Raw genomic sequence first — 230,686 nt, 5'->3', positions numbered from 1 at the left:
CAGCCACTGTGGGCTTACCTAGACGAGTTTCATAAAGTCGCCTGGCGTGGTGGAGAGCAGTTCCCAGGAGGAACCGCAGAAAGCGTTCAGTTACTCGACGATGGTCAAATCGATCTTGCCATTACATTCAATCCGAATGCGGTATACTCAGCTCAATCAAGCGGCAAATTAGCTGAAACGACCAAAGCCTATGCGATGGATAACGGTGCGCTATCGAACATCCACTTTTTAGCCATCCCATGGAATGCCAACGCTAAAGCAGGGGCACAAGTTGCGATAAACTTTCTGCTAAGCCCTGAAGCGCAATCTCGCAAAGGTGACCTCAACATCTGGGGAGATCCCTCTGTACTCAACAATCAGTACTTAACAGGATCAGCCAAAAACACTCAACAATTCAAATCTATCGCAGAACCACACCCAAGTTGGCAAACAGCGCTAGAGAAAGAATGGTTGAAACGTTACGGGAACTAATAGTCAGCCATGTTAAGAGCGCTGTATCTGGTTATTATTGCAGTTTGCATATTGCCGACCATCCCAGGGTTACTTGGGGTGGCCGTGTCTGCGCTCGGCTATATTCCACCGATCGGCCAGCATCAATTTTCACTCGATGGCTTCAACGCGGTGTTCGAATGGCAAGGCGTCTGGACATCGATCGGACTGACTTTCTATTCTGCTATTTTCAGTAGCTACCTCGCGTGCTTGATCTGTTTTGCAATTTTGCAAGCTAGTTGGGGCAAACCATTCTGGCACAAGATTGAAATGAGTCTGTCACCTCTGCTCGCCATGCCACATGTCGCTTTTGCGATTGGTTTTGCATTCTTGTTTGCGCCGACAGGAATGGGGATCCGAGTTCTGCATCAAATGTTTGGCTACGACCCGAATGCTCAGACAGTCAATGATCTAGCACTATTGATTAAAGACCCATATGCGTTGGGTTTAATTGTTATGCTGGCCATTAAAGAAGTGCCATTCTTATTACTGATGAGTATTCCGATACTGTCACAGTTAAAGGTCGATAAGATTGAAAAAGTTAGCCACTCTATGGGTTACAGCTCTGCTCAGGCATGGTGGAAGTGTATTTTCCCGCAATGGCTGGCAAAACTGCGTTTTCCTATGTTAGCGGTTTTGGCTTACAGTTTGTCAGTGGTGGATGTTGCTTTAATTATTGGCCCGACGAATCCACCGATATTTGCTGTGCTGGTATGGCAATGGTTTAACGATCCAGACCTTTCTCTTTTACCCAGAGCTGCAGCAGGTGCTGTCATCCTATTCGTAATGGCGAGTGTATTGATTGGCATTGCGCGCATCATCGAATGGTCGATCACCAAAGGTTTCAAACATTGGCAATACTCGGGGCGCCACGGTGCTCGTTTACCCGGTAAAAGCTTGTTCTCGATGATCGCTCTACTTTCGTTAATAATGATCCCGTTAATGATTGTTTGGAGCTTCGCTCAGCGCTGGCGCTTTCCTGACCTATCCCCTAGCCAGTATAGCCTGCGATTTTGGCAGTACGAATGGCACACGATTCTCGGCACGTTGGAGCAAAGTATGCTCATTGCTATCATCTGCGCCTCCGTTGCCCTTGCACTCGCCTTGATTGCGCACGAATATCGCTTACGCTACCGACGGCAAATACCAGGTTACATTATCGCTATCCCAATGCTGATCCCTCAGTTGTCCGTATTATTTGGTATGCAAGTCGCCACGCTCTATTTTGATAATAATGCTTACTTATTATGGGTATGCTGGGCACATATTTTCTTTGCCTTCCCATTTGTTTATTTGTCCCTAGATGGTCCGTGGCGAAGCTATGACAACGGCTTGACTCGGGTTGCGTTAAGCCTAGGTAAGACGCCACTACAAGCGTGGCTGAAAATCAAGCTACCGATATTGTTGCCCGCAGTAGCCTTCGCTTGGGCTGTGGGTATCAGCGTAAGTTTGGCGCAATATTTACCTACGCTAGTTCTTGGTGCTGGCCGCATCACTACCATCACCACAGAAGCCGTTGCTCTTTCGAGTGGCTTTGATCGCAGAGTCACCGCTATTTACGCTATTTGGCAAGCGCTGCTACCCTTAATGTTCTTCTCTTTCGCGATACTCCTTAGCCGTCTACACGTTAAGTATCGTCGACTGACAATGAAAGGTTTACTCCCGAATGAGTCTTTGTCTCGAAAACCTCGCCATCCGTAAAAACAATGGCGACACGCTTTTCTCTGCGTTAACTATGACCGTTGAGAAAGGAGAAATGGTGACCTTAATGGGCCCAAGCGGTTGTGGTAAATCGACACTGCTGGATGCGATTGCTGGTCATCTATCCCCAGAGTTTAACTATTCAGGCGTAATCACGCTCGATGGCATGAAGTTAGATTCGCTACCCGCCCATAAACGCCAAGTCGGGATCTTGTTTCAAGACGACTTGCTCTTCCCTCATCTAACGGTTTGGGAAAATCTCGCGTTCGCGTTACCTGATTCAATCAGAGGTGCCGAACGCAAAGATCGCTCATTGTTGGCACTGAAACACATCTCGTTAACCAAGCTTGCCAACTCATTCCCAGATCAAATATCAGGGGGGCAACGGGCACGCATTGCGCTCACTCGTATGTTACTAGCAGAGCCCAAAGTAGCGTTATTTGATGAACCTTACAGCAAATTGGATAAAGACCTTAGAGCACAGTTTCGCCGTTGGGTCGCTGAGCAACTCAAGCAAGCCAATATTCCATCGTTAATGGTGACTCATGATAAAGAAGACATCCCTGAGGGTAGTCGCTGCTTAAACTGGCCATGGGAGAGCAAAAATGCTGGATAGTTTGAGTATCAAAATCATTAAATGGCCACTTACGCAATGCGCAAAACTCATCGACAAGTGTGGCGTGACAGCCAATCAAATGACCTTGTTTGGCTTTGTACTCGGCTGTTTGGCGTTTCCAGCCTTGGCTTTGGAAGAATACACACTGGCGTTGATGCTGATTTTACTCAATCGACTCTGCGATGGTTTAGATGGTGCCCTTGCTCGACTACAAGGCATTACTGACGCAGGCGGTTTCCTCGACATCAGTTTGGACTTTTTGTTTTATTCCCTTATTCCATTTGGCTTTGTGGTGGCAAATCCAGACCAAAACGCTGTCGCGGGCGCCTTTTTGATCTTCTCGTTTATCGGGACAGGCAGCAGCTTCCTCGCCTTTGCCATCATGGCGAACAAACGTGGTATCGACAACCCTGTTTATCAACACAAATCACTCTACTACATGAGCGGTTTGACTGAAGGAACCGAGACGATTGCCTGTTTTGTTCTGCTGTGTTTGCTGCCACAACACTTTGCGATCATTGCCTATATCTTTGGCGCAGCTTGCTGGTTTACCACCTTCACTCGCATCTATTCAGGCTTCCATACACTGATAGAACATGATTAAGATCACTCGATATTCATCACCCTTAATCGCAAAAAAGTGCCAAATATGGCACTTTTTTCGTATTCACTACTTAAACCTCAAGACCTTGAGAGACGCTTCGGGATCGATATCTTCAAATTCTGGTGGATTTGCAAGTCGCTCGATGAAATTCAGTTGAGGTGCTTCTTCCTTCATTCCATCAATTAAAAACTGGCTCGTTACTTGAGGGGAGTTAACACAGGCAATAACCTCGCCGCCTTCGGCCAACAATTCAGGTAGCTTACGCAGAATACGCTTGTAGTCTTTGGTTAATGCAAAACTTCCCTTTTGGAAAGACGGCGGATCAATCACGATTAAATCATAACGGCCCATCTTTTTGATTTTTCCCCACGAGCGGAAAATATCGTAACCGAGAAATTTCACTTGATTAATATTGTGACCATTCAACTTGTGGTTCTCGCGCCCTTTTGACAGTGATGAGCGAGACATATCGACGTTAACCACTTGATCCGCACCTCCCTCGATTGCCGCCACCGAGAAACCACATGTGTAAGCAAACAAATTAAGTACATTTTTATGTTTAGCCTGCTCTTTTACCCAATCACGTCCACAACGCATATCAAGGAACAGACCAAAGTTTTGATTACGACCGATATCCAATTGATACTTCAGACCTGACTCTTCAACCACTGGACGAGAATCTAGCTCGCCAAATAATACCTCTGACGGTGCACCTTCTGCGTAACGATGTTGCACGACGATGCTCGTGCCTTGCTTATTGGCCCATAGATCACTGGTTGAGAGTGACAGCAAACCTTGTTTGAGTGACGCAATGAAAGCGTTATCGACACTCTTAAAAATACTCACAATAAGCTGGCCTTGAATCCAATCACAGGTTAACTGCTCTAGGCCATCGAAACCTCGCCCTCGGCCGTGAAACAGCCTGCGTACTTCATTCGGTGCTGCTTCGAGCTGCAGATGAAGCTGCTCAAAAAAGAGAGGCAACTGTTCGGTTTGCATAGCTGCCGGAATTACTTGTTGATCTTCGGCCATGATAGCTCCCAAGGTTTTAGCCAAGCCTCAATGCCTTGACTGGTAATATCTTCATTCCACTTATCGCCGAGTATGGCGTTATCTCGTGGGTCACATACAAATTGGTATGCTTGGTGACAGAACTCGAAGCGAAGAGCAAAGGCATGCAAGTACCCACGATCCGCTTGACTGCCATTATTGTAGATAGCGTCACCGGCAATCGCTGAGCCTAGAGATTTCAGCGCAACGCGAATTTGATGAGTTTTCCCTGTATGAGGTTTACACAAAAACAAGCGCTCACCTGGCATCGCGGCGAGAGAGAAAAATTGTGTAACAGCTGGGTTAGCTTGCGTATTGAGCAGTTTCCATGAAGAACGACGTGAACGTTCCATATCGCCGCTGACAAGGCCTTGCTTCTTCTTGGGTTTCTTACTTCCAATGGCAAGGTAAAACTTTTCGACACTTCGATTAGCAAACTGTCTCGAAAGCTCACTCGCGGCACCTGCATTTCTTCCTAGCAAGAGCAAACCAGAAGTCATCTTGTCTAAACGATGGATCAGGTAGAGCTGTGCATCTCCTGTTTGTTTAGCCACTTCTTGCAGTAACATGGTATCGCCATCATCTTTATGCACTGAAACATTCGGATGTTTGTTGATAACGATAAAATCAGGGTGAGTATGTAAAATATCAAACATGTAACTGGCTCCACTTCGGAGGCATGAGTATACCCATTCTCATTTTGAAAACCAGTATGGTTTAAACGAAAAAACCTCCCAAGTGGGAGGTTTTTAAACCTGGTTATTCAATCACGACTAGAGCTTCTTCGAGAAGATGCCTGTTAGTGCGATGATAGCTAAGCCAAGCATCATGATTTCGCCTTTACCGCTATCGAAACCTGATTTGACGCCCATGAAAGCAACGATTGCAATTGCGACAGGGATTACGTATTTAACCAAGTTGTACCATAGACCGAATAGAGGGAAAGAAACCTCACCGTCATTGGTAATTTCTTTCTCAAGCTCAGAGCGAGATAGACGCCAGCCAGCAAAGATACATACCAACATACCGCCAACCGCAAGGAAGATTTTGTCAGTCAGAAGGTCGAAGATATCAAATGCGCCTGTACCAAACAGCGTTGGACCAACACCACCTAGTGATAGTGATGCAATGACACACAGTGCAACCATCACTGAACTTGCGCTGATAACGGCTGTTGAACGTTTTAGCCCTTTCTCATCAATTAGGTAAGAAACAACAACTTCAAGTAGTGATACAGAAGACGTTAGCGCAGCAACCGTTAATGCAATAAAGAACATTAGAGCAAACAGTAAACCAATCACACCGCCCATTTCAGCAAATAGTTGCGGTACAACCACGAACACCAAGCCAGGGCCCGCCGCAGGTTCCATACCGAATGCAAACATTGCTGGGAACATTGCCACACCCGCAAGGATCGCAACACCTGTATCCATTGCGGTAACCATACCCGTTGTCTGAACTAGGTTCTCTTTCTTCTTCAAGTAAGAACCGTAAGTCATCATACAACCCATACCTAGCGATAGAGAGAAGAATGCTTGACCTAACGCAGCAAGTACGACGTTACTGTCTACTTTCGAGAAATCTGGCATGAATAGGAATTCTAGACCGGCCATTGCACCTGGTAGCATCAAGCCTTTGACGGAAACGACAATCAAAATCAGGAACAGTAGCGGCATTAGGATCTTACCAGCTTTCTCGATACCGCCAGAAATACCTTTCATTACGATAACGACGTTAAGCAACAGATAGATACCCATCCACATTAGTGGCTGTACAGGATCAGAGATAAAGCTACCGAAACTATCGCCAATCGCTTCAGGAGTACTTAGCAGACCACCGCCGACTTTAAAGATGTAGGCCAGTGCCCAGCCACCAACAACTGGGTAGAAACCCATAATCAGTAGGCCACTTAATACACCCATAACGCCTGTAAACGTCCAACGACGGTCTGTCGATTTAAACGCACCAACAGCCGATAGACCAGTCTTACGACCAATCGCGAACTCGGTTAGCATAACGCTGAAACCGATAAAAATTACGAACACTAGGTAGATAGCAACGAATGCGCCGCCGCCACTCTCACCTGCTGTGTAAGGAAACTTCCAGATGTTACCCAAACCAACAGCAGAACCTGCTGCTGCCATAACGAAGCCTAATTTAGACCCCCACGTATCACGGGGCTGTGCACTTGAACTAGTAGCCACGATTTACTCCATTAAAATCATTTTATGTGTTGTGTTTGCTTCTGTTAGGCGTCTTTAAAAGTGGTGTATATTTAGTTTTACACTTAATAAAATTATCAGTGACGCTAACGTTGTGGCAAGTAAAGCAGTTTAAGATTAAAATTGGAACCCCCCATTAGTACGTTTTTCCATCAAAATTGTAATTAATATGTTTAAATGCTGATTTTTTAGCCTTTAACATCAACTATACACTAATTTTTACAATCTAATAACACAATCATTCTTTTTACTTCCATACTACTTCATCACGATCTGAACTCATTTCTTGCTTGTCGCCACTCCCTCAGAGATCTACTATTGAGAAGCATTGCATTACCTCTAGGTTACTGAATGGAAAAGTTTTATCACTTTCTTACACTGGCAGGGATCGGTTTGTACTGGATCTTAGTCGCTGGTGTCACGATTCGCGTGGTACTGAAACGTCGCGCAGTGAGTGTTTCGCTGGCTTGGTTGATGATTATTTATATCATCCCAATTTTAGGCGTTGCCTGCTATTTTCTATTTGGTGAACTTAATCTAGGACGCAAAAGAGCTGAGCGCGCAAAAGAGATGCTTGCGCCTTTTGCCGATTGGTTTTCACTGCTTAATGACTGTCATGCCCATGCGCCGGAAAACTTTGGCCGCCATATCTATCGTATTGACGAGTTGTGTAATAATCGCTTTGGGCTGCCAGCACTTTCCGGCAACTCACTATCATTGCAAAGCTCGCCCGACGAAATTTTACATTCAATAATTGAAGACATTGAGAACGCCCAAACGAGCATCCGGATGGTGTTTTATATTTGGCATCCAGGCGGGTTAGCTGACTCCGTTGCCTCAGCATTGATACAAGCGGCGAAAAGAGGCGTAGATGTAAAACTCCTACTTGATTCGGCTGGCAGTCACCGCTTTTTGCGCAGTGAATGGGAGAAGATGATGCGCACGGCAGGAATAGAAGTCGTACAGGCTCTGGAAGTGAGCCCATGGCGGATATTCTTACGTCGCCTAGACTTACGCCAGCACCGTAAAATCATCGTCATCGACGAGAAAATTGCCTATACAGGTTCAATGAACTTGGTCGACCCTGCCTACTTTAAACAAGATTCAGGTGTGGGCCAGTGGATTGATATTATGATTCGCGTCACTGGCCCAACCGTCAATGTACTATCAGCCATTCATTGTTGGGATTGGGAGGTCGAGACAGGCGAGCGCACATTCCCTTCGCTGCCAGAGTGTCGTATCGATCCTGATGAGCCTCAGCATCCAGTTCAAGTCGTACCATCTGGCCCAGGAATGCCAGAACACTTAATTTCCCAAGTGCTCACGCTTGCCATCAATCAGGCTAACCGCTCGGTTCGTATTACCACACCTTATTTCGTACCCAGTGCCGATCTAGTTGCGACGCTAAAAATGACTGCACAGCGTGGCATCAACGTCGAACTTATCATTCCGCACAAAAATGATTCTGTCATGGTCCAGTGGGCTTCACGCGCTTTCTACAGTGAACTGCTTAGCGCGGGAGTAAAAATCTATGAATTTTATGGTGGGTTGCTGCACACAAAATCTGTGGTTATCGATGAGGAGTTCTGCCTTGTCGGAACGGTTAATATGGATATGCGAAGCTTGTGGCTAAACTTCGAACTGACATTAGCCATCGATGATCTTGAGTTCACCAAAGAAATGTACTGGCTGCAACAAAGCTACATGGATGATTCGCACTTGGTCGATATCGACCAATGGAAAAATCGCTCAATGTATTCTCGCTTTTTAGAGCGCGTTTTCTATCTGTTCAATCCCCTGCTTTAAACCCTTGCTATTCAAGCGGTGCCATGTTTTAAATAAAGTAAGCTATTCGATAAGGACTTCAGATGTCAGAAAGTAAACAGACCAAGTTTATCACTGCTGGTCGGGACAAAAAATGGACCAACGGCGTCGTTAACCCTGCCGTGCAAAGGGCTTCTACCGTTGTGTTTGATACGGTAGCTGAAAAGCATCACGCCACTGTCAATCGCGCGAATAAAACACTCTTCTATGGTCGCCGTGGCACAACGACCCATTTCGCATTTCAAGATGCGATGACAGAAATCGAAGGTGGTGCAGGTTGCGCCCTCTACCCATGTGGCACAGCCGCAATCTCCAACGCCATTTTGTCGTTCGTTGAAACAGGTGATCATGTGTTGATGGTCGACACTTGCTACGAACCAACGAGAGACTTTTGCGATAAGATTCTGAAAAAGCTAGGGGTAGAAACCACCTACTATCCACCAACCATTGGTGAAGGAATACGTGAACTGGTTAAACCAAACACCAAAGTGTTGTTTCTTGAGTCTCCCGGTTCGATCACCATGGAAGTGCAAGACGTGCCAACGCTTGCTCGTATCGCTCATGAGCAAGATATCATTGTCATGCTCGACAATACATGGGCCGCAGGGGTGAACTTTTCTCCGTTTGATCACGGGGTCGACATTTCCATTCAAGCCGCAACTAAGTACATTGTTGGCCACTCTGATGTAATGCTGGGCACAGCTGTCGCAAATGAAAAATGCTGGGATCAGTTACGTGAGCAAAGCTATCTGATGGGCCAATGTGTATCTCCAGATGACGCCTATCTTGGCTTACGCGGTATTCGTACCTTAGATGTCCGCTTACGCCAGCACGCTGAAAACAGCCTTAGAGTTGCCCAGTGGTTACAAAGTCGTCCAGAAGTCGACCATGTCCGCCATCCGGCGCTAAACACATGTCCTGGCAATGAATTCTTTGAACGCGATTTCACTGGCGGTAACGGTTTGTTTTCATTTGTATTGAAAACTAGCTACCCACGAGCAACAACAGCACTGCTTGATGGTATGAAGCACTTCAGCATGGGTTATTCATGGGGCGGTTTTGAAAGTTTAATTCTCGCTAATGAACCAAAGAGCTTTAATAGTCTTCGAACCGTAGCAAACCCAAACTTTGAGGGTACGTTAATCAGGGTTCACATCGGCCTAGAGAATGTTGATGATCTAATTGCGGATCTAGAAGCGGGGCTGGCACGTTATAACGTCTTGTTGGCTGAGAAAAAAGTAACATTATAAGTTTGCTATACCAAGAGCGCTTACGCGCTCTTTTTCTTTGCAGGGCAATGTTGAAGATGATCATCGACTAAGCCTGCCGCCTGCATAAAAGCGTACACAGTAGTTGGCCCGACAAACTTAAAACCACGCTTTTTTAGGTCCTTGCTAATCTGCTTTGATAAATCTGTACTCGACGGTAACTCAGACATTTTCTGCCAATGATTTACTATTTGGCGGTTGTCGACATAACGCCAAAAAAAGGCATCAACCGAACCAAACTCAGTTTGAATTATTCTTAACTGTTGAGCATTGTTTATCACAGACTCAATCTTACCGCGGTGACGTACGATCTCTGGATTGATAACCAAGCGTTCAATATCATGTTCTGTCATCTGACACACCCTATCGATATCAAAACCATAAAACGCCTGACGGTAACCCTCACGTTTTTTAAGAATGGTTGTCCAACTTAGACCCGCTTGGGCGCCTTCAAGGCTGAGTATTTCAAACAAACGATTATCATCGTGAATAGCCACCCCCCACTCATTGTCATGGTACTCTTTATCTAGCTCTGACACGTTGGCCCATGCACAGCGTTGTTGTTCCATTGTCCTGATCCCTTGTTTGTCGATGAAAAGCGACCATCAAATGGAGTGAATTGAGGCGCTATAGAGTGACAAAGATAGATGAAAGATATCTCTCATGCTATCACTCAAATAGAAATTTATCGGTTAGTTCATACAGATAAAATTTCTCAGCCTTGAGCCTTCAACTCACCTAAACAGGCTGAAGACTCATAGTCAATTGTGGCTACAGAGATTTGAATTCTTTATTAACTTTAAAGGAGTCAGAGGTGACGTACGCTTCCATATCGCGAATTTGATTCTCTAATTGATGAAAATCTTTCTCGATCGTGTTGAGCAACACGTCAGGGGTTTGACCTTGCTGCCAAGGCTTATTTTTCAACTTGTGTTCCTGTTCAGTTTTGATTGACTCAACGTAATTTTTGGGCTGTTTCTCGATCATGAGCGTCATCGCAATATAGGCTAATAACACTAAAAAACTGCCACCGAGTAAAGCGGCGGAAATAACCAATATCCGCACTAACCATACTTCCAAAGCAAAGTAGTTAGCGATACCAGCGCAAACACCACTAATTTTGCCATTCACAGTATCACGGTATAGTTCGCGTTTATTCATAACGACGCCTCCAACTCGGTGATTCCGCATCTAGGATACGCTCAAGAGTGTCGACGCGGCTTTGCATATTGGCGGCCTTCTCTGATAACGCCTCAAGTCGCTGCATATCTTCTTGTGATAACCCAGTACTGGCTTTTTTTTGACTGCGGTAGTGCAAAAAAAGCCACAGCGGGGCAACAAAAATTAAAAAGACAATCAGCGGACCAGCAATGAAAAATGACGACATAAATAACTCCTTGGTGACAAGTAGATAACTCCAACTACAGCGTGTGAATTATCTACTCTACTAACTTAACAAATTCAAATTAGAATTACTTTTTCTCTTCCATTTGCTGCTTGAGTTTTTCTAACTCCTTTTCGATCTCATCTTGAGCTTGTAGCTCGGCAAATTCTTGGTCCAACGATTTTGCATTGCCCGTTTTCGCGTACAGATCAGCTTCGGCTTCCATTTCATCAATTTTGCGTGAGTACTGCTCAAATTTAGCCATCGCCTCACTAGTGCGGGCCGTATGCAGATGTTTCTGCACATCTCGACGGTTGGATGCGCTTTGACTGCGAATCGCTAACGCCTGCTGTTTTGCGCGGGTTTCGGTAATTTTCGTTTCGAGCTTGCCGATCTCGCCAGTCAGTTTATCGATCGTCTCTTCGACAAGAGTTTGCTCAGTGTGGAGTCCCTTGAGCATATCTTGCAGTTTCTGCTTTTCAATCAGTGCCGCACGAGCAAGATCTTCGCGTTGTTTTGTTAGAGCGAGAGTCGCTTTTTGCTGCCACTCTTCAATCGAGTCTTCAATCAACTCCACTTTACGTGACAACTCCTTTTTATCGGCAATCGCTTTCGCTGAGTTGGTGCGTACCTCAACTAAGGTGTCTTCCATCTCCTGAATGATTAAACGAATCATTTTTTCAGGGTCTTCTGCTTTGTCGAGTAGAGCACTGATGTTTGAATTAACGATGTCGGCGAATCGAGAAAAAATACCCATAGCTAGGCTCCTTGTTTATTACAATCAGGCTATGCCATACATAACCTTCGAAAAATGGTTTCACTTACTATGGTTTAATACTCCAAGTAACGTGCCAACATTTCAATCTATAAAAATCAGAAACTTATAAATATTTCCTTTGCAATCGCTTTCTAACTGTGTTGAATTTAACCTACAGTTGGTAAATTTCACCACGGAGTCACTATGCAGCAAAACCTTATCGGCGAGTCCCCTGCCTTTCTCTCGGTCCTAGACAAAGTGTCAAAACTGGCGGCGATCAACCGACCAGTTCTGATCATAGGAGAGCGAGGAACAGGCAAGGAACTGATTGCTCAGCGTCTCCATTATCTTTCAAAACGCTGGGATCAGCCTTTAATATCGCTCAATTGCTCGACCCTGAGCGAAGGTCTGATTGACTCGGAGCTGTTTGGTCATGAACAAGGTTCATTTACTGGTTCAAAAGGGCGTCATCAAGGCAGATTTGAACGAGCAGAAAATGGCACACTGTTTTTGGATGAACTCGCAACAGCACCACTGCTGGTGCAAGAGAAACTGTTACGAGTGATTGAGTATGGTCAATATGAGCGAGTCGGCGGTCACCAGCTTCTTAATGCCAATGTACGTTTAATCTGCGCCACCAACGCTGATTTACCGAAAATGGCCAGCGATGGAACATTTCGCGCCGATTTACTCGACAGACTAGCGTTCGATGTTATTCACTTGCCACCACTTCGCGAGCGAAAGGAAGACATTCTCTTATTGGCAGAGTATTACGCGATAAAAATGTGTCGTGAGTTGGAGCTGGAATATTTCATCGGTTTTTCACAGCAAGCACAACAAAGCTTGCTCGATTACCCTTGGCCCGGCAATGTACGTGAATTAAAGAATGTTATTGAACGCGCCGTCTATCAGCACGGTTCGCAAAATGAACAAATCGATCAACTGGTGTTTGACCCTTTCCAATCCCACTGGGCTTCGGCCAAGACAGAAGAAACAGACCAAACGACGCAATCATTGAACTTCCAATTACCAATTGACTACAAGCAGTGGCAAGAACAACAAGACCAACTCATACTTAGTGAGGCTCTAAAACAAAGTCAGTTTAATCAGCGTAAAGCCGCCGAACTGCTTGGCTTAAGCTATCACCAACTTAGAGGCATGGTGCGAAAGTATGACTTAAACAATCTTAGCTAGCTGACACATTTGTGTTTTTGCTTTGGTTACTGCAGGCAAATAGTGGTAAATTATTAGGATCTTAAGGCATAATGGTGAGTTCTATTGTGCTTCGTCCCAGACACTTGTTCTTTCTATGAAAGCATTCATTCAGTTTACATTAGGTTTATTTAGCCTCGGCTTGTTAGCAGGTTGTGGTGAAGAGATTGATCACGAGAAAATTCGCCAAAAGGGATTTGTCTATTGTGGTCAAGGGGGGCCTGAGTCATTCAACCCTCAGCTCGTCGACAGTGGTATCACAACTGAAACACTGAGTCCTCAGTTGTTTAATACTTTGCTAACACTTGATAGCACTACCTATCAGCCTGTTCCGAGTCTCGCAACCATGTGGACTGTAAATAGCGAAGGCACTGAATACCTGTTTACCTTACGCAATGATGTCCAGTTTCAAACCACAGCTTGGTTTACCCCATCGCGCCCAATGAATGCAGAAGATGTCGTATTCAGTTTCAAACGCATCATAGATAGTAGCCATCCATTTCACTATGTGGGCAGTGGGCTTTATCCGTGGTTTAGTGGTATTGACTTTCAAAACCTGGTAGTGGATATCGAAGCCATATCAAGCCACCAAGTCAAGTTCACTTTAAGTCGGCCTGACAATAGTTTTCTTTCCAACATTGCGACCAGTCACGCCGTGATCCATTCCAAAGAATACGCGGGGCAGTTGGAACTCAAAGACGAAAAAAGCATGCTCGACAGCCATCCTGTCGGTACTGGCCCTTTCTACCTTGCAGAATATCAAGTCAACGATCTCGTCCGTCTTAAGAAAAACAGACGCTACTGGGAAGCTGCCCCAAAAATGGAACAGGTGGTATTTGATATATCTCAACGTGGGACAGGGACGTTGGCTAAATTACTAAGAAACGAGTGTGATGTCCTTAATTCTCCTCTTTCCAGCCAGTTACCTATCATTAAAGCGTCTTCTCATGTTGAGCTAACCGCTAAACCAGCGATGAATCTCTCTTTTATCGCTGTAAATACTTCACATCCTGCATTAAACGACGCTCGAGTACGCAAGGCGCTCAACTATGCCATTAACCGCCAGAACATCTTGGACTCGGTTTACTATGGTACAGGTAGCCAAGCTTATTCTGTTTTGCCTCCATCGTCTTGGGCTTACCAAAAAGACGCCATTCAAATACGTTATGATCGCAATTACGCCATCGCACTATTGCGAGAAGCTGGCTACAGCAGTGGGCTCGAATTGACGATGTCAGTTCCCTTGGAGCCGCGCTCGTTTAACCCAAGTCCAAGAAAAACCGCGGAGTTGATTCAAGCAAACCTCGCTGATGTGAATATCAAACTTAATTTACTGACCGAGGATAGATTTGACCGTAGCAGCTTGAGCAGCAATGCCCATATTGATCTCTATCTAACTGGTTGGATTGCAAATACGGGTGACCCAGATAACTTTTTAAGACCGCTTCTGTCTTGCGATTCAAAGCGAGTCGGACTCAATGTATCGAGTTGGTGTAACTCAGATTTTGACTTTCTACTCGACTTAGCGCTCGAAGTAGATAAGCCTAGATACCGACAGAATCTCTATAAGCAGGCTCAGAATATTCTTAATGAAGAATTTCCTGTGATACCGCTTAACCATGGCATGCAATTGCAAGCCCATCATAAGTCGTTGAGAGGCTTTAAAAACAGCCCTTTCAATGCACAACCATTTAATACAGTGGAGCGAGTTAAGTAATGCTGTTGTATTCGGTAAGACGCTTCAACCTCTTCATCATCACCCTACTCATTCTAACCATGGTAGGCTTTAGCATTTTGCGGCTAGAACCCAACTCACCGTGGGCAATTCATGAATTTTGGAGCGGATGGTTGGTATATATTGGCGAATTAATGCAATTCAACCTTGGGGTGACAAAGCTAGGCACTCCCATCATCGATGAGTTAAGCATCGTCTTCCCTGCTACGTTAGAGTTGGTTTTTCTGGCCTTTATGATCTCACTGATGATTGGCATTCCCATTGGTACACTAGCGGGGATGAAACAAGGCAAGTGGATCGACACAGCCATTTCATTTACTTCGATGTCTGGCTATTCAGCCCCCCTATTTTGGGTTGCTCTGCTGATGATCATGGTGTTCTCGCTTCACTTTCAGGTTTTTCCGGTCGCAGGGCGCTATGATCTGCTCTATCAAATCGATCATGTCACGGGTTTTGCCCTAATTGATGCATTTTTTGCCAGTGGCGAATATCGCGCTCACGCTTTACAGAGTGTTCTTGAGCACTTGATTTTGCCGTGTTTGGTACTTGCACTGGCACCAACCACACAAGTCATTGGTTTAATGCGCGCGTCTGTCGCTGAAGTAATGGGACAAAACTATATCCGCGCGGCACGAATTAAGGGCTTATCAACCCATGAGATTGTGACTCAACACGTATTGCGAAATGCGATCCCCCCAATCATTCCTAAGATTGGTGTTCAATTATCGAGTATGTTAACTCTAGCGATTATTACCGAGTCCATTTTCAACTGGCCGGGGATCGGGCGTTGGTTGTTAGATGCGCTTTCAAATCAAGATTACGTTGCAATTCAAGCCGGCGTTATTGTCGTGGCAACATTTGTACTGACGGCCAATATTCTGTCTGATTTGATTGGCGCCATGATCAACCCACTGGTAAGGAAGGAGTGGTATGCTAAGCGATAATATTTATCAGGAAGAGCGTATCCCGACTCAGTTCGAGCGATTCTGGCGTAGTTATCGTGCCAACAATCTTGCCATGTTCGGGCTATGGTGTTTGCTGATTCTGTGTGTCATTACCTTGTTCTCACCTTGGCTAACCCCGCACGATCCTCAAGCGCAAAGTGGCGAATTGCTTATTCCACCGTCTTGGAATCCAAGTGGGACAGTAGAATACTTCCTCGGTACCGATGACTTAGGCCGTGACATTTTATCGCGTTTGATCGAAGGCTCTCAATTAACCTTTGGCGCGGCGTTATTGATTACCTTTATCGCTACCATAGTCGGTTGCGTGATGGGCGTGATTGCTGGGATGACCAAAGGACTAATGTCCAGTGTATTGAACCACTTACTCGATACCGTGATGTCGATACCATCGCTGCTGCTGGCGATCATTTTTGTTGCTTTCCTTGGCTTTGGCGAATTCAATATCCTTCTCGCGATCTGCTTGGCACTGATTCCGCGCTTTGTTCGCTCGGTATACATTGCGGTTCATACTGAAGTTGAAAAAGACTACATCATGGCCGCACGTCTTGATGGGGCAAATCAGTTCTACCTGCTTTGGAACTCAATATTACCTAACGTGCTGGTTGTTATTGCGTCAGAAGTCACGTTAGCTTGGTCTATCGCGATCTTAGACATCACTGCACTTGGTTTTCTTGGCCTCGGCGCACAAGCACCGAGTACCGAATGGGGCGCCATTCTGGGTGATTCAGTAGAGCTTATCTACCTCGCCCCTTGGACTGTGACTCTACCCGGGCTTGCGATTATGTTTACCGTAATCATAATTAACTTAGTGGGTGAAGGTACGCGCCAAGCACTCAATGCAGGGATCGAATAATGCCACTGTTAGATATTCGACATCTCACCATCGAGATTGAGACACCCCAAGGTTTAATGAAAGCGGTTGACCGCATGAGTTTGACTTTAAATGAAGGGGAAATTCGCGGCCTAGTTGGAGAGTCAGGCTCAGGAAAAAGTCTGGTTGCCAAAGCCATCGTGGGCGTTTGTAAAGACAACTGGAAAGTCAGTGCCGACCGGATGCGGCTCGGTAATGTCGACCTACTGCAACTAACCCCCAAAGAACGTCGCCGTGTGATTGCGCGCGATGTCGCGATGATTTTTCAAGAGCCGTCGACCTGTTTAGACCCCTCTGAAGAAGTGGGTAAGCAATTAATTGAGTCCATCCCCTCTCGATCATTCGAAGGCAAGTGGTGGGAACGATTTAAATGGCGTAAGAAACAAGCCGTTGCTTTGCTCCACAAGGTAGGTATCAAAGATCATCAACGCATAATGGAGAGCTTTCCGTACGAATTGACGGATGGAGAGTGCCAAAAAATCATGATTGCTATGGCGATCGCCGCGAAACCAAAGCTGTTGATTGCTGATGAACCCACCAATGATTTGGACCCCATAACTCAATCGCAAATTTTGCGCTTGTTAAGTCGTATGAATCAATTACACAACACGTCGATTTTGTTGATTGGTCATGACCTCACGACGATAACTCAGTGGGCGAATCGCATTACAGTGATGTATTGTGGACAGTCGGTCGAATCGGCTGACACCGCTAAAATCCTAGCGAAGCCTAAGCATCCGTATACAGTAGCACTGCTAAAAGCGATGCCTGATTTCAACGAATGGATTCCGCATAAGGAGAAGCTACAATCGCTTCCTGGCACTATTCCTCCACTGCAGCACTTACCGATAGGCTGCCGACTAGGCCCACGCTGCCCTTATGCGCAGCGTCAATGTGTTGAAATACCGATGACACGTCGCATTAAAAATCACAAGTTTGCCTGCCACTTCCCACTTAACATGGAGAAGAAAAAAGCATGAGTGCCTTATTAGAAGTCAATGAACTTTGTAAAACGTTTGTGACTCGTTCAACCTTGTTCCGCAAAAAAGTTCAACAGGCGGTCAAACCTGTAAGCTTTAGTCTTGAAGCAGGCCAAACCATCGGATTTATTGGTCAAAATGGTTCAGGCAAGTCTACTCTTGCAAGAATGTTGGCTGGGGTAGTAGAGCCAACATCGGGTGAAATTCGCGTCAACGGTGAGCGCCTAGAGCACGAAGATTATTCCACGCGCTGCAAGCTGATCCGAATGATTTTCCAAGACCCGAACACCTCATTAAATCCGCGCATTCAAATTGGCCGCATTCTAGAAGGTCCATTGAAGCGAAACACCAGCATGCCCCCTGAGGCACGTATAAAGCGCGTCAAAGAAACTCTGCTCAGAGTCGGCTTATTGCCAGAACATGCGTATTTTTATCCGCAGATGCTTGCAACAGGCCAGAAACAACGTGTGTGCCTAGCACGCGCGCTTATCTTGCAACCTTCGGTCATTATCGCAGATGAGGCTTTGAACGGCTTGGATATGGCCATGCGTTCGCAAATCATCAACCTATTTCTTGAGTTGCAAGAAGAGATGGGGGTTTCCTTTGTCTATGTTTCACAACACATTGGGATAATGAAACATATCACGGATAAAATCATGGTGATGCATGAAGGAGAAGTCGTTGAAAGTGGCGACACACAAGAAGTTTTGAACTCCCCTCACCACCCAATCACCCAAAGGTTAGTCGAAAGTCACTTTAACAAAGCCACTTGCTTTAAATAGGCACTCAGATGCTAAATAGGGCCATCGTTATTCTGTTGATGCATTGGGCTAGTTTCCCTGCACTGGCGTACATCAACCAGCAAACATGGCTTGACCCGCAGTTTGTCGAGAATGCATTTATCAACGTGGCCCTGCGCAACGAATATTCTGCGGGCAGTAAGCCGCTGGTGAAATGGAATCAACCTGTAAAGGTGTGGGTTGAGCACAAAGTGGCCGACCAAGCTTTACACGATCAACTCACTGATGCGCATTTACGCGACTTGCAGCAGATAACTGGTCACTCAATCAAGCGCGTCAACTCACGTGACCAAGCCAATATCGTTTGGGTTTTCACCCAAGAGTCTGAATGGCGTAGAGATATTGAAAAAGAACTTGGCAAATCGGCTCTTGCCAATGTACATGGGGCCATTTGTAAAGCAGGTTATCAGGTAGGAAGAGATAGAGCCCTATCTCATGCGGCGATTATTATTCCTGTCGATCAAGCCCGTGGTCACGGCAAATTGCTCGCTTGTATTGTAGAAGAAGTAACTCAAATTTTGGGCTTACCCAATGACTCTGAAAGTGCCTTCCCTTCCATTTTTAATGATGAAACTCCTGAAGACTTGTTGTCGCCGCTCGATGTGATACTACTTAAGCTATTGTATGAGCCGCAGCTCAAAGCTGGTATGAGCGAAAAGCAAGTTCGACCTATAATTCGTAGGCTGTTAGCCCAATACAAAAAAGACGGCACGTTAAAACGCGCCGTCTCTACTGCCAAACAGGGGGAGCTTTTTCAGCTTATTGGTTATTAAGCATTACGCTTTTTAAGCTCAACTTCAAACTCATCGGGGTAAAGTACCACCCCTTCCTCATTATCGCCAGGAAAGACAACAACAGATAGTTCATCATCTTCTAATCCACACGTCCAACGGCTGAACCATTTCGCGGTCGAAATAGGCTCTGCTTTACAATGTTCCCAATCCCCAGTCGCCCATTGCTCGGCAAACTCTTGGTGCGGCCATACTGGTACACAATCTTCGTCTTCAGTATTTAGCATCACGCAACCGTGCTCATCGGTCAAAATCCAGACTTTACGGTTGTTGGCAATCTCTTTAAGGCAGTAGTTAAATCGCTCATCCGAGCGCATTTTGTTGACGGTTTCTAGCAGTTCATTAGATAGTGGCATCGCACTCTCTCCTAAATAAAACGCCCATGGCATAACCATGGGCGTTAGAATTACGTTCTAAAGATAGAATTAAGCAAGCTCAGTTTGCAACCAAGGCCAACCTTGTTTTTTACGGCTTAGCGTATTTTCCATCATCAGCATGCCATCTTTCTCATGCTTAACTAGCTTCTCTGCCCACTCACCTTTGTAAAGTAGACGAGTTTGAGCTGTAGTGATGTCTGTTAACATAACCGCAGCAAACGCTAGACCTTGCTCAGCACAACGGTTCTCTAGATCCGACTCAAGTGCTTCAATCATGCCGTCAACTTGCTCAAGTGTTGCTAGTTCAACTTGGCCAACAACCACATCACGTCCGTTGAATGGGTATCCTTTAAGATCTTTTTCAACCAGTTGAGCAGCACTTAGACCTTCGATATCAGTCTTAGCAATCAGTAGATCTTTGATGAAGGCATCGACATCGTTCACGTCAGCGATTTTCGCTAACTCAGCAACAGCATCTTTGTCTTTTTGCGTACAAGTTGGAGATGCAAAACCAACAGTGTCAGATAGGATAGCTGACATCATTAACTTAGCGATCTGAGGCTTAATTTCATGGCCTTCAATCTTGAACATGTTAAAGAGTACAGTATTAGTACAACCTACCGGCCAGATCCAAGCTTCCATAGGGTTGATGGTCATCACGTCACCCAGACGGTGGTGATCGACAATACCTAGAATCTCAGCGTCAGCCACATCATCTGGAGCTTGTGCTAGATCGGAATAGTCAACTAACCAAACTTTCTCACCAGCAACTGAAGTACGTAGCTCAGGAACGCCTGCGCCAGCGACTTCTAGAATGTGTTGAGTTTCACGGTTAATTTCACCTTGGCGAATAGGCATTGCTTCTTCACCGCGAGCTTTCAGTAACTCAGTGGCTACCAATGCACTACAGATACTATCGCTATCAGGGTTCTTGTGACCTACAACTAGAATCATCTTTTTTCCTATCTGACTAAATTTTTTCCCGACACCGGGTAATTACTCACAAACCCGATATATTACCGGATTTTGATGATTTGTCATCGGTTGGATAGAGAATATTTCGTCATAAGCCATGACCAACATTCTTCATCAAACCTCGCCCTTCCTTAAGTTTAGCACTAATCCCCACACACTCAGTATCAACCACACAATCATCCAGTAATAGGTTACGCATTTCCATAAAGTTATTGCAAATAATTCTCATTAGCATATATTTGATAATAATTCGTATTTGCATGTTTGATAGCCTATGGATACTTTACGATTTCACTTCACTTCACCACCCTGGCTGGCGACTTCTCAATTTCGTCTCGCCTACAAGCGGCTGTTACTTCCGATTGTGATGATCAGTTTAATAATCAGCGACACCACTCGCGCAGTCACGGTAAATACTTTATCCGACGCGTTCTGGGCCGTATCAAGCTACGTCGCATTAACTCTTGCCATCTATCACTATCTTGCGCTGCTGTTCAGTAAACAAAATCGCCTCGTTGACCTGTACCGAGGTTCACGTGGTCATCAGGTGTTGTTTGCTGCTTTACTCGGCGCTCTACCTGGTTGTGGCGGCGCAATTATTGTCACCACGCAATTTGTCACTGGCAGAGTGGGATTTGGTGCAATGGTCGCTGTTTTAACTTCGACCATGGGCGATGCGGCATTTCTCCTATTAGCCAGCCAACCTAGCGTTGGTGTTGCTGTTGTCGGTGTTGGCGTGTTAGTAGGTTGTCTTTCAGGCTGGTTGGTCAATTGCATTCATGATGATAGCTTCCTGCGCCCGTTGGTTATATCTGATAGTAATCACTTAGGCTGCAACAGAGAAAGCTCAACTGGTATCGAACAAAAAATGATTAATCTGCAAGGCGCGTTTTGGAAGTGGTTACTCGCACCTGCAGCTATTATCGCGTTATTGGGTTCTTTTCAAGTCGACATCAATCCACTGCTTTCGTTGCCAAATATGACCATTGAGTGGATTGGTTCCATACTTATCATCGTTAGCATGTTGTTGTGGTCCTTAACTAAAGAGATCAATGATTACGAATCAACCGTTACTGAAGACACGAAACAAATCTCATCTCACCCAATACAGAAAGCAGCGCAAGATACCAACTTTGTTACCGCTTGGGTTATTGTCGCTTTCTTACTGTTTGAACTAGTCACCTTCTTTGGACAAATTGATTTGGCTGCCACTTTCTCTGACTGGGGAGTCTGGATGCCATTGGTAGGTTTAGCCATTGGCATGTTGCCTGGTTGTGGGCCTCAAATACTGGTTACCAGTCTATATATTTCTGGTGCAGCACCACTGTCAGCGCAATTAGCGAACGCTATCTCAAATGATGGTGACGCCTTATTTCCCGCGATTGCATTAGCTCCTAAGGCCGCGTTAGTCGCGACCCTCTATTCTGCTCTGCCTGCTTTAATTGTTGGCTACAGCTTCTACTTTTTATGTGAGGTGTAGAGTTAAAACGATCGCTACAAAAAACAAAAGCCGCAATATAATGATTGCGGCTTGTCATTTCCTAACGATTTAGATCGCAGTCAAACTATTTGTGGCGTTCTTTTAACTTGTTAACGACATCGTTCATGGATAAGCCCTGATCCTGCAGCAGCACCATAAGATGGTAAATCAAATCTGCAGACTCACACACTAGCTCCGCCTTATCACCCGACGTCGCCGCAAGCGCGACTTCAACGCCTTCTTCACCCACTTTCTGCGAAATACGCTTGGTGCCACGGGCGTATAAGCTGGCAGTATAAGAGGAATCAGGGTCGGCACTCTTGCGGGCAGCCAGTAGCTGCTCAAGTTGATGAAGCCACACCATTTGCGACTCTTCTTGCTTATCGGCATCCCAACAGGTCGTTGTCCCGGTATGGCATGTTGGGCCAATAGGATTCACTTTGACCAGCAACGTATCGCTATCGCAATCTAAGGCAATATTCTCTAGCTGGAGAACATTACCCGACGTTTCACCTTTGGTCCAAAGACGCTCTTTGGTACGTGAGAAAAACGTCACTTGACCGGTTTCTCCAGTTTTCGCCAATGCATCGCGATTCATGTAGCCCATCATCAGCACTTGGCTCGATTGGAAATCCTGAACAATAGCGGGTACTAGACCATCCACCTTGTCCCAGTTGATTCGCTCCGCAAGCGAACTTACTTCGGTGGTATTAAAACTCATAGTCGTACCTCAATGCCTTGTTGTTTCAAATACTGCTTTAGTTCACCAATATTGATGACTTGTTTGTGGAATACCGATGCGGCAAGCGCACCATCGACATTCGCTTTTTGGTAAGCCTGCGCAAAGTGCTCCATCGCACCAGCACCACCGGATGCAATCAGCGGTACATGACACACTTCGCGCACCATGTTGAGCTGTTCTAAATCGTAACCATTACGCACGCCATCTTGGTTCATCATGTTGAGCACAATTTCACCGGCACCACGTTTTTGCACCTCTTGTACCCAATCACGTGTTTGCCACTGGGTTGCCTTAGTGCGTTCTTCGTCGCCAGTAAACTGATAGACCTGATATTTGCCCGTCTCTTTGTCGTAGTAGGAATCGATACCGACAACAATACACTGAACACCGAACTTATCAGCAAGATCAGTGATCAACTGAGGATTGGCGAGAGCGGGCGAGTTAATCGATACTTTGTCTGCACCAAACTCTAGAATGCGCGCCGCATCTTCGGCTGACTTGATGCCACCAGCAACACAGAAAGGAATATCAATCACTTCAGCAACGCTAGCCACCCAGCTCTTATCAACCACGCGTCCATCACTAGAGGCGGTGATATCATAGAACACCAACTCATCTGCGCCTTCTTCAGCGTAGCGCTTAGCTAGAGGGACGATGTCACCTATGATTTCGTGGTTGCGGAACTGAACGCCCTTTACCACTTGTCCGTCACGAACATCAAGACAGGGAATTATTCGCTTTGCCAACATGAAAATGCCTCCTCTGCGGTGAACTTGCCATCAAGCAATGCACGGCCGACGATCACGCCTGCAACACCGCTGCCTTTCAGCGCTTCAATATCAGACAGTGAGCCAATACCGCCTGACGACTGGAACTGCACTTGTGGGTACTGCTTACAAAGATCAACATAAAGTTCTATGTTTGAGCCTTCCAATGTGCCATCACGGGAGATGTCGGTGCACAGCACGTGCTTAAGGCCCACGGTGAGATAATCATCAATCAGAGCTTCAATCGTTACGCCCGAGTCTTCCTGCCAGCCAGAGATCGCCACTTTACGCGTGCCGTGTTGGTCAATGTTGATATCCAGCGCAAGGACGATTTTCTCTGCGCCGTATTTCTCCATCCAACCTTTAACAAGTTCAGGCTGTTTCACTGCGGTAGAACCCACAACCACGCGCTGCGCTCCTGCTTCTAATAGATCCACCACGTCTTGCTCGACACGTACACCCCCGCCGATTTGGATATTCGCTGGCGTGCTCGCAAGTAGCTTGGCAATCAAATCTAGTTGACGTGCCGATGTGTCTTTCGCACCCGTCAAATCCACCAAGTGCAGCCAGTTGGCACCCGCTTGGTGATACAGATTGAACTGCTCGGCTGGGTCAACTTTGTATTCCGTGACTTGGCCGTAATCACCTTGATAAAGGCGAACGACTTGTCCTTCAATTAAATCAAGAGCTGGAATAATCACACTAAATCCCTTTTATAATTCTAAGAAGTTTTGAATAAGCTTCGCGCCTGCTTTTGACGAACGCTCAGGGTGGAATTGCACACCGTAGTAATTGCCACTTTGCACCGCAGCAGTAAACGGATTACCATAGTCGCATTCCGCGATGGTGTAATCGCCGACTGGCATTGCAAAGCTGTGCACAAAGTAGAAATACTCGCCCTGTTCAATGTCTTTAAACAACGGATTACCCTCTTTTGCAGACACCGTATTCCAGCCCATATGAGGCAGCGGTAAGTCCCCCGTTTGTAGCAACTTCACTTCGCCCTCACAAAGACCAAGGCATTCAACCAGCTCATCGGCTTTCTGACCTTTTTCTTGCGAGACCTTACCGAGCAATTGCATTCCTAAACAAATACCTAGCAGCGGCTTTTCCACTTTTTTTACTAGGCTGATTAGATCACGCTCTTGGAGGTTTTTCATCGCTTCACTCGCCGTTCCTACGCCCGGTAGAAATAGCTTGTCGGCCGATAGAACCACTTGAGGATCTTTTGAAATCGTTACTGCGTAACCTAGGCGTTCAATGGCAAACTTCACCGATGAGACGTTGGCACAGCCCGTATCAATGATGACAACTTTTTGCTCTGTCATTGTTTCTCTCCTTTACAGAACGCCTTTGCTACTTGGTAGTTCGTTGCCTTCGACTTTAATCGCTTGGCGTAATGTACGACCAAATGCCTTAAATAGACTTTCGATGATGTGGTGATCATTATCACCAGCAGACGACAAATGCAGTGTACAAGCGAGCGTGTCCGTCAAAGAGCGGAAAAAGTGAACCACCATCTCGGTTGAGAGATCACCAACTTGTTCACGACTGAATTGCGCATCAAACTTAAGATATGGACGACCGGACAAGTCCAGCGCACATTGTGCCAAACACTCATCCATCGGTAGGCTGAAACCAAAACGGCCTATACCACGCTTATCGCCAAGCGCTTCTTTCAGGGCTTGACCCAGAGCTAGCGCCGTATCTTCTATCGTGTGGTGATCGTCAATATGCAGGTCACCTTCTACTTTGCATACCATCTGAAAACCGCCATGCGTCGCTATTTGATCCAGCATGTGGTCGAAGAAACCAAGACCGGTGGAGATATCGTTACCACCTTGCTCATCAAGGTTAACCTCAACTTTGATATCGGTTTCCTTGGTGGTGCGAACCACTTCAGCAATACGCGCTTTCACAGTCAGATCTTTCAGAATCTGTTTCCAACCCATACTATCAGGGTTGTATTGGATACCACGAATCGCCATATTTTCAGCCAACTGTAGATCCGTTTGGCGATCGCCAATGACCACTGAGTTTTGGAAGTCTACCTTGCCGCCTTGAAGATATTCTTTCACCATACCCAGTTTAGGTTTGCGGCAAGAACAGTTGTCTTCATCAAAGTGTGGGCAAATCAACACATCATCAAACTTGACACCTTGAGATTCAAAAATCTCCATCATCATATTATGTGGCGCGTCGAAGTCTTCTTGTGGGTAGCTGTCTGTACCCAAACCATCTTGGTTGGTCACCATCACTAGGCGATATCCAGCATCTTGCAAGGACAACAGACTAGGGATAACAAAGGGTTCCAATTTTAGTTTGTCTAAACGATCGACTTGAAAATCAATTGGCGGCTCAACAATCAGCGTACCATCGCGGTCTATAAAAAGAATTTTTTGTTGCTTGCTCACTCGAACTTCCTTATTTCAAATTTTGTCGCTCTCGCAAATTGGCCAGAGCTTAGCTATTTAGCGGTAGTAATTTCTAATAAATCCGAGTGTTTTTTCGCACTCGTCACGATTGCCGACACTGATTCGCACGCAGTTTTCAATCGGTGAATTGCGCAAAATAATGCCAGTATCCCAAGCCGCTTTAAATAAAGCATCGCCGTCTGGGAATTTCACCAACAGGTAATTCCCCCACCCTTCGAACACTTCCAATCCTGGAATCATAGACAGACCAACCTGCAGGTAGGCACGATTTGCATTTAAGTCCAAAACTTGGAATTTAGCACGTGCCAAACCCGCTTCAGACAATGCCTGGGTCGCAATTTCCGCGACTGGGATCGGCACTGGGTATGGTGCGATCACTTTAAGAAGTACATTAATCAGCTCTTCGTTGGCAAGAGTAAATCCACAGCGCAGACCAGCAAGCGCAAAGGCTTTCGATAGCGTGCGTAAAATTGCTAGATTGGGATACTGAGCCAACAAGTCTACCGTAGAGGCTTCTGGGCAAAAATCGATGTAGGCTTCATCCATCACTACAATAGCGCGATCTTTTGTCATCTCAAGCAGCGAAACAATGTCTTCGCGCTTAACAAGGTTACCTGTCGGATTGTTGGGCGAACAGACGAAAACCAGCTTAACCTTATCTAAATTGGCTTCTATCCCTGCAAGGTCTAATTGCCAATCTGGCGTAAGCGACACGATTTTACGTTCCACGCCAATGGTTTCAGCGCTGATCGCGTACATACCATAAGTTGGCGGGCAATATAAAATCGCATCCTCACCCGGCTCACAGAACGCACGGATAAGCAGTTCAATCCCTTCGTCAGCGCCTCGAGAAGTCAGAGTTTGCTCTGGTTTTACCCCCGCATACGCTGCGTAGGCTTCAATTAACGCTTTGGGCTGACATTCACTGTAACGATTCAAACGCGCAAAGTCCGTTTTGTATTCGTTGTCGAATGGAGATTCATTGGCGTTTAACCACACATCACCACTCCCACCAATGCGGCGAGCCGATAGATAAGGGGTTAGTTGTTGGACTTGTTTACGCGCTAGCTTTTCCATCTCATGACCCTCTTATTTAGCTGCTAATTTTTCTATACGGATTGTCACGGCACGTTTGTGCGCATCTAATCCTTCTGCTTCAGCCATAGTAACTACAGTAGGCGCTAGATTTTTCAAACCATCCGCTGACAGCTCTTGCACTGTCATACGCTTAGAAAAATCCGCCAAACCTAAACTAGAATAGGTACGCGTATAGCCATAAGTCGGAAGAACGTGGTTCGTACCAGAGGCGTAATCTCCTGCCGATTCAGGAGACCAATCGCCTAAGAAGATCGATCCTGCGTTATCTAACAAAGGCAGAAGTTCACGTGGATTCTTGGTCTGAACAATCAAATGCTCGGGGCCATAGTAGTTTGAAATAGAGACGGCTTGAGTAATCGACTCAGCAATAATGATCAAGCTCGATGCCAAAGCTTTTTCTGCGATATCAGCACGTGACAGCGCTTTTAGTTGGCGTTGAACGGCATCGGTCACTTGGTCGGCAATAATTGGCGATGGGGTCACGAGTACCACTTGAGAATCAGGCCCGTGTTCTGCTTGGCTTAGTAGGTCTGCCGCAATGAAATCTGGATCGGCAGTGTCATCTGCAATGACGAGCACTTCCGATGGACCTGCAGGCATATCAATCGCCGCACCACGGAAATCGTTGCTCACCTGACGTTTAGCCTCAGTGACATACGCATTACCCGGACCGAAGATTTTATCAACCTTAGTAACGGTTTCTGTGCCGTAAGCCATCGCGGCTACCGCTTGACCACCACCGACATTGTATACTTCATCAATATCGCACAATTTGGCTACGTACAGTATCTCGTCAGCGATCGGAGGCGGAGAACAAAGAACGACCTTGCGACAACCTGCTATTTTTGCCGGAACGCCCAGCATCAAAACAGTTGATGGCAACGGAGCACTACCGCCAGGAATGTATAGCCCCACTTTTTGAATTGGACGAGTTACTTGTTCACACACCACACCCGGCTGAGTTTCAACTTTCAGTGGCTGCGGTTTTTGCGCTTTATGAAACTTAGCGATGTTTGAGTAAGCTTGCTCAAGGGCACTTTTCATTTTTTCAGAAAGACGCAGTGACGCTTGATCGATTTCTTTGGCCGAGACACGAATTGACTCCGGCTTCACGCGGTCAAACTTTTCGGTTAACTCTAGTAGTGCAGCATCACCTTCATTGCGAACTTTCGCGATCACTTCTGACACAGCTGCAGTAATATTCGCACCTTCAGCAATAGCTGGACGTTCAAGAATCGAGTCTTGTTGCGTTTCACTTAGTGACTGCCAAACAACTGTTCTCATGGCGATTACTCCATCATTTTTTCAATTGGTAGTACGAGAATTGAACTAGCACCTAGCTCTTTTAGCTGTTCCATCGTTTCCCAGAACAAGTTTTCAGTACTCACTAAGTGAACCGCGACTTTCTGCTTATCGGCAGAGAGCGGTAGAACCGTTGGGTCTTCTGCACCAGGAAGCAGTGCTTTGATTTGTTCAAGCTTATCGGCTGGCGCGTGTAACATAATGTACTTAGACTCTTTCGCTTGCTGGACGCCCTGCATACGAGTGAGAAGTTTCTCAATCAGGGCGACTTTGTCTGCGTCGAATTCGCCTGTGCGCTGGATAAGTGTCGCCTTGGATTTGAAGATAATTTCCGCTTCTTTCAATCCGTTAGCTTCTAATGTTGCCCCTGTCGAAACCAAATCGGCAATCGCATCAGCAAGACCTGCGCGCGGGGCGACTTCGACTGAGCCAGTTAACATACATGTTGAGAATGGCACGCCCGCTTCGTCCATATACGCTTTAAGCAGGTGTGGATAGGTGGTTGCAATACGTTTACCCGCTAGGTCTTGCGGTCCGTTGTATTGCTCATCTTTGTCAATCGCGATTGATAGGCGGCAACCACCAAAATCTAATCTATTTAGGATAACAAACTCGCAAGGCTCGCCCAGTGCTTTACGATCAAGACGTACTTCTTCCAGTTCATTTTCACCGATAAAACCAAGGTCAACAACGCCATCCATAATTAGACCAGGGATGTCGTCATCACGCACCAAAAGTAGGTCAATTGGCATGTTTTCAGAGTGAACTACTAAACGTTCACCCATTACGTTAAATTTCACACCACACTTCTTCAATAGAGCTTGGCTCTCTTTGCTGAGGCGGCCTTTTTTCTGAATGGCGATTCTTAGGCGTTGTGTTTGCATGACTTGTTTCCCTGTGCAATTTGATTTTTAAATCGTTAAAACTAAAAAACCCTCGGAAGTGCTATCTCCCGAGGGTTATAAATCTTTTGTTTTGCGATTTTAGCCTCCGGGAGTTTCCTGTCTCCCGGGTATGCGCGCATCTCCCGAAAGACTAAACTGGGTGATGATGGTGATGAATGTTCATAACTGATTGGCGCATACTTTAAGAGCTCATTGGTTTCGCTTTGTTGACATTCACACTAACTAAGGCGTAAACATTTTTCAACTGTTTATTTAAACTTTTTCGGTTTTGTCTATAACAAATAACAGGGAGCCTAGGCTCCCTGTTATTTAATTCTTTATCTCAATCAGTTAAGCGTTCTGGCAACGCGCCAACTTCGACTTGGACATGACAGAGAGCAACACACATATTGCGACAAATGCAACGGTTGCAACAGCAAATGACAAGCCAATTGATGCTGTCATACCTAAGGTTATAAAACCGATACACGAGACAACTGCGACTGAAAGTGCGTATGGCAACTGAGTCGCAACGTGGTCGATGTGGTTACAACGAGCACCTGTTGAAGACAAAATAGTCGTGTCTGAAATTGGCGAGCAGTGGTCACCAAATACTGACCCCGCTAGAACTGCACTTAACATTGGCAGCATAAGCGCCAGATCCGTCGCTCCCGCCATATCGCCAGCAATAGGCAACATTATACCGAACGTACCCCAAGAGGTTCCGGTAGAAAACGCCATCAAGCCAGACAGCAAGAACAGGATGACAGGTAGCCAATGTGGGTCAATATTGCCCTGAGCGAGGGTAGATAGGTATTTACCAGTGTTCATATCGCCAATCACCGAGCCTATGGTCCATGCAAAAACCAAGATCAAGATGGCACCAAACATTGAGCGAGCACCGATCCACAAGGTGCGTGCAATTTCAACTCCTGCAATTCCTTGCTTAACCACAGTGAACAACGCGGTAGCTAGACCAACAAGACCGCCGTAAATCAAAGAAGTACCAACATCAGTATTCTCAAAAGCACCAAGTAGGCTAAAGCCAGCGCCATCAGTGGCCAGTGCTTGTCCGCCGGTGTAAATCATCGAAGCGACCGTCGCTACAATAAGGAATACTATAGGAAAGATAAGGTCTGAAACTTTGCCGCCTTCGCTTTCACGAATATCGAGTTCTTCATTTAACTCGTGCGCTTCAGGTGCATCGTTTTCTTTATCGTTGTCAAATCCGCGACCTTGTGATGCAGCAATTTCATGGTCACGCATTTTACCAATGTCTAAACCAAACCATGCAACGGCGAACACCATCAACAATGCGAAAATTGCGTAAAAGTTCATTGGTATTAAACGAACATAAGCGCCCAGCGCTGAATATTCCGTAATACCGTGCGAGACCAAAATACCACCAATGATGGTCATGATGTAGGCACCCCAGCTTGATGCTGGCATGATCACACACATAGGTGCAGCTGTAGAATCAAGAATGTACGCTAGCTTCGCACGAGATACGTAAAAACGATCCGTCACAGGGCGAGAGATAGCACCGACAGCTAAGCTGTTAAAGTAGTCATCAACAAAGATAAATACCCCAAGGAATGCGGCAAGCAACTTAGAGCCACGCTTACTCTTAACACGTGTCTGAGCCCACTCAGCAAAAGCACGTGTTCCCCCTGAGAGAGTTAACAGCGCGGTCATCATACCGAGCAAAACCAAGAAACCGACAATACTCATATTCCAAGTATTAAGGCTTCCATCTTCAATAACGACACCCGCAACCGTTGAACCAACGTAGCTTAGCGCACTACCAAGTGAGTAGTCATTTAATAAAATTGCGCCTAAGACAATACCGACACCTAATGACACCAGTACTCGGCGAGTAATAATAGCAAGACTCAGTGCCACCAGCGGCGGCAAAAGAGATAAAGGAGATGATGCAAAATCAATTAAATTCATGATCTTCAAAAACCAGTTAAAAATGGTTAGAGATCTACTGCAGACTAGATGAAGGAAGTCATTTCCAATCAATAAAGTTGAAATAAGCGATAGGTCGGCGAATGCTAAACCCTGCCCTACAGTAGCGCTCCATAGTTTTACAAATTATAGACTATGGCAGTGTTACCCCTTTCGAGTGTAACCCCAGCAAACTTCATTGATGAGAAAGTTCACTTCGGCGAAATAACCTTTTATGCTTGTTCATTGGCATCACCCCAACAAGCACGACTTATTTATTCCGCGCCTCTACCGCGATCGTTGATATTTTAAACTATTGAAAAGTCATTTTTACAATAATTTAACCAAAGATCGCATTAGGTTGCGTCCATTGTACTTATCTAAACACTCGTTTCAACATAATATTCCATTTTTATTATCAAAAATATTATCAAATGGCGTTAGCCTTGACTAAGGTTGCGAATCTGCTGAATAGTAATCCGATTGGATAAACTGAGGGGAAACAATAGGCCATCACTCGAACAAGATTATCTAAACTCGACTTATCGATAACTCAAATCGGTAACAAAACCTTTTCAATTAGGCGGCACAGTTAGAATCTATTTTATTCTTCATCTCAGTTAATACCCACATATAGATATTTGCTCCATCTATATATGACATCACGTTTCATATGAAACTGAACCTAAAATAATATTTGATTATATCAGCACTTCCTCGCAAAAATGAAATATACATTTCATACAAATTAGAAATCCCACCAGGAATAAAAACATCAAATAACAAATTTATGTAAAATTTTGTCAGTTGGATTGTATTATTAAAATTTGAGGTTTATGATTCCTCTATCGACAAATTTTATATGAAGAGATGAATAAATGTCGGAAATAACAAAAACACTATTAAACATTCGTAGTCTACGAGCATTTTCACGCGAATTAACGCTAGAGCAGTTAGAAGAAGCATTAGATAAACTTACTACTGTCGTCGAAGAACGTAAAGAAGCCGAAGAAGCTGAGCGTGAGGCCGCTGCTGAACAAGAAGCTAAATTAGCAGCTATTGCGGAGCAAATTACTAAAGATGGTATTGATGTAGAAGCACTAATATCTGCATTAGCTGGTGAATCTAAAGGAAGCAAGCCTAAAGCCAAACGTGCTCCTCGCCCAGCAAAATACAAATATACAGATACATCTGGTGAAGAAAAAACTTGGACAGGACAAGGTCGCACACCTTCAGCTATCCAAGAGCAATTAGATGCGGGTAAATCATTAGATGACTTCCTAATCTAATCTACCACATTGCAAAAAGCGCCTTTACGGCGCTTTTTTGTATTACTGTTACAAAAAACCTCATATTATGTTTTTTTAAGTCAACTTAACGTTCCCAATATGCTTCTTCCAAGCTATCTTCACGTTCAGGTAAGCCTCGAGATAAACGTGGAGAATGTTGAACTAGTACCTCGTAACTTGCACGGTTTGAGTATTTACATACTTGAGAAAAAGATGAGTAAGTTAAATATGGGTAGGCGTGTTTGCTTGAATTTGGCACGTTTTCTTTGTGGTATTTGTTCGCCGCCATATCATGCAACAGTGCCGACAACGCCGCGTCGCCCGCTCCATTTGTATTCTTAATTTTTTCCGGTCCGCCCATGTAAGGTGATATATGCGAATAAACCTTTGTTGGTGTGTCACAAAGTTCTTTTGAAGCTGGTCGACTAAATTCGTAGCGATTAAACTCAGCAATACTACCTGGCAATAGCGGTAGCGATGTTTCACGCTTTGCTGAATCTTCTGTATAGCCCGCCATAAAAAGCCCCACAGGCCCAGCAGTACACAATACCAAGTCAACCCAATCAAGTGCTTTGTCAGATGCCGCAAGAGGATCGGATTCACCTGTCAGCGCCTCTGCTTCATCTTCGTTCATTGCCACAACGGTAACATGATCGCGAAGGAAATCTTGCCAATACTCAGGATCATCTTGAATAACGAATTTCGTTCCCAAGGTGAGTACCACTGGCACATCGTATTGCTTTGCATACTCAATGGCTCTCATCGTCGCTTCCGGCATTGGATCGCCCGCTTTACAACGCACCAAATAAGAGGTCAGCACAAGCGCAGAAGCATTTTTAAATATTTTTTCTGGGATGCTGTCTGGATTAAGTTGGTTCATTTGCCCTTCACTAATGGCAAAAGTACGCTCTCCATCTTCCGTAATCAGAGCAAAACAGCGGCCAATGGCACCTTGCACGCCCTGCAAATAATTCAGATCCATACGACTAGAGGTATTACATAAATAGCGGTAGCCATAGCTGCCAATTTTTATTTCTTCACTCATTACACCGAGCAATGTTGAGCGATCATCAGCCAAAACAGAATAGTTATGGAGGGTATTTCCTATGGTTCCACCCGCATATTCGTTAGTAATCAACCCTTCACTTTTTAACTCGTTGTATAGCGCTTCCGCAGAGGTATCATCAATGACTAGCGAATGTCCTTTACTCAAGTTGTATTTGTCGATGAGCTTGGTACACACCTTAGCTTCAATATCAACCAACGTCTGATCAATACCAATAATATGGGTACGAGACATTTTCTTACTTTCTTGAGATTGACTGACTAAAGGATCGCGAGCGTGAACAGGAAAGTAATGCTTCGATTTACGTTGACCAGGAAATTTCATAACTATGCTTCTGTAGTAAAGAATTCTGAATAAGGGATAAAAAGATGCCGGATTCTACCTTGCGCGGATTCGGTCAGCAATATCCACGATTATAGCAAACGTTTGCATCATCAATTTAAATCAGGGCATTCCGTGAGGTAATAAACTAAGAGGGGGAATAAACGAGTAAGCACCTGCATGATGCAAGTGCTATTAGTCATTAAACAGAAACGCCCTATTCGCCTTCCATAAAACTCAAGTCAGGTAGTCGATCAAGGTTTTCAGCGTAACGCTTTAAATTAAACTCGCCTTCATTTTTCATCACATCGAAAATCTCAATCGCCACGGCACAAGCCATCATAGCGACGGCTTCTTCACGTGGTGTTCCCGTCATCATCAGACGCATCAAGGTCTCTTTCGCCTTGATAGGGTTACCATCCTCCACTTGGTTTTCAATCACCTCGATTAACTGGGCTTCTTCGATGATTTGGTTTTCTTCACTCATGCTAATTACTCTGACTATCTTGAATTTTCGCCACTATGCCACATATAGAACTTCTATACTCAATTATCCGCTGATTTCAGTTGGCGAGCGGGTAAATTATGGTCGATTTCGAAGTGTGAGTTCGATCTCGGATCTGTCCCCTAGGAATGCTTTCTGATAAAATCTGCGTCCAGTTAATTTAAGTGGTGTTTAGTAATGTCTGACAACTGTACTGATAACAGTCAAAAGAAAGTCATCGTTGGTATGTCCGGTGGCGTTGATTCATCTGTATCTGCGTATCTTCTAAAACAACAGGGTTACCAAGTTGAAGGCCTGTTTATGAAGAACTGGGAAGAAGATGACAACGAAGAATACTGTACAGCAGCCGAAGATCTTGCCGATGCACAAGCGGTTTGTGACAAGCTAGGCATTCACTTACACACGATAAACTTTGCTGCCGAATATTGGGACAACGTATTTGAGTACTTCCTTGCAGAATATAAAGCCGGTCGAACACCTAACCCTGATATTCTGTGTAACAAAGAAATCAAATTCAAAGCATTCTTAGAATTTGCTGATGAAGTGCTCGATGCAGATTATATTGCCATGGGTCATTATGTTCGCCGCACCTTCCCAAGCGCTGAAGAAGTCGCCAACGGCGATAAGCCAAAGATGCTACGTGGCCTAGACAGCAACAAAGATCAAAGCTACTTCTTATATACACTGAGCAGTGCTCAAGTTGCACGCAGCCTGTTCCCTGTAGGTGACTTGGAAAAACCAGAAGTACGCCGCATTGCTGAAGAACAAGACCTAATTACAGCGAAGAAAAAGGACTCAACTGGCATCTGCTTTATTGGTGAGCGTAAATTTACAGATTTCTTAGGCCGTTACCTTCCAGCACAACCGGGAAATATCGAAACTCCTGAAGGCAAAGTGATCGGTCAACACAATGGTTTGATGTACCACACTCTAGGCCAACGTAAAGGACTCCACATTGGTGGTCAGAAAGGCGGCGGTGGTAACGAAGACCCATGGTTTGTTGGTGATAAAGATCTGAAACGTAACGTTCTTATCGCGGTACAAGGTAAAGATCACCCAATGCTTAAGTCACAAGGTTTGATTGCATCACAACTGCACTGGGTTGATCGTGAGGCGATTAAAGAACCGTTACAATGCACTGTAAAAACACGCTACCGTCAAACAGATATCCCATGTACTATCATCCCTATCGATGATGAAAACATCAAAGTGATTTTTGACCAACCACAAATCGCTGTCACGCCAGGTCAATCTGCTGTGTTCTATCAAGGAGAAATTTGCTTGGGTGGCGGTATCATCGAAGAACGCATTTAAATTCAGCTGTATATTAGGAGTAGAACTACGTGGCCAACACACTATATGACCGTACCATCGCCTTTGCCGGAATTTGCCAAGCTGTTGCTTTGGTACAACAAGTCGCAAAAAACGGTCACTGTGACTCCGACGCGTTTGAAACTTCACTCAAAGCGATCATGAACACCAACCCAAGTAATACTGTGGGTGTTTTTGGTCGCGAATCTGACCTAAAGTTCGGTTTAGAATGCTTGGTAAAAGGTATCGACAGTACACCCAATGGCAGTGAGATAACACGTTATATCATCAGCCTAATGGCGCTTGAACGTAAACTGCAATCACGCAATGATGCGATGTCACAACTCGGTGACCGCATTCAAATGTTAGAACGTCAACTCGATCACTTTGAGCTACTTGACGAGCAAATGATCAGCAATCTAGCCAGTGTCTATCTTGATGTCATCAGCCCTGTTGGGCCACGTATTCAAGTGACAGGCACGCCTTCGGTACTGCAACAAACCGCAAACCAGCATAAAGTTCGCGCATTGCTCCTATCGGGTATTCGGAGTGCGGTACTCTGGCGTCAAGTGGGTGGTAAACGTCGTCACCTAATCTTCGGACGTAAGAAAATGGTTGAACAGGCACAGATTCTTTTAGCCCGAATGTAGAACGAATTTATTAGCTCGCGCCACTCGCGAGCTTCTTTTTTATGCCAGCATACTTTGTTTAAAAACAGGCTAACGCAAACGTTTGCGCAATGTTCGTGACAAATGCGCTTGTTATTGGTATAAAGCACACAAAATTTAGCAACTCAATTTTCAGGAGAACATCATGGAACTGTCAGCATTGACTGCTGTTTCACCAGTAGACGGTCGTTACGGAAGCAAAACCATCGCACTTCGCAGCATCTTTAGTGAGTTTGGACTACTAAAGTACCGCTCTATCGTTGAAATTCGTTGGTTACAAAAGCTTGCAGCAACCGATGAGATCGCCGAAGTACCTGCATTCAGCGCAGAAGCTAACCAGTTCTTAGATGCTCTAGCCGCGAACTTCTCTGAACAAGACGCAGCGCGCATCAAAGAAATCGAGCGTACAACTAACCACGACGTTAAAGCGGTTGAATACTTCCTTAAAGAAAAAGTGGCGGCTGTGCCTGAGCTTCATGCAGTTAACGAGTTCATCCACTTCGCTTGTACGTCAGAAGACATCAACAACACTTCTCACGCGCTAATGCTTAAAGAAGCTCGTGATGAAGTCATTCTCCCTGAAATCAAAAACATCATTGATGCCATTAAGGCGCTTGCTGTTGAGTACCGAGACATTCCATTGCTGTCTCGTACTCACGGCCAACCAGCTTCTCCATCAACGATGGGTAAAGAGATGGCTAACGTTGCGTACCGCATGGAACGTCAATACAAGCAAATTGCAAACGTTGAAATCCTAGCGAAAATCAACGGTGCTGTAGGTAACTACAACGCACACCTGTCGGCTTACCCAGAGCTAGATTGGCACCAATTCTCTGAAGAGTTTATCACTGAGTCTTTAGGCGTTACCTGGAACCCATACACAACTCAGATCGAGCCACACGATTACATCGCTGAGTTATTCGATGCAGTAGCGCGTTTCAACACTATCCTAATCGACTTCGATCGTGACGTATGGGGTTACATCGCATTAGGCCACTTCAAGCAAAAGACCATTGCTGGTGAAATCGGCTCATCGACAATGCCACACAAAGTTAACCCAATCGACTTTGAAAACTCTGAAGGTAACCTAGGTCTTGCGAACGCAGTGTTCGGCCATCTAGCACAAAAACTGCCTATCTCTCGCTGGCAGCGTGACCTGACAGACTCAACAGTTCTACGTAACCTAGGTGTTGGTGTTGGTTATGCGATCATCGCGTATACTTCGACGCTAAAAGGCATCAGCAAGCTAGAAGTAAACCGCGAAGCCCTTCTTGCTGAGCTAGACAAAAACTGGGAAGTGCTGGCTGAGCCTGTACAAACGGTTATGCGTCGCTACGGTATCGAGAAGCCATACGAGAAGTTAAAAGAGCTAACTCGTGGTAAGCGTGTAGACGGCGAAGCAATGCGTAATTTCATCGACGGTCTTGAGCTTCCTGAGCACGAAAAAGCCCGCCTCAAAGAGATGACGCCGGCGAACTACATTGGTCAAGCAATCGAGCTAACCGATAAGCTATAAGATTCAAGAATCGAAGAATATCGAGGGTTGATGCAAATACATCAACCCTTTTTATTTCTGTCACAAAAGACCGAGAGGAACTGTTATTGCTTTTGAAAAAACAACGTAATACGTCCCACCTCAAAGCCGAACTTGCGAATTTTGGTCACATTGAACACGTGCTGAGCATCTTGTCGGTAAAGCCAATCATCAAAAGTAACAACTAGCGTGGAGTCTTCCATTTTCAGCTCAAAATCATATTGCCACTGCAGTGCATTACCCACTTCTTTACCTTTAGCGATCCCGATGATGTCATCAGCACGACCTTGATAATAACCACTACCCAAGCGTTCAATCGTCCAAATACGCTGAGACTTCTCACCGTCATCGAAGACAAAATCCTCGACTAGGGTTAATGTATTACCTTCAACACGTCCCACGATAGCAACTTCAAAGCGTCGAGTTTGCATCGTTGTAAAGTCTTGTACCATTCCCCAAGCAGTTGACTGACCATGAAAGTATTCAAACAAATTAAACTGTGGTTGCGCCTCAGCATAATCTTCTAGGTCACTTGAACACCCGAAAACTAGAGTTAAAGAGAGTAAGGCCAAGGCAAAGTATCTGATTTGCTTTATCATTGATTCCTCCCGATTAAACCATCCCTTAACTGCGGATACGCCGTCTCGGGTGACAACCATATGGCCAGAAAGGCATCATTAAACGTCTCTTCGTCAATTGAGCCAATTAATTGCTGAGAAGCTTCCGAATGAGAATAATAAAATCGACCTGTTGAGCCATCCGTAACATAAGTAAGATTGTTACCTTGTTCGATGTCAGGGAAGATGGTTTCAAGTTTTGTGGCCCACTCACTGGTCTTGCTTTTCTGATAGCCAAGTTTGGCCCATTGCTTCAATGTCGCATCGAGCAACTGCTGCTGCGAAATGTCACGCTGATAAGTGATCGAAAGCGCAAGTGGATGGGGCGAAATATCTTGTTCTAGCGCATAGTGACCACTGGGTGTAAATAGCTGCGACCGGTAAATATCAAACAAAAATACCGTCAACTGCGCTTGCCCTACTTGCGTCCATTTTCTCCAACTCTCGCTCTCACTATTTGTCGGCGATGAGGCGAAAGCGTCACTTGCTAAAACGAGACAAGCCACGGCTAACGTTACTGTTTTCATATCCATACACCTTAATAACCAAAGCAATGATGAGACTCCATTCGACCAGTAAAATGGCCGTCATGGTAAATATCGACGCCCCAAAAACAACTGCGCCAAGGCTTTCACCCGCGCAGTAACTTAGTGTACCGCCAATACCGCCTACTATTGATACGACAGCCAACGGGTATTGGCTCAACATTGGGTATAGAAAATGGGCATACCAAGCAAAAATCATCCATAACGCCACTAACCACAATGGAAACTGCTGTGCCTCAAACTGGAATAACCCAAATGATGAGTTAGTAAAATCAACCGCCACACCTAAGGTGACTATCAGCGAATATTTGTACCAATTAATCGTTGTTTTCAATGCAGAAATGACCAAGGTGGCAGTGACTAATAACAGAGTTAGAGGTTGCCAATTGTCATTGCCAATAACGGCGCAAAACCATACGATTTGAAACCAAGTTGAGACAAGAAGTATTCGCGTCATAGATATATCCTCTACGCCTATTTAGGGGCGCTGAAATGTCATATGGACAGTACTGATTGATTTGGCGCGGAAACCGCCTTCGCAGTAACAAAAGTAGTAGTTCCACATGCAAACAAACCTGTCATCGAAGCCCAGTTGGGTGACCTCTTTATGAGCCTGATTAAAGCGCAAGTACCAATCTCGTAGTGTTTTCGCGTAGTCTGGGCCAATGTCAAACAGGTCTCTTAGTACAAAGTCACTGTGCTTGGTTGTTGCCTGAGTTAGCGCGGTTATTGACGGCAAAAAGCCGCCAGGGAAAATATACTTTTGGATAAAGTCGACATTATTGCTGTAGTACTCGTATCGCTGATCGGCAATAGTGATCGCTTGAATCGCCATTAACCCACCAGACTTTAACAGCGATTGACATTTTTGGATGTAAGACGTCAAAAACTGCTTACCTACCGCCTCGATCATTTCAATCGAAACCAACTTATCGTACGTACCTTCTAACAAACGGTAATCTTGCTTTAGCAAAGTGATTTTGTGCTCAAGTCCCTTCTCTGCAATTTTTTGCTGCGTATATTGGTATTGTTGCTCAGATATGGTTGTCGTCGTTACATGACAGCCATAGTTCTCTGCCATATAAATAGCCATCGCCCCCCACCCCGTACCGATTTCGATCACCGAATCATGAGAGCTGAGCTCAAGTTGCTGACACAAACGTTCCATCTTGTTGAGTTGCGCCTGTTCCAAACTATCAGACTCCGACGCATAAATGCCTGAGGAATAAAGCATGCGGCTATCGAGAAACGTCTGATAGAGTTCATTGCTCAGATCATAATGGGCTTCGATGTTTTTCGCCGAGTTTTCAATCGTATTTCGATTTAACCAATGACTCACCTGAAGCATTAGCTTTGAAACAAAGCTTGAACGGTTCTCAATGGAATCGAGCGTCGCTAGATTGAGCGCCATTAACTCCATTAATGCCGTAAGGTCAGGACTGTCCCACCAACCGTCCATATAGGACTCGCCAGCGGCAATGCTGCCACCTTTAAGCAAACGGGCATAGAAAGCAGGGTTTTTAACCTCAATGATTGCACTGGGCTGGCCTTGCTCTGGTCGGCCAAATGACTCTCTGACTTGCTGGCAACTGTGTTCCGAAAATGACTCAATAACGGTTAGGGAACCAAACTGAAGCTTGCGCAAACAGTTAAATGCGATGTTTTTTGCCGTCTTTTGAATCGATGTTAATTGCTTAGGCAAAGGCAAAGTTTGAGAATTAATCATGTCCTCGGCTCCTTGTTATTGTTCTATTTTCGTGCGTTGAGAAGGCTTAACATCCTCACTCTTGCGAGAACGAGGGTGGGAGTAAAAAGGCGCACCTTTTATCCATAGTTTGAGTGCATGCCAGTAAATACCTATTGTTACTTTTACTGCCATGACCGGGGTGACGATCAGTTGTTTAAGTAACGCTCGCGAATTTAGCGGCTGCTTCGCCATTTTTAACGTGGCATCAAATTCTTTTCCATCACGATGACACTCAAGATGAATGGATAAGCGCTCATTGATCGGTTTAATCTTCCACTGATACTGTTGCTCGATGGGGTTAAACGGTGAGACGTGAAAGGCTTTCTCATGTTGCCAAGTCGATTGATCTTGCGCATCGAGAAGATAGTAGTAGCGTTCATTCCACGGTGTGTTACTCACCTCAGCCAACAGATATCGCCACTGCTGTTTCTGGTCATAAATGTAATAGAAATTAACCGGACTGAAATAGATACCAAAGTATCTCAGGTGTAACACGGCTTTTACGCTGCCATTCACGTTAGTCCCCCCAAGCTCACACACCTTACTAAGTACCGCCTGTTTTAAGTCCCCTTTCCCAAGATAGTCTTGGCGTTTAAACCTCGCCCAGTGCCACCATTGAGTGCCAAATCCCCACACTTTACTCTGCAAGAGTTCTAGCTCGTCAAGGTCCAGACAAGGCATAAAAAGGCGATAATTCAATGCATGCTCTATCGGTGCAAAACGCCGATGACGCACATCGCCGATAAACAAGCAGCTATTTTGTATGCTAGACATGTTACGCCGCTCCCTGCTTGCTCAGAGTGGATTCTACTAGTTGAATACCTCGCACAACATCAAGTGCACTGCGCACGCCATCCTCGTGGAAGCCGTTGTACCAATAAGCACCGCAAAACCAAGTGCGAGACATGCCGTTGATTTCTTCTCGTCTGGATTGCGCTTCAATGGATTGCTGGTTGAACACCGGATGATGGTACTCGAAGCGCTTCAATATTTTGCTTTCATCTATCTGCTCACTGCTGTTGAGTGACACACAAAAAGTTTGTGGTGCCTGAATGTGCTGCAAAATGTTCATGTTATATGTCAGGGTCGGTGCTCGCGAATGCTCTGCTTGACTACCATCTAACCAATAGTTCCACGACGCCCATGCGGCTTTGCGTTTGGGCAATAGACTCTCGTCAGTATGAAGCACCACTTCATTCGCTTGATAAGCCAGATTGGATAACACAGCGTCTTCTTGGGCACTAGCGTCACCAAGTAAGCGCAAGGCTTGGTCGCTATGACAGGCAAATATGACTTGGTCAAAACGTTCACTATGCCCTTTCAGCTGCACAATGACCCCTGCCTGATCACGAACAACCGACTCAACGGGCGTGTTTAAACGGATGTTATCGATAAACCCTTGAGTTAAGGGTTTAATGTAAGCACGTGAGCCGCCGTTAATCACATACCACTGAGGTCGGTTGGTAACATCAAGCAAACCATGATTGAGAAAGAAGCGAGCAAAAAATGCTAATGGAAACGCCCTCATGTCAGCCAAGGTCGAAGACCATATTGCAGCGCCCATAGGCAAGATATAATTATCACAAAAATAATCACTGAAGCGATTTGAGGTGAGAAAGTCACCTAAGGTCGTCTTTGACGCACTTGGCTGTGTGGCAAACTGTTTCACCTGCTTGTTAAAACGTAGAATCTCAAATATGAATGAATAGAATTGAGGGTTAATCCAGTTACGTTTTTGGGCGAACAAGGTGGAGAGAGTGTGGCCGTTGTATTCCAGGCCATTGCTGTCGTTTCTGACACTAAAGCTCATTTGACTTGGCGTGCCTTGCACACCAATCTCGTCCATCAAGGCAATAAAGTTTGGGTAAGTACGATCGTTATAAACGATAAATCCGGTGTCGACAGCATAAGACTGGCCTTCGACTTCAACATCCACGGTCGCGGTGTGACCACCAATATAGTCATTTGCTTCGAATAAAGTGACATCATGTTCTTTATGCAAGTAGTAACCACATGTTAACCCTGAAATACCAGTACCGATAATTGCTATTTTCATGATGAAACTCCTATCCTTGTGCAAGTAATTTGGCTGTCAGAGCGTTTTGCCACCGGTATGGCAATACACCAATCAGGCGTAGAATTGAGGTAAATCTTTTCGGGAAATAGATATGACTTTTTCCAGCGGCCAATCCGTCACGGATCTCTTTCGAGGCGCGCTCAGGTGAGATCAGCATCGGCATTTGGAAGGTGTTTTTGTCGGTTAACGGCGTTTTGACAAATCCTGGGTATATAATGGAAACCTCAACTCCACTCGGCTTGAGATCCAGTTGCAGTGCCCGAGCTAAATAGCTAACCGCAGCTTTAGAGGCACCATAAGCTTCGGCACGTGGCAGAGCAACTTCACTAGCGATAGAGCCAACGATGGCTAAACGCTGACCTGAAGAAAAATAGCGCTGACATGCGGCTATCGCATTACTCAAGCCAATAACATTAATGTCAAATACACGCTTGATTAACTCAGCATCTAGCTTGCCGTCGTCTACATATTCACAGTCACCAGCATTTAAGATCCACAAATCCGGTGTGACTGCTAGCTCACTCAAAGCATCATGTGTCGCGGCTAAGTCTGTAAGGTCAAACGCCAGTGGCGTAACGTTGTTATGCTCAGCGACAAGTTTTTCTAAACGCTGTCTGTTTCTTCCACACGCATAAACATGAACATTTGATTGTGCGTAGTCTCTTGCCAACTGTAGCCCTATTCCAGAAGTCGCCCCTGTTATCAATACCGTGTTCATTTACCGAGCCTCTGTTTAATGGTTTTGATGACAGAGCCCAGCAATGGCAAGTTTTCGTAGAGCATCTCTCCTAAATCAAAATAATCTCTGTGGTAGATGACCTTTCCTTGAGAAAACTTCAAATGGCTGACTCCGTTTACGGAAATCATCTCTCCTTTCGACAATCGCGGATGCTCAAGTACCATTTGCCAAGTGAGAAAACCTCCATCTGCCACTTGCTGATGCTCAATGATATTAAATTCACAACGCGTTACGTTGGTGTAAAGCGTCTCGAAATAGCGCTCTAACTCGCTCCAGCCCTCAAGCCTATGCGCGGCATCTTCAAACACCACATCTTGGTGGTACACGCCAGACAGCAGGTGAAGGTTCGACTTGTTTAATTGCTGGTAAACTGCGCCAACACTTTGCACATCCATTTCCACACCTCACATAAGTTGTACTATTATTATTTTTGTACAATATTTATACCTTAGATGATTTTCAAAAGTTATACAAATATTTTATTGTATAAGTTTTTGTATAGCTTGTACGTGAAAGTAGGGATAACAGATCAAAAAAAGGCTTGGTTATAAACCAAGCCTTTTCAAATAATTAGAATTGTTTATTACGAATTACGTAATGCAGAAATACGTTTATCAAGTGGTGGGTGGCTCATCAGCAGCTCTGTCATAGAACGCTTACCATTGATACCAAACGCCATCATAGAGCCTTCTAGTTGAGACTCGTGACTCACTTTGAGGCGCTCCAGAGCCGCAATCATCTTATGCTTACCAACCAGTTGCGCGGCACCAGCGTCAGCATGGAATTCACGATGGCGGCTGTACCACATGGTGATAAAACTTGCTAAGAAGCCAAACACCAGTTCAAGTACCATACTGACACCGAAGTAAACCATCATATTGCTGCCACCTTCCTCTTCGTTGTCGTTTGATGCCACAATATTGGCAATAAAGCGAGAAAGGAAGATAACGAATGTGTTTACAACACCTTGCATCAAGGTCATGGTCACCATGTCGCCGTTAGCAATATGACTCACTTCGTGAGCAAGTACTGCCTCAGCTTCATCGCGAGTCATATTGTGTAGCAAACCCGTAGACACAGCGACTAAAGAGTCATCTCGCTTTGCACCTGTGGCAAATGCGTTGATGTCTGCTGAATCGTAGATAGCGACCGTTGGCATACCAATCCCAACTTGCTCAGATTGACGACGAACCGTTTCTAATAGCCAATGCTCCGTCTCGTTGCGCGGACTCTCGATTACCTTACCGCCAACAGAGCGCAGTGCCATACCTTTTGACATCATCAACGAGATAAATGAACCGCCGAAACCAAACACCGCCGCCATAACAAGCAAACCGGACAAACTACCTGGTTGCATGCCCGTTGCAGCATAGACAATATTGAGTACAACACTTAACACCAGAACAACAGCTAAGTTGGTTGCAAGAAATAACATGACTCGCTTCATTACTTTTCTCCAAAAAACGGAAGCATTTTATTATATTCTCTAAGATTGGCTCTTAAAGCTTTTCTTTACTTATTAGATATAGTCTATCCCCTTTAATTACAAGGTTAAGAAGTAAATTGAAACATTTGATTTCGAGAATGTTAGCAGCAAGAGAAGGTTTAAGATCAATTCGTTACAATAAGGGTAAACAAGACAAAGCTCATCACCTAGATTGTCTTAGACTTTGGTCGTATTGTTACTCACTTCAAACCTGTTAGATTGTCTGCAGACTAAATACCCATGTAACAAGGGACCGCAATCATGGTTGAAACTAGCAACTATCAAATGGCTATTGATCTGTTGTGTTGCCACCTTGGCATCTCTGAGGAAGAGGCTAAACAGCAGCTCGGAATCTCGGTTGAAGATCAAACTCAAAAACGCATTATTGAAACTCAAAGCGCGCTGATGGGTTTAAACCAAGAAAGATAATATAGAGATAGATTGAAATAAGGCTGCCGTTTGGCAGCCTTTTGCATTTTAGTATTCTAGTAACGGAGAGACATCAATATATTTGGCTAAATCTTTACGCTTAACCTTAGGTACATAAGGAATTTCACCTAACTTTGGCGCATCAATTTTGCTTTCTAACATTGCAATGATATCAGCATAATGCTCAGTACCAGGGTTGACGCGATTTGCAACCCAACCAATCACTTCTAGACCATCCGCTTTGATAGCGTCAAGCGTGAGCATCGCATGACTCAAACAACCAAGTTTAATACCGACCACAAGTACCACTGGCAGCTTCTCTTGTTGAACCCAGCTCGATAGGCACTCGTGTTCTGACACAGGAACTCGCCAGCCGCCCGCGCCCTCAACCAGAACGATATCCGAATGCTGCTTGTGTTGCGCTAGCTTGTCGCTCAACACTTGATACTCAATCGTGATGTTTTCACGACGCGCCGCAATATGAGGAGACGCTGGTAGCGCCAATGCATATGGATTGACGTTGTCATAAGCGACATCAACTGTCGCCGCTTCTTGTAGATATAAAGCGTCTGAATTACGAAAACCATGTTCCGTTTTTTCACTGCCCGCGGCTACAGGTTTGTAACCAATCGTTTTTAAATCCTTTTCTGCTAGCGCATTTAAGATCGCTTTTGAAGCGACCGTTTTTCCAACATCGGTATCCGTACCCGCAATAAAAAATGCATCAATCATAGATTAATAACCCCTAAACAGACCTGATATGTTGCAGGTAGAAGACCCTGATGATTTCGAAAGGTAAGGTACTCATGTTCAACTTTAAGAAGTGAACGACGACTTGTCAGCCCCGTAGAACGGCCGTTAACATGGGTCGCTCCGATGCCTTTTAAATCACGCATAAGGGCAAAAGCTGTCTGGTACCAAACCTTGATAGGCGCTAAGTCTAGTTGATGGGACTGGCAATCAGATTGCGCTAACGCAATGTTTATCTGATTGATTGAGACAAACTCGTTGACGTGTTGATGTGAGTCAATTTTTCGCCACGCTTGCTTTAACTCGTAGAGCGACCCGTCGATTAATGTCGAAAAATACGCGCTCCCTTTCGCTTTCACTACGCGCTTTATCTCTTTTAACGGAACGCTCAGGTCATCACACCACTGCAGCGCGAGACTAGAAAATACATAGTCGAATTGATGGTTGTCAAACGGCAAACACTCTGCGTCCCCTTGTTGGTATAGCACTCGTTGATTGCCACAACGAGATTTAGCGGCTGCAAGCATTTGAGCGGAAAGATCACAGCAAACTACCAAGGCCCCACGTTTCAGTAACTCCGCTGAGAAATAACCGGTACCACAACCAAGATCTAGCACAGTTTTACCACTAAGGTCTGCAGGCATCATGTCGAGTAGTCTATGACCGACATCGCGCTGAAATGCAGCATGCTGATCGTAGGTTGCGGCCGCGCGGCTAAAAGCGTTCGCCACTGCAGATTTATCCACACCTTCTCGTGTCTCTAGCTGTACAGCTTGATTCATCGCTTATATTCCTTTCACTGCTTGCTTAAGAGCATTGGCGAGTTTGATGATATTGTGCTTATCGTGATTGGCCGTCAGCGTGATCCTAAGCCGTGCACCACCTTGAGGTACCGTTGGCGGACGAATAGCCGTAGTCCAAAACCCTTGTTGCCGTAACATATTAGACACATCAAGTGCACGCTGAGACGTAGCCAACATAAAGGGTTTGATTGGGGTTTGCGTCTTGGTGAAACCGTCAACCTCGCTAAGCTGTTCATAATAACACTGGGAGAGTTCCACTAAGTGCTCTCGTCGCCAATGCTGAGTCTGAATCATCTGCGCTGCTTTGGTGAGTGCTACCGCTTGAGAAGGAGGTAGCGCTGTTGAATAGACATGATGCTTCGCGAACTGGGTAAGATAATCTCCCATGGACTCACTGCACAAAATGGCAGCGCCAGATAATCCGAATGCTTTGCCAAAGGTGACAATCAGCATTTCTGGTTTAATACCAGCGAATGCGCAGCTACCTTTTCCATCCTCTCCTAATACCCCAATGCCATGAGCGTCATCAACTGCTAACCAACCCTTGTTATGCGTAACCGCTTTGATCTGCTTAAGAGGCGAAAGATCGCCATCCATACTGAACACCCCTTCAGTAACCACAAGCGCGTTCTCAATCAACAAAGTTTCTAAATGACCGACATCATTATGCTTAAATCGTTTCATCCGAGCCGGAGACAAGTTTCCGGCTTCGATTAAAGAAGCATGATTTAATCGGTCTTGTAGCAGTAAGTCGTGTTTATTTAATAACGAAAATAGCAGCGCTTGATTGGCCGAAAAGCCAGAGCCAAACAAAACTGCACGCCCAAAGCCCAACCAGTTACATAGCGTCTCTTCCAGCTTTTGGTGAGCAGAGCTAAACCCCGTCACCAAAGGCGACGCCCCACTGCCATTGCCATACTGGTCTAACCCTTTCTGCCATGCTTGGGTTAACTCTCTATCTGTCGCAAGCCCTAGATAGTCATTGCTCGAAAAGTTGAGGTATGTTTCACCATTGTAAATAATGTCAGTTGCACCACTGGGCTGCATACAGTGAAGAGTACGAGTCAAACCCTGTATTTTACGCTCATAAAGCGCTGCTTGGATGCGCTCATTAAACACTGGCATCGTAGAATAGGTCGTCTTGAGTTGGTCTTGCGGCTACACGCTCTACAACGCGATCGAGCAGATCGTTCTCTTCAATCTCATCAGGCTTTTGCGAGACTTGCTGACTATTAATTCCCAGCTTAGCAAACAACTGCATGTCTTTGTCTTCCGCGGGATTAGGCGTAGTTAACAGCTTACAACCATAAAATATTGAGTTGGCCCCAGCCATAAAACATAGCGCTTGCATTTGCTCGTTCATATTCTCTCGCCCGGCAGATAGGCGCACAGCGGACTTCGGCATCATGATGCGAGCAATTGCGATTAGGCGGATAAAATCAAAAGGTTCAACATCCTCCACATTTTCAAGTGGCGTTCCTTTCACTTTAACCAACATATTAATCGGTACGCTTTCAGGGTGAGTGGGAAGGTTAGCAAGCTCTATCAATAAGCCCGCTCGGTCGTTGGCACTTTCTCCCATGCCGATAATACCGCCTGAGCAGATTTTCATTCCTGCATCACGCACGTGTGACAAGGTATCGAGACGATCTTGATAGGTACGTGTAGTGATGATATTGCCGTAAAATTCCGGCGACGTGTCCAAATTATGGTTGTAATAGTCTAATCCAGCATCCGCGAGTGACTTGGCTTGCTCAGACGTTAACATTCCCAACGTCATACACGTTTCTAATCCCATGCCTTTTACGCCCTTGATCATTTCTGTCAAGTGCGGCATATCTCGCTGTTTTGGATTTTTCCACGCAGCGCCCATACAGAAACGGGTTGAACCTGCATTTTTGGCCTTTTGCGCCGCATCGAGCACGCGCTCTACTTCCATCAAGCGCTCTTTCTCAATGTCTGTTGTATAACGGGCGCTTTGCGGGCAGTACTTACAATCTTCAGGGCAAGCGCCGGTTTTAATCGAAAGCAGGGTACTGACCTGGACATGGTTGTGCTGCTGATGTTGACGATGAACCAGTTGCGCTTCGAACACTAGGTCCATGAATGGCTTATCCATAAGGTCGCGAACTTGCTGTGCAGTCCAGTTATGACGTACTTCCACGTGCTTTCCTTTGATTATTATTGGTTTGATGACTTGGCTAGTCTACCGACTAAAGGTAGACTGTCAACAATACAAAAATAACAAGGTTTACATTTGATTATTAAGCAATCAAATCATTTCTAGGACTCGATATGGATCTCGCTTTCGATCGCCGTCATATATGGCATCCTTATACTTCTACGATAACACCTCTGACCTGCTACCCAGTTACATCTGCATCTGGGGTGATGTTACACCTGGAGGATGGGAAGCAGCTTGTCGATGGTATGTCATCTTGGTGGTCTGCTATTCACGGTTATAATCACCCTACTCTCAATACGGCCGCACATGATCAAATCGATCAAGTGGCACATGTCATGTTTGGTGGAATCACTCATGCACCCGCTATCAATCTATGTAAAAAACTGCTCTCTTTAGTACCGAGTAATTTACAGCATGTTTTCCTCGCGGATTCCGGTTCTGTTGCCGTTGAAGTGAGTTTAAAGATGGCACTGCAGTACTGGCACGCAAAAGGGGAATTTAGACCAAAATTTCTTACCCTGCGCGATGGCTATCACGGTGACACCTTTGCTGCCATGTCAGTCACCGACCCTGATAACTCAATGCACTACCTGTATAAAGGCTTTCTTCCACAGCATATCTTTGCGAAATCCCCCACAACAGGTTACTGGCAAGAGTGGGATGAAAGCGATCTTGACGATTTCCGCGATAAAATAACTCTGCATCATCAAGAAATAGCAGCGGTTATTTTGGAGCCGATTGTTCAAGGAGCTGGTGGAATGCGTATTTACCACCCTAACTTTCTCAAAGGGGTGAGAAAGCTGTGCGATCAATTTGGGATCTTGCTTATTCTCGATGAAATTGCGACCGGATTTGGCCGAACAGGCAAGATGTTCGCTTGTGAACATGCAGAGATTCAACCTGATGTTCTGTGTGTGGGGAAAGCGCTAACCAGCGGTTACATGACCTTGTCTGCGACGCTTGCGTCAAGTGAAGTGGCCAATACTGTTTGTGGTGGTGAAGCCGGTTGTTTTATGCACGGCCCTACTTTTATGGGCAATCCACTCGCATGCGCTGTCGCAGCAGCGAGTATGGCGTTATTAGAAACCAACCAATGGCAAACGCAAGTTAAGCAAATAGAACAGCTATTTTCCCAACTGCTTCCAAAGTTAAAACAATACCCTATCGTGCAAGACGTTCGATGGCTAGGTGCGATAGGTGTAGTGGAGACAACTACGGCTGTGAATATGGAAACCATCCAAGCCCACTTCGTTGAACAAGGGGTGTGGATACGTCCGTTTGGCAAACTTATCTATATGATGCCGCCTTATATTAGCGAGCCAGAACATATTGAAAAGCTAGTAGGTGCAATAGAAAGCGCTTTGGAGTGCGAAGATTATTTTAATTATTAAAGTCAGTTCCTAGTCCCTTACTATTCTAGGAACTAGGAACTAGGAACTAGGAACTAGGAACTAGCAAATTATTCTTGATCAATCATCCAACGGCGGAATTCTTTGCGCTCTTCTTTCGATGATTTTAGATACCAAGCTTTTAGCTGTTCAACATTGCTTGAAGCAACAGGCTTAGCTGGAGACGTTTTTTCAACTTTACTTGCTGTTGATGTAACAGCAGTGCTTGTAGTCGCTGCTGCGATAGCTTGAGCTTCTACTGGCTTGCTAATTAGCTTGCCACCTTCAAAGAAAATTCCTTTTGACTGGTTGTATTCTGCAACTAGCTTATCCATGGCAAGGTAAGGAAACAACTTGCCGTCTGATGGCAACATTTCTTGATGATACTCAAGCGGCTCACCATCTTGGACAAGTTTCCATTCAGGTCTCTGTGATTTGAAAGCATTGGTAGCTTCTTGAGCACTTCTCGCTACAGGGGTATCAATTGTAATTTCTTCACCAGTAACAACAAAAGAAAGGACAAAAGGATTAGAAGTAAACACTTTAGCTGAGTTACCACGGCCTAATTTTTTATCCATCTTAACAACTAACTGCACATCACCTTGAGGTAGTTGCTGGCGTCCAATCTTTGATTCTGCTTTTTGCTCATTAACATAAAGGATAGACAAGCCTTTTTCCGGAATGATTACTGCAGCACCCACTGAAAAAGAAAACAGTGCGAAAAGCGTAAGAATCCATTTCATAATTAACATCTCTTAAATTCTGCGATCACGAGTTTAATTCTAACAGCAGCTTAACTAGGTTAAAAGCCAATAAGCTATTGTTATAAAAATAAAAAGCCACCCAAATGGGTGGCTTATTTTAGTATTCAAAAGTCTTCAATTAGAATGAAGCTTTAATACCAACACCGTAACCTAGGTCAGTGTTAGCTTTGTCGTTGTCACCAATTTCTACGTAAACTGTAGTGTTAGGTGCGATACCGTAACCCGCGTTTAGGAACCATTGGTCAAAATCAGTACCAGCTGCTGCAGTGCTGTAGTCAGTTGTGCTGAAGCCACCAGCGAATGTAACTTTGTTCCAAGTGTAATCTGCAGCTACAGCTAGAGTATTAACATCAGTAGAAGAACCACCGAATGGCTTAGAATCTACGTTGTAGTAACCTAATTCTAGGTTTAGGTTTTCGATACCAGCGTAACGTACTTCACCAGCGATTAGAGTATCTTCTTTGTTAAGAGCATTAGAATCGCTGTCAACACCTTTAAGCTCAGTATCACCGTACAGTACTGTGAAGTCGAAACCTGCCACACGGTAACCTACTTTAGCGTCAACGTAATGACCGTCTACACCGATTGCGCCGTCATCGTGCTTGTCTTGGATTAGACCTAGGCCAGCGTAGAAAGAACCGTTGTCGTAGTCGTAACGTACTGCTTCGTCACCACCGAAGCCAGCATCGGTAAAGAACGAGTTAACACCGAAAATGTAGTCAGCACCGATACCAGCATCATCAAGAATAGTATCTAGTTTACCAACTTTAAGTGTACCGTATGCATTGTGGTAGAAACCAAAGTAAACGTTACCTACAGAAGTATTGCCTACAGCACGGTCACCGTCATCACCAGAGAACTCAAAATAAGCACCAACTTGGAAATCGTCGTTTACAGCGTAACGAGTGTCGAAGCCGAAGTCAGCGTCGTCGATTTCTTGTTTAGTGATTTGGTCAACACCGATATCTTTCAGGTAACGTATTTCCACATCACCAGATAAGTTAACAGTCACACCGTCTTGGTTGTATAGTTCGATAGCTTGAGCAGACGTTGCTGCCATAAGTACTGAAAGAGCTACTAGAGTCTTTTTCATAATAATCCACTGCCTTTTCTATAGAATGGGAATTCCTTGTCCGGTTCCCTTTATGTTTTTTGATGATGATTCCAATCTCTTTATGGTCGGATATCATCGCCACTAAATGCGAGGTCTAGATTGCAAAAGATTATGCGGCGTGTCAAATGTTCTAAAAAGCAATACTAAAAATACATAAAATATATAATTATCAGCATGTTACATTTTTACAAGCTTAAATTTCGAGCAACTTCATACATTGCGCGTCTATTGGGGCGTGTTTTTTATCACAACCAAAAACAAAATTTTCCTCTAATTTATAATAAAAAAACCAACCAATACAGGATATTGAACCATCAATAAAGAAGCTTTGGCGTGATATATTTTTTACAATTGGAATTAAATCTAAGTCACTGAAGGTTCAGTTTTTTTTTGTGAACAAGATCCACATTTAATTAATAAGGATTCTATTTCGTGAACTAAGTAGTATTTAGAGAACTGTGCTATGATGCGATACCCGCAATATAGGTCACAGTATGCTAACCAGTAAAATCCAACTATCCATCCGCACTAGTTATCAAAACTTACAATCTCAGCTAGAAAACTTTGTGCCTCGTCGAGCGCAAAACTATCTTGTTGCGGAAATAGCAAAAACGCTATGTGGTGAATATCACAGATCTACCCGGATGATTGTTGCGGAAGCAGGGACTGGAATTGGTAAATCGCTTTCCTATTTAATGGCAACCATTCCAGTTGCGGTACTCAATAATCGCAAAGTCGTCATTTCTACCGCAACCGTCGCACTTCAAGAACAACTGGTGAGTAAAGATCTACCTCTATATAGAAGGCTCACTGACCGGGAATTTTCCTTTATTTTGGCTAAAGGTCGCCAACGTTATTGCTGCGCAGAGAAGCTCGCCTCAGCCAGTGGTGTTGATGGTGGCCAGCTCGCGATGTTTGAGAGTAAACCGAAGAAGAAAGATGTCGAGTTATTAGAAACCATGTACAAATCACTCGCACAGGGGAAGTGGGATGGCGATCGTGATAGTTGGCCAAAACCAATAAAGGATGAGCTGTGGCAACTGATTGTTAGTGACAAGCATAGCTGTAATCTTAGTATGCCAGCCCATCGTAACTGCCCTTTTCAGAAAGCGCGCTCAGAGCTAGATAAAGCTGATGTCATCATCGCCAATCACAGTTTAGTCATGGCCGATGCTGATTTAGGCGGAGGCATTATTCTCCCTGAGCCTGAAAACACTATTTATGTGTTCGATGAAGCGCACCATTTACCCCACGTGGCACGCGATCACTCATCAGCGGCAGCGAGCCTTAAAGGTGCATCCAGTTGGTTAGAGAAACTCAATCAAGCGGTAACAAAGTTTGCCAGTATGACCGATGAAAAAAGAGTCGCTCGATTCCGCAATGAACTGCAGGATTCGGTACAGCAACTTGTTCCATCACTAAATCAGTTAGCCACTCGTTTTGACCCCGCTCATTTTGAAGAAAATATTTATCGTTTCGAGAATGGCGAACTGCCGAGTTGGCTGGATGAAGAAGCAAAGGAACTAAAAAAGCTCTCCTCTAAAGGCGCTCAAGCGGTTGCGAAAATCGCCGACCTCATTGCAGAAAGAGTAAAGGATGGCGAGCTATCCAATCGCCTCGCCGAGCCTGCCTTGGCTGAGTTTGGTTTTTATATCCAACGTATGGATAACCTCGCCCAAGTCTGGAAGCTAATGGCTGAACCGCTAAGAGATAAAGGAGCACCACTGGCACGTTGGTTGGAAGTTAGCCCAGATCGGGAAGGAGATTTTGTCGTCAACGTATCGCCCCTTGAAGTGGGCTGGCAGCTGGATCAACAGCTATGGAGTCGTTGCGTCGGCGCCGTATTGACGTCAGCAACGCTGCGCGCACTCAACTCATTTAGCTTTTTCTGTCGTCAAGCGGGTATCAGTGAAAAGCCAGGTGACGGTGTTAAATTTCTTGCGCTGGCCTCGCCATTTGACTACCAGAATCAAGCAGAGCTCCATGTACCCAAAATGAGCTGCGAGCCGTCAGCGCCGCAATTTACGGAGCTACTGATCGAGAAACTACCCGAGATAGTAGAAGCCAACAAAGCAAACCTAGTGCTGTTTTCTTCTTATTGGCAGATGAATCAAGTCGCAGACGCGCTCTCAACAGATTTTGTAAAAAGAGGCTGGGCGCTGCAAATTCAGGGGCAGGAGTCGCGCTCAGAAATCCTAAAAAAACATAAAGCATTAGTTCAATGCCAGAAAACAAGTATTCTGTTTGGTACTGGCAGCTTTTCGGAGGGTTTAGACTTACCTGGCGACTTATTAGAGAACTTAGTTATCACTAAGATTCCATTCTCTGTCCCAACCTCACCCGTTGAGCAAGCACATGCAGAGTATATTGAAAGCCGGGGCGGCAATCCGTTTATGCAAATTACTGTACCGGAAGCGAGTAAAAAGTTGATTCAGTCTGTCGGGCGTCTGCTGCGTAAAGAACGAGATTCTGGTAAAGTCTACATTCTTGACCGACGCATCGTAACCAAGCGCTATGGCAGTGCATTGCTTGACTCATTGCCACCATTTAAACGCATTATCGAATAATTAAGGTCTATAGACCTGGACCTTTATAATAAAAGTAGAATAACTATATGGAATTTTTTGAGCCAACCATGCTGTTGGTGTTGGCACTTGTCGCCTTCTTAGCTGGATTTATTGATGCGGTCGCAGGCGGTGGCGGAATGTTAACGGTTCCAGCTTTGCTTTCTTTGGGGTTGCCGCCACATATAGCTCTTGGCACCAACAAATTAGCCGCGACATTTGCATCGTCTACGGCGGCTTTTACCTACTATCGAAAAAAGTTGTTTAAACCTCAATGCTGGGGACGCGCGTTTGCTGCCACGTTAACTGGTGCAATTATCGGTACTCTGGTCGTCGACTTGATCAGTACCCAATGGCTTGAAAAGATTTTACCGCTTATTATTCTCGCTGCTGCTATTTATACTGTCTGGCATAAAACACCCGCCAATGTCCACAATGAATCACCACAGCCCTGCCCTACGCTACACAAAAAACAGTATGCGCAAGGGCTGACGCTTGGGTTCTACGATGGTGTTGCTGGGCCGGGGACCGGAGCTTTTTGGACCGTTAGCTCTATGGCGTTGTACCGGCTTAACATTTTGCTTGCCTCTGGGCTTGCCAAGGCGATGAACTTCACCAGCAACTTTACCTCGTTAATTACTTTTGCAATTCTTGGTCATATTGACTGGTTGCTAGGCTTAACCATGGGGGTCTGCTTAATGGCAGGCGCTTTCGTTGGTGCCCACTCTGCAATTCGATTTGGCGCAAAATTTATTCGCCCGGTATTTGTCACCGTCGTCAGTATTCTCGCGGTCAAGCTCGCTTACCAAGCTTGGTTCGTTAATCTTTAGGCTTCACATGAGTATAGTTAAACAGCTACAACCGACCTTGGAACAACTGGCCGTCAATGCTGCAGCTCTGGATCGCCAACGTGGTGAACACCACCTGCCACTGTTTGATGAGCGACTGTTCCAATGTAGAGCTAAGCTATTAGTGCCCTGTGTCAAAGAGATTCAAGCAACCTTAGATAGTATTATCAGAGAAGAGAACGCCGGTAAGCTGACGCCAATGCGCGCAGAATATTTAACCGAGCGGCTGTTAGCCCAGATCAGTGCTATTAAACGCGAATTAGCAACGACGACTATCCGCAAACATGAGCCAAAGCACAGCAGTTATTACAGAAAACCCATCAATGAACTATATCAGCACCTCGCGCAACATCAGGAATGGGAACGACGTTTAATGGAAATGGTACGAGACAAAGAGCTTGCTCTTCAGTACGCCCCTCCCTTCCAACAGCAGTCTGCCCAACAATCGCTCATTGCCACCGAGCAAAGATTGAAACGCTGCCAAGAAGCCAAACTTAAGATTGAAAAACAGATAACTTATAGAGAGAGAAATCAGTGATGTCTTGTTCTAACTCTGGATTAGATAACGCCCCAGACGAAATTAAACTCGCCGTTGATTTGATCTACCTATTAGAAAGCAACGAGGTTGATCCTCAAGTGGCATTGGAAGCGATTAAGATTGTTCAAGCCGATCTAGAGCGGAAGCTGGGGAACCCATGTACCAATTAACTTTCGATTTACCTCAGTTTCTCGCTCAATATTGGCATAAACAACCAACCATCATCAAAAACGGTATTCATGATTTCATCGACCCAATATCCCCTGATGAACTGGCGGGATTGGCAATGGAGGAAGAGATTGATTCACGCCTGATCTCCAATCAAGACAATCGATGGCGCGCAAAGCATGGACCATTCACCGAATCTCAGTTCGAGTCATTGGGGGAATCGCACTGGCAACTGGTAGTACAAGCCTGTAACCACTGGCACTTAGGTGCTGCGGAACTTCTTGAGCCTTTCAAGCGTTTACCTAACTGGTTACTAGACGATCTCATGGTTTGCTTCTCAGCCCCCGAAGGTGGTGTTGGGCCACATATCGATCAATACGATGTCTTTATCATTCAAGGTAGTGGCAAACGTCATTGGCGAGTAGGTAACAAAGATGTCGGTCAGTATACTGAAACCATTCAAGGAGGCGCACTGAGGCAGATTGAAGGTTTCGACTCGATTATTGATGAAATCCTTGAACCCGGAGATATTCTCTACATACCACCGGGGTTTCCTCATGAGGGTCATACCCTTGAACCTAGTATGAGCTACTCCATCGGTTTTCGTTCGCCAAAAGAGCAAGAGTTGCTGAGCAATTTCGCTGACTATGTATTGGCACATGAGATAGGTGACGTTCATCTACACAACCCTGATATGAGAACGCAAAATGCTCACGGAGAAATCCTTTCGAGCGATACGACTCTACTCACGCAGATGCTAAAAAAAGCGCTAAATTCAGATCGGGACATTGAAAAACTTCTTGGTGCCATGCTGAGTCAATCTCGCCACCAGCTCGATATCATTGAGCCTGAAGAGCCAATCCAACCGATAGAGATTTACCAACATTTAGACGCTAATGGCACAATACGTAAAGTCTCAGGGCTCAAAGCGCTCTATCACCAAAACGTAACGAACGTTGCCTATATAAATGGCGATAGATTTCGTATCGCTCAGCCTTGGCTACTCAATGCCGTCTGCAATAGAGAAACCATCGATATCCAAACGTTACCACAGTTCGACGACCAATCAGCGCTCAACTTGCTGACAGAACTCGTCAATAAGGGGTATTGGTACCTAGACTAGCGATCATCGGCAATTAAAAAGGCTTCGCATACAACGAAGCCTTTTTTAGTTTTTGTTTAACGTCCGTTGGTTTAAACCTTAAATTGATTGACCAATTGCTGCTGTTTGTCAGACAAATCACCAATTTGAGCACTCACTAATTCGGACTCCTCTGCCTGACTCAAAATCTGGGCACTCAAATCGCGAATATTACTAACGCTTTGGTTCACTTCAGCCGATACCGATTGCTGCTCTTCGGCCGCTTTAACAATCTGCGAGTTCATGTCGTTAATTGACGCGATGGCTGCGAAGATCTGGCTTAGTTCTGTTGCTGCATTTTGCACTTGGGTAGCCGAGTCGTTCGCCAAATCGTTACCATCTTGAATCGCTTGAACCACGTCACGCGTACCGTTTTGTACGTTTTCGATCACTTGCCTAATTTCGCCGACTGACTCTTGAGTCCGACTAGCGAGATTGCGAACCTCATCTGCAACGACAGCAAAGCCGCGTCCTTGATCTCCCGCTCTTGCCGCTTCAATGGCTGCATTTAACGCAAGTAAGTTTGTTTGCTCCGAAATACCCTCAATTACTGCCAAAATCTCGGTGATGTTGGCGTTGTTCGCGGCAAGCTCTTCGACAACAGGTACTGCAGCCGTCATGCGCTCGACTAATCTCATCATCTCCTGCTGAGATCTCTCAATCACTTGCTGACCTGACGCAGCAGCTTCGTTGGCTTTTTCAGCCTCTCTCACCGCAACTTCTGCATTTTGAACTACCAACCCAGCGGTCTGAGTCATCTCTTCTGAAGCCGTTGCCACCAAATCGACCTCTCTAAACTGAGAGTCACTACTGGTTCGAGTTTGTTGCGCCGCAACGCGAGATTGCTCAATAGTGGTGCCCACTTGATTTGTTGTATCAATCACTTCGCTAATGATGGACTGCAATTTATCCAAGAAGCCATTGAAGCCTACCGCTAACTTTCCTATTTCATCTTTAGATGTTACTTCCAAGCGCTGAGTCAGATCGCCTTCACCCGAAGCGATATCTTCTAAGCGGGCAACGACTTCCCGGATCGGTTTGACCAAGCGAGAAGCTGAAATCGCGATAGTGGCTAGCCCCAATATGACTAAGACAACACCTGCAATCAGTTCAGTGGTCACACTTGCCTCAACTTGCTGGCTTATAGTGGCATCAAGCGCTTCCGCATCCGCCAGTACGCTTGAGCGCGGCAAGTCAAACAATATGCCCCATGTCTGGTTAGCTACCATAATAGGAGCAAAAACAGTCAGCCACTGCCCGTTGTCACTCCATTGGGTCTCGACGACTTGGCCAAATAACAGATCGGTTAGCTGCTCAGAGGAAACAATTTCACTCGAAAACGCTTGTCCTACCTGACTTGACGGGTTGTCACTCGCAATCAAGGTACCATCTAAACTAATCAAATTGACATTGCCGCTACCTGAGAAAAGCTGCTGGTCAGAATTTACGACAATCGAAGCTAGGTTATCTAGTCGGAGGTCAATACCAAAAAAACCAATCGCTGTGTCTTCAACAATCAGAGGAATAGAAATAGAGCTAGTAAGAAATGCTCCGCCATCTTGATTTACGATTCGCGGCGTGGTGATACACGCTTCTTTTGCAGCCAATGGACAATAAAAACGCTCACTATTGACTTCATCTTTCAGCACAGTTTCAGAAAGCACGTTGGCGACCACATTCTCGCCATTTTGCGCTGTCATCCAGTAGGGAGCAAAACGGCCAGTCTCATTTGATCCTACATATTCAGCCCCAACATAGTTGCTGTCTTCGCTATCGAGCATATCGGGTTCGAACACCAAATAAGCGCCTTGGACACTAGCAAAATTGATAACGGCTCGACGAACCATCTCATCTAGTGCAGTGCGTAACTCTTCACTATCGCCAAAATTTTCTTCGCTCAAATTCTTCTGAAATATCACACTAGATGCCAGCATTTCTGCTCGATACAAAGATTCACTGAGGAACTCAGAAACCTGAGTCGCGTTGAGTAAGGCGCGTGTTTCAACAATCTGCTCAGATTTATCAATAACAGAATTAGAACTCTGCTGTTTGATCTGATGCTGATTAGAAATCGCGTTATAAACGGAGAATCCGATCAACGATAGAGAGGTGACAAGTAAGCAAATACCCGCAAGAAGTGTAATTTTCCACTGCACAGATAACGTTCGCATAATACATCCTTTTAGCAAACTCGGTGTTTTTGAATTAACGTAGGTATCAGTGAATTACAACATAAATAAAGTAGATATCAATCGAAAGTTTAAAAAATTGTTACTAACGCGAGATAACCACGCGCCCATACTTACCTCAGCACTTCAATCTATTCAAATGCTCCAGCGCTACACGAAAGAATGTTACGCTAGGTATACCAACCAGTCTCGCATTCTAAAATGAGTTGGGTATAGTATTAGGCAATCTAAATACCAACAGCCAAAATCAAGGAATTGAAATGAAAGTCATCTCTTTCAATATCAACGGTCTTCGTGCCCGCCTTCATCAACTACAAGCCGTGATCGATAAGCATCAACCGGATGTGATTGGTTTGCAAGAAATCAAAGTGCACGATGAAGCTTTCCCCATCGAAGATGTTGAAGCCATGGGTTACAAGGTCTACTTCCATGGCCAGAAGGCGCACTATGGCGTCGCTATGTTGTGTAAGAAAGAACCCATTTCGGTTCAAAAAGGCTTTCCAACCGATAACGAAGATCATCAAAAGCGTATGATCATGGTGACGTTAGAGGATGACAACGGTGAAAAAGTTACGGTATTAAATGGCTACTTCCCTCAAGGCGATAATATTGCTCACGAGACCAAATATCCTTATAAGCGCCAGTTCTATAAAGATCTGATGAGCTATTTGAATGAACATCATAATAACGATGAGCAGCTCATAGTGATGGGGGATATCAATATCAGCCCTATCGATGCAGATATCGGTATTGGAGAGCCAAACCGTAAACGTTGGTTGAAAACAGGTAAATGTTCTTTCCAACCGGAAGAACGTGAATGGTTGAAAACACTGCTTGATTGGGGCTTTGTCGATACCTTCCGTCAACTTCACCCAGAGGTTAACGATCGTTTTTCATGGTTTGATTACCGCTCTCGTGGCTTCGACGACAACCGTGGACTACGTATCGACGTGGTGCTGGCAACGCCAAAACTGGCTGAGAAGTGTGTTGAGTCAGATATCGATTACGAACTTCGTGGTATTGAAAAGCCCTCTGACCACGCACCGATTTGGTCAACGTTTAAGTAAAAATCAAGACGGACAAACCGAACAGTCTTTTAGACACAAAAAATCCGGCGTTTTAACGCCGGATTTTTGTTATCAACTTAATAGCGCAACTTAAATTGCGACAAAATCAGTTTCGATCTCTGGATTGACGTCTGCTTCGTAATCTACGCCTTCAACGCCAAAGCCAAATAGCTTCAAGAACTCTTCTTTATACTCAACGTAATCGGTAAGTTCTTTCAGGTTCTCAGAGGTAATTTGAGGCCATAGATCGCGGCAATGTTGCTGGATATCTTCACGCAATTCCCAGTCATCTAAACGCAGGCGGTTCTTGTCATCCACTTCAGGTGCACTGCCATCTTCTTTGTAAAGGCGCTGACTGAACATACGGTAGATTTGCTCCATACAACCTTCGTGTACGCCTTCTTCACGCATCTTCTTGAACACCATTGCGATATAAAGTGGCATAACAGGAATAGCAGAGCTTGCTTGAGTGACAACAGACTTTAGTACGGCAACATTTGCGCTACCGCCAGTTGCAGAAAGCTTTTCATTAAGTGCTGCTGCTGCGCGATCTAGATCCATCTTCGCACGGCCTAGCGCACCATCCCAGTAGATTGGCCAAGTCAGCTCTGTACCAATGTAGCTGTATGCCACCGTCTTACAACCGTCAGCCAATACACCAGCATCAGAGAGAGCATTGATCCAAAGTTCCCAATCTTCACCACCCATAACGGTAACAGTGTCTTTGATTTCTTCTTCAGTTGCTGGCTCGACACTTGCTTCGATGATAACGTCTTTGTTGGTATCAACCGCTGTTGATGTGTAAGTTTCACCGATTGGTTTCAGAGATGAACGGATTAACTCACCCGTGTCTGGCAACTTACGTACAGGAGAAGCTAGGGAATAAACCACCATATCGATTTGACCGAGATCTTGCTTAATTAGGTCAATTGTTTTTTGTTTCGCTTCGTTTGAGAAAGCATCACCGTTTAGGCTTTTCGCATATAGGCCTTCTTCACGCGCAAGCTTTTCAAAAGCAACTGAGTTGTAAAAACCTGCTGTGCCCGGTTTTTTCTCTGTGCCTTCTTTTTCAAAGAAAACACCGATAGTTGAAGCGCCGCCACCAAATGCCGCAGCGATACGAGAAGAGAGACCGTAGCCACTTGAAGCACCAACAACAAGCACACGCTTAGGGGCATCTTTGATTGGGCCTTGTGCTTTTGTGTAAGCAATTTGTTCTTTTACATTAGCTTCACAGCCCACTGGATGTGTTGTGGTACAGATAAATCCACGGATTCTAGGTTTGATGATCATATTCAACTTCCTTTAAAAAACCCCGCTAGGATAAAAGGTTCACCTCGAGATCGCATCTAATTTCTGTAAAAATGTCGCGAAAATGCAAGTGGTTGGAGCTGTTACCTTATTATTCAGCTATAACTAATTTGATTCAATGACAACGAAAAGGATAGCAGTTTAATGAATAATACTCGAAGACGGTTACTCGCCGGGTTATCGCTACTGCCCATTGCTTCATTGGCCCGTATCAGTACTGCCGAAGAAATCGATGACATTCCGGAATGTGAATCGGGCTCATTAGAGAATTCGGAATGGCAAGTTGTGTGGGACGAGACAAGTGTTCTACTTTTCCCTATTGAAGGTTCGGCCTTAATGGGATTAAAACAAGGAGCTAAGGCCTGGAAAACAACCATAGATGAAGATGGGCTTGAGCATAATGTTTTGGCCAATAGAGACGACGTTTTAGAGACAAGATTTGTTAACGAGCATAGTGGCAATTACGAACTCAGTATTTTCGTTCCAGACACTTTCACCTATAACGGTACTCGCTACCAGTTTAATAACAATAAACACGCCTGGTTCTCTGCGTCACAAGGAGAAGAGCCAATCGAAATCTCCCCGTGGATTGGGGTCGTGTTCATAAACGGGTCAAAACCAGATTTTACATTACAACCCGACAGGAGTTCAGGTTACCCCAAATTCACAATATCTCTCAGCAAAAGTGAGTTTGAATCTTTTTGGCGTACTCGTGAGAAAAAATTTGGAGTCCACTTTGTCGTAAACAATATATTGTTAGCAAGTCGCACGTATAGAAATACAGGCGCTAAGAAAATGTTCGAACAAGCAACTAACAAACACTTGATACAAGCGCGTAGACGACAAAACAATGAATGTATGGAAAGCGGTTGTTTCTTAACCACGGCAGCATGCGAATATATTGGCTTGGAGGACAACTGTTGGGAACTTACGACGTTGAGACAATACCGAGATGGTTTTTTAATGAATACGCCAAATGGGAAAAAGCTCGTCGAACAATATTATGTCATTGCTCCCACTATTGTGGACAAGCTTAAACATCACTCATCACGTAAGCGTATTTATCTGACTATGTACTGGCAATATATTGTCCCGTGTAGCTTATTGATCAAGCTAGGCCTAAACAATATAGCGCTTGGTCTATATAAAAAGCTGGTTCGGTATGCCCAACATGTATAAAAACCTCGAGCGCTCGCTCGAGGTTTTTAACACGAAGCATCTAAGCCGCACTATTTAGCTTAGCTTTACCCTTTTTTGGCGTGCCATTGGTACGAACCTCACTAAAATCGTGGCTGAAATGGTCAACTTGAATCGCTTTGTAGCGAAGCTTATCCGCTGCGATAATTTGGTCGACCTCTTCTTGTGTTAACACATCCGCGGCAAGCGCTTGTGCTAAGCGGTCAGTCAACAGCCCTTTACGAGCTACCTTGCCCTCTTTCGCCGCACGCATCAGTTTACGTTCTAGCCCTTTAATTCCATACATGGCTAGGAAAGCTTCTTCCATTAGGCCAACGCTGTCATTGTCGTCTTTACCTACGTAGCACAAGTTGGTCAAGCGATCGCGCTGTGCTCCTGGTGTCATTAAGCTCTCAGCTAGTTTCACCGTCAAATCATCACTTGGCTTGGTGTAGTGATTGCCGAGCGGGAAGATAATCACTTTCAGCAAACGACCCACTGCTTTTTGCGGATAGTTGGTGAATGCCTCTTGAAGCGCCTGCGCTGCGTTATGCAAACAGTGTTGAACAGCGTAATGAACAAAATCAAGATCTTGTTGCTGACGTCCTTCATCTTCATACTTTTTAAGAGCGGCAGACGCCATGTATAAGTAAGCAAGTACATCACCCAAACGCGCGGAAATCATCTCTTTGCGCTTAAGGTCACCACCTAGTGTTGCCATTGCGATGTCAGCGCTGACAGCAAGAGCTCGGCTTAGGCGCGTCATCTCTTTATAGTAATGCTGGGTAGCGCCACTCATATTAGCCTTAATGAAGCGAGAGCCTGTCAAAGCGGCACCAAAGGCACCAAATGTATTCCCCATCGCGTGTTTGATATGTTTAAACAACAACTCATCAAACTCTTTCGCGCCCTGTTTTTCATCAGGATTAGCGGCCGCTTCCATCTCTTTGAGTACATATGGGTGACAACGAGTTGCCCCTTGACCAAAGATCATCAGGTTACGGGTCAGAATGTTGGCACCTTCGACAGTAATCGCTACTGGAATACCTAAGTATGGTGCAGCTAAGTAGTTCATCGGGCCATCCTGAATTGCGCGGCCAGAATGAATATCCATCGAATCATTTAGGATAGTGCGCGCCATCTCCGTCATGTGGTACTTAGCAATCGCTGTCACAATGCCCGGTTTTTCTTTGAGATCGAGAGACGTCGTTGTTAAGGTTCGGCTGGCTTCAAGCAAATACGTTAAACCGCCAATACGACCTAGCGATTCTGCCACACCTTCAAACTTACCAATCGACATACCAAACTGCTTACGCACGTACGCATAGGCGCCAGTGGTGCGTGAAGTCAGGTGACCAATTGCCGTACCCAGTGCTGGAAGGGAGATGCCGCGACCTGCTGAGAGACATTCCACCAACATACGCCAACCTTTACCTGCGTAATCTTGGCCACCAATCAGCCAGTCCATTGGGATGAATACATCCTTACCGCGAGTTGGGCCATTCATGAACGCTAGGCCCAATGGGTCATGACGCTCACCAATCTCGACACCTTTGTGATCAGCTGGGATTAGCGCACAAGTAATACCAAGCTCTTTTTTATCACCCATCAGTCCGTCAGGGTCATACATCTTGAATGCTAAACCAAGTACAGTCGCCACCGGTGCAAGCGTGATGTATCGTTTGTTCCAGTTTAGACGGATACCAAGTACTTGCTCACCCTTATGCTCGCCGTAACAAACAATGCCTTCATCTGGAATGCCGCCAGCGTCTGAGCCAGCTTCTGGGCCAGTCAACGCAAAACAAGGGATATCCGTACCGTCGGCTAAACGGGGCAACCAATAGTCTTTTTGCTCTTGTGTACCATAATGAGACAGCAGCTCACCTGGACCCAAGGAGTTTGGAACCATAACCGATACCGCGGCACTAATACTGCGCGTCGCAATACGTGTCACAATCGTCGAGTTAGCCAGAGAAGAAAATTCACGACCACCATACTCTTTTGAAATGATCAACGAGAAGAACTTCTCTTTACGTAGGTATTGCCACACTTCTGCTGGCAAATCACGATTTTCTTTCACGATCTTATGATCATCTAACATACTCAGAAGCGTTTCCAACTCGTTGTCCATAAACGATTGTTCTTCTGCTGATAACGTTGGTTTCGGGTATTGGTGCAGTTTAGTGAAATCAGGTCGGCCTGAGAATAATTCTCCGTCCCACCATACACTACCCGCTTCCATCGCTTCCTTCTCAGTACTTGAGAGTGGAGGAAGGACTTTCTTAAACATTTTGAAAGCCGGGTCGCTTACCCATTTTCTTCTTAGAGAGCCCATAATCAGATCCTTTTGTTCGCTATTTGGTCCAATATTTTTATTTTTGTAGGTACTAGTTTTGTTCTATTCTGCAGCAACACCTGCTGCTAAGAATGGAATAAGTTGATCAACAACGGATTTGGCATCCATTGCTTTTCCATAATCATTTTCGGCTATTTCAAGCAGTGCCTGACTCGACGCCATGGTGAACACGCATGTTCCCAGTGTGAAGTGTAATCGCCAGAACAGCTCTTCCTGAGTTAACTTAGGGTTTGCTTTCATCACTGACTGCATAAACAAAGACAATGTTTCTGAATAACGTGTCGTGATAAACCAACGTAAGTGACCTTGTACATCTGTGTACCCTCTCCCTATCAGCAGCATAAAGCGGCTGGTTCCGTTTGGTCTGACATCATTCAGTTTACGCAACGGGCCGCGCAAAGATTCAAAAACGTCTGCCATTGGATAAGTATCACTAAGATTGAGGTTGATGAGTGCATCTTGTACCGCAGGCATAAACGCTTCTAAGTAGCGATCCAACACAGCTCGAACCAAGGTTTTCTTATCACCAAAGTGATAATTAACCGACGCCAAATTCACTCCCGCCTTACTAGTAATGGTTCGCAGAGAGGTATCTTTGAAACCATGCTCAGCAAACAAGGCTTCTGCTACATCAAGAATTTTCTCTTTGGTGGAGTTTCTACCCGACATTTTAATCACTCGTATTAAACAACTGTTTGAAAATATACATCTGAAACACCAAGGCAACAAGTCATTAACATCACACTTTTAATTATTGGTCTGACCAGACTGCAAACATTTGTAGTTAAGCACCTGAAACAAAGAAATTATTTTTTTTAAAAAAATTGGAACTGTTTTGGAAACACCCGGTCTGAATAAGTGTAGTTAGCAGAGCATTCGAGGGGCTGATGCCCCGATAAGTTTACAGGCCGTCAAACTTGTTTTCTTACTGAGGCTACTAATTTACGCTGCTTTTTCTTATTAACTCCTATGTTTATTGTATCCGCCCAGAGCCCAATTGCTCTGGGCTTTTTTTATCCAATTCATTCAGAAGTTGTACTGAACAAAAAAGTCATCTGTTGCGTTTATTTATATAAAAAACAGCGTTAATTTGATCTATTTGGTTACCTTGGTGGGACTATCCGATAAAATCGCCGGCAACGAAATTTACTCCCTATCCCAATGAAACTGACCAACACCCCCATGACCGAACATCAGTTCGCAGGTATCCCTTTTTATCTAAAACGAGATGATCAGCTACATAGTCATTTCAGCGGCAATAAAGCGCGTAAATTTATGGCGCTGCTAGAGCAAGACTACCCTGAAGTCACAACGCTAATTAGTTATGGCAGTGCTCAATCTAATTCGTTGTATTCATTAGCCGCTCTTGCCGCGATAAAAGGCTGGAAGTTGGAGTTTTACGTTGACCGAATTCCCCAGTGGTTAGCTGATAAACCACTTGGTAACTATCGAGGCGCATTAGAATTAGGGGCTCAGATCATTGCCACCGCGGCGCATCAACTTCATCCCCAGCAGTACATCGACCAAATTCGTCAGCCAGATTCAACATGCCTCTTTTTACCAGAAGGTGGGCGCTCCCATTTAGCCAAACATGGAGTTGAGCAGTTAGCTCGTGAGATACTCTCTTGGACGAGATACGAACCTGGAAATAAAGTTGTCGTTGCTCTTCCCGCTGGAACAGGTGCCACAGCGCTGTATTTACATCGCTATCTCAAAGCTCATTCTATACCCGTGCTCACATGCCCGTGCGTAGGGGGAAAAGACTACTTGATCTCGCAGTTTAAAGAGCTTGGAGAGAGTGACTTCCCTGACATACTTGAACTAGAAACCAAACACCATTTTGCCAAGCTATACGAAAAGGATTACCAAATTTGGCAACAATTGCTAATCGAAACGGATGTAGAATTTGATCTACTCTACGACCCGATGATGTGGCAGTGTCTACAATCATGGTATAAAGAAAATCGCGACAAGCGGATCATCTACATACATCAGGGTGGTCTATTAGGCAATGAAAGTATGTTGCCACGTTATGAGCGAAAGTTTGGGCAATGTTTCGGAGGACGAAAATGAAGTCTTATATAGCCTTGTGGTTAGCGCTGCTATCCTTACCTGTATTTGCCGATATCATTACTACTCCGGGCAAGCCTATCGTTGGGATTAACTCTGGTGATCATGGCAAGCGAGTTTGTTATTACCAAGATCAAGCCTACTCCGATGGCTCCATCTTACAAGTCGGCGAGTATTTTATGATATGCGCGAATGCCAATGATTTTGAGAGCAATAGCGCAATGAAATGGCAGCGTCTAGATAAGCATGAAAATGCAACACCTAAAGCCGAAGCTTCAAATCCACCACTTAAACGCTTTTCTGTGAAATAACCAAAAAACAGGGCAAGGTTAACTTGATTACTCCTATCGCAGTTCGCCTAACTAAAGGTCAAGACTTGAAGCTTTATATTCAACAGTTAGTTACTGAGCATAATATTCATGCGGGAACGATCGCGTCTTGTGTCGGTTGCTTCACACAAACAACTATGCGCTTAGCTGGCGCAACAGACACACTCCAATTGCATGAACTTGTTGAAATCGTATCCGTAATGGGCACTCTTACAGCGGAGCATCAGCATATTCACATCGCTGTTGCTAAAAAGGACGGTAGCGTTGTCGGAGGTCACTTGATGGCAGGGTGCCTAGTCGATACAACAGTAGAGTTGATATTGCATCGATATGACAATCATAACTTTTCCCGTGAATATGACCAAAGCACGGGCTTTACTGAACTCGTGGTCAGCAAAGCCCTTTAACTGGAGTTATTGTACTTTGAACTTACCAACTAATTGGGACAAATCTACTGACGTTTCGCGCAACTCTTCGCACACAGAATTCGTGTGTCCTGCATTGCTGTTCAGCAGCCGTACAATTTCCTGAATGGCCGCCATATTGGTACTTACTTCACCCGTGACTTGGCTTTGCTGCATGGCCGAAGTCGCGATTAAGGTATTCAAATCATTCATCTCAACCACGGAATGGGTCACCTGATTAAGTGAGTCCATAACTTGGGTGGTATTTGATGCGGTCTGCTCACAGCTTTCTCGGGTAGCTTCCATTTCACTGACTACGTTATCAGTAGTAGCTCTTAGTTTCGACAGCATTTCATTGATTTGCGATGTGCTGTCTTGCGTGCGAGCTGCCAGCGCCCTAACTTCATCAGCAACCACTGCGAAACCTCGACCTTGATCTCCTGCCCTAGCCGCTTCTATCGCCGCATTGAGCGCAAGTAAGTTAGTCTGTTCAGCAATTTCACCGATCACCTGTAACACACTGCTGATTTGCTTTGTATCTTCACTCATGGTGCTGGTTGCTTGAGACATAGCTGAGACTTGATTAACCAAAGCGTTCACGCTGTCCACCGCATTGTTTACTGTCTGCTTAGACTGTTCAGCGAATTGGTTAGTAGATTCGGTTAACTTCGCAGCCGTATCCGCGCTGTCAGAAATTGAACTTGCTGTCGCACTCAATTCTTCAATTGCGGTGATCGCTTGCTCTGTTTCGAGAGTATGCTGCTCTAAAGTAGTCGCGTTAGATGCTGATTGCTCCGCAATGTTATGCACTGCGGTATCTATATCTTGGGCAGAACGAGACACATCAACAAACATGTGTTGGAGTTTTTCAATGAAAAGGTTTATTGATTGCGAAATGACACCAATTTCATCACTGCGCTCTACGTTTAATCGCTGGGTTAAATCACCATTGCCTTGGGAAAGGTCAGCCACCACGTCCTGAAGTCTATTTAACGGCTTAAACGAGTAATTGATCAGAATTACGCTAACAAATATGATGATGCCCGCACATACCAACAACGCCAGCGTAATCAACCAGTTCAGCTTATCTGTATTACTCTGGATATTATCCAAGTCGATATAACCAACTAACTGCCAAGATTGATCAGCAAACTCAATTGGGCGCTCGACAGGCGTCAGGTTATCACCTTGTTTATTGCTAAAGATGGTGACATTCCCTGCCGACAGTTCTGCGAAGCTACCTTTAGCCGCATACTCAGTAATGATGCTTGCAAACTCGGCCAGCTCTAAAGTGAAGAAATCAACCGACTCATCAGCGCGTTTTACCGAAAAAACCATTGAGTAACCAAGATCAGATTTTGTCACCGGACTGATGACCATTTCTTCACCATGCGCGTCAGCGAGATCAATAAAGACCTGTGCGTCTTCATCACTCATATTGCCCGTATCATCAAATGCGTAGCCGTTGACCACCTTAACAACTTTAGCAAAACCGCTATTCTCTTTAGCTTCAGAAATATCCATCATGCTAAAGTTCAGACTCGACGCCAGCGACAATTTATTGCTCAATTCTGTTTCTAGCTTTTGCTTAATTAAGTCAACATTATGAGTAATATTTTTGCTATCAGATTCTTGAATATAGCGACTAATAAAGTGGTTAACACTGAAGTAGGAAGTCGCAATAGTAAGGGTAATTATTGCAACAATCAGCGCAATAATTTTATTTTTGAATGACAGGTTGGTCATAACACTTTACATCCTTAAAAGTAGCTACGAAGATGCACTGCTTCCGGCAATACGTAGGCAAATTGTAAAGAGTTATTAACCTAAAGTGAACACAAGTGACCAAAAATAAGAATAGATACTCGATAACACATTGTTTTGGAATAAAGATCACCCTAGGTTCAGCGTACAAGTGCCAGCAATACAGGCATTAAGCTAGTTAACTGCAGCCGTTAACGAACCTAATTGTTATCGACGACAAACTTCAAAGGTTGTGCAGACAACTCAGCAACTTTTAACTTTTTTTGCAGATACATATCTTTGTCGGCTCGTGTCAAGGTTTCAGTGTTCGAGATATATGTCTCCGGCCCGGACTGAGCGACACCAATGCTCAGTGAAATATCGCCACGGATGGTGTGTAAATTCTCTAGCAACCTTGGAATGTAATTAGCGCTGGCATCATCTTTGGTACAGTTGGGCATAACGACGACGAATTCATCGCCCCCCATACGGAAACAGAGATCGACACTGCGAGAGACACCTCTCATGCTGTCCGATAACGCAACCAAAACATTGTCGCCATCATCGTGACCATGCACGTCATTAAATTCTTTAAATTTGTCTACATCGATATACAGAATAGATATTGCCTCACCGCGTTGTTCTGCTTCGGCAAAAGATCGCCCAGAGAATTCATCGAATGCACGTTTGTTGTAAAGATTGGTTAGTGGGTCGAGCCGTGTCATCTTCTTTAGGCTCTTGGTTCTTTCTTGTACCAGTGATTCGAGATCTCTAACGTACATGTTAGATTTGTTCTTCTCTATCTCGATCTCATTCATCATGCTACGAATATAAGTATCGAATACGTAAGACACGTCGAATTCAATGAGACGCTCCAAGATATCGCACAGTTCACTGGCGTAGTTCTTGTCACTGATGTTTTTTCTGATCGTCGAGCCAATCGTATATTTTAGATAGTTAACCGCAGATAAATATAGCTTTGGATCGACGCCAATTCGCTTGTGCACTAGCCCGATTCGTAATCTGTGCTCAACATACTCAAGATCTATCTCTTTGTTGAAAAGATCGATAACGTACTGTCTAAGTGCCGACATCAATCTCTGCAGCGTCCCTGCATCGCCAATTAGCGTTTCGACATCTGGGGTGTGAGTCTGATGTTCGTAAAAGTCATTGACGATTCGGTCTAACTCTCGACCAATCATACTCTTTATTGTTCTAAGCTCGTTAAGATCGTCAGCCGTTAAGCGAAACAATTGCAATCTTTGGCTCAATTCTGTTTCGGATATTTGTTGCTGCTCGACAAGAGATTTATCCGTTATTCTCATGTTTCAATCCTGAAAGAGTTTTATCTCTATTTAATATAATCCTAGTATCATATGTTTGCTTGGTAATTTTTAAATTTTTGCTAGAAATCAACCCATTTACTGAGTCACAAATCCGTTACTTTGTGGACGTACATTTTCAATATATCGAAGTGCCTAGATGGCAATAACTTGGTCACGACCAGACAGTTTGGCTTGATAAAGAGCCGTATCCGCCTTTTCAAAAGCGTGCTCAATCAACACAGATTTATCTCTTACTGTTGTACAACCGATGGAAATAGTGAAAGTAATCCCTGTTTGCTCAAGCATATAATGATTAGCTTTGACTAACTCTCGAATACGGGTACATATCGCAAAAGCTTCATCTTCAGAAGTATCTTTGAGCAACAAAGCAAACTCTTCGCCACCGATACGTGCAAAACAATCGTGATCTCTGAGTGATTGTTGACATAACAGGGTGAAGTAACAAAGAACCTTATCACCGACAATGTGGCCATAGGTGTCATTAATTTGCTTAAAAAAATCTATATCAATAATTGCCAGTGAAAAGTAACGGTCACTCTGCTCGATCTCCACCAAAGCGCTCTCTACTTCTTGTTCGAACTTCCTTCTATTGAAGAGCCCCGTCAATGGGTCAGTGGTTGCCTCTAACTCCAGTCGCAGTTCAGTTTCTTTACGTTGAGTTATGTCCCAGAATACGCCAACCAATACGTCATCTTTATGGTTTTTAATTTTAGGGCTATTGGCTGAAATCTCTATCCAACGGCACTCACCATTATTAATTAACATCTTTACGACGCATCTAAAGATCTCATCTTGCTGATTGAGAAATCGCTTCGCTTGGTGGAAGAAATCTTGTCGAAAATCAGGGTGTAGCCGTCTTATCCAATCCCGACTGACAAAGTGCATGGTAAAAGGCGTTTCACACTCTGGTAAGAACACTTCAGATGTAGACCATAAGTGCCCACGGCGTAAGTCAAACTCCCATGTACTACAAGTCGTGTTTTGTTTTAAAACACTTAGCTGTCTTTTCCTTGCTACTAAATGCTCTCGTGTGATTGCGCTTGAGATGAAAAAACTTGCCGCTTTTAATAAGGCTATTTCAGTGGCTGACCATTCAAAGGCACGTTCGCAATCGTCCAAGCCAAGAGTGCCCCACCATTGGTTGTCAACGATGATTGGAATGGTCAACATGGAAAGAATTTTCTGGCTCTGCAAATACGATTTCAGCCATGATTGAGGGAGGTTGTCAGTAATAAGAGTTTGGTACTCACCTTTTTTCCTGCTTTCAACTAACACCGAATATTCTTGATTATCAATATTTGATTTAAAGTGATTAAAGTGTGGTAAACCTATTTGGATATATTTGTCGTCGCGCGTCCATTCGAAAACGTAATCTTGTAAAATATAATCATTGTTAAGTTCTAACGTTTGAAATATCCATACACGACTGACTTGGGTAATGGTGCCAATTTCTTTGAGCAGCGCTTCTGTACTATCAAGCCAACCGTAGCCAGTGACAAGTGCTTCCGCACGACTTAATACCTCCGCCAATAGCTCGTGGCTAAAATCATCTAACTGGTTTAATTCAATACTGCTTAAGGGGCCAGTATTTATCGCCATTCAAACACTCTCACACTATACAACGACTTCTCAGCCCTATTTTTATCATAGCTTATCTGAAACGCCTGAGTAGATATGTGAAATCCAACTGATAACTCGACCCAAGTTATGTTTGTCGTTCTAATCGTAATTAGATTGAATCTGTCGCTTAGAGGAAGATGAGAATAAAGTGAAAGAAATGGTTTATAACAGGCACAAAAAAAGACGCCCTAGGACGTCTTTCTTCAAGAATGTGGCGGTGAGTGAGAGATTCGAACTCTCGATACGTTGCCGTATACACACTTTCCAGGCGTGCTCCTTCAGCCACTCGGACAACTCACCGAATCAGATTATGGTTGGTTTCTCAACCAACGAGGCGCTAATTTAATGATTCTATTAGGTTAGGTCAAGCCTAAACCTTAAAAAAACTAAGCCTCTTGAACCATTTGGTTACTAACTAGCTAATTCGCTCGCCAATCGTTCAATTTAGGCTTGCTGATAGTAGCCTGGGACGCGGAACCACTTGCGGCACATATCAAGGAAATAACCATATAGGATACCCATACCACAAGACACGACAGCGTTGGATGCTACGGCGGTAATAATTTGATCTGTTGATGCGCCTACGGTGAACAATATTGCCGCATAAACTGGAGACTGGAACAAGACGTAGGCAAATAGATCAGAGAGGTTTTTCATAATACCCGAGTTTGATACGCGAGCACCTTGGCGCAGTACATAGTCACGAAACACACCATACGGCCATGCAATAGCAATATTAACGGGTATTGAAAGTGTTCTTGACGCTAAAGACTGTTCGAAAGTCATACCCGAAATCAAGATTTCTATCAGCATTCCACTCATAAAACAGAACACAACCATTGCAAACGTGTCGGCGGCAGCATTACGAATACAGAAAGGCCCTCTCGGCTTCATCTTTACCTCAATACAAAAAACTATAAATAAATCAAAACAACGGCATGAATAACCAGGCAAAAACAACCTACCAGTTAATGGTGCTATTAAATCACTAATTATTTAGTTTTAGATTTCAAAGTTAATCAACAAAGGTAAATAAATAACTACTTTCTGTATTTAAACTAGATTAATCAGCTATCAATAGGAGTTTAGAGCATTTTTTAATCATTTTAGTGTAATTTAGTTACAGTAATCTTTTACTTGTATCACAAGCAAGTCGAGTTCTTCCGGCAGCGGAAACTGACCTTGAGCTAAACGAGCTTCAATGCCGTCTAGGTTGGTATCTAATACGCTGGTGTCGATAGCTTGAAGGCAATGCTTTATTTGCGTAAGGAAACCTTTAGCTTTAGCCAAATCTTGGTTCTCTACTGCCATAAAGAACATCGTTAATGGCTTATCAATTTCTACGTTTACATCATTGGGCGCCACTGGCTGGTTCAGCAAGTGTGGCTGGAACTGATACAATTTATCCGAGTAACTGATGAGTGCATCATCAAGTTCCGTTTCATCGATAGGCTTAGAGATAATATAATCCACGCCAGAGAACAGCATTCTTTCACGAGTATCTTTAAATACATCGGCCGTACATCCAAAGATCAGTAAGTTAGATACCCTCCCCGGCAAATTTCGAATCGCAACTGTTGCTTCTACACCATCCATAACGGGCATGTGGTTATCCATCAACACAAGATCAAACTCTTGTTGTTGAACCGCATAAACTGCCTGCTCTCCGTTTTCGACACATTCGCACGAAAAACCTTTGTTGGTCATAAAGGTACTGAGAATTAGTGCATTTGTTCGATTGTCTTCGACGATTAATGCTTTCAAACCTTGATAGTTGAGTTTCACCAGCTCACGATATTCTGTTGTCAACGGCTGACTAATGTCAGCACGAATCGCCACGTCAAAACTTGAACCAGTACCTAGTTCACTGGTGACCGAAACCTCTCCTCCCATCAGTTCACAAAGTTGTTTTACGATCGCAAGCCCTAGCCCAGTTCCGCCAAAGCGTCGAGTGGTCGATGACTCAGCCTGTTCAAAGGGTTTAAATATTCTGCTTTGCGCTTTTTTAGCGATCCCTATTCCGCTGTCGCTAACTTGGATCACGAGAAAGTTATCACCGCTTCTTACTTCCTCTTTGAAGTGAACTTCAACATAACCTTGAGCAGTAAACTTGACGGCATTATTAAGGAGGTTGAATAGAATCTGTCTCAAGCGGGCTTTGTCACACAAATACCAACGTTGCTGTGGAACCTGAGATTGAATATTGAACGTTAATCCCTTCTCTGCACAAAGGGAGAAGTAGACACTATTGATGCTGCCGATGAGCGATTCCAAAGGAAACGGGGTCGCTTCCAGTTCTATGTGCCCCTGCTCGACCTTAGAAAAATCTAAAATTTCGTTAAGCAAGGTCATCATGTGCTCACCAGACTCATATAAGGTCTTGAGATGTTTTTTCTGCTCTTGGTTGAGATCGGTCTTAAGCAACAATTGAGCGGTGCCAAGAACGCCGTTCATTGGTGTTCTTATTTCATGGGATAGAGTAGCAAGGAAGGCGCTTTTGGCTTTGGTCGAAGCTTGTGCTTTGACCTTCTCTTGCTCTAAATAGACGGTCTTTTGGTTGAGTGCATCGATCAGGTATTTGATCTCATCTTGGCTTTGGTAATCGATTTCGATCGCACCGCCTTCTTTAGAGTCGTCAAGACTGCGGGCAATAACAACAATTGGGGAGATCAAAAATCGATTGATCAGCATATAACCGAGCATCACACAAATAAGCATGATCGGTACAACCATCACTTCTACATTTGATACGACCTCATATACCTGCTCTGCAACCAGATATTTGGCGTTTACAACATCGACACTCCAGTTAAAATCGCCAAAGTCGTTCTCACTAATGTAAGAATCCATCGCTAGTTGAAAGTTGTGCTCTGTGATCACATCGCCGTAGCTATCACGCAGAAGTACCCCTAAATCGTATTCCTCGGCGTGTTTGCGCACAAATTGCAGTAAGGTTTCCAACGAAATATCTATGGTTGCCACACCTGCAAACTCACCATCCACGTAATAAGGAGATGATGCCGTTGTCATCTGCACATGAGTAAAAGGGTCAATATACACTTGGGACCACGAAACCGTTCCAATCGGCTTGTTGATTACAGAGGTATACCACGTTTCTTTATCGTAGCCGCCAGATTCTGGATTATCCCACGAAAAAACACGATCAATTTGGCCGTCACTAGCGCGATTAAAAAACAGGCTCTTATAGGGAGTAGTTGCATCGATAGAATAAGGTGCTGGCCATAATCCTCCACTAACGGTCACGCCATCCACTAAAGAAAACAGGCTAAACAATAAGTCAGCCTGATGCTCCTGACTTTCATGGTTGCTGCCAATACTTACCACGGCTTGCAAGGTACCTAACGAGCTATTTAGCGTCTGCTCAATTTGAGTTGAGATAAGCTCGGTACGAAGATCGAGATTTTTTTCGAGCTGGGAGCGAGTCGGCGGCTCCACGGTCAGATAGCTGACCGTGCCTATCAAGGTCACGACCAGAGCTAAATATATAGCTAAAGCAAAAATGCTCTTCCTTTTCAGCGATGATTGAATATCCATAAATCTTTGAATTTTGACCGTTTATAAAAAATTATAGCGAATATATCGTCGCAGCAACCTTTTTATCGCTTCTCTTGACTGTTACCATTGCGCAATCACAACTCCAGATCTACATAGGATGTCTGTTTTGACCCTACAAGAACTTCTATCTTTGCCTGAACTTGAAGATAAATTGATTAACGAAGCCAAAACTCAGGGCTTTGTTACCGCAATGGCATCAGCGCCAAACATTTTACCCCCGCATGAATGGTTGCCTTTCCTATGGGGCGGCGAAGAAGTTGCGCCATTTAGCGACGGTGAACAACTAGAGATTTACATCGAGCATGTCATTGCACTATGGAATGAATACCGTCCTGCGCTGCTGGACAGTCGCTGGCAATGGCCTGAAGGCTGTGCGCTAGATGAAGAAGAGATCGTAACAGAGTCAACGCGAGATTTTTGTGAGGGTGTTCTGCGGGGGTGGCAACTGGCGCGTGATGATTGGGAAACAATCATGCCACAAGATAGTGAAGACAACGCGTTACTTGGCGGCGTACTGCTCTCATTAAGCATGCTTTATGATCCAGAAACCTCTATTACAACACTTGCCGAACAAGGTATTGAAGGTTTGGAGCAATTTGAAGAGATATTTAATGCCATGCCAACCATGTTATGTGGATTGACTATGCGTGGTTCAATTCTCGCAGAGCAAGAATAAGCCAAAAAAACGCAGCCTGGCTAGGCTGCGTTTTTTATCAAATTTTACGCCAATCGAACTCTTCAATTCGCTCGTCAGCAATATAGAAGATCTTCGCGCCCGGTGTTATCTCTCGCGCTAACTCTGGGTTCAACTCAATGCCTTTGCCGATATCGAACGCAATCAAGGTCGCTTGGTAGTCTCGCTTCATCATTTGAAACGCATCTTCAACCTTAATCGCAGTATTATCTTTGGGATAGATGGTAGAATACTGCGTCATCCCTCTTGTAGAGGCGAGCAACTCTTGATGAAGCGCACTAGAACCTGGGTCAACAGCCGCCTTAGCCAACATTTCCGCTCCAACTGCTGGAATGCACTCGGCATTAGGACAGTGCTGGCTGAGCAGATTACTCAAAGCTTCGTCTTTAAAATACGCCAGTAAATGCGCCGTGGGGTTTATGTTGGCACTATAGAGTGCAGCAGAAAGAGTGATGTCGTCTTCGAGATTATCGACCACAATGCAGCTCGCATTCGCTATCGCAGCTCGCTCCATCTCTTGAGAATCGGTATAACTGTTAACCTTCACAAAGCCTATTTCACCTGGCAGTGGATTTTCAATATCAGAACGACTGCAAAGCACGATAGGACGTTTGCCCGCTTCTTCGTGTTGCAACATGCGAATCAAATGCATGGTTCGCTGCCCGTTCCAACCCAGTAGTACGATATGATTTTCCACCCCAATTCTCCGTTTACCTAATATGCCCGCACGCCAATACTCAACCATCCCAGTCGCTAAGCGGCCAATCAACGCCGCAAAAAGAGACAAGCCTCCAGGAATAACAACTAAGATCACAACCCACTTACCTAACGCGGTTTGAGGAGAGTGATCGCCATAACCAACAGTTGACGCTGTCACCATCAAAAAATAGAAGAAAGTAGAGACATCTTGCGTAAGTGACTGCTCACCACTCAGCGCCAATAACGTCCATGACATAACTACATAGATAGCTAACAACAACACTAAATTGCGATTACTAAGGCGAAACAGGTTTGAATTCAACCACTTTCTAAACGTTAACCAAAGAGTCATAAAGCGCCTTAATTTATACGAGTGAGTTTATTTAAACGCATTCATCGATACAAAAAAACCAGCCAAAGTGGCTGGTCTTGAGATCTGTGACAAAAGCCCGTTTACGCGTTGCCTTTGACCTGCACATTCAACTGCTCGGCAAAATCAAGCATACGATTCAATGGGATCAATGACTTAACACGTAGCTCTTCATCAACAAAAATTTCGTGCTCTTCGCCACCATCACGCAGTGCTGCTTCAATCGCTTTTAATCCATTCATTGCCATCCAAGGACAGTGCGCGCAACTGCGGCAAGTGGCACCAGCGCCTGCTGTTGGTGCTTCGATTAACTCTTTATCCGGCACTAGCTGCTGCATTTTAAAGAAAATGCCTTTATCTGTGGCAACAATCATTTGCTGATGCGGTAACTCTTTTGCGGCTTTGATCAGTTGACTGGTTGAGCCGACTGCATCAGCTAATTCAACCACACTCGCTGGTGATTCTGGGTGAACCAAAATAGCCGCATCTGGGTATAGACCTTTCATTTTACGCAGTGCATCTGCAGAAAACTCGTCGTGAACCACACACTCACCTTGCCAAAGCAGCATATCAGCACCCGTTTGGTTGGCGATGTATGAGCCTAAATGACGATCTGGCCCCCAAATAATGGGTTTATCTTCAGCGTCGAGATGTTCGACAATTTCTAACGCGATGCTTGATGTTACCACCCAATCTGCACGGGCTTTTACTGCGGCTGAGGTGTTAGCATACACCACCACCGTATGATCAGGGTGAGCATCACAAAACTCAGTAAACTTATCTGCAGGACATCCGAGGTCGAGCGAACATTCCGCTTCGAGTGTTGGCATTAGGATGCGCTTTTCTGGGGTAAGAATTTTTGCCGATTCCCCCATAAAACGGACACCACCGATAATTAGCGTACTTGCAGGGTGGCGATTGCCAAATTTGGCCATTTCAAGTGAGTCACCAACAAACCCACCTGTTTCTTCAGCCAGAGCTTGAATTTCAGGATCGGTATAATAGTGCGCAATCAGTACCGCATCTTTTTCTTTGAGCAACATTTTGATGTTTTCAATATGTGCTTGTTTTTGTTCTTCTGTCAGCGGGATTGGCTTAGGTGGGAACGGGTAAACTGTGTCAATTTTATCTAATATGTGGCTCATTGCTCTTGCGCTACGCTACTTCCAGTAATCCGAGTATTGTAACCCCAACAGCCAGTATGATGCCAGTTTCGAAAGACAGGAAAACAAAAAAGGAGCGCTAAGCACTCCTCCTTTAACTTGCAACAAAGATTACAAGTGTTGCTGCGCTAATTTGGCTGACGCACTACTTGGATATTCGTCTACCACCTGCTGATAATATTTTTTCGCTTGCTCAGCATTGTTGTTACGCAGGGCGATATCACCCAATTTAACTAACGCATCTGCACGCTTGTTAGAATCTTCGTACGCAATCACCGCTGCAAAGCTCTTAACAGCTTCTTTATCTTGTTTCTTAGCAAAATAAAGTTGCCCTAACCAGTAATGGGTATTGGGTGCAAATGTCGAGTCTGGGTAATCCTTCTGGAACTGCTGCAGCGCAGCAATCGCGCCTGTGTAGTCACGCTTTTTAAGGATCAAATCGACTGCATTTTGATAAGCGGTTTGCTCATCCGCATTCGAACTGAATGTACCTGCTGGAATGTCGTCAGTGTTATCCGCTGTTACAGCAACAGCAGGTACTGACGCTTGGCTACGCACTTTATCCAACTCGATAAATAATTCTCTTTGACGCTGCAACATCTGTTGCATGTCATAGTTGCTCTTTTCCAACTGACCACGTAGGTCGCTGATCTCAAGAGCCATTTCATCGAGCTGCTGTTGCATTTGCAACTGGACTCGGTTTCGGTTCTCCAATAAGCGCTCTAAGCGCTGGACGTCCGTTTCGTTAGTGCGAACCGAAGACGATGGAGTGGCAGCATTGCTACCGCTTAGATCGGATACTGGAGCTGGTGCAGCGAGTACACTACTCGCTGCACTTGCCAGTAACGTAAGCGTAACAACGCGCTTAAGGTTACTGAACATAGGCTAATCCCTTGATTAGTACACTAGAACTGCGCGGCGGTTCTTAGCGTATACATCTTCTGATTGACCTAGAAGAAGTGGTTTCTCTTCACCGTAGCTTACGATAGAGATCTGATCAGCTTGAACACCTAGCGCTTGTAGATATTTCGCCACTGCTGCTGCACGACGTTCACCTAGCGCGATGTTGTACTCTGGAGTACCACGCTCATCAGCATGACCTTCGATAGTCACGTCTAGCGCTGGGTTCTTGCTTAGGTATGCTGCGTGTGCCGCTAGCATCTCTTCGTAATCGCCTGCAATCGTAGCATTGTCAAACGCGAAATAGATTGTTTGTGATTCACGAAGAGCTTGCTCTTTAAGCTCTTGCTCAGTCAGCATGCCATTCGCTTCAATTGGAGATACCGCAGTGTTATCTGTCGTTTGAACTTGGTTGGTTTCAGAAGAACCCGTGTTGCTTGCTGCGTCATCACTTGAGCTACATGCTGTAACCGCTAGAACTGGTAGCGCAATTAGAAGCCCTTTAAGAACTTTGTTAAGTTGCATTGTTGTTTCCTTTGTTATTGATACTTACTTGCTACAAAAACGGTGACCATGCAGGAGCACGAACTCGACCATTTGTTGCTGGTAACCTTGCTTTAAAGCGCCCATCAATGGAGACCATTGACAGAACATTAGTCTGGTTATAAATCGAACTATAAATGACCATACCACCATTTGGCGCGATACTTGGCGACTCATCTAACAAAGTTTTTGTCAGAATCTGCAATGCACCGGTTTCCATATCAAGCTTGGCAAGATTGAATCCAGAGTTGCTGCGATGAACCATTACGATAAAGCGACCATCAGGTGTAATTTGCCCACCAAGGTTTTGGCTGCCTTGCCATGTTAAACGCTTGGTCGAATTACTTGCCAAATCTACTTGATAAATCTGAGGTTTTCCACCCCGATCCGAGGTAAAGATCAGAGATTTACCATCTGGGTGCCAAAATGGTTCAGTATTATTCGATCGACCACGGGTAATTTGCGTCAGCTTTCTGGTGTTGAGATCGAGAGTATAAACTTGCAAGCTGCCCGTTTTCGACAAAACCAACGCCAGTTGACTGCCATCAGGCGAGAATCTTGGCGCACCATTGTGACGAGGGTATGACGTCACTTTTTCGCGTGCACCAGAATAGATATCCATGATAAATATCTCTGCTTGACCATTTTGAAAACTGACATACGCAATCTTTTTGCCATCTGGTGACCATGCTGGTGACATCAACGGCTGCTTTGAACGAAGCACGAGACGCTCATTAAATCCGTCGTAATCCGCTACACGCAGTTGGTATGGGAAGCTATCTTTGTCGTTGACAACAACATAAGCGATGCGAGTTAAGAACGCGCCCTTTTCCCCGGTTAATGCTTCATAGACTAGATCTGAGATGCGGTGCGCATACTCTCTAAGACGTTTACCCGGAACGGTCGCTTTTTTATTAAAGATGACATGATCTTTCGATAACACAAGTTGACCATCGCCACTTAGAGACTTGCTTTGGCCTTGAGTTAACTGACCACGCACCACGTCTACCAGTTGGTAGTTTATCACGTAGTTACCTTCCGCATTTTGCGAGATTGAACCGGTCACCAAAGCATCAACACCAAGCCCTGTCCAAGCATTAAAGTCTACTTCCGCTTCACTGTATGGCGTTTGAGGCATTTTGTTGGTTGCCACAGGGCTAAATTTACCACTGCGCTGCAGGTCAGAAGCAATGACATTTGACACATCTTCAGGAAGCGGAGTATTGCCTTCCCATTTAAATGGTACGATGGCGATTGGACGTGCCGAATCGATGCCGTCTGTAATCACTAGTTCCAATGCCGCATTTGCGGTTTGAAACACACCCAACATTGTGAGCATACATCCTATTACTAGTCGCTTTAACACAAGCTTTTCCTTATCACTCAGGTACTACGGTTAAATTGATATCTTTCAGTTTATTGACAACATCTGGATCTTTAGGCAATGGGAAGCTATTCACTTGTGCCACTGCGCGTTTGGTTGCAGCGCATAGGCGGCTGTCACCATCCAAAACCGCAAGATTGCCAACAATGGCGTCTGACCCAGTTGGTATCAAACGCAGGTTAACTCGACAAGACTTTCCCCTAAAGCTGTCCTCTAATAGGAGGTTCTGCTGGATGAGTTGGGTATAAATCGCACCATATCGATCCGTTTCACTTGCCACATGACTTGAACGCGCTGAAGTATTTGCTTCTGCTTCCGACTCTAAACCAGCAAAAATGTCGTTTAGTGCCGCTTCTTGCTCTTTGCGCTCTCGCTCCAAACGTTCAAGACGTTCTTTCTCTTGGCGCGCTTTCTCTGCTGCCTCTTGCGCTGCTTTTTCTTTCGCGATGCGATCTTGCTCTGCTTTTGCTGCTGCTTCACCTTCACGGCGCGCTTTTTCTTCTGCTTCTTTAGCCGCTTGTTCACGCGCGATACGTTCTTGCTCGGCTTTGGCAATTGCCGCCTCTTTGGCTAACCTTTCTTGTTCCGCCTTTTTAATCGCCTGCTCTTTCGCTTTGCGCTCTTCTTCAAGCTTAGCCACGCGTTGTTTCTCTTCACGCGCTCGCTGCTCTTCAGCTTTACGCTCTTTCTCTTTCGCGATACGTTGCTTTTCGGCTTCACGTGCCGCTTTAGCTTCTTTGGCTTGCTGCTCTTTCAGCTTACGAATACGTTCTTCTTCCGCCTTGCGATTTTTTTCTAGTTGCTCGCTCTCGCGGCGCAATTTATCTAAACGATCTTGTTCTTTCTTCGCTGCTTCTTCGCGTTGACTGCGGATCTGCTGAGCCTGCTGTCTGACAAGATTCGGGTCAATCACCACCGCCTGAACCATGCGTCCGGTTGGCTCAGGTTTTGACATAGTGAAGTCTGTTCCCCAAATCAAAGCGGCAATAAGAACCCCATGCAAAGCAGCCGATATGATTATCGGCTTCTTATAGTCACTCTTTTTGTTTTTTTTCTCTTTCATCTGCAACGACGATTATTCCTTTATATCGGTCAGCAAGCCTACTTTTGGAATGCCAGCGCGACTTAATTCATCCAACACTAAGACGACGTCTGCGTATGGCGTTGCGGCATCTCCGCCCACTGCGACAGGCGATTCTGGTTTCAAGGACAATTCAGCTTTAACACGAACGATCACATCTTGCAGCGAAATCCCACGGGTGACTTCCTCATCGTTGACGCTCAGGCCAAGATTGCCATCTTTGTCAATCTCTACAATGATGAAGCTCGCGTCGCTGTCTCCTGCCAACTCTGAGGCTGGTTTAGCCGTTGCGGTTTTTGGTAACTCGACATCAACACCTTGAGTCACAAACGGTGATGTCACCATGAAGATAATCAGCAGTACCAACATTACATCGATGTATGGCACGACATTTATCTCGGCAGTCATCTTGCGCTTTTTAGGTTGGTAACCAGCCATAACCACTATTCCTTATGCGCAGAATCTCGACCAGCCATTGCTTGGCGATGCAAGATGCTGTGGAACTCTTCAGAAAATGTTGCGTAGTTATGCTCAAGTTTGCCAACTTTGTTGCTTAAGCGGTTGTAAGCCATGACAGCGGGAATCGCAGCGAATAGACCCATCGCGGTGGCCACCAGTGCCTCTGCAATACCTGGGGCTACCATTGCCAACGTCGCTTGCTTAACCTCACCCAGCGCGATAAAGGCATGCATAATGCCCCACACAGTGCCAAATAGACCAATGTAAGGGCTAATAGAACCGACCGTGGCTAAGAAGGGTAAATTGGTTTCGAGATCATCGACTTCACGCGCAACAGCAACACGCATTGCTCGCCCTGTTCCTTCCATGATGAAGTCAGGAGAGTCGGCATTCGATTTGCGGAGTCTAGCGAATTCAGTGAAACCGGCATAAAAGATCTCCTCTGTGCCCGCTAAGTCATCTTTTCGCTTTTTAGCATTTTGGTACAAAATCGAGAGATCGGTGCCTGACCAAAACTTATCTTCAAATGACTCTGCGTCTTTTGATGCCTGAGACAGCACTTTGCTGCGCTTTATGATCATGGCCCAAGATACGATAGACATACCTAACAGGATCAACATAACCATTTTTACTAGCAGGCTGGCCTGTAAAAACAGGTCGAGCATCGAAATATCAGCGCTCACTATCCATTAACTCCATAACGATTGATTGAGGCATTGCTTTTGGCCTCATTTCTAGATTGTCGATACATGCTACCTTAACCATTGCTTTACACAATGTCTTACCTGCAGGATTAACGATCTCCTGACAGAAAACGAGCGATGCTTTCTTAAGGTCAGCAACGTGCGTCCTTACGATGAGGTGATCGTCCAGCCGAGCCCCCTGTAAAAAATCGATGTCCATGTGTCGGACTACAAAACCAATGTTTTGTTCCAAAAGGACTTGTTGTGAGACTCCTATTGTGCGAAGCAGCTCGGTTCTCGCTCGTTCAAAGAATTTGAGATAGTTAGAGTGGTAAACCACTCCACCAGCATCGGTGTCTTCGTAGTAAACCGTCACCGGCCACTCAAATATCATTTGCACTTTTACGTCCACAACTTATTTTCCAGACAGTTACTATAACGCAACTCATTACTATCTATGCAAGTGTAAATAGGCGAATTCAAAGCTTGAAACAAAAAAAAGTGCAACCCATTCAATGAGTCGCACTTTTTTTAATCACTATGAGCGCAGTTTAGCCGTTACATTACGCGCAGTACCGTCAGGTAACCAAGAATCGTAAGTGAACAATACGGGCTAAATAGCAGTTGCCAATACCAATTGTGAGGCTTGAACCCAATCCCAAATACCATGCTTGAACAAATTGCCCAAATCATTAGCGGTGAGATAACGGCATTGAAACCACCAATTGAAGCTGAATAAAGCTCAGGATCCCACATCACCATAGCGACATGATAAAAACCAAGGATCAAAGATAAGGCTCGAAACAGAGCCTTATCAACCGGTGCATGCAGCTTAGCTACTTGCACAGCGAGATCACTCACTGTCTTTATCCATCATTTCAGAGTGCTCTAGCCAAAGAGCGTTAATGATACCGAATGCACAAGCAAGCAATACACCCAGAATCCATGCGAAATACCACATAATAATTGCTCCTTAGTAAGCTGATACGTCGTTGTCTTCGATGTGTTTCTTATCAAGACGACCGAACATTTTGTAGTACGTCCACGTCGTATAGCCAAGAATCACCGGAACCATAACCGCTGCAACAAGTGTCATCAGACCCAGTGTAAGTTCACTTGCGGTTGAATCCCACATGGTCAAGCTGTGGCTTGGCACTAGACTTGAAGGCATCACGAACGGGAACATCGCAAACCCAGCTGTCAAAATAACACCCGCGTTAGCTAGGCTTGAGAACAAGAATGCAAAACCACCACGCTCAATACGTGAAGCAAGGACAGCTAGTAAAGGCATCAGTACGCCAAGTGCTGGTGCAGCCCACATTGCTGGGTAGGTTTCAAAGTTTTGCATCCAAGCACCGGCTTGTACGGCCACTTCTTTATTTAGTGGGTTGGAGTCAGCCATGGTATCAATCGCACTGGTAATCACATAGCCATCAATAGACTGAATCCAAAAACCACCAAGTACAAACAGTACCGTCGCAACCAAGCCAGCGATTTGAGCAACATTACGTGCGCGCTGGTGAATCGCTTCTGTGGTCTTCATCTGAAGCCAAGTCGCACCTTGTAGAACGAACAGCAGCAAGCTCAGCACACCACACAGCAGTGCAAATGGGTTCAATAGAGCGAAGAACGACCCTTTATACTGAGACATCAGCAGATCATTCAACTCGAAAGGAACACCTTGGAGCAAGTTACCAAATGCCACACCAAAGATGATTGGTGGTACAGCGCCACTAAAGCAGATCGCGAAGTCCCATGCATTACGCCATTTAGGATCTTCGATCTTCGAACGGTAGTCTAAGCCAAGTGGGCGTAGCCACAATGCCGCAAGCGTAACGTACATCGCTAGGTAAAAACCTGAGAACGACGTTGCGTAGACCAAAGGCCATGCCGCAAACAGAGCGCCACCTGCCGTGATCAACCAAACTTGGTTACCATCCCAGTGTGGAGCAATGGTGTTAATCATCACTCGACGCTCGGTATCGTTTTTGCCGATAACAGGTACCAGCGCACCGACACCCATATCGAATCCATCTGTCACTGCGAAACCGACCATCAGAACACCGATCAGTACCCACCAGATCAATCGCAAGATTTCGTAATCAAACATATTTGTCTCTCCTTGCCTTACGCTTCAACTTGGCGGCTAACTTTATCTTCGACAGAGTCAGCGTTTTGCTCAAAGTGGTAGCGTCCAGTTTTTAGGCTGCTCGGTCCTTTACGCGCGAATTTAAGCATTAGATACACTTCCGCAATTAAGAACACGGTATAGAGTGCAATGATTGCGAACAGAGATGTCCAAATTTCAGAAGCACTTAACGCCGACGCTGCGACGTTAACAGGGAGAATTTCACCCACGGCCCAAGGCTGACGACCGAACTCAGCGACAAACCAACCAGCTTCTACCGCAATCCAAGGCAAAGGAATACTAAATAGCGCTGCTTTCAGAATCCATTGTTTCTGTTCGATTTTTTGACGGCATGTTTGGATAAATGCAGCACCAAAGACGAACAGCATGATAAAGCCACACGCAACCATGATACGGAACGACCAGAATAGAGGCCAAACAGTTGGGATAGAGTCATCCGCTGCCGCTTGAATTTGCTCTTCTGTCGCATCGACTACATTTTCTGTGTAGCGCTTGAGCAGTAAGCCATAGCCTAAATCACCTTTCACTTCATCAAAAGCAGCCATGTTTTCTGCAGATTTGTCACCTGCACGCAGTTTTTCAAGTAACTCGTAAGCGTAGATACCCGTGCGAATACGATCAACGTGATCAGCGCGCAAGTCACGCAGGCCTGTCACTTCTTCATCAATTGAGCGGGTAGCAATGATACCCATCACGTAAGGAATCTTAATCGCGTAATCGGTATGCATAGTTTCTTGATTAGGGATACCAAACAGTGTAAACGCCGCAGGTGCTGGTTCAGTGTGCCACTCAGCTTCAACCGCAGCCAGTTTCACTTTTTGTACCTCACCAAGCTCATAGCCTGATTCATCCCCAAGCACGATTGTCGATAGAATTGCCGCCATACCGAAAGAGGCTGCGATAGCAAAAGAGCGACGCGCAAACGCAATATCACGACCTTTCAATAGGTAGTATGAGCTGATGCCAAGAACAAACATTGCGCCAGTGGTGTAACCAGAAGCAACGGTATGAACGAACTTAACCTGAGCAACTGGGTTGAGTACCACCTCAGCAAAGCTCACCATCTCCATACGCATGGTTTCAAAGTTAAATTCTGCGCCAACCGGGTTTTGCATCCATCCGTTCGCCACCAAGATCCAAAGTGCAGAGAAGTTAGAACCCAATGCAACCAACCAGGTCACCACTAAGTGTTGACGTTTAGATAGACGATCCCAGCCAAAAAAGAATAAACCGACAAAAGTGGATTCTAGGAAGAAGGCGACTAGAGCTTCGATTGCGAGAGGTGCACCGAAAATATCACCCACGTAATGCGAATAGTAAGACCAGTTAGTACCAAACTGGAACTCCATGGTAAGGCCGGTCGCTACACCAAGTGCAAAGTTAATACCGAATAGCTTGCCCCAGAACTTTGTCATGTCCTTATAGATTTGCTTGTTCGTCATTACGTACATTGATTCCATGATAGCCAGTAAGAAGGCCATACCGAGAGTCAATGGTACGAATAGGAAGTGATACATCGCTGTCAGTGCAAACTGCAGTCGCGATAGATCAACAACATCGATCATGATTACTCCTATGTGTCGGCTGAAGACACTGTTCTCATTAATGCATTGTTATTAAGCGTTGAACAAACTTAACCAGTGTTATCAAAGATAGACACTCTGTTGCAAAAATGTACCGTAACGGTTAGTTAATTGTTAAGCATCAGCTAATATAGCTGCAACTAATATTACTTGCAAAAACTGATTGTTTCAAAAGGTTTATGGTTAGGCTTCGCTTTGATTTACATCAACTTTTGTACGTCATTTCTGCTTATAAATCCATCACATTGATCTAAATCAATCAATTCAACACACATTTGTTAAGGCCCCGTTACTTACCATGCAAAAATAACTATTTATGCAAAACAAGTGGTTAACATATCACGCAATCACGCTAACTATTAAGAGGTAATTAAATTCCGTGAATGTGATATAAATCACCAAAATAAAAAAGCCAGCGAATGTCGCTGGCTAGTAAAAACTTATTTCTCAATTCCGAAATGAAGATAGGCTCGGTCAGTAGCAATTCTTCCTCTTGGTGTTCTTTGTAAGTAGCCCTGCTGAATGAGATAGGGCTCAAGAACATCTTCAATGGTGTCTTTTTCCTCACCGATAGCGGCTGCCATGTTATCTAGCCCAACGGGACCACCACCAAACTTCTCCATAATGGCCAGCAGCAGTTTCCTATCCATGTAGTCAAAACCCTGCGCATCGACATCAAGCATGTTCAATGCTTTGTCGGCCACCTCGGCACAAATATGCCCGTTACCTTTTACTTCGGCGTAATCACGTACCCGACGCAGTAGACGGTTGGCGATGCGTGGCGTTCCACGAGCACGTCTTGCTACTTCTAACGCTCCTTCGGCTTCCATGGATAAACCAAGGCAATCTGCACTGCGCTGGACAATATTTTGTAAGTCAGGGATCTTGTAATATTCCAAGCGCTGAGTAATACCAAAACGGTCACGCAACGGAGATGTCAATGAGCCTGCTCTTGTCGTCGCACCTATCAAAGTAAAAGGCGGCAGATCAATTTTGATTGAGCGTGCCGCTGGCCCTTCTCCAATCATAATATCGAGTTGATAGTCTTCCATCGCGGGATAGAGCACCTCTTCGACCATAGGGCTTAGACGGTGAATCTCATCAATAAAAAGAACATCGTTCTCTTCTAGGTTCGTCAGCAATGCAGCTAAGTCGCCTGCTTTTTCCAAAACGGGACCGGATGTGGTGCGAATATTAACTTCCATCTCATTGGCAACAATATTCGCCAACGTCGTTTTACCCAAACCCGGAGGACCAAATATCAACAGATGGTCGAGCGCTTCATTGCGCAACTGTGCCGCTTTGATAAAGATTTCCATTTGATCACGTACGTGATCTTGGCCTTTGTAATCGTCAAGCTTCTTAGGACGAATCGCTCGATCGATTACATCCTCTTCTTTGTACACCGTATTGTCTGGTGCTATTAAGCGATCCGCTTCAATCATAGTTTCGGCCTTTCTATACCATTGATTTCAACGCTTCACGGATAAGCTGTTCACTACTCATCTCTTCAGTCTTAACTTGTGAAATCACTTTAGAAGCCTGTGTCGGCTTGTAACCCAGCGCAAGCAGTGCGCTGATCGCTTCTTCTTCAACATTTGACTGTGCAGGTTGTGGGGCAGAGTCAACCGGAGCAGCATCGGTAAATGGCGTAAAGAGATCGCCAGCACTCCAGCCTTTGAGCCTGTCTTTCATTTCAACCACCAAGCGTTCTGCGGTCTTTTTACCCACACCGGGCAGTTTGACTAAGGTAGAAACATCTTCACGTTCAACACTTGCCACAAATTGGCTGGCTGTCATACCAGACAAGATGGCTAAGCCCAATTTTGGACCAACGCCATTGGCTTTAATCACTTCACGGAACAGAGCTCGCTCTTTAACGGTATTGAAACCATAGAGTAACTGCGCATCTTCACGGACAATGAAATGAGTATAGATGATCGCTTCTTCACCGATATTTGGCAGTTCATAAAAACAGCTCATCGGCATTTGCACTTCATAGCCAATACCGTTTACTTCTATCAACAGTTCGGGAGGTTGTTTTTCGATAAGAATGCCGCGCAGACGTCCAATCACGGTGATTACTCTTTGGAAATGAATTTGCGACAGGATAATAAAGAACTGGATAGACATCCAGTCCTTTATTGATTGGAGCTAGATTTTTGAGACAACTTGATCAAGTTGCGAGGTCAAGGTTCGTACCGCCTCTACTTGCGCGGTTAATTGCGCGCCGTTCAACGCGACATTTTCTGAGATGACTTTGGTTTGGACAACGCTGTTCGCAACTTCGCTACTCGCTTGGTCAAGCTCTTTAAGGGCGATCATCTGGTTAGCCATAATGTTCGCTAGGCCATTGACATCTTGCGATATGGCAGATACTTCCGCGATCATCGATTTCATTTTATCCGCACTAGAAATCACTACATCTTGGCCGTGTTTCACTTCTTGCTCACTGCGGTCAAGTAGGTTTCTGATCTCAACCGCAGAGTGGCTACTTTTCGCTGACAGTTCTCGTACCTGCTCCGCCACCACAGCAAATCCTCGTCCTTGCTCTCCTGCGCGCGCCGCTTCAATCGCCGCATTTAACGCCAGTAGATTGGTTTGCTCTGCGACAGAGGTAATCAAATCGGCAACTTTCATGATTTCTTGCTGGCTGTCTAGGATTTGGCTGATTGCCGCTGTTGAGTCTTCTAGAAGTTGTGAGCTGGTCGCCGCTTGGAGGTGAACGGCTTCACTGCGCTCTCTCAGTTCATCGACAAATCGAGTCGAGCCTTCGATTCCTTCGGCCAATTGGTGAACTTGCTGGCTCATTTGCTCAGCAGCGCTGGCTTGCGATTCGCAGTTAATATTTAACTCAGACACTTGCTCGTCCAAAGTCAGCGACTGGGATTCGAGCGTTTGCGAAACGTCTTTTAACTGCAGTGAATTTTGATTGGCTTGTTCCAGCACATGAGTAAGGTTTTTTTCGCCTAGCATTGCTTTTTCAGCCGTCGCCTCACTGTCACTTTTGGCTCGCTCAGCAATTTCAATCGCTTTGTCTCTCTGTTTGGCGGTGAATGCTTGAGCAATACAGATGACAACAAGAGGTAGTACAGTACCAGACCAGATCTCTATGCGCTGGGCTGACTCTGATAAGTCTAAGCTAGGAAAAGAACGCCCACTCACCTGCATGTAGGTCATAATTGCAGCGCAAAAAATAACCCCACTACTCCAGGTTATCGCCATTGCGCGCGTGCCGGACAAAAAGAAGGCGACCACCAGCAGTGGTACCCAGTAAGTCTGGGTCGACTCAACAACGCCGCCACTTTGATAAATAATGTTCAGAGCGTGCATGGCCATGCCGACAAAACCAAAGTTAAGTGCAACAGTTGGATTCTTAAATAGCTTCAAGTACGCTGCGGCCAATAGCTCGCAACCAATCAAAAGTAGTGATGTAACAATCAGGCTATCGTGCCCATGTTTCGCCCACTTGATTGAGCTATAGACACCAACAAGAAACGCAATAAAGGTGAACAAAGAGAGCGTATCTGCCTGACGCTGTTGATTCTTCGTCCATAGAGTTTGGTTTGGCATACACAACTGACGCCAGACGTTGACCGGATTCATAGTCAATCTTCCTTAGATTGATACCTTATTAGACCTCCGACCACTATATTGATGTAACATTTTTACAACAAATCCAACCTTCAGAACTGTCTGATATGTCTCAGTTTTGATTCATTTTCCCACAGAGAATCACGTGAAACTAACGATAACGTCCACGCCTTGCACTAGTGGCTTTACCCGCAAGAGCAACCAGCGTTTTGTTGGTATTGGCATGACAAATTGCCACACCCAAAGCATCGGCAGCATCGGCCTGCGGCTTGGCGGGCAATTTCAGCATGTGTTGCACCATATGCTGTACCTGCTCTTTATCAGCAGCACCTGTCCCTACAACCGCTTGTTTAATTAAGCGTGCCGCGTATTCATACACGGGAAGATCCGCATTAACCGCTGCCACAATAGCACTGCCCCGCGCCTGACCAAGCTTAAGCGCGGAGTCAGCATTACGTGCCATAAAGACTTGTTCTATGGCGAACACCTCTGGCTGAAATTGGGTGATGATCTCTGAAACACCGGCATAAATTTGTTTGAGGCGTCCTGGGAGATCTTTTTCTGAGGTGCGAATACAGCCGCTACCAAGATATTGGAGATGACGACCCGTTTGACGAATCACGCCATAGCCTGTGATTCGTGAACCCGGGTCAATTCCTAGTATGATTGACATTGTGTTCTTTATTGTCGCTAACTCTAGCCCGCCATCTTAATCTAGCCAAGACGCTATAGCGAGGTAATTATCGCCCGACTAGACAATCCCGATTCTAAGCCCACTTCAAGAACTTGTGCGGGTTCGTGTGTGAGCTTTTCTCCTGTCCAATAATCATACCAGTTGACTGGAAAACTCGCGGTTAACGTCACTTCACGTGCTGCATCGTGATAATTGAATAAGCAGTGCAAGTCGTTACGCTCGGTCAGGGGTAGAAATGCATGATGAAGATTCAGCGCGGTGAATCTCGCCGCCTCTTGATTGTGTTTGTGCCTGATGCTCAATTTGGCTAGTGTCTTTTTCGCAAACGGGGTCAGCTCTGGTAGTGGGTCGCCAGACAACAATAATCCACCAGTGGCAAGCAGTACATCACGGTGAAATTCGTAATATTTTCGTTCGGTCGCTTGATTAGCAAGAGAGACAAACGTCGCGCAATCTGGGTCAATTTGCCATAACTTGCGATGCTGCCAACTTCGGTAGAAGGTCTCTTTCGCAATTTGTTCAAAGCGCATCTCGCTCCGTTCAACATCATCAGAGACTCGCATCGCATCAACCAAGCCCAGTGACGGCCACATAGGTGCATTGCAGCCTAGAATTAACGCATCCCCGGCCCCTTCGATAATCGCTTGCATGCCTAAACGGTAAGCTTCTACTCCTGTAACACCAGATTGGCTACGAACACCCTTCAATGTACCCCAGTAATTTGCATCGAGTTTGAACATTTCAACGCCCCACTCTTGACGCATAGTACGTACGACATAGGTCAGGTATTCCTGTACTTGTGGGTTGGTCGTATCAAGAATATACCAAGGGGTGCAACGCCATCCCGCATAAGTCACATCTTCGGCTTTAAGAAGCTCACCATCGACATGTCGAACAAACCAATCAGGATGGTCACGAAACAGTTGCGACTCTGGCTGGGCGATAAAGGGGGCTAACCAAATTGCGGGTTTCTTACCGTTGGCTTGTATCTCTCTTAATAACGACTGAACACCTGACGAAAATTTGTCTGAAGGCGTGAGCCAATCTCCCATAAAAGCTTGATATCCATCATCAAGCAGCACGTAGTCAAAAGGCTTCAAATGTTGACGCATCTGCTCAACATTAAGGTGAATATCTTGCTCCGTCACTTGTGCGTAATAGGCATACCAAGAGCACCAACCTAACGGTGCATCCTTCTCGACGCCCGCACGAGCTGGGTGTTGCTCTCGAATCAATTGACTGAATTGGCTATAGAGCCCTGATAACGAGTCACCGCGCAGTACAACGATCGATTCCAAACGGTTAGTCGACCAATCTTGTGGTGACGTATGTTCACCATCAATATAGGCATTAATTTTAGGTCTGCCCTCTTCTTCAACGATTGTGAAATAACCCGCAAAACGATGACAAGAGGTAAAACCAAATAAGGCATAACCTAATGAATCTTCCACCACCAAGTAGTTGTAATAGCGCTTAGCCGCTTTAGATGAATAGATTCGATAATTTGAGTTGTTGTCAGGACAGCGGCCGATATCGACCGGGTCATGGTAGGTACCCGTGGTTTGCGCCAGCATTTGGAAACCGTCACCGAGCAAGGTTGCACGTCTTTCAAAGTCAAATTCAGTTTGAAAGAGGAGATATTGCTCACCGATCGGATCACTGGATAAACCACGATAGTAAAAGGTGATGTGATCACCATTTTGTTCACTAGCGAGATCGGTGTTAGAAATGTATAAGTGACGGTCGTGGGCTAAATGCAGGACTTGAGACATATAGGGCTCTGCTATGTCATTATCTTTTTTTAATTAGAGCATTCGAGCTCTTTATTGTCTAATTCATCATCAAGCATCAGCTCACGTTTCTGACATCCTAATCAAAGTTGGATAAATTTAATGGCGAAGCTAGCAAACCAGTCACACTAACTCACTGGTTCTACTTTTCAAATGAACAAAAAAATACCAACCGCTTGGCTGGTATTTTCTAAGTGTATTTAGGGTCTGTTGACCTTTTGAGCTGATTTTTGCAGCAGTTTGTGGGTTCTTTATGCAAGGCAGAGGCTTTGAATTGTAGTTGCTCTACCTGATAAGCCGATAACGCAGCAGAAAGGAGCCACAAACGCTGTCCGAAGGGTTCGGCTAAAAGCGTTTTACTCTTTGTTGAGAGGTGTTTTGCATAGAATGCTAGGCGACAAACCTCTCGCCGCGATTAAAACGCTTTTATCTCGAACAACATTTAACCGCAAAAGGTCAACAGACCCTACTACTTACGCGACTTCGATTGGACCACCAAATGAGGTCACTGGCGGCACTTTGCCTGTGAATTTCTCGAAGTCAACAATACACGTATTGGCTGATGTCGCCTGGGCAAGCTCAGAGGAGCCAATATCTTTCGTCAGCGTATTCGGGTCACCATAAGTACAAATTGCGCCCTCTTTTTCATTCAATGGGCCGTACCACGCGCCTTCCTCAATACGAATAACACCACGTGGGTAACTGTCAGTCAGTACCGCCCCAGCGAGTAGCTGACCACGATCATTGAACACACGAACTAAATCACCATCTTGGATGCCTTTTGCTTTGGCGTCCGCAGGGTTGATGTATACCGGTTCGCGGCCTTGTACCGCATACGTGGCTCGGAACTCTTCAGATTCACACATTTGTGAGTGAAGACGCTTATCTGGGTGACAAGATTGAAGCCAGTACGGGTGTTTGTCTGAGCCAGGGCCACCGTGTGAACGCTCTGATTTTTCAAACCACATAGGGTGCTCTTGACAATGTTCGTAACCATAACGCCCAATCTTGCGTGACGTAATTTCGATAAAGCCCGATGGGGTACCGAGTGGATTGATTTCAGGATCTTGACGGAAGTCTGCATGACGAACCCAAGGCTTACCCTGACCAAAATCGAGAACACTCTGCTTCCAGAACTCGGCAAATTCCGGCATCTCAAATTTACCATCGTTTGCTTGTTTACAATCGTTGTACAAGCTCTCAATCCATTCCATCTCGCTCATTCCGCGCGTATATTCGTCGCGGCGACCCAGACGCTCCGTCAGTTCACTCATGATTTGGAAATCTGACTTAGATTGGAACAGTGGGTCGACCAAGCGATGCATCGCGATTAAGCCTTTGCTCGAATACGAACCGTATACGTCGATATCGTTACGTTCCCATTGAGTACACGCAGGAAGAACGATATCAGAGAAACGACAACTTGCCGTCCATGCGAATTCAATCGTGACGACCGTCTGCAGTTTCTTGAACGCTTTTTTCATCCGGTTGCGATCTTGGTGATGGTGCCATGGGTTATTGCCCGAAATCACCATCATCTTGAAATCTGGCAAGGTTACTTTCCCGCCGTTGTAACGGATTTCTTTACCCGGCTCCAGCAAGCAGTCAATCCAACGCGCAACCGGAATAGTTCGGCTATAGCCGTTAAAGTCGTTGTTGTCCCATTTTGGCTTCATACCTTGGTCAAGGTTGCGCGGGAAACCGCCAGGGCCAGCAAAGCCAGTCGATGGCACACCAATGCTCGAATAGTGGTGGCCGTAAGAGATACCACCACCGGGTAGGCCAATTTGACCAACCATAGCCGCAACCACTGCCGCGGCCCAGTATGGCTGCTCACCATGCTCTTGACGCTGAATGCACCAGCCCATCAAAATCTGAGTACGCCCATTGACCAGCATGCGCGCAAATTCACGGATCTTGTCGGCGCTGACACTACAGATCTCAGCAGCCCACTCTGGGGTCTTGGCCACATTGTCTTTGGTTTCACCCTGAACGTATTGAATAAACTCTTCAAAGCCAAGGCAGTAAGTATCAATAAACTTCTTGTCATAGAGCTTTTCGTTGTATAACACGTTAGCAACCGCAAGCATAAAGGCTACGTCTGTCATCGGGTTAATGTACAGATGATCATTCTCTAGGTAACGCTGTGTCTTGTTCTTCACCGGGTCAACAGAAAGTACGTTGATCTCACCTTGCGCAACTTTCTCTTTTAGCTGAGCAAGATATTCAAACGATTCGTGGGTTTCACAGTTCCAGCCGACTTGCAGGTTTTTCACCGGGTCATTGGCCCACAAAATAATATTGTCGGCGTTTTGTAGAATTTCTGACCACGAGGTACCTTGTGCGTAAACCTCCGTAGAGCCAAGTACGTATGGCAAAATAGTTTGACCGGCACCCGTTGAGTAGTCACCCACTTTGGTAATGAAGTTACCGTGCATACCAACTGCACGCTGCATGTGGGCCGTACAATTGTGGAACGAACCCGTTTGGTTCCAGCCGGTTTGACCCGCATGCAGCGCCCAAGGGCCATAGTCTTTCTGCACACGTTCCAATTCACGGTAGAACAGGTCTAACGCTTCATCCCAAGTCACGCGAATAAAGCGATTGTCACCGCGAGTTTCTGCACTGTATTTATGCTTTTTCAACCAATCAAGTCGCACCATTGGGTAACGTACGCGTGATGGGCTGTAGATAATACCTTTAACCCCGTTGAGCATTTCGGTTGGATTTTTGTCAAGTTCTAACGGTTTTACCTCTTGCACTTTACCCGCATAAACGTGGGCCCGAAATGCGCCCCAGTGGGAACCCGTTACTTTCCATGTACCCGTGGTTTCTGCCGCTCGTGCCGAAGTGGACACCAATAAGCTTGGACCTATAACAGATGCAGCGCTTGTCGTCGCGACACCTTTAAGAAAACTTCTTCGCGTAATAGCCATTTCAATTACTCCGTCTGACGCTTATTAGTGGTGGCCTTCAGCATAATCTGAAGAGTGTTTCTGTAGGTATTTCAAGATCAGTGCTTCGCTGTCTGTGTCTAAATTGACAAACGCGAGCATGCCGTCGAACATACCTGGCCAAGTGTTAGCATCAAAGTGCGCTTCATCGGGTTGAGTGTGACAAACCGAACAGTTGGTCTGGTACGCTTCTTTTGATTTTTCCCAAACTGGCGTAATGTCATTCAGCATCGACTCTTTCTTAACCCACACTTTAGCGGCCACTTTTTCCCAAGGAAGACCCGTCAACTCATCCACTTTCTGTTCACCAGCAGTGACGACATTGCTGTCAGTAGATGCTTCTTTAATCAAAGAAGCGACGGCAATGTTCTTACCAAAGTCTTCTTGGATCACTCGGCCAAAACCTTTCGCCTTACGCCAGCCGTCAATTTCAATTTCTGCGAATTCGCCTTTTTCATTCAACACGGTAACGCTTGAAGCTGGGTTAAGTAGACCCGCTTCTTTTGTTCCTTCTGCATCCAGATAAATAGGAAGATGGCGAACACTGACCAATGTTTGTCCTACACCGTAGTTGGTGTTGGAGGCCAAAGATTCAAGATCACCAACAATGCCACCAATACTGTCCATACCTGCAGGTAAGTTGTGTGCAATACCTTTGTGACAATCGACGCAGCTTTGATCTTTCTCCGCGGCTTGCTTCATCTGCACACGCGCCGCAGGGGACATTTGTTCGAAATCCATTGACTGATAATTGTGGCAGTTTTTGCACTCTAAAGATTTGTTGGCAGAAAAACGGTCCCATTCATGTTTTGCCAGCTCAATGCGGCGTTCTTCAAATACCCCCTCCTCGTCGTAGTTGCCAAATACTTGAGCGAAGACTTCTTTTGAAGCCTGCATCTTACGCGCAATTTTGTCTGTCCAATTGTGGGGGACATGGCAATCCGGACAAGTTGCACGTACGCCGGAGTCGTTTTTCCAGTGCACCGTGTCTTGCAATTCAACGTAGACGTTGTCACGCATGGTGTGGCAACTAATGCAAAACTCTTCTGTGTTGGTCGCTTCTAACGCAGTGTTAAAACCGCCCCAGAAGATCACACCTGCGATAAATCCACCCATAGTCAGCACACCTAGGCTGATATGGACAGCTGGGCGTGTCATGGTACGCCACAATTTAACCATCAATGATTTCATCATTTGCTCTCTTAAAACTTTTTGAAAATGGGGGGGGGGGGAATTGAGCTCAGTGAACGGCTTACATGCCGTGTGCGCCTGGTGGGCCCATGACGAATACTTGGAGCATCCAAACTAGGAATCCGTATCCGCCGACGAACGCCACACTCAAAACTGGAAAGAGAACAACCGCGATGAAGAGAAATGACTTCCACTCCAGAGAACGTTTTTCACCGCTCTCGATTTTGTTAACATCATTCATACATTTGCCTATTTCGTATCTAGTGCATTTTCTAGGCTCTTGTGATTGAGCCAGTTTTTTAACTATCTTTAATTGAAAGCATTAGACCATACTCTTTGTAAGGTTCAATCAAATAAGTCCTTTCACCACTTGTTATTTCGCTCTTTTTTGAGCTCATCCAGAGATGTATTCAATCGTGTTTTTATATATAAAATTACCTGAAAATATGAATGATTATGAACAGAAACAAAATGGCAACACGCAGCCATTTTTAAATACATTCCCACAACAAAGTGCAACAATGGAGAGTTGGTGAAACAGTAATTCGACGAGTAAAACCGTTTCAAATGTAAGCAAAATGTTTCATTTTAGATGGGTATCAAACTGAATATTCGATACCTAATTGAGTGAAGAAAGCACTATTTCGCAGACAATATTTAGCGGTAAAAAGGAGCGTATATGGAGGGGGTTGCGGACATATCCTGGCCAGTACTTGGGCTATTTTTCAGCCTATTAGTGATACCACTGTGGATTAATCATTACTATCAACTCAATTTGGCCAAAGAAGCGCTAGTCAGTGTAGTGCGCATGGCAATTCAACTGCTGTTAGTGGGTGTTTATCTTGAGTACCTTTTTCAATTAAACAGTCTATTTTTTAACCTTCTGTGGCTAGCTCTTATGACCGTGATTGGAGCGAGTGCGATTATCAACAAAACTCAGTTGCCCAAAAAAGTGCTACTGTTACCTGTCTCAATAGCGTTAGCTGCAACGCTGATCCCTATGTTGGCAATTATCTCACTGCTCATCATACAGCCACAGCCTTTGTACAGTGCCCAATACCTTATCCCACTCGCTGGGATGCTGTTAGGTAATTCAATGAGTGGCAACATTGTCGCTTTACAAAGTTTTTTCACTGCTCTGGATGAGCGAAAAAGCGAGTATGAAGCGGCCATTTCTTTAGGCGCTTCCCCAAGATACGCTACGTTACCCTTTGTGCAAGATGCTATCCGTCGCTCTCTTGCACCAACACTCGCAACTATGACCACCAGCGGATTAGTCACCCTACCTGGGATGATGACCGGGCAGATCCTCGCTGGTGCAAGCCCAATTGTCGCTATCAAGTATCAGATCATGATCATGGTTGCTATCTTCATCATGCTCACCTTATCCGTTACGCTTGCGTTGCATCTCACCCTGTCAAAATGCATCAATAGTGAGGGCAAAATATTGGTGCGCATCAACCCCTCTCACTAAGCAGGATTTGAGTTATTCGTTACCTTGATTTTATCCACAGATTCTGTGGATAACCGTGGTGATACCTAGGAAACAACTGGTCTATCCAGATTTCAAGTAAATTCTTAACAAAAATTTTCTTTGCATTCATACGCATATCAATTAATTCATCACGTGTAATAAACCTGTCACGCCAAGCCCCTAGCTTAAGAGCCTAACCAGCAAAGGAGTGCATTATGCAAATGACAAACGATGTCTACGAATTGGAATTACAAGAACTCGACCTTGGTAATATTCAAGACTGGTTGATCGCGCAGCCACAGGAAGTCGTCTCGACTGAAGAAATATATACATCGGAAACAAATTATTGGCATTAAAAAGGCCCACTTTCGGTGAGCCTAGGTATAAATCCGCTGTTGGTTTAGTCGCGCAAATAGATTAACCAATACCACATACCAACGAAGACGCCCCCGCCAATAATGTTCCCTAAGGTCACGGGAACAAGATTATTGAGCACAAAGTCAAGCATATTGAGATCAGCGTAATCTGCGATACTTGCCCCTGTCGTTTGCCAGAACTCTGCAGGCGCAAAGTTCTTAATACCAATCGCCATTGGTACCTGAAACATATTGGCGATACAGTGTTCAAATCCCGCTGAAACAAACATCGCAACCGGTAAGATCATAACCGCAATCTTGTCGGTTAAAGTGCGACCACTGAATGTCATCCACACAGCAATACACACCAGAACGTTACACATGACACCAAGCGCAACAGCCGAGATAAAGGTGTGATGGAGTTTGTGCTGCGATATCGCCATCGCGTTGAGCCCGACCTGACCATGATCGAACATGTACTGTTTGGTTAGTAACATGCAAATAACCAATAGCAACGCACCAGCAAGGTTACCTGCGTAGACCACGGCCCAGTGCTTAATTAATGTTCCCCAACTGATTTTACCACTGGCTCTTGCTACTAAGGTTAGTACTGAACTGGTGAACAGCTCACCACCTGTGACAACCACCAAGATAAGACCTAGGCTGAAGGCTAAACCACCAATTAATCGCGTAATCCCCCAAGGCAAGTCGCCGGCACCGGTTGTCACCACAGTGTAGAAAACAAAGGCAATACCAATATGAAGGCCAGCAGAGATAGCAAGTAAAAAGGTTTTCGCCGGATCTTTAGTCGCTTTGCCAACGCCGATTTCCGCTGCGCGCTCTGCCATTTGTGGTGGAAGTAAAGAGTCAAACTGGTGGTTAAAGTTCATCATGGGTGAAACATTTTGCAACATTTAAAAGAATGGTGGCGGATAATCACTCGATTTTTATTCAATTTCAAGCCTTAATTAACCACACAAACAAAAATGTTTTTTCAGTTAGCAATACGCCAGCTAAATTTCTGCTCTAGTAGAGTTGTAAGGCTGAGTTAACCAGCCATTTCAAGGCCAATTAGTCACTATTTTTCAAACAGTTAGAATCAAGTCTCTCTAGCCCAGTGATTTCCCACATTCACTTTAGTTTCATTACTTATATTAAAGACAACCATTATTCGTAATCGATATTAAACAGGGGTAAATAGCGTCTCTGACAATATTCTTTGATTCTGATCCAATCAAACTGAGATTGAGCAACTCCTGAACAACCCTAGTGAATCCGTAAGAGAAAGTAAGGGATAGCTAACACTTCTCAACTTGTAATATTGCCGATTAGTAACTTCATGATTAAGTTGAAAACAGAACTTTCTAAAAGGATTCGAATATGAAATTTACGCCTGAGCATATGTCCGAACTTAACCTTTTGCTTCAATTTGATATCAGCAGTTCCGCAACAGGAATTAAAGTCCATCATGATGCGTCAAAAGAGATGCAAGAAGCGGTACAACGCCTATATGAAAAAGGACTGTGTACTTTACCAGACGGGGGCTACCTGACTGACGAAGGTATCGAAATGGCCGAACATGCCGACAAAACACTGAGGGTTCTGACCAGCTGAATGATTAGCAAAGCTCAGCGGAAAAAGTCGGCATAAAGGAAATGAGAGCTCCAATGGCTCCTTACGCGATGTTAGTTCTGCAATATGTTTTTTTTCTGCATTGATATCACGCCAGTCTCTTGGCGTGGTATCGCAACAAATCCCCTTTCTAACCTTTTTTAGCCCCCTTTAGTTTCACACTTTCAGCCACAATTATTACCCAGCCCCACAAGCGTATGTTTAAGCGGATAATATTTCACTCTAGGTTACGCCTTGTAGTCAGCCTTAAGACATGCAAAAGTAGCTTAATTCTGCACGACAGACTGCTGAGCAATATACCTTGTTGCCGACTAAGTCTGAGAGCTTATAGGAAATAGCATGAAAACAATTTCAATTATTGGTGGTGGCTGGCTTGGTAAGCCCCTAGGTCAATACCTTTCCTCTATCGGGCACAAAGTTTACGTTAGTAAGACAACATCTGAAGGTGTTGAGGCGCTCACGCAATCTGGTGTAGACGGTTTTAGATGTGATTTAAATCAAGGCGCAACAGAACTGAGTCAGCACTTAACAGCCACAGCAAGTGAAATCGTTATTGGCTGTTTTCCTCCCGGTTTTCGTAAAGGGGCTGGAGATCAGTATCTGCATCACTGGAAAGCTCTGATTGAAGCAGCTAAAGAGAGTAAAGCCAAACGTGTCGTCATGGTCAGTTCAACAACTGTGTATCCATCACTGGCCACCGATATGGTCGAAGAGGATGCGACTTTAGCCCAAGCGGAGCAAAATCCCCTTTTTAGTGATAATGGTACAATCATGCTACGCGCTGAAGAGGCACTCATTAGTTCAGGACTCAATTTCGCAATTGTCCGCTGTAGTGGTTTGGTTGGTCCGAATCGTCACCCAGCCAGATTTGCCAGCAAACTGAAACAAGTTAGCCAGAAAGCACCAGCAAATATGATTCATCTGCAAGATGCCATTGGAGCAATCAGTTTTATGGCGCTTACTGATATATCAACAACCGTAAACGCAACAACACCCAATACCGTCAGCAAAGCTGAGTTTTATCAGGCGGCCTTAAATGCGGTAGGGTCGGCAGAGCCGTTGCCTCCGATAACTCAACAAGCCGACAAACGCATCGTTGCCAATAAACTCAGCGAACTAGGTTATCGTTTCCATTTTAAACACACGTTAGAACTTGTGTAATCACCAGAGAGATATTTATGGGTCAACTTAAGCTGTATCAACATATCGAGCGTCTATGGTCTTACATGCAGCTCTCAGACAAGATTGAAAAATCTGACTGTATCTTTGTGCTCGGAAGCAATGATGTCAGAGTCGCCGAGCACGCTGCACAACTCTTTCTCGAAGGCTGGGCAGACAAATTGATTTTTTCTGGTGGTATTGGCCGACTGACCGAAGGCGTGTTTGAATCAACAGAAGCACAAACCTTTGCTCACATCGCGCGCGATATGGATGTTCCCGCAGATTGCATCATCATTGAAGACCAAGCGAGCAACACAGGGGAAAACGTTAGGTTCACCTATAACTTGACTCAAACGCTAGGAATAGAGCTACGCAGCTTTATCTTAGTGCAGAAACCTTATATGGAAAGACGGACGCTGGCTACATTTAGCAAACAATGGCCAGCACCCTATGAGCGGATTTATGTGACTTCGCCAAAATGCGAATTCTGCGATTATTTCAATGAAGACATAGATATAGAAACAACGGTGACCGCTATGCTCGGCGATTTTGAACGTGTTAAGAATTACCCCGCACTGGGCTTTCAGACTGAGCAAATCATCCCACAAGAGGTTGAAGAGTCTTACTTAGTGCTCAAGAATGTCTTCGTCTAAGCACATAGTTTTCAAACACGCATTAAAAAGCCAGAGCATTTGCTCTGGCTTCATTTTTAGTCACGGTTAGTGAATTGCCGCTTCCTTCTCACTTAAGTACTTAAACTTAAGTTCGTCACCTTTTAATTCGACCTTCACCGTACCACCATCTATCAGTGAACCAAACAGCAGCTCGTTCGCTAGCGGTTTTTTAAGTTCATCTTGGATTACGCGACCCATTGGACGTGCACCCATAGCTTTATCGTAGCCTTTCAATGCCAACCAATGACGAGCGTCATCTGACACTTCAAGTGATACGCCACGAACATCAAGCTGCGCTTGAAGCTCTACGATAAACTTATCAACCACTTGGTGAATGACATGCTCATCTAGGCTATTGAACCAAATGATGTTATCAAGGCGGTTACGGAACTCAGGCGTGAACACTTTCTTGATTTCAGACATCGCATCGTGACTGTGATCTTGTTGGATCAAGCCAATCGATTTTTTCTCTGTCACCTGAACACCCGCGTTGGTCGTCATTACTAAGATCACGTTGCGAAAATCGGCTTTGCGTCCATTGTTGTCCGTCAGCGTCCCGTTATCCATAACTTGCAACAATAAGTTAAAGATATCTGGGTGCGCTTTTTCAATTTCATCCAACAGCACAACAGAATGTGGATGCTTAATCACAGCATCGGTCAACAAACCGCCTTGGTCATAACCAACATAACCAGGAGGTGCACCGATTAAACGGCTCACAGAATGGCGCTCGCCATATTCCGACATATCAAAACGCAGCAATTCAATACCTAACAGTTTAGATAGCTGGACGGTCACCTCCGTTTTACCGACCCCAGTTGGGCCTGCAAATAAAAACGACCCAACCGGCTTATTGTCAGCACCGAGGCCTGCACGAGTTAGCTTGATTGCTTCGCTCAGCACATCAATCGCATCATCTTGACCAAACACCAGCATTTTCATCTTCTTATCAAGATTTTGCAGAATTTCTTTATCTGACGATGAGACCGATTTCTCTGGAATCCGAGCCATTTTTGCAACCATAGCCTCAATATCGGCAACGCTTACCGTTTTTTTGCGACGACTTGCTGGCGCTAATCGACTACACGCGCCGGCTTCGTCAATAACATCAATCGCTTTGTCAGGAAGATGACGCTCGTTGATGTACTTCGCCGATAACTCTACCGCGGCACGAAGTGCTTTGTTGGTGTAGCGAACTTCATGATGCGCTTCATATTTAGGTTTGAGACCCATTAAGATCTTAGTCGTGTCATCTAATGATGGTTCGACAATGTCAATTTTTTGGAAGCGACGTGACAAGGCACGCTCTTTCTCAAAAATGTTGCTGTACTCTTGGTAGGTAGTTGAACCGATACAACGTAACTTACCGCTACTTAGCAGAGGTTTAATTAAGTTTGCAGCGTCAACTTGACCACCCGATGCCGCCCCCGCACCAATAATGGTGTGGATTTCATCGATAAATAGAATAGCGTCTTCTTCTTTCTCAAGCTGCTTCAATATCGCTTTAAAACGTTTCTCAAAGTCGCCACGGTATTTGGTCCCTGCCAATAGCGAACCAATATCCAGAGAGTAGATCACACTATCGGCAATAATTTCTGGCACTTGGCCTTCAACAATTCGCCACGCTAACCCTTCTGCAATGGCGGTTTTACCAACACCTGCTTCCCCAACCAATAGTGGATTGTTCTTACGACGACGACACAGCACCTGAATCGTTCTTTCAAGCTCTTTGTCTCGTCCAATCAGGGGATCTATCTGGCCTTGTTTTGCCAATTGGTTAAGATTGGTCGCGAAGCTTTCTAGGCGCTCTTCTGAACCCGCCTCCTCTGCACTTTCGCTACCGAAAGAATCAGAAGAAGGGTGCTCGTCACCCGAACTAGATGCTTTGGTAATTCCATGAGAAATGAAGTTAACAATATCGAGACGGCTAATATCATTTTTCTTCAGCAGATACGCGGCGTGAGATTCTTGTTCGCTAAAAATAGCCACTAGCACGTTCGCACCTGTGACTTCACTACGTCCTGAAGATTGAACATGGAACACAGCTCGTTGCAAAACGCGTTGAAAACTCAAAGTGGGTTGCGTTTCGCGAGTTTCGTCGTTCTCTGGGATGAGAGGCGTTGTTTGATCAATGAATACATCGAGCTCCCCGCGTAGGGATTCGATATCGGCCTGACACGCTTGCAGGGCCTCGCGAGCAGCATCGTTTTCTAGCAATGCTAACAGGAGGTGCTCGACGGTCATAAACTCATGTCTTTTATCTCGGGCGCGTGCAAAAGCGCCGTTTAGACTCGACTCCAATTCTTTATTCAGCATAAGTACCTCCTTAATGAACAACTAAGTTGTTCGAACAAGCTTTATGCCTGTTCCATTGTACAAAGCAAAGGATGCTCATTCTCTTTAGAATATAGGGTAACCTGCGCTACCTTGGTCTCAGCAACTTCTGCAGTATACGTGCCACAAATTGCTTTGCCTTCATAATGCACTTTGAGCATCACTTGTGTCGCCTTGTCGATATCCATAGAAAAAAAACGTTCTAGGATTTCAATCACAAAGTCCATCGGGGTGTAATCGTCGTTGTTTAATACGACGTTATACATGGATGGTGGCTTAACTTTTGTTTTCTCTAACTCCAGTAGATCGGAACCGGGCGTAACCCACTCAAAATGTTTGCTCATGACTCATCGTTGTTGCTGTTTATCTCTGTTAATTTTACCACTTCATTGAGCGAAAGTTTTGAATTTAGTTCTTACTATTTAGAACAAAATACGTCGAAGAAATTTTGCCCTTACTTAGAGACTAATGCAGCATTTGAGTCGCTGCAAATAAAAGATTTCGCTGAAACGATAACTTGTATCTAATTGATTAAAAAGAAACCAAAAACCATTCACGACCTCAATAAACTCGCGCGATTGACCGTTTTATTAGTTACAGAAATGTAAATCTCAAAAGTAATTTAATTGCAAATATGTAGACTATAAGACCTTTTGCCTATTGACTGTGAACAATCATTGGCTACATTGGTCAATTAGTGACTGAAAATTTGGCAGCGGCTGAATGAAAATTCACTTTCTGTTTACAAGGAATAAGTGTAAACACCTTAACAACATCAGTAACAAAATGCATGAGGGATGTATAGCATGGCTACAGGTACAGTAAAATGGTTTAACAACGCCAAGGGATTTGGTTTTATTTGTCCAGAGGGAGAAGATGGAGATGTGTTTGCGCACTACTCCACAATTCAAATGGACGGTTATCGTACTCTGAAAGCTGGCCAACAAGTGAGTTTTGAAGTCGAAGAAGGACCGAAAGGCCACCACGCTAGCTCTGTGGTTCCGGTTGAGACTCAACCAGCAAAATAACCGCTGCCAACGACAATGAAGTTGAAATCGTTTAATACAAGAAACCCGCCTTTCGGCGGGTTTTTTTATTGTTCAGTCAAACTCAACTTAACCAATAATGGCATTCAGTGCTGAGCTTGGACGCATTAGTGGCGCCACTTTGGCAAATTCAGGTGCGTAGTAACCACCTAGCTCACCCGCAACACCTTGCGCTCCATTTAACTCAGCAACAATCTTCTCTTCGTTTGCTGCCAGTGCTTCAGCAATCGGTGAAAACTCAGTGGCAAGATCAGCGTCTACCGTCTGTGCTGCCAACGCTTGTGCCCAGTATGTCGCTAGGTAGTAATGGCTGCCACGGTTGTCCAGCTCGCCAACACGACGTGAAGGTGACTTATTATTATCGAGGAAATCACCAGTTGCTTTGTCAAGCGCATCAGCCAGCACCTGAGCTTTCGCGTTACCTGTTACTGTGCTTAAGTGCTCAAGAGAGGCAGCTAGAGCTAGGAACTCACCTAACGAATCCCAACGTAGGTGGTTCTCTTTTTCCACTTGTTGAACGTGCTTAGGCGCTGAACCACCTGCACCTGTTTCAAACAGACCGCCGCCATTCATCAATGGAACAATAGACAGCATTTTCGCTGATGTTCCTAGCTCAAGAATTGGGAACAAGTCTGTCAGATAGTCACGCAGTACGTTACCAGTTACTGAGATAGTGTCTAGACCATCTTTAATACGAGCAAGTGAGAACATACACGCTTCTAATGGCGCTAAAATTTTGATCTCTAGACCTGAAGTATCGTGATCTGGCAGGTAGGCGTTCACTTTCTTAATTAACTGCGCATCGTGGGCACGATTTTCGTCCAACCAGAACACAGCCGGAACACCTGTTGCACGAGCACGTGTCACAGCCAGTTTCACCCAATCTTGAATCGGCGCATCTTTCACTTGGCACATACGGAAGATATCACCCTCTTCCACAGCTTGCTCCAGCAGAACCGCACCAGAAGCATCAACAACACGGACCGTGCCTGCTGCATCAAGAATGAATGTCTTGTCGTGCGAACCGTACTCTTCCGCTTTTTGAGCCATTAGGCCTACGTTTGGCACGCTGCCCATTGTGGTTGGATCAAAAGCACCGTTTTCTTTACAGAAATCGATAACGGCTTGGTAGATTCCAGCGTAGCTACGATCTGGGATCATCGCTTTGGTATCTTTCTGTTTGCCATCTGGACCCCACATTTGGCCAGAAGAACGTAACATTGCTGGCATTGACGCATCGACAATGATATCGCTTGGTACGTGTAAGTTGGTGATGCCACGGTCTGAGTCAACCATAGCTAGCGGTGGTTGAACCGCGTAGACCGCTTGTAGAGCTGCTTCGATCTCTTCTTTTTGCGCTGCAGGCAGTGCTTGAATTTTCGCGTAAACGTCACCGATACCGTTATTGACGTCAACACCTAGCTCGTCAAACAGCTCTCCGTACTTAGCAAACACATCTTTGTAGTACACCTTAACCGCATGACCGAAGATGACCGGGTCTGATACTTTCATCATGGTAGCTTTCATATGCAGTGAAAGCAGTACATCTTTCTCTTTCGCATCGGCGATTTCTTTTTCAAAAAACTCAACCAATGCCTTTTTGTTCATGACTGAACTATCAATGATCTCTTTGTCTTGTAGTGGGAAAGCCTCTTTGAGTACTTTCACCGCACCATCCGCTGCAACAAACTCAATCTTAACGTCCGTCGCACCTTCTACAGTGTGAGATTTTTCGCTGCCGAAGAAATCGTTGCCTGACATGCTCGAAACATGAGACTTAGAATCCGCAGACCATGCTCCCATTGAGTGTGGGTTCTTCTTCGCATAGTTTTTCACTGACAGCGGCGCACGACGGTCAGAGTTACCTTCACGAAGTACAGGGTTTACTGCACTGCCTTTGATTTTATCGTAAGTTGCTTTGATCGCTTCTTCTTCAGACGTGCTTGGCTCATCTGGGTAGTTTGGCAAGTTGTAGCCTTTCTCTTGTAGCTCTTTGATCGCCGCTCTCAATTGAGGTACTGAAGCTGAAATATTTGGCAGCTTGATGATGTTTGCTTCTGGAGTTTTTGCCAGCTCACCTAGCTCAGCCAGTGCATCACCAATACGTTGTTCGTCTGTTAAGTAATCTGGGAAATTAGCAATAATACGCCCAGCTAGAGAGATATCACGAGTGTCAACATTGATACCTGAAGAAGCAGTGAAGGATTGAATAATTGGCAATAACGAGTATGTTGCTAGCGCAGGAGCTTCATCAGTGATGGTGTAAATAATTGTAGGTTTTTCTGTAGGCATGAAATTTCCCTATTGTTCTAACCGGACCGTTGTTAAAGATGGGTCCTGTGAGTGTGTCCGCTAACAAGTTTTGAATAATCCCCTCACTTGTTGCGATTTGACCGTCTCTTTATGTTTTCGCCGCTGTGTCAGCGACATCCTTGAGAGCGATTAGTTATAATTAAACAAAATTGGCAGAATAGTCTATTATATTGTCCGCCATTACTGTTTTTGGGCGCGCAAATGGTAGCTTATTCCGTGCCTAGTTAAAAGTTTTACCCACACCCCGTTTACATTTTTGCAAGGTAGTTAACATGTCTCCACGTTCGCAACGTGAATCAAAAAACGCGTCTAAACAACGTGGAAATTCGGGTTTTAAACATCCTGGTTCAAGTAAAAGCGTCAAGAATTACTCTGCAAAAAATCGCAACAAACCCATCAAGCCAAAAACCAAGATTGCGCTTGAAGATCGCAAAGTCATCTTGTTCAACAAGCCGTTTGATACCTTGAGTCAGTTCACGGACGGACAAGGCAGAAAAACCCTCGCTGATTTTGTCCCAGTCAAAGATGTCTACGCCGCAGGCCGATTGGATAGAGATAGTGAAGGCTTGATGGTGCTAACCAATGACGGTATTTTGCAAGCCAAACTTACTCAGCCCAAATCAAAGTCGCCAAAAACCTATTGGGTGCAAGTCGACGGTGCGCCATCGGAAACCGATCTAGATAAATTGCGTAAAGGTGTTGAGCTAAAAGATGGTATGACATTGCCTGCTAAGGTTGAAATGATTGCAGAACCCAATGTATGGCAACGCAATCCACCAGTACGTTTTAGGGCCAATATTCCAACGACTTGGCTTGCCATTACAATTATTGAAGGGCGTAATCGCCAAGTTCGGAGAATGACTGCTCATATCGGATTTCCGACATTGCGCCTGATCCGTTATTCGATGGGTGGCATTGAACTGGGGCAATTGCAACCCGGTGAATGGAAAGAGATCTCGCTCAGCTAAGCAATTGAATTGCTCCGTTCAAGAGAGTCTTGTCCCTTGATAAAAAGCACACTGCTTGCCAGATTTCTTCGCCAAATACAATCCATTATCTGCTCTAGACAAGGTTTTATCCAAGCCAGCTTGTTGAGTGAACTGTTCTAAACCGCCGCTGAAAGTGACGCTAATATCAATATCTTCAAAGCGAATCGGAGTTTTCATCACCCGACTCTGCAATTGCTTAACCAAAGTAATGGCACCGACTTCATCGACTCGTTCGGCAGTGAGTACAACGACAAATTCCTCACCACCCATTCGGTAGATGTGCTGGCGGCTGACGACCTGACTTAAGCGATACACGACCTCTTTGAGCACTTCATCTCCAGCCGCGTGGCCATAATTGTCATTAATTGACTTGAAGTCATCGATATCTAAAGTAAACAGATAGCTGCCTTCCAACTGTGCAGGGCTTTGCTTGAAAGCTGTCACTAACGACAAACGATTTTGTGCTCCAGTTAGCGCATCCTGATGAGCTAAAGCGTTGAGCCTATCAACCCCTTTAACCCGACTGTCTTCATAGACATGAGAGATAGTCCAAACAAAGATGTACGCCAAAACAAAGTTGAGTAACACCGCAGAGCGGACAAGCACAGTTTCTTGAAGAGCGAAATGCAACGCGACAAGTTCGAGAAGCATACACGACAGACTCCAATAAAACCCAACCCGCAAGCCTAATGCCAAGTAGAACACTGTCGGTAAAGCGACAGCCCAAAGATAGAGCGAGCTTTCGATACGGCTAACGTAAGTTCCAAAACAGATCAAAAATGTGAGCACAACGCAATGAAAAATCAGAAACCAACTTGGTTGCTTCCGTCTCCAAATATGGACTAACATCGCCAAAGAAGCAGCAAAATATGCCAGCTCCAGCATGCCTAGCACCTTTGCTCTCGGGCCAAAATAGAAAATGTTACTGAGGCCAAAAAGCAACGCCGCTACTCCTAGAACGATACACATACCAATTAAGACTTTACGCCTTAGTTGTTGGGTAGCATTGCATTGAATCAGGTCGTTATTCATCGGTTTATCTGTAGATTAAAACTATTGCGTACTTTTATCACAGTGAGACAGATTGTTCATGCCTTGAATACAAAAAAGCCGCTTGGGAACAAGCGGCTTTCAAATTTTAGACGCAACTCAAAGGTTATTCTGTGTCTTTTTCTTTCGCTGCAGTAACTGCAATCGCTAGCTCTTCAAGCGCTGCTGGGTTTGCAAGGCTTGGTGCGTCTGTCAATAAACAAGAAGCCGCGGTTGTTTTCGGGAATGCGATAACGTCACGGATGTTTTCTGTACCACATAGCAGCATAACCAGACGGTCTAAACCGAATGCTAGGCCTGCGTGTGGAGGCGTACCGAATTTCAATGCATCCAGCAGGAAGCCGAACTTCAGTTGTTGTTCTGCTGCATCGATACCTAGGATATCGAATACCGCCGCTTGCATTTCTGCGTTGTGGATACGTACTGAACCACCGCCCACTTCATAACCGTTAAGAACCATGTCGTAAGCGTTTGAGTTCGCTGCCGCTGGATTCGTTTTTAGCTCTTCCGCTGTCATACCAAGAGGAGATGTGAATGGATGGTGCATTGCGTGTAGGTTGCCTTCGTCGTCTTCTTCGAACATAGGGAAGTCAACAACCCATAGCGGTGCCCATGCAGATTCGTTGGTTAGTTCTAGGTCTTTACCTAGTTTCAGGCGCAGTGCACCAAGAGCTTCTGCAACGATGCTCGCTTTATCTGCACCAAATAGGATGATATCGCCAGACTCTGCTTGAGTACGGTCAAGAATAGCGTTGATCACGTCTTCGTTGAGGAATTTCGCTACTGGAGATTGGATACCTTCCATGCCTGCAGCACGGTCGTTAACTTTCATCCATGCCAGACCTTTCGCGCCATAGATACCAACGAACTCACCGTAACCGTCAATTTGCTTACGAGTTAATGAAGCACCGCCAGGTACACGAATGACCGCAACACGGCCTTTTTCATCGTTTGCAGGGCCAGAGAAAACTTTGAATTCTACGTCTTTTACTAGGTCAGCCACATCGACTAGCTCTAGTGGGTTACGTAGGTCTGGTTTGTCAGAGCCGAAACGACGGATAGCTTCACTAAACGGCATAACAGGGAACTCGCCAAGGTCAACGTTTAGCAGCTCTTGCCACATGTCGCGAACCATTTTTTCGGTCACTTCACGTACCTGATCAGCCGTCATAAATGACGTTTCGATATCGATCTGAGTGAATTCTGGCTGACGGTCAGCACGCAAGTCTTCATCACGGAAACACTTAACGATTTGATAGTAACGGTCAAAGCCAGACATCATTAGCAATTGTTTGAATAGCTGTGGAGATTGAGGAAGCGCGTAGAAGCTGCCTTTGTGAACACGGCTTGGTACTAAGTAGTCACGCGCACCTTCTGGCGTCGCTTTGGTTAGCACTGGTGTTTCGATGTCTAGGAAGCCGTTGTCATCTAGGAAACGACGAACGAAGCTAGATGCTTTCGCACGTAGCTTGATTCGGTCACTCATTTCTGGACGACGCAGGTCTAAGTAACGGTATTTTAAACGTTGCTCTTCAGAGTTTTTCTGGTTGAAGTCCAGTGGCAACACGTCTGAGCGGTTGATGATTTCAAGACCTTTGGCGATGATCTCAACTTCACCCGTTGCCATGTCCTTATTTACTTGGCTATCCGGACGAACACGAACTTCACCCGTTAGCTTAATACAGAATTCATTACGCAGTGTGTTAGCCACTTCGTACGCATCGGCCATATCTGGATCGACAACTACCTGAACAACGCCTTCACGATCTCGCATATCGATAAAAATAAGACCGCCTAAATCACGGCGACGATTAACCCAGCCGCAAAGTTCTACAGTTTGTCCTGCAAGGGACTTGTTCAGGTGACCACAGTAATGGGTACGCATAATGAATTTCCCAATCTCTTAAAATTTGTTGATTACACTCTATCGGTGATAAGTTTACCTGTAGAGCAAAGTTCCATTTATACGCTGAAAGTGGGTCGAGATCGACTACCTAGCGTACAATTTATTGCGATTTATTATCTATTGATGCTTTTTAAGCCAACAAAGGCGCAAAACAGCAGCAATATGAAAAATTGGCGCTGATTATAGCCCTAATCTGGGTAGTTCGGCAAAGCTCTCATTCACCCTTTTGAAACCAAAGATTCGAGCAGCAGTTATGAATAGATTACCCATCAGGCTTGGGCTGACTATGTGGTCACACAATAACTGGCAACAAAGCTTCTATGGCAGTGGCACCAAGCCCAATGAGCGGCTGGAAAAATACGCTCGCGTTTTTCATACCGTGGAAGGCAACACCACCTTCTACGCCACACCGAATGCAGTAACAGTCAACAACTGGCGCGCGGCTACACACGATGATTTTCGCTTCACCTTTAAACTGCCACAAAGTATCACTCATCAACAAATGCTGAAAGGTTGTCATGGTGAGCTAAAAAGCTTTATGTCGATTATGGAGCCTCTGCATGACCGTATCGGCCAGTGGACGATTCAGTTGCCTGCCGCATTTGGGCCTGAACACCTAGAGCGACTCAAGCAGTTTTGTACTTTCTTCCCACCTAACTACCCTATCGGTGTTGAAGTTCGCCATCCAGCGTTCTTTGCCAAAGGCGATGCGGAGCGCGAGCTTAATGCCTGGCTAGTAGAAAAAAGTTATGACCGCATCATTATGGACAGTCGCCCAGTATTTGCGGCCAAACCCGATAATGAAGCAATAATCGATGCGCAGTTGAAGAAGCCTAAGGTGCCTGTTCATGCCATCGCTACGGCGCACAATCCAATGATTCGATTTATCGGTCACCCTGACGAAACACCAAATTATTCTTTCTTTACACCTTGGTTAGCGAAGCTACCACAATGGATTGAACAAGGTATTCAACCCTACGTAATGATCCATACAGCAGACAACATTGTCGCCCCTGAACTGGCAGCAAGCCTGTATAAGCAGCTACAATCTAGGGTCAGTTTGCCGGACTTAAATGCTTTCCCGGCAGTCGATGGCAATACACAAATAACAATGTTTTAGTCGAAGTAGGTTCAGCACATGACAGGGGCGCGAAATTCACATAAAATACGCGCCTTTTTAATGTCCGTTGCGCGCTGAATACTCTGTTTTGAGCGCATTAAGAGAACTGAGTTATGAACCCTGACAGCAATCCAGATACTATTTTTTCGGCTCCAATCGATAAAATTGGGGATTTCACCTTTGATGAACGTGTTGCAGAAGTCTTTCCCGACATGATTCAACGCTCGGTACCGGGTTACAGCAACATTATTTCAGCAATTGGTATGTTGGCTGAGCGCTTTGTTAAGCCGCATTCCAATATCTACGATTTGGGTTGTTCTCTTGGTGCTGCTACCCTATCGATGCGTCGCCATATTAAACAAGAAGGTTGTCAGATCATCGCAGTAGATAACTCATCAGCGATGGTTGAACGGTGTAAATTGCACGTTAATGCTTACCGCAGCGATACCCCAGTCGATGTGGTTGAAGCTGACATTCGCGAGATCGAAATCGACAATGCCTCGGTAGTAGTACTCAACTTTACCTTGCAATTTTTATCGCCGGAAGATCGCCATACCTTGCTTGAGAAAATCTATGCCGGTTTACGCCCTGGCGGCATTTTGATTTTGTCTGAAAAATTTGTCTTCGAAGACCAGACCTCAAATGAACTGCTAATCGATCTTCATCATGACTTTAAACGAGCGAATGGCTACAGCGAACTTGAAATCAGTCAAAAGCGCAGCGCGATTGAAAATGTAATGCGCCCCGACTCAAAAAAAGAGCACAAAGAACGTTTCGCTAAAATCGGTTTTAGTAGTTTTGATGTCTGGTTCCAATGCTTTAACTTCGGCTCTATGTTCGCAATCAAGTAGAAATTTTTAGTTGCTAGCGCCTATTCCCTAGAGGCACTAGCAATCATTACTCTCTAGGGACTAGGCACTCAAATCTAGGAACTTTACTTCATGTTCAATTTTGCTAATTTTTATCAGCTCATTGCCGCAGACACGCGTCTTCAACCTTGGCTCAATGTTTTGCCTCAGCAGCTAACAGAATGGCAGAATGCAGAACATGGGGATTTCGGCCGTTGGTTAAAAGCACTTAACAAGATTCCAGAAGGTTCGCCAGATCAGGTTGATTTAAAAAACTCCGTCACCATCGCCAATGATACCCCCTTCCACACGGGTGAATTGAAGAAACTTGAAAGCCTATTACGCACTTTTCATCCGTGGCGTAAAGGGCCTTACCATTTGCACGGTATCCACATTGATACCGAGTGGAGAAGTGACTGGAAATGGGATCGTGTCTTACCGCACATTTCACCATTAACTAACCGAAGTGTACTTGATGTCGGTTGTGGCAACGGCTACCACATGTGGCGTATGCTCGGCGAAGGAGCGCGTCTATGTGTTGGCATCGATCCCTCACACCTTTTTCTCATTCAGTTTGAAGCAGTACGCAAGTTAATGGGCGACAACCAGCGCGCACATTTGTTGCCGCTGGGTATTGAACAATTACCTAAGCTCGAAGCATTCGATACCGTGTTTAGCATGGGTGTTTTGTATCATCGTCGTTCGCCACTGGATCACTTAATTCAACTTAAAGACCAACTCGTATCGGGCGGCGAGCTGGTATTAGAAACCTTAGTGATCGAAGGCGACGAAACCTCGGTTCTGGTTCCGGTTGATCGTTACGCTCAAATGCGCAACGTCTACTTCTTTCCGTCAGCGAAGGCACTGAAAGTGTGGTTAGAACAAGTTGGTTTCGAAAACGTTCGTATTGTAGATGAAAACACCACCACCACAGGTGAACAACGTACAACAGAATGGATGACCCACAACTCGCTACCTGACTACTTAGACCCCAACGATCCAAGTAAAACCGTTGAAGGTCACCCAGCGCCTCGCCGTGCAGTGCTAGTCGCAACCAAACCCTAGATTCACCACTAATTGACAGAGAGTTAACTCAACTCACATGGTAATTCGTTTCTATTCAGCGCAATCACCAATACAATATCAAGGATGCTCGGCATCCTTGTTTTTTTCGCGTATTCCTCTGTATTTCACTATTTGAAACTTGGGCAGCGGGTGCTGCTTGTTTGTGATAAAACCAATACGTTGAACTTCTCATTTACTTAGTGTTTTAACTACCTTCAGGTTGATTAATGTTGACAAGATTTACCCCTATTGTGGCACTCATGCTGTTATCTGGTTGTACTCTTACAAATAGCGAGCAATATCATTTTGAAACATTAGCCGCGATTCAAGCCTCTGAAGAAAACCTCACCAGCCAGTACGCAAGCCTGCACTCTCAGCTCAATCAGCAATCTGAATATATTGAAGGTCTTCAATACCAAGTTGGAGAGCTTGAACAACAGGTTTTAGCGCTCAAAGCGGCTACGCGTGAGCAGGCGCGCCAACAGAAATCGCCAGTTGTTGCGGCCGAAGTGCCCTCGGCCCAAGCGCTGCCTTCACATGAAATCTTGCTCGGTGAAGTTGAGAAAGTCACGATTGATTCCATCAAACAATCCTTTGATGCTCGAGTTGATACGGGAGCAGCAACCTCATCGCTTAACGCCATTGATATCGAACAGTTCGAACGCAATGGCAATAACTGGGTTCGCTTCCACCTTTCCGATGGTGAAAAAAAACTTGATGATTCAAACTGGATCGAAGCACCGATTACACGCTTTGTGAAAATACGTCAGTCAACAAATGAAAACGTCGAACGACGAATCGTGGTTGAATTGTGGGTTAGGCTGGGAAAAATCCATGAAAAAGCGCAATTTACCTTGGCAGATCGTTCTCAAATGAGTCATCCTGTACTTTTAGGTCGCGAATTTATTCGCGATATTGCCGTTGTGGATGTCAGTAAACAATATATCCACACGCAAGTCCCTCAGAAACAATAAGGTAGCGTAGGCTTATGACGTCTAAAATCCCCTTCTACATATCGGTTGCTTTGATCATTGCGGCTGGTATCGCTTTAAGCATCTTTCGTCACCAAAATTACGGTGTTCCTTGGACACCAGGTGAAACTCGACAAGTCTGGGATATTGAAGCTCGAATTGAATTTAACGGCCAAGATAAGCCAGTTAAGGCATCTCTAGCCGCTCCACATACTCAATCAGGCTTCACCCTAATCAGTGAGTCATCATCGTCACCAGGTTACGGTGTCTCTTACGTTCAAACAGACACTGGTCGTAGAGCTGAATGGTCGATTCGCAATGCATCAGGGCCACAAACTATTTACTACAAAACTCAGTTCCTCGTTGATCCGCAAGCCAACGTAGAGCCGCTTGAGCCTAGCAAAGAAATCAACCCACCAACCTTTGACGGACCAGTTGAAGCCGCCGCCATTGCGTTAATTGAGCGCGCAAATGAGCGTTCAGCGGATGACATTACTTTTACGCGCGAATTGATAAAATCACTCAACGATCCTGACAGCCAAAATTCATCGCTTATTTTGAATAATATGTCGAAAGTGGCAGCGGTTGATAACATACTTGCCTACGCAAAAATCCCAAGCAAGCTGGTTGGGGTTATCGAACTTGAAGATGGCCGTCGTCGTCAGACTATTCAGCAGATGAACCAAGTTTGGGACGGGAAGCAATGGATTCTGTTTAACCCAAGCAATCCTGGCCAACTTTTTAAAGAAAACATTTTAGTTTGGGATGAATCAAACGTATCTCTGCTCGACTTGATTGGTGGACAGAATAGTCAAGTTCACTTCTCTATGATTGTTCAAGAAGTCTCGCCTTCGCAAGCCACACAAGATAAAGTCGAAGCAGATGGACTACTAAACTTCTCGATTCACAGCTTGCCACTTGAAGAACAAGCAATGTTTAAAACCATCATGCTGATTCCGATTGGTGCGCTTATCGTGGTGTTCTTGCGCGTGATTATCGGCCTTAAGACGTCTGGTACTTTCATGCCAGTGCTTATCGCGGTTGCATTCGTTCAGACGCAACTGGTTACTGGTATCGTTGGCTTCTTGCTGATTGTCGGTACAGGTCTGGTGATTCGAAGCTACCTGTCAAAACTCAATTTGTTGCTAGTGGCCCGGATATCTGCAGTGATCATTACCGTTATCATGATCATCTCTGTATTTACCGTTGTCGCGTTTAAGATTGGTCTGACTGAAGGTCTATCGATTACCTTCTTCCCGATGATTATTCTGTCATGGACAATCGAGCGTATGTCGATTCTATGGGAAGAAGAAGGCGCGAAAGAAGTTGTGCTACAAGGTGGTGGTTCACTGCTGACCGCTGTGTTGGTTTACCTTGCGATGACCAATCCGTTCATTCAACACTTAACGTTTAACTTTATCGGTCTGCAGCTCATCGTGCTAGGCGGTATTTTGTTACTCGGAACATACACAGGCTACCGCCTAACAGAGCTTCGTCGCTTTAAACCCCTAGCGGAGGACTAAACATGTTTTCCAGTTTTACCTCTAAATTTACCTCGCCCGGTAAACTTCGCCACAAGGGCATTATGGGGATGAACCAGCGTAACCATAGTTATATCGGGCGGTATAACGACCGCTCGAAATATCCGTTGGTGGACGACAAGCTTAAGACAAAAATCATCGCTCAACATCATGGCGCGACGACGCCTCAACTAATCGGTGTGATTAGTAACCAAGCGGAAGTCAAAACCATTCATAACATGGTGAAAGAGTGGCCAGGTTTTGTTATCAAGCCCGCTCAAGGAAGTGGTGGTAAAGGTATTTTAGTCATCACTTCCCACAAAGATGGCGTTTATACTAAACCTTCAGGCTCAACGATTAATCAAGAAGATGTCGAGCGCCATATCAGTAATGCCTTGGCAGGTCTGTTCTCTCTGGGCGGAAAAAATGATGTCGCCGTGGTTGAGAACCTAATTAAGTTTGATGATTGCTTTGATGGTTTTAGTTACGAAGGGGTGCCTGACGTTCGTATCATCGTCTTTAAAGGCTACCCAGTGATGGCCATGATGCGCTGCTCTACTGCGGCCTCCGATGGCAAAGCTAACTTACACCAAGGTGCGGTTGGCGTTGGTATTGATATCGCCACAGGACGTGCAGTAAGAGCGGTGCAATTCGACCAACCGATTACCCACCACCCTGATACCGGAAAGGAGCTAGCGACCCTACAAGTTCCACATTGGGAACGTCTGTTAACTCTCGCGTCTAGCGCTTGGGAGATGACAGGCCTTGGCTACATGGGTACTGATATGGTTTTGGATAAAGAAGAAGGCCCGATGGTTCTGGAGCTGAATGCCCGCCCTGGACTTGCGATTCAAATTGCCAACGGCGCTGGGTTATTGCCGAGGCTTCATCATATCGAGAATCTCGGTATTGGTGTGCGCTACCCGACACCGGAAGAACGTGTCGCATATGCGGCAAGACAGTTTGGTATATTCGCTAAAGAATTAACCGTCTAAACTCAATAAAATAGCCCGCAACTTGCGGGCTATTTATTGGCTTGAACGATGTGAAATTTTCGTCATCGTACTATTTACATCTAATCGTTATAAATAAATGCCCGCTAACATAGCGGGCATTTTTAGCAACATTTACACCTCTTCAACCAATTGCTGCACGTCACTGCTGGTCTTCTTATCTTGACCAAAACCTCGTAAGCCAACCACGTGAACATGTTCATGATCTTTGAACACCTTACGTACTAGCTTGTAGGTGGTACCTTTCTCTGGACTAATGTTTTCAGGCGCAGCAATAAGGAGTTGCATGTCCAAACGGTCACACAATTCAAACAGAGTCGAAATTGACTTAGCATCAAGACGCGCGGCTTCGTCAAGGAAGAGTAAGCGACACGGAACGATATCTTTACTACGTAAACGACGCGATTCTTCTTCCCAGCTTTGAACAACCATCAACAAAATAGACTGACCAGTACCAATCGCCTCACCGGTTGAAAGTGCACCAGATTCCGCCTGTAACCAACCATCAGAGCCACGATTGACTTCAACACTGAGCTCTAAGTAGTTACGGTAATCCAATAGCTCTTCACCAAGTACTTGCGGTGAGCGCTGGCCCATATCGATATGAGGATTCACGCGCTGGAACAATTTCGCCATCGCTTCAGAGAAAGTAAAGCGTGATGACTCAAACAAATCTTTATGCTGTTCTTGCTGCGCAGATAAGCCGTTTAGAAGCACTTCGTGGCTTTCACGGATCTTAACGTTCAAGCGCACACCTTTCACCTGACCGAACGAGATATTAGACAAGCCTTGGTTGAGCATACGAATGCGGTTTTGCTCACGTTGGATCGTTTTCTTGATGATACTCGCAACCGAATCAGAACTGATCGCTAAGCGATTCTCACGTTGAGTCAGTTCTTCAGTTAATCGAGCCAGCTCAACTTCCATCTCTTCAATCGCTTCAACCGGGTCATCGGTACGGATAATATCTTGGCGGATACGTTCGCGCAGGTGCTGGTATACGGCAATGTAGAACAGAACTTTACGCTCTGGACGCGCATTGTCCTCAGACAACCTAAGCGCATCACGCAAATCTTCGTTGTCTGCAACCGCTAGGCGAAGTGCGCCAAGCGACTTATCTGACATTGAACGAAGCTCATTGTCTGACAGATAAGCCAGCTCGCGTTTGTGTAAACGGCGCTCGACATCGTTTTCGCGCGCAAGGCGCAGTACTGAGCACCAACCCGCTTTAGCAGCAACGACAAAGGTGCGCAACTCAACATACTCTTTCTCCACTTTTTTCACGCGTTTAGCGAGCGCTTTCATTTCAAGCTCAGTAGCGGTGATGGTGCGCTCATATTCACTCTTGCGTGAACGCGAGGTATGCAGACGCTCTTGCAACTCATCACGACGACGCATCGCGCGCTCAGCCGCGCCTTCATCAGCCGTCACACCGTACTCTTGCAGCTCATGTTTGAATTCCTGAACTGTTTCGAGTTTCGCTTGGTGCGAACTCTTAAGTGAAGCCAATACTTGGTTGTATTGGTTCATCTGACTTTGGGCTTGCTTGAGCTCATCACGAGTTCGAGTACGTGCTCGTTCAGCTTCAACAAGCTTTGCTTTTAGCTGTTCACTAAGCTCACTGCTCTGATTGAGCAAGTCAACGGAATCAGAGTAAGCGAAGTAATGACGACGCTCAACCAGATCAGATACGGCAAAAATCTGTTTCTTAAGTTGCTGAAGCTTTTGGTCGGCTGCTTGGTATTCAGCTTTCAGCGCATCAAATTGCTGTGGATCGGTCTCTAGCGCAGAGGCAATGTTCTCAAGTTGATTAAGTGCTTTAGCATGATTGGATAAGAATGACTTCGCCTCAGTCAATTTAGCCAGATTCTGTTCTAACTCTTCAAACTGACCAGAGAGGGCATCATCTTCAATCAACGCCATATTTGGTGCAATTTTATCTAACGCGGTAAGCGCTTGCTTGCTGGCGAGCAGTTGGCTACGTTGCTGCTGCTCCTTGGCATCAAGTTCAGTAAGAACACGAACTAGCTGGTTACGTTTATCACGCTCAGTGTCTAACGCTTGCTCAGGATCCGCTTCAAACGCCACTTGGATGTGTTTCGCAACAAAGCTGTTAAATGCTTGGTACAAGCGCTGAAGCTTTTGCGAGTCGAACGCAGCTTTGGCGTGCTCTTCAACCACTTCCTCACGCTCGCTACGCAATAACTCAAGGCGCTGCTCACGTGCTGCACGGCCAAACAACGGGATCTGTGGCAAACGCGAGTAGCGCAGTTGTCGCTCGTTCATACGAACACATACTGCACCTTCAAGCTCCTCAGCATCAAATGAGCTGTCGTCAAATGCGTCGACGTCACCTTCGATGATGTAAAGATCGTCTGGGCAGTCATCAAGCTCGACTAACTTCTCTTCAATGCCAGAAAGGTCAGAGACCACAATCGCGTGACGCGCAGGGCCGTACATGGCACTGAAATAAGGCGCATCATCAATTGTAATGTCATCATAGATTTCAGACAGCAAAACACCACCAAGGGTATCTGCCAAGCCTTTCAGACGCGGATCGTTTGACCCACCCGGCGACGCCAAACGCTCAATATCATTTTCGAGCGCCGTGCGGCGTTGAGCCAGTCTGTCTTTCGCAAGCGACTGTTGCTTCTCTTGCTCAAGCACAACCTGCATATGACTCATCACAGATTGGCTGTCGTAAAGATCAGCGCCACTTTGCTCACGCAACGCTTCTAGCGCATCATGTGCGGCAATCCAAGTTGGTGCAATCGCTTCGAGCTTTTTAATTTGTGCCGACGCATCTTGTTCTAGACGACGCTGCTCGCTGCGCTGTTCACGTACTTCTTCCTGCGCCATTTCCAGTGATTCGATTTGCAGCGCATGACGCTCGCGCTCCTGCTCAAAGGTCAGCTCATCGACAAGCTCAATACGGTGCTGTTTTTGATACTCCGCAACCAGCTCTTGAGTCTGACGCTGATTATGCAAACGACGTTCAACATCACGATGTTGCGCGCGCCATTGCTGCTCGTTCTGTACCAGTTGTTGAGCTTCCCGACCTTGCTGAAGCGCTTCTTTTGCCGCCTGTGACGCTTCGCTACGTTCAGTATGACCAACGATGCTGGTGACCAACGCTAGTGCAGACTCAAATTGCTCTGCTGCCGCAGACGACATATCAAGCTTGTGTTTGGTCGCGAGTAGCTGGTTAGTGCTTTCGGCTTCTTCATCCTTTAACAGTGTCACCAACGCATGGGCTGACTCAGCCGTTAGTTCCTCGTTTTGCAATAGTTGCTTGGCTTTATCCAACGCTTGAATCGCTTGCTGATATTGTAGAGCACGAGTTTGCTGCACGTCTAACGCTTGCTGATAATCGGCAAGCTGAGTCTTTAAACTGTCTACTTCTTCTTCAGAAACAGTCGCTTGCTCTTCAGCCATTATCACACGTTCTTGTGCTTCTTCGACCACCATCATCTGCTCTTCAAGGCGCTCTTGAAGCTCTTGCAAATCATCTTGGTAGCGCTCTATTTTTTCTTGCTGACGCAGTGCATTTTGCACCAGTTGCAGGTGGTCAGAAGCCGCTTGATAGTCTTGTTCTAATCCAGATTCTGACTCGACCAACAACTCAAGCTCTTCATGAACACGATTAAGTAAGCTGTTTTGTTCAATCAAGGTCTCGCGCGAGCTAAATAGCTCAGAACGCAAAGACAAAGTTTGTTCGAGTTTGTTGCGACGATCATTCGCATGGCGCATATAATCTGCCGCGACATAATTGGTCGATTCGGTAATCAAATGCTTGAACAAATCGCGATCTGCTTGGGTCGTTTTAATCGCCTCAAGGGTCAAACGGTTCTCACGCAGCGCAGACTCCATATCTTGGAACGCTTTCTTGACCCCGCCATTTTGTGGCAAGAGGTAATCTCTTAGTGAGCGCGTAATCGCACTGGAGATACCACCGTATAATGAGGCTTCGATTAAGCGATAGAATTTTGAGCGATCGCTTGAGTTACGCAGTTTCTTCGGAATGACCCCAAATTCAAACATCTGAGCATGGTAATCAACAATGGAAGAGAAGGCTTTAAACTGCACACCTTCGATTTGGCCAATCGACTCTTTCACTTCGTTAATTTGGCGCACGCGCGCTTGAGTATCTGAGACACTTTCAATCAGCACATCGGTGGGTTTAATATGACTTGGCAAACCTTGAATAACAAACGGTTTTATGTCGACCTTCTTGTCACGCCCTGCCACTTGCTGAAGCTTGACCGCAAACAGCAAACGCTGATTACGCGAGTTAACAACATCGAGTGCCGCGTAACATGCGCCCGCCTGCAACTTACCGTATAAACCTTTGTCGCGAGAAGATTGACTACTGCCCGCTTCTGTTGTGTTACGGAAGTGAAGCAAGGTTTGATCAGGAATCAAAGCGGTAATGAAGGCTGCCATCGTAGTTGACTTACCCGCGCCATTACCGCCCGAAAGCGTAGTGACAAGTCCATCGATATCAAAAGTACGCGCAAAGAAGCCGTTCCAGTTGATCATGGTTAGCGATTGATACTTACCTCTTTCAATCATGCTTCACCCTCTTCTATCAATTCTTGTTCATCACTATCGTCGCCTTGGGTGCTCTCTAACAGGCTACCTTGGCTCGGTTCTTTGGTGTGAACCACAGCTTCACCATCGCGAATAAGTCGTAGCTGTGCATCACGCATATCGTCGCCGACACGTACGTCAGCACCAAAACGAAATACCGATTCACTGATGCTAAATTTCCCTGTTTCACCGATATTAATGATCATTCCTAAGCGGCGTAGACGACGTAACGAGGTACGAACCTTGTCAAACAACTTTTCTTTGTCGAGATCGGAGCCTGTTGCACGGTTGGTGACCAGCTTCATGAGTTTGGCTTCATCAGCAAGCGCCAGCAGCTCTTCGTATAGCTCTTGGTTGGTGAAGATGCCTTCATGAGCCAAACGCTCTGGACTGAGATAAAGGAAACACAAAACCTTACCGACCAGCATATCGAGCTCAGATAATACGCTGCGACCAATTAACGAAGTCGAGCGAGGTCGCAGGTAGAAAAAGCCCTCAGGTGCTTTCACTAGCTCCGTGTTGTAGCGTTGGTAGAAAGAAGATAATTCAACTTCAAAATCAGATAGCAACGCGTGGTTATCAAGATCTTCACTTGAAATATGGCGCCCCGCACGCAGCATGCTATCTAGCGCTGGGAACAATGGGTTTGAAATTGCCTTTGCCAGATTATCTGGCATGTATTCATTAATATCGGTCGATGACATTTGCTTGTACCTTTGCACCAAATTCGTTGATCGCTTGCCAGTCCGGCTGGACAGCTTGATAGTCTGACTCTGAATAACCAAGTCTGACTGCTTGATCGATAACAATTCGGGCTAAATCAAAATGATGAGTCTGTGGGTGCTGTGCTAAGTAATCACGTAACACCAATCCGAGGTCAATTGGCGCACCCTGTTCTTTGTGAACTTTAAGCATGCTACCAATGCGCTGTGATAACTCATCATTGACCTGTTGAAACTCTTCGTATTCCACTTCAAGTGGCACTTGACCAGTGACTTCGTCATCGCGAAGTACCAAAGCCTCGTCACGAAGGTCTATTAGACGCTCGGCATCTGCGTAAGTCAGATACCAAGGCATATCGAAGTACTCTTTGACTGATTGGCGTAGGCGCGAACTGAACGCTCGGTTCTTATCCATATCAATCGCAGTACGAATAAATTTGTGTACGTGGCGATCGTAACCGATCCACAGATCGATTGCTTGTTGCCCCCAACTGGTGATGCGGTCTAGTTTCATTTGCAGCGCAAACAAGGTTTCTGCAATAAACTCTAGCTCGTCGTCACCATAAACAAGTTCCTGAATATCAAGAAGTTGGGTTTGTAACTCGTCACCAGCGGCTTGGAGCGTATCTTGTAGCTCTCGTAGCGTGTTGGATGTCTCTGACAGTAAGGCTTCACAGTTATTGATGGCGTCACGCCAATCTTTATTCAATAGCTCTGCGATCTGTAGCTTGACTGACTGTTGCTGCTCATCCATAACGCGTTGGTTGAGATCAATCTGGTCAAAAATCTCACCCACTGAATATTTCAAAACACCATAAACGTTTTTGCGCCAATGAGCCGCCGTTCCGCCTTGACGAGCAGATTCAATCGCTTTCGCCATCTCATCGGCAACCATTGAAAGCTGAATAGAAAGTTTCAGTTTAGAAAATTCGCGGTGACGAACGTAATAGTCGGTAATCCCGATAGCCAAAGGAGAGAGGCGGTAGATGCTCGCTCCTTCGTTAATTTCACTGGTAAAACGGCTGATAAGTCGCTGCTTGACCATTTCGTTAATCGCATTGTTAGCGCGAAATGATGAAGCCTCACCCGTCTCTTCAAATAATCGAGTAACGATAGTGAATGCATCATGCAGTTCACCCTCACCCAATTCTTCATCGAACCTTTCATTACTGAGCACAGCAATCGCGATCAAAAATGCCAATCGCTCTGTTGTCAGGTTCAATGAGAAATCATGCTGCTTTACCCAGCTAACCAATTCATCGATCGGCTGTTCAGCATTTAGAGTCATCTCACTCATTGTTAGTCCTGCTTATCTTTCTTTTGTGCCCATACATGTATGTATCGACCTAACGAGAGGTATGGCTCTTGTCTGCACAATTGTCTTTCTAGTGCCAACACATCTTCATACTGGTAATCGCCCATGTACTCCATATTTCCTATGTAGTCGCTAAAGCAGCGAATACCCGATTTACCACAAATTGAAAAGCCAGCGTTTTCGATCCACTGGTACACTTCTTCAGGTTTTAAGCCTTTTTGTGGTTGTAACTTAAATCGTTTGCGATGTGGCATTCCATCTAATACGTGAGGAATATTGCCACATACGACATTCTTGTAGACCAGACCATGATGATTATAAAACATGACAGATGCCATACCACCGGGCTTCACTTGCTGTAAAACTTTTTCTAACGCCGATTTCGGATCCGCCAACCATTCCATGACCGCGTGAAACAACACTAGGTCAACGGGGGATGCTAGGTGCTGTTCGATCGATTGGACTGGTGAATGAATGAAGCGATACTGCTCAAGCAAGCCATTTTTTGCAATATCCTGCTCAGCCAACAACAGCATTTCAGAAGATAGATCACATAACGCGACATGATGTCCGAGCTTGGCAAGCTTTTGCGACATTTGTGCCAAACCGCCACCTGCATCTAGCACATTGAGTTGCTGTTTCGGCCCTTTAACAGTATTTAGTATCTGCTGAAGATCTTCCCAAACAATGACTTGGCGAATCTCTCCTTTGTCAGAACCATATATATTTTTTGCAAATTTGTGGGCAATATCGTCGAAATTGCGGTCTTCAGTCACAGCAGCTTAGGTTATCATGTCTAATCGTGCTGCTATTCTGTCATAAGAAAAGCAGGAATAAAGAGGCTTTCTCTTAAAATATAATCAATTGATGTTTTTTCGGACTATTTAAGTATGTTTGAGCTGAAAAAAGTTGTGTCTTCTTTACTAATGCCGCTGCCAGCGATGTTGATCATCGGTTTGTTCGGCTTAATGTTAATCATGTTTACCCGTAAACAGAAGACAGGCTGCTTTGTTGTTCTATTCTCTTTCATCGGCATCTTCCTTATCGCTTTTCAACCTATTTCCTCTCGTTTGTTGATGCCGCTCGAACGCCAATACTCGGCGTTTTTCCCTATTGATCAATCAATAGACTATGTGATGGTGCTCGGTAGCGGCCATGTCGTTGATGATAAAATCCCCCCTACATCAGAGCTCAGTCGCTCTGGTTTAATGCGCCTGACTGAAGGTATCCGTATCATGCGTATTTATCCGGGGTCGAAATTGATTTTATCGGGTTACTCTGGCGGCTCTGAAGTGAGCAACGCCCGTATGATGGCTAAAGTCGCACTGGCATTAGGCGTGTCTAAATCGGACATTATTCTGTTGGAAACCGCCAAAGACACATGGGAAGAAGCGCGTCAGGCAGCAGCGTTTGTTAACACTAAAAAGCTTGTTGTGGTCACTTCCGCCAGTCATATGAAACGTGCGCTGAATGAGTTTCACTCTGCTGGTTTGCAGCCTTATCCGGCACCAACTAACTATCTAGCTCATGAAAACATCAGCGAAGCATGGGAAAAGTTCACACCGAAAGGTAAGTATTTGGAACAGACCGAACGCTATTGGCATGAAACATTAGGCCAAATCTGGCAGAAGCTAAGGGACTGGGCTTCTGACTATGAAGAAAAAGCGCTTCAATCGTCTGAAAGCAACGTTTAAAAAAATACCGAGGCACGCCTCGGTATTTTTTATGCGTATTTAGCAGGCTAAGTTAATCTCCAGCAAACATATAGCCTTCACCATGGACAGTGACAAAAATTTGTGGATTCTTCGGATCGTATTCCATTTTGGCACGCATGCGTCGAATCAGTACATCAATGGTGCGATCATTAGGTGCGTCAACACGGTGGCTAATCATGTTTAAGATACGCTCGCGACTCAGCACCTGATTAGGATATGACGAAAGTGCAACTAGCAGCTCATATTCCGCTTTGGTCAGTTTAACTGGATCGCCATTTCGGCTCAGAGCTCGACGTTGAGCATCAAATGTCCAATCGCCAAATCGGACAATATTGTCATCTTGTTTTGTCTTCGCTTGGGACTGAGATCCTCGCCTTGCCGTCGATATCCGCCACAACAAGTTTTTGACTCGAACTAACAGTTCTCTCAATTCGAACGGCTTAGTGACATAGTCATCTGCGCCCATTTCCAAGCCAACAATTTTGTCGATGCTATCCGTGCGTCCGGTGACCAAGATGATTCCAATGTCAGATTGACTGCGCAGTTCACGCGTTAACATCAACCCATCTTCACCGGGTAGGTTAATGTCTAACATAACCAAATCAATCGCATTGTTTTCTAGCATGTCACGCATCTGTTCGCCACTTTCTGCTTCGCTGACTTGATAGCCTTCATTCTGAAAGTAGCCGACCAGCTTGCTACGAATCACTAGGTCATCTTCTACTACTAATACATGATAACTCATGGATACCACTCAATTTACGTTGGCAACAGTTCTAACATTCATTCTATTCATAAATAGTCACATATCTAGTAATTATCTGCGGCATCCGGCGAAAGATGATTTTTTATTGATTCAAGACAAACCCATTGTTGCTGTTAATAAACGCACATAAATCGCCTTATCTTGTCATAGTCACCATTAACGTTATTCATGTTTATTGATTACACTAGTAGGAAGTATTTTTAGGAGTCCGACCTAATGCAAGAAATCAAAGCATTCAACGAGAAGCGCGCGGAAATTTATTGGTGGCTTTCAAGCCTTTACGCGAATGAGCTAACCGAACAACACCTCGAACAGTATCAATCACAACAAATCCGTACCTTTATTGCTGGACTTGGCGAAAACGCCCAGCTTAAGCCAGCCATCGACCGAGTAACTGACGCCCTCAACCGTTTGCTCGATAGAGAAGATGCCCAGCTTGAATTGGCGGCCGACTTCTGCGACCTATTTTTGAAATCCGACCGTGATTCCGCGCTTCCTTACGCTTCAATGTACATAGGTGGTTCTGGCCTACTTAATGACACGCCAGCGCAAGAGATGGAAGCCGTGATGCTTGAGCACGGTGTTTCTGTCGACGAACAGCTCAACGAACCGGCAGATCACCTTGCCATTGAGCTCGATTTTCTTGGCAATTTAATTATTCGCTCCAATGAACTCGAGCAACAACGTCATATTGAGGAAGCGCTGTTAGAGCAAGAAAGTTTCATTCGTCAGCATATCTTAAGCTGGACCCCAAAATTCGCTGCTAAATGCCAAGCACTTGATGAATTTGGCTTTTACTCAGCAATTGCTTCACTGACGGTGGCATTTTTGGAATTGGACTGCACCTATTTGGTTGGTGAATAGAAGCTGACAATGTGAGCTGGCACAGGTCTGAGTGATGAAATTTGTTTGCCCTTAGTCAGATTGCGGTCTAAAATCGTGACCGCAAACGATAAAAATGAACGATTCAAATACAAACCGCTAAATAAAGCGGTTTTTGTGTTTCTGATACTTTCTGCCAACATATTCTAAACTGTGAATATATGCACGTGGCAGTCATCGACAGGACAGAACTTATGGCCACTATAAAAGACGTTGCTCGCCTAGCAGGTGTATCAACAACCACAGTATCTCACGTAATCAACAAAACCCGTTTTGTTGCCGAAGCGACACAAGAAAAGGTGATGGAAGCGGTCACTGAACTTAACTATGCACCTAGTGCCGTGGCGCGTAGCTTAAAGTGTAATACCACACGAACTATCGGTATGTTGGTAACGCAATCGACAAACCTGTTTTTCTCTGAGGTCATTGATGGTGTAGAGAGTTACTGCTATCGCCAGGGCTACACGCTCATCTTGTGTAATACGGGTGGTATTTATGAGAAGCAACGCGACTACATTCGCATGCTGGCGGAAAAGCGTGTCGACGGCATCCTTGTCATGTGCTCAGACTTAACAGAAGAACTGAGTGAGATGCTCGATCGTCACAAAGACATTCCGAAAGTGGTCATGGATTGGGGTCCTGAAAGCTCTCAAGCAGATAAGATCATCGACAATTCTGAAGAAGGTGGTTATCTGGCGACTAAATACTTGATCGAACGTGGTCATACAGATATTGCTTGCCTAAGTGGTCATTTTGAAAAAGCCGCTTGCGTAGAGCGTATCCGTGGCTTCAAACGTGCGATGGCAGAAGCAGACTTACCCGTTAATGAAGACTGGATTTTAGAAGGCAACTTCGAGTGTGACACCGCTGTTTTGGCGGCCGATAAGATAGTCGCTATGGACAATAAACCTACTGCCGTGTTCTGTTTTAATGACACAATGGCACTAGGGCTCATGAGCCGATTGCAACAAAAAGGTATTCAGATCCCACAAGATATGTCTGTGATTGGTTACGACAATATTGAACTTGCGGAATACTTCTCACCACCTTTAACGACAGTACACCAGCCCAAAAGACGTGTTGGCAAGAACGCATTTGAAATTCTTCTAGAGCGTATTAAAGATAAAGAACACGAAAAACGTGTGTTTGAAATGCACCCTGAGATTGTTGAACGTAATACCGTTCGAAACCTGAAAAAGTAGTGGTTTGCAATACGCTTAGTTGGTAGTTCATATATTGACTAAGCGTATAAGCAATTGCTATTTATTGAACCAACATCACATTTACCCCATTCAAATGTGATGTTCTGCGCAGATTTTATTTATTCTTTAACTGTTCGACTAATGCCACGAACAGGGCAAACCACTCCGAAAGGGTGGGACGCAAAGCCTCCGGCCTTAAACAATAAATTGTCTGGTAGCGGGGTTGCCGATGGCGAAGATGCAATATGTCATACTGGTGATACTTGCAATGGTATGACACCATACTGACACAGTTTCTGCATTATTTTGCTAATCTCTCGGACCTGAATTGGTGGCGTATACTTATACACCGAGAATACACAGCATGGATAAACCAATACTAAAGGACTCAATGCGTTTATTTGAGCAGCTAGGCTACATAAAGTCTCGCTCAATGTTTGGTGGATTTGGCATTTTTGCCGATGACACTATGTTCGCACTTGTGGTTAACGATAAGCTTCACGTAAGAGCTGATGCGACTCTCGCAAACCAGTTCAAATCTCATGGACTCGAGCCGTACGTATACAAAAAACGCGGATTTCCTGTCGTTACTAAGTATTTCGCTCTCAGCGAAGATTGGGCAGCAGATAGTAGCAAAACCCTCGAAATCGCTCGTATAGCGTTGAGTGCAGCTAACAAAGAAAAGCAAAACCAGTCACTGGCGAAACCGAATCGCTTGAAAGACTTACCTAACTTGAGGCTCGCGACTGAAAGAATGCTTAAGAAAGCAGGCATAGATTCCGTTGAGAACCTCGAAGAAGTAGGCGCAGTTAACGCGTTTAAAGCTATCCAGTCGACTCACTCAGCCGATGTCAACATCGAACTGCTCTGGGCTCTAGAGGGAGCGATCAACGGCACTCACTGGTCTGTAATACCCCAAAGTCGTCGACAAGAACTGTTAACTCAAATTAATTAGTTATAGATTTGTCTAAAAAGTCAGCCATTGCGCTGACTTTTTTGTTTGAAATTTGGCACTTGCTTTACCTGTCCTATCTATTAACACTAATCAAACGATCTCTAGCCAAAATTTAGGACGAGGCCACCCACTATGAATAAAAAAATTATCCTAGGCATACTCTTTGTCGCATTAATTGTTCTACTGGCTGTTAACTTCAGCCAATACCTGACGCTAGAGAACGCCAAAGCGCAGCAAGCCGAGTTCGCCACGTTTATCTCTGAAAATTTTGTACTTGCTGCAGCCAGCTATTTTATTGCCTACGTCGCCATTACAGCGTTTTCAGTTCCCGGAGCGGTTGTTGTGACCTTGTTGGGCGCAGCTTTATTCGGTTTCTGGACCAGTCTTATACTCGTTTCATTTGCGAGCACCATAGGCGCTACTTTAGCGTTTCTTAGCAGCCGATACCTGTTAAGGAATTGGGTGCAAAGCAAGTTTGGCGGAAAACTAAGCGCCATCAATCAAGGAATGGAAAAAGACGGCGCATTCTATCTGTTCTCGTTACGCCTTATCCCTGTATTCCCATTTTTTCTCATTAACTTACTCATGGGACTAACCCCCGTCACAACGCTGCGTTTTTATCTCGTCAGTCAATTGGGTATGTTGCCCGGTACAGCCGTGTATCTCAATGCGGGTACTCAACTTGCGCAAATAGATAGCTTGTCCGGCATTGTCTCGCCAACTGTTTTGGCCTCGTTTGCGATTCTTGGTTTGTTTCCCGTCATAACAAAATGGCTTATCGCGAAGATTAGAACTTCTCCATCTGCATCAAATGGAAACGTGTGATGAGAATTTACTCAGCTTCCAACCCAGCCGAGGCACACATTGTTTGCGAACTGCTAAAGTCTCAGCGCATATCATGTGAAGTCCGTGGGGAAGGGATATTTGGTCTACAGGGGGAAGTGCCCTTAGGTGAAAGCAGCGAGCCCTTTATTTGGCTACTAGATAGTGGCCAAGTTGAACAGGCCCATGCGGTCATCGAGCAATTTAACTGCGCCTCGTCCGGTACCCCCTGGTGCTGCACGCAATGTGGTGAGACCAACGAAGCACAATTTGGTGTATGTTGGCAATGCGGCGAGAGTGCTCCTTGAGCAGGGAAATCGAGCGGATGCTTGCTCTATGACTAACGCTGCTCTATCTGCTGCTGGATAAATGAAATGGAGTGGTAGTTGAATTCTTCAGGGCGTTCAACGTTGCAAACATGGCCACAATTGGCAATTTCCAGTAGCTTGCTTTTCTGATGCGCCGCAACCATCTCTTTGACTGGCTGAATGAACATATAATCCCTCTCCCCCATCAGGTAAAGAGTCGGAATTGGCAGTTCTTTGTCTTTAAAGTATTTCATCAGCGGGTTGACTTCAGCCGTTAAGATGAACCAACGTTTAAATTCTTTTTGACACAGGTTTTTGGCTTCGCGGATGAACAAATGGCGGGACTCTCTCTGAGTACGTTGTGGCATCACAATGTAAGCAAAAAGGCTATACAGCCACATGTAAGGGATAATGTGCTTACACAAACCGCCTAACTTGACGAGTATTTGTGAACGGATGTTAAAACGCGTCACCGCGCCACCTAACACCATAGACTTGACTCTATCAGTCGCGAGTTCTGCTAAATTGCGTACAATAATGGTTCCCAGAGACATACCGACAAAATGCGCGGAGCGAATCTTGAGGTGATCAAGCACCTTGAGAATATCCATTGTCACCGCTTGAAAAGTATATCGGTTAGCAATCAATTCTTTGATCAGTTGATTTGACTTGCCATGACCTCTCAAATCAATAAGTAGCAAGTTGAAATGCTGTTTGTAAGCTTTTATCTGCTTAAACCAAATCGACGAACTTCCCCCTGCGCCATGCACAAAGACTACCCATTCATCACTGGTTGGATGGGAAAATGTTTTGTGGAATAGCAAAGCGTCACTCATATATAAAACTTACTTAAGAGGCCAATCGGGTTACGGAGATTATCATAAACATCGTGGTTATTACGTCAGTTTGCGTCAAATCTTACCGAGTGATAGTACTAAAAGTGTAAGCAACTATCAAAAAAGGCGCCATAACGGCGCCTTAAAACAGAGTCATTTTTCAACTCAATGCACTGTGATATAACTCGATATACTCTTGTGCAGACTTGTTCCAACAGAAGTTTTGCTCCATAGCATGTAGCTGGACACGTTTCACTTCATTAGGTTCCTGAGCATAAAGTAGTAAAGAGCGTTGCAAAACATTGAGTAGTGCTATCGGCTCGGGTTCGTAAAAAACAAATCCTGTGGCGTCGCTAGTGTCAACATCATAATCATTGACACTATCTTTCAAGCCACCAACACCACGAACAATAGGCAGTGTGCCATAGGCCATGCTGTAAATTTGATTTAAGCCACACGGCTCAAATTCAGACGGCATAACGAAAAAGTCCGCCCCGGCCTCGACTAAATGCGCCAGTTCGTTGTCGTATGCTTCAATGAAGGCAAATTTGTCGCCATACAGCGCAGCAATCTCTTTAAGCTGTGAAGCTAACACCGGGTCACCTGTACCAACGATAACCACTTGAACTTGGTGTTTCAGAAAATCACTCAGTATCGGCAGTAGGTAGTGAACCCCTTTTTGATGGGTCAAGCGACACACCATGCCGTAAACGGCAACATCTTGCTCACCTAGCCCAACGCGTTTTTGTAGCTCTCGTTTACACGCCTTTTTACCGCGTACAAGGCTTTGGCGACTCGCTTTGTAATTCGCTGGCAAATAGGGATCGTTTTGCGGATCCCATGCCGAGTAGTCACAGCCATTTAGAATCCCAACCAGATCTGAAGAACGATGTTGAAAGTCTTGCGCCATACCATGGCTACCAAGCTCTGTCTTTAGCTCATCAGCATAAGTGGGGCTCACAGCATTGATTTTATCCGCATTCATCACGCCAGCTCTGAGCATAGTCACGTGAGTTGCGCTGACCGCCGCGTCAGGCGCATAACGTGTATGCATCTCAGGTAAAGATTGCAGCTCATCGTAGCTAAATACGCCTTTAAACACAGCGTTATGCACTGACAAAACACTCTTAGTCTGAGCGAAGAAGTCGTCTGAATGATAGCGATGCTTGAGCAAATACGGTACGAAACCTGTGTGCCAATCATTCGCATGCACTATGTCTGGTTGAAAGCCAAGCTTGGGTAACATATCAAGGCAAGCGGCGCTAAAAAACGCGAATCGTTCACCATTATCTTGATAAGCCTGATTGTTCTCGGCGTACATTTCTGGTCGATCGAAATACTTTGGACAGTCAACGGCATAAACAGGTACGCCGACGATTTCCAACGCTTTAACTTGGTACTCAGTATGCGGCCAATGCTCAAGCTGGGTTTCAAGAACAACCTTTGCTTGATCAATACCTGCCATGTTTCGATAAGCAGGTAAGGTAATACGAACATCCTGTTGGAGTTCAAGAAGCGCTTCAGGCAGTGCCTTGGCAACATCTGCCAAGCCACCACTTTTGATTAACCCTTCAACTTCTGAAGCTACAAATAGAATAGATAAATTCTTAGTAGCCAATTCGCGCTCCTTTGGAAATGACAACGATGCCACTTTCCGAAACGTGGTAGTGCTTCTTATCTTCAGACAAATTGACACCAATTTGGGTACCAGGTGCGATATCAACACCTTTATCGACGATGACACGTCTTAGGACACAACCTTCACCGATTTTAACATCGCCAAGGAAGATACTCTCACTAATGTCACACGCAGAAGCGACATTGCTGCGGAAACCCAGTACAGACTTCTCGATACGTGAGCCACGAACATAGCTACCACTACAAACCAAGCTATTGATGATTTGCACACGGCCGTTGTCTGAATCAGTGAATGTCGCCGGTGGCAACGGTGGGTAATAGGTATGTAATGGCCATTTACGGTTATAGAGAGAGAATGGTGCATCTTTCTCTAACAGATCCATATGTGCCTGCCAGTATGCGTCGATGGTACCTACATCACGCCAGTAGACTTCTTCTTTCTCCCCGGTGATGCGGTTAGTACTGAAATCATAAACATACACATTTCCGCGTGGGAACATCTTAGGAATGATATCTTTACCAAAATCGTGCGAAGACTCTTCATCTTCAGCATCTTCAATCAGTTCTGCAAACAGATCCTTCGCTTCAAACACGTAGTTGCCCATAGAGACAAGTGCGTATTCAGGATCGCCAGGAATCGATTTGGGGTTGGCTGGTTTTTCTTCAAAGCCAATCATTCGCCCTTCACTGTCGACTTCAATCACACCAAATTCAGACGCTTCTGAGAGTGGCATTCTTAATGCTGACACTGTCAGAGCTGCTTGCTTTTCTACGTGAAAATCAAGCATTTGTTTGATGTCCATTTTGTAGATATGGTCAGAACCGAAAATACAGACTTGATCAGGTTCTGCCAACTGCATGAAACTTAAGTTCTGAAAAATCGCATCCGCGGTACCTTCGTACCAACGTTTACCGCGGCGCATTTGTGCAGGGATAGGATCGATAAAACGATCAGTGATACCACTGATATTCCAACCTTTTTTCAAGTGGTGAAATAGAGATTGAGACTTAAACTGAGTCAGTACGTAGATACGCATCAAATCAGCATTAACGAAGTTGTTTAGAGCAAAATCAATCAGGCGATAACTACCGCCAAAAGGAACCGAGGGTTTACTACGAGACTCTGTAAGAGGACGAAGGCGTGACCCTTCTCCACCAGCGAGGATCATTCCCAAAACACCAGCCATTTAAATATCTCCATTTTATTTATTGTGTGTGATAAGTCCGTATATTGGGGGAGGACCTATCAAAATTTTTTATAGTTGCACTATTCCTATTCAGCACAACTGGCAGCAAAATATCTTTGCCCACACCTGTTGTAATGGTCGCTAACCGCCACCTTACGATGTGCAAACGATGTATTATAACTTATCGTATTTCAGCAAGATTACAATTTAAAATATCCTGTACCATCGACCTCACACTTATTACTTTTGCACCTCCTGCGATAGCTCACAGATTCCCATCTGAAATACACATGTCGATAACAATACCTCTACATTAACGTGACTCAACTCGCAAACAGGTACGAGCACTGGCTAAATACTTCACACCATCAGGTTGACTAATTTGTCCTGCATTTTCACATAGATCATGAATATAAATAGCGTTCTTAGACGAAGATTTAGCGAGATATAAAGAGCTATCTGCAAGCGCCGCCTGCGGCATAGAAAGACTTGGTTGAATTAATGTTACGCCTATTGATAGATTTTCAGTCAGATCGAGAGCAGAAATTTGAGCATACTTCCACAGCAACTCTTCAACCACTTCGTCGATCATTTACTTGGCAAAACTATGAGCAGCGAATAGAAAAGTCGCACTGACAAGAGCTAAAACGGTCAGTAGCTTGATTCTCTGTTTCATGATGTCCTTCCTGTGGGCCATCTAAAGCAATAGAAGCTACTTACTATATTGTCAAAAATGCCAATTATAATCTTCAAACTCAACGTTTGATTCAGCCAAGATTTGTAGGTAAGTCTCACCAAAATGAAAACAGTTGACCATTCGGCTCATAAAAAAAGCAGCCTGGTGGAGGCTGCTTTTTGTTCATTTTATACGGTTACTTTTTCTTTGCTGGCTGTTTACGCTTGTCGGTAATTTCCCATTTACCGTCAACATAAAGCGCCGTGTAACCCGTAGGCTTACCATCAACTTCAGAACGCACGTAGTTCTCTTTCGATTTACGGCTAAAACGTACCACCATCGGCAAACCATCTGGATCTTTGTCAGGCGCTTCAGTCAAATAATGGAATTTAGGTGACAGACGCTCTTTAAAGCGCACCAACTCTTCCACTAAAGGAGCACGCGTCTCACGTGATTTAGGGAAGGTACTGGCGGCCAAAAACAGACCAGAGGCGCCATCTCTAAGTACGAAGTACGCGTCTGAGTTCTCACATGGTAACTCTGGCAGGTGAACTGGATCTTCCTTAGGGGGAGCCACTTCACCATTTTTCAGAATCTTACGCGTGTTTTTACACTCTTCACTGGTACAGTCCATGTATTTGCCAAAGCGACCATTCTTAAGCACCATATCACTGCCACACTTGTCACACTCGACTACTGGGCCGTCATAACCTTTTACTTTGAATTCGCCATGTTCAACCACATAACCTTCACAGTTCGGATTGTTACCACATACGTGAAGCTTGCGCTTATCGTCAATCAAGTAAGCGTCCATTGCGGTTTCACAGATTGGACAACGTTTTTTCGCGCGTAGAGCTGCGGTTTCAACGTCTTCTTCCAACACATTGATAATGCCGTCTTCATCACCTAAGTTGATCGTTGTCTTACAACGCTCTTTTGGTGGCAAAGCGTATCCAGAGCAACCCAAGAAGACACCTGTAGATGCAGTACGAATCCCCATAGGGCGCGAACAGGTAGGACATTCAATATCTGTGTAAACGATATGATTGGGTTTCATACCGCCTTCTTCTTCATCAAGCTCAGCTTTGGCTAGATCGCCAGTGAAATCATTAAAGAAATCATCCAGTACACCTTTCCAATTTGCTTCACCTTCAGCAATCTGGTCAAGCTTCTCTTCCATGCGTGAAGTGAACTCGTAGTTCATCAACTCGTCGAAACTACCATCTAAACGGTCGGTAACAATTTCACCCATTTTCTCGGCATAGAAGCGGCGCTGCTCAACTTTCACATAGCCACGATCTTGAATGGTTGAAATGATAGAAGCATAGGTTGAAGGACGGCCAATACCTCGCTTCTCCAACTCTTTAACCAATGCTGCCTCTGTGAAGCGCGCAGGTGGCTTAGTGAAGTGCTGTTTAGGATCGAGCTTAACAAGCTCTATGCTGTCACCCACTTGAACGGCTGGCAGAATTTGGTCTTCGTTCTTACCCAATGGGCGCTGAACACGCGTCCAACCGTCAAATTTTAGGATGCGACCTTTGGCTTTTAGTGTGTAGTCAGCGGCTTTAACACTGACTGTCGTCGAATCATATTTGGCTGGTGTCATTTGACACGCGACAAATTGGTTCCAAATGAGTGAGTACAGTTTGTGCGCGTCTGCTTCCATACCATTTAGATCGTCAGCTTTCACTGCAACATCTGAAGGACGAATCGCTTCGTGCGCCTCTTGAGCGCCTTGCTTGCTACCGTAAACATTAGGCTTGCTAGGTAGGTAAGCGTCACCGAATTCACTCTCAATGAAACCGCGTACTGTTTCTACCGCTTCTGAACTTAAGTTTGTCGAGTCGGTACGCATATAAGTGATGTAACCCGCCTCGTAGAGACGCTGGGCAAGCATCATGGTCTTCTTAACACCATAACCTAAACGCGTACTTGCAGCTTGTTGCAATGTCGAGGTAATAAAAGGCGCCGAAGGCTTGCTCGAGGTTGGGCGATCTTCACGCTTGCATACTTCGTAACGCGCATTTTCCAGCACTGACATTGCCGCTTGCGTTTCTGCTTCATTGACTGGCTTGAACGCAACGCCTTCTTTTTGCGCGACTTGCAGGCGGAAATCGGTTTTATCTTGAGTCTTAGTATCTGCGTGGATATCCCAGAACTCTTCCGGAACAAACGCTTTAATTTCACGCTCACGCTCAACTAATAGTTTTACTGCTACAGACTGTACGCGCCCTGCAGACAAGCCACGTGCGACCTTCTTCCACAATAGCGGTGACACCATAAAGCCAACAACACGATCCATAAAACGACGCGCTTGCTGGGCATTTACACCAGGCATACTCAGTTCGCCAGGCTTTTCGAACGCCTGTTGAATCGCATTTTTAGTAATTTCGTTAAAGACAACGCGTTTGTATCGCTCTTCATCGCCACCGATGATCTCACGAAGGTGCCAAGCGATGGCTTCTCCTTCGCGGTCCAAATCGGTTGCTAGGTAAACGCTGTCTGCGTCTTTAGCGAGCTTTTGTAGTTCCGCCACAACTTTTTCTTTGCCTGGCAGAATTTGATAATTCGCTTCCCAACCATGGTATGGATCAATGCCCATCTTTTTGATCAGTGACTTGCGGTCTTTTTCTTTTTTAATCCGTGCTTTTTCTTCAGCACTTAAGCCCTTGGTTGATACCGCAGCAGCTTTCTGGCCTGTGCTTTGACCAGCTGTCGGCAGATCACGGACGTGACCTACGCTGGACTTTACAATAAAGTCCTTACCTAAATATTTATTGATGGTCTTCGCTTTGGCTGGCGATTCCACAATAACCAGTGACTTACCCATAATTGACTCAAGTGTCCTTTATCGAGTGCGAAATTATCGCACGACATACTTAATACTTTGCTTCTTTTTTTACTATTGAGCGAGATTACAAGAAGATCAATATCTTTTTTTATTTTCTATCTTGACTGCTCGACAATTCAGCGATGTTCTCAACGTTAGCACTTGTTTTTATACGGCGAGCGTTTTGCTCGTTGGGTCAAGTTCAAATTCGCCACATACTAAACGCCTCAACCTCTCACGTGCCAACGCACGGCGCTAATTTTTTGTTGCTAGTCACAAAACCTTTGCGCTTAATCCCACGACAGCCAAGATGCGATTGATCTATCGCAATTGAATTTATGGATGAACCCTCTAAAATTCCAAGCATCAGTTTTTTATTAATATGCTCAACTCAATAAGGTATTGCCATGAGTGACAAAAAGATTATTTCTCAATTTGAGTTATTAATGATCGCCAATCATATAATTCAAGAGCACGCCGATTACATTGAAGGAATGCGTGCAGACAGCGTCGAAGAGAAAGATGACGTGCTGGTATTTAAAGGAAATTACTTTCTAGATGATAACGGTTTACCAACAGCACAAACGACCGCCGTTTTTAACATGTTTAAGTATTTAGCACATCATTTGTCGAAAGAGTTTACGTTAGAGAATTAAAGCACAAAGTGACGCAAAAAAGGGTTGGTATAATTTACCAACCCTTTGTTTTATTAACAGGTATCTGCAAAGCGCAGCGTTGTACAGCTAGGCACTCAATCCTTCAAGTTTATCGAAATAATCAGGGAAGGTTTTCGATGTACATTTAGGGTCATTAATCGTAACTGGCGTGTCGCTCAAGGCAACCAGAGAGAAACACATCGCCATACGATGGTCATCGTACGTGTCGATGGCAGCGTGTGTCAGTTTCGCAGGTGGTGTCACTATAATGTAATCTTCACCCTCTTCCACTTCGGCTCCCACTTTACGTAATTCTGTTGCCATTGCCGCTAAACGATCCGTCTCCTTTACTCGCCAGTTATACACGTTGCGAATAGCCGTTGTACCTTCGGCGAAAAGTGCCGTTGTTGCAATGGTCATTGCCGCGTCCGGTATATGGTTGAAATCCATGTCGACGGCTTTTAACTGACCAACACGAGAAATCACATAGTCATCGCCCCATTCAATTTCAGCACCCATTTTTTCCAGTGCATCGGCAAATTGAATGTCGCCTTGGATACTCTTTTTACCGATACCTGTGACTTTTATTTCGCCACCTTTGATTGCAGCGGCAGCCAAGAAATACGACGCCGAGGAAGCATCACCTTCAACAAGAAAATCCCCAGGAGCAACGTAAGATTGGCCTTTGCGAATCACAAATGTTTGGTAGTCGTTATTCTCAACCTCAACACCAAATTGAGCCATAATATGCAGCGTAATATCTATGTAAGGTTTGGAAACTAAATCACCGATAATTTTGATCGTGACATCATCTTCAGCCAGAGGAGCAGACATTAAAAATGCGGTTAAGAATTGACTAGAAATAGAGCCATCAATTTCTACCGTTCCGCCTTTTAGTCCTGTGCCGAGTATTTTGAGCGGCGGGTAATTTTCATTTTCAAGGTACTCAATTTGCGCTCCAGCTTGGCGCAGTGCATTGACCAAATGCCCGATTGGACGCTCTTTCATTCTTGGCTCACCAGTAAGTATGTACTCACCACCACCCAAACAGAGCGCCGCAGCCAACGGGCGCATCGCAGTACCTGCGTTACCAAGAAAAAGCTCTAATGTTTGAGGTGCATTAAACGGCTTACCTAAGCCTTCCACTTCACATACCGTTTTATCTTCAGACAGCGTAAATGTGACGCCTAGTTGCGTCAGAGCATTAAGCATGTGACGAATATCGTCACTGTCGAGTAAATTGGTTAATCGCGTTGTTCCACTAGCCAATGCTGCCAGTAGCAATGCTCGGTTAGAAACACTTTTTGAACCAGGTAAGTTGACCTCACCATTGACTTTATTGATAGGTTGTAACGTAAGGCTTTCCATTAAAATTGATATTCCTTTCTCACCCTATAGTCCTATACAGGATGATGAAAAATTCTTCGTACTTGCAGACTATCTAAATTCCCCTGCTAAAACCAGACCCAAATCACGATTAAAACTGAATAATTATCTCCTCCGTTCACGTCGTATCAATGCCCATTAATATGTTTTATCAGCGCCTACTCCATCATCAAAATAACGAATGCGAACGCTATTTCTTTACTAAGCTGGATTGGCAAATAACGTAAAAACCAATATGATCGACAGTAACATCTTCATTTTTCCTTCACTGAATTCATGGCGATTTATCTCACCGAACTTGATTCCAACCAATTGTGGTTTCCATCCACTTTTGATGCATTAGCCGACCCAAATGGCTTGCTCGCTTTTGGTGGGGATCTCTCTACTGACAGGCTACTCCTTGCTTATCAACATGGAATTTTCCCATGGTATGGCCCAGGAGAGCCGATTCTATGGTGGAGTCCTTCACCGAGAGCTGTATTTGTTCCTAAGGCCTTTCAACCAGCAAAAAGTCTCAAAAAATTTCAGCGCAAACACCAATACCAAGTGTGTATTAATCGAGCGACAGATAGGGTGATTGACTATTGCGCATCGACTCGCCGTGAAGACGACACTTGGTTAAATGAAGAGATGCGCGCTGCCTATAAGCAGTTAGCAAAGCAGCAACATTGCCATTCAGTGGAGGTTTGGCGTGACGGGTCGTTGATTGGTGGCTTCTACGGCCTAGCCATCGGCCAAGTTTTTTGCGGTGAGTCGATGTTTAGTTTAGAAACCAACGCTTCTAAGATTGCTCTGTGGTACTTTTGCCGCCATTTTGCAATGCATGGTGGTCAACTCATTGATTGTCAGGTGCTGAATCCACATTTGGCCTCTCTGGGTGCGATCGAACTTGAGCGTGAAGATTTTATGCAAAAACTGCTATCCTTTAACAATAAACCACTGCGTAGCGGTTGTTTTTCTCAACAGGGTATAAACAGTGACATTTGGGGAGAGTATGAGCTCTGAATTGCAGCAAATCCGCATAGGTCTAACTGATAGCCACCCATGCAGTTATCTTGCCGACAGACAAGAACGGGTTGCCGTCGCACTGGATCCTACAATGCATTGTGGCTCAAGCTACGAAGTATTGCTTGCCAACGGATTTCGACGCAGTGGCGATACGATATACAAGCCTCATTGTGACCATTGCAGCGCCTGCCAAGCCATTCGCGTTTCTATTCCTGATTTCACACTATCGCGTAACCAGAAAAGGCTGCTTGGCAAAGGGAAAGCCTTTACTTGGCGACTCAAAGAACAAATGGATGATCATTGGTTTGAGCTTTATTCTCGCTACATTGAAGCGCGCCACAGCAATGGCACCATGTACCCACCCAAAGAAAACGAGTTCGCGCAATTTTCACAATGCGCTTGGCTCAACACTCAGTTCTTGCATATTTACGACGATGACAAGCTAATTGCTGTCGCGGTCACCGATATTCTCTCCAACAGTGCGAGTGCGTTCTATACCTATTTTGATCCTGATTACGCCTTATCTCTCGGGACCTTAGCGGTATTATTTCAGATCCAATATTGCCAAGAGCAAGGCAAACAGTGGCTTTACCTCGGTTATCAGATCGATGAATGTCCTGCAATGAACTATAAAGTCAGATTTCAGCGTCATCAAAGGCTAGTAAATCAGCGTTGGCAAGGGTAGAATACGCCCCAACTTTACTTAATTCATTTTTATCGGCATTATGCGCCGATTGAAATCGTCCATTTTTAAAAGAGGATTAAATGGCTAAAGAAGACGTAATTGAGATGCAAGGCACTGTCCTTGATACTCTACCAAACACAATGTTTCGTGTTGAGCTAGAAAACGGCCACGTAGTTACTGCTCACATCTCTGGTAAAATGCGTAAGAACTACATCCGTATCCTTACTGGTGACAAAGTAACTGTAGAGATGACTCCATACGATCTGTCTAAAGGTCGCATCGTCTTCCGTGCTCGTTAATCTCAGACTGCTTAGTGCAATCAGAATTAGTCGAATACAAACAAAAAAGCGAAGCCTAGTGCTTCGCTTTTTTGTTGCTTAATGTCATCTCAGGCTATTTGCCTAGCGCTTCTTTATAATGCTCTCGGCACACAGAAACGTAACGGTCATTGCCACCAATCGCCACTTGATCGCCTTCGGCAATCGCGACACCATGTTCGTCAGTACGAATAACCATGTTCGCCTTACGGCCACAATGACAAATCGTTTTTAGCTCAACTAACTTATCTGCCCAAGAGAGCAGATACTTGCTGCCTTCAAACAATTCACCAAGGAAATCGGTTCTCAAACCGTAGCAAAGAACGGGAATGTGGAGCTTATCGACCACTTCAGTAAGCTGATAAACCTGCTCTTTGGTCAAGAATTGGCATTCATCAACCAGGATACAATGACGTTTCTCATCTTCGTTTAATGCAGCCACCTCTTGGAACAAGTTGGTCTCACCATTAAAAAGATGCGCATCAGACTGAAGTCCGATACGTGAGCTCACTTTTCCGACACCGTAGCGGTCATCTAATGCAGCGGTGAAAATAACGGGCGTCATTCCACGCTCTTGATAGTTAAAAGAAGACTGAAGAAGCGTCGTTGATTTACCTGCATTCATTGCAGAGTAATAGAAGTACATCTGTGCCACAGATTGATTCCTATAAAAATATAATAAAAGCGTAGAAAAAAGGGCTGCGAATACAGCCCTTGATAGTTATTTGCGACGCCAAGTTGTCCCTTCAGGGCCATCTTCCAGAACGATGCCCATTTCTGTCAACTTATCACGTGCCATATCAGCATTTGCCCAATCTTTCGCCGCGCGTGAGTCATTACGCAGTTTAATCAGTGCTTCAATTTCAGCCACTTCATCATCGTTTCCTGCATCCCCCTTAAGGAAAGCTTCTGGATCTTGGTGAAGAATACCGATGACATCCGCAAGCTCACGCATGAGAGAACCTAGCGCACTTGCCGCTGCAACATCTTCCGTTTTGACACGGTTAATTTCGCGCGCCATATCAAACAACACTGAGTAAGCCTCTGGCGTATTGAAATCATCGTTCATCGCCTCAGCAAAGCGCTTCACGTACTCTTCACCACCTGCGGCTGGAATCGATAGGTCAAGACCACGGAGTGACGTGTACAAACGCTCTAACGAAGCACGCGCTTGATTGAGGTTTTCTTCGCTGTAGTTCAACTGACTGCGGTAATGGCCCGACATTAAGAAATAACGCACGGTTTCTGCATCAAAATGGCCAAGAACATCACGGATGGTAAAGAAGTTACCCAGAGATTTAGACATCTTTTCTTTGTCAACCATCACCATACCACTGTGCATCCAAGTATTAACGTACTGAGTGCCATGTGCACAGCAAGACTGAGCAATTTCATTCTCATGGTGCGGGAACTGAAGATCAGAGCCACCACCGTGAATATCGAAATGGTTACCTAAAATTGATGAGTTCATTGCTGAACATTCTATGTGCCAGCCCGGGCGACCTGGGCCCCATGGAGATTCCCATGTAGGTTCACCTAGCTTCGACATTTTCCACAGCACAAAATCGAGCGGACTGCGCTTGGCTGAGTCAATATCAACGCGCGCACCGGCCTGTAATTGGTCTAAATCTTGTTTAGATAGCTTGCCGTATTCATCAAACTTGCCAACTTCAAACATCACATCGCCGTTGCTGGCCACATACGCAAAGCCACGTTCGATCAGTTTTTCAACTAACGCGATGATCTCAGTGATGAATTCCGTTGCTCGTGGTTCAATGTCTGGTCGCTTCATATTAAGCGCATCAAAGTCTGCATGCATCTCACCAATTAGGCGTTCAGTTAATGAATCACAGCTTTCGCCATTTTCATTCGCACGTTTGATGATCTTGTCGTCAATGTCGGTGATATTACGGACAAACGTTAGGTCATAGCCTAAATAACGTAGGTAACGAGAAACCACATCAAACGAAACGAAAGTACGGCCGTGGCCGATATGACAGAGATCATAGATGGTTACCCCACAGACATACATACCGACTTTACCGGCATTGATTGGTTTGAATTCCTCTTTCTGTCTTGTGAGTGTGTTATATATCTTTAGCATGATCTCTTTCTAATATTTAGGTGAAACAAAATAGTTGCTCAGTATATCAAGTCACGTTCGCTTAGGTAATCCCTGAAACGCGCAAAAAGCCATCATAAACACCTATACTCAGGTCTCAACCCTCACTTTTCGCGTATTAATGTCCGAAAAGTTACGTTAGAATCTGGCTCTCAAAGCAATAAACACAGCTAAAGGAAAAAATCATGATCACCCTTCACACAAATTTTGGTGACATCAAAATTCAACTAAACGAAGAAAAAGCACCTGAAACAAGTGCAAACTTCCTACAGTACTGCCGTGATGGTTTCTACGACAACACACTATTCCACCGTGTTATCGATGGTTTCATGATTCAAGGTGGTGGCATGGAATCTGGCCTGAAAGAAAAGCCCACTCGTGCGCCAATCAAAAACGAAGCAAACAACGGTCTGAGCAACAAAGTTGGCACACTAGCGATGGCGCGTACAATGGAACCGCATTCAGCAAGCTCGCAGTTCTTCATCAACGTTAACAACAACACTTTCCTAGATTTCCGTAGTGAAAGTCTAGATGGTTGGGGTTACTGTGTATTCGGTGAAGTGGTTGAAGGCATGGACATCGTCAACAAGATCAAAGGCGTTAGCACAGGTTCTTACGGCATGCATCAGGATGTTCCATTAGAAGACGTACTAATCACTGGCGCAACAATCGAAGAATAATCAAATTAAAGAGAGCGCGTTCAGCGCTCTCTTGCTATTTTACTATGACCACACTTTTTATATCTGATTTACATTTATCTGCTACGACACCTGAGATCACTCAATGTTTTGTGCAATTTATGCGTGAAGAAGCGATTCATGCTGAGGCACTTTACGTACTCGGAGATCTGTTCGAGTTTTGGATTGGTGATGACGATTGCTCGGACTTCGCACTGTCAATACGCGCAGAATTTAAGATGCTGACTGATAAAGGGGTGCCTTGTTTCTTTACTCAGGGTAATCGCGATTTCTTAGTCGGCAAACGGTTCAGTAAACAAACCGGCGTTCAGTTGCTCGGAGATGAAACGGTTATCGATCTTTATGGACGTAAAGCTGTCGTTCTGCATGGGGATACACTTTGCACCAAGGATGTAAAATACCTTGAATATCGCGCTAAAGTGCAACAACCTTGGCTACAGTGGATATTTAATCGTATCCCAATGTTTATCAAGAAAAAAATTGTCCGCAAAGTCCAATCTGACATTCGAACTGACAAGCAATCAAAATCACTCGATATCATGGATGTCACCCAAGATGAAGTTGAGCAAGTGATGTTGAAGCATCATGTGGATCTTATGATCCACGGGCATACACATAGACCCAATGTTCATCACTTTCCCGTAAAAGAGACCGACTATACTAGGATTGTATTAGGGGACTGGTACTCTCAAGGCTCTGTCTTGGTTTATGATAAAGATGGTTTTGAACTACAGCAGCGACCTTTTGCAAGCTAAATCACTTCTTTTTCGCGCTGTTTAGTCCACTCTTATTAGAGACTATTTTTGTCAAATTTACATGGAACGTGGTATCTCCCTTGACTTACTCATATATAGCTAGACAACCCATACTTGATCAAGACAAACACACCGTTGGCTATGAGCTTCTGTTCAGAGATGGTCCAAACAACACTTTTCCAGAGATCGATCCTGAACAAGCAACCAGCCGTTTGTTGTCCGATCATTTTCTTTCGACCCACTACGAAACACTCGGTGACAAGTTAGGCTTTGTTAACTTCCCTTACCAAAGCCTAATCAATAGAGTTCCGACGCTGTTTCCATCAGATAACTTAGTGGTTGAAATTTTAGAAGATTGCCCTCCTACGCCAGAACTTTTCTCCGCCGTTAAGGATATGTCTTCTGCTGGCTATAAAATCGCACTTGATGATTTTATCCCGAGCAAAGAATGGAAAGCATTTCTCCCGTATATCGCTTTGATTAAATTTGACATCAGGCAGGTACCAATAGAAAAAGCGCGCAATTTTATTCTGCGCCTGTCAGGAACCAAAATTAAGTTTCTCGCCGAAAAAGTTGAAACCTACCAAGAGTTTGAGCAAGCTAAGCGTGCAGGCTTTGACTATTTCCAAGGTTATTTTTTTAGCAAACCAGAAATGATTACGCGAAAATCAATCGCACCTTCATTTATGACAGTCGTGCAGCTACTTACTGAAATCTCCAAACCAGAGATGGATTATGCTGCAATCGAATCTTTAATCAGCAAAGATGTTACCCTGTCGTACAAACTGCTGACGCTGGTCAATTCATCAGTGATCGTTAAAAGCAAAATCCAATCTTTCAAACAAGCGCTCGTGTACTTGGGAGAAGAAAAGTTGAGAAAGTTTATCTCTTTAGTCTCACTTGCTTCCAGCCAAGAAAGAAAGCCCGATTATCTATATGGGTTGTCGATTCAAAGAGCACGTTATTGTGAACTTATCGCATCACAAATAAAGACTAAGTTGGAGCCAGGACAAGCGTTTTTAACCGGCATCTTCTCTTTGCTTGATAGCTTATTGGATCGCTCTTTAGAACAGGTCGTTGCGGAAATATCAGTTGATGAGTCAATTAAACTTGCTATCACCAAAAACGAGGGTGTGCTAGGCGAAATTTTATTGTTAACCAAAGCCTATGAGCAAGCTCAGTGGGAAGATGTGCGCCGCTACTGTCAATCAATCGGCGTGGATGAAAGCGTATTAAGTCAGTGTTATAACGCTTCGGTGAAATGGACGGCAGACCTTCTCAATGTACAGCATGAATAAGCGGAGTTTTTATGAATTTGTGTCCTTGTGGCAGCCTTAAGGATTACAACCAATGTTGCGAACCTATCCATAACAATCACTCACTCGCTAATACGCCTGAACAATTGATGCGTTCTCGCTACAGCGCACATGTGAAAGGATTGGTCGATTACGTCGTCAACACTTATCACCCAAGCTGCCACGCAGAAAATGAGCGTGAAGCGATCGCACAATCGATCGGTAGTGACTGGTGCGGACTGGAAGTCATCAGTACTGAAAATGGTAATAACCAAGATGAGGGCTTTGTCACTTTCAAAGCTTATTTCAAGCAAGATGGTGAGCAATACTGCTTAGAAGAGCGTTCTCGATTTTTACGAGAACACCAGCTCTGGTACTACATTGACGGTATTTTTCCCCAATCAGATGATGACAAGGATGCCATCATCGACCCAAGATTGAACCAGTCAGTCAGCCAAATAAAAGTTGGCCGTAATGACCCATGTATCTGTGGCAGTGGTAAGAAATACAAAAAGTGTTGTGGCTAAACAGTAAAGGCAGGAATCAATCCTGCCTTTTTCAATTCATAACGCGCTAAACTCTCGACATCCTATTTAATACCAATAATGAGGGTCGCTACTTCTCTTCATTAGGGTTGACGCGCACGATGTCTTCTTGCCCTGCTTGAAACTGTTTTTTCAATTCAGCCTTGGACTTAAAGCTAATTTCTCCACCTTGTGCAACTGTCATGTGCTGCGCTTCTGCATTATGCTTAGATTGATACAACATCACAGCTTGCATACAAGAGTCTCGCTGCTGTTGCGAAAGTACGTTACCCTCGGGCCACTTACCTGTTTCTACAGCAAAAAGTAGACGCTCGTACGCCTCTGGAGTGATAGCGTCAATTAACTGCTCTGCGTCCATAGTCTATCCTTAAAAGTCAGTGGTGATAATTAAGCGCACCTTAACTGGCTCATAGACTCAGTCAAGACAACAACAAAAAATAAGTGTAACGGATCACAAGCAACGACAGTATGAACACTCTCAAAACAGTTTTTATATTAGCTATTGCTCTTATTGTTTCTGGCTGCTTAGAAGGCAACAAGAACACTGAGCAACTGTGCGCAAACAACCCTTCCCTTCAATGCTCTCGGCTGAATATGGATGATGGCCAATGTCGCATACCAAGAACTGACTTGATTTGGCATCGTTTTGAAGTCTTAAAAAACCCAACAGACGAAAACCGAATTGAAGAGTATCGCTATCTTGCGGCATATAAAAAGTGCCTAGAGTTGGCTTCACAAATTCAACCGATCGATCAATCTGCTCTGAAGCAGCAACGTTTTAACGCGCTAGTGAATTCTGGTGATGATCTTGACAAGATTGTCGCCACGTTAGAGAAGTCCTCTTCACCACAAGCGCTGTACTTTTTATGGAGCCAAATTGGCAGCGATGAAGCTCGCAGAGGCTTTCTACAACTCGAAGGATCGCCCGCACTTGAAACTGCCGAGCTTCAATACGCGCTGGCGACCTTTTATACCAGCCGCGATCAACATAAAACGCGTGACTTGCTAATACATTCACTTGAATTGACTAATAGTAGCAAGGTCAACACCGAAGTATTTAAGTCTTTAGCAAGTACAACTTATCGCTTGGGTATGAAAAAAGAAGCCTATATATGGACCATGGTGGCACAAAAATTTGGTGTGCCTATTGTCTCTGAAAGTGAGTTGCAGCTTCTATACGGTTTCGACAGCAGTGTTTATAACCAATTGGATGATATTGCAGACCGAGTTGAAGATGCTATCGAAAGCGGCACATTCAATGCAACCCTGATTCCCAAGTTTGCACAATCTTGAATAATTGAAAGGATGAAACAGAGAGCGGCGATATTATCGCCGCTTTTTTACGAATTGTTGAAAATTAACGACACGGAGTTGACGCAAAAACGTTCGCCTGTTGTCTTAGGTCCATCTGGAAAAACGTGACCTAAATGGCTATCACAAGCGGCGCAACGAATTTCTGTCCGCACCATTCCGTGACTTAGATCTTCTAAATAGCGAATAGCCTCACTATTGAGAGGGGCATCAAAGCTTGGCCAGCCACACCCTGAATCGTATTTACTGTCTGAGCTAAACAAGGGGGCTTGACAGCAGGTGCAGGAATAGATCCCCGTCTCTTTATTATGCAGCAACCTGCCACTAAAAGGCGCTTCCGTACCTTGCTCTCTACAGACTCGATACTCTTCACCCGAAAGCACTTCACGCCAGTGTTCATCAGGCTTGACCACTTTTTTTATCGTTTGTGTCACGACCAAAAATCTCCACTTTCTCAATTTTAATTATGACTTTTTTTTTGAAAAACTTGCACTCAATAACTTTTGTAGCACATACTTTGAAGCCATAACAGAATGTTTAATCTTTCAGCAATGCTGTCTACATCTGAACTATTTTACGTCAACTGGTTAGGGAATAAATCAGTAATCCGTTCAAAACATCGCCATTTAAGACTAATTGTGAAAAAAAGCGACGCTTTTTTTTGACTTTAAACAAGTTAAGTCCGATTATCTATTGCAGATTTTGACTGGATTCTGTAATTTTACTACCAGTTATCTTTAATCAGAAATTAAGTTGTGGAGCAACTATAATGACTATCAAAGTAGGTATTAACGGTTTTGGCCGTATCGGCCGTTTCGTATTCCGTGCAGCACAAGAGCGTGCAGACATCGAAGTTGTAGGTATTAACGACCTTATCGATGTAGATTACATGGCATACATGCTTAAGTACGACTCAACTCACGGCCGTTTCAACGGTACTGTTGAAGTTGAAGGTGGTAACCTAATCGTTAACGGTAAAACTGTACGTGTTACTGCAGAGCGCAACCCAGAAGACCTAAAATGGGACGCAATCGGTGTTGACGTTGTTGCTGAGGCAACTGGTCTTTTCCTAACTGACGAGACTGCACGTAAACACATCACTGCTGGCGCGAAGAAAGTTGTACTAACTGGTCCTTCTAAAGACGCGACTCCAATGTTCGTTAACGGCGTAAACTTCGACACTTACGCAGGTCAAGACATCGTTTCTAACGCTTCTTGTACTACTAACTGTCTAGCACCTATCGCTAAAGTTCTTAACGACAAGTTCGGTATCGAATCTGGTCTTATGACTACAGTTCACGCGACAACTGCTACTCAAAAAACGGTTGATGGTCCTTCTGCAAAAGACTGGCGCGGTGGCCGTGGTGCTTCTCAAAACATCATCCCATCTTCAACTGGTGCTGCTAAAGCGGTAGGCGTTGTTCTTCCTGAAGTAAACGGCAAGCTAACTGGTATGGCTTTCCGCGTGCCAACTGCTAACGTTTCTGTAGTTGACCTAACTGTTAACCTAGTTAACGGTGCTTCTTACGAAGACATCTGTAAAGCGATGAAAGAAGCTTCTGAAGGTGAACTAAAAGGCGTTCTAGGCTACACTGAAGATGCAGTTGTATCTCAAGACTTCATCGGCGAAGTTTGCACTTCAGTATTCGATGCTAAAGCTGGTATCGCACTAACTGACAAATTCGTTAAAGTTGTATCTTGGTACGACAACGAAATCGGTTACTCAAACAAAGTTCTAGACCTAATCGCTCACATCTCTAAGTAATTACTTGAGATAAGCGTTTAGCGCAGAATCTTGTAAAAGGCGGCTCTCGAGTCGCCTTTTTTGTATTTAAAGTTCCTAGAAACCCGTGTCTGCTTCCTAGATGGACCAACACTCTAGGAGCGCATATCTAGATACTAGGAACTCAAGACAATGAACTTAAGTACTCTCCCTGCCCTTACTGTTCTCTCCGACAACGTCACTATCGTTGAAATTGATCAAGTCAAAGTAGTACGCGTTATTCATGATAAAGCGTCAGCAGCAATCGCCTTACATGGCGGTCATGTTATTTCATACCAACCGAAGGGACAAACAGACCTCATTTGGATGAGCGAGCAAACCATCTTCGATGGCAAAGCCGCACTCCGTGGCGGTATTCCTGTTTGCTGGCCATGGTTTGGACGCATCGCTGCACCAGCACATGGCTTTGCTCGTAACAGCGAGTGGACTCTAGTCGAACACCGTGAAAATGATAACGGCGTTATTGTCGAACTTGGACTAAAGCCATCTGAAGCTACGCTTGCCATATGGCCATATCAATTTGATGCACGCTTGTTGATTGAGATCGGCGATGAGCTAACCGTGACATTGAATGTGACAAACACAGATGAAAACGCATGGACTTTCTCAGGTGCGTTGCACACTTATTTAACCGTAGGTGATATTGAGCAAGTGAAAACAACTGGCATGGGTGCTGAGTACATCGACAGTCTAAAAGGTGGAGAGATCTGCCAAGGTGGTGATGTTCTGCAACTAACCGATACGATAGATCGCGTTTACACTCAGCCCGAAGCACAAATTGTTGTCGAAGATCCCGCATTAAGTCGTTCTATTGTCGTCGAAAACCAAGGACATAACTCTGCCGTATTGTGGAACCCTTGGGCAGAAGGTGCTCAAGGTATGGCAGATATGCAAGACGATGGTTACAAAACCTTCCTGTGCGTTGAATCAACTCTGCATGCCCATTCAATTGAAGCGGGTAAGTTATTACAGCCGAATCAAACTCACCAACTGATTAGCACCATTTCAGTCAAATAGTAGATTGTCGCGGGTTTCTGCCCGCGATCTTTCTTGCGGCGAAATTTATCTCATCTCACGTCGGTCTTTTTCCATGTCATACGCCTGTTATCTCAGTACACACTATCTACAAAATCATTAATACGAATCAATTTTGTGTGTTTTATAAATCACTATTATTGGTCTTAATTTGTTGCTGAAGAAATTATCTCTCATTGATAACAAAAGTCGAATAACGACAGGAAAACTCGAAATGTTTGAAAAACTCAAAAACCAAAGTGTCGGATTTCAGTTAAAATTAGTGATTTTGCTGTGCCTGATGATGTCATTTATCGGCACGGCTACACTAGTTTACCGTAATGCATCTCAGGTATTCCTCGACAATACTCTGCGCGAACACCAGTCAAAAGTAGAATCAATGGCGATGACCATTGCGGGTCAATTCAATGCGTATTTGCACACGGCTAAGGTGCTCGAATCTACGTTTCGTAATGGCTACCTAGCAGGGGTTTACGTCGAAGATTACAACGTGGACTTTCAAGGCCAATCCGTCGCCAATATGACACAGTATGGCGAGAGCTTAATCAACGATACCAAGTTAGTCGACAGTTTTACCCGTGACACAGGCGCTGTTGCGACACTATTTGCTCCGATCGGTGATGACTTTATTCGCATTTCAACATCGTTAAAAAATCCCTCAGGGGAGCGTGTCGTTGGAACCATGCTCGGTCGAAATCATCCGGGTTATAAACAGTTAAAAAGCGGTCAAGCTTATTACGCACAAGTGAAGTTATTTGGTGAAAACTACATCACCTACTACTCACCGATTAAAAACGCATCTGGCCAGGTTAATGGTATCTCTTTTATCGGTTTACCTGTCGAACAAGCGACACAAGACCTGTTCGAATCATTGGCCTCAGTCACCTGGGGAGATACTGGCTACACTATAGTAGTTGATAATCGCCAAGATAATTTGGGCAAATACTTACTCCACCCAAATAAAAATGAAAGTGATCCATCGATTGTGGAAACACTTGACTACAACGGTAACAAAGCTTTTGGTGCCATTTTTGAAAGCGAAAGTGGATTGATTCGCTACCCCTACCAATACCAAAGCAAAGTCGGTGAAAAGTATCTGGTGTTCACCACCGTCCCCGGATGGAACTGGAAACTGCTCGGCGGTACATTTATCAATGAGGTAACGAAAGGCAGTGACGCGCTGTTAAAACTGGTCGTCATCATTGCTTCGATAGTGGGCATCACTACCTTTATCATTTTGACTCTGTTTTTAAACCGAAGTTTAAAACCTTTAACGGTACTCAATGGTTACATGTCTCGCCTAGCGAAAGGCGAAGTCAGTATTGATATTCCAGCCAATGGTCAACCTTCCAAAAACGAAATCATTAGCTTAAATAACGGCGTCGCAAATATGGCGACGCGAATAAATACCTTAGTTGGCGAGATTCGTTCCACAAGTGATTCAGTTCAGAGCGCTTCACAAAGCGTTTCAGGTGATGCGCAGAGAAATTTAAGTCAGTCTGAGCTTCAGCAACAACAAGTTGAGCAAGTCGCAACAGCAATTGAAGAGATGGCATCGTCAGCGCAAGCGGTCGCCCAACAGGTCGAAGCCATTGCGGAGAACGTTCGTCTGACTAATCATGATAGCCAGTCGGGTTTAGAGGTGGTTGAAACCGTGTGTATTGATATCGCTCAGCTTAACGATCAACTCGATAACTCTGCCAAAGCAATCGAACAAGTGAACCTAGACAGTGAGGCAATTCAAACCGTCACCAAGATGATCGATGAAATAGCAGAGCAGACCAACTTGCTGGCCCTCAATGCTGCGATTGAAGCAGCTCGTGCCGGGGAGCAAGGTCGTGGATTTTCTGTCGTCGCCGATGAAGTTCGCACTTTGGCTCATCGAACTCAGACGTCAGTTAAAGATGTTGTGACTATTATCGACAAGCTTAAAAACTCGACCAACAATGCGGTTGGTTTAATGGGGCAAAGCCAAGACAACGCGAATAAGGTGTTAGACAAAGCGCAGGAAGCCGGTATAGCCCTAGAAGCCATCGCCTCTCAGGTTCAGTCGATTGCAAGCCAAGCTGACACCATAGCGGCGACATCAGAGGAGCAAGCCAATGTTTCTCAGGAAATTGCTGCCAACGCAAACTCTATCAGTGAGCTGAATCGAGCAAGCCGTGAGACAAGTGCTCAAACCACTGAGAGTGCTGCCCATCTGATCAAGCAAGCGACATCATTGAAGCAACAAGTCGACTTTTTCCACTAAGCAGCCACATTTACCCACAAAGGCAATGTCACTACATTGCCTTTTTTCAACTCATCCGGTCCCTGTTAGCTAGTCTGTCATTGTGCTTCCTGCTAAACTTCGCACTCTCTTATCGCAACAGAGCCATATATGTCCTACACCTGCCCTTTATGCCATCACATCCTAACCTTGTCTGACCGCACCTATCGTTGTCAGAACAATCATTCGTTTGATCTTGCAAAAGAAGGGTATATTAATTTGATGCCCGTTCAGCACAAGCGATCTAAGGATCCGGGTGACAACAAAGAGATGATGCAGGCACGTCGACGCTTCCTAGAAAAAGAACACTACCACCCGCTTAAAATGCGTATCGCTCAAATCTGCTGCGAAACCTTGGCTGAAAGTCAACATCGGCTGCTTGATATAGGCTGTGGCGAGGGGTACTACACCACCGCAGTCGCTTCATTGTTGACTAAAACATACCCAGATGCGACAACCTATGGCTTAGACATTTCTAAAGTGGCAATTCGCTACGCTGCCAAACGCTACCTAAATTGCCGTTTTTCAGTTGCGTCCAGCCATCGCCTCCCTTTTGCAGATAAGAGCCTTGATGCCGTGTTGCGCATTTACGCACCTTGCAAAGCCGATGAATTGGCGCGTGTCCTCACCGATTCAGGCGTCGTTATCACAGTAACGCCCGCGAGCCGACATTTATATCAGCTTAGAAATGAGATCTACCCAAACGTCAGGCTACACAATGAAGATGCCGAAATGATTGAAGGTTTTGAACTGATTGAACAAGAGAAACTCAGTTACTCTATGCAACTGACCGACGGTGATAGCTACGATTTGCTGCAAATGACCCCATTTGCTTGGAAGGCTTCTGATGCTCTCCGAGATAAACTTAAATCAGCTACACTATTTGAATGTGAGGCTGACTTCATGATTCGAGTCTATCGAAAACAACAAACACAATAGAAAATAATTCTCATTTACATTGAAGTCTAATCTCGCCTCCATTACTATTGCCGAACAATTTAATGGAGGCCATTTATGCTTAGGCTCATTGTCACTTCTCTATTCTGCTTTGCGGTTACTGCGTGTTCAACAACTAGACTTTCTCCTCACCCAGCTGCGATTAGCAGCTATTACGATTACCAACTCTACGACGCCACGCAACAGACCTTACCTATCGATACGCTGTCAGATGAAATAAGGGCTGCTGATGTTATTCTCGTAGGTGAATGGCACACCCATGCGGCAATTCACCGATTTCAGGTTGACCTGCTAAAACAGCTGTCAGGTGCATCGACACCGCTAGCTCTCTCGATGGAGCAATTTTCGCGCGACAAGCAGACGATAGTGGACGCTTACCTTAATGGTGAGATTGGTGAGCAAGTGCTCATTACACAAGGAGCGGCTTGGCCTAACTATGAAAGTGACTATCGACCATTGGTCGAATACGCAAAAGCGAACCAGCTCGATATTATCGCTGCAAATGCACCAAAAGACTTGGTACGTTGTATTGGCCGACAAGGGATTAGCTATTTAGACAAACTCTCAGCTAATGAACGAAGCAAGCTCGCCAAGACCATAGATGTGTCAGGCAGCCCTTACAAAGATAAGTTTATGGCGTCAATGCACCACGGCGAGCCGGCACAGACACAGCGTCAGTTTGCCGCCCAGATGAGTTGGGATGAAACCATGGCGGAAAGCATAGTCGAATATATACAGCAGCATCCAAACTCGCAAGTTGTGCATATCGCAGGAAAGTTCCATACCGAGCAAGGATTAGGGACTAAGGCTTCAATTTTAAAACGTAACCCTGCGCTTAACGTTGTGGTCATCACTCCAGTATCTTCACCGATAGACAACACAACTACAGGGCAAGACTACCTGTTAGAAGTGTTAGCCCCCCCGCCACGCTATGTGAAAATGGAAAATAGGATTGCCGCCTACCAGCATCTGGCCAATCGTAATGAAGATCTAGAGTGTAACTAGGCACTGTTTTTGCTCTAAATCCGATAAGTAAAGCCACTTTGCTGCCCTCAAATAGAAATTGCAACCAAGTGGCTAGATGTAGGCACGATTTATGCTTGGTCTTTTTTCATACAAATCTCGCATATTTTGCACAAGTTTTTTACCAAGCAGTCGATATATTGTCTGAGGATGATGTAAGGAGAGCATTATGACACCAGTAGGAATGGGGGCGGCTAAGCTGTCATCCACTCAGCAGGTAAAGCTTCAAGCAACGACACCCGAGTCAAATACAGGCCAAGCCCCACTTAAGGTTGAGCAAAATAAAGTCACCCTCTCAAATGAAGGCAAGGCGCTTTTGGCTGCTCTGCAAGAAATTGAGAAAGAAAGCAAAGTAATCAAAGAAGGCGACAAATCTGTCGGCGATAAAGTCGAATCCTTTGCGCACGGCGCACTCGGTATGGATCACCCAGATAAAATTAAAGAAGAAGAGGATGGTTCTTATTCAGCGGGGCAATATCTTTCCGCTGCGGCAACCGTCGGAGGTATACTGTTAGCCATACTTTAAACGTAATCGATAAACTCAGCTCTTACATCTATCCTGCTCTCTTCACGACAACAGTTGCTTGTCGTGATCCTGTTTATGCTCATTACGTCGCTCTGCTATCAATAGTAAATAGGCTGCGCATACCCGCAGCCTATCCACATAAACAGTCTCTATGCTTCCCTACTCGTTCTCTTTAACCATGTGCAAGTGAACATCCTGCTGTGGGAATGGGATAGAAATACCTTCGCGGTCAAATCGTAATTTCACCTCTTTGGTTACATCCCAATATACATCCCAATAGTCATCCGTTTTTACCCACGGACGAACAATAAAATCAACCGAAGATGTATTCAAGGTATGGACGCGAATGTTTGGCTCTGGCGTACGTAATACTGCCGGATGCTCAGTAACGATATCCGTCAGTATCGATTCCGCTTTCAACAAGTCATCTCCATAGCCGATGCCAAATACCATATCCACTCGTCTTAAACGTTCATGAGTGACGTTCTTGATCACGTCGCCCCAAATTTTGCCATTAGGTATAATAATAATTTGATTATCAAAGGTTTTTATCGTCGTATTGACGAGACTCATATGGCTGACTTTTCCATCAACGCCACCAGCAAAAACAAAATCTCCGACATCAAACGGACGATAGATCAATAACATCATGCCCGCGGCAAAATTGGACAAGGTATCTTGCAAAGCGAAACCAATGATGACACCGGCAATACCAAAACCGGTTAACACTGGGGCAAGGTTTAAACCAATTTGCGACAGCGCAACTAAAATCCCGATCACCCAGACGATATTACCCGACATTCCGATGAAAAAATCCTGCATCAAGTGCGACAGCTTAAGGTTTTTCGAAACAACGGTCTTACTCACCAACTTACGTACCAGCCTAGCCAGCATTTTGGTCGCGAGTATGATGAGGGCAAAAACAAACAGTTGAAGAATGTGCTGCGGTGCATTGTTGGCCACCCAGTTCCATAAATTGTCAGACCAGTGACTAACAATAGAGAAAATCACTTTGCCTTCTAATAAATCTTGGGTGATGCTACCTGTCACTTCAAACAGCAAACGTTTGTACTCGGAAGTATCTAAACCGAGCTTGTCTGCGATGGCAATTAGCGAAGCCAGGCTATCAACCGCGATATTCATTCGCTGTTTAATAACCAGTTGATTCAGCTGCAAAGCGGCTTTTTCAGATTCAGGGCTAACAGAGAGTTGTCGGCCTACTACACTAATTTGTTGCTTAAAGTATTCGACCGATGCTGACATCAATCGCATTCGCTTGGCAACAACATCACGATATTGCGCTTCAGCCGCCGTTTCATCGACACCCAGCACTTTTAGCCACGCTATATTTTGCCAACGTGATTCTATAATGTTGTCAAAATAGTGCTGCAGCTCTTGGTAATCGTTAAGTAGAGTAAGGCGCTGTTCATTGCTCGCCGAATCCAGTTGAGCATTGAGCGCTTTTATCCGCCCCTCAAGATAAGTTGCAGCGCCACTAGAATAATTTTGTTGCATTTTTATCTGAGCAATCAAACTTTCAGTCGGGATACTTCGACGATTCACCGCTGCATGTAACTCTGCTCTGAGTTCTTCGTTTTTTTGGAACAATTTCAACTGCAGCGCATCTTTCTCGTCGCCGCTTGATGACGTTAACGTATCGCTTAGCTCTTTAAGATCTTTATTGATCTGCTCAATCGCTTGCTGTTGTGCTGAAACTGCTGCGCCTTCCTCAGCGGCTTGAACATTTAAGCTGATCAATAGCGCGAGCGTGACAACTACCCCTTGGGCAAATATACGCATCAAACGTCGAGACAATACGTCCATGATAACCTCTGCAAGACAAACACAAGTCTTTGTTTATTATATTGAGATTATAAGTGTACACGACAAAACGATAAGATTCGCTTATTACTCGTCAGCACAAGGTCAATACAAAAACAGCCGCCATTGGCGACTGCTTTTCTAACTAGGGGCGATTGGGATGATTCAAAATGTGGTCTTCCCAATCCACGACGTCGATTTCATACACGACTTTGTTACGCACACTCTCACCAGCAGCATGCATCGCCGACTTTGAACCTGTGATAAGAGGGTGCCATTCGGGTAACGGCTGCTTCTCGGCGAGGAGACGGTAAGCGCAGGTATGGGGAAGCCATGTAAAATCATCAATATCTTCACGGGTTAACTTGGTACACTCTTCGCCTGAAGTGAATCGATTTGGATAATCCTTACATGAACAGGTTTTACTGTTTAACCAACTGCACGCGACATTGGTGTAGTAGATCTCTTCAGAATCTTCATCCATCAACTTGTGTAAACAGCATTTACCACAGCCGTCACAAAGTGATTCCCACTCTTCTTCGGTCATCTCTTCGAGAGCTTTTTGCTGCCAAAATTGCGTCATGTGGTAACCCCAAGTATTTATTTCTTGTCATGGAAAAGGAAAGCGGAATTTATATAGATCCTTGGCGCAAAGTGCAAGTGCTTCTGCTCGCGAGTTAAGTTGTAAAATATGATTGGTGCCAACTCAATTGTTCAAGCATTTGATTTGGTTGAGTAACGTTTCCCCACATTGACCGGGAGTTCTGTTTGCAGAATGTCGAGTTTGTTTAGACTGGCTGGTGCGACTCTCCCAAATGAAAGAGAGGCGCTAAATGAACGTGATAGAACGCACATTTATTGTTACCATGACAACCAATTTATATTGAGGTCAAAATCAGATGGAATGTCGTTTAGGTTGCGGGGCATGTTGTATTGCGCCAAGTATTTCTTCCCCTATCCCTGGAATGCCCAATGGCAAGCCTGCTGGCACGCGTTGCATTCAGCTCAATGAAGACAATCTGTGCAAACTTTTTGGCAAGCCCGAACGCCCTAAAGTATGCCATGAGTTCAAGCCTTGCCCCATCGTTTGTGGTTCGACTAATCAACAAGCGTTTGATAACATCACCGAGTTGGAAAACCTGACCTAACAGACTGATGTTCCTCGTACTTTGTTAAATCCTCCGCTTATAGATAGATCTCGTTGCGATAATCCTAAATTCGTCACAACTTTGCCTTCCAGTCACAATTAGTCACATTGTTGATCATTCCTGTGAGTTATAGTTTCCTCACCATCCATCATTTTTCAAAACTGAATGTCAACGCCCAAAACCTACTCAATAACCTTGGTTGAAGATGATCTTGAACTCGCTGACTTGATTCGAGACTTCCTACAAAATTATGAATTTGACGTCACGATCGTTAGTGACGGTGTGACTGCTGTTGACGTTATTCTTGATAGGCAACCCGACTTGGTCATTCTTGATATTATGCTACCGGGTCAAAGTGGTATGGATGTATGCCGTGCAATTAGAGTGAAGTATCAGGGTATGATTTTGATGCAAACGGCGTTGGATGACGACATTGATCAGGTAATGGGACTCGAACTTGGTGCCGATGATTATGTCGTAAAACAAGTAAAACCGCGCCTTCTTTTATCACGTATTCGCGCATTGCTACGTCGTCAAGAACGGCTATCGGCGAAAACCAATGACGATGAAATGAAATTTGGCCGACTCACGATCAACCTTCAACATCGTGCTGTAATGGTCAACAATCAAGCCATCAAGCTGACCACTTCGGAGTTTGACCTCCTCCATTTACTTGCAAAGAACGCAGGAAGCGTCGTTTCACGTGATGAGATAGCTCAATCGATACGTGGATTTGAGTATGATGGACTAGATAGATCCATTGACAGACGAATTTCTCGTTTAAGGCGCACACTGAATGATGACCCACAAGAGCCAGAGCTAATTAAAACCATTCGCGGTATCGGCTATCAACTGTGTCTCTCAAACGAGGAGGCATTCCTATGATCAGAGCGTTTTTTATTCTATGGTTAGCCGTATTTGTGCCTATCATCCTACTGATTATTCCCACCTCGTTTAACCCTATTCAACGCTTAAATGAATCTTTTTCTGAACAGTTCTATAAGCAAATTTACACCGTCAACTTCGATATCCTGACAGATAAGCTGCTAGAAAAGCCACAAAGTCAATGGCAAGCCATTATCCAGACCCACGCTAAGCACTTCGCCTATCCCCTCAAGCTTGAGCCTATCGAAAATTATCAAGACGATGTTAAGGTTCTGGAATCTATTCGCCGTGGCGAAACTGCTTTTGTGTTCGGCGATCCTATGGCTCTACTCAAGCGTGTTGGCGATAGTGACTATCTCATTTACTTTGCGTTGAACGAGTCAACACAGCTTGCGGTTCTGAATCAGGCAAGAGGTACGCTCTACCTAGCGTCACAGCAACTTCGCGCCCTTGCCAAAGAATCTTGGCAGCAAGATTTGGCAGAAAAAAATGCCCGAATACCTTTCCAAATAAGCCTGAAAGAGACCAGCGAGCTTTCTCTCTCTGGGCATAAAGCCATTGAAGAATCGCCAAATGAGATTGTCAGTTACATCAACCAAGCAGGGCAAGTTGAGCTGCTCGCACCGGTAGAAGAGGGCATTTGGCTTCATGTTCACGATGACATGTCTCAAAGTACCCAAATGAAGCTCACATCTGCGATCGGCGGACTGTTTTTTTTGCTGATCTCACTCGCGCTAGTACTTTGGGTATTTCCACTGTGGCGGGATTTAAAGCGACTGGTGCACACTGCCAACGAATTTGGTCAAGGGCGACTTTCTCAACGAGCTAAAGCGTCTCGTCTATCCGTCGTTTCTCAGCTCAGCGCATCGTTCAATACCATGGCGGATAATATAGAGAGACTGATCGCTGGGCAACGTGAGCTGACCAATGCAATCGCCCACGATTTACGCACGCCTTTATATAGACTGAGGTTTGCGTTAGAGATGATTGAAGATGAATCACTGCCGACAACTCAAAAGCAGAAGTACCACAATACGATTCAATCCAGCATTGAAGACTTGGATCATTTAATAAATCAGAATCTACTATTGTCTCGCTACAACCGAATTGCTGATGTTACCCAGTTTAGTCAATGCTGCTTCGCTGATGAGCTCGCTAAAGAGGTGGAATTTTTCCGTCTTGAGCACAGTGAATTAGAGATCAGGCTATATTGTTCCCCCAGCTTACGAACAGATACCTTATTTATCGACAAAGCGGGCTTAATGCGCGCAGTCAAAAACTTGCTTGCCAATGCCAGTCGCTTTGCACAAACCAAGATTGCGATCTCTTTTGCGAATGAGAGCAATCTATACATGATAAGTATTGAAGATGATGGGCCGGGCATAGCGAGCAAAGATGCTGAAAAAATCTTTGAACCCTTTATTCAACTTGATAACCAAGAACGCAGTAGTGACAAAGGCCATGGACTTGGTTTGGCCATTGTTCGTCAAGTGATGAAGTGGCATCAGGGCAGTGCGAAAGTTTCCTCATCCACACTGGGCGGTGCGCAGTTTACTCTCACTTGGCCAGCTAAAAACGTTACGGGCAACTCAAAACCAATTGTGACCAAATCGGACACAATTAGTCCATAAATCACCAACGATTAATAACCAGTGTGAATGTTAGTTTGGAGTGGCTAAAACAAGTCACTCCAAAAAGGATTTCACATGCACGTCAGTTCAAGCTTTACCGCGCTCGTTGGCGCTTCAGTTATCTCGGTTAGTTCTTTCAATGCGTTAGCCCAACGCGATCCTTTCACGCCGGGCTTTAGTGGTGCAATTAGCCTCAATGCGGGCTACAGCCAAACCCAATCTCAACACAATACTCATGACGATAACGCCATTACGCACGACTTAAATAATAAGGGTCAGCAGGTTAGCCAAGTATCTCCTATCCTGCTTGGTCGATTGCAGTACAGTTTAGGTAACACCGTCATTTTCTTAGGTAACAGTGAAGACCAAATCACTGAAGCCAACTTTCAAGCAGAGTTGGGGGTAACACAAAAATTAACCAGGAATAGCGCATTAACTGGCGCTTTATTTGGCAGTGTACCCGGTCAAGATGAAGTGTGGCGCGACCCTTATTTAACCGGTACGGCTCGAACCGTCACAGATCAAACCGTATCAGGGGTTCGCTTTTCTTGGGACTTACTTAGCCCTGTATCTGTGTCGTTAAAATACGCTTATGCGCAAAGCGAAGTCGACCAAGACGATATTGGCCGGTCTGTGCTTCTGTCAGCGGCAGAGCAAGCGCAACTTGCTCGTGACAGCGATTATCATAGATTTGGTACAGAAATCGCTTTTCCAATTGGCAAAGCGTTGACGATTGCTCCTTCGATGTATTACACGCGGAGAGATGCCAAAGGCCATTCACACTCTTTTGATGAGATCAGTGGTCAAGTTGCTGTCGTCATAAACCTGCCAAGACACACGTTTACCACAACATTTCGCAACAGTATTGCCGAGTTTGCTCAAGACAACCCTCAGTTCAACCGTAAACAAGATTATCAAAGTTTTGGGCTGTTCTCTGTTTACAGCTACCACAACCTACTTAACCTGCCTAACACCGACCTAAACCTAATGGGGGGTTATCAAATAACAGAATCTGATATCGAGTTTTACAGTAGCGAAAACCTCTTCCTTTCTACTGGCGTGAGCTACCACTTCTAATCATTGCGAGGGATCACCATGTCTATGTTTGTCAAATATCTTGTTCTCGGTGCACTGATTGTTCTCTCTGGTTGTGATGACGATATTGGTGACGCAGAAAAATATACCAAACCAACAGTAGATGCTGGCAGTGACAAAGTCTATACGCTGCCGATAAGCAAGATCACGTTAAGTGGCTCTGCGAAAACATACCCTAAACATGTGTACAGTATTAAAGATACCAAGTGGACGCAGACTTCAGGGCCTGAAAATTTAACTATTCTAAACTCAGATAGCCTAACCGCGACGTTACTCAATCCCGAAACTACAGGAACGTACACATTCGAATTATATGTCAAAGATAGCGGAGATAGGACCAACACAGACAGAGTCAAAATCGTTTTAACGCAAAGCGCGAAAGTCGCATCAGCTAGAAGCAGTCGCAGTTATAGCGATGACTACAACTTGATGTGGAATACCGTTGCTGAAGACCAAGTCCGCTACCCTGAGATTGAAGATCAATGGCAAGCACTGTATCAGCCTTACCTAATTGAAGTAGAGCAAATAACATCGGATACACAATGGCATAAGCTGGTCACCAAGATGATTAGTGATCTCAATACTGGCCAACTTGAGTTGCGCACCATTGACAGTAACCTTAGTGGCAGAGATTCAACGGTTGAACACGTAACTTGGTCTCAAGACAACGGTATCGGCACAGTACGCTTTGATTCGCTCGGCAACATTTCAAGTCAAGAGTTACTCGTTGGGCTAACCAAGGCACTCTCAAGCTTATCATCAACCCAACAAATCAAACTCGACTTTCGTACCAGCGGGGTATTCAATGATCAACTTTTGCTGACGCTAATAACAAGGCTAACAACCCGACACTTCAATTTGTGTCTTGCGGAATCTGAACAAGAGGTTGACTGCATCCAAATACAAGCCAACAAAGACGTGAGTGAAACCCGATTTGAGGTAGTAGGCGCAGAAAGTAGCCTATCGGCACAGCAGTTCGCTAGGTTTATCGACTTTGTTAGCTTGGGTGGCGAAAGGTTCGAGTTTTTAACCAGTTTGCCATTAACCACTAAGTTGGTTTTACACTAACAAAAAAGCGATGCTTTCGGGCATCGCTTTTGTTAATTTGATTGAGCTAAAGTTTTTGTCTACCCAGCAAGGAGTGTGACAAGGTCGTTCCATCGACAAGCTCTAGCTCTCCACCAACAGGGACACCATGCGCGATTCGACTCGCTTGCACTTGGTGTTCACGGCAAAGCTCAGCAATATAATGAGCGGTTGCTTCCCCCTCCACCGTTGGATTGGTCGCCAGTATGACCTCACTGACATCACCACGACGCAAACGAAAGTCTAAAATATCTAAACCAATATCGCTCGGGCCAATACCGTCTAGTGGTGATAAGTGCCCCATCAAGACAAAGTATCGACCAGAGAACTGACCTGTTGCCTCAACCGCAGCAATATCCGCCGGGCTTTCAACCACACAAATCTGACCATTTTCTTGGCGTTTCGGATTCATGCAGATATGACATGTTTCTTCTTCGGTAAACGTTCGGCATTCATTACAATGACCAATTTCCGTCATCGCTTGGCTGAGTGCATCGGCAAGCTGTAAGCCGCCTTTTCGATCCCGCTGTAACAAATGAAAGGCCATACGCTGTGCCGACTTGGGACCCACCCCAGGTAGACAACGTAAGGCCTCCATCAATTGCTCCAGCATATGACTGGTGCGCATTAGTTCTTACTCAATTAGAACGGCATCTTCATGCCCGGAGGTAATTGCATACCGCCAGTCACACCTGCCATTTTCTCTTTTTGTGTCTCTTCAACACGGCGAGCTGCGTCATTGAATGCAGCGGCAATGAGATCTTCAAGCATCTCTTTGTCATCTTCCATCAAGCTTTCGTCGATTTCAACACGACGCACGCTATGGCTACCAGTAATGGTCACTTTCACTAGGCCAGCACCAGACTCACCGGTGACTTCCATATTTGCGATTTCTTCTTGAAGCTTTTGCATACGCTCTTGCATTTGCTGGGCTTGCTTCATTAAGTTGCCCATACCGCCTTTACCAAACATGTTTATCTCTCTGGTTAGTTAGCTTGTTTCGTTATTAGATGGGGCTAAGTTAATAAAATTCAACCCCGAAAATTAGATTGGCCTCACGCTCTCTTTATCGAGTTCAGCGGCAAAACGCTTCTCTATAAATTGAACATTCGCATCTTGTTCTAAACTTGTGAACGCTTGCTTCAATCGACCTTGATAAAGCTTATCGCGCAATTCCAATGGTGTTTCACCTTGCTCACCAATCTCGACGCTAAGATGACACTCTTCCCCCAGCACGCGGTTAAGTTCATCCAATAGCTCGCTTTGAGCTCTGTCTGTATTTAAGTGTGCCTGCGCCGAACGTAAGGTAAGCGAAATTGAAGCTCCGCTCTTCTCATAGTGGGAATTCAGCGCCAACTGTTCGGTCAGTTTTGCCGTAGTAAGTTGGCTGATGAGCTTGGCCCACTCACTTTGCTCTAAACTTTCATCGACCAACTTCTGCACCATTTCCGGTGTTTTTTCATGCTCAAGCGCTTTTTTAAGTAGTGTGGGAGTCAGCTCGATCGACTCTTTCGCTACTTGGGGCAAAGTTGGTTTCCATTGATAAGGTTCATTCTTATCTAATTCAGATTCCGCCGCTATATTGGCCGATAAAGAGGGCGACACCTGAGCTGAACCTGAGTGTTTTTTTGCAACACGATCAAGAACAGATTCTGGTTTTACAGATGCCGCATTAGCCTTTTTTGGCGTATTTCCTGGCGTCGGATTTAATCCCTTTCTTTGCGAACGCAACTGATGACGTAGACCACTTAAAGGCGCAGAAGTTCGCTCATTGTGACTTGCTTGAGGAGTTGACGCTCCCTGGGATGCGGCAGGTGGAGACATATCCGGCTGTGGGGGAGCATATTGCTCGCTAGGCGGAATGTACTGCTCCGCAGGCTCATCATAATGTGGCGGCTCATAACCATAATCCGGCGTTGAAGGCGCTTGTTGGGCCTGTTTCACTTGTTGAGCATGAGTCTGCTGAACTTGTGGTGCACTTTGCTGACTGCGCATCGCTGGGTTCACCACAGGAACAGTATTGGTTGGCGCGGCAACTGCTTGAGGCTGAGCTTCAGTCTGGGTGCTAATGATGTTCGCTTGTGGCTGCGAGGCTGGTCTAAAGGCCATCATGCGCAACACGACCATCTCTAGCCCCACTCTTTCTGAGGGCGCTAAAGGTAAATCTTGTCGACCTTTTAAGGCAATCTGGTAGTAAAGCTGAACATCTTGCGGGCTCAGTGCTCGCGCGAGCAGTTCAACTTTCTCGGCATCAGGTTGGCTTGAGTCTAAAGTTGCTGGCAGTGCTTGATACATAGCTAGGCGGTGCAATTGCGTCGCCAACTGCTGAAGTAGACCATCCCACTCAACGCCATTTTGCGCCAACGTGCTAATCGACTCCATTGCCACTTGCGGTTGCTTAGAACTTATCGCTTCAAGCAAGTGCAACGCTTGATCAGTGTCTAATGTTCCAAGCATGTGGGCAACACTGTCGCTCTGCACTTGACCATTACCCAACGCGATAGCTTGATCGGTAAGACTTAACGCATCACGCATACTGCCATCTGCCGCGTGAGCAATCATGCCTAAAGCTCGAGATTCCACAGTAACATTTTCTTGCTGAAGAATATGATCAAGCTGCTCATGAATATTATCCACACTGATCGGCTTCAAGTGGAACTGAAGACAACGCGATAAAATCGTAACGGGCAGCTTTTGTGGATCGGTGGTGGCTAGCAAGAACTTCACATACTCAGGCGGCTCTTCTAGTGTTTTCAACAAAGCGTTGAAACTATGACGCGAGAGCATGTGAACTTCATCGATTAGGTAAACTTTAAATCGACCTCGTGCAGGTTTGTACTGCACGTTATCAAGCAGTTCACGAGTATCTTCCACCTTAGTCCGCGACGCCGCATCGATCTCTAGCAAATCAACAAAGCGACCTTCATCGATCTCTTTACAGGTATCACATACGCCACACGGCGTCGCGGTAATACCTGTTTCACAGTTCAACCCTTTCGCAAACAAGCGACCAATGGTGGTTTTACCCACCCCACGCGTGCCACTAAACAGATAGGCGTGGTGGAGGCGATTTTGTGCTAAAGCGTTTTCAAGTGCTGTTAATACGTGGGCTTGACCAACAACTTCATTGAATTTAGTTGGTCGCCATTTTCGCGCTAAGGCAAGATAACTCATGAAACTATACCCATCAATAACCTACCTGATTAGTGACCTTCAAACTCACAGATGCTGTAAACGTTGAGACCTAGGCCCTCAAGGCGCTTATCGCCACCGATTTCAGGAAGGTTGATGACAAATGCTGCATGCTCGACTTCGCCACCAAGTTGACGAATAAGTTTTGTTGTCGCTTCGATTGTGCCGCCCGTGGCAAGCAGATCATCAACCACTAACACCTTATCACCTGTACTGATTGCATCCGTGTGAATCTCTAATGTATCAGTGCCATACTCAAGTTCATAAGACTGAGCGACTGTCGCTCGTGGTAGCTTACCTGGCTTACGTACTGGTACGAAACCTAGGCCAAGTTCCAGTGCTAATGGGGCACCGAAAAGAAAACCGCGAGCTTCTGTTCCAACGACTTTGGTGAAGCCCATATCTTTGTACTTATCAACCAAAAGCTGGATCGTCGCCTGATATGCTTGAGCATCTTCCATCAGGCTTGTGACATCACGAAATAGAATGCCTGGTTTTGGGTAATCTGGAATGCTTTTGATGCTTGATTTGATCTGTGAAATGGTGTCAGTAGTCATAATTTTTTCTTAGATTGGCTTGGCACATGCGAGTTAAAACACATGCCTTTGTTAGCTTACTTTTTAGCACAATCTGACCTTAGGCAATGACAAAGCGGTAACCACGGCTTATTGTGCTCAAAAAACAAACGCCCACTCTAAAAGCGGGCACACTTCCTCACAATCTTAGTGATTTTCTTGCCTATCGGCAAGGTACTCAATCACGGGTAGACGAATAAACCAACTGAGTAAAACCACTAGCATCACAACTAGCGCAATCTTTAGCCAGAAATGGGGCACTACCCAGATAGAAAATGCAAAACTGAGCAAGATGCATATCACCCCCCGCTTCTTAACTGTGGCAGTGACGGCTTTATTTTGATGCCAATTCGTGAGAATTGGGCCGAAGGTTTTGTGCTGATGAAGCCAGCGGTGAAACTTAGGACTACTGCGCATAAAACATGCACTAGCAAGAAGAATAAAAGGCGTAGTCGGTAGGAGGGGAAGAAAAATGCCTAGGATGCCTAAAATTAGGCTGAGCACACCAACAAAATGAAAAAACAGTCTGCGAATGATGATGGCGTGCTCCGAGTATGATTTAGAATCCCGCGTATCCGTTTAGCACACGAATCCAAGTCAGGGATGCAGGCAACGTTGGGATAAGTAGTACCGCAATGAAGCCTAGAAAATAGTAGATATTATAAGGTTCTTTAAAATCTTTGTCTGCCATGAGCTTACTTCTCTCGAAATGAAAATTGACTTTACCCCATGAAATTAACCAAATGTTAATGACTTGGGTTATTTTTGTTTGCGGCAGACTATACCCTAAACATTAACCAGCAAACACCGACTATTGACAGGGTTATTAACAAGATGTGCTGTGAACCCAGCTACGCATTTCCTCCACGATAGATATCTAAGCTAAAACTGCTTGAGCCCAATAGACTCAAGGTCAACTGGCATGCAGATTGAATAGGCAAATCAGTAGTAATAAAGTTTTTTGCGCAGTTTTCACCTAGCATCACGCCCGCTGCAATATGCTGGGAAAAATAGCCGTTCGACCACTGCGCATCTAATCCTGCAGGTAGGATAGACAACTTGCCTTCTGACAAATCGGCAATACCAAAGATCGCTTTCACGGGCGTGCTGCATTCGGAGCACTTAATGCCTTTTTCCAATAAATCAACGATATCCTTCAAATCGGCATTAAAGCATTTTAGATTACGCAGATAATCATGAAATAACGCGCGTACCATCAGCGTCGTTGCCGCACCATGTTGGCCTTCACTTGCCGAATCAACTAGGTAGAAGGCAAACTGCCCATTAATAAGCCATGCATAGTCAAACACAAGTGGCATCACATCCGTCGATTGCAGCAGCCGATAACTGCATTTCCAATCTCCTTGCGATGTATCTTTCTCCGGTAACAATGCATGAAGTAGATCTTTGGCCGCACTAGGATTGTCTTCTAGATATTCTAAATGCCAGTGAAGTTCTTGCTCTTCTGGCATATCGCCACTATCAACCCGAAACCACTGACTGGCAAAATCGCGTTGGTCACTGAGATGGTTATCTGAATCATCAAGAGTATTTTCAATAGCGCACGCTAGGTGTTCATGATTACTGATCGGTTTTGCTAAGAAGTCTTTAATTCCAAACCGTAGTGCCTTAGCAACATCCGAAATTTCGTCTGTGGCCGACACGACGATCATAGGCAGAGATGGGTATTCAAGGCTCACTTCTTCAACAAACTCAATACCGTCCAATACAGGCATCGACAGATCACACAAAATCAGATCAGGGTCGTTTGAGCGTAGTTTTTTCAGTCCATCAAGGCCGTTTTCTGCCTCAATAACTTGATAACCTTGAGATTCTAAAAAACCTTGGGTGATGCGGCGAAAAATAGGGTCATCATCGACTAGCATCACTTTCTTCTGTCCAGCAGCAACAGGCACAGCCGCGCTGGTTCCAACTTCAATTGCTTTATGCATAAACCTTTGCCTCATACAACTAGGATCACTACGCTTATTGTTATTATTGTCTTTGTTTAAAACACTACCTTAAAAAGTAGCCCTGAACCCAGATTTATACAAATCTTCCACTTTGAAACCTTGTTGCATACTATATGTATGGAATAGCAAATTTTGAGAAACTTGTTGATGTGACTCAAAATTTGGCGTTTGATAACCATATAAATTATTTCAATTAGTAAATATGTGTGTCTGAACCAATGAAATTAGATGATCTAAACCTATTTAGGCTCGTTGTCGAAAACGGGAGTTATACCGCAACTTCGCGCAAAACTATGATTCCTGTAGCAACGATTACGCGCCGTATTCAGGCCCTTGAAGATTCGTTAAATTTACGTTTACTCAACCGCCATGCACGTAAATTATCGCTTACCGAAGCGGGAGAACGTTTTTACAACGAGTGCTCACCACTGCTCAGCCGTTTGGCTTCTGCGGCAGAGGAATTGACAGATGAGTGCCGAGGAGCGGCAGGGAAAATCCGCATTACTGCCCCATCGAATCTCACCAAACGCATGATGATGCCGATGTTTAATCTATTCATGGCCAAGTATCCAGACATCAACATTGAGCTCACCACCAGTAACAATGCTGACCAACTGGATCCCACAGAATGGGATGTCATCTTCCGTGTGGGACCACAACGTGATTCGAGTTTGATTGCGCGAAAAATCAGCTCTGTGGCAGATATCCTAGTCGCGAGTCCAGAGTATCTTAAGCTCTGCCCCGCCCCTAAGCATGCAGAAGATCTCCATCATCACTCTCTCCTAAAAGGGTCGCCACTGTTGAAATGGCAGTTGTCGAATCACAGTGGTGAAACTGTCATCAACAACGACAAAGGTCGCTTCCAAGCCAACACACTCGATGTGGTGAGAATTGCCTGCTCCTCTGGTCTGGGGATAACCCTTATGCCAGATGTGATGCTAAGAGAATACATTGAAGATGGGAGTCTAGTGCGGGTGTTGGAAGATTGGAGTGCTAACCCTCGAGATATCTACATGCTGTACAATCACAAAGATCATCTACCTGAAAAGGTTCGACTCTTTATCGACTTTGTCATTGAGTACAATCTTGATTAAGCCAATGACAACGAAAAAGCTTGGCAAACCCCAGCCAAGCTTTTCTTTATTTCTATTATAAATACTCTACAAAGCGGCTTAAATCGCGTTGTGGTACCTTCATCGGTGTACAACCCGGAGTACCTAGATATAGGAAACCGACAATTTGGTCATCCCCTTGCAGACCAAATGCTTGGTGTACATCAGGATGAAACATCCAATGGCCCGAACGCCAAAAACCCTGAAACCCTTGAGCGACAGCGGCCATCTGCATGGCTTGCACCGCACAACCTGCTGATAAATGCTGTTCAAACGCAGGGACTTTGTCATGCTCCGTCACCTTAGCAATGACAGTGATGACCATAGGTGCACGAAACGGAGCACCTTTCACTTTATCGATAACAGATTGTTCACTATTGTCGGCAAGCGCTGCTTTGACTAAAATCTCTGAAAGCTTATTTAAGCCATCTCCCTGCGCGATTACAAATCGCCACGGTGTTAAACCCGCATGATCTGGCGCTCTTAGTCCGGCTTGAATGATATTTTCGAGCACTTTCCCTTCCGGGGCCGGGGATGATAATTTTGCAATTGAGCGGCGGTTGAGCAGCAAATCTAACGCATCCATTTCACTTCCTTTAAACTGTATTGTTTTCTTCTTGATAATAACTCTCAAAAACAAAAAAGGCGAACCTCTTGGTTCGCCTCAGTATTTTAATTATCTCTACTCGTAGAACGCTTTGTCTAAACCGGCACGAGTCAACAAACCATCACATGGCGCAAATCGGTCGCCATATTTCTGTGCGTGATCGTTCATAAGTTCAACCAGTTTCTTGACGCCTATCTGATCCATATAACGGAATGGACCGCCAAGGAACGGTGGGAAACCAATACCAAAAATAGCACCAATATCACCATCTCTCGGGCTGCGGATAATACCTTCATCCAAACAACGCACCGCTTCATTGAGCATTAGTAGTACGCAGCGTAGTGCGATGTCTTTTTCTGCCAACTTAGCTTCTGGACTTAACCCAAGTAGCTTGTAGACCGATTTATCGACGTCTTTCTTTTTACCTTTATAGGTATAGAAACCTTTGCCACTTTTACGCCCTTTGCGATTGTCATTGAGAAGTTTATCGAATACATCTGGCCCTTGAAAACGATCGCCAAGCTCAGCCACTAAAATAGGCATAATTTTAGCGCCGATATCAACACCAACTTCATCAAGCAGAGTAATTGGACCGACTGGGAAACCAAAGTTAAGCAGTGCTTTATCCAACTGTTCGATAGGTTCGCCTGTCATCAACACTTGCGCCGCTTCATTCATATAGGGCGCCAGTATGCGGTTGACGTAAAAGCCCGCGCAATCTTTCACCACAATCGGGGTTTTACCCTGCTTACGCGCAAACTCAACCACGGTTGAAACTGTTTCATCCGATGTGCCTGCATGTGGGATAACCTCGACTAAAGGCATCTTCTCAACCGGACTGAAGTAGTGTAAACCTACGACATTTTCAGGATGCTGAGCTTTAGCGGCAATTTGATGGATAGGTAGTGACGAGGTGTTTGTCGCGAAAATGGTGCTATCTTTCGCATTCTGTTCGACATCTGCAACCATTTTCTGCTTCAAGTCGAGATCTTCGAATACGGCTTCGATAACAATATCGGTGTGGTTAAAGCTGGTAAAGTCTACACCACCAGAAAGCTGCAGCATGTTATTTTGCAATTGCGCTTTCGAGATAATTCGACGCTTTCTTTGCTTGTCAAAAAGCTTGTAGTTGTATTTCAGCGCGTTGAGTACCCCATCATTAGATACGTCTTTCACTCGTACAGGCACTTTGGCTTTAGCGACGCTGACATGGCTAATACCCGCTCCCATCAAACCGCCACCGAGAACCGCTGCACGCTTGATACTCTGAGGCTCAGCATCACTGCCATTTTCTTTTTTCATCTCAGTGGTGGCAAAGAAGATCGAACGTAACGCTTTTGACTCAGAAGTCATGACTAACTCACCGAAACGCTGTGCTTCTTTCTTCTGGCCTTGCTCAACGCCTTTCTCTAAACCAAATCGAATGACTTCCAAAATAGCGTTTGCCGCTGGGTAATTACCCCGAGTTTTTTGCTGTGTTTTCTTTGCTGCTTGTTCAAAGATAACTTTGCGTCCCAGCCCAGTATTTGAGATCAGCTTTTCTTTAGTTGGCACTTTACGCTTTGTCTTCTTACTGCCGGAATTTTTCTCAACAAAGCTTTTCGCGACATCGAGTAGAATCGTGTCAGAAACAACCGCGTCGACAACACCCAGTTTTTTGGCCTTTTTCGCGCGTAGCTGTTTACCTGTAAGAATGAGATCCAGCGAAGGCAACAGCCCGATTAATCTAGGCAGACGCTGAGTCCCTCCAGAGCCCGGCAACAGGCCAAGCTGCACTTCAGGTAGACCTAGACGAGTCTTATCAGAATCCGTACATACGCGATAGTCACACGCGAGCGCAAGTTCCAAGCCACCACCTAGGCACGGGCCATGAATAGCAGCAACCACAGGGAACGGTAGCTCAGATAACTGCTGGAACATCTGCTGACCTTTTTCAGCCAACGCCTGCGCTTCCAGGGCACTGGTACAGGCGTCCAACATCCGAACATCGGCACCCGCAATAAAGTTGTCTGGTTTTAATGAATGAACAATTAAACCTTTAACTGCCGAGCCTTTCTCTGCAAGTTGACCAAATATCGCTTCCATTTCTTCTGCAAAGGCTGCCTGAAGCGTATTCATTTTTTCGCCGGGTACATCAATAGCAAGCCAAGCGATGTCTTGTTCATCAATCGATAAGTTAAATGCTGTTGTTTCGCTCATTACTCTACCTCCAGTACCATAGCTGCGCCTAATCCCCCAGCCGCACATGCCGTATTCAATGCAAGTCCGCCACCTCGACGTTGAAGTTCTCGCAAGGTTTGAGTGATCATACGTGCGCCAGTCGCTGCGAATGGGTGACCATAAGCAATGGATCCACCAAGCACGTTAAACTTATCCATATCAATTTCGCCAATCGCCTTTGAGCGGCCAAGCTTTTCTTGGGCAAATTTATCACTAGCAAACATTTTAACGTTGGATAGCGTCTGAGCCGCAAACGCTTCGTGCATGTCAATCAATGTCAAATCAGACAACTGAATACCCGCACGATCCAGCGCCATAGGTGTAGCGTAAGAAGGTCCCATCAGCATATCGTTGTGGACACCAATTGCTGAAAATGCGTAAGAGCGAATGTAGCCCATGATGTCTAAACCAAGCTCTTTGGCTTTGCCTTCACGCATCAAGATGATCGCTGCTGCGCCATCGGTCAGTGGAGTACTGTTGGCCGCGGTAACGCTGCCGTACTGACGGTCGAAGGCAGGGCGCAGTTTAGCGTAACCTTCTATGGTTGAGTCTTCACGAATATTGTTATCTTTTGCTATCCACTTTTTGTAAGGTTCAGGAAAAGCCGTCATCACCTCTCCTTCGATTTTTCCCTCATTCCAAGCTTTCGCCGCTAAGCTGTGCGAACGGTGAGCGAGCTCATCTTGCGCCTGACGAGTAATACCGTGCGATTTTGCCATTTGCTCAGCGGTTTGACCCATAGAGAGCCCTGTCGAGTATTCTGCAACGGCAGGCGGTACTGGTATAAGGTCTTTAAAAGAGAGTGTTTTTAGAATGTTGAGCTTTTGGCCGAGTGTTTTTGTTTTGCTCAGAGCAAGGAGATTAGCCGCTAATTTTTTAGACACACCAATTGGTAGCACTGAAGAAGAGTCTGCGCCACCCGCAATACCGATATCAATGGTTCCCGCCATAATACTTTCAGCAACGTTCACTGCAGACTGGAAGCTAGTCGCACAAGCACGGGTCACGCTGTAGGCGTCAGTATGAATGTCCATTCCTGTACCCAAAACAATCTCGCGTGCGATATTTGGCGCCTCAGGCATTTGCACTACCTGACCAAATACAACCTGCTCGATCAGTTTCGGATCAATTTCCGTTCGAGCAAGTAAATCACTCACAACCAATTTACCCAAATCGACGGCTGGCACCTGACTAAATTCTGTACTTTGACGTGCAAATGGCGTGCGCAATCCCGCGACAATCGCCACTCGTTCACCTGAGCGAGTTTTCACTTCCTGCTTGCCCATTGTTGCTCCTTAATAGATAGAGGTCTGACCAGAATCATTGTAACGAGAATGTTAATTCAATCAAACGCTCGTTTGAATAAACGTGACTTACAACAGATTCCACAGCGGTAACTCTTACCAGATAAGAAAAAATGACGATAGAACATATGCTCTTTTCATAAGATCAAAAGGGGTTAATTCAGGTGAGATGACTTGCGGGCAAAAAAAACCACACAGATCTGTGTGGTCGGAATATATAAAGCAATTAACGTAACGCCAATTGAAATAATCAGTTTCCTGATTAGGAGAAAGTAAAGTCAGCCTTCAAAAGGAAGTGTCATCTTGCTCAACTTGTCGGTGTAAACACCAACTAGATGACAGGAGTAACTATAACCGTTCGAGCTTGTTAGATTTTGAATTAGATCAATTTTAGGTGGAATAGACTGGTAATTACCTCGTTATATTGCAAGAAATCCATTCATAACATCAATCAAATACATATATAGTAGCCATAACACAATGACAGACAGATGCATTGGTTAGCACAATAAGGTACGAACCACAGAGCAACGAGGGAGGCTTCTGTGTCAATCATAAATTTTTTCGGAAAGAAAAAGTCCAATGATCCGGTCAACTCGGATATGGACAGACAAAGAAAATACGAAGCGCTAGTCAGGGCCTATCACAGAGACTTGTATCGCTATGCTTACTGGTTGTGCAAAGACCCGACCATTTCAGAAGATCTAGTACAAGAAACCTGTCTCCGAGCATGGAAATCTCTTGATAGCCTTCAAGACCAAAAAGCCGCAAAATCTTGGCTCATTACAATATTGAGGCGAGAAAACGCACGCCGATTCGAACGTAAACAGTTCGATCTGGTCGATATTGACGACCACGGCAATGACGCAAAAGTGTCGGACGACCCACATCATCAAACGGAGTGGATCCAAGCACAAATAATGAAGCTTGAAGAGGATTACCGCGAACCACTTTTCCTGCAGGTCGTAGGCGGTTTTAGCGGTGAAGAGATCGGAGAGATACTTGGGTTAAACAAGAATACCGTGATGACTCGGCTATTTAGAGCGAGGAACCAACTAAAAGAGATGTTAGATTCACACAGCACACACAGGGGGCAGAAAAATGGATGAATTAGAATTTCGTCGACGCATACTGTCTGAGCCTAAACTAAGAGACAGCGACATCAATGCTGCGATCACAGCCAACGAGCAAAACGCTCAATTCGCAGAAGAAATCCTCGATCTCGATAAACAAATAGTAAAAGCTATGACTGTAGATGTGCCTGAAGATCTCGCAGACCGTATATTGTTCAACCAATCATCGACCACTCAAGGCAATGTTATCAGGCCAAACTTTGCCAGAAAAACGATGGCGATGGCAGCATCGGTTGCGTTCGTTGTAGGGGTACTTGTCGGTCAAGTTAATTGGGGTAACTTAGTCGTTTCTCCAGCACAAGCCAGTTTGGCAACGACAGCGATAAAACACGTTGTGGATGAGAAACCATTCGTCGAAAGCTTAGACGAACAAGTGCCTTCGTCGCAAATCAATGCCAAGATGGTCCCCTTTGATCATCAATTGTCAGACACTTTCCCTTATCATGTGTACTATCTAAACCACTGCGGCTTTGGTAAATCTAATGCGCTACATATGGTTTTCCAAGGGGAAAAAGGCAAAGTGACCCTGTTCTTAACGGGAATCGCTGCCGACCAAGTAGTAAACTTCGATCAAGATGGTATGAGTGGCGCCGTTCAACCTATGGGAAATAACAGTTTAATCGTTGTAGGTACCGAAGGTGAAAACATCACTAAGATCGTGGAAAGTTTGTCGAAAATAATCAAACCCACCATTTAACAAAATAATAACATTTTGTGATTCACGTCATGGCTTGAACATTCTGTTTGAGCCATTTTTTTTACATTTTTCTAGAGTCAAAACTCTAATAAAATACATTTTGCAGCATTTTCCTGCCAAATATGCATCATTTCCATAATTTTATCATCTAGATAAGTAATGGTCGGATTTCTTTAATTTATACTTGTGTCTAGTATCAGCCACCACTGAGCTTTTGCTCAAATAATATCGCCCAGCAGAGGCGAAGATAAAGACAAAGGAAAAAGCAAAATGAACAAGACGCGTCTGTTTAAAAAATCACTTTTAGCAGTGACTATCACAACCGCAACTTTAGCTTCGCAGCACGCTCTCGCTGCTGGCTTCCAACTTAACTCTCAATCGGCAACAGGCTTAGGCCGTGCATTTGCAGGTGATGCCGTCATTGCAGACAACGCTTCTGTTATGTCTCGCAACGCTGCAGCAATGTCACTGTTTGATCGTACTGAAGTTTCACTTGGCTTTAACGTCATTGATTCAGAAGTAGAAGTCAAAGGCACTACATACACACAACCAGCAGCTGCAGGCGGCAACTCATATGATGTAGCAGATACAACTAACAACGCAACTTCATACATTCCAAATTTTTATGTTGTTCATCCAGTTAACGAAAAGTTTGCTGTTGGTTTAGGCCTATATTCTAACTTTGGTACCACTAACGAGTTTGATCCTAATTGGGGATCTGGCACAGGTACTTTGTTCGTAAACGGTAGTAATGTCGTGCAAGCGGTCCCAGGTGCAGACGCATTTGGTGGTGTTACAAACGTTTCAACGATGAACTTTCTACTTGCGGGTTCTTACCGTATCAACGACCAATGGAGCATTGGTGGTGGCTTAGATATTATCTATGGTGAAGGCGAACTAAAGCGCCAGTCCACTATGAATATCGTACAAGTTCCAAGCACACCAACCGGACAGACTAATACTCAGCAACTAATGGATATTGATGCTTCAGCGTGGACACTGGGTTTCAATCTTGGTACCGTTTTTGAGCTGAATGAAAATAACCGTTTCGGCTTAAGTTACCATTACAGTCCAGAAAAAGAAGTCGGTGGCACGGTTTCGTACGCTGGTGACTCAAGTATTGGTGATCTAAAAATCCCTCTACCAGATATGTGGGAATTCTCTGGTTACCATCGTATTGAAGATACTGCGTTTGCCGTTCACTACAGTGTACAATGGATCGGCTGGGGTGACTTTGACCGCCTAGTAACGACTGATGGCACAGAAATCAAAGAGTACAAGTGGAAAGACACCTTCCATTACTCAATCGGTGGTACTTACTACATCAGCCAAAACTGGGAAGCGCGTATCGGCTATATGTTCGATGAAGGTGTCCAGGATGAGATTACTTCAGTATCAGTACCTGACTCTGATCGTCAGTGGTTCTCTGCGGGTGCTACCTACCACTTCAACCAAGACCAAGCGCTTGATTTTGGCTTTACCTACCTAGTAGGCAAAGAGAAACAAGTTAATGACACAATCACTAGTGGTACAAATACAATTAGCCTAGATACAACAACGAAAGCAACAGCTATGCTATTCGGGGTGCAATACACTCATAAATTCTAATCTGAGCTAAAATACATGAAAAAGGTCAGCACTCGCTGGCCTTTTTTATTGGATTAAAATTTGGCGATATCCAATATGATATATAAGTCAGCTGGATATTTTCGCGTTTAATTGAGCGAACACGTGTAATCATTCGCCCACATTGACACTACAAATGTTCGCTGAAAACCCAAAACACTCCGCTATAAATTGGAATTTTTAACCAAAAAAGAACAAAATTACAATACAAAACTTCAAAAAATATCAGAACGTTGCTTTAAGTTTTTAAAGCATAAACTCTAACCTTATGATCGCTCGACGAAAAACAGATAAAATCAGCGAACATTATAATGAAAACAAACAAAACTCTTCTCTCACTAGCAGTGACATATGGCTTAGTCGTAACCTCATCAGGCGTCAATGCGGCGGGGTTTCAATTAGCTGAGTATTCAGCGACTGGCCTTGGTCGCGCTTATGCTGGTGAAGCCGCAATGGCAGATAACGCCAGCGCACAGTGGCGTAATCCTGCTATGTTAACTCATCTAGAGGGTACACAAGTCTCTGTGGGTGCGATTTACGTTAACCCAAATGTTGATGTCAACGGCGAAGTTGACGGCTCTCAATCTTCAAATCCAACCCTACCAACGACAGCCGCCTCTTCAAGCGATTTCGCTCACGACGCCGTTATTCCAAACCTTTATATCTCACACCGTTATTCTGAAGAGCTCGCCATTGGTTTTGCTTTGGGCACCAACTACGGTATGGAAACAAGCCTTGGTGATGATTTTGCCGCTACGCATTTTGGTAATGAAGCGAGCGTTATGACCATGGAAGCTAACCTGAACCTAGCCTACCGAGTCAATCAACAATGGAGCTTAGGTGGCGGGCTGCGTTACGTTGTGGGTGAAGGTAGTTTTGGTGCCAAAACACCAGAAAACAATGTTGTTGGCGTTTCCGGCATGACGCCAATTTCAGCGCCGAAAGGCACCACATTGAAATACATGGAAGGTGACGATACTGCGTTTGGTTGGCAAGCGGGTACAGCGTGGCAAATTAATGACAATCATCGTATTGGTTTTGCGTACAAATCTGAAGTCGAATTGAAGCTAGAAGGGTACGCAACAGGCATGGGATTTAGCCCTGCCCTAGCCACCGCGCATGACAACGGCTCTATGCTTCTTACTTTGCCAGCCAGTGCAGAAATCGCTAGCTTCCACCAACTTAATGACAAGTTTGCCGTTCATGCGAGCATCAACTGGACAGACTGGAGCAGCTTTGAAAAGCTAGAAGCTCAGCTAGAAACATATGGCACTAAGATGGTGAAGGAAGAAAACTGGCAAGACAACTACCGTTTTGCCCTAGGTGCGACTTACCAAGTCGACCCTAAGCTCGTGGTCCGCACTGGTGTGGCGTATGACACCTCGGCGGTCAGCGATCAAAACCGCACCATTACCATCCCAGAAACTGATCGTACATGGTTAAGCCTAGGCGCGAGCTACGAGTTCACTAAGCAATTCACGTTAGATGGTGGTGTGACCTACATCATCGCTAAGGATGCACCAATTACTGAGTCGCGCGGTTATAGCTCAGATGATCAAGCACAAGCGGTTGCTGGTCAGTTTGTCGGTGAAGTCAGTGGGAGTATCTGGCTAATCGGTGTGCAAGCCAATTACGTATTCTAACGGTTAAGTCACACGAAAACGAACAAAGGCTTGGTATACCAAGCCTTTGTCCTTTTTAACATCATTTCATGCAAAATGCGTATTGATTCATATAAATGATGTAAGTCATTGTTTTATATACCATCGCTGATATAGCATCGAGAAAGTAGTCACAAAGTTTAGTTTTAGTGACTCACTAAGAGTAATAAGCAAATAAAACCTATATTCAGGAGTATGAATGAAACGAACAATTGTAATAGCGTTGGCAGTATTTTTAGCAGCATGTGCATCATCCCCTTATCAATACTATGTCAAGCCGACCCCTATCAAAAAGCAGCAAACCGTATATAAAGTTGATGAAATCAATGTCAATCTAACACTCGGTCATGGAGCAATTCCCGGTGATAACTCTTTTGCAGGTAAGTCAGAATTGCAAAAACAATTTAAGAAATACTTAGAGTCAAGTCTGTTAGAAAAAGGGCTATTAGCTCAAAATGAACAAGATGCTCTGGATGTGTCAGTAACAGTTGATTACAAGCGTAACTTCAATCATGGTGGTAAAGCCTTAAATAAGCCTGAAGTTTCTCACAGCGTCACAATACATAATGAAAAAGAAAAGCTGGCAGGTTTTTCAAAAGCTGGCTACACAACAAAATACGCATACTTTGACGAAATTGCTGTAAATCTAGAAATTTCTACATTTAATTGGGATCAAGAAGATGAACCTAGAGATATTGAGCTTATCTCAAAGCAAATTGTAGATGACATAGTAAACGCAGGTTCATAAGTTGTATTAGTTCCGACTAGATCTGACACTTCAATTTGAAAAGAAGAGAGTTACCCACTTTGATTAAAGGTGCTTAATCACTAATCAAAGACAATAAGAGGTAACTCTCATGCTTCATACTAGCAATCCAATCATCAAACACAAAGCTGGCCTTCTCAATCTTGCAGAAGAACTCGGCAACGTATCAAAAGCCTGTAAGGTTATGGGTGTATCTAGAGACACTTTCTACCGTTATCAAGAGCTAGTCGAAACTGGTGGTATTGATGCTCTGATTAATCAAAGTCGAAGAACACCAAACCTGAAGAATCGTGTCGATAGTGAAACAGAGCAAGCCGTTCTCAAGTCCGCCATAGACTTCCCAGCTCACGGGCAAGTTAGAACAAGCAACGAGCTACGAAAACTCGGTGTATTTATCTCTCCAAGTGGCGTGCATTCAATCTGGCTTCGTAATGACCTAGAAAACTTCAAAAAGCGCCTTATTGCCTTAGAAAAACAGAGCGCTGAGAACGGTATCATTCTAACGGACGAGCAAGTTGCAGCCCTTGAGCGCAAGAAACATGATGACGAGGCTTGTGGTGAAATTGAAACCGCGCACCCAGGCTATCTCGGCTCTCAAGACACGTTTTATGTTGGTAACCTTAAGGGTGTTGGACGCATCTATCAGCAGACGTTCGTTGATACCTACAGCAAAGTCGCCTTCGCTAAGCTCTACACGACAAAAACACCAATCACCGCAGCGGACATGTTGAATGACAAGGTTCTACCGTTCTTCGAGGCTCATGAGCTGCCAATGCTGCGAATCCTGACTGACCGTGGTACTGAATACTGTGGCCGTGTTGAACAGCACGATTACCAACTCTATCTTGCCATTAATGATATCGACCACACGAAAACTAAAGCGATGTCGCCACAGACAAATGGTATCTGCGAACGCTTCCACAAGACCATACTAAATGAGTTCTACCAAGTGACATTCAGAAAGAAACTGTATGGTTCAATGGAAGAGTTACAGAAAGATCTGGACGAATGGATGGACTACTACAACAATCATCGTACCCATCAAGGAAAAATGTGCTGCGGCCGAACGCCAATAGAGACATTAGAGGATGGGAAATCAATCTGGGCAGAAAAGAATCTAGCCCAGATATAATCTGACAGGCACCGAGTCGAAAAGTGGGTAACTGTCAGATCAGGTCTGAATTAGTACACATAAGTTTACACTAGCTAATAACTAGAATCCCAACGCTAGACACTTTGTTGTTAACGTTGGGTTTCACTTGATATCGAGTTATGCCGACTAAAACTCTTCTAAGTACTCGTCTAAAAGCGCTTCTTCTTCTGCGTTGTAAGCATCCGTTTCTATTTCTGCATGATAATCTTGGCGCTGAATATAGACATCACGTGCAACCACGTATGGATCGGGTGAGTTATCCAGTAACGCCTCTTGGTTAACCAAAGCTGCACGAGTTTCCATACCTTCGAGGGCCCACTTCCCTAAACCAGCCCAAAAATTAAGTAATGACAATGGTACGTACATGTTGTCGACCAAGTCTGCTGTTTCTCGTACAGACCAAGGTCCGTAAGCGGGTACCATGACATATGGCCCATTAGCTACGCCATAATGCCCTACCGCATCACTAAATGTTTTCTCATTGTGATCAGTGATCCCAGCTTCAGAAGCGATATCGATAAGGCCAACGATACCTATGGTTGAGTTAATCCAGAAGCGATTGAAGTGGTCAAGCGCCTTACTGCCATTGCCCATAATAAGGTTATTGACCATACTCGCAGGCTCATCTAAGTTACCTAAAAAGTTGCTTATCCCGGTTCTAATTGGTGAAGGAACGTAATTGACGTACGCCAAAGAAACAGGACGGACAAAGTAAGGATCTAAATACTCATAGTTTAACGTCCACATTGAGCGGTTGAAGCTCTCAAATGGGTCGGACACTTTCGACTCGCTGAACGTAGATTCTTCTTCGGGGACTGACGAACACCCAGATAGCGCAATGGCGATAGACAACATCCATATCTGCGGCTTAATTGTTTTCATTATTATAATTCCATTAAAAAGGCCGGTGAAATCACCGGCCTCAACAGATTGATAATCACAGTTTATCAATATTGACTATCAATCATCACTTCAACTGGTTCACCCATTCTAACGGCTTCGCTTTCACCAAACCAGTCCCCTTGTTTGGTTGCAACGTTGCCATCACTATCAATACGCACTCGTACCATGAAAGTATCGAGAGACGACAGCTTTCTATCTTGTAGCATACTATTACCATCATCTAGTACGACAGTACGTGGGAAGCTACCTAGGGGATACCTTGCCGCCGCGACAGGCATTGGTGCACCATCAGCAGTATGTACAGAGACAATTAACGAGGAATTAGGGTCAGCATTAACTTGATCCGCCAGTGAAATTTCAACTGAAACAGACTTGCCTGTACCAACCTGCTGGCCCATTTGCTTCTGGGCATTTTCTATGCTTCTCGTTAACATTTCATAGCGACTGTCTTGCGGGCCAATCATTTGTTGCATGATACCCCAGTAACGCACTGCCGCCGCATAATCTCTGCGCTCATAGGCATCAAACGCCAAGAGGGAGAATACGCGCAAATCAACATAATCTTGCTGAACGAGCTTACCCAGTAGACGGCGGGCTTTATCTTGGTCAACATCGTCTTGTGACAACATTAAAGCTTGCGCATAACCTAACATCACATCGGTGCTTTCTGGATCTAAACCATAGGCCTTATTCATTGATCCTATCGCAGTATCGACATCACGGTTGGCCAAGGCAATACGCCCGAGTAGTAGCCAGCCCGTAGCGTCATCAGGTTGGTAGTGAAGACGCGTACGTAGTGCTAACGTTAAATCTTGCATTTCGTCATCACTAAGTGCTGCCCCTTCTGGAGACATTAATTTTTGAGACAAAGCTGGCAGATTTGCGCTGACTTGCTGCCACTTCATTACGTCTTCAGAAGCACCAAATTTGAAGTACAAGCCATAAGACAGACCAACGACAAGTAACGTTGCTGGGATCATGATTGCAAGTGTTGAGATGCTGCTATCTTGCTGTACTTTCTGGCTAGAAGGAATATCATCCAGCAGCGACTGCTTTAAGTCTTCGATCAGTTCTTGCTGGTTTTCAACAAGACCTTCATCCGTTTCTTCTTCCAGTTCTTCAAGACGATCTTTATAAAACGCTTTGTTGAGTTCATCGCGCAACTCATCATCGATATTCGACTTCTTCTTAATAAATGGCAGTGAAATAACCAATACACTGACTACAACAAGAATGACCGAAGCTATCCAAAATAGTGTCATTACTGCTTATCTCCTTCATTCTTTTCATTCAGCAGCGCTTTTAGACGCGCTTCTTTTTCGTCATCCCACTGCTGTTGGTCTTTTATCGCCGTTGACGATCGTTTTCGACTACGAATTAAGATAAAGCCAAAACCAAACAACACCACCGAAAGCGGTCCCAGCCAAAGAATCGAGGTAGCGACAGTAAAAGGAGGATTGTAGGTAACGAAGTTGCCATAGCGCGCTATCATATAGTCGATAATTTCTTGCTTTGATTTGCCCGCTTTGGTCATCTCATAGACTTTTTCACGCAGGTCAACTGCAAGCTCGGCATTAGAATCAGCTATCGTATTATTTTGACATTTAGGGCAGCGCAGCGTGCTACCCAGCTCTTTGAACTGCAGCTCTTGCTCTAAGGTATCAAACTCGTGAATTTCAATAGCTGCATTTGAAACTGCAACGAAACTAAGACTGACGAAAAAAGCCATTAACCACTTTTTCATGACTTCTTCTCCGCAAGCATAGCCTCGTACATTGGTTTCAATGTTTCGTTCCAATTGCGGTCATTAACATCACCGACATGGCGATAACGAATCACGCCATCTGCGTCAATCAAGAATGTCTCAGGAGCGCCATAGACACCGAGATCAAGTCCAAGCATGCCGTTACCATCAAACAAGCTGATCAGATAAGGGTTGCCTAAGTCATTAAGCCAGCCAACCGCTTTGTCACGTTGGTCTTTGTAGTTAAGACCGATAATTTTCACGCCTTGCGAAGCCAATTCATTTAAGTACTGATGCTCTGCGTAACAAGTTGGGCACCATGTTGCCCAGACGTTGAGCAATAAAGGCTCTCCCTTGAAAATAGCTTGGTCATAGAGCTTGCCCGGCTCGGCCAAATCTTCAAGCCGAAATTCAGGGACATGCTTACCCACCAAAACAGACTCAAGTTTCGTTGGGTCATCACCTTGTTGGTTTTTTATCAGTTGGGTCGCAAAAACTGCGACCAAACCTAAGAAAGCCACGAAAGGAATAAATAGAAATTTTTTACTCATTATGCCTCCTGCTTCTTAACTGTTTTTCTAAAGCGGTAACGTTTGTCGCTTATTGCAATCGCACCACCTATAGCCATCAATAAGGCGCCAGCCCAAATCCAGCGTACAAATGGCTTATGATAGATGCGAACTGCCCAAGACTTGTTATCATCCAATTGCTCGCCCATCGCGATGTAGAGATCACGAGTGAAGCCTCGGTCGATAGCCGCTTCTGTCATCATTGAACGCGCCGTTGTATAGAAACGCTTCTCTGCATGCAAAGTATTGATGTACTTACCGTCACGCGTTATCTCAAAATCAGCAATATAGCCATCATAGTTTGGACCGTCTTTGTCACGTAAACCGGAGAAATGGAAATCGTAACCCTGAATTTGAATATGTTCTCCCGGCGCTAGACGAACATCACGCTCAATGCTGTAGTTTTGTACCATAGCAATACCTATGATACTGACTGCTAATCCAAGATGGCCTAGCATCATTGCCCAGTGGCTACGTTGCAGCTTTTTAACACCTTCGACAAATGAGTGACGATGCGTAGCACGTTCGTACAACTCAAAACCATGTAAGCAGATGATCCATAAAGACATCACCCAACCTAGGTAGGCCATAAACAAGAAGTGCTCAGAGAAAATCACCACAAACAAGCCCGCCAGAGCCAATGACACCACACCTGCAATCAGCATCGGCTTCTTCAGACTCGATAGATTGTCTCTCTTCCAACGAATCAAAGGACCGATACCGAGTAAGAAAGCAAATGGGATCATCAACCACGCAAATAGCATGTCAAAGAAGGGCGCACCAATAGAAACAGATCCTAGGCCGATTTGTTTATGGACCAAAGGTAATAAAGTGCCGACTAATACCACAACTAGGGCAGCAATCAGCAACACGTTGTTAGATAGCAGTGCATTTTCGCGTGACACTAAGTCAAAGTTACCACGGACGCGAACAGAAGCTCCTTTAACCGCAAACAGCAATAGCGAACCACCGATCACAAATACCAAGAAGCCCAAAATGAACATACCGCGCGCAGGATCTGAGGCAAACGCGTGAACTGAGACCAAGATACCAGAGCGCACAAGGAAGGTGCCTAGTAAGCTGAGTGAGAATGCAGAAATCGCGAGTAATACCGTCCATGCTTTAAACGTACCGCGTTTCTCTGTCACTGCTAATGAGTGCATTAACGCAGTACCCGCAAGCCACGGCATAAATGACGCGTTCTCAACCGGATCCCAGAACCACCAACCACCCCAGCCTAATTCGTAGTAAGCCCACCACGAGCCAAGTGCAATGCCCAGTGTTAAGAATAGCCATGCAGCAGTTGTCCACGGACGAGACCAACGTGCCCAAGCAGTATCAAGACGACCCGTCATCAGCGACGCAATCGCAAATGAGAACGCAACGGAGAATCCGACATAACCCATGTACAACATAGGAGGGTGAATGATTAAGCCGGGGTCTTGCAGTAGAGGATTTAAATCACGCCCATCGACAGGGAAAAACGGCAATGTGCGCAAGAATGGATTTGAGGTCAGAATAATGAACAGTAGGAAGCCTGCGGTAATCATCCCCATGACTGCCAGGACACGAGCAACCGATTCTTGAGGCATTCCACGACTGAACGTCGCAACCGCAACCGTCCAACCAGCCTGGATCAACACCCAAAGAAGTAATGAGCCTTCATGTGCTCCCCAAACTGCTGTCAGTCGGTAGTACCAAGGCAATTGACTATTGGAGTTACTCGCCACGTATTTAAGTGTGAAGTCATTGGTATAAAACGCCCATAGCAAAATGGCAAATGAGACCAATAACAGCAGGAACATTCCCCAAGAGAGGGGCCTTGCGCTATTCATCAGCAGGGTATTGTGACGAGAAGCACCAATTAAAGGCATAACGCTGAGCAATACAGCCAATGCCAAAGATATGATCAGTGCAAAGTGACCGATTTCAGCAATCATTGATCACTTCCTTGTTTTTGTGTTTCTGAGTATTGAAGCGGTTCATGCGTTTTCTTCATTGCTTCAGCTATTTCTGGTGGCATGTACTCTTCATCATGCTTCGCTAACACTTCAAATGCTTCGACGGTTGAGGCATCTTTCAAAATACCTTGCGCAACAATACCTTGCCCTTCACGGAATAGATCGGGAAGAATGCCATCGTAAACAATGGTGACCTTCGGACCGACATCGTGCAAATCAAATGACACGCGCAACGATTGAGGATCACGTTTAACTGAGCCGACAACAACCATACCGCCGATACGAAGACGCTGCCCTACTTCTGGCTTCGTACCATCTGGCTTGCCATTAACGAGCTCAGTTGGAGTATAGAAAAGGTCCATATTTTGATTTAGCGCATACAGCATCAAACCAATCGTCGCGCTGATACCAATAAAAATGGCTAGAACGATACCGAGCCTCTTTTTACGTCTTGGGTTCATAGTGTGTTCTCCAAATTTTTTGCTGCGTCAATTCTTGCTTGTCTGTCGACCTTAGCTTGCACTTCATTAAGCAACGACTGACCTCTCCTCACACTCAAGGTGTATAACACCATCATGGAGGCGAAAGTCACCCCAAATGCGGTCCAGACGTAACTGGCGTAACCGCCCATAGCGAAGAAATCACTCAAAGATTCAAAATGCATGTTTAACTCCCTCTCTGAGATCTATCTGTTGCTAACTTAATCACCCACGGGCGATGACTCTCTTTATTAATGATTTCGTTACGTAGACGAATCATGGTTACCGAGCCAAAGAAGAAAGCAAATCCAAAAATATTGAGCAACAACGGCCATAGCATGTCACTTGAGATAGACGGTTTTTCGAATTTGGTAATGGTTGCGCCTTGGTGCAAAGTATTCCACCACTCAACCGAGAAATGGATAATGGGTAAATTCACTACGCCGACAATCGCAAGAATACCTGCCGCTTTTGCTGCCGTTTTTTGATCATCAAAGGCATGGTAAAGCGCGATGACACCAAGATAGAGGAACAATAGAATAAGTTCTGATGTTAGTCGGGCATCCCATACCCACCAAGTCCCCCACATCGGCTTACCCCATATCGCGCCCGTTAACAGAGCAATAAAGGTGTACACAGCACCAATTGGAGCCATAGCAGAGGCTGCCATATCGGACAGGCGAACTTGCCAAACTATGCCAATAAACGCCGCAATTGCCATAGACATGTATACGCCCATTGACCATATCGCTGACGGAACATGGATGTAGATAATTCGGAAACTATCACCTTGTTGATAGTCAGAAGGCGCAAAAGCAAGCCCCCACACATTACCAACGGTCAAACATAGCAAGGCTAAAATTGAAAACCAGGGTAAAAGCTTACCGCATAGTTGGTAAGCTGATTCGGGTTTGGCGTAGGGATGGAGCCATTTCCACATCGTCTTTCTCACTCTCACTTCAAGTTTGTTTAACTTAGCGCTAAACATTTATAGGTTTTGTAATTTATATAATTCTGTTTAACCACAGGCGACTAATTGACGCTGACCCTCAGCGCCGCACTGATCGCAAATGGCGTGAGCGTCATCGCTCCCATGAACATCGCGCCCAAAATCGCTAACTGGCCGTTATACGCCATTCCAAGTGACGCAGCATCAATCGCAGAGGTGGCAAAGATCAATATCGGGATATAGAGCGGTAAAACAAGCAAACTCAGCAATACGCCCCCTTTTTGCAACCCGACGGTCAGTGCCACACCGATAGCACCGATAAAACTTAACGTCGGTGTACCTACAAGTAATGTCAATACAATTGCAAGCCAAGTATTGAAATCCAGTGATAACAAAATCGAAAGTAGAGGACTGATCAAAATAAGCGGAAGCCCTGTAAGTAGCCAATGGGCAATAACTTTCGAAATCACTACGACAGGTAATGGCACCGGCATCAACATCATTTGCTCTAATGCGCCATCTTGAAAATCATCTCTAAATAGACGCTCAAGTGACAGCAATGCAGAAAGTAACGCCGCGACCCAAACAATCCCCGCTGCAATACGAGCAAGCAGATTAGGCTCTGGCCCAATGCTTAACGGAAACAGTGTAATAACAATAATAAAAAACCAAAGCGGGTTGAAAATGTCTGCTTGGCGGCGAAATGCAATCAGCAGTTCGCGTCTGATAATACTGTTGATGATGCCAAACATGGTTAGTTACCTAATTTGATCTTTCTAAGTTTTGGATTGTCTGAGAACATATCTTGGTGGGTGGTCAAAATTACTATCCCACCTTTTTGTGCGTGTTGCAGAAACAAAGATTCAAGCACTTTGACACCTTGTTTATCTATAGCAGTCAAAGGCTCATCTAAAATCCAAAGTTTATGTTCACTTAACCACAAACGCGCCAGTGCAACGCGGCGTTGTTGACCTGCAGATAATTGAGCAACTGGCACATCCTCCCTTCCGGCGAGGCCGACCTTAGTCAAAGCGTCATAGATGGTTTGTTTGTCGACGGGCTCACGCGAGTGAATACTTAAATAAAAGCGCAAATTTTCATAAGCGGTAAGCTCACGTTTGACACCGGTTTGATGACCAAGAAAAAGTAAGTCTTGGTGAAAAGCATCTCGATTCGACGCAATATTTTCTCCGCTCCAGAAAATCTCACCGCTATCACGATCACCAAGCCCAGTGATGATTCGCAACAAGGTCGTTTTACCCGTACCATTCCGCCCTTCGACTTGAACGAGCTCTCCTGAATCTATGGTAAAAGAGAGGGATTCAAAGAGAATTCTTTCATCTCTTATTGCTGTCAGTTGAGATACTTCTAACATTTGTGATCACTAGGTAAACTTCGAGCCCGTATCTTACCACAGCCATTTCGCCACAAAATAGAATTAGACCTATACGAATCACGAAACTAAGTAAGAATCTGTTAATATTCAAACATAAATATTAGTAACTACCACTAAATAGCTACATCTGAAAACAAAAAAGTGTCCTAAGACACTTTTTAAACTCTTTACCTTTTGCCACTTTGCTTTTTGGCAGCAAATTTCTGCTGTCGAGGGCGGGTTTCTAGAGGGGGGACTTTTTCTTTGCCTGATATCTTGTTTTGCAATGACATCATCAGCTCGGCTTCAGCCTTAGGCAGTTCGCATTCCTCAATAAGCTCATTGAGATCAGCTCCGAGCTGAACCATTTTACTCGCTCTTGAGTATAAACGACCATCACTGTCTGCTTGTTCTAGTTCTGTGATGCGCTCATTTAAGTGCTGAATGATGTCTTGTTGTTCGCTGACTCTTTGGCCAAGCCCAACGACAACAGAGCGTACTTCAAGTATTTGCTTATTTGCTTTTTGTAGCTCTTTGTCTAGATGACGATTCTGTTGGCGTAAATGCTCTGCGGAACGCACTTGACCACGTTTTAGTCTAAATAGTGCTAAGCAGATAAACAGAAAAACTACCGCAATAGCTCCAGCAATCACTGGAGCACTGGTCATCCAACTACTGTTCATTACAGGTGAGCCATCTCATCCCACTCTTCATCAGTAAGTAGCTTGTTTAGATCAACCAAGATAAGTAGTTTGCCGTCACGGTTACTTACACCTTGGATAAACTTAGCACTTTCATCTGTACCAACACTTGGTGTTGTATCGATTTCTGATGAACGCAGGTATACAACTTCAGCAACACTGTCGACCAGAATACCAATCACCTGATGTTCTGATTCGATCACTATGATGCGTGTATTGTCTGTGATCTCGCCTTCCATCAAACCAAAGCGAGAACGAGTATCAATGACGGTCACAACATTACCACGCAAATTGATAATGCCGAGTACGTAATCAGGTGCGCCAGGCACAGGGGCAATTTCCGTATAACGAAGTACTTCACGAACCTGCATTACATTGATGCCATAGGTTTCTTCTTCTAGCTGGAACGTCACCCACTGAAGCACTTCGTCGTTCGACTGCTCTTTTCTTACTTCTACTTCATTTGTTTGAGACATACCTTATCCTCTCTAAAGCCTAAATCGGCACAAATGTTCTATTTATCTAATGCTTTAACGTCAAGTCCTGCATTAAGCATAGCTATCAATGCTTCAACATGGATCAAAGCACACATTTTTTCTTTTACCATACCAGCAAGCCAAGGGCGTTTACCTGCCGTTTCTCGCCAGCGAACCTTGTCTGGATTCAATGATTCAGTACCCATTAGTTGAGTTGAGGCTAATCCCCACATACTCTCACCTAACATCACTATGTATTGGTACTCGTCTTTGTAACTGTCATCTTTAAGCTTCTCAGCCATAACCCATTTTGCTGTATCAACGACGTCAAGCTGAGCTTCTCGGCTTGTTTGTAATCCCAAATACCAATCAGGACGTCCAATCAAATGGTTGAGCTCCGCGATGCGGTGTATGCCCCCCAATTCATCAAGGGGAACCGCAAACGTCACACCATTGACATCAAAATAGAGGACTTGGAAGTCAACATCTCGCTGAGTCGATTGCCAAACGCCGAGATCAGCGCCACCCGTTTGAGTATCCAAAGCGGGCTCTGTCTCTACACTGGTATCAGTATCAATTAGAGGCTCAGAAACATCTGGCTGAGTGCTCACTTCATCCAATTGAGGCTGCACTTCAATTTGTTGAGTTTCTGGCTCTAAGATGACGACTTCAGGCTCGTCAATAACCCATTCTTGTATCTCTTCAACGGCGGTTTTAGCTTGAACTTGAGCGATATCGGCCGTATTTTTCTCCATCACTTGTTCGAGTTCTAATTCTGCCACCGGATTAGAGCTTTCAAGTTGCTCTAAAAGACGCTCAACGTCTTCTAGGTTTGGTACTTCTACTTCTTCGGTAGGCAGCCGGTAATAGCTTTTTTCCTCTACCGACTGAACCATAGGCTCAAGATCTTGCGGCTCAACTTCCTCAGTCAGCTCTGGCACCGCCGTCAGTTCAGGAGCACTGACTGACTCTATATCACTGGTTTCAGCGTCAAATGACTCTTCCAGCAAGGCCGTAAAGTAATCATCGAGCGCCTGCTCGCTTGATAGCAAAGAGTGGTTAGTCATCAATGGCTAGCCTCTCTAAGTAGATCAGTAATTGCTTGTAAGCAAACACGCCACGACTTCCCGACGCAAAGTGAGAAACAGGCAAATGCTTTAAACTCGCATCACGAAATTTAGTGTCAATTGGCACGGCGGAAGACCAAACCTGATCAGGGTAATCTTTCTTCAATTGTTGCAGTGTTTGTAGCGAAGCTCGGGTGCGCTTGTCGTACATGGTCGGCACGATAGTAACGTTGAATGACTTGTTACGCGATTTCTGCATGATGGCTAAAGTGCGAATCATCCGCTCCAAACCTTTCATTGCTAAAAATTCAGTCTGTACCGGAATTAAAATTCGATCACTGGCAGCTAAAGCGTTGACCATCATCACACCAAGAATTGGCGGGCAATCGATCAAAACGTAATCGTAGCGATTCTTAATCGCCATTAAGGCCCGTTTGAGGATCAACCCCATACCGCTGCGATTCCCCATCACTCTGTCAAGTGTGGCTAGTGACATGTGTGCTGGTATCAAATCAATGCCTTCGATATCAGACTGCATAACCAGCGGCATCACTGTGTGTTCGTTGTATTCCTTTAGCTGGAATAGGTCAAACAAACTGGACGGTACACCATCGGAATCATAACCGAGGTAAGTCGTTAACGAAGCATGAGGGTCAGTATCAACCAATAACACGCGTTTACCTTGCAGACTCAATAAGCCAGCCAGTGTAATGGTGGTTGTCGTCTTACCCACACCGCCTTTTTGGTTTGCTATACTCCAAACAATCATCGATAACCTCTATGCTAGACCAACTTCGACTAACATACGTTCAGCAATTCTATCTAGTGGCAGATCTTCCGTTGAGATACCTGCTTTCGCAACCGCTTGTGGCATGCCGTAAACAACACAACTCTCTTCATCTTGAGCCCAGATGGTTGAGCCTGCACTTTTGAGCATTCGCGCCCCTTCTCGGCCATCAGCTCCCATACCAGTCAACACCATAGACAGCACTTGATCAGAGTAGATCTTTGCTGCACTGCCGAAAGTAACATCAACACACGGTTTGTAGTTCATACGCTCTCCGCCGTCGATAATCCGCAGTTTTGCAGAACCGGGTCTCCCCTCGATCATCATCTGTTTACCACCAGGTGCGAGGTAGGCGACGCCTGGCTTAAGCGCATCCCCATCTTCAGCTTCTTTCACTTGGATTTTACACAGTGAGTTTAAGCGACTGGCAAAAGCAGCCGTGAAAGTGGCCGGCATGTGCTGTATAAGCACGATAGGATGTGGGTAATTCGCGGGTAGCTTGGTCAAAATCTTCTGTAGTGCAACTGGCCCACCTGTCGATGTTCCAATCGCAGTCAGCTGATATTTCTTACCACTTGCTTTAAAGCGTGTGGCAATGGACGGCTTTACTGCTGGTGCCGCAGGAGCTGAACGTAATGATGAACGCGTTGCTGTCGACTGAGGCGCCGTTCTTGTTGAAGCAAGAGGCGTCGGAATACTACGGCGCATCATGGCACGTCTCGATGCAATTTGAATCACGCGTTGCTGCAATAATGTGACTGCTTCATCGCGGTTTCGCGCGATATCTTCAAACTTCTTCGGCAGAAAGTCTAACGCACCCGCATCAAGCGCATCGAGTGTTGCTTTTGCTCCATCGTGCGTTAGAGACGAGAACATGAGAATCGGCACAGGACTCTTTGCCATAATTTCACGAACAGCAGTGATGCCGTCCATGACCGGCATCTCAATATCCATGGTGATGACATCTGGCTTGAGTCGTAGAGCTTTGTCTACAGCTTCCTTACCATTAGTGGCGACATCAATTACCTCAAGGCGCGCTTCAGAGTTAATGATTTCGCTCACTCGACGGCGGAAAAAACTCGAATCGTCTACAACTAATACTTTGATCGCCATATGGATCCTTCTATATTTCGCGATTTAGATTCGAGAAGCAGCTGCGTACTGCTTGAGCAAATCTGGCACATCTAAGATAAGTGCGATGTGACCATCACTCGTAATCGTCGCGCCCGCCATACCTGGTGTGCCTTGTAGCAAGTTATCTAGAGGTTTAATCACCACCTCTTCTTGTCCGATCAATGTATCAACCACGAAGCCAACACGTTGGCTACCGATTTGTACAATCACCACATGGCCATGTCCTTTGCGCAGCTCTACTTTACCCGCGCGTGGCGCTAGCCAGTTTTGGAGATAAAACAGAGGTATCGATTTATCACGGACTATGATGGTTAGCTGACCATCGACGACATTAGTTCGACTAAGGTCCAAATGGAAAATTTCGTTCACGCTGGCTAACGGTAATGCAAACGGGTGGCCTGCAACCCCCACCATTAGCGTTGGCAGAATCGCCAGTGTTAGCGGTACTTTAATGGTAATTTTGGTGCCGTGACCCAGCTCAGAGTCAATATCTATTGAACCATTGAGGGTATTGATCGCAGTTTTAACCACGTCCATACCTACCCCCCGGCCTGAAATATCGGAGATCTGCTCTTTACTAGAAAAACCAGGCATAAAGATTAAGTTGAAACACTCTTTATCTGTCAGCCTAGACGCCGCATCTTCATCCATCATTCCACGCTTAACGGCAATACCACGCAGTTTATCCGGATCCATACCACCACCATCATCGACGATAGCAAGCTCGATATGATCACCTTCTTGAGAAGCGGACAGAATGACTTTACCCGTTTTTGGCTTACCAGCCGCAACACGTGCCTCCGGCATTTCAATACCATGGTCGACCGAGTTACGAACCAAGTGAATTAATGGGTCGGCGAGTGCCTCGACAAGGTTTTTGTCAAGATCGGTTTCTTCACCGCGCATTTCTAGATTGATATCTTTATTTAGGCTTCGAGCCAAATCGCGAACAACGCGAGGGAAACGGCCAAACACTTTCTTAATTGGTTGCATGCGCGTTTTCATTACCGCGCCTTGCAAGTCCGCTGTCACAACATCAAGGTTTGCGACCGCTTTTGACATTTCCTCGTCATTGCTGTTTAACCCTAAGCTAAGCAGTCTATTACGTACTAAGACCAGCTCACCGACCATGTTCATGATGACATCAAGGGTCGATGTATCTACACGCACTGTCGCGTCGGCTTGTGGTTTTTTAGCGGGTACAGCCGCCTCTCTTTTCGCTGGCGGCTTAGGCTCTTCCTTAGCGGCCGTTTTAAGTGCTGGCGCTGCTTTTGGAGCTGGAGTGACTTGCGGCGCTGGAGCAGGTGCTGGGTTAGCAGCAACAGGTTTCGTTGCCGCTTCAAGTTCTTCGAGCGTAGGTCCTTTCCCGGTTCCATGAAGGTCATCGAGTAGTTTTTCGAATTCTTCATCCGTCATCAAGTCACTATCACCGGCACCAACAGCTGCGACTGGCTCGCTTGGAGCTGGAGTGACAGGCTTAGCATCGCCTTTACCAGGCCCCTGACCAGTGCCATGTAGCTCATCGAGTAACTTTTCAAACTCGTCATCCGTGATGTCACCGCTCATTTCAGTGCTCGCGGTTGGGGCAGACACAGATGGAGTCGGTGTAGCTGTCTGGCTAGCCCCAGGAGCACCGCCAGAACCATGCAACTCGTCGAGTAATTTCTCGAATTCATCTTGGGTAATTTCATCGATAGAGCCTGATGAAACTTCTGCTTTCGGCACTTCCACTGGAGAAGGCTCTTCAACAACTGGCGTCTCAACGACTGGAGGTGCTTCGGCTACGACTTCATCTTCAGACTCTGGCTTACATAATCGATGTAATTCATCTAGCAAAGATTGCTCAGCTTTAGGGAGCGGGTCATGATCTTGTACTGCTTTAAACTGCTCGTTGACCGTATCTAACGCTTGAAGCATGGTATCCATCAAGCTGGCTGTCACTGAACGTTGTCCATTGCGCAAAATATCGAATACGTTCTCTGCACCGTGACACGTATCAACAAGTTCAGTTAACGCGAGGAAACCTGCCCCACCTTTTACCGTATGAAACCCACGGAAAATAGCATTGAGGAGTTCTTTATCTTCAGGATTATTTTCTAGCTCGACCAACTGCTCAGAGAGAAGTTCCAATATCTCCCCTGCTTCGACTAAAAAGTCCTGTAGGATGTCTTCGTCTAAATCGTAGCTCATATGTTACCTCTAAAACCCAAGACTTGAGAGTAAGTCGTCGACTTCGTCTTGTGATGAAACGGCATCATCCCTTTCTTGAGGGTTAAGGATCGGACCTTCAGGATCCGTAGATGCTTTGTTCTTGTTATTCGTGCTTTCTTCCAGCTGACTCGAACCAAACGCTGTGAGTATCTCGACTAATCGACCCTCGACCTCGTCGACTAAGGTAATCACACGGCGAATAATTTGGCCCGTCAGATCTTGGAAGTCTTGAGCCATTAGAATCTCAGTCAATTGCCCTCTCAGTTCAGAGCTGTCTCCTTCCACCTCACCAAGTAAACTATCGATTCGGTGACAGAGTGCTTTGAAGTCTGCAAGTTCAATTCGACCGTGCATCAGTTCGTTCCACTGAGGACGAACTTGGAGTAATCCTTCATGGAGGTTATCTGCGATAGGCATACAGCGATCAACAGCATCCATGGTTTTATTGGCGGCAACCTCAGTTTTGTCAATGACGTATTGGAGGCGATCCCTGGCATCTGGGATTTCGTCATTGGCAATCTCACTCATGCGCTCATCCATGCTGAAATGCTTAATTGACTCATGCAAATCACGAGTCAATGTCCCTATTTCCTGAAACATAGGATTAGAAGTGCTTTGGTAGATATCTCTGACAAGAAGATCAGCGTCTTCCTGCTGACCCGCTTCCAACATCTCTACGAGTTGCTTTGCCTGTTCTAATGAAATCATTCTGAATTGGCCTTTAGCGCCCTAAGTCAAAAGTTTGACTTATAAACGTTCAAATATTTTGTCTAATTTTTCTTTTAATGTTGCTGCAGTGAACGGTTTTACAATGTAACCATTAACGCCCGCTTGAGCAGCTTCAATGATTTGTTCACGCTTCGCTTCTGCGGTGATCATCAACACAGGTAGGTGTTTTAGCTCATCGTCAGCGCGAATATGCTTGAGTAGATCGATCCCTTGCATACCTGGCATATTCCAGTCTGTCACGACGAAGTCGAACTCCCCTTTTTTAAGCATAGGTAACGCCGTCAAGCCATCATCCGCTTCTTGGGTGTTGTTGAACCCAAGGTCGCGCAGTAAGTTCTTAACAATACGACGCATTGTTGAAAAGTCATCAACAATAAGGATTTTCATATTTTTATTCAAAATTGCCTCCACTGAGTTCGAGATCAGTGATTTTTACTCATTATTTGTCCAAGCACTTAACTTTGTGCGTAGACGCTGCATTGACTGGCTTAGTATTTGGCTAACGCGTGACTCGCTAACACCAATCACCTCACCGATTTCTTTTAAGTTTAACTCTTCATCATAATAAAGCGAAAGTACTAGAGCTTCACGCTCTGGAAGCGATTTAATTGATTCTACTAGCGCTTTTCGGAAAAATTCGTCTGCAACACCCTGGAATGGAACGTTCTCTTCGTCGCTATCTTCGGGTGATATCGCATCTTCGGAAACACCAAGGTCTTCGATTCCAACCAATCGTGAGCAGTTGATGTCCGTTAAAATTGTATGATATTGCTCTAAGCTGATACCTAAGTGTTGTGCCACTTCAGCATCACTTGGATCTCTATTCAATATACCTTCAAGTGTAGAAATCGCCTGACTGACCTCGCGGTTATGCTTGTGGACAGAACGAGGCACCCAATCACCACGCCGAATATCATCAAGCATCGCACCTCGGATACGTATGCCTGCATAGGTTTCAAAGCTAGCGCCTTTACTCCCATCGTAGTTTTTTTGCGCCTCAAGCAAACCAATCATGCCCGCCTGAATAAGATCTTCTACTTGTACACTCGGCGGCAAGCGTCCGAGTAAATGATGAGCAATACGCTTCACCAACACCGAGTATTTTTCTAAAAATGCCCGTTGGCTATCTTGGTTCGCATACTGTTCATAGGTCAAAGCCTTATTCACCAAATGGTTCCTCTAGCATCTCAGGTCTGTTTAGTAAGCGTTCGACAAAAAACTCTAGATGTCCACTCGGTGTTTTCGGAATTGGCCACGTCAGCGCTTTATTCGCTAATGAGCCAATCGCCAACGCCGCAGGAGATCTTGGAAATGCGTCGACAACGATCTTTTGTTTCTTTACCGCTTGTCTAACTTTATCATCCAACGGAATACATGCTACGAGCTCAAGGCTCACATTCAAGAATCGCTCTGTGACCAAGGTCAACTTTGCGAACAATTCTCTGCCTTCACGATAGCTTCTGACCATATTTGCAACAATTTTAAAACGTTGCACCTGATGTTCTTTGCTTAACAGCTTAATTAAAGCATATGCATCAGTAATTGACGTAGGTTCGTCACAAACTACAACAACGACATCTTGCGCCGCTCTCGAAAAGCTGACTACCATATCTGAAATACCCGCTGCTGTATCCACGAGCAGCACGTCCATTTCATCTTCTAAGCTTCCAAATGCTCGTATCAAGCCAATATGCTGCGCATGAGATAACTCAGTCATTGCCTGGGTACCCGAAGTCGCAGGGATAATTTTAATCCCATGAGGCCCTTCGACAATCGCGTCTTTTAGCTCACACTCACCTGCGAGTACATGCCCAAGGTTGCGTTTTGGTCGAATTCCCAACATGACATCGACGTTCGCTAACCCCAAATCGGCATCAAGCACCATAACCTTTTTGCCTTGACGTGCCATACAGATCGCCATGCCTAAAGTTACATTTGATTTACCAACACCGCCTTTACCACCAGTTACAGAAATAACTTTGGTCAATGATGGCTGTGTTAAGCGGCGTAGCCCGCTTGCTTGGTCTTGTATCATATCTTTCGTCATAATCGTCCGCCGCCTAGAACCTCTCCGCTTCACTATTCCAGTAGTGAGGTTCATCATCTGTCGACTTCTCTAGTAGTTCGTTTGCTTTCGCGACCATGTATTTAGGTTGCGCAATCACAATATCTTCAGGAACTCGTTGTCCGTTTGCTATATAAGCGACAGGTAAAGAGTTTTGCACCACCACACTGACGAACTCCCCTAAACTCAGGGATTCATCAAGCTTGGTCATAATGCAACCTGATAACGGTATGCGCTTGAAGTGATCAATGGTTTCTTGCAGCACTTTTCTCTGTGCCGTTGCGGGCAAGACCAAGTAGCTGTGAATCATTTCTCCACTTTCATGCATAAGCGTATCTAATTGCTCAGACAGCCTTACATCACGCTGCCCCATACCTGCAGTATCAACCAGAATTAGGCGACGATTTCTTAACTGATATATTACATCGGCTAACTCATTGGAATCTTTAGCGACTTTTACAGGACATCCCATAATTCTTCCATAAATCGCCAATTGCTCATGTGCACCAATACGGTAGGTATCTGTCGATACCAGTGCCACGTTGTCAGAGCCATACTCCATCGCAGCGCGAGCAGCCAGTTTGGCAACCGTAGTGGTTTTACCCACGCCAGTTGGTCCTAGTAATGCAACAACGCCACCACGTTTCAAAATATCTTGTCTGGAAATAGGGATCTGATCGGATACCAAGCCAAGTAGCGCCTTCCAAGCTTTGGTCGGCGGAGTATCTTCAGGGATGTAGCACGCAAGCTGATCCGCTAAATCCGAAGAAACACCCATGCGTTCTAAGCGCTTAATCAACATCGCGCGTAGTGGTTCGCGCCGCTCGACTTCTTGCCACATTAGGCCAGACACTTGATGTTCAAGAAGCTGACGAATCGACGTCATTTCTTCTTTCATCTCTTCTAAATCTTCACTCGATACTGATGGCTCATCTCTACGGGAGCGTTCATAGCGCGTGGGATCCAATTTAGCTGCTGGTTTCTCGACACGTCGATCTTCAGCTATCAGGCGCGCTAACGGTGAATCTTGTCGAAGTTGGACATTTTCCGGTGCTGTACGCGATGCCGACTGCCTCTTTAACAACGCAGACAGCGAATCAGGGTTGTCGTCTTGCTGCTGTGCACCGTCGGCTCCATTGCTGTATTGCTTAAGCATGTTAGCAAAACGTTTGGTCATGGAACGGCCAGAATCAGCTTGAGATTGTAAGCTAACCTTATCTTCATCTAGAGCACGTTGGCTTGGTGTAGGAATACTAGCAGGTGCCTGGCGAGTATTATTGTGTCGAGGATTAGAATTGTAATTGCCACTTTGACGTGTAGCTCCTTCAGAGCCATCTACCGCTGCGACAATTTCTACACCACCTGCGACTTTTTTGTTCGACATGATCACCGCATCATCACCTAACTCCCCTTTAACTTGGAGTAAGGCGGTGCGCATATCCTTGGCAAAAAATCGTTTAATCTTCAAATTAAGTACCGTATATCAACGCAATAGTTCTAGTTTCCAACTGCCTGAACAATGCGAATTTGTTTCTCGTCAGGGACTTCTTGATAAGAGAGAACTCTTAATGAAGGAATCGTATTTTTGACAAACTTGGCGAGCGTAGAACGCAATACACCAGAAGTCAGAAGTACCGCGGGCTCACCTTTAAGTTCTTGCTCTTGTGTCGCTTGGCTTAACGATGACTGCAGTCGTTCTGCTAGGCCCGGTTCGATTCCTGCCGATTCCCCGCCAGAAGCCTGCATTGTTTGATGCAATATTTGTTCCAGTTCAGGAATGAGCGTAATAACTGGCAATTCAGGCTCTATACCATTGATTTCTTGAACAATTAATCGCTTAAGTGAAATTCGTACCGCAGCCGTCAAAATGTCAGGTTCTTGACTCTTACTTGAGTATTCGGACAAGGTTTGAACAATGGTGCGAATATCTCGAATCGGAACCGCTTCGTTGAGTAAATTCTGCAAAACTTTAACCACAACACCAAGTTGCAATTGATCAGGCACAAAACTTTCCACCAGCTTAGGTGTACTGCGGCCAAGCATCTCGAGTAGATTCTGTACTTCTTCGTGACCAATAAGTTGAGATGCGTTGTTAGTGAGTAGCTGACTCAGGTGTGTCGCGAGTACGGTAGACGAGTCCACCACAGTGTAACCCAGCGCTTGAGCATGCTCGCGCTGTTCTTCTCGGATCCAGACTGCCTCCAGTCCAAAAGCAGGGTCTATCGTTGGCTCACCATCAATCATTCCATAGACTTGGCCTGGATTAATCGCCAGCTCCATATCAGGCCTAATTTCAGCTTCTCCTACAGCCACGCCCATCAATGTAATTCGATAGCTATTTGGTGTGAGCTCAAGATTATCTCGAATATGAACAGCTGGGATTAAAAAGCCGAAGTCTTGAGAGAGCTTCTTACGCACTCCTTTAACGCGCTCTAACAGCTCTCCGCCTTGGTCTTTATCGACCAAAGGAATCAAGCGATAGCCTACCTCTAAGCCAATAACATCAACCGGCTGTACATCATCCCAAGAGAGTTCTTTTGGTGTTGGCGAGTCTTGCTCAAGTGTGGCAGGTGTACTGGGTGCTTCTGCTGCTTTTTTCTGTTTACGCTGCATCCAGTAAGCGCCGCCACCCGCGATCAAAGCCAGTAGTAGGAAGGCAAAATGAGGCATCCCCGGGACTAGACCCATCACACCTAAAATGGCGGCGGTAATCATCAAGGCTTTCGGGTTGTCAAACAACTGGAAAACAACCTGCTGCCCCATGTCTTCATCTGTGTTTTGGCGCGTTACCATGATCGCCGCACCAATAGAGAGTAGTAATGACGGGATTTGAGCAACCAAGCCATCACCAATAGTCAATAAGGTATAGATCTGCACAGCTTCGCTAAAACCGAGGTCATACTGCGCCATACCGATAGAAAGACCACCGATAATATTGATAAACAGAATCAAGATACCAGCAATGGCATCACCTTTGACGAATTTTGAAGCACCGTCCATCGAACCGTAGAAATCCGCTTCTTTAGTGACTTCTTGACGCCTTGTTCTTGCTTGATCTTGGTCGATAAGCCCTGCGTTCAAATCCGCATCAATCGCCATCTGTTTACCCGGTAACGCATCCAAGGTAAAACGAGCACTTACTTCGGAGATACGTCCCGCACCTTTGGTCACAACCATAAAGTTAATGATCATCAAAATCATGAAGACCACTAAACCAACGGCGTAATTACCACCGATAACCACACTACCGAATGCTTCAATGACCTTACCTGCGGCTCCTTCACCTTCATGACCGTAGAGTAAAACCACACGCGTTGAGGCCACATTTAACGCCAAGCGAAGCAGTGTTGATATCAGCAAAACCGTCGGAAAAGCCGCAAAGTCAAGCGGACGACGCGTATAGACCGTCACTAACAGAACAACCATTGCTAACGCAATATTGAACGTGAAGAACAAATCGAGCAAAAAGGCCGGAATTGGCAGAATAACCATCGCCAATGTCGCCAAAACCATAACTGGCGCGCCAACAGCGGGCATCGCGCGTTGAGGGATTGGAGGCAGCTTGTCCACAAACGGCAAAGAAAACTTCATAATTGAGTAGCTACAATCGTCTGAAAAAGAAGAACTTGGCCTATCTATGCAATATCTAGTCCATCGACTCTGTCAAATTAATGGCTGCATATATAACTAGAAATTGGGCGAGTTGAATTTGGCAACGCAATGTTGCCAAATTCACGCTATTACGGCTGCATGTTGAAGACAATTTCGCCCGAGCGTTTTTCTGGTGAATACTCAATGCATGTCAAACCAGATGTCGGAAACATAGGAGGATGGATATCAGCCACAAACTCTGCCGTCAGGTATCCAACTAAAGGAAGGTGAGAAACAAGCAAAATCGATTGATAGTTATGTAAGTCAATCAACGCAGAGACATATTCCGCCACATGCTCAGAATCCCCGTAAGGGGTAATATCGTCACACGTTTCTACTTGTTGCGACGACAAATAATTTGCCACCTCCTGCCAGGTTTGCTGCGCTCGAATATAAGGGCTGACCAGCACCTTATCAAACTGAGAAAACCCTTTTTCAGCACAAGCATGAGCAACAGCAGCTGACGCCCTTCGGCCATTTTTGGTTAGCTCCCTTTGTGCATCTGATTGGGCAAAGTGCTCGGCTTCTCCATGACGCATGATGAAAATTTTCATGGCATATTCCTAATACTATCCGCTTTGTCTACTCACGCGGTTTATTGTTGTCTTGCTGTTTAAAACAGCTTCATTGTTATTATAGGGTGAAATCTTCACCCAATTTTCGGTGTTGAACTATAAACAATTATATCAACTCCCGTTTTAAAGACCCTGACTTTGTTAACACAATTGAAACCGCAACCCTCCAGTGGGCTTTAACTTATTTTGCTCATATTTCTCAAACAGATAGTTTGCAGTCGACCGTATACGAGTCATAATTACTCTATTAACGTTAAGACCACGCCTTAATCCGGAGAGCGTATTGTGCACATTAGCCCGAATGATACTAACCAATACCGTTTTATTACTTTAGCCAATGGTGTCAGGGCTTTATTGATTCACGATCAAAGTGCGCAAAAATCCGCAGTCGCACTCGCCGTCAATGTCGGTCATTTCGACGATCCACAAGATCGCGAAGGTCTCGCTCATTACTTAGAACACATGTTGTTTTTAGGTACGGAAAAATATCCGAAAGTCGGCGAATTTCAAAGCTATATTAGCCAACATGGTGGCAGCAATAATGCATGGACGGGGACTGAACACACCTGTTTCTTTTTCGATGTTTCACCCAACGCTTTTGAGCAAGGATTAGATCGATTTAGCCAATTTTTTGCCGCCCCGCTGTTTAATTCCGAAGCGTTAGATAAAGAACGCCAAGCCGTTGAATCTGAGTACAAACTAAAGTTAAACGATGATTCAAGGCGGCTATATCAAGTCCACAAGGAACTGGTTAACCCTGCTCACCCTTTTAGTAAGTTTTCCGTTGGCAACTTAGAAACCTTGGGCGATCGTGATGGCAAGTCCATTCGAGACGAAATCATGGCGTTTCATTTCGAGCAATATTCTGCCGATTTGATGACCTTAGCCTTAACAGGCCCACAGCCACTCGACCAATTAGAATCTTGGTGCCACGACAAGTTTTCAGCCATTCCCAATCATGAACTGGCAGGAAAATGCGTCGCTGAACCTTACACAGATAGCAATTCAACCTCGATCTTAGTCCACGTCGAACCCGTCAAAGAGATTCGCAAACTGATTCTCACGTTTCCAATGCCGAGTGTTGATCAATATTATCAAACCAAACCGCTATCTTATTTCGCTCATTTACTCGGGTATGAAGGCGAAAATAGCCTGATGCTTGGGCTAAAAGAGCGAGGCTGGATCACTTCCTTGTCAGCGGGTGGCGGGACAAGTGGCAGCAACTATCGTGAATTTACCGTTAGCTGCGCTCTGACACCATTAGGCTTAGACTTTGTCGATGAAATCACTCAGGCGGTGTTTAGCTACATTGATCTGATCGCCACTCAAGGGCTTGATGAGTGGCGCTATCTTGAGAAAAAAGCAGTGTTAGAGTCAGCTTTTCGTTTTCAAGAGCCGACACGCCCACTCGATCTTGTCAGCCATTTGGTAGTGAATATGCAACATTATCGAGCAGATGATGTTATCTATGGCGATTTTATGATGACCCACTACGACGAATCGCTGCTCAAATCTCTGCTTGGCTATTTCACTCCTGACAACCTACGCACGACATTGATTGCTCATGGATACCAACACGATAGAAGCGCTAAATGGTATTTTACTCCTTATTCTGTTGCGTCATTTACTGCTGAGCAGATCGCGCTATACCAACAGCCAAGTCCACTCGAATTCAAGCTGCCGGAACAAAATCCATTTATTTGCTATGATCTTGACCCAAAAGAGCTGGAAATAACGCAATCAGTTCCTCAAGTGCTGGAAGAGCTACCCGGTTTTAAACTTTGGCATCTGCAAGATAACGAATTTCGTGTGCCAAAAGGCGTTATTTACGTCGCGATTGATAGCCCTCACGCGGTCGCGAATCCGCGTAACATAGTCAAAACCCGACTTTGTGTAGAAATGTTTTTGGATAGTTTAGCGGCAGATACCTATCAGGCTGAAATCGCGGGCATGGGTTACAACATGTATACCCATCAGGGGGGCGTGACTTTGACCATCTCTGGTTTCAGTCAGAAGCAGCCTGAACTGCTGATGCAAATATTAGCCCGTTTTGCCAAACGAGATTTTAGCCAACAGCGCTTTGACACCATCAAACAGCAGTTGTTAAGAAACTGGCGCAATTCCGCCCAGGATCGCCCGATTTCACAACTTTTCAATGCGCTTACAGGGATATTACAGCCCAATAACCCACCCTACTCCGTTTTAGTCGACGCACTCGAATCGATAGAAGTCGACGAACTCGCAAGCTTTGTTGATTCAATTTTGGCTGAGTTGCATGTAGAAATGTTTGTCTATGGTGACTGGACCCGAGCAGACGCACTTGCATTGGGCAACACACTGAAAGACGCATTACGAGTTCGTAACCAGAAGTACGAAGAGTCCCTGCGCCCTCTAGTTATGCTAGGGAAAAACGGCTCGTTTCAACGGGAAGTTTTCTGCGATCAGGAAGATTCGGCGACGGTGCTCTACTATCAATGTGACGATACCAGTCCGAAGAGTATCGCTTTATATTCATTAGCCAATCATTTAATGTCGGCAACCTTTTTCCACGAGATCCGAACTAAACAGCAACTTGGCTATATGGTGGGGACGGGTAATTTACCCCTCAATAAACACCCAGGTATTGCGCTATACGTTCAATCACCCAACGCCGCGCCAATCGACTTGATCAGTTCAATCGATGAGTTTCTCAACGCTTTTTATATGGTGTTGCTTGAGCTAAATGAATATCAGTGGCATAGCAGTAAGAGAGGGCTTTGGAACCAGATCGCTACACCAGACACCACCTTGCGTGGACGTGCTCAACGCCTTTGGGTTGCGATTGGCAACAAAGATACTAACTTCAATCATCGTGAAGTTGTTCTCGAAGAACTCAAAACCTTAACCAAAACCGACATGATTCGCTTTGTGGTCAACGAGCTTAAGCCGCGTACCGCCAACAGGCTCATTATGCATACCCAAGGCAATGCTCATCACAGCGCAGAAAAACTCAGTCTAGGTATGGAAATTGGCTCAATTGAAGAGTTCCAATTGAGGCCAAAAGACACCGATTTGGGTTAACAGATTTTAGTGACGCTGTTCAGACGCAACAATATCAAGTAATGAATGGGGGTGGAGCTTGATGCACACTCCCTGCCATTTGAATGCAACGGTCAGATTATTTAACCTTTCCCCTTCCCCTTTTGGGCTTGAAAGTTTGGTTTTAACGCCAAGCTCTTCAAACCTTTGCCAACATTCGTTAAGAGCGGGAAATTGCTTTTTGATATCAATTAGGTACGCTTCGGCCGTTTGAGCCGATGAAGGAACCACGAACTCCACATGCTCCCAATTCTGTTCCGGATACCGTTTCCCCTCTGCAGGGTAAGGCAGTTCCAAGCATTCAATTTGCCAGCCACAACTTTCAAGCGGGTTTTCAAACTGGATAACGACAATAGGTCGCCCGTTAATTTTCGCCTCTGAGATAACCTTGCCCTCTTTTTTCCACTCATCATGAGCTTGTTTAGCCAGTTGGGCATCATTAATCCGCAACGCGATATGATCGGCTTGAAATGAAGCCAAATTAATGTCTAAAACTTCGCTTAAAGATTGAATTTTATTCATAAATTCATCCAGTTTACTTTTCATTTGCGACGGCGTTAATTCAGCATTTATCAGCTTTTGGGACATTTTCGACTACTCAAAACGTTGATTTTTCCCCAATACTAGCAAGAACATCAGTAAAAGTAGAAAATTTCCCAGTTCACTCCCTATAAGCGGAGCAATAAAGTTGCTATTATGTGCGCCAAATTTATGAACAAGATCAAGATATGCATTCATCCCATTCGGTGGATAATATTCAAGGTTCTCCTCGACGAACCTCCCCAATGGTAACAATGCATAGCTAACCAATTCCAAAGAATTGAAGGAAGCGTGTGTGAATATCCAAGCACTTATTAACGATAAAGTTTCTCTGGCTCTTGAAGCCGCTGGCGCACCGGCAGGCAGTCCTGCCGCCGTTCGTCAATCTGCAAAACCTCAATTTGGTGACTACCAAGCCAATGGCGTTATGGGCGTTGCAAAAAAATTAGGGACTAACCCACGCGAATTTGCCCAAAAAGTATTGGATGTTCTAGACCTAGACGGTATTGCGAGCAAAACAGAAATCGCTGGTCCTGGTTTTATCAACATTTTTCTAAGTGAAGAGTTCCTTGCCAAGCAAGCAGAGGCCGCACTCGTTGACGTACGTTTAGGCGTTAGCGCTGAAGAACAAAAAACCATCGTGGCAGACTACTCCGCACCAAACGTTGCAAAAGAAATGCACGTAGGTCACTTGCGTTCAACAATCATTGGTGATGCCGTCGTCCGCACATTAGAGTTTCTTGGTCACAAAGTCATTCGCGCAAACCATATTGGTGACTGGGGCACTCAATTCGGTATGCTGATTGCTAACCTAGAGCGTGTTCAAAATGAGTCAGGCGAAGTTTCAATGGAGCTTTCTGACTTAGAAGCCTTCTACCGCGAGTCGAAGAAGCTATACGACGAAGACGAAGAGTTCGCAGTAAAAGCTCGTAACTACGTGGTTAAACTGCAAGGTGGTGATGAGTACTGCGCAGAAATGTGGAAGAAGCTTGTAGACGTCACTATGGTGCAAAACCAGCGTAACTATGATCGCTTAAATGTTTCTCTTACCCGTGACGATGTGATGGGCGAAAGCATGTACAACGACATGCTGCCGGGTATTGTGGCCGATCTGAAAGAGCAAGGTCTAGCCCAAGAAGATGACGGCGCTCAAGTGGTATTCCTAGAGGAATATAAGAACAAAGACGGCGAAGCTATGGGTGTAATTATCCAGAAGCGCGACGGTGGTTTCCTCTACACCACAACGGATATCGCCTGTGCTAAGTATCGCTACGAAACTCTAGGTGCAGATCGAGTGCTTTACTTCATCGATTCACGTCAGCATCAACACTTGATGCAAGCATGGACGATTGTACGTAAAGCTGGCTATGTACCTGAGGAAGTATCTCTAGAACACCATGCATTTGGCATGATGCTAGGTAAAGATGGTCGTCCATTTAAGACTCGCGCTGGCGGCACAGTCCGTCTGGCGGATCTTCTAGACGAAGCTGAAGAACGCGCGATCAAACTTATCGAATCTAAGAACCCTGATCTCGATTCTGCTGAGAAAGCAAACATTGCGACCACTGTCGCGATGGCAGCGGTTAAGTATGCTGATTTGTCTAAACACCGCACAACAGACTATGTGTTTGACTGGGACAACATGCTGGCTTTTGAAGGTAACACAGCGCCTTACATGCAATATGCGTATACTCGCGTTGCTTCTGTTTTCGCTAAAGCGGGTATCTCAATGGACGAACTGTCTGGCGAGATCAAAGTAACGGAAGAGAAAGAAAAAGCACTCATCGCTAAGTTACTTCAGTTCGAAGAAGCTGTTCAATCAGTCGCTCGTGAAGGTCAACCACACATCATGTGTAGCTACCTATTTGAGCTTGCAGGGCAGTTCTCTAGCTTCTACGAGGCGTGCCCAATTTTGAGCAGTGAAGACGAGTCAATCAAACAGAGCCGATTAAAACTGGCAGCATTGACTGCAAAAACCATTAAACAAGGTTTGTCTCTGCTTGGTATTGATACTCTCGAGCGTATGTAAGCCAACTGAGATCTGAAATTAATCTGAAAGGTTGACGTGAGAGCGTCAACCTTTTGTTTTATTTGGCGTATACTAAATTCCATTCGCTATTATCGGACAACCATTATGGACTTTGAACTCCACCCACAACTCGCGAACGATACCACTGTGATTGGCCACTTCCCGCTCTGCATTGCGCTATTGCACAAAGACAATGCTGTACCTTGGGTTATTCTTGTACCGAAACGCAACCATTTAAAAGAACTCCACCATTTACCCATGAAAGAGCAGCAACAGTTTTTGCTCGAATCGCAAGCCGTCAGCCAAGCTTTAGAAGCCACGTTTCAACCTGATAAGCTAAACCTAGGCGCACTTGGTAATATGGTGCCACAACTGCACATTCACCATATTGCACGCTTTAAAGATGACATTGCTTGGCCAGGCCCCGTATGGGGAAACACCCAAGGGATTTTCAGAAGTGAAGAACAGCAAACTGAGCTCCTTGGCCGCATTCGCAATGTGCTGTCTTTAAGCTCGATTTTTTCTGCTGAATAGTATTTACGGATACAAAAAAGCCGCTCTAAAAAGAGCGGCTTTTAAAAGTTTCATCAGTTACATAGTCACATTCACAGCTAAAGCGTCACTTTTGACTACGCTATATCTGACCCGAGTCACGTGCTGAAAAGTATTGGTATCGACAAAACGTGACAGTTTACCTTTCTTAATCCATACCCTAAGCATCGCATCAACGCCATCTTCACTCATGGTAAACTTATTCGCCAACTCACGGCGCGAAATCGTGCCACTTTGCTCAATGCACAACTTTAACTCTGATAGGATCATGCCACCTGTACCTCTAACCCTTGCTGTTGTTTACTGCCCACCAATTTAAGCACACTAAAAGTCACTATACTCACCAACAAGATGCCGCTGACCCAAAGTGAACTTGCGAGTGGATGGTCACTAAAATGGGTAATCTGGTAATACAGTGCTGAGCTCGCGTACGCTAACCCCATAGTCCACAGAGCAATCAAGCGAGCATATTTAGACCCAAACTCACGTACATAGGCGCCCATCGCCGCAACACATGGTGTATACAGCAGAATAAACAATAGGTACGCGAATGCCGCATTACCTGAGACAAAGAAACCTTTGAGGTTACCAAATATTGAGGCGTCAACATCTTGCTCTTCAGCGACCGCTTTGCTGTCCGTTAAGTCGCCGACTTCAAGACCAAGTGGATCAGAATAGCTTAAGCCAGCAAGGTTATCTGGTATTGACATGACCGCCTCTTCTAAACTCGCCATTAAGTCGTATTCACTATCAGCTTGTTCAGCTGGTGCGTACAAACTATTTAACGTCCCGACTACTGCCTCTTTAGCAAAAATACCCGTGATAATACCGACAGTGGCGGGCCAATTGTCTTGTTTAATACCGATTGGCGCGAAGACGGGTGTCACCACCTGAGCTGCTTTAGACAAAACAGAGTTTTCACTATCTTGGTTGCCAAAAGAGCCATCGGTACCGACGGAGTTTAAGAAACTAAGAATAGTGACTACAACGACAATGGTTTTACCTGCACCCAACACGAAACGTTTTAATTTCTGCCATGTTTTGATTACGACATTACGTAGGGTCGGAAGTTCGTAGTCTGGCATTTCCATCACCAAGCTGTCGCTCGATCCTGGATAGAGTGTTTTCTTAAGGATAAAACCCGTAAAGACCGCAGCAGCAATACCGAGCAGATACAAAGCAAAAACGACATTCTGGCCACTTTGAGGAAAGAAAGCCGCTGCAAACAACGCATAGACAGGTAAACGGGCACCACACGACATAAAAGGAGCCATAGATGCAGCGAGTTTGCGTTCACGCTCTTGGTCCAAGGTGCGCGTTGCCATAATCGCAGGGACGTTACAGCCAAAACCTAAAACCAGCGGAACAAATGCTTTACCCGGTAAACCTATTTTCTGCATGACTTTGTCTAACACAAACGCGGCCCGAGACATATAGCCCGAGCTTTCAAGTACAGCTAAAAACAGATACAGGCACGCAATGACAGGAACAAAGGTCGCGACAGTTTGAATACCGCCACCTATACCGTCTGCAAGCAATGTCACTAGCCATACAGGCAGATGTTCATCAAGCAGGTAGTGCCCACCATCCACCAGTAATGCACCGACACCAATATCGAAGAAATCAATAAACGCGCTGCCGATGTTAATTGAGAACATAAACATCAAATACATGACGACAAAGAAAAATGGTACACCGATCCATTTATTGAGAATGACTCTATCTACTTTTTCTGTGAAGCAATGACTCAACTTGCCCTGTGTACGGCGTAACTTCTGACACTGTTGATGAAGAAATGTGTATTTAACGTCTGCAACAAGTAAATCAATATCAAGTTCTATGTTGCGCTGCTCAGAAAACACCGCGTCTCTAGATTGCTGAGATAGCGAATTCAGGACCAAGACATCATTTTCTAGAGCACGGATAGCCAACGCCCGGCTCGCGACTTGTGACTGAGCATCGAACAATGGCTGGATTTGATCTATCGCCGCTTCAAACTCATTGCCATAGTCAAGGCGCAGTTCATCCAATGCAACACCTTGAACTAAGGCTCTATGCAAACGCTGTTTGAATAACTGAACTTGCGCCTTGTTGTTTGCCGAGATAGCTATAACTGGGCAACCTAACGTTCGCTCTAGCCCTTTGATATCGATAGTCTGGCGTTCACGCTTGAGCGCATCCATTTTGTTGAGCACAACCACCATTGGACGAGCAAGCTCGCGTAGCTGAAGGGTCATATAGAGACTGCGTTCCAGACAAGTTGCATCGACGACATTGATAATCAGATCGGCGGGGTGAGTAAGAACTGCTCGTGAAGCAATGGATTCATCAATACTGTTGCCATCATTACCACTGTCTAGTGCGTAGATACCCGGTAAGTCTGTCAAAGAGAACACATCGCTTGATAGTGAGTATTTGCCGGTCTTTTTCTCAACCGTTACGCCAGCCCAGTTACCAACTTGTTGCTTAGCACCAGTCAATCCATTAAAGAGTGTTGTCTTGCCACTATTCGGGTTACCAACCGTCAGAATATTGTATTCCATTAGTTTGCCTCCACAACAATTGAGTCAGCAATGTTGGCACGCACGGCAAGAGAAACACCACGAACCTCAACCTGAAGTGGGTCGCCCATAGGCGCTCTGCGAATTAACGTAACGGGAGTATTTGGCAGTAAGCCCATAACCATCAGTTTCTTACGCACGTCTTTCGAAAGTTCGCAAAACCCGTGAATGGTTGCTTTTTGCCCCTGATGTAATTGTGAGAGTTTCATAAACAAACCAAAGATATAAATGAGAAGGATTTTTATTAACGATTGCAATACTATCTTCGAATGCCACTTAATATCTTGTCTGAAATCAATGTTTGCATGTATCAACGGAAAAGTATCATCGCCATCTATATCAATCATGCTCGCGCTTCATACAGAATGACGCACCAGTATACTGGTTAGATCTTTAGGTCATTTATAGATTGCCAAAAACGTCAAAAAGCAATCCGTCAAAAACGTTAAAACCCATCAAAAAATTGCATTATTAAGACATAAACTGCGCATAAAATGGAGGGGACAAAAAATAAAATCATTAAAAACAAACACTTATAACAATGTCGTTTTTCTTATATTGTATGGCGTTAATTTTATAAGTAAAAAAAGGTCACATGGTTATAGTTAACCACGTCGAGAGGGCTATCCCCTTGAGGCACATTGAATTCCAGAGGTGGTGCACAACGCACCACTCCGGCAGCAAGCGAAGGTGTCGTTGGCACCCGTGGTATAGTCCCCCCGGCTATACCACGACATTTTTTTCTATCTCTCGTAATCTTACCTAATTTCAGCAACCAGCAGACATTGCGTCTATATCGACCAAATCCACGCTACCAAGTTCTCAGTTCGTCAGATCTGATATCCATCTAGATAAACAAATGTTTATCTTATTGATCAGTTTAAATATTTATTCTTATGGTAGAAAGATCGCCTACGGCTACACTCAATAACAGCAAAAATGAGTTACATAGCGCTTTGGGACAACCAATAACCACTAGGCGTAAACTAGATAGTGCCTATGTTAAGCGGGTCTATAGGAAAGGAGCGTTAGCAGGCAGCTTGTTCTTCAACAAACTGCGTCGGCGACATGCCAAAACGATGTTTAAATCTTTGACTAAAATAAGAAGGGTCATTGAAACCGCATTCGAAAGCGACATCCGATACTCTTTCCCCAGCCAGTAGGCGTAGGCACGCATTGTCCAAACGTACTTCAGTTAGATACTCAGTAAAGGTCTTCTCTATTGAAGACTTTAATCGGCGCTGTAAACTGCGTTCCGAAACGTAGAGCAGCTTAGCGGCAGATGAAGTACTAAACTCTGGGTCAGCGTAATGCGCTTCAACCAATTGTCGTACTTTTGACAACCACACATCGTCATGGTTGAGCAGATTTTCGTCCTCTTCTGCGACGACAGCGCTACCATCTATTGGTAAACTCTCTTGCCACGCAATTTCAATTAAGTTTCTTTCTTTAGAGCTAAATAAGTGTATGTCACCACCACTTTGCGTGACCAGTTTGCTCAGGTTGTCGTTCGAGCTAACACTTGTAGTGTCTATATCAAGTGCGCTACCTTGATCTAGCATGGAAAATACAACCATTCCCTCTCTCTGCATTAGCTGGATCGCAACCACTTGGTTCCGATAGCAGCGACGCAACATGCCATCAAATAGCACATTGAACAGTTCATCTAGATTAAAGTCTTTGACAGCAACGAATAGATCTTCATCAGCCTTAAGCTCAATCTGAATACCGACTCTATTCAATTCATTTTTCCAGCCAGTAATGACTGAACGCAGCACCATAGTGATATTAAAAATTGGCAATGATTTTCCATTAGCCGATCGAATATTGACCAACATGTCTAATTCTTGCAGCATATATTCAGTCAACTGAGACGGTGTGAGTCCTTTAGCCACTGTGGCATTCAACCTTTGTTTTAGCTTTTCTATCGACTGACTGTAGAACAGCCATCTCACGTGTAATTGTTTACGCAGTTGATTGTTATTCCCCAATAAAACCCGGCTTTGATGTCTCAGTTGGCTCGTTTTTAACGCGACTTGCGCTTTCAGTTCTCTGTTCGTCTGTGCCATCAAACGAGAACGCCAGTACGCAATTATTGCGATAACAGACAGTAATGCCAAAGCAAAAGTGAACAGCGCAAAGTTGCTTAGAAACCAAGGTTCACTGACGATAAACTGATAACGATTGCTCTCGCCTTTCACTCGGTCACTTCTCACCGGCCTTACTTCCAGTTGGTATTGACCGGGCATTAGATGCTCTACCGATAACGTGCTGCCATCTAAACTTTGCCACTCGCTACTTTGATTAAGCCGATATTCAAGAATGATATTGCTTGCGCTTGGTAGGTAACCAAATTGGAAAGAAATTGATTCGCCATAACCGATTTCGGGCACTTGTTTAACTGTATTGGCTAAAGAGTACTGCTTTTGGTTCCGTTTAATTTGGCTAAAAATGACTTGGGTGCTTGGCAACTGACTCGCCACGAGTTGCTCGGTATCAACCTTAACTAAGGTGCTTTCTGCACCCAACAAAATGACTCGTTCGCTGCTACTTTCAAAGCTACACATATCAGGTAGAAATTCATTGTTGATGACCCCGAAAGGCTCACCATAATGCTGCACGATTCTCCCATCTGAGGTATAACGAGAGAGTCCGGTCGATGACGTTAGCCAAATACCATCTTGGTTTTCAATCAGGCACTTAGGCGTTACATGTCCATTTACCATATCGAGCGATTCTGCGGTGTTTTGATAAAGGTCAAGACTATACAAGCCGTAACGGCTCGCTATCCAAAGCTCTTTGTCATTGGGCTGCAGCACATCGATGACCTCGCCATAGGTAACACTTTCCCCCGCAAAGCTGATCTGTCCATCGCGAACCAAATAACTACCATGTTCAGTGCCCAACATCACGTAATCCTGAGACGTAACATACATATGGGTAAGCTGGGCGGGAAGATACTTGTCAATCATCCAGTCAGAACCGTACTGAGTTAACTGACGCGTTGCCAAATCAAAACTCCAAAGTTCGGTTTCACTTGCCCCCCATACTTTATTGTGATGATTAAACTCAATCAGGAGAACTTTGGTGGTTTTAAGAAAATTAGGTAGATTATCGGCGATGATCTCTCCTGAATCCGCTTCGATGCACACAATGCCCTCATCTGTAGCCAACCACAGCACACCATTATGTTCCTCAATATCATGCACATCACCTCGGTAAACAAGCTTGCGCTGGGCTGTGTGGTGTAGCTCTAACTGATACACCCCTTTACTGGTCAACAACCAGTAACCATCCCCCCCTTTGCGCCGAGTTAAACCAACCAGCTTTTCACCACGGGATAAGTATAGGGATTCGTTGGAGTAGCGAGTAAATTGATGAGAGTAGAGCGAAAAATACCGGACTCCTCGATCGGTGGCGACCCAAACCCCTCCGGCGTGGTCATTTAGCAACGCATAGATTTTTTCTCCGTCGAGACGGCTACCGACGCCAATTCCATGTTCAAATTTTTGTGTTTCGCCGGTTAAAAAACGATAAACATACAAACCTTTTTCAGTGCCGATCCAATACTCTTGGTCTGTTTCGGTAATACTCAGAACATGGCTACCCGAAATCGTACGGATCGGATCGTTCGGCTGATCAATACTAAAGATAATGGCACCGCTGAGAGAACCACCAATCAGCTCGCGCCGCGTCTCAGAAAAGTAGAGTTTCTCTACATAATTTTTCCCCGACTTTGGCACATGTTCAAAGTGGTCGTCATTTGATAAATAGACCCCAGCATCGGTTGCTACGACCCATTTTGATAGAATGAATTTAGCGTCATTTATCGTTATTTGAGACGATTGGTTGTAGTGGTAAAGCTCCATCAAAGAGAAGGTTTGGAACTCGCCGCTATCAAGGTGGTAGGTATAGAAGTTTCTTTCATCCGCAAGCCAAACGTAGCGCTGCGATGTGCCAATTTTCAAAATTTCAGTACCCGGCGTTAAGCTAAATACCAACTCTTTCTCTTGATTAGGGACGTTACGGTAGATTTCGTTGTGAAAAAACGTCCAAAAAGCATTATCGATAAACGCTATTTGTGCAGAATCACTGTCGAGCGCGGAGCCTTGCTCAGGAAGAATATGTTGACCGTCATAAAACAATACATTGTTGCGAACGTCTTGTAGCCAGAGGCCACCGTCGTCCGCCAAAAAGAGTTGCTTCGCCGCAAAAACTTTACCTTGCGCTAACGTGGGTAACGGATAAAAGAGCTTTGGAGAGACATGAGCAGCCAAAGCTCCCCCGGAAGACAGAAGCCAAAGCGTTAACAACAAAGTGACCAGCTTGTTCAATTTGATCCGTTCCCTGACAGCAGACTAAAAAACCATGACGGTTAATATTTGAGCTTTGATACGCCCTATCGTTATTTTGTGATAATAATTATCTAGTAATTAGAGGGATTAACAAGTCAGGGAAGGAAATAGTTGACGACTTTTTCGTTCAGTTCACAGATATTTGTAAAGTCAAAGGCTTCACAGCCTTTGACTGAGAGGTGCTTACTTGACGAGACAGTCACTGAAACTGTCAGCAAGACTTTGTTTGAATTGGAAGTAACTGCCCTCAGTTACTTCAATATCAACAGCGAGAGGATCGAGGACACCTGTTTTAGCATTGCTTCCACGCGTGACCGATTGTACCACTGCTGGCGTAAACTGAGGCTCAGAGAACACACATTTAGCTTGTTCTTCCGCCAACGTTTTACGTATGTTAATCAAGGTTTTTGCACCTGGCTTACGCTCTGGACTGACAGTGAAATAGCCAAGGTGGTTGAGCTGGAAATCCTGCTCAAAATAACCATAAGCATCATGGAAAACGTAATAGCCAACGCCAGAAACAGGTTTAAGTTGTAGCGCGATGTCATTGTTCTGCTGCGCTAGCGTTTGTGTAAACTCTTGCAAGTTAGCAAGGTACTGAGAACGGTTGTCGGCATCCAGTTGAATCAGCTTTTCCGCGATCGCTTCAGCCACCTGCAACGTCGGTTTATAACCTAGCCAAAAATGTGGATCATGGCTACCATGATCGTGTCCATCATGGTCATGGTGATGCCCTGTAAACTCACGTAACGCCAGCCCTTCTATCTCGCTGATAGTTAGAACATTGTCACGTTTCATTAGCACTTTAGTTAAAAATGGTTCGAGATCCTTTCCGTACCAGATAATCAATTTAGCATCGTGCAGACGTTTGACATCTGAAGGACGCAGCGCATAGTCATGAGGCGACGTATTTGCTGCTAGCAATACCTCAGGCTTCGAAATATTTTTGGTCAGCTCTAAGGTGATCAACTGAATTGGCTTAATACTTGTTAACACTGCTGATGCATGAGCAATAGAAGTACTTGCGAGAACCATGACGCAAGCGGTTAAAAAACGTTTCATAGAATAGTGATTACTGACTGGTTTAAAGGATAAGTAAATGTTACATTATAACATTAACAAATTGCAAATGAGTTCCATTCATGTCGACTCTAGTCGAACTCGATAATATTAGTGTTCAATTTGGCGAACGTACCGTACTCGACAAAATCTCTCTGCGCCTCAAGCGAGGTGAAATTACAACGTTAATCGGCCCAAATGGGGCGGGAAAATCGACCTTAGTCAAGATCTTGTTGGGATTGCTTAAAAGCTCTAGCGGTAAAGTGAACAAGGCCAAAGGAGTAAAGATTGGTTATGTTCCACAAAAGCTGAAGCTCAATGAATCTCTTCCCCTCAACGTCGATCGCTTTCTACGCTTAGCAGGAAAATACAGTAAACAAGAACGTAATGATGCATTGAAGCTGGTGGGAGCTGAACATCTGGTGCGCAGTAATATGCACTCTCTATCTGGAGGGGAGAATCAGCGTGTTCTTCTCGCTCGTGCCTTGCTGCAACGTCCAGACCTATTGGTGCTAGACGAACCGGCTCAAGGTGTCGACGTTCAGGGACAGATCGACCTATACGAGCTGATTGACACAATACGCCACCGTTTTAATTGTGCGGTATTCATGGTTTCACATGATTTACACCTAGTAATGGCGAAAACCGACGACGTGGTCTGCATCAATCATCATGTCTGTTGCTCTGGTGCACCCGCGGATATTGCCCAGCACCCTAGCTACATTGCTCTATTTGGTCACACTCATCAGCAGCCATTCGCTTTCTATCACCATGATCATAGTCATCATCACGACCTAGCAGGTGATCCTGTTGAAGGTGATGCAGATATTTGTTCAAATCATTCACACGGCCACCACCATGATTGAGTTTCTACTTCCTTCGATTTTAGCTGGCCTTGGTATAGCCGTGATAGCAGGGCCACTCGGTTCATTTGTTGTCTGGCGAAAAATGGCCTATTTTGGCGACACCTTGGCACATGCTTCGCTCATGGGCCTCGCCCTTGGCTTTTTACTCGATGTAAATCTTTATTTAGCGCTCACGGTGTGCTGCTTAATACTGGCGGTAGTCTTGGTGACATTGCAAAAGCAGCAATTGGTCGCCACAGACACATTACTCGGTATTCTCGCCCACAGTTCACTTTCTTTAGGCTTAGTGTCCGTCAGTTTTCTCGATAACGTTCGTATTGATCTAATGAGCTATCTATTTGGCGATCTGCTCGCTGTCACTCCTGAAGACTTAATATACATCTACGCTGGTGTTGCTATCGTGAGCACTGTATTGGCGCTTTTTTGGCACTCATTGCTGTCGACGACTGTTAACGAAGATCTCGCTGCGGTAGAAGGCCATAACGTCGACTTAATGCGCCTCGTACTGATGCTAATGGTGGGCCTAGTTATCGCCATCGGGATGAAATTTGTCGGCGCACTTATTATGACCTCTTTGCTAATTATTCCCGCCGCCACAGCTCGCCGCTTTGCCAACACCCCCGAACATATGGCGGTAATGGCATCACTGATTGGTGCGATCGCAGTCCTGCTAGGGCTTAGCATGTCATGGCACTATGATACTCCTGCTGGCCCTTCGGTAGTGATTAGCGCCACCGCTATGTTTATGCTGAGTCAGATGTATAGGGTGAAAAACTAGCACAACGTAGGCAGGTAGGAGTTTGCCTTAGCCCTTAGCTTTGTTAGAGAGTTATGAGAAGGTGCTCGCTGCCCTAAACTAAAAAAGCCGATGTATTCACATCGGCTTTTGTCTAACTCACAAAGTATCAGCGCTTACGCCCCTTCATTGTGAAGCTCAAGATTGGCAAGATCTTGTTGTATCTCGCGTTGAGTTTTAGCATCATCGCTGCGCAGTGACTCTAGGAAATCTAAATAGCTTTGGTCAATATCACCTGTGACGTACTCACCGCTAAACACTGAGGTTTCAAATTTCTCAATATCGCGGTTTCCGCTACCAACGGCTTCGACGAGATCTTCAATCGTTTGGAAGATAAGTTCGTCAGCACCAATTTGCTGACAGATCGCTTGATTGTCTCGACCATGAGCAATTAGCTCACTCGCACTTGGCATATCAATACCGTAAACATTCGGGAAACGAATTTCTGGCGCAGCCGACACCATAAAGACTTTCTTCGCTCCGGAATCACGCGCCATCTCAATAATCTGTTCTGACGTAGTACCGCGCACAATTGAATCATCAACCAGTAACACGTTTTTATCTTTAAACTCAGAGCGAATCGCATTCAACTTACGACGTACCGACTTCTTACGTTGTTGCTGGCCTGGCATGATAAACGTTCGGCCAACGTAACGGTTTTTCACAAAACCTTGACGGTACGGCTTATCAATCGCCTGTGCAATCTGCAGCGCAATATCACATGAAGTTTCAGGAATCGGAATAACCACATCAATATCTAAATGGTCATACTCATCGCGAATACGATCACCGAGTTTTTTACCCATTTCAACGCGTGCACTGTAAACCGAAATTTTGTCGATAAAAGTGTCAGGGCGAGCAAAGTAAACAAACTCGAAGATACATGGGTTTAAAGTTGGATTATCAGCACATTGCTTAGTATGCAGCTGTCCATCAAAAGTAGCATACACAGCTTCACCCGGCGCCACATCGCGCAGGAAGTCAAAACCGACAGCATCCAATGCAACAGATTCAGACGCCACCATGTACTCCACAGAACCTGCGACTTCGCGTTTACCAAGGCATAGAGGGCGAATGCCATTAGGGTCGCGAAATGCAATCATACCGTGACCGATGATCATCGCCGTAACAGCGTATGCACCACGGATGGTACGATGGACATTAGTCACTGCTCGGAATACGTCATCGGCTGTCACGTTGCCTTTAACAGTGTCAATTTCGTGCGCAAGTACGTTGAGTAACACTTCTGAGTCTGACGTAGTGTTGACGTGACGGCGGTCTTTCTCAAACAGTTTCTCACGCACCTGAGCCGCGTTGGTCAGGTTGCCGTTGTGCGCTAGCGTGATACCAAATGGAGAGTTCACATAGAAAGGTTGCGCTTCTGAGGCACTTGAACTACCCGCCGTTGGGTAGCGAACGTGACCAATACCGACCTCACCTTGTAGCCTTTGCATGTGTTTCGCTTCAAACACATCCTTAACTAAACCGTTCGCTTTTCTCAGACGAAAACGATTGCTTTCTATGGTACAAATACCCGCGGCATCTTGACCACGGTGCTGCAATACCGTCAATGCATCATAGATAGACTGGTTTACAGGCGTTGTGCCCACGATTCCAACAATACCACACATGTCCTAACCCTCGATTTTGACAATGACTGGCGCGCTAGAACGCGCCAGATAAGAAACTAGATGTTGCTTGTAAGTGTTCGAAGAAAGGAGCAATGACTCGGCTAAACTCCGGCACCAATTGCGAACCTTTCCACCACTGTGAATCTGGAAACGATGTAAACGCATCCATAAAAAATAGTCCGGCAGACACAATCAGAACACCACGCAAACCGCCAAAGACGACGCCCAACACCCTATCTGTCCCCGATAAGCCTGTTTTTTGCACCAGTTGGGCGATCACGTAGTTAACGAGCGCACCAACAACTAGGGTTGCAATAAACAAGGCCGCAATCGCCGCTCCGTTGCGAAACATATCATCTTCGATATTGGTAAAGTAGGCAGCTAATTTCGCGTAGTACTGACTCGCGATAAAAAATGCCCCAAACCAAATCACCAATGACAACGCTTCTTTAGCGAAACCACGAACTAAACTGATCAAAGCCGACAGGCCGATCACACCTAAAATGACAATATCTAACGGATTCATTCTGTTCTTACATCTTAAGTTGGCGCGCATTTTAACAGAAAAAACGCTGACGCAAACGTTTTCTTATGGATTTAGTGGTTTAAATTTGAGCAATTGACCTTTTGAGCCAGTAATTTTTTCTAGTTCAATGATTTGACGTTCGAGTTTACTTTGAGAAACGTCAGGGCCAATAATTACCCGCGTAAAACCGTTTTCTAATTTTGTGTGTGCTTGGTAACCACGTTTTTGCAAATCGTTGACCAACACTTTGGCATTGTCTGCATTTTTCAACGCCGCCAACTGGATAATCCATGCACTGTCTTGATATTCATTGCGCTCAGGAACTTCCTTGATAACAGCAGGCAGAGAATCTTGGTCACTGACCACTTCATCTTCCACCGTCACCACTTCCACTGGAGATTGGGGCAAACTCTGGCTATCATCGATGGGATCTAACACTTCAAAACTTTCCAGATCACTGTCTAGTTCTGGTTTAAGCGGTATACTTGCTATCTCTTCTTTGTAATGTGTTTTCTTACCGTCCAGTACATCGGGCAACACAATAATCCCGATTGCGACGAGAATTATGGTACCAACGAGACGGTTTTGAAATTTACTTGCCATTTATTCACCTTTGCCTTGCCAATGCTCTAAGACCTCACCCACGGTATGGAATGAACCCACGACGAGAATGACATCGTCAGGATGTGCGCATGTCATCGCCGCTTCAAAAGCTCTTACTGGGTTTGCATATTGAGTATTCCCCGTAGGAAGAAATCGACACAGTTCTTCAGCATGCGCTGCGCGCGGACCAGATAGTGAAGCCGGATACCAAGTTGCCGAGATAGGTGACAAAGCCTCAAGCGTAGATTCGATATCTTTATCATGCAGCATAGCGACAACGGTATGAATATTTTTGCCGTGATACTGTTCCTTAACTCGCTCAACCAGATACTGTGCTGAATGAGGGTTATGTGCTACATCAAGTAAAACCGTCGGCTCACTACATAAGACTTGCATTCTTCCCGCGAGTTGCGCGTTTCTCAACCCATTGACTATGTTGACGTCGCTCAGGTCCAAACTAGCCGTCGCTAGTGCCATCAGCGCCGTTGCGGCATTTTGTAGTGGCAATCCTGGGATAGGGAGATCGTCTAGTGTGTAGCTACCATGAGTCCATTGCCAGGTTGACTCAGTCACCTGCTGATAATGGTACTGGATTTCAACTTGATACAACTCAGCGGCGATATCGTCTGCGTGGGCGGCAACCGTCGCTGGAGCCTTTGGCTGGCCACATATTGCTGGTTTACCGCTGCGGAAAATGCCTGCTTTTTCAAAGCCAATAACATTAATGTCGTCACCCAGCCAATCAACATGATCGATCGCGAGACTGGTAATTACGGACACATCATGATCAACGACATTAGTTGCATCAAGACGCCCGCCTAGACCCACTTCAAGCAACACGATATCTACATTTTCCGTCTGAAAAAGACGTAACGCAGCGAGTGTGCCGTATTCAAACAAGCTTAGACTGATATCCCCACGCTGCTGCTCTATATAGTCAAAAGCTGCAGCATGCTTTGCGTCGCTCAACTCTTCACCATTAATACGAACACGTTCATTGTAGCGGATTAGATGTGGTGAGCTATAAACACCGACCGAATAGCCAGCATCAAGCAAAATAGCTTCCATCAGTGCACAAGTTGAACCTTTGCCGTTAGTTCCAGCAACAGTGATAACCGTTTGGGCAGGTTTGGTGAGGTTAGCTGTTTGGGCAACAGCTTGAACGCGATCTAGTCCTAGATCGATGGCAGAGGTATGGATGTTGGTTAAATAATCAAGCCACATCGAAAGTGAAGATGTGGCTTGAGGAATTTGGCTTTGACTCATCTAACTATAACCAATTGATTGTGGTTGCTTGTTAGTGAGTTACTTTACCCTTTTTCGTCTGCTTCTGGTACAGAATAAGCAGCTTCATTTGGCGAATCGTTAACAGAAACCACCAAAGGTGATGGTTTATTGTTCATCTTCGCCATTAGGCTACCAATTCGCTGACGCATCTCGCGACGATCAACAATCATGTCAATCGCACCGTGGTCAAGCAAGAACTCACTACGCTGGAAGCCTTCAGGTAAGTCTTCACGCACTGTTTGTTCAATAACACGACGACCTGCGAAACCGATCAAGGCTTTTGGCTCACCAATATTGATATCACCAAGCATTGCTAAACTCGCAGAAACACCACCCATTGTAGGGTCTGTCATGACTGAAATAAATGGTAGACCTTTAGCAGACATACGCTCAAGCGCCGCACTGGTTTTCGCCATTTGCATTAGAGACATTAACGCCTCTTGCATACGTGCCCCACCACTTGCTGAGAAACAGACTAGGCCACAATTCGCTTCCATAGCGGCTTCTGCTGCGCGAACAAAACGTGCACCAACAACAGAACCCATAGAGCCGCCCATAAATGAGAAATCAAACGCACAAGCAACAATAGGCTGACCAAGCAGTTCACCTTTCATTACCACCAACGCGTCTTTCTCACCACTGCTTTTCTGTGCTGCTGAAATACGATCTTTGTATTTCTTAGAGTCTCTAAACTTCAGTTTATCTTGCGGCTCAAGCTCGTCCGCAATCTCAACACGGTTGTCTTCGTCTAAAAATGTTTCCAGACGACGGCGTGCTCTCATACGCATATGATGATCGCACTTAGGACATACTTCTAGGTTACGCTCAAGCTCAGCGTGGTAAAGCACCTGTTCACACGAAGTACATTTTGTCCAAACCCCTTCAGGGATAGACGCTTTACGTGAACTAACGATATTGCTTTTTTCTAAAATCTTTTCAAGCCAACTCATGGAAGACCTTTTCTCTCTACTCCCACGCCCAATAGCGAGGGATACAAATTCTGAATTTACGCGTGAGGATTAAAGCATATTAAATGCCAAGTGTAGACAAAAAACTGGTTGTACCTATTTCTTGAATCCGTTTCTCACACACTAAAGACCTGATTAGTTCGACAATTTAACATGGTTTAGTTCAAATTGTCTGGCAAAAATAGTGGTCCGATCGGTACTCTTGGTAATTCGAATTCTTGCGGGTAGTCAACATCGACTAAATATAAACCTTCCGCTTTCGCCGTAGCCCCAGCTTGCTTGCGATCTTTAATCTCAAGTAGCTGTTTAATCCACTCTGGCTTCTGTTCGCCGCGCCCAACACAAATCAGGCTGCCAGTAATGTTACGCACCATATGATGGACAAACGCGTTTGCTTTAATATCAATCACCACATACTGGTTATGGCGTGTAACGTGAATGTGCATCATATTGCGCCAAGGGCTGCGTGACTGGCAGTGGGTCGCTCGAAACGAAGTGAAGTCATTTTCGCCAAGAAGATATTGAGCAGCTTGGTGCATTTTTTTCTCGTCGAGTTCACCATGGTAATGGCTAACACCAGAAGATAAGATTCCCGGCCTCAATGCACTGTTAAAGATGATATAGCGGTAACGACGCGCCGTTGCCGAAAAGCGTGCATGAAACTCTTCAGGGACTTCTTTCGCCCAACGTACTGCAATATCGTCGGGTAGATTGGCATTCGCCCCCATAGTCCACGCAACCATCTTTCGTGTTGCTGTCGTATCAAAATGAACAACCTGCCCTGTGCCATGAACTCCCGCATCAGTGCGTCCTGCACACTGGACTTCAATAGGATGATTCGCAACGATACTCAAAGCGTGTTCTAGCTTTTCTTGGACGCTTTTTACTTCTCGCTGACGCTGCCAGCCAAAGTATTGGGTGCCATTGTATTCTATGCCTAAAGCAATTCTCATCAGGATGTTCTCGTTGGATTGTTTGAGCTTATAGTGGGGGCGGAAGTATATACCAAAAAACAAGGGGGCTAAACAGCCCCCTTGTACTCAGTGACTACTTATTCTTTATTGATACTATCGATAAGGTTTTTTGCTTCGCGACGAATTTCATCACTGCCATCGACGATAGCTTCCTCCAGCAACTTAATTGCTCCTTGGGAGTCATTCATCTCTACATAGATTTTCGCTAAATCGAGTTTTCCTGCGGCTTCAGCGTTAGTGTCGACATCAGTCGCACCGCCAATATCACCGATCACATCTGGGAAATCGTTTAAGCCAACATCGAGCTTCAGTTCATCATCAATTGCCTGTTCTTCTTCAGACTCAACTTCAGCCATCAACTCATCTATGGTACGGAAGCTGTTTTCCCTCGGGTCAAAGTCATCGAGATCAGGTTGGTCTTCCCAGTTTTCATCCAACACCTGAGCTTGCTCTGGCAAGTTATCTTGTGACCAGATATCCGCTTGATCATCGGGAATGTCATCCGAGATGCCCGCTTGCTGCTCGGGAGACAAACTGAAGCCATTCCAGTCTTCGCCCATTTCCAGCATGGTTTCAATATCCATTCCGGCACTGTCTGAAGTCGTGGTATCTATCGGAGTATCAAACGAGAAATTTGCACTTTCTGGCTGCTCCTCAGAAAGTAGCTCATCAAAGGCTTTTTCATCATAGTCTTGATGTGCAAGATCGATTTCCTCTGCTCGACTATTTGAGATTTCAGAAGGGATTTCACTCAACTCAGGCAGTTCGACAGGATCTAGCGCAAAGTCATCGCTACCCAACTCATCACTGGTTGGTTCCAAATCGTCCAACGCATCTTCTTCGTTGTAGTGAGGAAGATCAGACTCGTCGATCTCGATTGAATCGTATGACTCTTCAGCAGCCAAAGTGCTCGTCTCAATGTATGCAGGTTCATCGCTGGCTTCCGCTAATGCTTCCTCTTCACTAAACTCAGGGAGATCTAACTCATCAAGTTCAAACGTATCATCTTCCACCTCAGCTATTGGCGTTGACGCTTCAGCTTGTGGCTCATCCGCAGATTCGGCTATTGCTTCCTCTTCGCCGAACTCGGGCAGATCTAACTCATCAAGTTCAAACGTCTCTTCTTCAACTTCTGGCGTTAATGCTGCCGCTTCAGGCTGAGGCTCATGCGCAACTTCCGCTAGCGCTTCCTCTTCGCCAAACTCTGGCAGATCTAACTCATCAAGCTCGAACGTCTCTTCTTCAACTTCTGGCGTTAGTGCTGTCGCTTCAGGCTGAGGCTCATGCGCAACTTCCGCTAGCGCTTCCTCTTCGCCGAACTCGGGTAGATCTAACTCATCAAGTTCAAACGTCTCTTCTTCAACTTTTGGTGTAGGTGCTGACGCTTCTACCTGTGGATCATCCGCCACTTCGGCTAGTGCTTCCTCTTCGCCGAACTCTGGCAGATCTAACTCATCAAATTCAAACGTCTCTTCTTCAACTTCTGGCGTTGGTGTTGACTCTTCTTCCTGTGGCTCATGCGCAACTTCCGCTAGCGCTTCCTCTTCGCCGAACTCGGGCAGATCTAACTCATCAAGCTCGAGCCTCTCATCTTCCAGCTCTGCCGCTGGCTTTAACTCTTCAGCTTGAGGCTCATCAGCGACTTCCGCTAACGCTTCTTCTTCACCAAACTCAGGCAGATCTAACTCATCAAGCTCGAATGCCTCATCTTCTGGCTCAGCCGTTGGTGTGGACGCTTCAGCCTGTGGCTCATGCGCAGCTTCAGCTAGTGCTTCCTCTTCACCAAACTCTGGCAGATCTAGTTCATCAAGCTCAAACGCCTCTTCTTCCACTTCAGACTCTGGCATTGGCGCTTCAGGTTGTGGCTCAGCCACAACTTCGGCTAATGCATCTTCTTCACCGAACTCGGGTAGATCTAACTCATCAAGTTCAAACGTCTCATCTTCAACTTCAGGTGTTGATGCTGACTCTTCAGTCTGAAGTTCATTCGCGACTTCCGTTTGAGGCTCGTCGACCAACCAGTCATCATCTTGCGGAACACCAAATTCATTTGGAATTGCTTCTGGCTGAACCTGCGTTGCTACTGAGTCCGTTGGAACTTCTGGAACTTCTGGAACTTCTGGAACTTCTGGAACTTCTGGAACTTCTGGAACTTCTTCTCTCAGTGTGTCGTTTTGCTCTTGCTGAGCAAGTAAATCTTCTTCAACAATTTCTTGTTGTTCGGCGCCGGCGGTCGATGGAGCTTCATCTAATGAGTCAGAACTTTCCACTACTTGCGCAGGCTCTTGGCCCAGTGATGGCTTCTCAACCTCGTCGACCGCAGAGGTTAACCAATCATCTTCAGATTCGTCTTCACTGTCAGCCTCTGAGCTATCAATCTCAGTTGATGGTATTTGTTGAGCGATAGACTCTACGTCGTCGCTTGTCTGCTCAGCCGCTTGTTCGAACCGAGGATTTTCAACTTCATCTATTGCCGACGTTAACCAATCGTCTTCATCTTCTGGCTCTGGCTCTGGCTC

General features: G+C 45.1%; 217 protein-coding genes, 1 tRNA gene, 2 riboswitches and 1 other annotated feature (1 of these 221 cut by a window edge). Of the genes, 82 read left to right on the top strand and 136 right to left on the bottom strand.

Annotated features, from left to right (window positions below; all coding sequences use genetic code 11):
- The 4 genes in view from TW81_RS09600 to TW81_RS09585 are tightly spaced (at most 9 nt apart) and all read left to right on the top strand, a layout consistent with a single transcriptional unit that may run on beyond the window.
- On the top strand, positions 1-471 hold the end of the coding sequence (locus TW81_RS09600) for an ABC transporter substrate-binding protein (protein WP_045955492.1). It extends 675 nt beyond the left edge of the window; 471 of the gene's 1,146 nt are visible here — the last part of the coding sequence; its start codon lies off the left edge, out of view; its stop codon occupies positions 469-471.
- A 9-nt stretch (positions 472-480) separates the two neighbouring features.
- Positions 481-2,190 carry an ABC transporter permease gene (locus TW81_RS09595; RefSeq protein ID WP_045955491.1) on the top strand — a complete coding sequence of 570 codons (1,710 nt, stop codon included), beginning with the start codon at positions 481-483 and terminating at the stop codon, positions 2,188-2,190.
- On the top strand, positions 2,156-2,806 hold the full coding sequence (locus TW81_RS09590) for an ATP-binding cassette domain-containing protein (RefSeq protein WP_045955490.1): 651 nt from the start codon (positions 2,156-2,158) through the stop codon (positions 2,804-2,806). The genes TW81_RS09595 and TW81_RS09590 overlap by 35 nt, the downstream gene beginning before the upstream one ends.
- Complete coding sequence (locus TW81_RS09585) at positions 2,796-3,410, top strand: CDP-alcohol phosphatidyltransferase family protein (protein WP_045955489.1); 615 nt, start codon at positions 2,796-2,798, stop codon at positions 3,408-3,410. The genes TW81_RS09590 and TW81_RS09585 overlap by 11 nt, the downstream gene beginning before the upstream one ends.
- Positions 3,411-3,476: 66 nt before the next feature.
- Here the strand turns inward: TW81_RS09585 and TW81_RS09580 are convergent, their stop codons facing one another.
- The 3 genes from TW81_RS09580 to TW81_RS09570 all read right to left on the bottom strand — a co-directional run bounded on the left by TW81_RS09580 (position 3,477) and on the right by TW81_RS09570 (position 6,664).
- Complete coding sequence (locus TW81_RS09580) at positions 3,477-4,409, bottom strand: class I SAM-dependent methyltransferase (RefSeq protein WP_045955684.1); 933 nt, start codon at positions 4,407-4,409, stop codon at positions 3,477-3,479.
- An 11-nt stretch (positions 4,410-4,420) separates the two neighbouring features.
- Positions 4,421-5,116: a TIGR01621 family pseudouridine synthase gene (locus TW81_RS09575; RefSeq protein WP_045955488.1), complete on the bottom strand. Its 696-nt coding sequence runs from the start codon at positions 5,114-5,116 to the stop codon at positions 4,421-4,423.
- A gap of 117 nt (positions 5,117-5,233) precedes the next feature.
- Positions 5,234-6,664 (bottom strand): sodium-dependent transporter, encoded by a 1,431-nt coding sequence (locus tag TW81_RS09570; protein WP_045955487.1) that lies wholly within the window; start codon positions 6,662-6,664, stop codon positions 5,234-5,236.
- 369 nt (positions 6,665-7,033) lie between these two features.
- Here TW81_RS09570 and cls point away from each other — a divergent pair, with 369 nt between their 5' ends.
- Both cls and TW81_RS09560 read left to right on the top strand, forming a co-directional pair.
- Entirely contained in the window at positions 7,034-8,488 is a 1,455-nt protein-coding gene (gene cls, locus TW81_RS09565) for a cardiolipin synthase (protein WP_045955486.1), read from the top strand.
- A 62-nt stretch (positions 8,489-8,550) separates the two neighbouring features.
- Positions 8,551-9,756, top strand: coding sequence for a cystathionine beta-lyase (locus TW81_RS09560; protein WP_045955485.1), 1,206 nt, complete (start codon positions 8,551-8,553; stop codon positions 9,754-9,756).
- A gap of 20 nt (positions 9,757-9,776) precedes the next feature.
- Here the strand turns inward: TW81_RS09560 and TW81_RS09555 are convergent, their stop codons facing one another.
- The 4 genes from TW81_RS09555 to pspA all read right to left on the bottom strand — a co-directional run bounded on the left by TW81_RS09555 (position 9,777) and on the right by pspA (position 11,915).
- Positions 9,777-10,352, bottom strand: coding sequence for a DNA-3-methyladenine glycosylase I (locus TW81_RS09555; RefSeq protein WP_156980935.1), 576 nt, complete (start codon positions 10,350-10,352; stop codon positions 9,777-9,779).
- Between the two features lie 193 nt (positions 10,353-10,545).
- Positions 10,546-10,935 (bottom strand): envelope stress response membrane protein PspC, encoded by a 390-nt coding sequence (pspC, locus tag TW81_RS09550; RefSeq protein WP_045955483.1) that lies wholly within the window; start codon positions 10,933-10,935, stop codon positions 10,546-10,548.
- Positions 10,928-11,161, bottom strand: coding sequence for an envelope stress response membrane protein PspB (pspB, locus tag TW81_RS09545; RefSeq protein ID WP_045955482.1), 234 nt, complete (start codon positions 11,159-11,161; stop codon positions 10,928-10,930). Before pspB ends, pspC begins: the two co-directional genes overlap by 8 nt.
- A gap of 85 nt (positions 11,162-11,246) precedes the next feature.
- The gene (gene pspA, locus TW81_RS09540) at positions 11,247-11,915 is read right to left on the bottom strand and encodes a phage shock protein PspA (protein WP_045955481.1); all 669 of its coding nucleotides are present in this window, start codon (positions 11,913-11,915) and stop codon (positions 11,247-11,249) included.
- A gap of 204 nt (positions 11,916-12,119) precedes the next feature.
- Here pspA and pspF point away from each other — a divergent pair, with 204 nt between their 5' ends.
- From pspF to TW81_RS09505, 7 genes are all read left to right on the top strand, one after another.
- Complete coding sequence (gene pspF / locus TW81_RS09535) at positions 12,120-13,109, top strand: phage shock protein operon transcriptional activator (protein WP_045955480.1); 990 nt, start codon at positions 12,120-12,122, stop codon at positions 13,107-13,109.
- Between the two features lie 115 nt (positions 13,110-13,224).
- The gene (locus TW81_RS09530; protein ID WP_045955479.1) at positions 13,225-14,844 is read left to right on the top strand and encodes an ABC transporter substrate-binding protein; all 1,620 of its coding nucleotides are present in this window, start codon (positions 13,225-13,227) and stop codon (positions 14,842-14,844) included.
- On the top strand, positions 14,844-15,806 hold the full coding sequence (locus tag TW81_RS09525; RefSeq protein ID WP_045955478.1) for an ABC transporter permease: 963 nt from the start codon (positions 14,844-14,846) through the stop codon (positions 15,804-15,806). Before TW81_RS09530 ends, TW81_RS09525 begins: the two co-directional genes overlap by 1 nt.
- Entirely contained in the window at positions 15,793-16,680 is an 888-nt protein-coding gene (gene sapC / locus TW81_RS09520; protein WP_045955477.1) for a putrescine export ABC transporter permease SapC, read from the top strand. The genes TW81_RS09525 and sapC overlap by 14 nt, the downstream gene beginning before the upstream one ends.
- The gene (locus tag TW81_RS09515) at positions 16,680-17,678 is read left to right on the top strand and encodes a peptide ABC transporter ATP-binding protein (RefSeq protein WP_045955476.1); all 999 of its coding nucleotides are present in this window, start codon (positions 16,680-16,682) and stop codon (positions 17,676-17,678) included. The genes sapC and TW81_RS09515 overlap by 1 nt, the downstream gene beginning before the upstream one ends.
- Entirely contained in the window at positions 17,675-18,460 is a 786-nt protein-coding gene (locus tag TW81_RS09510; RefSeq protein WP_045955475.1) for a peptide ABC transporter ATP-binding protein, read from the top strand. Before TW81_RS09515 ends, TW81_RS09510 begins: the two co-directional genes overlap by 4 nt.
- 8 nt (positions 18,461-18,468) lie before the next feature.
- Positions 18,469-19,251: a DUF2927 domain-containing protein gene (locus TW81_RS09505; RefSeq protein ID WP_045955474.1), complete on the top strand. Its 783-nt coding sequence runs from the start codon at positions 18,469-18,471 to the stop codon at positions 19,249-19,251.
- Here the strand turns inward: TW81_RS09505 and TW81_RS09500 are convergent.
- The 3 genes from TW81_RS09500 to TW81_RS19350 all read right to left on the bottom strand — a co-directional run bounded on the left by TW81_RS09500 (position 19,248) and on the right by TW81_RS19350 (position 20,883).
- Positions 19,248-19,625, bottom strand: a complete 378-nt coding sequence (locus tag TW81_RS09500; protein WP_045955473.1) for a DUF2750 domain-containing protein — start codon at positions 19,623-19,625, stop codon at positions 19,248-19,250. The two genes, TW81_RS09505 and TW81_RS09500, sit on opposite strands and share 4 nt — an antisense overlap.
- 69 nt (positions 19,626-19,694) lie before the next feature.
- A complete protein-coding gene (locus TW81_RS09495; RefSeq protein ID WP_045955472.1) occupies positions 19,695-20,600 on the bottom strand; it encodes a manganese-dependent inorganic pyrophosphatase in 906 nt (301 codons plus the stop codon).
- 109 nt (positions 20,601-20,709) lie between these two features.
- Positions 20,710-20,883: a hypothetical protein gene (locus TW81_RS19350; RefSeq protein WP_162197055.1), complete on the bottom strand. Its 174-nt coding sequence runs from the start codon at positions 20,881-20,883 to the stop codon at positions 20,710-20,712.
- Between the two features lie 12 nt (positions 20,884-20,895).
- Between TW81_RS19350 and TW81_RS09490 the strand changes: the two genes are divergently transcribed.
- Positions 20,896-22,101 carry a putative manganese transporter gene (locus TW81_RS09490; protein ID WP_045955471.1) on the top strand — a complete coding sequence of 402 codons (1,206 nt, stop codon included), beginning with the start codon at positions 20,896-20,898 and terminating at the stop codon, positions 22,099-22,101.
- 85 nt (positions 22,102-22,186) lie between these two features.
- Here the strand turns inward: TW81_RS09490 and hisIE are convergent, their stop codons facing one another.
- The 9 genes from hisIE to TW81_RS09445 form a co-directional block, all read right to left on the bottom strand.
- On the bottom strand, positions 22,187-22,822 hold the full coding sequence (hisIE, locus tag TW81_RS09485) for a bifunctional phosphoribosyl-AMP cyclohydrolase/phosphoribosyl-ATP diphosphatase HisIE (protein ID WP_045955470.1): 636 nt from the start codon (positions 22,820-22,822) through the stop codon (positions 22,187-22,189).
- Positions 22,819-23,592 carry an imidazole glycerol phosphate synthase subunit HisF gene (gene hisF / locus TW81_RS09480; protein WP_045955469.1) on the bottom strand — a complete coding sequence of 258 codons (774 nt, stop codon included), beginning with the start codon at positions 23,590-23,592 and terminating at the stop codon, positions 22,819-22,821. The genes hisIE and hisF overlap by 4 nt, the downstream gene beginning before the upstream one ends.
- A complete protein-coding gene (gene hisA / locus TW81_RS09475; RefSeq protein WP_045955468.1) occupies positions 23,574-24,311 on the bottom strand; it encodes a 1-(5-phosphoribosyl)-5-[(5-phosphoribosylamino)methylideneamino]imidazole-4-carboxamide isomerase in 738 nt (245 codons plus the stop codon). Before hisA ends, hisF begins: the two co-directional genes overlap by 19 nt.
- Positions 24,312-24,323: 12 nt before the next feature.
- Entirely contained in the window at positions 24,324-24,938 is a 615-nt protein-coding gene (gene hisH / locus TW81_RS09470) for an imidazole glycerol phosphate synthase subunit HisH (protein ID WP_045955467.1), read from the bottom strand.
- Between the two features lie 12 nt (positions 24,939-24,950).
- Positions 24,951-26,024, bottom strand: coding sequence for a bifunctional histidinol-phosphatase/imidazoleglycerol-phosphate dehydratase HisB (gene hisB / locus TW81_RS09465; protein ID WP_045955466.1), 1,074 nt, complete (start codon positions 26,022-26,024; stop codon positions 24,951-24,953).
- A 57-nt stretch (positions 26,025-26,081) separates the two neighbouring features.
- Positions 26,082-27,122 carry a histidinol-phosphate transaminase gene (hisC, locus tag TW81_RS09460; RefSeq protein WP_045955465.1) on the bottom strand — a complete coding sequence of 347 codons (1,041 nt, stop codon included), beginning with the start codon at positions 27,120-27,122 and terminating at the stop codon, positions 26,082-26,084.
- 12 nt (positions 27,123-27,134) lie between these two features.
- On the bottom strand, positions 27,135-28,427 hold the full coding sequence (gene hisD / locus TW81_RS09455) for a histidinol dehydrogenase (RefSeq protein WP_045955464.1): 1,293 nt from the start codon (positions 28,425-28,427) through the stop codon (positions 27,135-27,137).
- A 5-nt stretch (positions 28,428-28,432) separates the two neighbouring features.
- A complete protein-coding gene (hisG, locus tag TW81_RS09450) occupies positions 28,433-29,329 on the bottom strand; it encodes an ATP phosphoribosyltransferase (RefSeq protein WP_045955463.1) in 897 nt (298 codons plus the stop codon).
- Between the two features lie 40 nt (positions 29,330-29,369).
- Positions 29,370-29,505, bottom strand: a sequence feature (His leader region).
- A 175-nt stretch (positions 29,506-29,680) separates the two neighbouring features.
- On the bottom strand, positions 29,681-31,282 hold the full coding sequence (locus TW81_RS09445) for a Na+/H+ antiporter NhaC family protein (protein WP_045955462.1): 1,602 nt from the start codon (positions 31,280-31,282) through the stop codon (positions 29,681-29,683).
- Between the two features lie 114 nt (positions 31,283-31,396).
- Positions 31,397-31,578, bottom strand: a riboswitch (Lysine riboswitch).
- Between the two features lie 579 nt (positions 31,579-32,157).
- Between TW81_RS09445 and TW81_RS09440 the strand changes: the two genes are divergently transcribed.
- Complete coding sequence (locus TW81_RS09440) at positions 32,158-32,568, top strand: H-NS histone family protein (protein WP_045955461.1); 411 nt, start codon at positions 32,158-32,160, stop codon at positions 32,566-32,568.
- Positions 32,569-32,653: 85 nt separating this feature from the next.
- On the opposite strand, the gene TW81_RS09435 is transcribed toward TW81_RS09440, so the two are convergent.
- Positions 32,654-33,958: an inosine/guanosine kinase gene (locus TW81_RS09435; RefSeq protein WP_045955460.1), complete on the bottom strand. Its 1,305-nt coding sequence runs from the start codon at positions 33,956-33,958 to the stop codon at positions 32,654-32,656.
- Positions 33,959-34,172: 214 nt separating this feature from the next.
- Positions 34,173-34,442 (bottom strand): hypothetical protein, encoded by a 270-nt coding sequence (locus TW81_RS09430; RefSeq protein ID WP_045955459.1) that lies wholly within the window; start codon positions 34,440-34,442, stop codon positions 34,173-34,175.
- Between the two features lie 195 nt (positions 34,443-34,637).
- On the opposite strand from TW81_RS09430, the gene mnmA reads away from it, so the two are divergent.
- From mnmA to purB, 3 genes are all read left to right on the top strand, one after another.
- Positions 34,638-35,774, top strand: coding sequence for a tRNA 2-thiouridine(34) synthase MnmA (gene mnmA / locus TW81_RS09425; RefSeq protein WP_045955458.1), 1,137 nt, complete (start codon positions 34,638-34,640; stop codon positions 35,772-35,774).
- 29 nt (positions 35,775-35,803) lie between these two features.
- Positions 35,804-36,421 carry a high frequency lysogenization protein HflD gene (gene hflD / locus TW81_RS09420; RefSeq protein WP_045955457.1) on the top strand — a complete coding sequence of 206 codons (618 nt, stop codon included), beginning with the start codon at positions 35,804-35,806 and terminating at the stop codon, positions 36,419-36,421.
- A 163-nt stretch (positions 36,422-36,584) separates the two neighbouring features.
- Complete coding sequence (gene purB / locus TW81_RS09415) at positions 36,585-37,955, top strand: adenylosuccinate lyase (RefSeq protein ID WP_045955456.1); 1,371 nt, start codon at positions 36,585-36,587, stop codon at positions 37,953-37,955.
- Positions 37,956-38,038: 83 nt separating this feature from the next.
- Here the strand turns inward: purB and TW81_RS09410 are convergent, their stop codons facing one another.
- The 9 genes from TW81_RS09410 to htpX form a co-directional block, all read right to left on the bottom strand.
- The gene (locus TW81_RS09410; protein ID WP_045955455.1) at positions 38,039-38,572 is read right to left on the bottom strand and encodes a DUF3833 domain-containing protein; all 534 of its coding nucleotides are present in this window, start codon (positions 38,570-38,572) and stop codon (positions 38,039-38,041) included.
- Positions 38,569-39,117 (bottom strand): chalcone isomerase family protein, encoded by a 549-nt coding sequence (locus TW81_RS09405; protein WP_045955454.1) that lies wholly within the window; start codon positions 39,115-39,117, stop codon positions 38,569-38,571. Before TW81_RS09405 ends, TW81_RS09410 begins: the two co-directional genes overlap by 4 nt.
- The gene (locus tag TW81_RS09400) at positions 39,071-39,592 is read right to left on the bottom strand and encodes a DUF2878 domain-containing protein (protein WP_045955453.1); all 522 of its coding nucleotides are present in this window, start codon (positions 39,590-39,592) and stop codon (positions 39,071-39,073) included. The genes TW81_RS09405 and TW81_RS09400 overlap by 47 nt, the downstream gene beginning before the upstream one ends.
- 21 nt (positions 39,593-39,613) lie before the next feature.
- Positions 39,614-40,861, bottom strand: a complete 1,248-nt coding sequence (locus TW81_RS09395; protein ID WP_045955452.1) for an SAM-dependent methyltransferase — start codon at positions 40,859-40,861, stop codon at positions 39,614-39,616.
- Positions 40,862-40,876: 15 nt separating this feature from the next.
- Entirely contained in the window at positions 40,877-41,656 is a 780-nt protein-coding gene (locus tag TW81_RS09390; protein ID WP_045955451.1) for a DUF1365 domain-containing protein, read from the bottom strand.
- A gap of 1 nt (position 41,657) precedes the next feature.
- On the bottom strand, positions 41,658-42,938 hold the full coding sequence (locus tag TW81_RS09385) for an NAD(P)/FAD-dependent oxidoreductase (RefSeq protein ID WP_045955450.1): 1,281 nt from the start codon (positions 42,936-42,938) through the stop codon (positions 41,658-41,660).
- Positions 42,939-42,948: 10 nt separating this feature from the next.
- A complete protein-coding gene (locus tag TW81_RS09380; protein WP_045955449.1) occupies positions 42,949-43,677 on the bottom strand; it encodes an SDR family NAD(P)-dependent oxidoreductase in 729 nt (242 codons plus the stop codon).
- Entirely contained in the window at positions 43,674-44,093 is a 420-nt protein-coding gene (locus tag TW81_RS09375; RefSeq protein WP_045955448.1) for a nuclear transport factor 2 family protein, read from the bottom strand. The genes TW81_RS09380 and TW81_RS09375 overlap by 4 nt, the downstream gene beginning before the upstream one ends.
- Positions 44,094-44,281: 188 nt before the next feature.
- Complete coding sequence (gene htpX / locus TW81_RS09370; protein WP_045955447.1) at positions 44,282-45,145, bottom strand: protease HtpX; 864 nt, start codon at positions 45,143-45,145, stop codon at positions 44,282-44,284.
- A gap of 300 nt (positions 45,146-45,445) precedes the next feature.
- Here htpX and TW81_RS19425 point away from each other — a divergent pair, with 300 nt between their 5' ends.
- Complete coding sequence (locus TW81_RS19425) at positions 45,446-45,613, top strand: hypothetical protein (protein ID WP_204243996.1); 168 nt, start codon at positions 45,446-45,448, stop codon at positions 45,611-45,613.
- A gap of 48 nt (positions 45,614-45,661) precedes the next feature.
- On the opposite strand, the gene bioD is transcribed toward TW81_RS19425, so the two are convergent.
- From bioD to bioB, 4 genes are read right to left on the bottom strand one after another with little or no spacing between them, the layout of a single operon-like run.
- Positions 45,662-46,345: a dethiobiotin synthase gene (bioD, locus tag TW81_RS09365; RefSeq protein ID WP_045955446.1), complete on the bottom strand. Its 684-nt coding sequence runs from the start codon at positions 46,343-46,345 to the stop codon at positions 45,662-45,664.
- Positions 46,342-47,145, bottom strand: a complete 804-nt coding sequence (gene bioC, locus TW81_RS09360) for a malonyl-ACP O-methyltransferase BioC (RefSeq protein WP_045955445.1) — start codon at positions 47,143-47,145, stop codon at positions 46,342-46,344. Before bioC ends, bioD begins: the two co-directional genes overlap by 4 nt.
- A 3-nt stretch (positions 47,146-47,148) precedes the next feature.
- The gene (gene bioF, locus TW81_RS09355; RefSeq protein WP_045955444.1) at positions 47,149-48,291 is read right to left on the bottom strand and encodes an 8-amino-7-oxononanoate synthase; all 1,143 of its coding nucleotides are present in this window, start codon (positions 48,289-48,291) and stop codon (positions 47,149-47,151) included.
- A complete protein-coding gene (bioB, locus tag TW81_RS09350) occupies positions 48,278-49,330 on the bottom strand; it encodes a biotin synthase BioB (RefSeq protein ID WP_045955443.1) in 1,053 nt (350 codons plus the stop codon). Before bioB ends, bioF begins: the two co-directional genes overlap by 14 nt.
- A gap of 131 nt (positions 49,331-49,461) precedes the next feature.
- Between bioB and bioA the strand changes: the two genes are divergently transcribed.
- Entirely contained in the window at positions 49,462-50,742 is a 1,281-nt protein-coding gene (gene bioA, locus TW81_RS09345; RefSeq protein WP_045955442.1) for an adenosylmethionine--8-amino-7-oxononanoate transaminase, read from the top strand.
- A gap of 68 nt (positions 50,743-50,810) precedes the next feature.
- Here bioA and TW81_RS09340 read toward each other — a convergent pair whose 3' ends face one another.
- Together TW81_RS09340 and TW81_RS09335 are read right to left on the bottom strand one after the other, a co-directional pair.
- Positions 50,811-51,482 carry a DUF2057 family protein gene (locus TW81_RS09340; RefSeq protein WP_045955441.1) on the bottom strand — a complete coding sequence of 224 codons (672 nt, stop codon included), beginning with the start codon at positions 51,480-51,482 and terminating at the stop codon, positions 50,811-50,813.
- A 139-nt stretch (positions 51,483-51,621) separates the two neighbouring features.
- On the bottom strand, positions 51,622-52,596 hold the full coding sequence (locus TW81_RS09335) for a porin (protein ID WP_045955440.1): 975 nt from the start codon (positions 52,594-52,596) through the stop codon (positions 51,622-51,624).
- A 515-nt stretch (positions 52,597-53,111) separates the two neighbouring features.
- Between TW81_RS09335 and dinG the strand changes: the two genes are divergently transcribed.
- From dinG to TW81_RS09310, 5 genes are read left to right on the top strand one after another with little or no spacing between them, the layout of a single operon-like run.
- Entirely contained in the window at positions 53,112-55,184 is a 2,073-nt protein-coding gene (dinG, locus tag TW81_RS09330) for an ATP-dependent DNA helicase DinG (protein ID WP_045955439.1), read from the top strand.
- A gap of 47 nt (positions 55,185-55,231) precedes the next feature.
- Entirely contained in the window at positions 55,232-56,011 is a 780-nt protein-coding gene (locus TW81_RS09325) for a sulfite exporter TauE/SafE family protein (protein ID WP_045955438.1), read from the top strand.
- A 7-nt stretch (positions 56,012-56,018) separates the two neighbouring features.
- A complete protein-coding gene (locus TW81_RS09320) occupies positions 56,019-56,567 on the top strand; it encodes a primosomal replication protein (RefSeq protein ID WP_045955437.1) in 549 nt (182 codons plus the stop codon).
- Positions 56,567-56,737, top strand: coding sequence for a pleiotropic regulatory protein RsmS (gene rsmS, locus TW81_RS09315; protein WP_045955436.1), 171 nt, complete (start codon positions 56,567-56,569; stop codon positions 56,735-56,737). Before TW81_RS09320 ends, rsmS begins: the two co-directional genes overlap by 1 nt.
- Entirely contained in the window at positions 56,725-57,858 is a 1,134-nt protein-coding gene (locus TW81_RS09310) for a ribosomal protein uL16 3-hydroxylase (RefSeq protein ID WP_045955435.1), read from the top strand. The genes rsmS and TW81_RS09310 overlap by 13 nt, the downstream gene beginning before the upstream one ends.
- Positions 57,859-57,929: 71 nt before the next feature.
- Here TW81_RS09310 and TW81_RS09305 read toward each other — a convergent pair whose 3' ends face one another.
- Positions 57,930-60,047, bottom strand: a complete 2,118-nt coding sequence (locus TW81_RS09305; RefSeq protein ID WP_045955434.1) for a methyl-accepting chemotaxis protein — start codon at positions 60,045-60,047, stop codon at positions 57,930-57,932.
- Positions 60,048-60,325: 278 nt separating this feature from the next.
- Between TW81_RS09305 and xthA the strand changes: the two genes are divergently transcribed.
- Positions 60,326-61,132 carry an exodeoxyribonuclease III gene (xthA, locus tag TW81_RS09300; protein WP_045955433.1) on the top strand — a complete coding sequence of 269 codons (807 nt, stop codon included), beginning with the start codon at positions 60,326-60,328 and terminating at the stop codon, positions 61,130-61,132.
- Positions 61,133-61,222: 90 nt separating this feature from the next.
- Here xthA and fabV read toward each other — a convergent pair whose 3' ends face one another.
- Entirely contained in the window at positions 61,223-62,425 is a 1,203-nt protein-coding gene (gene fabV / locus TW81_RS09295; RefSeq protein WP_045955432.1) for an enoyl-ACP reductase FabV, read from the bottom strand.
- A gap of 162 nt (positions 62,426-62,587) precedes the next feature.
- On the opposite strand from fabV, the gene TW81_RS18840 reads away from it, so the two are divergent.
- Positions 62,588-63,622 carry a CFI-box-CTERM domain-containing protein gene (locus TW81_RS18840; protein ID WP_052706166.1) on the top strand — a complete coding sequence of 345 codons (1,035 nt, stop codon included), beginning with the start codon at positions 62,588-62,590 and terminating at the stop codon, positions 63,620-63,622.
- Positions 63,623-63,662: 40 nt separating this feature from the next.
- Here the strand turns inward: TW81_RS18840 and TW81_RS09285 are convergent, their stop codons facing one another.
- Positions 63,663-65,954 carry an acyl-CoA dehydrogenase gene (locus tag TW81_RS09285; protein WP_045955431.1) on the bottom strand — a complete coding sequence of 764 codons (2,292 nt, stop codon included), beginning with the start codon at positions 65,952-65,954 and terminating at the stop codon, positions 63,663-63,665.
- Between the two features lie 63 nt (positions 65,955-66,017).
- Entirely contained in the window at positions 66,018-66,644 is a 627-nt protein-coding gene (psrA, locus tag TW81_RS09280; RefSeq protein WP_045955430.1) for a TetR family transcriptional repressor PsrA, read from the bottom strand.
- A gap of 492 nt (positions 66,645-67,136) precedes the next feature.
- On the opposite strand from psrA, the gene TW81_RS09275 reads away from it, so the two are divergent.
- From TW81_RS09275 to TW81_RS09265, 3 genes are read left to right on the top strand one after another with little or no spacing between them, the layout of a single operon-like run.
- Positions 67,137-68,048: a pyridoxal-phosphate dependent enzyme gene (locus TW81_RS09275; RefSeq protein ID WP_045955429.1), complete on the top strand. Its 912-nt coding sequence runs from the start codon at positions 67,137-67,139 to the stop codon at positions 68,046-68,048.
- Complete coding sequence (locus TW81_RS09270; protein WP_045955428.1) at positions 68,045-68,356, top strand: DUF1496 domain-containing protein; 312 nt, start codon at positions 68,045-68,047, stop codon at positions 68,354-68,356. Before TW81_RS09275 ends, TW81_RS09270 begins: the two co-directional genes overlap by 4 nt.
- Positions 68,357-68,379: 23 nt before the next feature.
- Positions 68,380-68,781 carry a PPC domain-containing DNA-binding protein gene (locus tag TW81_RS09265; protein ID WP_045955427.1) on the top strand — a complete coding sequence of 134 codons (402 nt, stop codon included), beginning with the start codon at positions 68,380-68,382 and terminating at the stop codon, positions 68,779-68,781.
- Between the two features lie 6 nt (positions 68,782-68,787).
- On the opposite strand, the gene TW81_RS09260 is transcribed toward TW81_RS09265, so the two are convergent.
- The 6 genes from TW81_RS09260 to TW81_RS09235 all read right to left on the bottom strand — a co-directional run bounded on the left by TW81_RS09260 (position 68,788) and on the right by TW81_RS09235 (position 77,042).
- On the bottom strand, positions 68,788-70,524 hold the full coding sequence (locus TW81_RS09260) for a methyl-accepting chemotaxis protein (RefSeq protein WP_045955426.1): 1,737 nt from the start codon (positions 70,522-70,524) through the stop codon (positions 68,788-68,790).
- A gap of 218 nt (positions 70,525-70,742) precedes the next feature.
- Positions 70,743-71,846 (bottom strand): GGDEF domain-containing protein, encoded by a 1,104-nt coding sequence (locus TW81_RS09255; protein WP_045955425.1) that lies wholly within the window; start codon positions 71,844-71,846, stop codon positions 70,743-70,745.
- A gap of 153 nt (positions 71,847-71,999) precedes the next feature.
- Positions 72,000-73,466, bottom strand: coding sequence for a sensor domain-containing diguanylate cyclase (locus tag TW81_RS09250; RefSeq protein ID WP_045955424.1), 1,467 nt, complete (start codon positions 73,464-73,466; stop codon positions 72,000-72,002).
- A gap of 233 nt (positions 73,467-73,699) precedes the next feature.
- A tRNA-Ser gene (locus tag TW81_RS09245) sits at positions 73,700-73,787 on the bottom strand.
- Between the two features lie 144 nt (positions 73,788-73,931).
- Positions 73,932-74,381 carry an L-alanine exporter AlaE gene (locus TW81_RS09240; RefSeq protein WP_045955423.1) on the bottom strand — a complete coding sequence of 150 codons (450 nt, stop codon included), beginning with the start codon at positions 74,379-74,381 and terminating at the stop codon, positions 73,932-73,934.
- Between the two features lie 222 nt (positions 74,382-74,603).
- Entirely contained in the window at positions 74,604-77,042 is a 2,439-nt protein-coding gene (locus TW81_RS09235) for a hybrid sensor histidine kinase/response regulator (protein ID WP_045955422.1), read from the bottom strand.
- 127 nt (positions 77,043-77,169) lie between these two features.
- On the opposite strand from TW81_RS09235, the gene TW81_RS09230 reads away from it, so the two are divergent.
- Entirely contained in the window at positions 77,170-77,739 is a 570-nt protein-coding gene (locus TW81_RS09230; RefSeq protein ID WP_045955421.1) for a UPF0149 family protein, read from the top strand.
- 37 nt (positions 77,740-77,776) lie between these two features.
- On the opposite strand, the gene TW81_RS09225 is transcribed toward TW81_RS09230, so the two are convergent.
- The 21 genes from TW81_RS09225 to torE form a co-directional block, all read right to left on the bottom strand.
- On the bottom strand, positions 77,777-78,808 hold the full coding sequence (locus TW81_RS09225; RefSeq protein WP_045955420.1) for a potassium channel family protein: 1,032 nt from the start codon (positions 78,806-78,808) through the stop codon (positions 77,777-77,779).
- Between the two features lie 101 nt (positions 78,809-78,909).
- Positions 78,910-79,971, bottom strand: a complete 1,062-nt coding sequence (gene nadA / locus TW81_RS09220) for a quinolinate synthase NadA (protein ID WP_045955419.1) — start codon at positions 79,969-79,971, stop codon at positions 78,910-78,912.
- Positions 79,972-80,100: 129 nt separating this feature from the next.
- Positions 80,101-80,871 (bottom strand): tol-pal system protein YbgF, encoded by a 771-nt coding sequence (gene ybgF, locus TW81_RS09215; RefSeq protein ID WP_045955418.1) that lies wholly within the window; start codon positions 80,869-80,871, stop codon positions 80,101-80,103.
- Between the two features lie 15 nt (positions 80,872-80,886).
- Positions 80,887-81,414, bottom strand: a complete 528-nt coding sequence (pal, locus tag TW81_RS09210) for a peptidoglycan-associated lipoprotein Pal (protein WP_045955417.1) — start codon at positions 81,412-81,414, stop codon at positions 80,887-80,889.
- 31 nt (positions 81,415-81,445) lie between these two features.
- Entirely contained in the window at positions 81,446-82,771 is a 1,326-nt protein-coding gene (gene tolB / locus TW81_RS09205; RefSeq protein ID WP_420835061.1) for a Tol-Pal system beta propeller repeat protein TolB, read from the bottom strand.
- A gap of 40 nt (positions 82,772-82,811) precedes the next feature.
- Positions 82,812-83,879: a cell envelope integrity protein TolA gene (tolA, locus tag TW81_RS09200; RefSeq protein ID WP_045955415.1), complete on the bottom strand. Its 1,068-nt coding sequence runs from the start codon at positions 83,877-83,879 to the stop codon at positions 82,812-82,814.
- A 12-nt stretch (positions 83,880-83,891) separates the two neighbouring features.
- Positions 83,892-84,335, bottom strand: coding sequence for an ExbD/TolR family protein (locus tag TW81_RS09195; protein WP_045955414.1), 444 nt, complete (start codon positions 84,333-84,335; stop codon positions 83,892-83,894).
- Between the two features lie 5 nt (positions 84,336-84,340).
- Positions 84,341-85,039: a protein TolQ gene (gene tolQ / locus TW81_RS09190; RefSeq protein ID WP_045955413.1), complete on the bottom strand. Its 699-nt coding sequence runs from the start codon at positions 85,037-85,039 to the stop codon at positions 84,341-84,343.
- The gene (gene ybgC, locus TW81_RS09185) at positions 85,029-85,433 is read right to left on the bottom strand and encodes a tol-pal system-associated acyl-CoA thioesterase (protein ID WP_045955682.1); all 405 of its coding nucleotides are present in this window, start codon (positions 85,431-85,433) and stop codon (positions 85,029-85,031) included. Before ybgC ends, tolQ begins: the two co-directional genes overlap by 11 nt.
- 164 nt (positions 85,434-85,597) lie before the next feature.
- A complete protein-coding gene (gene ybgE / locus TW81_RS09180) occupies positions 85,598-85,900 on the bottom strand; it encodes a cyd operon protein YbgE (protein ID WP_045955412.1) in 303 nt (100 codons plus the stop codon).
- Entirely contained in the window at positions 85,893-86,000 is a 108-nt protein-coding gene (gene cydX / locus TW81_RS18935; protein ID WP_000270284.1) for a cytochrome bd-I oxidase subunit CydX, read from the bottom strand. Before cydX ends, ybgE begins: the two co-directional genes overlap by 8 nt.
- A gap of 12 nt (positions 86,001-86,012) precedes the next feature.
- Complete coding sequence (gene cydB, locus TW81_RS09170) at positions 86,013-87,149, bottom strand: cytochrome d ubiquinol oxidase subunit II (protein ID WP_045955411.1); 1,137 nt, start codon at positions 87,147-87,149, stop codon at positions 86,013-86,015.
- 17 nt (positions 87,150-87,166) lie between these two features.
- Complete coding sequence (cydA, locus tag TW81_RS09165) at positions 87,167-88,753, bottom strand: cytochrome ubiquinol oxidase subunit I (RefSeq protein WP_045955410.1); 1,587 nt, start codon at positions 88,751-88,753, stop codon at positions 87,167-87,169.
- Between the two features lie 458 nt (positions 88,754-89,211).
- Positions 89,212-90,216: a Holliday junction branch migration DNA helicase RuvB gene (gene ruvB, locus TW81_RS09160; RefSeq protein ID WP_045955409.1), complete on the bottom strand. Its 1,005-nt coding sequence runs from the start codon at positions 90,214-90,216 to the stop codon at positions 89,212-89,214.
- Between the two features lie 13 nt (positions 90,217-90,229).
- Positions 90,230-90,847, bottom strand: a complete 618-nt coding sequence (ruvA, locus tag TW81_RS09155; protein WP_045955681.1) for a Holliday junction branch migration protein RuvA — start codon at positions 90,845-90,847, stop codon at positions 90,230-90,232.
- A gap of 78 nt (positions 90,848-90,925) precedes the next feature.
- Positions 90,926-92,377: a methyl-accepting chemotaxis protein gene (locus tag TW81_RS09150; protein WP_045955408.1), complete on the bottom strand. Its 1,452-nt coding sequence runs from the start codon at positions 92,375-92,377 to the stop codon at positions 90,926-90,928.
- A gap of 139 nt (positions 92,378-92,516) precedes the next feature.
- Positions 92,517-93,038, bottom strand: coding sequence for a crossover junction endodeoxyribonuclease RuvC (gene ruvC, locus TW81_RS09145; protein WP_045955407.1), 522 nt, complete (start codon positions 93,036-93,038; stop codon positions 92,517-92,519).
- A 53-nt stretch (positions 93,039-93,091) separates the two neighbouring features.
- On the bottom strand, positions 93,092-94,831 hold the full coding sequence (locus TW81_RS09140; protein WP_045955406.1) for a glycoside hydrolase family 36 protein: 1,740 nt from the start codon (positions 94,829-94,831) through the stop codon (positions 93,092-93,094).
- 491 nt (positions 94,832-95,322) lie between these two features.
- On the bottom strand, positions 95,323-97,785 hold the full coding sequence (torA, locus tag TW81_RS09135) for a trimethylamine-N-oxide reductase TorA (RefSeq protein WP_045955405.1): 2,463 nt from the start codon (positions 97,783-97,785) through the stop codon (positions 95,323-95,325).
- Between the two features lie 24 nt (positions 97,786-97,809).
- The gene (torC, locus tag TW81_RS09130) at positions 97,810-98,994 is read right to left on the bottom strand and encodes a pentaheme c-type cytochrome TorC (RefSeq protein WP_045955680.1); all 1,185 of its coding nucleotides are present in this window, start codon (positions 98,992-98,994) and stop codon (positions 97,810-97,812) included.
- A 61-nt stretch (positions 98,995-99,055) separates the two neighbouring features.
- Positions 99,056-99,235 carry a trimethylamine N-oxide reductase system protein TorE gene (torE, locus tag TW81_RS09125; RefSeq protein ID WP_045955404.1) on the bottom strand — a complete coding sequence of 60 codons (180 nt, stop codon included), beginning with the start codon at positions 99,233-99,235 and terminating at the stop codon, positions 99,056-99,058.
- A 438-nt stretch (positions 99,236-99,673) separates the two neighbouring features.
- Between torE and TW81_RS09120 the strand changes: the two genes are divergently transcribed.
- Positions 99,674-100,468 (top strand): ABC transporter permease, encoded by a 795-nt coding sequence (locus tag TW81_RS09120; RefSeq protein WP_045955403.1) that lies wholly within the window; start codon positions 99,674-99,676, stop codon positions 100,466-100,468.
- Positions 100,469-100,683: 215 nt separating this feature from the next.
- Positions 100,684-100,824, top strand: coding sequence for a hypothetical protein (locus TW81_RS19255; RefSeq protein ID WP_156980934.1), 141 nt, complete (start codon positions 100,684-100,686; stop codon positions 100,822-100,824).
- Between the two features lie 44 nt (positions 100,825-100,868).
- On the opposite strand, the gene focA is transcribed toward TW81_RS19255, so the two are convergent.
- The gene (gene focA, locus TW81_RS09115; RefSeq protein ID WP_045955679.1) at positions 100,869-101,714 is read right to left on the bottom strand and encodes a formate transporter FocA; all 846 of its coding nucleotides are present in this window, start codon (positions 101,712-101,714) and stop codon (positions 100,869-100,871) included.
- 490 nt (positions 101,715-102,204) lie between these two features.
- On the opposite strand from focA, the gene TW81_RS09110 reads away from it, so the two are divergent.
- The 3 genes from TW81_RS09110 to TW81_RS09100 all read left to right on the top strand — a co-directional run bounded on the left by TW81_RS09110 (position 102,205) and on the right by TW81_RS09100 (position 104,270).
- The gene (locus tag TW81_RS09110; RefSeq protein WP_045955402.1) at positions 102,205-102,438 is read left to right on the top strand and encodes a TIGR02647 family protein; all 234 of its coding nucleotides are present in this window, start codon (positions 102,205-102,207) and stop codon (positions 102,436-102,438) included.
- 357 nt (positions 102,439-102,795) lie between these two features.
- The gene (locus TW81_RS09105; protein WP_045955401.1) at positions 102,796-103,617 is read left to right on the top strand and encodes an NAD(P)H-binding protein; all 822 of its coding nucleotides are present in this window, start codon (positions 102,796-102,798) and stop codon (positions 103,615-103,617) included.
- 17 nt (positions 103,618-103,634) lie between these two features.
- Positions 103,635-104,270 carry a YdcF family protein gene (locus TW81_RS09100; RefSeq protein WP_045955400.1) on the top strand — a complete coding sequence of 212 codons (636 nt, stop codon included), beginning with the start codon at positions 103,635-103,637 and terminating at the stop codon, positions 104,268-104,270.
- Positions 104,271-104,336: 66 nt separating this feature from the next.
- Here TW81_RS09100 and clpA read toward each other — a convergent pair whose 3' ends face one another.
- Together clpA and clpS are read right to left on the bottom strand one after the other, a co-directional pair.
- Complete coding sequence (gene clpA / locus TW81_RS09095) at positions 104,337-106,607, bottom strand: ATP-dependent Clp protease ATP-binding subunit ClpA (RefSeq protein WP_045955399.1); 2,271 nt, start codon at positions 106,605-106,607, stop codon at positions 104,337-104,339.
- A gap of 41 nt (positions 106,608-106,648) precedes the next feature.
- Positions 106,649-106,969, bottom strand: coding sequence for an ATP-dependent Clp protease adapter ClpS (gene clpS / locus TW81_RS09090; protein WP_045955398.1), 321 nt, complete (start codon positions 106,967-106,969; stop codon positions 106,649-106,651).
- Between the two features lie 462 nt (positions 106,970-107,431).
- On the opposite strand from clpS, the gene cspD reads away from it, so the two are divergent.
- On the top strand, positions 107,432-107,653 hold the full coding sequence (gene cspD / locus TW81_RS09080; RefSeq protein ID WP_045955396.1) for a cold shock domain-containing protein CspD: 222 nt from the start codon (positions 107,432-107,434) through the stop codon (positions 107,651-107,653).
- A gap of 87 nt (positions 107,654-107,740) precedes the next feature.
- Here the strand turns inward: cspD and TW81_RS09075 are convergent, their stop codons facing one another.
- Complete coding sequence (locus tag TW81_RS09075; protein ID WP_045955395.1) at positions 107,741-109,963, bottom strand: NADP-dependent isocitrate dehydrogenase; 2,223 nt, start codon at positions 109,961-109,963, stop codon at positions 107,741-107,743.
- A gap of 293 nt (positions 109,964-110,256) precedes the next feature.
- Here TW81_RS09075 and TW81_RS09070 point away from each other — a divergent pair, with 293 nt between their 5' ends.
- A complete protein-coding gene (locus TW81_RS09070; protein WP_045955394.1) occupies positions 110,257-110,952 on the top strand; it encodes a pseudouridine synthase in 696 nt (231 codons plus the stop codon).
- An 18-nt stretch (positions 110,953-110,970) separates the two neighbouring features.
- Here TW81_RS09070 and TW81_RS09065 read toward each other — a convergent pair whose 3' ends face one another.
- Both TW81_RS09065 and aspS read right to left on the bottom strand, forming a co-directional pair.
- Positions 110,971-112,005 (bottom strand): GGDEF domain-containing protein, encoded by a 1,035-nt coding sequence (locus TW81_RS09065; protein WP_045955393.1) that lies wholly within the window; start codon positions 112,003-112,005, stop codon positions 110,971-110,973.
- A gap of 124 nt (positions 112,006-112,129) precedes the next feature.
- A complete protein-coding gene (gene aspS, locus TW81_RS09060) occupies positions 112,130-113,908 on the bottom strand; it encodes an aspartate--tRNA ligase (protein WP_045955392.1) in 1,779 nt (592 codons plus the stop codon).
- A gap of 274 nt (positions 113,909-114,182) precedes the next feature.
- Here aspS and TW81_RS09050 point away from each other — a divergent pair, with 274 nt between their 5' ends.
- The 6 genes from TW81_RS09050 to TW81_RS09025 all read left to right on the top strand — a co-directional run bounded on the left by TW81_RS09050 (position 114,183) and on the right by TW81_RS09025 (position 120,448).
- Positions 114,183-115,049 (top strand): DUF72 domain-containing protein, encoded by an 867-nt coding sequence (locus tag TW81_RS09050; RefSeq protein WP_045955390.1) that lies wholly within the window; start codon positions 114,183-114,185, stop codon positions 115,047-115,049.
- A gap of 113 nt (positions 115,050-115,162) precedes the next feature.
- Entirely contained in the window at positions 115,163-115,900 is a 738-nt protein-coding gene (gene cmoA / locus TW81_RS09045; RefSeq protein ID WP_045955389.1) for a carboxy-S-adenosyl-L-methionine synthase CmoA, read from the top strand.
- 90 nt (positions 115,901-115,990) lie between these two features.
- Positions 115,991-116,962, top strand: coding sequence for a tRNA 5-methoxyuridine(34)/uridine 5-oxyacetic acid(34) synthase CmoB (cmoB, locus tag TW81_RS09040; protein WP_045955388.1), 972 nt, complete (start codon positions 115,991-115,993; stop codon positions 116,960-116,962).
- A gap of 227 nt (positions 116,963-117,189) precedes the next feature.
- The gene (locus TW81_RS09035) at positions 117,190-117,936 is read left to right on the top strand and encodes an ATP-dependent zinc protease family protein (protein ID WP_045955387.1); all 747 of its coding nucleotides are present in this window, start codon (positions 117,190-117,192) and stop codon (positions 117,934-117,936) included.
- A gap of 14 nt (positions 117,937-117,950) precedes the next feature.
- A complete protein-coding gene (locus TW81_RS09030) occupies positions 117,951-119,456 on the top strand; it encodes an inactive transglutaminase family protein (RefSeq protein ID WP_045955386.1) in 1,506 nt (501 codons plus the stop codon).
- A 2-nt stretch (positions 119,457-119,458) separates the two neighbouring features.
- Complete coding sequence (locus tag TW81_RS09025; RefSeq protein WP_045955385.1) at positions 119,459-120,448, top strand: alpha-L-glutamate ligase-like protein; 990 nt, start codon at positions 119,459-119,461, stop codon at positions 120,446-120,448.
- A 132-nt stretch (positions 120,449-120,580) separates the two neighbouring features.
- On the opposite strand, the gene mukB is transcribed toward TW81_RS09025, so the two are convergent.
- Genes mukB through cmoM form a run of 4 tightly spaced genes read right to left on the bottom strand, consistent with a single transcriptional unit; the run spans position 120,581 to position 127,869 of the window.
- Entirely contained in the window at positions 120,581-125,038 is a 4,458-nt protein-coding gene (gene mukB, locus TW81_RS09020; protein ID WP_045955384.1) for a chromosome partition protein MukB, read from the bottom strand.
- The gene (gene mukE, locus TW81_RS09015; RefSeq protein ID WP_045955383.1) at positions 125,035-125,760 is read right to left on the bottom strand and encodes a chromosome partition protein MukE; all 726 of its coding nucleotides are present in this window, start codon (positions 125,758-125,760) and stop codon (positions 125,035-125,037) included. The genes mukB and mukE overlap by 4 nt, the downstream gene beginning before the upstream one ends.
- A complete protein-coding gene (gene mukF, locus TW81_RS09010; protein WP_045955382.1) occupies positions 125,741-127,075 on the bottom strand; it encodes a chromosome partition protein MukF in 1,335 nt (444 codons plus the stop codon). The genes mukE and mukF overlap by 20 nt, the downstream gene beginning before the upstream one ends.
- 2 nt (positions 127,076-127,077) lie before the next feature.
- Positions 127,078-127,869, bottom strand: coding sequence for a tRNA uridine 5-oxyacetic acid(34) methyltransferase CmoM (cmoM, locus tag TW81_RS09005; protein ID WP_045955381.1), 792 nt, complete (start codon positions 127,867-127,869; stop codon positions 127,078-127,080).
- Positions 127,870-127,983: 114 nt separating this feature from the next.
- Here cmoM and elyC point away from each other — a divergent pair, with 114 nt between their 5' ends.
- The gene (elyC, locus tag TW81_RS09000; RefSeq protein ID WP_045955380.1) at positions 127,984-128,787 is read left to right on the top strand and encodes an envelope biogenesis factor ElyC; all 804 of its coding nucleotides are present in this window, start codon (positions 127,984-127,986) and stop codon (positions 128,785-128,787) included.
- Between the two features lie 52 nt (positions 128,788-128,839).
- Here elyC and torR read toward each other — a convergent pair whose 3' ends face one another.
- Positions 128,840-129,553, bottom strand: a complete 714-nt coding sequence (torR, locus tag TW81_RS08995) for a two-component system response regulator TorR (protein ID WP_045955379.1) — start codon at positions 129,551-129,553, stop codon at positions 128,840-128,842.
- Between the two features lie 237 nt (positions 129,554-129,790).
- On the opposite strand from torR, the gene torD reads away from it, so the two are divergent.
- From torD to TW81_RS08970, 5 genes are all read left to right on the top strand, one after another.
- On the top strand, positions 129,791-130,438 hold the full coding sequence (torD, locus tag TW81_RS08990) for a molecular chaperone TorD (protein ID WP_045955378.1): 648 nt from the start codon (positions 129,791-129,793) through the stop codon (positions 130,436-130,438).
- Positions 130,439-130,650: 212 nt separating this feature from the next.
- Positions 130,651-131,658, top strand: a complete 1,008-nt coding sequence (gene purR / locus TW81_RS08985) for an HTH-type transcriptional repressor PurR (RefSeq protein ID WP_045955377.1) — start codon at positions 130,651-130,653, stop codon at positions 131,656-131,658.
- 144 nt (positions 131,659-131,802) lie between these two features.
- Positions 131,803-131,889: riboswitch (cyclic di-GMP riboswitch) on the top strand.
- 133 nt (positions 131,890-132,022) lie between these two features.
- Positions 132,023-132,613 carry a TfoX/Sxy family DNA transformation protein gene (locus tag TW81_RS08980; RefSeq protein WP_045955376.1) on the top strand — a complete coding sequence of 197 codons (591 nt, stop codon included), beginning with the start codon at positions 132,023-132,025 and terminating at the stop codon, positions 132,611-132,613.
- Between the two features lie 132 nt (positions 132,614-132,745).
- Complete coding sequence (locus TW81_RS08975) at positions 132,746-133,438, top strand: TVP38/TMEM64 family protein (protein ID WP_045955375.1); 693 nt, start codon at positions 132,746-132,748, stop codon at positions 133,436-133,438.
- Positions 133,438-133,743, top strand: coding sequence for a putative signal transducing protein (locus TW81_RS08970; protein WP_045955374.1), 306 nt, complete (start codon positions 133,438-133,440; stop codon positions 133,741-133,743). The genes TW81_RS08975 and TW81_RS08970 overlap by 1 nt, the downstream gene beginning before the upstream one ends.
- A gap of 32 nt (positions 133,744-133,775) precedes the next feature.
- Here the strand turns inward: TW81_RS08970 and TW81_RS08965 are convergent, their stop codons facing one another.
- From TW81_RS08965 to topA, 5 genes are all read right to left on the bottom strand, one after another.
- On the bottom strand, positions 133,776-134,579 hold the full coding sequence (locus TW81_RS08965) for an alpha/beta fold hydrolase (protein ID WP_045955373.1): 804 nt from the start codon (positions 134,577-134,579) through the stop codon (positions 133,776-133,778).
- Positions 134,580-134,739: 160 nt separating this feature from the next.
- Complete coding sequence (glgA, locus tag TW81_RS08960) at positions 134,740-136,197, bottom strand: glycogen synthase GlgA (RefSeq protein ID WP_045955372.1); 1,458 nt, start codon at positions 136,195-136,197, stop codon at positions 134,740-134,742.
- The gene (glgC, locus tag TW81_RS08955; protein WP_045955371.1) at positions 136,187-137,404 is read right to left on the bottom strand and encodes a glucose-1-phosphate adenylyltransferase; all 1,218 of its coding nucleotides are present in this window, start codon (positions 137,402-137,404) and stop codon (positions 136,187-136,189) included. Before glgC ends, glgA begins: the two co-directional genes overlap by 11 nt.
- Positions 137,405-137,717: 313 nt before the next feature.
- Positions 137,718-137,996: a hypothetical protein gene (locus TW81_RS08950; RefSeq protein ID WP_045955370.1), complete on the bottom strand. Its 279-nt coding sequence runs from the start codon at positions 137,994-137,996 to the stop codon at positions 137,718-137,720.
- A 280-nt stretch (positions 137,997-138,276) separates the two neighbouring features.
- Complete coding sequence (topA, locus tag TW81_RS08945; protein WP_045955369.1) at positions 138,277-140,910, bottom strand: type I DNA topoisomerase; 2,634 nt, start codon at positions 140,908-140,910, stop codon at positions 138,277-138,279.
- Between the two features lie 407 nt (positions 140,911-141,317).
- Here topA and TW81_RS08940 point away from each other — a divergent pair, with 407 nt between their 5' ends.
- Complete coding sequence (locus TW81_RS08940; RefSeq protein WP_045955368.1) at positions 141,318-141,566, top strand: YciN family protein; 249 nt, start codon at positions 141,318-141,320, stop codon at positions 141,564-141,566.
- Between the two features lie 87 nt (positions 141,567-141,653).
- On the opposite strand, the gene aroA is transcribed toward TW81_RS08940, so the two are convergent.
- The gene (aroA, locus tag TW81_RS08935; protein WP_045955367.1) at positions 141,654-142,934 is read right to left on the bottom strand and encodes a 3-phosphoshikimate 1-carboxyvinyltransferase; all 1,281 of its coding nucleotides are present in this window, start codon (positions 142,932-142,934) and stop codon (positions 141,654-141,656) included.
- Positions 142,935-143,228: 294 nt separating this feature from the next.
- On the opposite strand from aroA, the gene aat reads away from it, so the two are divergent.
- From aat to infA, 3 genes are all read left to right on the top strand, one after another.
- Complete coding sequence (gene aat / locus TW81_RS08930) at positions 143,229-143,957, top strand: leucyl/phenylalanyl-tRNA--protein transferase (RefSeq protein ID WP_045955366.1); 729 nt, start codon at positions 143,229-143,231, stop codon at positions 143,955-143,957.
- Positions 143,947-144,645, top strand: a complete 699-nt coding sequence (locus TW81_RS08925; RefSeq protein ID WP_045955365.1) for an arginyltransferase — start codon at positions 143,947-143,949, stop codon at positions 144,643-144,645. Before aat ends, TW81_RS08925 begins: the two co-directional genes overlap by 11 nt.
- Positions 144,646-144,725: 80 nt before the next feature.
- Positions 144,726-144,944 carry a translation initiation factor IF-1 gene (gene infA / locus TW81_RS08920; RefSeq protein ID WP_001040192.1) on the top strand — a complete coding sequence of 73 codons (219 nt, stop codon included), beginning with the start codon at positions 144,726-144,728 and terminating at the stop codon, positions 144,942-144,944.
- Positions 144,945-145,038: 94 nt separating this feature from the next.
- On the opposite strand, the gene TW81_RS08915 is transcribed toward infA, so the two are convergent.
- Positions 145,039-145,617 (bottom strand): thymidine kinase, encoded by a 579-nt coding sequence (locus TW81_RS08915; protein WP_045955364.1) that lies wholly within the window; start codon positions 145,615-145,617, stop codon positions 145,039-145,041.
- A gap of 66 nt (positions 145,618-145,683) precedes the next feature.
- On the bottom strand, positions 145,684-147,066 hold the full coding sequence (cysS, locus tag TW81_RS08910; RefSeq protein WP_045955363.1) for a cysteine--tRNA ligase: 1,383 nt from the start codon (positions 147,064-147,066) through the stop codon (positions 145,684-145,686).
- A gap of 203 nt (positions 147,067-147,269) precedes the next feature.
- On the opposite strand from cysS, the gene TW81_RS08905 reads away from it, so the two are divergent.
- From TW81_RS08905 to TW81_RS08890, 4 genes are all read left to right on the top strand, one after another.
- The gene (locus TW81_RS08905) at positions 147,270-147,764 is read left to right on the top strand and encodes a peptidylprolyl isomerase (protein ID WP_045955362.1); all 495 of its coding nucleotides are present in this window, start codon (positions 147,270-147,272) and stop codon (positions 147,762-147,764) included.
- Positions 147,765-147,808: 44 nt separating this feature from the next.
- Entirely contained in the window at positions 147,809-148,537 is a 729-nt protein-coding gene (lpxH, locus tag TW81_RS08900) for a UDP-2,3-diacylglucosamine diphosphatase (RefSeq protein ID WP_045955361.1), read from the top strand.
- 80 nt (positions 148,538-148,617) lie between these two features.
- Positions 148,618-149,835 (top strand): EAL and HDOD domain-containing protein, encoded by a 1,218-nt coding sequence (locus TW81_RS08895; RefSeq protein ID WP_045955360.1) that lies wholly within the window; start codon positions 148,618-148,620, stop codon positions 149,833-149,835.
- Between the two features lie 11 nt (positions 149,836-149,846).
- Positions 149,847-150,359 (top strand): YchJ family protein, encoded by a 513-nt coding sequence (locus TW81_RS08890; protein WP_045955359.1) that lies wholly within the window; start codon positions 149,847-149,849, stop codon positions 150,357-150,359.
- Between the two features lie 88 nt (positions 150,360-150,447).
- Here TW81_RS08890 and TW81_RS08885 read toward each other — a convergent pair whose 3' ends face one another.
- Positions 150,448-150,735, bottom strand: a complete 288-nt coding sequence (locus TW81_RS08885; RefSeq protein ID WP_045955358.1) for a YeaC family protein — start codon at positions 150,733-150,735, stop codon at positions 150,448-150,450.
- Between the two features lie 110 nt (positions 150,736-150,845).
- On the opposite strand from TW81_RS08885, the gene TW81_RS08880 reads away from it, so the two are divergent.
- On the top strand, positions 150,846-151,670 hold the full coding sequence (locus TW81_RS08880) for a DUF2989 domain-containing protein (RefSeq protein WP_045955357.1): 825 nt from the start codon (positions 150,846-150,848) through the stop codon (positions 151,668-151,670).
- Between the two features lie 47 nt (positions 151,671-151,717).
- Here TW81_RS08880 and msrB read toward each other — a convergent pair whose 3' ends face one another.
- The gene (msrB, locus tag TW81_RS19035; protein WP_084715850.1) at positions 151,718-152,122 is read right to left on the bottom strand and encodes a peptide-methionine (R)-S-oxide reductase MsrB; all 405 of its coding nucleotides are present in this window, start codon (positions 152,120-152,122) and stop codon (positions 151,718-151,720) included.
- Between the two features lie 335 nt (positions 152,123-152,457).
- Here msrB and gap point away from each other — a divergent pair, with 335 nt between their 5' ends.
- The 6 genes from gap to TW81_RS08850 all read left to right on the top strand — a co-directional run bounded on the left by gap (position 152,458) and on the right by TW81_RS08850 (position 159,281).
- Complete coding sequence (gene gap / locus TW81_RS08875; protein WP_045955356.1) at positions 152,458-153,453, top strand: type I glyceraldehyde-3-phosphate dehydrogenase; 996 nt, start codon at positions 152,458-152,460, stop codon at positions 153,451-153,453.
- Positions 153,454-153,603: 150 nt separating this feature from the next.
- Positions 153,604-154,488 (top strand): D-hexose-6-phosphate mutarotase, encoded by an 885-nt coding sequence (locus TW81_RS08870; protein WP_045955355.1) that lies wholly within the window; start codon positions 153,604-153,606, stop codon positions 154,486-154,488.
- Positions 154,489-154,720: 232 nt separating this feature from the next.
- On the top strand, positions 154,721-156,757 hold the full coding sequence (locus tag TW81_RS08865) for a methyl-accepting chemotaxis protein (RefSeq protein WP_045955354.1): 2,037 nt from the start codon (positions 154,721-154,723) through the stop codon (positions 156,755-156,757).
- 129 nt (positions 156,758-156,886) lie between these two features.
- Complete coding sequence (rlmA, locus tag TW81_RS08860; protein WP_045955353.1) at positions 156,887-157,714, top strand: 23S rRNA (guanine(745)-N(1))-methyltransferase; 828 nt, start codon at positions 156,887-156,889, stop codon at positions 157,712-157,714.
- A gap of 75 nt (positions 157,715-157,789) precedes the next feature.
- Positions 157,790-158,737 (top strand): ChaN family lipoprotein, encoded by a 948-nt coding sequence (locus tag TW81_RS08855; protein ID WP_045955352.1) that lies wholly within the window; start codon positions 157,790-157,792, stop codon positions 158,735-158,737.
- 187 nt (positions 158,738-158,924) lie between these two features.
- Complete coding sequence (locus TW81_RS08850; protein WP_045955351.1) at positions 158,925-159,281, top strand: hypothetical protein; 357 nt, start codon at positions 158,925-158,927, stop codon at positions 159,279-159,281.
- Positions 159,282-159,440: 159 nt separating this feature from the next.
- Here TW81_RS08850 and TW81_RS08845 read toward each other — a convergent pair whose 3' ends face one another.
- Both TW81_RS08845 and TW81_RS08840 read right to left on the bottom strand, forming a co-directional pair.
- Complete coding sequence (locus TW81_RS08845; protein ID WP_045955350.1) at positions 159,441-161,105, bottom strand: mechanosensitive ion channel domain-containing protein; 1,665 nt, start codon at positions 161,103-161,105, stop codon at positions 159,441-159,443.
- 142 nt (positions 161,106-161,247) lie between these two features.
- On the bottom strand, positions 161,248-161,685 hold the full coding sequence (locus TW81_RS08840; RefSeq protein WP_045955349.1) for a YcgN family cysteine cluster protein: 438 nt from the start codon (positions 161,683-161,685) through the stop codon (positions 161,248-161,250).
- Positions 161,686-162,001: 316 nt separating this feature from the next.
- Here TW81_RS08840 and TW81_RS08835 point away from each other — a divergent pair, with 316 nt between their 5' ends.
- The 5 genes from TW81_RS08835 to TW81_RS08815 all read left to right on the top strand — a co-directional run bounded on the left by TW81_RS08835 (position 162,002) and on the right by TW81_RS08815 (position 166,929).
- The gene (locus tag TW81_RS08835; protein ID WP_045955348.1) at positions 162,002-162,250 is read left to right on the top strand and encodes a YkgJ family cysteine cluster protein; all 249 of its coding nucleotides are present in this window, start codon (positions 162,002-162,004) and stop codon (positions 162,248-162,250) included.
- A gap of 165 nt (positions 162,251-162,415) precedes the next feature.
- Entirely contained in the window at positions 162,416-163,135 is a 720-nt protein-coding gene (locus tag TW81_RS08830) for a winged helix-turn-helix domain-containing protein (RefSeq protein ID WP_045955347.1), read from the top strand.
- Complete coding sequence (locus tag TW81_RS08825; RefSeq protein WP_045955346.1) at positions 163,132-164,766, top strand: ATP-binding protein; 1,635 nt, start codon at positions 163,132-163,134, stop codon at positions 164,764-164,766. The genes TW81_RS08830 and TW81_RS08825 overlap by 4 nt, the downstream gene beginning before the upstream one ends.
- Before the next feature lie 75 nt (positions 164,767-164,841).
- Positions 164,842-165,843, top strand: a complete 1,002-nt coding sequence (locus tag TW81_RS08820; RefSeq protein WP_045955345.1) for a DUF2860 family protein — start codon at positions 164,842-164,844, stop codon at positions 165,841-165,843.
- 18 nt (positions 165,844-165,861) lie between these two features.
- Positions 165,862-166,929: a PKD domain-containing protein gene (locus TW81_RS08815; RefSeq protein ID WP_045955344.1), complete on the top strand. Its 1,068-nt coding sequence runs from the start codon at positions 165,862-165,864 to the stop codon at positions 166,927-166,929.
- 46 nt (positions 166,930-166,975) lie between these two features.
- Here TW81_RS08815 and recR read toward each other — a convergent pair whose 3' ends face one another.
- The 7 genes from recR to TW81_RS08780 all read right to left on the bottom strand — a co-directional run bounded on the left by recR (position 166,976) and on the right by TW81_RS08780 (position 172,666).
- On the bottom strand, positions 166,976-167,575 hold the full coding sequence (recR, locus tag TW81_RS08810; RefSeq protein ID WP_045955343.1) for a recombination mediator RecR: 600 nt from the start codon (positions 167,573-167,575) through the stop codon (positions 166,976-166,978).
- 14 nt (positions 167,576-167,589) lie between these two features.
- Positions 167,590-167,919: a YbaB/EbfC family nucleoid-associated protein gene (locus TW81_RS08805; RefSeq protein ID WP_006959389.1), complete on the bottom strand. Its 330-nt coding sequence runs from the start codon at positions 167,917-167,919 to the stop codon at positions 167,590-167,592.
- Between the two features lie 72 nt (positions 167,920-167,991).
- Positions 167,992-170,121, bottom strand: a complete 2,130-nt coding sequence (gene dnaX / locus TW81_RS08800) for a DNA polymerase III subunit gamma/tau (protein ID WP_045955342.1) — start codon at positions 170,119-170,121, stop codon at positions 167,992-167,994.
- Between the two features lie 29 nt (positions 170,122-170,150).
- Positions 170,151-170,696 carry an adenine phosphoribosyltransferase gene (gene apt, locus TW81_RS08795; RefSeq protein ID WP_045955341.1) on the bottom strand — a complete coding sequence of 182 codons (546 nt, stop codon included), beginning with the start codon at positions 170,694-170,696 and terminating at the stop codon, positions 170,151-170,153.
- 165 nt (positions 170,697-170,861) lie between these two features.
- A complete protein-coding gene (locus tag TW81_RS08790) occupies positions 170,862-171,254 on the bottom strand; it encodes a YbaN family protein (RefSeq protein ID WP_045955340.1) in 393 nt (130 codons plus the stop codon).
- Between the two features lie 19 nt (positions 171,255-171,273).
- Positions 171,274-171,405, bottom strand: a complete 132-nt coding sequence (locus tag TW81_RS19610) for a hypothetical protein (protein WP_045955339.1) — start codon at positions 171,403-171,405, stop codon at positions 171,274-171,276.
- A 160-nt stretch (positions 171,406-171,565) separates the two neighbouring features.
- The gene (locus tag TW81_RS08780) at positions 171,566-172,666 is read right to left on the bottom strand and encodes a response regulator (RefSeq protein WP_045955338.1); all 1,101 of its coding nucleotides are present in this window, start codon (positions 172,664-172,666) and stop codon (positions 171,566-171,568) included.
- A gap of 239 nt (positions 172,667-172,905) precedes the next feature.
- On the opposite strand from TW81_RS08780, the gene TW81_RS08775 reads away from it, so the two are divergent.
- Positions 172,906-173,781, top strand: a complete 876-nt coding sequence (locus TW81_RS08775; protein WP_045955337.1) for a LysR family transcriptional regulator — start codon at positions 172,906-172,908, stop codon at positions 173,779-173,781.
- A 55-nt stretch (positions 173,782-173,836) separates the two neighbouring features.
- On the opposite strand, the gene TW81_RS08770 is transcribed toward TW81_RS08775, so the two are convergent.
- The 3 genes from TW81_RS08770 to fadI form a co-directional block, all read right to left on the bottom strand.
- Positions 173,837-174,385, bottom strand: a complete 549-nt coding sequence (locus TW81_RS08770; protein WP_045955336.1) for an NAD(P)H nitroreductase — start codon at positions 174,383-174,385, stop codon at positions 173,837-173,839.
- Between the two features lie 96 nt (positions 174,386-174,481).
- Positions 174,482-176,605 carry a fatty acid oxidation complex subunit alpha FadJ gene (fadJ, locus tag TW81_RS08765; protein ID WP_045955335.1) on the bottom strand — a complete coding sequence of 708 codons (2,124 nt, stop codon included), beginning with the start codon at positions 176,603-176,605 and terminating at the stop codon, positions 174,482-174,484.
- Entirely contained in the window at positions 176,605-177,912 is a 1,308-nt protein-coding gene (fadI, locus tag TW81_RS08760; RefSeq protein WP_045955334.1) for an acetyl-CoA C-acyltransferase FadI, read from the bottom strand. The genes fadJ and fadI overlap by 1 nt, the downstream gene beginning before the upstream one ends.
- Before the next feature lie 620 nt (positions 177,913-178,532).
- On the opposite strand from fadI, the gene TW81_RS08755 reads away from it, so the two are divergent.
- The 6 genes from TW81_RS08755 to TW81_RS08730 all read left to right on the top strand — a co-directional run bounded on the left by TW81_RS08755 (position 178,533) and on the right by TW81_RS08730 (position 184,945).
- Entirely contained in the window at positions 178,533-179,039 is a 507-nt protein-coding gene (locus TW81_RS08755) for a sigma-70 family RNA polymerase sigma factor (protein WP_420835060.1), read from the top strand.
- On the top strand, positions 179,032-179,760 hold the full coding sequence (locus TW81_RS08750; protein ID WP_045955332.1) for a DUF3379 domain-containing protein: 729 nt from the start codon (positions 179,032-179,034) through the stop codon (positions 179,758-179,760). Before TW81_RS08755 ends, TW81_RS08750 begins: the two co-directional genes overlap by 8 nt.
- Positions 179,761-180,030: 270 nt before the next feature.
- The gene (locus TW81_RS08745; protein WP_045955331.1) at positions 180,031-181,368 is read left to right on the top strand and encodes an outer membrane protein transport protein; all 1,338 of its coding nucleotides are present in this window, start codon (positions 180,031-180,033) and stop codon (positions 181,366-181,368) included.
- A 329-nt stretch (positions 181,369-181,697) separates the two neighbouring features.
- The gene (locus tag TW81_RS08740) at positions 181,698-183,029 is read left to right on the top strand and encodes an outer membrane protein transport protein (RefSeq protein WP_045955330.1); all 1,332 of its coding nucleotides are present in this window, start codon (positions 181,698-181,700) and stop codon (positions 183,027-183,029) included.
- A 217-nt stretch (positions 183,030-183,246) separates the two neighbouring features.
- Positions 183,247-183,795 carry a hypothetical protein gene (locus tag TW81_RS08735; RefSeq protein ID WP_045955329.1) on the top strand — a complete coding sequence of 183 codons (549 nt, stop codon included), beginning with the start codon at positions 183,247-183,249 and terminating at the stop codon, positions 183,793-183,795.
- Between the two features lie 109 nt (positions 183,796-183,904).
- Positions 183,905-184,945 carry an IS481 family transposase gene (locus TW81_RS08730; RefSeq protein WP_045955328.1) on the top strand — a complete coding sequence of 347 codons (1,041 nt, stop codon included), beginning with the start codon at positions 183,905-183,907 and terminating at the stop codon, positions 184,943-184,945.
- Positions 184,946-185,092: 147 nt separating this feature from the next.
- Here TW81_RS08730 and TW81_RS08725 read toward each other — a convergent pair whose 3' ends face one another.
- From TW81_RS08725 to sixA, 23 genes are all read right to left on the bottom strand, one after another.
- The gene (locus tag TW81_RS08725) at positions 185,093-185,848 is read right to left on the bottom strand and encodes an MlaA family lipoprotein (RefSeq protein ID WP_045955327.1); all 756 of its coding nucleotides are present in this window, start codon (positions 185,846-185,848) and stop codon (positions 185,093-185,095) included.
- Positions 185,849-185,913: 65 nt separating this feature from the next.
- Positions 185,914-187,131, bottom strand: coding sequence for a c-type cytochrome biogenesis protein CcmI (gene ccmI, locus TW81_RS08720; protein WP_045955326.1), 1,218 nt, complete (start codon positions 187,129-187,131; stop codon positions 185,914-185,916).
- A complete protein-coding gene (locus tag TW81_RS08715; protein ID WP_045955325.1) occupies positions 187,131-187,613 on the bottom strand; it encodes a cytochrome c-type biogenesis protein in 483 nt (160 codons plus the stop codon). Before TW81_RS08715 ends, ccmI begins: the two co-directional genes overlap by 1 nt.
- Positions 187,610-188,164, bottom strand: coding sequence for a DsbE family thiol:disulfide interchange protein (locus tag TW81_RS08710; protein WP_045955324.1), 555 nt, complete (start codon positions 188,162-188,164; stop codon positions 187,610-187,612). The genes TW81_RS08715 and TW81_RS08710 overlap by 4 nt, the downstream gene beginning before the upstream one ends.
- The gene (locus TW81_RS08705; protein ID WP_045955323.1) at positions 188,164-190,122 is read right to left on the bottom strand and encodes a heme lyase CcmF/NrfE family subunit; all 1,959 of its coding nucleotides are present in this window, start codon (positions 190,120-190,122) and stop codon (positions 188,164-188,166) included. Before TW81_RS08705 ends, TW81_RS08710 begins: the two co-directional genes overlap by 1 nt.
- Positions 190,119-190,604, bottom strand: a complete 486-nt coding sequence (gene ccmE / locus TW81_RS08700) for a cytochrome c maturation protein CcmE (protein ID WP_045955322.1) — start codon at positions 190,602-190,604, stop codon at positions 190,119-190,121. The genes TW81_RS08705 and ccmE overlap by 4 nt, the downstream gene beginning before the upstream one ends.
- Positions 190,601-190,807: a heme exporter protein CcmD gene (ccmD, locus tag TW81_RS08695; protein ID WP_045955321.1), complete on the bottom strand. Its 207-nt coding sequence runs from the start codon at positions 190,805-190,807 to the stop codon at positions 190,601-190,603. The genes ccmE and ccmD overlap by 4 nt, the downstream gene beginning before the upstream one ends.
- 2 nt (positions 190,808-190,809) lie before the next feature.
- A complete protein-coding gene (locus tag TW81_RS08690; RefSeq protein WP_045955320.1) occupies positions 190,810-191,562 on the bottom strand; it encodes a heme ABC transporter permease in 753 nt (250 codons plus the stop codon).
- A 92-nt stretch (positions 191,563-191,654) separates the two neighbouring features.
- Positions 191,655-192,323, bottom strand: coding sequence for a heme exporter protein CcmB (ccmB, locus tag TW81_RS08685; protein WP_045955319.1), 669 nt, complete (start codon positions 192,321-192,323; stop codon positions 191,655-191,657).
- Positions 192,324-192,325: 2 nt separating this feature from the next.
- Entirely contained in the window at positions 192,326-192,946 is a 621-nt protein-coding gene (gene ccmA, locus TW81_RS08680; protein WP_045955318.1) for a cytochrome c biogenesis heme-transporting ATPase CcmA, read from the bottom strand.
- Positions 192,947-193,134: 188 nt separating this feature from the next.
- Positions 193,135-193,629 (bottom strand): DUF2802 domain-containing protein, encoded by a 495-nt coding sequence (locus TW81_RS08675; protein WP_045955317.1) that lies wholly within the window; start codon positions 193,627-193,629, stop codon positions 193,135-193,137.
- Complete coding sequence (locus TW81_RS08670; RefSeq protein WP_004413313.1) at positions 193,629-194,123, bottom strand: chemotaxis protein CheW; 495 nt, start codon at positions 194,121-194,123, stop codon at positions 193,629-193,631. The genes TW81_RS08675 and TW81_RS08670 overlap by 1 nt, the downstream gene beginning before the upstream one ends.
- 38 nt (positions 194,124-194,161) lie before the next feature.
- Complete coding sequence (locus TW81_RS08665) at positions 194,162-195,190, bottom strand: chemotaxis protein CheW (RefSeq protein ID WP_045955316.1); 1,029 nt, start codon at positions 195,188-195,190, stop codon at positions 194,162-194,164.
- On the bottom strand, positions 195,183-195,959 hold the full coding sequence (locus TW81_RS08660; protein WP_045955315.1) for a ParA family protein: 777 nt from the start codon (positions 195,957-195,959) through the stop codon (positions 195,183-195,185). The genes TW81_RS08665 and TW81_RS08660 overlap by 8 nt, the downstream gene beginning before the upstream one ends.
- Positions 195,960-195,968: 9 nt before the next feature.
- The gene (locus TW81_RS08655) at positions 195,969-197,090 is read right to left on the bottom strand and encodes a protein-glutamate methylesterase/protein-glutamine glutaminase (protein WP_045955314.1); all 1,122 of its coding nucleotides are present in this window, start codon (positions 197,088-197,090) and stop codon (positions 195,969-195,971) included.
- A gap of 24 nt (positions 197,091-197,114) precedes the next feature.
- Positions 197,115-199,301 carry a chemotaxis protein CheA gene (locus TW81_RS08650; RefSeq protein ID WP_045955313.1) on the bottom strand — a complete coding sequence of 729 codons (2,187 nt, stop codon included), beginning with the start codon at positions 199,299-199,301 and terminating at the stop codon, positions 197,115-197,117.
- Between the two features lie 9 nt (positions 199,302-199,310).
- Entirely contained in the window at positions 199,311-200,030 is a 720-nt protein-coding gene (locus TW81_RS08645) for a protein phosphatase CheZ (RefSeq protein WP_045955312.1), read from the bottom strand.
- A 39-nt stretch (positions 200,031-200,069) separates the two neighbouring features.
- A complete protein-coding gene (gene cheY / locus TW81_RS08640) occupies positions 200,070-200,438 on the bottom strand; it encodes a chemotaxis response regulator CheY (RefSeq protein ID WP_006879571.1) in 369 nt (122 codons plus the stop codon).
- Positions 200,439-200,483: 45 nt separating this feature from the next.
- Positions 200,484-201,218 (bottom strand): RNA polymerase sigma factor FliA, encoded by a 735-nt coding sequence (locus tag TW81_RS08635; RefSeq protein WP_045955311.1) that lies wholly within the window; start codon positions 201,216-201,218, stop codon positions 200,484-200,486.
- Positions 201,211-202,098, bottom strand: coding sequence for a MinD/ParA family protein (locus tag TW81_RS08630; protein ID WP_045955310.1), 888 nt, complete (start codon positions 202,096-202,098; stop codon positions 201,211-201,213). Before TW81_RS08630 ends, TW81_RS08635 begins: the two co-directional genes overlap by 8 nt.
- A gap of 13 nt (positions 202,099-202,111) precedes the next feature.
- Positions 202,112-203,584: a flagellar biosynthesis GTPase FlhF gene (gene flhF, locus TW81_RS08625; protein WP_045955309.1), complete on the bottom strand. Its 1,473-nt coding sequence runs from the start codon at positions 203,582-203,584 to the stop codon at positions 202,112-202,114.
- A 29-nt stretch (positions 203,585-203,613) separates the two neighbouring features.
- On the bottom strand, positions 203,614-205,707 hold the full coding sequence (gene flhA, locus TW81_RS08620; protein WP_045955308.1) for a flagellar biosynthesis protein FlhA: 2,094 nt from the start codon (positions 205,705-205,707) through the stop codon (positions 203,614-203,616).
- 149 nt (positions 205,708-205,856) lie between these two features.
- Positions 205,857-206,321: a phosphohistidine phosphatase SixA gene (sixA, locus tag TW81_RS08615; protein ID WP_045955307.1), complete on the bottom strand. Its 465-nt coding sequence runs from the start codon at positions 206,319-206,321 to the stop codon at positions 205,857-205,859.
- A 306-nt stretch (positions 206,322-206,627) separates the two neighbouring features.
- Between sixA and TW81_RS08610 the strand changes: the two genes are divergently transcribed.
- Positions 206,628-209,402: an insulinase family protein gene (locus TW81_RS08610; RefSeq protein ID WP_045955306.1), complete on the top strand. Its 2,775-nt coding sequence runs from the start codon at positions 206,628-206,630 to the stop codon at positions 209,400-209,402.
- 6 nt (positions 209,403-209,408) lie between these two features.
- Here the strand turns inward: TW81_RS08610 and TW81_RS08605 are convergent, their stop codons facing one another.
- A complete protein-coding gene (locus TW81_RS08605; protein WP_045955305.1) occupies positions 209,409-210,008 on the bottom strand; it encodes a VOC family protein in 600 nt (199 codons plus the stop codon).
- Between the two features lie 247 nt (positions 210,009-210,255).
- On the opposite strand from TW81_RS08605, the gene argS reads away from it, so the two are divergent.
- On the top strand, positions 210,256-211,989 hold the full coding sequence (argS, locus tag TW81_RS08600) for an arginine--tRNA ligase (protein ID WP_045955304.1): 1,734 nt from the start codon (positions 210,256-210,258) through the stop codon (positions 211,987-211,989).
- Positions 211,990-212,094: 105 nt separating this feature from the next.
- Positions 212,095-212,523, top strand: coding sequence for an HIT family protein (locus TW81_RS08595; RefSeq protein WP_045955303.1), 429 nt, complete (start codon positions 212,095-212,097; stop codon positions 212,521-212,523).
- 57 nt (positions 212,524-212,580) lie between these two features.
- Here the strand turns inward: TW81_RS08595 and TW81_RS08590 are convergent, their stop codons facing one another.
- The 5 genes from TW81_RS08590 to znuA form a co-directional block, all read right to left on the bottom strand.
- A complete protein-coding gene (locus tag TW81_RS08590) occupies positions 212,581-212,811 on the bottom strand; it encodes a FeoC-like transcriptional regulator (protein WP_045955302.1) in 231 nt (76 codons plus the stop codon).
- Positions 212,808-215,084 carry a Fe(2+) transporter permease subunit FeoB gene (gene feoB / locus TW81_RS08585; RefSeq protein ID WP_045955301.1) on the bottom strand — a complete coding sequence of 759 codons (2,277 nt, stop codon included), beginning with the start codon at positions 215,082-215,084 and terminating at the stop codon, positions 212,808-212,810. Before feoB ends, TW81_RS08590 begins: the two co-directional genes overlap by 4 nt.
- Complete coding sequence (locus TW81_RS08580; RefSeq protein ID WP_045955678.1) at positions 215,084-215,311, bottom strand: FeoA family protein; 228 nt, start codon at positions 215,309-215,311, stop codon at positions 215,084-215,086. The genes feoB and TW81_RS08580 overlap by 1 nt, the downstream gene beginning before the upstream one ends.
- An 819-nt stretch (positions 215,312-216,130) precedes the next feature.
- A complete protein-coding gene (locus TW81_RS08575; RefSeq protein WP_239424315.1) occupies positions 216,131-219,436 on the bottom strand; it encodes a helix-turn-helix domain-containing protein in 3,306 nt (1,101 codons plus the stop codon).
- A gap of 204 nt (positions 219,437-219,640) precedes the next feature.
- Positions 219,641-220,519 carry a zinc ABC transporter substrate-binding protein ZnuA gene (gene znuA, locus TW81_RS08570; RefSeq protein ID WP_045955300.1) on the bottom strand — a complete coding sequence of 293 codons (879 nt, stop codon included), beginning with the start codon at positions 220,517-220,519 and terminating at the stop codon, positions 219,641-219,643.
- 80 nt (positions 220,520-220,599) lie between these two features.
- Between znuA and znuC the strand changes: the two genes are divergently transcribed.
- Together znuC and znuB are read left to right on the top strand one after the other, a co-directional pair.
- Positions 220,600-221,382, top strand: a complete 783-nt coding sequence (gene znuC / locus TW81_RS08565; protein ID WP_045955299.1) for a zinc ABC transporter ATP-binding protein ZnuC — start codon at positions 220,600-220,602, stop codon at positions 221,380-221,382.
- Positions 221,375-222,160, top strand: coding sequence for a zinc ABC transporter permease subunit ZnuB (gene znuB / locus TW81_RS08560; protein ID WP_045955298.1), 786 nt, complete (start codon positions 221,375-221,377; stop codon positions 222,158-222,160). The genes znuC and znuB overlap by 8 nt, the downstream gene beginning before the upstream one ends.
- 134 nt (positions 222,161-222,294) lie before the next feature.
- Here znuB and purF read toward each other — a convergent pair whose 3' ends face one another.
- From purF to TW81_RS08525, 7 genes are all read right to left on the bottom strand, one after another.
- Complete coding sequence (gene purF, locus TW81_RS08555) at positions 222,295-223,809, bottom strand: amidophosphoribosyltransferase (protein WP_045955297.1); 1,515 nt, start codon at positions 223,807-223,809, stop codon at positions 222,295-222,297.
- 34 nt (positions 223,810-223,843) lie between these two features.
- Positions 223,844-224,335 carry a CvpA family protein gene (locus TW81_RS08550; RefSeq protein WP_045955296.1) on the bottom strand — a complete coding sequence of 164 codons (492 nt, stop codon included), beginning with the start codon at positions 224,333-224,335 and terminating at the stop codon, positions 223,844-223,846.
- A 63-nt stretch (positions 224,336-224,398) separates the two neighbouring features.
- Positions 224,399-224,938: an SPOR domain-containing protein gene (locus tag TW81_RS08545; RefSeq protein WP_045955295.1), complete on the bottom strand. Its 540-nt coding sequence runs from the start codon at positions 224,936-224,938 to the stop codon at positions 224,399-224,401.
- Positions 224,939-226,204 (bottom strand): bifunctional tetrahydrofolate synthase/dihydrofolate synthase, encoded by a 1,266-nt coding sequence (gene folC / locus TW81_RS08540; RefSeq protein ID WP_045955294.1) that lies wholly within the window; start codon positions 226,202-226,204, stop codon positions 224,939-224,941.
- Between the two features lie 44 nt (positions 226,205-226,248).
- Positions 226,249-227,175, bottom strand: coding sequence for an acetyl-CoA carboxylase, carboxyltransferase subunit beta (gene accD, locus TW81_RS08535; RefSeq protein ID WP_045955293.1), 927 nt, complete (start codon positions 227,173-227,175; stop codon positions 226,249-226,251).
- Between the two features lie 176 nt (positions 227,176-227,351).
- Positions 227,352-228,146 carry a tRNA pseudouridine(38-40) synthase TruA gene (gene truA / locus TW81_RS08530; protein WP_045955292.1) on the bottom strand — a complete coding sequence of 265 codons (795 nt, stop codon included), beginning with the start codon at positions 228,144-228,146 and terminating at the stop codon, positions 227,352-227,354.
- 98 nt (positions 228,147-228,244) lie between these two features.
- Positions 228,245-230,686, bottom strand: a 2,442-nt coding sequence (locus TW81_RS08525) for a FimV/HubP family polar landmark protein (protein ID WP_338061730.1), incomplete at its 5' end; no start/stop codon positions are given.

The organism is Vibrio galatheae, assembly GCF_000967545.1.
Lineage (GTDB): Bacteria > Pseudomonadota > Gammaproteobacteria > Enterobacterales > Vibrionaceae > Vibrio > Vibrio galatheae.
Note: the sequence above shows the minus strand (reverse complement) of the source record. Positions and strands in the feature narration are given on the sequence as shown.

Excerpts from the sequence above, each read along its gene's own strand:
- TW81_RS09595 (WP_045955491.1), top strand. The coding sequence starts at position 481 with ATGTTAAGAGCGCTGTATCTGGTTATTATTGCAGTTTGCATATTGCCG.
- TW81_RS09590 (WP_045955490.1), top strand. The coding sequence starts at position 2,156 with ATGAGTCTTTGTCTCGAAAACCTCGCCATCCGTAAAAACAATGGCGAC.
- TW81_RS09585 (WP_045955489.1), top strand. The coding sequence starts at position 2,796 with ATGCTGGATAGTTTGAGTATCAAAATCATTAAATGGCCACTTACGCAA.
- TW81_RS09580 (WP_045955684.1), bottom strand. The coding sequence starts at position 4,409 with ATGCAAACCGAACAGTTGCCTCTCTTTTTTGAGCAGCTTCATCTGCAG.
- TW81_RS09575 (WP_045955488.1), bottom strand. The coding sequence starts at position 5,116 with ATGTTTGATATTTTACATACTCACCCTGATTTTATCGTTATCAACAAA.
- cls (WP_045955486.1), top strand. The coding sequence starts at position 7,034 with ATGGAAAAGTTTTATCACTTTCTTACACTGGCAGGGATCGGTTTGTAC.
- TW81_RS09560 (WP_045955485.1), top strand. The coding sequence starts at position 8,551 with ATGTCAGAAAGTAAACAGACCAAGTTTATCACTGCTGGTCGGGACAAA.
- pspC (WP_045955483.1), bottom strand. The coding sequence starts at position 10,935 with ATGAATAAACGCGAACTATACCGTGATACTGTGAATGGCAAAATTAGT.
- pspB (WP_045955482.1), bottom strand. The coding sequence starts at position 11,161 with ATGTCGTCATTTTTCATTGCTGGTCCGCTGATTGTCTTTTTAATTTTT.
- pspA (WP_045955481.1), bottom strand. The coding sequence starts at position 11,915 with ATGGGTATTTTTTCTCGATTCGCCGACATCGTTAATTCAAACATCAGT.
- pspF (WP_045955480.1), top strand. The coding sequence starts at position 12,120 with ATGCAGCAAAACCTTATCGGCGAGTCCCCTGCCTTTCTCTCGGTCCTA.
- TW81_RS09530 (WP_045955479.1), top strand. The coding sequence starts at position 13,225 with ATGAAAGCATTCATTCAGTTTACATTAGGTTTATTTAGCCTCGGCTTG.
- TW81_RS09525 (WP_045955478.1), top strand. The coding sequence starts at position 14,844 with ATGCTGTTGTATTCGGTAAGACGCTTCAACCTCTTCATCATCACCCTA.
- sapC (WP_045955477.1), top strand. The coding sequence starts at position 15,793 with ATGCTAAGCGATAATATTTATCAGGAAGAGCGTATCCCGACTCAGTTC.
- TW81_RS09515 (WP_045955476.1), top strand. The coding sequence starts at position 16,680 with ATGCCACTGTTAGATATTCGACATCTCACCATCGAGATTGAGACACCC.
- TW81_RS09510 (WP_045955475.1), top strand. The coding sequence starts at position 17,675 with ATGAGTGCCTTATTAGAAGTCAATGAACTTTGTAAAACGTTTGTGACT.
- TW81_RS09505 (WP_045955474.1), top strand. The coding sequence starts at position 18,469 with ATGCTAAATAGGGCCATCGTTATTCTGTTGATGCATTGGGCTAGTTTC.
- TW81_RS09500 (WP_045955473.1), bottom strand. The coding sequence starts at position 19,625 with ATGCCACTATCTAATGAACTGCTAGAAACCGTCAACAAAATGCGCTCG.
- TW81_RS09495 (WP_045955472.1), bottom strand. The coding sequence starts at position 20,600 with ATGATTCTAGTTGTAGGTCACAAGAACCCTGATAGCGATAGTATCTGT.
- TW81_RS19350 (WP_162197055.1), bottom strand. The coding sequence starts at position 20,883 with ATGCAAATACGAATTATTATCAAATATATGCTAATGAGAATTATTTGC.
- TW81_RS09490 (WP_045955471.1), top strand. The coding sequence starts at position 20,896 with ATGGATACTTTACGATTTCACTTCACTTCACCACCCTGGCTGGCGACT.
- hisIE (WP_045955470.1), bottom strand. The coding sequence starts at position 22,822 with ATGAGTTTTAATACCACCGAAGTAAGTTCGCTTGCGGAGCGAATCAAC.
- hisF (WP_045955469.1), bottom strand. The coding sequence starts at position 23,592 with ATGTTGGCAAAGCGAATAATTCCCTGTCTTGATGTTCGTGACGGACAA.
- hisH (WP_045955467.1), bottom strand. The coding sequence starts at position 24,938 with ATGACAGAGCAAAAAGTTGTCATCATTGATACGGGCTGTGCCAACGTC.
- hisC (WP_045955465.1), bottom strand. The coding sequence starts at position 27,122 with ATGGAAAAGCTAGCGCGTAAACAAGTCCAACAACTAACCCCTTATCTA.
- hisD (WP_045955464.1), bottom strand. The coding sequence starts at position 28,427 with ATGAGAACAGTTGTTTGGCAGTCACTAAGTGAAACGCAACAAGACTCG.
- hisG (WP_045955463.1), bottom strand. The coding sequence starts at position 29,329 with ATGCAAACACAACGCCTAAGAATCGCCATTCAGAAAAAAGGCCGCCTC.
- TW81_RS09445 (WP_045955462.1), bottom strand. The coding sequence starts at position 31,282 with ATGAATTTAATTGATTTTGCATCATCTCCTTTATCTCTTTTGCCGCCG.
- TW81_RS09440 (WP_045955461.1), top strand. The coding sequence starts at position 32,158 with ATGTCGGAAATAACAAAAACACTATTAAACATTCGTAGTCTACGAGCA.
- TW81_RS09435 (WP_045955460.1), bottom strand. The coding sequence starts at position 33,958 with ATGAAATTTCCTGGTCAACGTAAATCGAAGCATTACTTTCCTGTTCAC.
- TW81_RS09430 (WP_045955459.1), bottom strand. The coding sequence starts at position 34,442 with ATGAGTGAAGAAAACCAAATCATCGAAGAAGCCCAGTTAATCGAGGTG.
- mnmA (WP_045955458.1), top strand. The coding sequence starts at position 34,638 with ATGTCTGACAACTGTACTGATAACAGTCAAAAGAAAGTCATCGTTGGT.
- purB (WP_045955456.1), top strand. The coding sequence starts at position 36,585 with ATGGAACTGTCAGCATTGACTGCTGTTTCACCAGTAGACGGTCGTTAC.
- TW81_RS09410 (WP_045955455.1), bottom strand. The coding sequence starts at position 38,572 with ATGATAAAGCAAATCAGATACTTTGCCTTGGCCTTACTCTCTTTAACT.
- TW81_RS09405 (WP_045955454.1), bottom strand. The coding sequence starts at position 39,117 with ATGAAAACAGTAACGTTAGCCGTGGCTTGTCTCGTTTTAGCAAGTGAC.
- TW81_RS09400 (WP_045955453.1), bottom strand. The coding sequence starts at position 39,592 with ATGACGCGAATACTTCTTGTCTCAACTTGGTTTCAAATCGTATGGTTT.
- TW81_RS09395 (WP_045955452.1), bottom strand. The coding sequence starts at position 40,861 with ATGATTAATTCTCAAACTTTGCCTTTGCCTAAGCAATTAACATCGATT.
- TW81_RS09390 (WP_045955451.1), bottom strand. The coding sequence starts at position 41,656 with ATGTCTAGCATACAAAATAGCTGCTTGTTTATCGGCGATGTGCGTCAT.
- TW81_RS09385 (WP_045955450.1), bottom strand. The coding sequence starts at position 42,938 with ATGAAAATAGCAATTATCGGTACTGGTATTTCAGGGTTAACATGTGGT.
- TW81_RS09380 (WP_045955449.1), bottom strand. The coding sequence starts at position 43,677 with ATGAACACGGTATTGATAACAGGGGCGACTTCTGGAATAGGGCTACAG.
- TW81_RS09375 (WP_045955448.1), bottom strand. The coding sequence starts at position 44,093 with ATGGATGTGCAAAGTGTTGGCGCAGTTTACCAGCAATTAAACAAGTCG.
- htpX (WP_045955447.1), bottom strand. The coding sequence starts at position 45,145 with ATGAAGCGAGTCATGTTATTTCTTGCAACCAACTTAGCTGTTGTTCTG.
- TW81_RS19425 (WP_204243996.1), top strand. The coding sequence starts at position 45,446 with ATGGTTGAAACTAGCAACTATCAAATGGCTATTGATCTGTTGTGTTGC.
- bioD (WP_045955446.1), bottom strand. The coding sequence starts at position 46,345 with ATGATTGATGCATTTTTTATTGCGGGTACGGATACCGATGTTGGAAAA.
- bioC (WP_045955445.1), bottom strand. The coding sequence starts at position 47,145 with ATGAATCAAGCTGTACAGCTAGAGACACGAGAAGGTGTGGATAAATCT.
- bioF (WP_045955444.1), bottom strand. The coding sequence starts at position 48,291 with ATGCCAGTGTTTAATGAGCGCATCCAAGCAGCGCTTTATGAGCGTAAA.
- bioA (WP_045955442.1), top strand. The coding sequence starts at position 49,462 with ATGGATCTCGCTTTCGATCGCCGTCATATATGGCATCCTTATACTTCT.
- TW81_RS09340 (WP_045955441.1), bottom strand. The coding sequence starts at position 51,482 with ATGAAATGGATTCTTACGCTTTTCGCACTGTTTTCTTTTTCAGTGGGT.
- TW81_RS09335 (WP_045955440.1), bottom strand. The coding sequence starts at position 52,596 with ATGAAAAAGACTCTAGTAGCTCTTTCAGTACTTATGGCAGCAACGTCT.
- dinG (WP_045955439.1), top strand. The coding sequence starts at position 53,112 with ATGCTAACCAGTAAAATCCAACTATCCATCCGCACTAGTTATCAAAAC.
- TW81_RS09325 (WP_045955438.1), top strand. The coding sequence starts at position 55,232 with ATGGAATTTTTTGAGCCAACCATGCTGTTGGTGTTGGCACTTGTCGCC.
- TW81_RS09320 (WP_045955437.1), top strand. The coding sequence starts at position 56,019 with ATGAGTATAGTTAAACAGCTACAACCGACCTTGGAACAACTGGCCGTC.
- rsmS (WP_045955436.1), top strand. The coding sequence starts at position 56,567 with ATGTCTTGTTCTAACTCTGGATTAGATAACGCCCCAGACGAAATTAAA.
- TW81_RS09310 (WP_045955435.1), top strand. The coding sequence starts at position 56,725 with ATGTACCAATTAACTTTCGATTTACCTCAGTTTCTCGCTCAATATTGG.
- TW81_RS09305 (WP_045955434.1), bottom strand. The coding sequence starts at position 60,047 with ATGCGAACGTTATCTGTGCAGTGGAAAATTACACTTCTTGCGGGTATT.
- xthA (WP_045955433.1), top strand. The coding sequence starts at position 60,326 with ATGAAAGTCATCTCTTTCAATATCAACGGTCTTCGTGCCCGCCTTCAT.
- fabV (WP_045955432.1), bottom strand. The coding sequence starts at position 62,425 with ATGATCATCAAACCTAGAATCCGTGGATTTATCTGTACCACAACACAT.
- TW81_RS18840 (WP_052706166.1), top strand. The coding sequence starts at position 62,588 with ATGAATAATACTCGAAGACGGTTACTCGCCGGGTTATCGCTACTGCCC.
- TW81_RS09285 (WP_045955431.1), bottom strand. The coding sequence starts at position 65,954 with ATGGGCTCTCTAAGAAGAAAATGGGTAAGCGACCCGGCTTTCAAAATG.
- psrA (WP_045955430.1), bottom strand. The coding sequence starts at position 66,644 with ATGTCGGGTAGAAACTCCACCAAAGAGAAAATTCTTGATGTAGCAGAA.
- TW81_RS09275 (WP_045955429.1), top strand. The coding sequence starts at position 67,137 with ATGAAACTGACCAACACCCCCATGACCGAACATCAGTTCGCAGGTATC.
- TW81_RS09270 (WP_045955428.1), top strand. The coding sequence starts at position 68,045 with ATGAAGTCTTATATAGCCTTGTGGTTAGCGCTGCTATCCTTACCTGTA.
- TW81_RS09260 (WP_045955426.1), bottom strand. The coding sequence starts at position 70,524 with ATGACCAACCTGTCATTCAAAAATAAAATTATTGCGCTGATTGTTGCA.
- TW81_RS09255 (WP_045955425.1), bottom strand. The coding sequence starts at position 71,846 with ATGAGAATAACGGATAAATCTCTTGTCGAGCAGCAACAAATATCCGAA.
- TW81_RS09250 (WP_045955424.1), bottom strand. The coding sequence starts at position 73,466 with ATGGCGATAAATACTGGCCCCTTAAGCAGTATTGAATTAAACCAGTTA.
- TW81_RS09240 (WP_045955423.1), bottom strand. The coding sequence starts at position 74,381 with ATGAAGCCGAGAGGGCCTTTCTGTATTCGTAATGCTGCCGCCGACACG.
- TW81_RS09235 (WP_045955422.1), bottom strand. The coding sequence starts at position 77,042 with ATGGATATTCAATCATCGCTGAAAAGGAAGAGCATTTTTGCTTTAGCT.
- TW81_RS09225 (WP_045955420.1), bottom strand. The coding sequence starts at position 78,808 with ATGACTCTTTGGTTAACGTTTAGAAAGTGGTTGAATTCAAACCTGTTT.
- nadA (WP_045955419.1), bottom strand. The coding sequence starts at position 79,971 with ATGAGCCACATATTAGATAAAATTGACACAGTTTACCCGTTCCCACCT.
- ybgF (WP_045955418.1), bottom strand. The coding sequence starts at position 80,871 with ATGTTCAGTAACCTTAAGCGCGTTGTTACGCTTACGTTACTGGCAAGT.
- pal (WP_045955417.1), bottom strand. The coding sequence starts at position 81,414 with ATGCAACTTAACAAAGTTCTTAAAGGGCTTCTAATTGCGCTACCAGTT.
- tolB (WP_420835061.1), bottom strand. The coding sequence starts at position 82,771 with ATGCTCACAATGTTGGGTGTGTTTCAAACCGCAAATGCGGCATTGGAA.
- tolA (WP_045955415.1), bottom strand. The coding sequence starts at position 83,879 with ATGAAAGAGAAAAAAAACAAAAAGAGTGACTATAAGAAGCCGATAATC.
- TW81_RS09195 (WP_045955414.1), bottom strand. The coding sequence starts at position 84,335 with ATGGCTGGTTACCAACCTAAAAAGCGCAAGATGACTGCCGAGATAAAT.
- ybgC (WP_045955682.1), bottom strand. The coding sequence starts at position 85,433 with ATGATATTTGAGTGGCCGGTGACGGTTTACTACGAAGACACCGATGCT.
- cydX (WP_000270284.1), bottom strand. The coding sequence starts at position 86,000 with ATGTGGTATTTCGCATGGATTCTGGGTGTATTGCTTGCTTGTGCATTC.
- cydB (WP_045955411.1), bottom strand. The coding sequence starts at position 87,149 with ATGTTTGATTACGAAATCTTGCGATTGATCTGGTGGGTACTGATCGGT.
- cydA (WP_045955410.1), bottom strand. The coding sequence starts at position 88,753 with ATGATCGATGTTGTTGATCTATCGCGACTGCAGTTTGCACTGACAGCG.
- ruvB (WP_045955409.1), bottom strand. The coding sequence starts at position 90,216 with ATGATTGAAGCGGATCGCTTAATAGCACCAGACAATACGGTGTACAAA.
- TW81_RS09150 (WP_045955408.1), bottom strand. The coding sequence starts at position 92,377 with ATGAATCCGGTCAACGTCTGGCGTCAGTTGTGTATGCCAAACCAAACT.
- ruvC (WP_045955407.1), bottom strand. The coding sequence starts at position 93,038 with ATGTCAATCATACTAGGAATTGACCCGGGTTCACGAATCACAGGCTAT.
- TW81_RS09140 (WP_045955406.1), bottom strand. The coding sequence starts at position 94,831 with ATGTCTCAAGTCCTGCATTTAGCCCACGACCGTCACTTATACATTTCT.
- torA (WP_045955405.1), bottom strand. The coding sequence starts at position 97,785 with ATGGCTATTACGCGAAGAAGTTTTCTTAAAGGTGTCGCGACGACAAGC.
- torC (WP_045955680.1), bottom strand. The coding sequence starts at position 98,994 with ATGAAATCATTGATGGTTAAATTGTGGCGTACCATGACACGCCCAGCT.
- torE (WP_045955404.1), bottom strand. The coding sequence starts at position 99,235 with ATGAATGATGTTAACAAAATCGAGAGCGGTGAAAAACGTTCTCTGGAG.
- TW81_RS09120 (WP_045955403.1), top strand. The coding sequence starts at position 99,674 with ATGGAGGGGGTTGCGGACATATCCTGGCCAGTACTTGGGCTATTTTTC.
- TW81_RS19255 (WP_156980934.1), top strand. The coding sequence starts at position 100,684 with ATGCAAATGACAAACGATGTCTACGAATTGGAATTACAAGAACTCGAC.
- focA (WP_045955679.1), bottom strand. The coding sequence starts at position 101,714 with ATGAACTTTAACCACCAGTTTGACTCTTTACTTCCACCACAAATGGCA.
- TW81_RS09110 (WP_045955402.1), top strand. The coding sequence starts at position 102,205 with ATGAAATTTACGCCTGAGCATATGTCCGAACTTAACCTTTTGCTTCAA.
- TW81_RS09105 (WP_045955401.1), top strand. The coding sequence starts at position 102,796 with ATGAAAACAATTTCAATTATTGGTGGTGGCTGGCTTGGTAAGCCCCTA.
- TW81_RS09100 (WP_045955400.1), top strand. The coding sequence starts at position 103,635 with ATGGGTCAACTTAAGCTGTATCAACATATCGAGCGTCTATGGTCTTAC.
- clpA (WP_045955399.1), bottom strand. The coding sequence starts at position 106,607 with ATGCTGAATAAAGAATTGGAGTCGAGTCTAAACGGCGCTTTTGCACGC.
- clpS (WP_045955398.1), bottom strand. The coding sequence starts at position 106,969 with ATGAGCAAACATTTTGAGTGGGTTACGCCCGGTTCCGATCTACTGGAG.
- cspD (WP_045955396.1), top strand. The coding sequence starts at position 107,432 with ATGGCTACAGGTACAGTAAAATGGTTTAACAACGCCAAGGGATTTGGT.
- TW81_RS09075 (WP_045955395.1), bottom strand. The coding sequence starts at position 109,963 with ATGCCTACAGAAAAACCTACAATTATTTACACCATCACTGATGAAGCT.
- TW81_RS09070 (WP_045955394.1), top strand. The coding sequence starts at position 110,257 with ATGTCTCCACGTTCGCAACGTGAATCAAAAAACGCGTCTAAACAACGT.
- TW81_RS09065 (WP_045955393.1), bottom strand. The coding sequence starts at position 112,005 with ATGAATAACGACCTGATTCAATGCAATGCTACCCAACAACTAAGGCGT.
- aspS (WP_045955392.1), bottom strand. The coding sequence starts at position 113,908 with ATGCGTACCCATTACTGTGGTCACCTGAACAAGTCCCTTGCAGGACAA.
- TW81_RS09050 (WP_045955390.1), top strand. The coding sequence starts at position 114,183 with ATGAATAGATTACCCATCAGGCTTGGGCTGACTATGTGGTCACACAAT.
- cmoA (WP_045955389.1), top strand. The coding sequence starts at position 115,163 with ATGAACCCTGACAGCAATCCAGATACTATTTTTTCGGCTCCAATCGAT.
- cmoB (WP_045955388.1), top strand. The coding sequence starts at position 115,991 with ATGTTCAATTTTGCTAATTTTTATCAGCTCATTGCCGCAGACACGCGT.
- TW81_RS09035 (WP_045955387.1), top strand. The coding sequence starts at position 117,190 with ATGTTGACAAGATTTACCCCTATTGTGGCACTCATGCTGTTATCTGGT.
- TW81_RS09030 (WP_045955386.1), top strand. The coding sequence starts at position 117,951 with ATGACGTCTAAAATCCCCTTCTACATATCGGTTGCTTTGATCATTGCG.
- TW81_RS09025 (WP_045955385.1), top strand. The coding sequence starts at position 119,459 with ATGTTTTCCAGTTTTACCTCTAAATTTACCTCGCCCGGTAAACTTCGC.
- mukB (WP_045955384.1), bottom strand. The coding sequence starts at position 125,038 with ATGATTGAAAGAGGTAAGTATCAATCGCTAACCATGATCAACTGGAAC.
- mukE (WP_045955383.1), bottom strand. The coding sequence starts at position 125,760 with ATGTCATCGACCGATATTAATGAATACATGCCAGATAATCTGGCAAAG.
- mukF (WP_045955382.1), bottom strand. The coding sequence starts at position 127,075 with ATGAGTGAGATGACTCTAAATGCTGAACAGCCGATCGATGAATTGGTT.
- elyC (WP_045955380.1), top strand. The coding sequence starts at position 127,984 with ATGTTTGAGCTGAAAAAAGTTGTGTCTTCTTTACTAATGCCGCTGCCA.
- torR (WP_045955379.1), bottom strand. The coding sequence starts at position 129,553 with ATGAGTTATCATGTATTAGTAGTAGAAGATGACCTAGTGATTCGTAGC.
- torD (WP_045955378.1), top strand. The coding sequence starts at position 129,791 with ATGCAAGAAATCAAAGCATTCAACGAGAAGCGCGCGGAAATTTATTGG.
- purR (WP_045955377.1), top strand. The coding sequence starts at position 130,651 with ATGGCCACTATAAAAGACGTTGCTCGCCTAGCAGGTGTATCAACAACC.
- TW81_RS08980 (WP_045955376.1), top strand. The coding sequence starts at position 132,023 with ATGGATAAACCAATACTAAAGGACTCAATGCGTTTATTTGAGCAGCTA.
- TW81_RS08975 (WP_045955375.1), top strand. The coding sequence starts at position 132,746 with ATGAATAAAAAAATTATCCTAGGCATACTCTTTGTCGCATTAATTGTT.
- TW81_RS08970 (WP_045955374.1), top strand. The coding sequence starts at position 133,438 with ATGAGAATTTACTCAGCTTCCAACCCAGCCGAGGCACACATTGTTTGC.
- TW81_RS08965 (WP_045955373.1), bottom strand. The coding sequence starts at position 134,579 with ATGAGTGACGCTTTGCTATTCCACAAAACATTTTCCCATCCAACCAGT.
- glgC (WP_045955371.1), bottom strand. The coding sequence starts at position 137,404 with ATGGCTGGTGTTTTGGGAATGATCCTCGCTGGTGGAGAAGGGTCACGC.
- TW81_RS08950 (WP_045955370.1), bottom strand. The coding sequence starts at position 137,996 with ATGATCGACGAAGTGGTTGAAGAGTTGCTGTGGAAGTATGCTCAAATT.
- topA (WP_045955369.1), bottom strand. The coding sequence starts at position 140,910 with ATGGGTAAGTCACTGGTTATTGTGGAATCGCCAGCCAAAGCGAAGACC.
- TW81_RS08940 (WP_045955368.1), top strand. The coding sequence starts at position 141,318 with ATGAGTGACAAAAAGATTATTTCTCAATTTGAGTTATTAATGATCGCC.
- aroA (WP_045955367.1), bottom strand. The coding sequence starts at position 142,934 with ATGGAAAGCCTTACGTTACAACCTATCAATAAAGTCAATGGTGAGGTC.
- aat (WP_045955366.1), top strand. The coding sequence starts at position 143,229 with ATGGCGATTTATCTCACCGAACTTGATTCCAACCAATTGTGGTTTCCA.
- TW81_RS08925 (WP_045955365.1), top strand. The coding sequence starts at position 143,947 with ATGAGCTCTGAATTGCAGCAAATCCGCATAGGTCTAACTGATAGCCAC.
- infA (WP_001040192.1), top strand. The coding sequence starts at position 144,726 with ATGGCTAAAGAAGACGTAATTGAGATGCAAGGCACTGTCCTTGATACT.
- cysS (WP_045955363.1), bottom strand. The coding sequence starts at position 147,066 with ATGCTAAAGATATATAACACACTCACAAGACAGAAAGAGGAATTCAAA.
- TW81_RS08905 (WP_045955362.1), top strand. The coding sequence starts at position 147,270 with ATGATCACCCTTCACACAAATTTTGGTGACATCAAAATTCAACTAAAC.
- lpxH (WP_045955361.1), top strand. The coding sequence starts at position 147,809 with ATGACCACACTTTTTATATCTGATTTACATTTATCTGCTACGACACCT.
- TW81_RS08890 (WP_045955359.1), top strand. The coding sequence starts at position 149,847 with ATGAATTTGTGTCCTTGTGGCAGCCTTAAGGATTACAACCAATGTTGC.
- TW81_RS08885 (WP_045955358.1), bottom strand. The coding sequence starts at position 150,735 with ATGGACGCAGAGCAGTTAATTGACGCTATCACTCCAGAGGCGTACGAG.
- TW81_RS08880 (WP_045955357.1), top strand. The coding sequence starts at position 150,846 with ATGAACACTCTCAAAACAGTTTTTATATTAGCTATTGCTCTTATTGTT.
- gap (WP_045955356.1), top strand. The coding sequence starts at position 152,458 with ATGACTATCAAAGTAGGTATTAACGGTTTTGGCCGTATCGGCCGTTTC.
- TW81_RS08870 (WP_045955355.1), top strand. The coding sequence starts at position 153,604 with ATGAACTTAAGTACTCTCCCTGCCCTTACTGTTCTCTCCGACAACGTC.
- TW81_RS08865 (WP_045955354.1), top strand. The coding sequence starts at position 154,721 with ATGTTTGAAAAACTCAAAAACCAAAGTGTCGGATTTCAGTTAAAATTA.
- rlmA (WP_045955353.1), top strand. The coding sequence starts at position 156,887 with ATGTCCTACACCTGCCCTTTATGCCATCACATCCTAACCTTGTCTGAC.
- TW81_RS08855 (WP_045955352.1), top strand. The coding sequence starts at position 157,790 with ATGCTTAGGCTCATTGTCACTTCTCTATTCTGCTTTGCGGTTACTGCG.
- TW81_RS08850 (WP_045955351.1), top strand. The coding sequence starts at position 158,925 with ATGACACCAGTAGGAATGGGGGCGGCTAAGCTGTCATCCACTCAGCAG.
- TW81_RS08845 (WP_045955350.1), bottom strand. The coding sequence starts at position 161,105 with ATGGACGTATTGTCTCGACGTTTGATGCGTATATTTGCCCAAGGGGTA.
- TW81_RS08840 (WP_045955349.1), bottom strand. The coding sequence starts at position 161,685 with ATGACGCAATTTTGGCAGCAAAAAGCTCTCGAAGAGATGACCGAAGAA.
- TW81_RS08835 (WP_045955348.1), top strand. The coding sequence starts at position 162,002 with ATGGAATGTCGTTTAGGTTGCGGGGCATGTTGTATTGCGCCAAGTATT.
- TW81_RS08830 (WP_045955347.1), top strand. The coding sequence starts at position 162,416 with ATGTCAACGCCCAAAACCTACTCAATAACCTTGGTTGAAGATGATCTT.
- TW81_RS08825 (WP_045955346.1), top strand. The coding sequence starts at position 163,132 with ATGATCAGAGCGTTTTTTATTCTATGGTTAGCCGTATTTGTGCCTATC.
- TW81_RS08820 (WP_045955345.1), top strand. The coding sequence starts at position 164,842 with ATGCACGTCAGTTCAAGCTTTACCGCGCTCGTTGGCGCTTCAGTTATC.
- TW81_RS08815 (WP_045955344.1), top strand. The coding sequence starts at position 165,862 with ATGTCTATGTTTGTCAAATATCTTGTTCTCGGTGCACTGATTGTTCTC.
- recR (WP_045955343.1), bottom strand. The coding sequence starts at position 167,575 with ATGCGCACCAGTCATATGCTGGAGCAATTGATGGAGGCCTTACGTTGT.
- TW81_RS08805 (WP_006959389.1), bottom strand. The coding sequence starts at position 167,919 with ATGTTTGGTAAAGGCGGTATGGGCAACTTAATGAAGCAAGCCCAGCAA.
- dnaX (WP_045955342.1), bottom strand. The coding sequence starts at position 170,121 with ATGAGTTATCTTGCCTTAGCGCGAAAATGGCGACCAACTAAATTCAAT.
- apt (WP_045955341.1), bottom strand. The coding sequence starts at position 170,696 with ATGACTACTGACACCATTTCACAGATCAAATCAAGCATCAAAAGCATT.
- TW81_RS19610 (WP_045955339.1), bottom strand. The coding sequence starts at position 171,405 with ATGGCAGACAAAGATTTTAAAGAACCTTATAATATCTACTATTTTCTA.
- TW81_RS08780 (WP_045955338.1), bottom strand. The coding sequence starts at position 172,666 with ATGCATAAAGCAATTGAAGTTGGAACCAGCGCGGCTGTGCCTGTTGCT.
- TW81_RS08775 (WP_045955337.1), top strand. The coding sequence starts at position 172,906 with ATGAAATTAGATGATCTAAACCTATTTAGGCTCGTTGTCGAAAACGGG.
- TW81_RS08770 (WP_045955336.1), bottom strand. The coding sequence starts at position 174,385 with ATGGATGCGTTAGATTTGCTGCTCAACCGCCGCTCAATTGCAAAATTA.
- fadJ (WP_045955335.1), bottom strand. The coding sequence starts at position 176,605 with ATGAGCGAAACAACAGCATTTAACTTATCGATTGATGAACAAGACATC.
- fadI (WP_045955334.1), bottom strand. The coding sequence starts at position 177,912 with ATGGGCAAGCAGGAAGTGAAAACTCGCTCAGGTGAACGAGTGGCGATT.
- TW81_RS08755 (WP_420835060.1), top strand. The coding sequence starts at position 178,533 with ATGGACAGACAAAGAAAATACGAAGCGCTAGTCAGGGCCTATCACAGA.
- TW81_RS08750 (WP_045955332.1), top strand. The coding sequence starts at position 179,032 with ATGGATGAATTAGAATTTCGTCGACGCATACTGTCTGAGCCTAAACTA.
- TW81_RS08745 (WP_045955331.1), top strand. The coding sequence starts at position 180,031 with ATGAACAAGACGCGTCTGTTTAAAAAATCACTTTTAGCAGTGACTATC.
- TW81_RS08740 (WP_045955330.1), top strand. The coding sequence starts at position 181,698 with ATGAAAACAAACAAAACTCTTCTCTCACTAGCAGTGACATATGGCTTA.
- TW81_RS08735 (WP_045955329.1), top strand. The coding sequence starts at position 183,247 with ATGAAACGAACAATTGTAATAGCGTTGGCAGTATTTTTAGCAGCATGT.
- TW81_RS08730 (WP_045955328.1), top strand. The coding sequence starts at position 183,905 with ATGCTTCATACTAGCAATCCAATCATCAAACACAAAGCTGGCCTTCTC.
- TW81_RS08725 (WP_045955327.1), bottom strand. The coding sequence starts at position 185,848 with ATGAAAACAATTAAGCCGCAGATATGGATGTTGTCTATCGCCATTGCG.
- ccmI (WP_045955326.1), bottom strand. The coding sequence starts at position 187,131 with ATGACACTATTTTGGATAGCTTCGGTCATTCTTGTTGTAGTCAGTGTA.
- TW81_RS08715 (WP_045955325.1), bottom strand. The coding sequence starts at position 187,613 with ATGAAAAAGTGGTTAATGGCTTTTTTCGTCAGTCTTAGTTTCGTTGCA.
- TW81_RS08710 (WP_045955324.1), bottom strand. The coding sequence starts at position 188,164 with ATGAGTAAAAAATTTCTATTTATTCCTTTCGTGGCTTTCTTAGGTTTG.
- TW81_RS08705 (WP_045955323.1), bottom strand. The coding sequence starts at position 190,122 with ATGATTGCTGAAATCGGTCACTTTGCACTGATCATATCTTTGGCATTG.
- ccmE (WP_045955322.1), bottom strand. The coding sequence starts at position 190,604 with ATGAACCCAAGACGTAAAAAGAGGCTCGGTATCGTTCTAGCCATTTTT.
- ccmD (WP_045955321.1), bottom strand. The coding sequence starts at position 190,807 with ATGCATTTTGAATCTTTGAGTGATTTCTTCGCTATGGGCGGTTACGCC.
- TW81_RS08690 (WP_045955320.1), bottom strand. The coding sequence starts at position 191,562 with ATGTGGAAATGGCTCCATCCCTACGCCAAACCCGAATCAGCTTACCAA.
- ccmB (WP_045955319.1), bottom strand. The coding sequence starts at position 192,323 with ATGTTTGGCATCATCAACAGTATTATCAGACGCGAACTGCTGATTGCA.
- ccmA (WP_045955318.1), bottom strand. The coding sequence starts at position 192,946 with ATGTTAGAAGTATCTCAACTGACAGCAATAAGAGATGAAAGAATTCTC.
- TW81_RS08675 (WP_045955317.1), bottom strand. The coding sequence starts at position 193,629 with ATGAACAGTAGTTGGATGACCAGTGCTCCAGTGATTGCTGGAGCTATT.
- TW81_RS08670 (WP_004413313.1), bottom strand. The coding sequence starts at position 194,123 with ATGTCTCAAACAAATGAAGTAGAAGTAAGAAAAGAGCAGTCGAACGAC.
- TW81_RS08665 (WP_045955316.1), bottom strand. The coding sequence starts at position 195,190 with ATGACTAACCACTCTTTGCTATCAAGCGAGCAGGCGCTCGATGATTAC.
- TW81_RS08660 (WP_045955315.1), bottom strand. The coding sequence starts at position 195,959 with ATGATTGTTTGGAGTATAGCAAACCAAAAAGGCGGTGTGGGTAAGACG.
- TW81_RS08655 (WP_045955314.1), bottom strand. The coding sequence starts at position 197,090 with ATGGCGATCAAAGTATTAGTTGTAGACGATTCGAGTTTTTTCCGCCGT.
- TW81_RS08650 (WP_045955313.1), bottom strand. The coding sequence starts at position 199,301 with ATGAGCTACGATTTAGACGAAGACATCCTACAGGACTTTTTAGTCGAA.
- TW81_RS08645 (WP_045955312.1), bottom strand. The coding sequence starts at position 200,030 with ATGATTTCATTAGAACAGGCAAAGCAACTCGTAGAGATGTTGGAAGCG.
- cheY (WP_006879571.1), bottom strand. The coding sequence starts at position 200,438 with ATGAAAATCCTTATTGTTGATGACTTTTCAACAATGCGTCGTATTGTT.
- TW81_RS08630 (WP_045955310.1), bottom strand. The coding sequence starts at position 202,098 with ATGACGAAAGATATGATACAAGACCAAGCAAGCGGGCTACGCCGCTTA.
- flhA (WP_045955308.1), bottom strand. The coding sequence starts at position 205,707 with ATGAAGTTTTCTTTGCCGTTTGTGGACAAGCTGCCTCCAATCCCTCAA.
- sixA (WP_045955307.1), bottom strand. The coding sequence starts at position 206,321 with ATGAAAATTTTCATCATGCGTCATGGAGAAGCCGAGCACTTTGCCCAA.
- TW81_RS08605 (WP_045955305.1), bottom strand. The coding sequence starts at position 210,008 with ATGTCCCAAAAGCTGATAAATGCTGAATTAACGCCGTCGCAAATGAAA.
- TW81_RS08595 (WP_045955303.1), top strand. The coding sequence starts at position 212,095 with ATGGACTTTGAACTCCACCCACAACTCGCGAACGATACCACTGTGATT.
- TW81_RS08590 (WP_045955302.1), bottom strand. The coding sequence starts at position 212,811 with ATGATCCTATCAGAGTTAAAGTTGTGCATTGAGCAAAGTGGCACGATT.
- feoB (WP_045955301.1), bottom strand. The coding sequence starts at position 215,084 with ATGGAATACAATATTCTGACGGTTGGTAACCCGAATAGTGGCAAGACA.
- TW81_RS08580 (WP_045955678.1), bottom strand. The coding sequence starts at position 215,311 with ATGAAACTCTCACAATTACATCAGGGGCAAAAAGCAACCATTCACGGG.
- znuA (WP_045955300.1), bottom strand. The coding sequence starts at position 220,519 with ATGAAACGTTTTTTAACCGCTTGCGTCATGGTTCTCGCAAGTACTTCT.
- znuC (WP_045955299.1), top strand. The coding sequence starts at position 220,600 with ATGTCGACTCTAGTCGAACTCGATAATATTAGTGTTCAATTTGGCGAA.
- znuB (WP_045955298.1), top strand. The coding sequence starts at position 221,375 with ATGATTGAGTTTCTACTTCCTTCGATTTTAGCTGGCCTTGGTATAGCC.
- purF (WP_045955297.1), bottom strand. The coding sequence starts at position 223,809 with ATGTGTGGTATTGTTGGAATCGTGGGCACAACGCCTGTAAACCAGTCT.
- TW81_RS08550 (WP_045955296.1), bottom strand. The coding sequence starts at position 224,335 with ATGAATCCGTTAGATATTGTCATTTTAGGTGTGATCGGCCTGTCGGCT.
- TW81_RS08545 (WP_045955295.1), bottom strand. The coding sequence starts at position 224,938 with ATGGCAAGTAAATTTCAAAACCGTCTCGTTGGTACCATAATTCTCGTC.
- folC (WP_045955294.1), bottom strand. The coding sequence starts at position 226,204 with ATGAGTCAAAGCCAAATTCCTCAAGCCACATCTTCACTTTCGATGTGG.
- accD (WP_045955293.1), bottom strand. The coding sequence starts at position 227,175 with ATGAGTTGGCTTGAAAAGATTTTAGAAAAAAGCAATATCGTTAGTTCA.
- truA (WP_045955292.1), bottom strand. The coding sequence starts at position 228,146 with ATGAGAATTGCTTTAGGCATAGAATACAATGGCACCCAATACTTTGGC.